Origin of the sequence: Stenotrophomonas sp. 2694, assembly GCF_040548715.1 — a bacterium.
GTDB classification, from domain to species: Bacteria; Pseudomonadota; Gammaproteobacteria; order Xanthomonadales; family Xanthomonadaceae; genus Stenotrophomonas; species Stenotrophomonas indicatrix.
This window is the reverse complement of the sequence record NZ_JBEPSG010000003.1, coordinates 166,698-354,622: the sequence shown is the minus strand read 5'-3', so window position 1 is coordinate 354,622 and position 187,925 is coordinate 166,698. Positions and strand designations below refer to the sequence as shown.

166 protein-coding genes and 1 riboswitch (1 of these 167 only partly in view) are annotated in these 187,925 nt (G+C 67.4%); of the genes, 93 read left to right on the top strand and 73 right to left on the bottom strand.

The window, feature by feature from the left end:
• Positions 1 to 118 precede the first annotated feature (118 nt).
• The 3 genes from ABIA73_RS06520 to adh all read right to left on the bottom strand — a co-directional run bounded on the left by ABIA73_RS06520 (position 119) and on the right by adh (position 3,246).
• Positions 119 to 508, bottom strand: coding sequence for a hypothetical protein (locus tag ABIA73_RS06520; protein ID WP_025875515.1), 390 nt, complete (start codon positions 506 to 508; stop codon positions 119 to 121).
• A gap of 105 nt (positions 509 to 613) precedes the next feature.
• The gene (adhP, locus tag ABIA73_RS06515) at positions 614 to 1,642 is read right to left on the bottom strand and encodes an alcohol dehydrogenase AdhP (RefSeq protein ID WP_025875513.1); all 1,029 of its coding nucleotides are present in this window, start codon (positions 1,640 to 1,642) and stop codon (positions 614 to 616) included.
• A 74-nt stretch (positions 1,643 to 1,716) separates the two neighbouring features.
• Positions 1,717 to 3,246, bottom strand: a complete 1,530-nt coding sequence (gene adh / locus ABIA73_RS06510) for an aldehyde dehydrogenase (protein ID WP_354275566.1) — start codon at positions 3,244 to 3,246, stop codon at positions 1,717 to 1,719.
• 222 nt (positions 3,247 to 3,468) lie between these two features.
• Here adh and ABIA73_RS06505 point away from each other — a divergent pair, with 222 nt between their 5' ends.
• On the top strand, positions 3,469 to 5,319 hold the full coding sequence (locus tag ABIA73_RS06505; protein WP_263930308.1) for a sigma-54-dependent Fis family transcriptional regulator: 1,851 nt from the start codon (positions 3,469 to 3,471) through the stop codon (positions 5,317 to 5,319).
• A gap of 51 nt (positions 5,320 to 5,370) precedes the next feature.
• On the opposite strand, the gene eda is transcribed toward ABIA73_RS06505, so the two are convergent.
• Both eda and ABIA73_RS06495 read right to left on the bottom strand, forming a co-directional pair.
• Entirely contained in the window at positions 5,371 to 6,009 is a 639-nt protein-coding gene (gene eda / locus ABIA73_RS06500; protein ID WP_354275565.1) for a bifunctional 4-hydroxy-2-oxoglutarate aldolase/2-dehydro-3-deoxy-phosphogluconate aldolase, read from the bottom strand.
• Positions 5,996 to 7,015 (bottom strand): sugar kinase, encoded by a 1,020-nt coding sequence (locus ABIA73_RS06495; protein WP_080150218.1) that lies wholly within the window; start codon positions 7,013 to 7,015, stop codon positions 5,996 to 5,998. The genes eda and ABIA73_RS06495 overlap by 14 nt, the downstream gene beginning before the upstream one ends.
• Positions 7,016 to 7,300: 285 nt before the next feature.
• On the opposite strand from ABIA73_RS06495, the gene ABIA73_RS06490 reads away from it, so the two are divergent.
• Positions 7,301 to 10,063, top strand: coding sequence for a TonB-dependent receptor (locus ABIA73_RS06490; RefSeq protein WP_354275564.1), 2,763 nt, complete (start codon positions 7,301 to 7,303; stop codon positions 10,061 to 10,063).
• A 136-nt stretch (positions 10,064 to 10,199) separates the two neighbouring features.
• Positions 10,200 to 14,003, top strand: coding sequence for a LamG-like jellyroll fold domain-containing protein (locus ABIA73_RS06485; RefSeq protein ID WP_354275563.1), 3,804 nt, complete (start codon positions 10,200 to 10,202; stop codon positions 14,001 to 14,003).
• Between the two features lie 235 nt (positions 14,004 to 14,238).
• On the opposite strand, the gene ABIA73_RS06480 is transcribed toward ABIA73_RS06485, so the two are convergent.
• Genes ABIA73_RS06480 through ABIA73_RS06470 form a run of 3 tightly spaced genes read right to left on the bottom strand, consistent with a single transcriptional unit; the run spans position 14,239 to position 17,480 of the window.
• Positions 14,239 to 14,826 carry a cysteine dioxygenase family protein gene (locus ABIA73_RS06480; RefSeq protein WP_248151906.1) on the bottom strand — a complete coding sequence of 196 codons (588 nt, stop codon included), beginning with the start codon at positions 14,824 to 14,826 and terminating at the stop codon, positions 14,239 to 14,241.
• Between the two features lie 51 nt (positions 14,827 to 14,877).
• Positions 14,878 to 16,500 (bottom strand): carboxylesterase/lipase family protein, encoded by a 1,623-nt coding sequence (locus ABIA73_RS06475; RefSeq protein ID WP_354275562.1) that lies wholly within the window; start codon positions 16,498 to 16,500, stop codon positions 14,878 to 14,880.
• Complete coding sequence (locus ABIA73_RS06470) at positions 16,497 to 17,480, bottom strand: alpha/beta hydrolase (RefSeq protein ID WP_354275561.1); 984 nt, start codon at positions 17,478 to 17,480, stop codon at positions 16,497 to 16,499. Before ABIA73_RS06470 ends, ABIA73_RS06475 begins: the two co-directional genes overlap by 4 nt.
• A gap of 157 nt (positions 17,481 to 17,637) precedes the next feature.
• On the opposite strand from ABIA73_RS06470, the gene ABIA73_RS06465 reads away from it, so the two are divergent.
• The 9 genes from ABIA73_RS06465 (at position 17,638) to ABIA73_RS06425 (ending at position 27,174) form a co-directional block, all read left to right on the top strand.
• On the top strand, positions 17,638 to 18,465 hold the full coding sequence (locus ABIA73_RS06465; protein WP_117309136.1) for a 2-keto-4-pentenoate hydratase: 828 nt from the start codon (positions 17,638 to 17,640) through the stop codon (positions 18,463 to 18,465).
• A 39-nt stretch (positions 18,466 to 18,504) separates the two neighbouring features.
• Complete coding sequence (locus tag ABIA73_RS06460) at positions 18,505 to 19,509, top strand: TRAP transporter substrate-binding protein (RefSeq protein WP_025875493.1); 1,005 nt, start codon at positions 18,505 to 18,507, stop codon at positions 19,507 to 19,509.
• Positions 19,510 to 19,519: 10 nt separating this feature from the next.
• Entirely contained in the window at positions 19,520 to 20,053 is a 534-nt protein-coding gene (locus ABIA73_RS06455) for a TRAP transporter small permease (RefSeq protein ID WP_134831779.1), read from the top strand.
• Between the two features lie 3 nt (positions 20,054 to 20,056).
• On the top strand, positions 20,057 to 21,340 hold the full coding sequence (locus ABIA73_RS06450; RefSeq protein ID WP_025875489.1) for a TRAP transporter large permease: 1,284 nt from the start codon (positions 20,057 to 20,059) through the stop codon (positions 21,338 to 21,340).
• Positions 21,341 to 21,357: 17 nt separating this feature from the next.
• The gene (locus ABIA73_RS06445) at positions 21,358 to 22,947 is read left to right on the top strand and encodes a family 43 glycosylhydrolase (protein WP_100437248.1); all 1,590 of its coding nucleotides are present in this window, start codon (positions 21,358 to 21,360) and stop codon (positions 22,945 to 22,947) included.
• A 38-nt stretch (positions 22,948 to 22,985) separates the two neighbouring features.
• Positions 22,986 to 24,044 (top strand): LacI family DNA-binding transcriptional regulator, encoded by a 1,059-nt coding sequence (locus ABIA73_RS06440; protein ID WP_025875485.1) that lies wholly within the window; start codon positions 22,986 to 22,988, stop codon positions 24,042 to 24,044.
• A gap of 243 nt (positions 24,045 to 24,287) precedes the next feature.
• The gene (gene kduI / locus ABIA73_RS06435; RefSeq protein WP_032978442.1) at positions 24,288 to 25,136 is read left to right on the top strand and encodes a 5-dehydro-4-deoxy-D-glucuronate isomerase; all 849 of its coding nucleotides are present in this window, start codon (positions 24,288 to 24,290) and stop codon (positions 25,134 to 25,136) included.
• A gap of 82 nt (positions 25,137 to 25,218) precedes the next feature.
• A complete protein-coding gene (gene kduD / locus ABIA73_RS06430) occupies positions 25,219 to 25,974 on the top strand; it encodes a 2-dehydro-3-deoxy-D-gluconate 5-dehydrogenase KduD (protein WP_132826369.1) in 756 nt (251 codons plus the stop codon).
• 102 nt (positions 25,975 to 26,076) lie between these two features.
• Positions 26,077 to 27,174, top strand: coding sequence for a GDSL-type esterase/lipase family protein (locus ABIA73_RS06425; RefSeq protein ID WP_032978573.1), 1,098 nt, complete (start codon positions 26,077 to 26,079; stop codon positions 27,172 to 27,174).
• A 69-nt stretch (positions 27,175 to 27,243) separates the two neighbouring features.
• Here ABIA73_RS06425 and ABIA73_RS06420 read toward each other — a convergent pair whose 3' ends face one another.
• The 3 genes from ABIA73_RS06420 to phhA form a co-directional block, all read right to left on the bottom strand.
• Positions 27,244 to 27,720 carry an Imm26 family immunity protein gene (locus ABIA73_RS06420; protein WP_354275560.1) on the bottom strand — a complete coding sequence of 159 codons (477 nt, stop codon included), beginning with the start codon at positions 27,718 to 27,720 and terminating at the stop codon, positions 27,244 to 27,246.
• A 198-nt stretch (positions 27,721 to 27,918) separates the two neighbouring features.
• Entirely contained in the window at positions 27,919 to 28,575 is a 657-nt protein-coding gene (locus ABIA73_RS06415; RefSeq protein ID WP_354275559.1) for a DMP19 family protein, read from the bottom strand.
• A 31-nt stretch (positions 28,576 to 28,606) separates the two neighbouring features.
• Positions 28,607 to 29,500, bottom strand: a complete 894-nt coding sequence (gene phhA, locus ABIA73_RS06410) for a phenylalanine 4-monooxygenase (RefSeq protein WP_059063088.1) — start codon at positions 29,498 to 29,500, stop codon at positions 28,607 to 28,609.
• A gap of 125 nt (positions 29,501 to 29,625) precedes the next feature.
• Here phhA and ABIA73_RS06405 point away from each other — a divergent pair, with 125 nt between their 5' ends.
• Entirely contained in the window at positions 29,626 to 30,108 is a 483-nt protein-coding gene (locus ABIA73_RS06405) for an Lrp/AsnC family transcriptional regulator (protein WP_025875473.1), read from the top strand.
• A 107-nt stretch (positions 30,109 to 30,215) separates the two neighbouring features.
• On the top strand, positions 30,216 to 32,219 hold the full coding sequence (locus tag ABIA73_RS06400) for a hypothetical protein (RefSeq protein ID WP_354275558.1): 2,004 nt from the start codon (positions 30,216 to 30,218) through the stop codon (positions 32,217 to 32,219).
• A gap of 27 nt (positions 32,220 to 32,246) precedes the next feature.
• On the opposite strand, the gene ABIA73_RS06395 is transcribed toward ABIA73_RS06400, so the two are convergent.
• Both ABIA73_RS06395 and ABIA73_RS06390 read right to left on the bottom strand, forming a co-directional pair.
• Complete coding sequence (locus ABIA73_RS06395; protein ID WP_025875469.1) at positions 32,247 to 33,239, bottom strand: patatin-like phospholipase family protein; 993 nt, start codon at positions 33,237 to 33,239, stop codon at positions 32,247 to 32,249.
• Between the two features lie 208 nt (positions 33,240 to 33,447).
• Positions 33,448 to 34,476 carry a TIGR00266 family protein gene (locus ABIA73_RS06390; RefSeq protein WP_354275557.1) on the bottom strand — a complete coding sequence of 343 codons (1,029 nt, stop codon included), beginning with the start codon at positions 34,474 to 34,476 and terminating at the stop codon, positions 33,448 to 33,450.
• A 159-nt stretch (positions 34,477 to 34,635) separates the two neighbouring features.
• On the opposite strand from ABIA73_RS06390, the gene ABIA73_RS06385 reads away from it, so the two are divergent.
• Positions 34,636 to 36,906, top strand: a complete 2,271-nt coding sequence (locus tag ABIA73_RS06385; RefSeq protein ID WP_032978438.1) for a TonB-dependent receptor — start codon at positions 34,636 to 34,638, stop codon at positions 36,904 to 36,906.
• 145 nt (positions 36,907 to 37,051) lie between these two features.
• On the opposite strand, the gene ABIA73_RS06380 is transcribed toward ABIA73_RS06385, so the two are convergent.
• Positions 37,052 to 37,894: an acid phosphatase gene (locus ABIA73_RS06380; protein ID WP_059063090.1), complete on the bottom strand. Its 843-nt coding sequence runs from the start codon at positions 37,892 to 37,894 to the stop codon at positions 37,052 to 37,054.
• 233 nt (positions 37,895 to 38,127) lie between these two features.
• On the opposite strand from ABIA73_RS06380, the gene ABIA73_RS06375 reads away from it, so the two are divergent.
• Together ABIA73_RS06375 and ABIA73_RS06370 are read left to right on the top strand one after the other, a co-directional pair.
• The gene (locus tag ABIA73_RS06375) at positions 38,128 to 39,006 is read left to right on the top strand and encodes a hypothetical protein (RefSeq protein WP_033832663.1); all 879 of its coding nucleotides are present in this window, start codon (positions 38,128 to 38,130) and stop codon (positions 39,004 to 39,006) included.
• 11 nt (positions 39,007 to 39,017) lie between these two features.
• Positions 39,018 to 40,217, top strand: a complete 1,200-nt coding sequence (locus tag ABIA73_RS06370; RefSeq protein WP_263929407.1) for a DUF4785 domain-containing protein — start codon at positions 39,018 to 39,020, stop codon at positions 40,215 to 40,217.
• A 46-nt stretch (positions 40,218 to 40,263) separates the two neighbouring features.
• On the opposite strand, the gene ABIA73_RS06365 is transcribed toward ABIA73_RS06370, so the two are convergent.
• On the bottom strand, positions 40,264 to 41,049 hold the full coding sequence (locus tag ABIA73_RS06365) for an ABC transporter ATP-binding protein (RefSeq protein ID WP_033832664.1): 786 nt from the start codon (positions 41,047 to 41,049) through the stop codon (positions 40,264 to 40,266).
• A 188-nt stretch (positions 41,050 to 41,237) separates the two neighbouring features.
• Here ABIA73_RS06365 and ABIA73_RS06360 point away from each other — a divergent pair, with 188 nt between their 5' ends.
• From ABIA73_RS06360 to ABIA73_RS06335, 6 genes are all read left to right on the top strand, one after another.
• A complete protein-coding gene (locus ABIA73_RS06360; RefSeq protein ID WP_025875457.1) occupies positions 41,238 to 42,440 on the top strand; it encodes a DesA family fatty acid desaturase in 1,203 nt (400 codons plus the stop codon).
• Positions 42,437 to 42,772 carry an EF-hand domain-containing protein gene (locus ABIA73_RS06355; protein WP_354275556.1) on the top strand — a complete coding sequence of 112 codons (336 nt, stop codon included), beginning with the start codon at positions 42,437 to 42,439 and terminating at the stop codon, positions 42,770 to 42,772. Before ABIA73_RS06360 ends, ABIA73_RS06355 begins: the two co-directional genes overlap by 4 nt.
• A 19-nt stretch (positions 42,773 to 42,791) precedes the next feature.
• Complete coding sequence (gene mutM / locus ABIA73_RS06350; protein WP_105163202.1) at positions 42,792 to 43,604, top strand: bifunctional DNA-formamidopyrimidine glycosylase/DNA-(apurinic or apyrimidinic site) lyase; 813 nt, start codon at positions 42,792 to 42,794, stop codon at positions 43,602 to 43,604.
• A gap of 69 nt (positions 43,605 to 43,673) precedes the next feature.
• Positions 43,674 to 44,240 (top strand): ECF-type sigma factor, encoded by a 567-nt coding sequence (locus ABIA73_RS06345; RefSeq protein ID WP_025875449.1) that lies wholly within the window; start codon positions 43,674 to 43,676, stop codon positions 44,238 to 44,240.
• Positions 44,241 to 44,258: 18 nt separating this feature from the next.
• Positions 44,259 to 46,724, top strand: coding sequence for a serine/threonine-protein kinase (locus tag ABIA73_RS06340; RefSeq protein WP_059063093.1), 2,466 nt, complete (start codon positions 44,259 to 44,261; stop codon positions 46,722 to 46,724).
• Between the two features lie 48 nt (positions 46,725 to 46,772).
• Positions 46,773 to 48,377 (top strand): OpgD/OpgG family glucan biosynthesis protein, encoded by a 1,605-nt coding sequence (locus tag ABIA73_RS06335; RefSeq protein WP_032978429.1) that lies wholly within the window; start codon positions 46,773 to 46,775, stop codon positions 48,375 to 48,377.
• 37 nt (positions 48,378 to 48,414) lie between these two features.
• Here ABIA73_RS06335 and ABIA73_RS06330 read toward each other — a convergent pair whose 3' ends face one another.
• The gene (locus tag ABIA73_RS06330) at positions 48,415 to 49,134 is read right to left on the bottom strand and encodes an SEL1-like repeat protein (protein WP_354275555.1); all 720 of its coding nucleotides are present in this window, start codon (positions 49,132 to 49,134) and stop codon (positions 48,415 to 48,417) included.
• Positions 49,135 to 49,215: 81 nt separating this feature from the next.
• Entirely contained in the window at positions 49,216 to 49,836 is a 621-nt protein-coding gene (locus ABIA73_RS06325) for a thymidine kinase (RefSeq protein WP_025875442.1), read from the bottom strand.
• 102 nt (positions 49,837 to 49,938) lie between these two features.
• Between ABIA73_RS06325 and ABIA73_RS06320 the strand changes: the two genes are divergently transcribed.
• The 5 genes from ABIA73_RS06320 (at position 49,939) to ABIA73_RS06300 (ending at position 54,363) form a co-directional block, all read left to right on the top strand.
• On the top strand, positions 49,939 to 51,915 hold the full coding sequence (locus tag ABIA73_RS06320) for a UvrD-helicase domain-containing protein (protein WP_025875440.1): 1,977 nt from the start codon (positions 49,939 to 49,941) through the stop codon (positions 51,913 to 51,915).
• A 107-nt stretch (positions 51,916 to 52,022) separates the two neighbouring features.
• Positions 52,023 to 52,763 (top strand): DUF3592 domain-containing protein, encoded by a 741-nt coding sequence (locus tag ABIA73_RS06315; protein ID WP_167552074.1) that lies wholly within the window; start codon positions 52,023 to 52,025, stop codon positions 52,761 to 52,763.
• Positions 52,764 to 52,784: 21 nt separating this feature from the next.
• Positions 52,785 to 53,270 carry a DUF3592 domain-containing protein gene (locus tag ABIA73_RS06310; protein ID WP_081323674.1) on the top strand — a complete coding sequence of 162 codons (486 nt, stop codon included), beginning with the start codon at positions 52,785 to 52,787 and terminating at the stop codon, positions 53,268 to 53,270.
• 91 nt (positions 53,271 to 53,361) lie between these two features.
• Positions 53,362 to 53,883 (top strand): GNAT family N-acetyltransferase, encoded by a 522-nt coding sequence (locus tag ABIA73_RS06305; protein ID WP_059063099.1) that lies wholly within the window; start codon positions 53,362 to 53,364, stop codon positions 53,881 to 53,883.
• Positions 53,884 to 54,051: 168 nt separating this feature from the next.
• Positions 54,052 to 54,363 carry a hypothetical protein gene (locus ABIA73_RS06300; protein ID WP_025875436.1) on the top strand — a complete coding sequence of 104 codons (312 nt, stop codon included), beginning with the start codon at positions 54,052 to 54,054 and terminating at the stop codon, positions 54,361 to 54,363.
• 105 nt (positions 54,364 to 54,468) lie between these two features.
• On the opposite strand, the gene ABIA73_RS06295 is transcribed toward ABIA73_RS06300, so the two are convergent.
• Positions 54,469 to 55,119, bottom strand: coding sequence for a YceH family protein (locus tag ABIA73_RS06295; RefSeq protein ID WP_354275554.1), 651 nt, complete (start codon positions 55,117 to 55,119; stop codon positions 54,469 to 54,471).
• A 100-nt stretch (positions 55,120 to 55,219) separates the two neighbouring features.
• Here ABIA73_RS06295 and ABIA73_RS06290 point away from each other — a divergent pair, with 100 nt between their 5' ends.
• The 6 genes from ABIA73_RS06290 (at position 55,220) to ABIA73_RS06265 (ending at position 62,159) form a co-directional block, all read left to right on the top strand.
• Positions 55,220 to 56,140, top strand: a complete 921-nt coding sequence (locus ABIA73_RS06290) for a 5'-nucleotidase, lipoprotein e(P4) family (RefSeq protein WP_025875432.1) — start codon at positions 55,220 to 55,222, stop codon at positions 56,138 to 56,140.
• Positions 56,137 to 56,862, top strand: coding sequence for an orotidine-5'-phosphate decarboxylase (pyrF, locus tag ABIA73_RS06285; RefSeq protein WP_354275553.1), 726 nt, complete (start codon positions 56,137 to 56,139; stop codon positions 56,860 to 56,862). Before ABIA73_RS06290 ends, pyrF begins: the two co-directional genes overlap by 4 nt.
• Before the next feature lie 219 nt (positions 56,863 to 57,081).
• Positions 57,082 to 57,906 carry a S1 family peptidase gene (locus tag ABIA73_RS06280; protein ID WP_354275552.1) on the top strand — a complete coding sequence of 275 codons (825 nt, stop codon included), beginning with the start codon at positions 57,082 to 57,084 and terminating at the stop codon, positions 57,904 to 57,906.
• Positions 57,907 to 58,222: 316 nt separating this feature from the next.
• Positions 58,223 to 59,176, top strand: coding sequence for a hypothetical protein (locus ABIA73_RS06275; protein WP_025875426.1), 954 nt, complete (start codon positions 58,223 to 58,225; stop codon positions 59,174 to 59,176).
• A complete protein-coding gene (gene plsB, locus ABIA73_RS06270) occupies positions 59,176 to 61,812 on the top strand; it encodes a glycerol-3-phosphate 1-O-acyltransferase PlsB (protein WP_025875424.1) in 2,637 nt (878 codons plus the stop codon). The genes ABIA73_RS06275 and plsB overlap by 1 nt, the downstream gene beginning before the upstream one ends.
• An 83-nt stretch (positions 61,813 to 61,895) precedes the next feature.
• Entirely contained in the window at positions 61,896 to 62,159 is a 264-nt protein-coding gene (locus ABIA73_RS06265; RefSeq protein WP_354275551.1) for a hypothetical protein, read from the top strand.
• A 209-nt stretch (positions 62,160 to 62,368) separates the two neighbouring features.
• Here the strand turns inward: ABIA73_RS06265 and ABIA73_RS06260 are convergent, their stop codons facing one another.
• Positions 62,369 to 62,572, bottom strand: a complete 204-nt coding sequence (locus ABIA73_RS06260; RefSeq protein ID WP_032978412.1) for a YdcH family protein — start codon at positions 62,570 to 62,572, stop codon at positions 62,369 to 62,371.
• A 90-nt stretch (positions 62,573 to 62,662) separates the two neighbouring features.
• On the opposite strand from ABIA73_RS06260, the gene ttcA reads away from it, so the two are divergent.
• The 3 genes from ttcA to ABIA73_RS06245 are packed head-to-tail and all read left to right on the top strand — an operon-like array spanning position 62,663 to position 65,340.
• Positions 62,663 to 63,559: a tRNA 2-thiocytidine(32) synthetase TtcA gene (gene ttcA / locus ABIA73_RS06255; protein ID WP_025875419.1), complete on the top strand. Its 897-nt coding sequence runs from the start codon at positions 62,663 to 62,665 to the stop codon at positions 63,557 to 63,559.
• A 36-nt stretch (positions 63,560 to 63,595) separates the two neighbouring features.
• Positions 63,596 to 64,501, top strand: coding sequence for a recombination-associated protein RdgC (locus tag ABIA73_RS06250; RefSeq protein WP_025875418.1), 906 nt, complete (start codon positions 63,596 to 63,598; stop codon positions 64,499 to 64,501).
• A gap of 59 nt (positions 64,502 to 64,560) precedes the next feature.
• The gene (locus tag ABIA73_RS06245; RefSeq protein WP_354275550.1) at positions 64,561 to 65,340 is read left to right on the top strand and encodes a M48 family metallopeptidase; all 780 of its coding nucleotides are present in this window, start codon (positions 64,561 to 64,563) and stop codon (positions 65,338 to 65,340) included.
• Between the two features lie 361 nt (positions 65,341 to 65,701).
• Here ABIA73_RS06245 and ABIA73_RS06240 read toward each other — a convergent pair whose 3' ends face one another.
• On the bottom strand, positions 65,702 to 66,571 hold the full coding sequence (locus ABIA73_RS06240; RefSeq protein WP_354275549.1) for a methylglyoxal synthase: 870 nt from the start codon (positions 66,569 to 66,571) through the stop codon (positions 65,702 to 65,704).
• A gap of 162 nt (positions 66,572 to 66,733) precedes the next feature.
• Here ABIA73_RS06240 and ABIA73_RS06235 point away from each other — a divergent pair, with 162 nt between their 5' ends.
• Positions 66,734 to 69,157: a response regulator gene (locus ABIA73_RS06235; protein WP_502960546.1), complete on the top strand. Its 2,424-nt coding sequence runs from the start codon at positions 66,734 to 66,736 to the stop codon at positions 69,155 to 69,157.
• Here ABIA73_RS06235 and ABIA73_RS06230 read toward each other — a convergent pair.
• From ABIA73_RS06230 to ABIA73_RS06220, 3 genes are all read right to left on the bottom strand, one after another.
• Positions 69,143 to 70,588, bottom strand: a complete 1,446-nt coding sequence (locus ABIA73_RS06230) for a glutamate synthase small subunit GltD family protein (protein ID WP_025876048.1) — start codon at positions 70,586 to 70,588, stop codon at positions 69,143 to 69,145. The genes ABIA73_RS06235 and ABIA73_RS06230 overlap by 15 nt on opposite strands.
• A gap of 103 nt (positions 70,589 to 70,691) precedes the next feature.
• Positions 70,692 to 75,146, bottom strand: coding sequence for a glutamate synthase large subunit (gene gltB, locus ABIA73_RS06225; protein ID WP_025876046.1), 4,455 nt, complete (start codon positions 75,144 to 75,146; stop codon positions 70,692 to 70,694).
• 357 nt (positions 75,147 to 75,503) lie between these two features.
• The gene (locus tag ABIA73_RS06220) at positions 75,504 to 75,893 is read right to left on the bottom strand and encodes an I78 family peptidase inhibitor (protein WP_025876043.1); all 390 of its coding nucleotides are present in this window, start codon (positions 75,891 to 75,893) and stop codon (positions 75,504 to 75,506) included.
• Positions 75,894 to 76,009: 116 nt separating this feature from the next.
• Here ABIA73_RS06220 and ABIA73_RS06215 point away from each other — a divergent pair, with 116 nt between their 5' ends.
• A complete protein-coding gene (locus ABIA73_RS06215; RefSeq protein WP_301866927.1) occupies positions 76,010 to 77,071 on the top strand; it encodes a DNA topoisomerase IB in 1,062 nt (353 codons plus the stop codon).
• Here the strand turns inward: ABIA73_RS06215 and ABIA73_RS06210 are convergent.
• Entirely contained in the window at positions 77,059 to 77,403 is a 345-nt protein-coding gene (locus ABIA73_RS06210; RefSeq protein ID WP_025876040.1) for a putative periplasmic lipoprotein, read from the bottom strand. The genes ABIA73_RS06215 and ABIA73_RS06210 overlap by 13 nt on opposite strands.
• A gap of 217 nt (positions 77,404 to 77,620) precedes the next feature.
• On the opposite strand from ABIA73_RS06210, the gene ABIA73_RS06205 reads away from it, so the two are divergent.
• The gene (locus tag ABIA73_RS06205) at positions 77,621 to 78,739 is read left to right on the top strand and encodes an SDR family oxidoreductase (protein WP_354275547.1); all 1,119 of its coding nucleotides are present in this window, start codon (positions 77,621 to 77,623) and stop codon (positions 78,737 to 78,739) included.
• On the opposite strand, the gene ABIA73_RS06200 is transcribed toward ABIA73_RS06205, so the two are convergent.
• On the bottom strand, positions 78,736 to 79,815 hold the full coding sequence (locus ABIA73_RS06200) for a serine hydrolase domain-containing protein (protein WP_354275546.1): 1,080 nt from the start codon (positions 79,813 to 79,815) through the stop codon (positions 78,736 to 78,738). The genes ABIA73_RS06205 and ABIA73_RS06200 overlap by 4 nt on opposite strands.
• Before the next feature lie 229 nt (positions 79,816 to 80,044).
• Here ABIA73_RS06200 and ABIA73_RS06195 point away from each other — a divergent pair, with 229 nt between their 5' ends.
• Positions 80,045 to 80,431, top strand: coding sequence for a BlaI/MecI/CopY family transcriptional regulator (locus tag ABIA73_RS06195; protein ID WP_025876036.1), 387 nt, complete (start codon positions 80,045 to 80,047; stop codon positions 80,429 to 80,431).
• A gap of 3 nt (positions 80,432 to 80,434) precedes the next feature.
• Complete coding sequence (locus ABIA73_RS06190) at positions 80,435 to 82,378, top strand: M56 family metallopeptidase (RefSeq protein ID WP_059063112.1); 1,944 nt, start codon at positions 80,435 to 80,437, stop codon at positions 82,376 to 82,378.
• Positions 82,379 to 82,463: 85 nt separating this feature from the next.
• Here the strand turns inward: ABIA73_RS06190 and ABIA73_RS06185 are convergent, their stop codons facing one another.
• The 4 genes from ABIA73_RS06185 to ABIA73_RS06170 all read right to left on the bottom strand — a co-directional run bounded on the left by ABIA73_RS06185 (position 82,464) and on the right by ABIA73_RS06170 (position 87,604).
• Complete coding sequence (locus ABIA73_RS06185) at positions 82,464 to 82,787, bottom strand: I78 family peptidase inhibitor (RefSeq protein ID WP_025876032.1); 324 nt, start codon at positions 82,785 to 82,787, stop codon at positions 82,464 to 82,466.
• Between the two features lie 89 nt (positions 82,788 to 82,876).
• Entirely contained in the window at positions 82,877 to 83,896 is a 1,020-nt protein-coding gene (locus ABIA73_RS06180; protein WP_313446371.1) for a ribonuclease H-like domain-containing protein, read from the bottom strand.
• Positions 83,893 to 86,382, bottom strand: a complete 2,490-nt coding sequence (locus ABIA73_RS06175; RefSeq protein ID WP_223483149.1) for a DEAD/DEAH box helicase — start codon at positions 86,380 to 86,382, stop codon at positions 83,893 to 83,895. The genes ABIA73_RS06180 and ABIA73_RS06175 overlap by 4 nt, the downstream gene beginning before the upstream one ends.
• Positions 86,383 to 86,461: 79 nt before the next feature.
• Positions 86,462 to 87,604: an intracellular growth attenuator family protein gene (locus ABIA73_RS06170; protein WP_263929394.1), complete on the bottom strand. Its 1,143-nt coding sequence runs from the start codon at positions 87,602 to 87,604 to the stop codon at positions 86,462 to 86,464.
• Between the two features lie 240 nt (positions 87,605 to 87,844).
• On the opposite strand from ABIA73_RS06170, the gene ABIA73_RS06165 reads away from it, so the two are divergent.
• Together ABIA73_RS06165 and ABIA73_RS06160 are read left to right on the top strand one after the other, a co-directional pair.
• Entirely contained in the window at positions 87,845 to 88,369 is a 525-nt protein-coding gene (locus ABIA73_RS06165) for a hypothetical protein (protein WP_354275545.1), read from the top strand.
• 37 nt (positions 88,370 to 88,406) lie between these two features.
• Positions 88,407 to 89,072: a hypothetical protein gene (locus tag ABIA73_RS06160; RefSeq protein ID WP_032978392.1), complete on the top strand. Its 666-nt coding sequence runs from the start codon at positions 88,407 to 88,409 to the stop codon at positions 89,070 to 89,072.
• Positions 89,073 to 89,168: 96 nt separating this feature from the next.
• Here the strand turns inward: ABIA73_RS06160 and ABIA73_RS06155 are convergent, their stop codons facing one another.
• Genes ABIA73_RS06155 through ABIA73_RS06115 form a run of 9 tightly spaced genes read right to left on the bottom strand, consistent with a single transcriptional unit; the run spans position 89,169 to position 101,508 of the window.
• The gene (locus tag ABIA73_RS06155; RefSeq protein WP_301866205.1) at positions 89,169 to 90,974 is read right to left on the bottom strand and encodes a hypothetical protein; all 1,806 of its coding nucleotides are present in this window, start codon (positions 90,972 to 90,974) and stop codon (positions 89,169 to 89,171) included.
• Positions 90,971 to 93,136, bottom strand: a complete 2,166-nt coding sequence (locus ABIA73_RS06150; protein ID WP_354275544.1) for a hypothetical protein — start codon at positions 93,134 to 93,136, stop codon at positions 90,971 to 90,973. Before ABIA73_RS06150 ends, ABIA73_RS06155 begins: the two co-directional genes overlap by 4 nt.
• Entirely contained in the window at positions 93,133 to 94,254 is a 1,122-nt protein-coding gene (locus ABIA73_RS06145) for a BatA domain-containing protein (protein WP_025876020.1), read from the bottom strand. The genes ABIA73_RS06150 and ABIA73_RS06145 overlap by 4 nt, the downstream gene beginning before the upstream one ends.
• Positions 94,251 to 95,147: a DUF58 domain-containing protein gene (locus ABIA73_RS06140; RefSeq protein ID WP_025876018.1), complete on the bottom strand. Its 897-nt coding sequence runs from the start codon at positions 95,145 to 95,147 to the stop codon at positions 94,251 to 94,253. The genes ABIA73_RS06145 and ABIA73_RS06140 overlap by 4 nt, the downstream gene beginning before the upstream one ends.
• 7 nt (positions 95,148 to 95,154) lie before the next feature.
• Positions 95,155 to 96,138, bottom strand: a complete 984-nt coding sequence (locus ABIA73_RS06135; RefSeq protein WP_025876016.1) for an AAA family ATPase — start codon at positions 96,136 to 96,138, stop codon at positions 95,155 to 95,157.
• Positions 96,139 to 96,151: 13 nt separating this feature from the next.
• Positions 96,152 to 96,859, bottom strand: coding sequence for a DUF4159 domain-containing protein (locus ABIA73_RS06130; protein WP_025876014.1), 708 nt, complete (start codon positions 96,857 to 96,859; stop codon positions 96,152 to 96,154).
• Positions 96,859 to 98,193: a TldD/PmbA family protein gene (locus ABIA73_RS06125; protein ID WP_025876012.1), complete on the bottom strand. Its 1,335-nt coding sequence runs from the start codon at positions 98,191 to 98,193 to the stop codon at positions 96,859 to 96,861. The genes ABIA73_RS06130 and ABIA73_RS06125 overlap by 1 nt, the downstream gene beginning before the upstream one ends.
• A 21-nt stretch (positions 98,194 to 98,214) precedes the next feature.
• Positions 98,215 to 99,849, bottom strand: coding sequence for a TldD/PmbA family protein (locus tag ABIA73_RS06120; RefSeq protein WP_025876010.1), 1,635 nt, complete (start codon positions 99,847 to 99,849; stop codon positions 98,215 to 98,217).
• Between the two features lie 27 nt (positions 99,850 to 99,876).
• Positions 99,877 to 101,508, bottom strand: a complete 1,632-nt coding sequence (locus ABIA73_RS06115) for a TldD/PmbA family protein (protein ID WP_025876008.1) — start codon at positions 101,506 to 101,508, stop codon at positions 99,877 to 99,879.
• Between the two features lie 705 nt (positions 101,509 to 102,213).
• Here ABIA73_RS06115 and ABIA73_RS06110 point away from each other — a divergent pair.
• On the top strand, positions 102,214 to 102,828 hold the full coding sequence (locus ABIA73_RS06110; protein WP_223483157.1) for a DUF938 domain-containing protein: 615 nt from the start codon (positions 102,214 to 102,216) through the stop codon (positions 102,826 to 102,828).
• Here ABIA73_RS06110 and ABIA73_RS06105 read toward each other — a convergent pair whose 3' ends face one another.
• The 3 genes from ABIA73_RS06105 to ABIA73_RS06095 form a co-directional block, all read right to left on the bottom strand.
• Positions 102,829 to 104,115, bottom strand: a complete 1,287-nt coding sequence (locus ABIA73_RS06105) for a type II toxin-antitoxin system HipA family toxin (protein WP_025876004.1) — start codon at positions 104,113 to 104,115, stop codon at positions 102,829 to 102,831. It abuts the gene before it with no gap.
• A gap of 33 nt (positions 104,116 to 104,148) precedes the next feature.
• Positions 104,149 to 104,475, bottom strand: coding sequence for a helix-turn-helix domain-containing protein (locus ABIA73_RS06100; RefSeq protein WP_229655653.1), 327 nt, complete (start codon positions 104,473 to 104,475; stop codon positions 104,149 to 104,151).
• A 198-nt stretch (positions 104,476 to 104,673) separates the two neighbouring features.
• Positions 104,674 to 108,360 (bottom strand): indolepyruvate ferredoxin oxidoreductase family protein, encoded by a 3,687-nt coding sequence (locus tag ABIA73_RS06095; protein ID WP_025876000.1) that lies wholly within the window; start codon positions 108,358 to 108,360, stop codon positions 104,674 to 104,676.
• A gap of 171 nt (positions 108,361 to 108,531) precedes the next feature.
• Between ABIA73_RS06095 and ABIA73_RS06090 the strand changes: the two genes are divergently transcribed.
• Together ABIA73_RS06090 and ABIA73_RS06085 are read left to right on the top strand one after the other, a co-directional pair.
• Positions 108,532 to 109,167, top strand: a complete 636-nt coding sequence (locus tag ABIA73_RS06090; RefSeq protein ID WP_025875998.1) for a tetratricopeptide repeat protein — start codon at positions 108,532 to 108,534, stop codon at positions 109,165 to 109,167.
• A gap of 69 nt (positions 109,168 to 109,236) precedes the next feature.
• A complete protein-coding gene (locus ABIA73_RS06085; protein ID WP_354275543.1) occupies positions 109,237 to 110,223 on the top strand; it encodes a hypothetical protein in 987 nt (328 codons plus the stop codon).
• Positions 110,224 to 110,272: 49 nt separating this feature from the next.
• On the opposite strand, the gene ABIA73_RS06080 is transcribed toward ABIA73_RS06085, so the two are convergent.
• The gene (locus ABIA73_RS06080) at positions 110,273 to 111,757 is read right to left on the bottom strand and encodes an AAA family ATPase (protein ID WP_025875996.1); all 1,485 of its coding nucleotides are present in this window, start codon (positions 111,755 to 111,757) and stop codon (positions 110,273 to 110,275) included.
• Between the two features lie 123 nt (positions 111,758 to 111,880).
• Between ABIA73_RS06080 and ABIA73_RS06075 the strand changes: the two genes are divergently transcribed.
• From ABIA73_RS06075 to ABIA73_RS06035, 9 genes are all read left to right on the top strand, one after another.
• Complete coding sequence (locus tag ABIA73_RS06075) at positions 111,881 to 112,510, top strand: ParA family protein (protein WP_025875994.1); 630 nt, start codon at positions 111,881 to 111,883, stop codon at positions 112,508 to 112,510.
• 37 nt (positions 112,511 to 112,547) lie between these two features.
• Positions 112,548 to 113,024, top strand: a complete 477-nt coding sequence (locus tag ABIA73_RS06070) for a SixA phosphatase family protein (protein WP_032977995.1) — start codon at positions 112,548 to 112,550, stop codon at positions 113,022 to 113,024.
• 4 nt (positions 113,025 to 113,028) lie between these two features.
• Positions 113,029 to 113,646: a YceI family protein gene (locus tag ABIA73_RS06065; RefSeq protein ID WP_025875990.1), complete on the top strand. Its 618-nt coding sequence runs from the start codon at positions 113,029 to 113,031 to the stop codon at positions 113,644 to 113,646.
• Positions 113,643 to 115,700 carry a phospholipase D family protein gene (locus ABIA73_RS06060; RefSeq protein ID WP_025875988.1) on the top strand — a complete coding sequence of 686 codons (2,058 nt, stop codon included), beginning with the start codon at positions 113,643 to 113,645 and terminating at the stop codon, positions 115,698 to 115,700. The genes ABIA73_RS06065 and ABIA73_RS06060 overlap by 4 nt, the downstream gene beginning before the upstream one ends.
• Positions 115,701 to 115,710: 10 nt before the next feature.
• Positions 115,711 to 116,145: a hotdog fold thioesterase gene (locus ABIA73_RS06055; protein WP_025875986.1), complete on the top strand. Its 435-nt coding sequence runs from the start codon at positions 115,711 to 115,713 to the stop codon at positions 116,143 to 116,145.
• A 119-nt stretch (positions 116,146 to 116,264) separates the two neighbouring features.
• Positions 116,265 to 117,056, top strand: a complete 792-nt coding sequence (locus ABIA73_RS06050; protein WP_025875984.1) for a lysophospholipid acyltransferase family protein — start codon at positions 116,265 to 116,267, stop codon at positions 117,054 to 117,056.
• A gap of 7 nt (positions 117,057 to 117,063) precedes the next feature.
• Positions 117,064 to 118,098: a YheT family hydrolase gene (locus tag ABIA73_RS06045; RefSeq protein WP_025875982.1), complete on the top strand. Its 1,035-nt coding sequence runs from the start codon at positions 117,064 to 117,066 to the stop codon at positions 118,096 to 118,098.
• Between the two features lie 56 nt (positions 118,099 to 118,154).
• Entirely contained in the window at positions 118,155 to 120,233 is a 2,079-nt protein-coding gene (locus tag ABIA73_RS06040; protein ID WP_134831807.1) for a tetratricopeptide repeat protein, read from the top strand.
• A 10-nt stretch (positions 120,234 to 120,243) separates the two neighbouring features.
• Entirely contained in the window at positions 120,244 to 120,855 is a 612-nt protein-coding gene (locus tag ABIA73_RS06035) for a YbhB/YbcL family Raf kinase inhibitor-like protein (RefSeq protein ID WP_354275542.1), read from the top strand.
• Positions 120,856 to 120,965: 110 nt separating this feature from the next.
• Here the strand turns inward: ABIA73_RS06035 and ABIA73_RS06030 are convergent, their stop codons facing one another.
• The 3 genes from ABIA73_RS06030 to ABIA73_RS06020 form a co-directional block, all read right to left on the bottom strand.
• Positions 120,966 to 121,583 (bottom strand): META domain-containing protein, encoded by a 618-nt coding sequence (locus ABIA73_RS06030; protein WP_354275541.1) that lies wholly within the window; start codon positions 121,581 to 121,583, stop codon positions 120,966 to 120,968.
• On the bottom strand, positions 121,583 to 122,410 hold the full coding sequence (locus ABIA73_RS06025) for an META and DUF4377 domain-containing protein (RefSeq protein ID WP_025875974.1): 828 nt from the start codon (positions 122,408 to 122,410) through the stop codon (positions 121,583 to 121,585). The genes ABIA73_RS06030 and ABIA73_RS06025 overlap by 1 nt, the downstream gene beginning before the upstream one ends.
• Positions 122,411 to 122,483: 73 nt before the next feature.
• Positions 122,484 to 123,278 carry an undecaprenyl-diphosphate phosphatase gene (locus ABIA73_RS06020; RefSeq protein WP_033832703.1) on the bottom strand — a complete coding sequence of 265 codons (795 nt, stop codon included), beginning with the start codon at positions 123,276 to 123,278 and terminating at the stop codon, positions 122,484 to 122,486.
• 219 nt (positions 123,279 to 123,497) lie between these two features.
• Here ABIA73_RS06020 and glnA point away from each other — a divergent pair, with 219 nt between their 5' ends.
• The 11 genes from glnA (at position 123,498) to ABIA73_RS05965 (ending at position 136,097) form a co-directional block, all read left to right on the top strand.
• A complete protein-coding gene (gene glnA / locus ABIA73_RS06015) occupies positions 123,498 to 124,907 on the top strand; it encodes a type I glutamate--ammonia ligase (protein WP_059063220.1) in 1,410 nt (469 codons plus the stop codon).
• Positions 124,908 to 125,254: 347 nt separating this feature from the next.
• Positions 125,255 to 125,593 carry a P-II family nitrogen regulator gene (locus tag ABIA73_RS06010; RefSeq protein ID WP_004134334.1) on the top strand — a complete coding sequence of 113 codons (339 nt, stop codon included), beginning with the start codon at positions 125,255 to 125,257 and terminating at the stop codon, positions 125,591 to 125,593.
• A gap of 22 nt (positions 125,594 to 125,615) precedes the next feature.
• Positions 125,616 to 127,046 (top strand): ammonium transporter, encoded by a 1,431-nt coding sequence (locus ABIA73_RS06005; RefSeq protein WP_025875965.1) that lies wholly within the window; start codon positions 125,616 to 125,618, stop codon positions 127,044 to 127,046.
• Between the two features lie 498 nt (positions 127,047 to 127,544).
• Positions 127,545 to 128,291, top strand: a complete 747-nt coding sequence (locus tag ABIA73_RS06000; protein ID WP_354275540.1) for an N-acetylmuramoyl-L-alanine amidase — start codon at positions 127,545 to 127,547, stop codon at positions 128,289 to 128,291.
• 116 nt (positions 128,292 to 128,407) lie between these two features.
• Positions 128,408 to 129,562, top strand: a complete 1,155-nt coding sequence (mltA, locus tag ABIA73_RS05995; RefSeq protein WP_080150278.1) for a murein transglycosylase A — start codon at positions 128,408 to 128,410, stop codon at positions 129,560 to 129,562.
• Positions 129,563 to 129,671: 109 nt separating this feature from the next.
• Positions 129,672 to 129,974: a hypothetical protein gene (locus tag ABIA73_RS05990; RefSeq protein ID WP_033832709.1), complete on the top strand. Its 303-nt coding sequence runs from the start codon at positions 129,672 to 129,674 to the stop codon at positions 129,972 to 129,974.
• Between the two features lie 83 nt (positions 129,975 to 130,057).
• Positions 130,058 to 132,103, top strand: coding sequence for a TonB-dependent receptor (locus tag ABIA73_RS05985; RefSeq protein ID WP_354275539.1), 2,046 nt, complete (start codon positions 130,058 to 130,060; stop codon positions 132,101 to 132,103).
• A 162-nt stretch (positions 132,104 to 132,265) separates the two neighbouring features.
• Positions 132,266 to 133,327 (top strand): two-component system sensor histidine kinase NtrB, encoded by a 1,062-nt coding sequence (locus ABIA73_RS05980; RefSeq protein ID WP_033832857.1) that lies wholly within the window; start codon positions 132,266 to 132,268, stop codon positions 133,325 to 133,327.
• Positions 133,320 to 134,768, top strand: a complete 1,449-nt coding sequence (ntrC, locus tag ABIA73_RS05975; RefSeq protein WP_309909217.1) for a nitrogen regulation protein NR(I) — start codon at positions 133,320 to 133,322, stop codon at positions 134,766 to 134,768. The genes ABIA73_RS05980 and ntrC overlap by 8 nt, the downstream gene beginning before the upstream one ends.
• 93 nt (positions 134,769 to 134,861) lie before the next feature.
• Complete coding sequence (locus tag ABIA73_RS05970) at positions 134,862 to 135,431, top strand: superoxide dismutase family protein (RefSeq protein ID WP_025875951.1); 570 nt, start codon at positions 134,862 to 134,864, stop codon at positions 135,429 to 135,431.
• 33 nt (positions 135,432 to 135,464) lie between these two features.
• Positions 135,465 to 136,097, top strand: coding sequence for a superoxide dismutase family protein (locus ABIA73_RS05965; RefSeq protein WP_080150281.1), 633 nt, complete (start codon positions 135,465 to 135,467; stop codon positions 136,095 to 136,097).
• 115 nt (positions 136,098 to 136,212) lie between these two features.
• Here the strand turns inward: ABIA73_RS05965 and ABIA73_RS05960 are convergent, their stop codons facing one another.
• Positions 136,213 to 137,100: a hypothetical protein gene (locus tag ABIA73_RS05960; protein ID WP_025875947.1), complete on the bottom strand. Its 888-nt coding sequence runs from the start codon at positions 137,098 to 137,100 to the stop codon at positions 136,213 to 136,215.
• 93 nt (positions 137,101 to 137,193) lie between these two features.
• Here ABIA73_RS05960 and ABIA73_RS05955 point away from each other — a divergent pair, with 93 nt between their 5' ends.
• The gene (locus tag ABIA73_RS05955) at positions 137,194 to 138,489 is read left to right on the top strand and encodes an acetyl-CoA C-acetyltransferase (RefSeq protein WP_088100805.1); all 1,296 of its coding nucleotides are present in this window, start codon (positions 137,194 to 137,196) and stop codon (positions 138,487 to 138,489) included.
• 152 nt (positions 138,490 to 138,641) lie between these two features.
• On the opposite strand, the gene ABIA73_RS05950 is transcribed toward ABIA73_RS05955, so the two are convergent.
• From ABIA73_RS05950 to ABIA73_RS05940, 3 genes are all read right to left on the bottom strand, one after another.
• A complete protein-coding gene (locus ABIA73_RS05950; RefSeq protein WP_032978029.1) occupies positions 138,642 to 139,949 on the bottom strand; it encodes a heme biosynthesis HemY N-terminal domain-containing protein in 1,308 nt (435 codons plus the stop codon).
• 6 nt (positions 139,950 to 139,955) lie between these two features.
• Entirely contained in the window at positions 139,956 to 140,936 is a 981-nt protein-coding gene (locus ABIA73_RS05945) for a uroporphyrinogen-III C-methyltransferase (protein ID WP_059063155.1), read from the bottom strand.
• A 104-nt stretch (positions 140,937 to 141,040) separates the two neighbouring features.
• A complete protein-coding gene (locus tag ABIA73_RS05940; protein WP_099844607.1) occupies positions 141,041 to 141,829 on the bottom strand; it encodes a uroporphyrinogen-III synthase in 789 nt (262 codons plus the stop codon).
• Positions 141,830 to 141,862: 33 nt separating this feature from the next.
• Here ABIA73_RS05940 and ABIA73_RS05935 point away from each other — a divergent pair, with 33 nt between their 5' ends.
• The 5 genes from ABIA73_RS05935 (at position 141,863) to ABIA73_RS05915 (ending at position 144,953) form a co-directional block, all read left to right on the top strand.
• Positions 141,863 to 142,330 (top strand): YiiD C-terminal domain-containing protein, encoded by a 468-nt coding sequence (locus ABIA73_RS05935; protein ID WP_032951885.1) that lies wholly within the window; start codon positions 141,863 to 141,865, stop codon positions 142,328 to 142,330.
• Positions 142,331 to 142,362: 32 nt separating this feature from the next.
• The gene (locus tag ABIA73_RS05930; RefSeq protein ID WP_080150286.1) at positions 142,363 to 142,794 is read left to right on the top strand and encodes a hypothetical protein; all 432 of its coding nucleotides are present in this window, start codon (positions 142,363 to 142,365) and stop codon (positions 142,792 to 142,794) included.
• A 57-nt stretch (positions 142,795 to 142,851) separates the two neighbouring features.
• Complete coding sequence (locus ABIA73_RS05925) at positions 142,852 to 143,289, top strand: rhodanese-like domain-containing protein (protein ID WP_025875933.1); 438 nt, start codon at positions 142,852 to 142,854, stop codon at positions 143,287 to 143,289.
• Between the two features lie 99 nt (positions 143,290 to 143,388).
• Positions 143,389 to 143,907 (top strand): protein-export chaperone SecB, encoded by a 519-nt coding sequence (gene secB / locus ABIA73_RS05920; protein ID WP_025875931.1) that lies wholly within the window; start codon positions 143,389 to 143,391, stop codon positions 143,905 to 143,907.
• A 20-nt stretch (positions 143,908 to 143,927) separates the two neighbouring features.
• Positions 143,928 to 144,953 carry an NAD(P)H-dependent glycerol-3-phosphate dehydrogenase gene (locus tag ABIA73_RS05915; protein WP_025875929.1) on the top strand — a complete coding sequence of 342 codons (1,026 nt, stop codon included), beginning with the start codon at positions 143,928 to 143,930 and terminating at the stop codon, positions 144,951 to 144,953.
• Positions 144,954 to 145,050: 97 nt separating this feature from the next.
• On the opposite strand, the gene ABIA73_RS05910 is transcribed toward ABIA73_RS05915, so the two are convergent.
• Entirely contained in the window at positions 145,051 to 145,527 is a 477-nt protein-coding gene (locus tag ABIA73_RS05910) for a YybH family protein (protein WP_354275538.1), read from the bottom strand.
• Positions 145,528 to 145,635: 108 nt separating this feature from the next.
• Between ABIA73_RS05910 and ABIA73_RS05905 the strand changes: the two genes are divergently transcribed.
• On the top strand, positions 145,636 to 146,313 hold the full coding sequence (locus tag ABIA73_RS05905; RefSeq protein ID WP_354275537.1) for an Ivy family c-type lysozyme inhibitor: 678 nt from the start codon (positions 145,636 to 145,638) through the stop codon (positions 146,311 to 146,313).
• A 30-nt stretch (positions 146,314 to 146,343) separates the two neighbouring features.
• Here ABIA73_RS05905 and ABIA73_RS05900 read toward each other — a convergent pair whose 3' ends face one another.
• Entirely contained in the window at positions 146,344 to 146,712 is a 369-nt protein-coding gene (locus ABIA73_RS05900; protein WP_025875922.1) for a hypothetical protein, read from the bottom strand.
• A gap of 475 nt (positions 146,713 to 147,187) precedes the next feature.
• Positions 147,188 to 147,400: an HVO_A0114 family putative DNA-binding protein gene (locus ABIA73_RS05895; protein ID WP_199776064.1), complete on the bottom strand. Its 213-nt coding sequence runs from the start codon at positions 147,398 to 147,400 to the stop codon at positions 147,188 to 147,190.
• A 364-nt stretch (positions 147,401 to 147,764) separates the two neighbouring features.
• Between ABIA73_RS05895 and ABIA73_RS05890 the strand changes: the two genes are divergently transcribed.
• A complete protein-coding gene (locus ABIA73_RS05890; RefSeq protein ID WP_263929903.1) occupies positions 147,765 to 148,208 on the top strand; it encodes a RidA family protein in 444 nt (147 codons plus the stop codon).
• Positions 148,209 to 148,301: 93 nt separating this feature from the next.
• Here ABIA73_RS05890 and ABIA73_RS05885 read toward each other — a convergent pair whose 3' ends face one another.
• From ABIA73_RS05885 to ABIA73_RS05875, 3 genes are all read right to left on the bottom strand, one after another.
• Positions 148,302 to 148,778, bottom strand: coding sequence for a nuclear transport factor 2 family protein (locus ABIA73_RS05885; RefSeq protein WP_025875918.1), 477 nt, complete (start codon positions 148,776 to 148,778; stop codon positions 148,302 to 148,304).
• Between the two features lie 63 nt (positions 148,779 to 148,841).
• Positions 148,842 to 149,411: a TetR/AcrR family transcriptional regulator gene (locus ABIA73_RS05880; protein ID WP_032978050.1), complete on the bottom strand. Its 570-nt coding sequence runs from the start codon at positions 149,409 to 149,411 to the stop codon at positions 148,842 to 148,844.
• 211 nt (positions 149,412 to 149,622) lie between these two features.
• On the bottom strand, positions 149,623 to 150,393 hold the full coding sequence (locus tag ABIA73_RS05875) for an SDR family NAD(P)-dependent oxidoreductase (protein WP_301909382.1): 771 nt from the start codon (positions 150,391 to 150,393) through the stop codon (positions 149,623 to 149,625).
• Between ABIA73_RS05875 and ABIA73_RS05870 the strand changes: the two genes are divergently transcribed.
• Positions 150,377 to 151,396, top strand: a complete 1,020-nt coding sequence (locus ABIA73_RS05870; protein ID WP_208081937.1) for an AraC family transcriptional regulator N-terminal domain-containing protein — start codon at positions 150,377 to 150,379, stop codon at positions 151,394 to 151,396. The genes ABIA73_RS05875 and ABIA73_RS05870 overlap by 17 nt on opposite strands.
• A 3-nt stretch (positions 151,397 to 151,399) precedes the next feature.
• Here the strand turns inward: ABIA73_RS05870 and ABIA73_RS05865 are convergent, their stop codons facing one another.
• Complete coding sequence (locus ABIA73_RS05865; RefSeq protein ID WP_354275536.1) at positions 151,400 to 152,386, bottom strand: NAD-dependent epimerase/dehydratase family protein; 987 nt, start codon at positions 152,384 to 152,386, stop codon at positions 151,400 to 151,402.
• Between the two features lie 28 nt (positions 152,387 to 152,414).
• Entirely contained in the window at positions 152,415 to 152,963 is a 549-nt protein-coding gene (locus tag ABIA73_RS05860) for a TetR/AcrR family transcriptional regulator (RefSeq protein WP_025875904.1), read from the bottom strand.
• A gap of 300 nt (positions 152,964 to 153,263) precedes the next feature.
• Between ABIA73_RS05860 and ABIA73_RS05855 the strand changes: the two genes are divergently transcribed.
• Both ABIA73_RS05855 and ABIA73_RS05850 read left to right on the top strand, forming a co-directional pair.
• On the top strand, positions 153,264 to 153,428 hold the full coding sequence (locus tag ABIA73_RS05855; RefSeq protein WP_279207914.1) for a hypothetical protein: 165 nt from the start codon (positions 153,264 to 153,266) through the stop codon (positions 153,426 to 153,428).
• A gap of 204 nt (positions 153,429 to 153,632) precedes the next feature.
• The gene (locus ABIA73_RS05850) at positions 153,633 to 154,829 is read left to right on the top strand and encodes a GAF domain-containing sensor histidine kinase (protein ID WP_218788348.1); all 1,197 of its coding nucleotides are present in this window, start codon (positions 153,633 to 153,635) and stop codon (positions 154,827 to 154,829) included.
• A gap of 39 nt (positions 154,830 to 154,868) precedes the next feature.
• Here the strand turns inward: ABIA73_RS05850 and ABIA73_RS05845 are convergent, their stop codons facing one another.
• The 4 genes from ABIA73_RS05845 to ABIA73_RS05830 all read right to left on the bottom strand — a co-directional run bounded on the left by ABIA73_RS05845 (position 154,869) and on the right by ABIA73_RS05830 (position 157,639).
• A complete protein-coding gene (locus tag ABIA73_RS05845) occupies positions 154,869 to 155,567 on the bottom strand; it encodes a hypothetical protein (RefSeq protein ID WP_354275568.1) in 699 nt (232 codons plus the stop codon).
• A gap of 156 nt (positions 155,568 to 155,723) precedes the next feature.
• Positions 155,724 to 155,993 (bottom strand): hypothetical protein, encoded by a 270-nt coding sequence (locus ABIA73_RS05840; protein WP_025875897.1) that lies wholly within the window; start codon positions 155,991 to 155,993, stop codon positions 155,724 to 155,726.
• Positions 155,994 to 156,421: 428 nt separating this feature from the next.
• Positions 156,422 to 157,015 (bottom strand): hypothetical protein, encoded by a 594-nt coding sequence (locus tag ABIA73_RS05835; RefSeq protein ID WP_218788350.1) that lies wholly within the window; start codon positions 157,013 to 157,015, stop codon positions 156,422 to 156,424.
• 33 nt (positions 157,016 to 157,048) lie between these two features.
• Positions 157,049 to 157,639 (bottom strand): hypothetical protein, encoded by a 591-nt coding sequence (locus ABIA73_RS05830; protein WP_218788352.1) that lies wholly within the window; start codon positions 157,637 to 157,639, stop codon positions 157,049 to 157,051.
• A gap of 341 nt (positions 157,640 to 157,980) precedes the next feature.
• On the opposite strand from ABIA73_RS05830, the gene ABIA73_RS05825 reads away from it, so the two are divergent.
• From ABIA73_RS05825 to ABIA73_RS05795, 7 genes are all read left to right on the top strand, one after another.
• Positions 157,981 to 158,553, top strand: a complete 573-nt coding sequence (locus ABIA73_RS05825) for an OmpO family porin (protein WP_025875896.1) — start codon at positions 157,981 to 157,983, stop codon at positions 158,551 to 158,553.
• 115 nt (positions 158,554 to 158,668) lie between these two features.
• Positions 158,669 to 159,436, top strand: a complete 768-nt coding sequence (locus ABIA73_RS05820) for a helix-turn-helix domain-containing protein (RefSeq protein WP_218788358.1) — start codon at positions 158,669 to 158,671, stop codon at positions 159,434 to 159,436.
• 69 nt (positions 159,437 to 159,505) lie between these two features.
• Entirely contained in the window at positions 159,506 to 159,874 is a 369-nt protein-coding gene (locus tag ABIA73_RS05815; protein WP_059063170.1) for a VOC family protein, read from the top strand.
• A gap of 24 nt (positions 159,875 to 159,898) precedes the next feature.
• Positions 159,899 to 160,225 carry a hypothetical protein gene (locus tag ABIA73_RS05810; RefSeq protein WP_354275535.1) on the top strand — a complete coding sequence of 109 codons (327 nt, stop codon included), beginning with the start codon at positions 159,899 to 159,901 and terminating at the stop codon, positions 160,223 to 160,225.
• A gap of 7 nt (positions 160,226 to 160,232) precedes the next feature.
• Entirely contained in the window at positions 160,233 to 160,502 is a 270-nt protein-coding gene (locus tag ABIA73_RS05805) for a hypothetical protein (protein WP_354275534.1), read from the top strand.
• 105 nt (positions 160,503 to 160,607) lie between these two features.
• Entirely contained in the window at positions 160,608 to 161,582 is a 975-nt protein-coding gene (locus ABIA73_RS05800; protein ID WP_059063175.1) for a Dyp-type peroxidase, read from the top strand.
• 160 nt (positions 161,583 to 161,742) lie between these two features.
• Positions 161,743 to 162,159: a TonB C-terminal domain-containing protein gene (locus tag ABIA73_RS05795; RefSeq protein ID WP_088100877.1), complete on the top strand. Its 417-nt coding sequence runs from the start codon at positions 161,743 to 161,745 to the stop codon at positions 162,157 to 162,159.
• 108 nt (positions 162,160 to 162,267) lie between these two features.
• Here ABIA73_RS05795 and pnuC read toward each other — a convergent pair whose 3' ends face one another.
• From pnuC to ABIA73_RS05760, 7 genes are all read right to left on the bottom strand, one after another.
• Positions 162,268 to 162,852, bottom strand: coding sequence for a nicotinamide riboside transporter PnuC (pnuC, locus tag ABIA73_RS05790; protein WP_025875884.1), 585 nt, complete (start codon positions 162,850 to 162,852; stop codon positions 162,268 to 162,270).
• The gene (locus ABIA73_RS05785; protein WP_099786272.1) at positions 162,849 to 165,026 is read right to left on the bottom strand and encodes a TonB-dependent siderophore receptor; all 2,178 of its coding nucleotides are present in this window, start codon (positions 165,024 to 165,026) and stop codon (positions 162,849 to 162,851) included. The genes pnuC and ABIA73_RS05785 overlap by 4 nt, the downstream gene beginning before the upstream one ends.
• A 70-nt stretch (positions 165,027 to 165,096) precedes the next feature.
• Positions 165,097 to 165,192, bottom strand: a riboswitch (TPP riboswitch).
• A gap of 155 nt (positions 165,193 to 165,347) precedes the next feature.
• The gene (locus tag ABIA73_RS05780) at positions 165,348 to 166,475 is read right to left on the bottom strand and encodes a phosphotransferase enzyme family protein (RefSeq protein WP_354275533.1); all 1,128 of its coding nucleotides are present in this window, start codon (positions 166,473 to 166,475) and stop codon (positions 165,348 to 165,350) included.
• Positions 166,476 to 166,604: 129 nt separating this feature from the next.
• Complete coding sequence (locus ABIA73_RS05775) at positions 166,605 to 167,003, bottom strand: glycine zipper 2TM domain-containing protein (protein ID WP_025875877.1); 399 nt, start codon at positions 167,001 to 167,003, stop codon at positions 166,605 to 166,607.
• A gap of 248 nt (positions 167,004 to 167,251) precedes the next feature.
• Positions 167,252 to 169,279: a peptidoglycan-binding protein gene (locus ABIA73_RS05770; protein WP_218788370.1), complete on the bottom strand. Its 2,028-nt coding sequence runs from the start codon at positions 169,277 to 169,279 to the stop codon at positions 167,252 to 167,254.
• A gap of 107 nt (positions 169,280 to 169,386) precedes the next feature.
• The gene (locus ABIA73_RS05765; protein ID WP_032978087.1) at positions 169,387 to 170,322 is read right to left on the bottom strand and encodes a hypothetical protein; all 936 of its coding nucleotides are present in this window, start codon (positions 170,320 to 170,322) and stop codon (positions 169,387 to 169,389) included.
• A gap of 206 nt (positions 170,323 to 170,528) precedes the next feature.
• Complete coding sequence (locus tag ABIA73_RS05760) at positions 170,529 to 171,167, bottom strand: response regulator (protein WP_025875871.1); 639 nt, start codon at positions 171,165 to 171,167, stop codon at positions 170,529 to 170,531.
• Between the two features lie 75 nt (positions 171,168 to 171,242).
• Between ABIA73_RS05760 and ABIA73_RS05755 the strand changes: the two genes are divergently transcribed.
• Entirely contained in the window at positions 171,243 to 174,851 is a 3,609-nt protein-coding gene (locus tag ABIA73_RS05755; protein ID WP_354275532.1) for an ATP-binding protein, read from the top strand.
• On the opposite strand, the gene ABIA73_RS05750 is transcribed toward ABIA73_RS05755, so the two are convergent.
• Together ABIA73_RS05750 and ABIA73_RS05745 are read right to left on the bottom strand one after the other, a co-directional pair.
• On the bottom strand, positions 174,845 to 175,246 hold the full coding sequence (locus ABIA73_RS05750) for a c-type cytochrome (RefSeq protein WP_033832730.1): 402 nt from the start codon (positions 175,244 to 175,246) through the stop codon (positions 174,845 to 174,847). The genes ABIA73_RS05755 and ABIA73_RS05750 overlap by 7 nt on opposite strands.
• A 66-nt stretch (positions 175,247 to 175,312) precedes the next feature.
• Entirely contained in the window at positions 175,313 to 176,989 is a 1,677-nt protein-coding gene (locus ABIA73_RS05745; protein ID WP_059063188.1) for an electron transfer flavoprotein-ubiquinone oxidoreductase, read from the bottom strand.
• Between the two features lie 307 nt (positions 176,990 to 177,296).
• Between ABIA73_RS05745 and ABIA73_RS05740 the strand changes: the two genes are divergently transcribed.
• Positions 177,297 to 178,460 (top strand): acyl-CoA dehydrogenase family protein, encoded by a 1,164-nt coding sequence (locus ABIA73_RS05740; protein WP_093820839.1) that lies wholly within the window; start codon positions 177,297 to 177,299, stop codon positions 178,458 to 178,460.
• Between the two features lie 82 nt (positions 178,461 to 178,542).
• Entirely contained in the window at positions 178,543 to 179,007 is a 465-nt protein-coding gene (locus tag ABIA73_RS05735; protein ID WP_354275531.1) for a hypothetical protein, read from the top strand.
• A gap of 321 nt (positions 179,008 to 179,328) precedes the next feature.
• Here ABIA73_RS05735 and ABIA73_RS05730 read toward each other — a convergent pair whose 3' ends face one another.
• Positions 179,329 to 179,808: a tRNA (cytidine(34)-2'-O)-methyltransferase gene (locus ABIA73_RS05730; RefSeq protein WP_032978095.1), complete on the bottom strand. Its 480-nt coding sequence runs from the start codon at positions 179,806 to 179,808 to the stop codon at positions 179,329 to 179,331.
• A gap of 70 nt (positions 179,809 to 179,878) precedes the next feature.
• Complete coding sequence (locus ABIA73_RS05725) at positions 179,879 to 180,355, bottom strand: XAC0231 family protein (protein ID WP_025875859.1); 477 nt, start codon at positions 180,353 to 180,355, stop codon at positions 179,879 to 179,881.
• Positions 180,356 to 180,760: 405 nt separating this feature from the next.
• On the opposite strand from ABIA73_RS05725, the gene ABIA73_RS05720 reads away from it, so the two are divergent.
• The 4 genes from ABIA73_RS05720 to ABIA73_RS05705 all read left to right on the top strand — a co-directional run bounded on the left by ABIA73_RS05720 (position 180,761) and on the right by ABIA73_RS05705 (position 186,258).
• Entirely contained in the window at positions 180,761 to 183,610 is a 2,850-nt protein-coding gene (locus tag ABIA73_RS05720) for a M16 family metallopeptidase (protein WP_354275567.1), read from the top strand.
• Between the two features lie 195 nt (positions 183,611 to 183,805).
• Positions 183,806 to 184,123: a DUF4156 domain-containing protein gene (locus ABIA73_RS05715; RefSeq protein ID WP_025875855.1), complete on the top strand. Its 318-nt coding sequence runs from the start codon at positions 183,806 to 183,808 to the stop codon at positions 184,121 to 184,123.
• A 102-nt stretch (positions 184,124 to 184,225) separates the two neighbouring features.
• Positions 184,226 to 185,242, top strand: a complete 1,017-nt coding sequence (locus ABIA73_RS05710; RefSeq protein WP_025875853.1) for a 3-oxoacyl-ACP synthase III — start codon at positions 184,226 to 184,228, stop codon at positions 185,240 to 185,242.
• Positions 185,243 to 185,367: 125 nt separating this feature from the next.
• Positions 185,368 to 186,258 carry an alpha/beta fold hydrolase gene (locus ABIA73_RS05705; protein ID WP_033832736.1) on the top strand — a complete coding sequence of 297 codons (891 nt, stop codon included), beginning with the start codon at positions 185,368 to 185,370 and terminating at the stop codon, positions 186,256 to 186,258.
• Positions 186,259 to 186,333: 75 nt separating this feature from the next.
• On the opposite strand, the gene ABIA73_RS05700 is transcribed toward ABIA73_RS05705, so the two are convergent.
• The gene (locus tag ABIA73_RS05700; protein ID WP_025875849.1) at positions 186,334 to 186,759 is read right to left on the bottom strand and encodes a YkgJ family cysteine cluster protein; all 426 of its coding nucleotides are present in this window, start codon (positions 186,757 to 186,759) and stop codon (positions 186,334 to 186,336) included.
• A 102-nt stretch (positions 186,760 to 186,861) separates the two neighbouring features.
• Here ABIA73_RS05700 and oleC point away from each other — a divergent pair, with 102 nt between their 5' ends.
• On the top strand, positions 186,862 to 187,925 hold the 5' portion of the coding sequence (gene oleC, locus ABIA73_RS05695) for an olefin beta-lactone synthetase (RefSeq protein ID WP_080150330.1). The gene runs 595 nt beyond the window's last position; only the first 1,064 of its 1,659 coding nucleotides appear in the window; it begins with the start codon at positions 186,862 to 186,864; its stop codon lies beyond the right edge, outside the window.

Here is a 187,925-nt window from a genome sequence, read left to right as displayed (position 1 = left end):
CCGGGCGGGCGCGCGGGGGGGGGGGGGGGGGGGGGGGGGGGGGGGGGGGGGGGGGGGGGGGGCCCCGGGGGGGGGGGGGGGGGGGGGCGGCCCGGCGCCCGCCACTACCGGTATCCGCTCAGCGCCGATCGCGCGATGCGCGGCGGCCGAACCACCAGCCCAGCAGCAACTGCACCGGCAGCGAAACCAGCAGGCCGATGACGAACCAGTGCGGGAAGTCGCCGCCCATCACCCACAGGCCATAGCCCGCGCCGAGCACCAGCAGTGACCAGATCGAGGTGCCATGCGCGCGTGGCCAGCACGGCGCGTAATACGTGGCGAAGGCAATGGCGGCGATGCCACCCAGCACGGTGAATGCCAGGTCCCAGCCGAGCTGGGCCTCGCTTCCCGGCGTCATGCGCAGCAGCGATGGCAGCCAGCCCGCGGCACTGCTGACCAGAGCCAGCGCGAGCAGCGCGCCGATCAGCGCGAGCAGGGAGAGAAAGACGGTCTTGAGCGTGCCGGGCATGCGCGCATTGTACGGCCGCCGGGGTGCGCGGCGCTGCCGGCAGATCGGCATGGCCGCCGTGCCCGTGGGAGAGGGAAACGGACACGGCGGCCATGCACAGGGGGGTCAGGCAGCGAAGTCGATCACCACGCGGCCTTCGATGGTGCCGGCGTGCATGCGCGCGAACACCTCGTTGACGTTCTCCAGGCGGTCGGTGCTGACCGTGGCGGCAACCTTGCCTTCGGCGGCGAACTGCAGCGATTCCTGCAGGTCCAGGCGGGTGCCGACGATCGAGCCGCGTACGGTGACGCCGTTGAGCACCATGCCGAAGATGTCCAGTGGGAAGTTGCCCGGTGGCAGGCCGTTGAGCGAGACCGTGCCGCCGCGACGGACCATGCCCAGCGCCTGTTCGAAGGCCTTGGGCGAAACCGCGGTGACCAGCGCACCATGCGCGCCACCGATCTCCTTCTTCAGGAACGCGGCCGGATCGGTGGTGCGCGCGTTGACGGTGACCTGTGCGCCCAGGCGTCTGGCCAGGGCCAGCTTGGCGTCGTCCACATCCACTGCTGCCACGTTCAGGCCCATCGCGCGGGCGTACTGCACGGCCATGTGGCCGAGGCCGCCGATACCGGAAATGGCCACCCAATCACCGGGCTTGGTGTCGGTGACCTTCAGGCCCTTGTACACGGTGACGCCGGCGCACAGCACCGGTGCGATCTCCACAAAGCCCACTTCCTTCGGAAGCAGGCCGACATAGTTGGCATCGGCCAATGCGTACTCGGCGAAGCCGCCGTTGACCGAGTAGCCGGTATTGCGCTGCGTTTCGCACAGCGTTTCCCAGCCACCCAGGCAGTGTTCGCAATGGCCACACGCCGAGTACAACCAGGGGATGCCGACCCTGTCACCTTCCTTGATGTGCCCTACCCCGCCTCCCACGGCCACGACGTGCCCCACGCCCTCGTGGCCGGGGATGAACGGCGGGTTCGGTTTCACCGGCCAGTCGCCCTCGGCGGCGTGCAGGTCGGTGTGGCAGACGCCGCAGGCCTCGATCTTGACCAGCACCTCGCCCGCCCCCGGGCGCGGTACCACGACTTCCTCGATGACCAGCGGCTTGCCGAACTCACGGACGACGGCGGCCTTCATGGTTCTGTTCATGCGTGCTTCTCCGTAGTGCGCTTGCAGACAGGATGGCGCCGGCCCCATGCCCGCGCCTTGATCCCGATCAATCCTCAGAAGAAGCCGAGCTTCTTCGGTGCGTAGCTGACCAGCAGGTTCTTGGTCTGCTGGTAATGGTCGAGCATCATCCGGTGGTTCTCGCGGCCGATGCCCGACTGCTTGTAGCCGCCGAACGCGGCGTGCGCCGGGTAGGCGTGATAGCAGTTGGTCCATACCCGCCCGGCCTGGATCGCGCGGCCCACCCGGTACAGTCGCGCGGCATCGCGGCTCCAGACGCCGGCACCCAGCCCGTACAGCGTGTCGTTGGCGATCTGCAGCGCTTCTTCTTCGGTCCTGAACGTGGTCACCGACACCACCGGCCCGAAGATCTCCTCCTGGAACACGCGCATGCCGTTGTGGCCCTTGAACACGGTCGGCTGCACATAGAAGCCGCCGGCCAGGTCGCCACCGAGCGCGGCCTTGTCGCCACCAATCAGCACCTCGGCGCCTTCCTCGCGGCCGATGGCGATGTAGGACAGGATCTTCTCCAGCTGTTCGCCCGATGCCTGCGCACCCACCATGGTGTTCGGGTCCAGCGGATTGCCCTGGCGGATCGCCGCCACGCGTTCGAGCACACGCTCCATGAAGCGTTCGTAGATCGATTCCTGCACCAGTGCGCGCGACGGGCAGGTGCAGACCTCGCCCTGGTTGAAGGCGAACATGACGAAACCTTCCACCGCTTTGTCGAGGAAATCATCGTCCTCGGCCATTACGTCGGCGAAGAACAGGTTCGGCGATTTGCCGCCCAGCTCAAGCGTCACCGGAATCAGGTTCTGGCTGGCGTACTGCATGATCAGGCGGCCGGTGGAGGTCTCGCCGGTGAAGGCGATCTTGGCGATGCGCGGGCTGCTGGCCAGCGGCTTGCCCGCCTCCAGGCCGAAGCCGTTGACCACGTTGAGCACGCCCGGCGGCAGCAGGTCGCCGATCACCTCCATCAGCACCAGGATCGACGCCGGGGTCTGCTCGGCAGGCTTGAGCACCACGCAGTTGCCGGCGGCCAGCGCCGGCGCCAGCTTCCAGGCCGCCATCAGCAGCGGGAAGTTCCACGGGATGATCTGCCCGACCACGCCCAGCGGTTCGTGGAAGTGATAGGCCACGGTGTCGTCGTCGATCTGCGACAGGCGGCCCTCCTGCGCACGCAGGCAACCGGCGAAGTAGCGGAAGTGGTCGGCCATCAACGGCACGTCGGCGTTGAGCGTCTCGCGGATCGGCTTGCCGTTGTCCCAGGTCTCGGCGTGGGCCAGCAGTTCCAGGTTCTGTTCGATGCGATCGGCGATGCGGTTGAGCAGCAGCGCACGGTGGGCGGCCGACGTGCGGCCCCAGGCGTCCTTTGCGGCGTGCGCGGCATCGAGTGCGGCGTCGATGTCCTCGGCGTTGGAGCGGGCAACTTCAGTGAACTCCTGGCCGTTCACCGGCGAGATGTTGTCGAAGTACTGGCCGCTGCGCGGGGCGATCCATTCGCCACCGATGTAGTTGCCATAGCGCGGCTTGAACAGGGAGCGCGGATCGGTGGCATGCGGGCGGGTGGACGGTACGGCGTTCATGGCGGCTCCTGTGGTGGGCATGGTGCATCCACCGGCGCAAAGACGATGCCAACTGTGGCCTGCTGCGCTGCATCACGCCTTCATCGCCCGACTGTCGGTCATCCTGTCGCGCGCCCTGCGGCAGCGCAGCAGGCGCGGTCGTTGCAGGCCGACGCGGGGTGTGCTGTTAATCGGGACAGGTCCCGCAACAACTGTCGCAATGTGCGACACAGGAGGCTGTCGGTGTCCCCGCTTGCTCCCGATCCCCGCCTGGGAAGTGCCCGGCGCAGTTTCTTCGAGCGCGGCGCTGCTCCCGTCGGCGCGGTGCCCGAGGCGATCCTGCATTCCTGGCAACGCTGCCAACGGCACGGCCTGCTGGTGGATGCGCAGCCGGCCGCCGAACCATTGACCGACAACCGCCTGCGCGAACTGCGCCAGCGCCGCGAGCGCCTGTGGCGACAAGCGCGCCCGGAGCTGGATGGACTGGCTGCGGAAATGACCCACAGCGGCAGCATCGTGCTGCTGACCGATGAAGACGGCTGGATCCTCGACGCCGAAGGCAGTGCCGGTTTCCTCGACAAGGCGGGTCGTGTCGCGCTGATGCCGGGCATGCGCTGGGACGAGGGCACGGTCGGCACCAACGCGATCGGCACCGCGCTGGTCGACGGGCGCGCGCTGCAGGTGCGTGGCGGCGAGCACTACTTCGCCCCGCACGGCATCCTCACCTGTTCGGCCGTGCCGATCCTGGATCCCTACGGGCAGTGCCTGGGTGTGCTCGATGTGTCCGGCGACGCGCGGCTGCCACATGTGCACGCGCTGGCGCTGGTGCGGCAGGCGGTAGCGCAGATCGAGCACCGCGGTTTCGCCGACGGCCTGGCCGACTGCGAGCTGCTGCGCCTGCATCATCAACCCGCGCTGCTGGGCAGTGCGCGCGAAGGCGTGCTCGGCTTCCGCGGCGGTCGCCTGGTCGCGGCCAATCGTGCCGGCCTTGCCTTGTTCGGACTGGATCGCCAGGACATCGGCCGCACGCCGTACGAAGCGCTGTTCGAACAACCGCTGTCGCGGCTGGCAGATGACGGCGTGCTGCTTGATCGCCAGGGCCGTCGTCTGTACGGCGTGCGCGAGGCCCGTGCGTCGCGACGCAGTGTGGCTACGCCTGGACCGACCGCGCCGTTGCCGGCGAGTGCGCAGGGCCCACTGTTCGATACCGGGCAGCAACAACAACTGGCCACCGCAGGACGCGTGCTGCAGGCCGGGTTGCCGGTGCTGCTGCAGGGCGAGACCGGCACCGGCAAGGAAGTCTTCGCGCGGGAACTGCACGCACGCAGCACGCGTGCGGGAAAGCCCTTCGTCGCGGTGAACTGCGCGGCGCTGCCGGAAGGCCTGATCGAAGCAGAGCTGTTCGGCTACGAGGAGGGTGCCTTTACCGGTGCGCGCCGGCAGGGCAGCCCGGGCCTGCTGCGGCAGGCCGAGGGCGGTACGTTGTTCCTCGATGAGATCGGCGACATGCCGCTGGCGCTGCAACCGCGCCTGCTGCGCGTGCTGCAGGAACGCGAGCTGTCACCGCTGGGCGGCGGCAAGCCGGTGAAACTGGATTTCGCACTGGTCTGCGCCAGCCACTGCGAACTGCCGCAGGCGGTGGATGCCGGTCGCTTCCGTGCGGATCTGTATTACCGCATCGCCGACCACGTGGTGACCCTGGCGCCGTTGCGGCAGCACCCCGATCGCGCTGCCGTGGTGGATGCCCTGTGGCAGCAGCTGGGACAGGGCCATGCGTTGTCGTCGCAGGCCCGCGCGGCGCTGGCCGCCCATGCCTGGCCCGGCAACCTGCGCCAGCTGAGTGCCTGCCTGCGCACGCTGGCCGCACTGGCTGAGCGGGGGCAACCGGTGGGCCCGCAGCTGCTGCCCGCGGACGTACGTGCTGGCACGCCCACCGCGCCCGCAGTGCCTGCCAGCGGGGCATTGGAGGAAATCGCCGAGGCGGCCATGCGCCAGGCGCTGGCCGAGTGCCAGGGCAACGTCAGCGCGGCCGCCAAGCGGCTGGGGATCAACCGCAGCACCCTGTACCGCCGGCTGGGTACACCACGCGGCTGAGCGGATGCGCTGGCGCCGGGTCTGTGCCCGGCTCCAGCAGGGGCCGAGGGATCAGCCCGCCAGCACCGCGGCCTCGCGTGCCAGGCGCTCGACGCTGTCCCAGTCGCGGGTCTGCATCAGCGCGGCGGTGGTCAGCCACGAACCGCCCACGCACAGCACGTTGGGCAGATGCAGGAACTGGCTGGCGGTCTGTGCACTGATGCCGCCGGTCGGGCAGAAGCGCACATCGCCGAACGGGCCGTGCCACGCCGACAGCATCGCCGCACCACCGGCCTGCACCGCCGGGAAGAACTTGAAGGTGTCCAGGCCGTGTTCCAGGCCGACGATCAGCTCCGAACCGGTGGCCACGCCAGGCAGGTAGGGCAGATCGGCATCGCGCGCGGCGGCATACAGCCGTGGGGTCGCCCCGGGCGACACCGCGAAGCGGCCGCCGGCCTGTTTCACCGCCTGCATCTGCGCGGCATCGAGCACGGTGCCGGCACCAATCACCGCATCCGGCACGGCCTCGACCATCGCCTTGATGGCTTCCAGCGCACGCGGCGTGCGCAGGGTCACCTCGATCACCGGCAGGCCGCCACGGAACAGCGCATGCGCGACCTGTACCGCATCGTCGATGTCATCGGGGGTCAACACCGGAATCACCGGTGCCAGTTTCAGTACCGCACGAACGCGTGGATCAGCGCCGGACATCGAATCGCTCCTCGCCCACCAGGGCCAACACATCAGCTTCGCTGACGGGATTGAAATCGCCGGGAATGGAATGCTTCAGGCCCCCGGCGGCCAGGCCGAAGCGCACGGTGGCGTCGGCATCGAAGGCCGACAGGATGCCATGCAGGATGCCTGCCGCGAAGGCATCACCGCCGCCGATGCGGTCGACGATGCCCTGCAGCTGGCGTACCGGGGCCTGTGCGCGGGTGCCATCGCGGCCGAGCAGCAGCGCGCCCAGCGCATGGTGGTCCACGCTCAGCGTCTGCCGCTGGGTGCAGGCCATCCACTGCAGCTGCGGGAACGCCTCGAACGCGGCCGCTGCCGCCGCTTCCACGCGCGCGACCACGTCGGCCTGTTCGAAACGCTGGCCGAGGATGACTTCGATATCGCGGTAGTCGGCAAAGACGATGTCGGCCTGCGCGAACAGTTCGTGCAGGATCGCCCGCGCATCGCCACCCCAGCGTTGCCACAGCTTCGGCCGGAAGTTGCCATCGAAGGACACGCGTACGCCCAGTGCACGCGCGGCGCGCGCTGCGGCCAGGGTGGCCTGCGCCACGTCCGCGCCCAGCGCCGGGCTGACCCCGGACAGGTGCAGCCACTGCGCGCCCTGCAGCAATGCGGGCCAGTCGTAGTCGGCGGCGGTGCTGTTGGCGAATGCCGAATCGGCACGGTCGTAGACCACTTCGCTGGCCCGTTGCACCGCGCCGGTGGTCAGGAAGTACAGGCCCATGCGGCCCTCGGCATCTTCGCGCACGCCGCGCGTGTCGACCCCATGCCGGCGCAGTTCGGCCAGCGCATGCGCGCCGAGCGCGTTGCCGGCAACGGTGCTGACCATGGCCACGTCATGTCCAAAGCGGGACAGCGAGACAGCCACGTTCGCCTCGGCGCCGCCGACATGCACCTGCAGCTGCGGCGACTGCAGCAGCAGTTCGCGACCGGGCGCACCCAGGCGCAGCAGCAGTTCCCCGAAACACACGATACGACCCATTTCTGCTCCTTCACGCGTGCCGCCCGCATGTGACACTGGGCGGCGTGGTAGTGGACCACGCGTGGGGCGTGGAATTGGCTAGCGGTGTCATTTCAATCCCGCCCATCCTTGCCCTTAGCCTACCAAACTGTTGGAAGCATTGTCCTGCAAGCGTCTTGGAGACATTTCAGATCTGTTGCGGTGCAAGATGCCGGATCGGGAACGTGCTGTTAACGTCCGGCCTGACCAGCGGTGTCATCCCGCTGAAACAGCCGCGATACCAGACCTTTGGGAGAGGGGAAAGGCATGCATTCTCGGAACCATGAAAAAAAGACACCGGTTACCTTGCTCGCGTTGGCCGTCGCACTGGCCCTGGCAGGCAACGCCGGCGCGCAGCAGCAGAGCGCCAACCCGAACGCCACCGACCTGGATACGGTCACCGTCACCGGCTACCGCGCCAGCGTGGAGAAGGCGCTGGACATCAAGCGCGGCGAAGCCGGCGTGGTCGATGCCATCGTTGCCGAGGACATCGGCAAGTTCCCGGACCTGAACCTGGCCGAGTCGCTGCAGCGCATCCCGGGCGTGGTCATCACCCGCGAGGCCGGCGAAGGCCGCAACATCTCGGTGCGTGGCCTCGGCCCGGAATTCACCCGCGTGCGCATCAATGGCATGGAAGCGCTGACCACGGTCGGCGCCGGTGACCAGAGCGGCGGCACCAACCGCGGCCGTGGCTTCGACTTCAACGTCTTCGCCTCGGACCTGTTCTCGCAGCTGCTGGTGCGCAAGACCGCCTCGGCCGACGTCGAGGAAGGCTCGCTGGGCGCCACCGTCGATCTGCGCACCGCGCGCCCGTTCGACTACGACGGGTTCACCTTCGCCGCCAGTGGCCAGGCCAGCTACAACGCGATGGCCGAAAAGGCCGATCCGCGCATTGCCGCGCTGGTCTCCAACACCTTCGCCGATGGCACCTTCGGCGCGCTGCTGTCGGTGGCCTATTCCGAGCGCCAGGCGCTGGAGGAAGGCTCCAACACCGGTCGCTGGGCCAACGGCCCGAGCAACGGCAACTTCGCCGCGTCCTCGCCGTTCGCCGCCGCGCGTGGCGCCGATGTGTTCCATCCGCGCTTCCCGCGCTACGTGCAGATGGAGCATGAGCAGAAGCGTCTGGGCGTGACCGGTTCGCTGCAGTGGAAGCCGAACGACGCCACCGAGATCTCGCTGGATGCGCTGTACTCGAAGATCGATGCAACGCGCGACGAGCACTACATCGAAGCGATTTCCTTCAGCCGCGGCGCCAATGCGAGCGCACGCCTGTCGGGCAAGCCGACCACCATCGTCAAGAACGGCGAGATCCGCGACAACGCACTGCTCTACGGCGAATTCGACAACGTCGACATCCGCACCGAGAACCGCCACGACGAGTGGAGCACCGAGTTCAAGCAGATCGCGCTGAACGGCCAGCACCGCTTCGGTGATGACTTCACCCTGTCCGGCAAGATCGGCATCTCGCGCTCCAAGCACGAGAACCCGGTGCAGACCACCGTCATCATGGACAAGTACGACGTCGACGGTTACAGCTACGACTACCGTGGCAACAGCCGTGCGCCGATCCTCAACTACGGCATCGACCCGACCAATCCCAACGGCTGGGAACTGGCCGAGATCCGCCTGCGTCCGCAGTACGTTGACAACGACTTCGACACCGGCCAGATCGACTTCAACTGGAACATCAGCCCGGGCTTCCGCCTGAAGGGCGGCGTGCTGGCCAAGGACTACACGTTCAAGACCGTCGAACTGCGCCGCGCCAGCGAACTGGCCGTGCCCAACTTCGCCGGCGGCAACAAGATCGTGCCGGTGAACCTGACCGAGCAGGCCGGACTGAAGGGCATCAACGGTAGTCCGTCGAACTGGGTCGTGCCGGACCTGGATGCGATCGCCGAACAGCTCGACATCTACAGCAACAGCGGCACCTTCGCCGTCGCCCCGCGCGCCAACAACGTGCGCAGCGTCGAAGAGAAGGACCGAGGCGCCTACCTGATGGGCGAGTTCTCCACCGAACTGGGCTCGCTGCCGTTGTCGGGCAATTTCGGTGTGCGCTACGTGCGCACCAAGCAGTCGGCCACCGGGCAGTCGACGCTGGCCAACGGCACCGTCGAAACCACGGTCAGCCGTACCTACGATGACACCCTGCCCTCGTTCAACCTGGTGGCGGAAGTCACCCCGGACTTCCTGATCCGGCTGGGTGCGGCCAAGGTGATGAGCCGTCCGGGGCTGGGCAGCCTGACCCCGGGCGCGACAGTGGCCGTGGCCGGTGGTGCACGCACCATCTCCAGCGGCAACCCGATGCTGGATCCGATCCGCGCAACCAATGTCGACCTTGGTTTCGAGTGGTACTTTGCCGAGGGCGCAATGGCCGGCATCGGCCTGTTCTACAAGGACATCGAGAGCTTCGTACAGACCACCCGCGAAGTGCGTCCGTACAGTGACAGCGGCCTGCCGGCTTCTCTGCTGGTCGGCACCGGCGCCTCGGCCACCGATGACTTCACCTACAGCAAGCCGGTCAACACCCCGGGCGGCGAACTGCACGGCGTGGAGGCCAACTACACCCAGCCCTTCACCTTCCTGCCGGGCAAGTGGGCCAACCTGGGCATGCAGTTGAACTACACCTGGGTGGAATCGAAGATCCAGTACATCAACGCGGCCGGGCAGCCGGTGATGAAGACCGACCTGACCGGCCTGTCGAAGTCCTCGTGGAACGCCACGCTGTTCTATGAAGGCGAGAAGTTCGCCGGGCGCATCTCGGCCACCAACCGCGATGACTACCTGACCCAGGCACCGGGCCAGGAAACCGGCTTCAACCTCGATGGCTACCACGGAATGACCGGTACCACGGTGTTCGATGCATCCATTCGCTACAAGATCAGCGACCAGCTGGAACTGAGCCTGGAAGGCATCAACCTGACCAACGAAGCGTCCGACGAGTGGGTGTACTCGCCGCTGACCGGTCGCCTGCCGCTGCAGTACACCGAGACCGGCCGCCAGTACCTGCTGGGGCTGCGCTACAAGTTCTGAGCAACGCCGACGGCGTGCCACCCGGCACGCCGTCGTTCGCCACGACCGCTGCTGCGCCGCAAGGTGCCGTCGCGGCGTGGCCTTGCTACGGTCCGGCGGCCCTCGCCGGCCGTCGCCCGTTGAAAGGAAACGCCTGATGCCGCACCGCTCGACCCTGTCCCGCTGCCTGTTGCTGGCGGTGGCCCTGGCTGCCGGCCCCGCGATGGCCGCCGCCGATGCGCCCACGCTGCTGTTCCATGTCGATGCCGGCAAAGGCCTTGAGGCCGTGGTGGCGCAGGGTGAGGCGGTGCCGAACTTCCGCGACAAGGTCGACATCGTCGACGACGGAGCGCGCGGCAAGGCCATCCAGTGGCAGGACGACGGCGTGCTGGCCTGGGATGCACCCGGCAACATCCTCGCCCAGCGTGGCACCCTCGCCTTCGACTGGCGCGCGCGCTACGCGGTGGGCGAAGCACCGTTCGTGATCTTCCGCGTCGGCTATGCCGACCACAGCAGCTGGGACATGGCCTGGCTGCGCATCGACTGGAACGGGCATGGTTTCGATGCGTTCGTCACCGATGCCAACCTCGCCCGCACGCGCGTGTCGTTCCGCATGGACACGCCGCCACGTGCGGACCAGTGGCTGCACCTGGCCTTCGCCTGGGACGAAGACCAGGGTGTACGCCTGTTCGTCGATGGCCGCGAGGTGGCGCGTGTGCAGGCCAGCGGCGATTACGATGCCGCGCTGGACCAGCTCGGCCTGGCCGGGCGGGTGATGGCGCCCTACCAGGTGCAGAGCCGCTACAACTTCCTGCGTGGCAGCGATTTCCAGCACATCCGCGTGTATGACCGCATGCTCGATGCTGCGGCCGTCAGTGCGCTCGCGCGCGGCAAGGCCGCCGAAAGCGCCGTTGCCAGCGCTGCCGATGATCGTGCCTGGCGCCATCGCTTCGGCTGGGAAGGCGCGCCGCCACCGCCATTGACCGCAGCCAGCACGCGCATCCGCAAGATCGAATTCGACGATGCCCGCGACCTCAAGGCGTGGATGTGGAAGGCCACCGACGGCATCGCCGAGACCACCTGGCCGGGTGTCTACAACCGCTCGCGCCTGCCCGGCCGCAACGACTACTTCCAGTTGCCGGACTGGAACACGTATGTGGAAAGCGGCCAGCATCTGGACCTGACCGTGCCGGCCGGCGAGACCGTCAACCGGGTGGAGATCCGCGGCGCGGCGTTCGGCACGCTGGCCCATGGCCGCGACGCCGCGCATGCCACCCAGGTGCTGGCGACGCGTCCGCAGGGTGTGGTGCGCAGCGTGGACGACATCCCCGCACAGACCGGTGGCGTGCTGCGCTTCAGCAACGTTGAACAGGAAACGCCGATCCAGGAGATCTGGGCGTATGGCGTGAGCGAAGGTGCCGAGCCCGACGGCACGGTCAAGCAGACCTATGTCATCGACAGCCAGGCACTGCCGGACTACACCAACCTGGACACACTGCGCCGCTACATCGAAGGCCGCTACCCGGCGGCCGAACGCAGCACGGTGATGGCGCTACCCAAGGGGGCGGGCTCGCGCCGGCGCCCGGCCGATTCGTTGCCAACGCAGCCCAAGCCCATCGTGCACGTGCTGATTCCCTCCGGCGTGGGCGATGCGCCGGCCAACCAGCCGTTGATCCGCAGCTGGGCCTACAGCTGGGAGAACATGCATGACGGCCTGGATGGCGTGGCCATCGATATTCCCGCGCTCGACCTGCCGGCCACGCACGATGGCCTGATCCCGCTGAACCTCCGCATCAAGGATCCGATCTGGCCGGCGCGCGACATGATCGATGTATCGGTCTCGGTGCAGCCGGGGCAGAAGCGCACGCTGTGGCTGGACCTGCGCGACCGCATCCTCACCGCCGACAGCCTGTGGTTGAGCATCGCCTCGGCTGCGCCCGGCTTCGACGCCAAGGCACTGGACGGTGCGCAGGTGCGGCTGGTGTTCAAGCCACGCGCCGATGCGCTCAAGGAACACGTGGCCGACCGCTTCAACCAGGTGCGCGACAACTGGGGTTTCCTCGTGGAGGAACACACCACCTCCAAGCGCCAGCGCCTGTACGCGCGCGTCTACGCGGACCTGAGCGATCTGCTGCGCGTCGACCCGGACCACGAACTGGGCCGGTTGTACTGGAACTACATCAGCTACAACAGCCAGGGGCGACCGCCGTACACCGCGCCGGAGGTGCCCAAGGGCGTACCGACGTGGGCCTTCCACCAGGTGCAGGACCTGGCGCAGGTGCGGCAGTTCGTCGACTGGTGGATCGATCAGCGGCAGGTGGCCTACGGCGATTTCGGTGGTGGCATCTCCGATGATTCCGACCTGACCCAGCAGTGGCCCGGCCTTGCCCTGATGGGCGTGCAGCCGGACCGTCTGAATGCCTCGCTGACCGCATTGTCCGACGCGGTGTACCGCAACGGCATGTTCAGCAATGGCCTGAGCACCATCGAGACCGACGAGCTGCATGCCTACGAGGAAGGCATCAACACCAACAGCGCGATGCTGTACCTCAACTGGGGCGATCCGCTGACCCTGGAACGGCTGATGGAAACGGTGAAGGCGTTCGACGAGCGCATCATCCTGCGCAACCCGCAGGGCCATGTGCTGTTCTCCAGCAACTGGTTCGGTGGCAACAAGGTCTACCGCGAACCCAACTGGCAGTGGCAGAAGCCGTACTCGTTCCCGGTGCTGCACCCGGCGTTCCTGCTGGGCCAGTACAACGCCGACCCGACCGGGCGCCGGCTGGTGATCGGCCTGGCCGATGGCTATCTGGCCCACGCCGGCACCGACGACAAGGGCCGCTTCACCCTGCCCAACGAGATCAACTGGGCCACGGGTGCGACCCGCGGCGGCGAACTCAACAACGGTTCCGGCAGCGGTGACACGATGCACACCTTCTGGGCGGCATGGCGCTGGACCGGTGATGCGAAGTACCTGCAGGCACTGGACTATCGCGTGCAGCGCGGCGGCCCCGGCGCGCTGGCCAACCTTGGCGAGAACTATGTAGAGGCACTTGGCCGGCAGCAGGACTGGTACCCGCTGCTGACCGCCGAGGCCGACGCCGGAAAGACCGGTTTCGCCAGCCTGATGGCATGGCAGGCCAGCGGCGAGCGGAAGTACATCGATGCGCTGCATGCCGAGGGCCTGCAGGCCAAGGCACAACGCGCGTACATGAACACCGAGGGCCATTGGTGGTCCGACCGGGTGGAAGCACCGAGCGAGTTCCTGCAGCGTGCGCGGCTGGGCGGCATCGCCCTGAAGCGCAACCAGAGCTGGCCCGGGCACACCGTCAGCTGGCGCTTCGATCATGAGGGCGCCGCGGAACAGGTGGCACTGCTGGTGCATGCGCCCTCGCGTGAGCGCTTCACGATCACCAGCCACAACCTCGGCGCGCGCGTGATCGCCGCCGACATGACCGGCTGGAACGTGGGCAGCGGTTCCTGGCGCGTGCGCAGTGGCATGGACGCCGATGGCGATGGCCGCATTGACGGTAGGCCGCGCGAGCGCACGGTGCAGCTGGAGACGAGTGTGTCGGTACCGATGCAGTTCCAGCCGGGTCGCACCGAGGTCTTCGAATTCGAGCGTGTGTCTGCGGGCACGCCGGTGGAAATGCGTCCGGACCTGGGCGTGGGCCGTGGCGATGTGCGGGTGGACGGGCGCCAGGTACACGTGACCGTGCATGGCCTTGGGCATGTGGCCAGCGGTGTGGGCGTGGCGATACTGGAAGATGCGCGGGGCCGCGAGATCGCACGTACCGAGGTGCCGGCGATGGCGGCACCGATCGACCTGCTGCCGAAGACGGCGGTGGTGTCGTTGCCGTTGCCGGCAGGGGATCGCGGCGGCCTGCGCGTGCGAGTTGCGCTGGCCGATGGCGGAGAGGAAGTCACGCGGCTCAACAATGTGGTGGATGTGCCGCGATGAATTCCGCCTTCCGCCGGGCATGGCCCGGCGCTACCGATGAATCGGTGGGCCACAAGCCCTGATAGATAGCGCCGGGCCACGCCCGGCGGAACGCAATCAGGACGCCTCGGTTGAATCGGTTGGGCACAACCCTGGTAGCGCCGGGCCATGCCCGGCGGAACGCAATCAGGACGCCTCGGTTGAATCGGTTGGGCACAAGCCCTGGTAGCGCCGGGCCATGCCCGGCGCAACGCAATCAAGACGCCTCGGTCTCCATCACCTTCACCCGGCGCTGGTACCAGCCGTCATCCAGCGGATCGAACACCGCGCTGCGCTCCATCACGCCCTGGTAGACATGCACGGACACTGCCACGTCCTCGTCGCTGGCGTTGCGCAGCGTGTGGTACTCGTGCGGCGGAATCAGGCTGCCGGCGCTGCCACGGTGCCCGTACAGCGTCTCCTGCGCAGCGAAGCGGTGACGCTCGCCACGCTGTTCCAGCAGCGCGTACGGGGTCACGATCAGCTCGCCCTGCCACACGCCCTCCACGCACCACATCGCATCGTGGTCGTGCAGTGGCGTGCCCTGCCCCGGGCCCCAGCACATCGCGATCACGCTGTAGCCCAGCGTGGCGCTTCGGTACAGTTCACGGCGCGCGTAATGGCCGTCCACGGGGCGACGTACGCAGGGCGGCAACTCGATCAGCGGATCGACGATGGCTTCACGCAGCACCCGCTGCAGCGCACCGGTGATCGCCTGCGGATCGACCAGGCAGACGGCGGCATCAATCCCTGCAATCAAGCGCTCGCGGCCGGTGAACGGCGGTGGCGTGAACATCGCTTCCATGAACCGACTCTAGCCGAGGCGGGTTAACAGAATGTTTGCACCGCGGTGTCATCACTGCGTGCCGCGCTGCACGAACGGCACTTTTGCATAGAGCGCACGCTCGCCGGCACGTGGATCGTCAACCACGTGGCTGTGCCGATCGAACACCATCGTCTGCCGTTGTGGCACGCCATAGGGAGCCCATTGCGACATTCCCGCGTGATTGGGATCGCCGGTACGCGCAAAGGCGATCAGCGCATCGCTCATCGTCGCTGCGAGTGCTCGGGCGTCTTCACCACCGCCGGTACGCGCGCCAGGCAGGCCGGCGTTGTCGAACACCAGCGGAATATCCAGTGTATGGAAGGCACGCAGGCGTCCGTCTTCCACCGGGGATGGCCAATCGAGCTGGTAGGCCCAGGTGGGTGCGGCCCCGGTTGTCTGCCGAGCGCGTGCTTCCAGTTCCTCCACCGCACCACGCCACGAGCGGCCGGCGGTGGTGGCCGCGAAGAACACCTCTGAGGGCGTGTAGTGCGGATACAGGCGTCGATATTCTGCGATCACCACCGAGGGCAGCAGATCGACGAACTGCTGCTTCTCCAGCTGCGCCGGCAGATCCTCCCAGGTCAGCGTGAAGTTGGCCGGGTCGTTGCCAAGGAACGCGCGCGTCTCATCGCGGGTGTTGCCGATCACCATCGGAATCGCCGCGGACTGCGCCGGTGCCTGTGGCCAGAACGGGTGCACCGGCAGCACCACCTCATCCAGTACCGGGCCGAAGTACAGCGCGCTGCTTTCCACCCGCGAGGGATCGCGTGCGCGGGTGGCGGCCAGCAGCTCGGTCGCCGGCAGTCGCAGCAACGCCTGCAGGTCGCGCGCGGCCACGGTTTCCATCGCAATCGAAGTCCGTTGCGCCGCCGCACGTGGACCGGCGGCGGTTACCTGCTGCCCGCTCATTGTCCACGCGCGCTGGAACAGGCCTTTCGCTGCGGGCATCGCCATCAGCGTGGCGATCTTGGCGCCGCCACCGGATTGCCCGAACACGGTGATGTTGCCGGCGTCGCCGCCGAACACCGCCGCGTGCTCGCGCACCCACTGCAGCGCCTGCACCAGGTCGAGCTGACCGACGTTGCCGGAGGCCGCATAGCGCGGATCGCCGAGCGCGCCCAGGTACAGGTAGCCGAAGGTGTTCAGGCGATGATTGACGGTGACCACCACCACGTCGCCGCGTCTGCACAATGCGCTGCCGTCGTACAGCGGATCGCTGCCAGAGCCGTTGTTGAAGCCACCGCCATGGATGTAGACCAGGATCGGCCGCTTGCCGCCGTCGCCTAGTGCCGGCGTCCAGACGTTGAGGAACAGGCAATCTTCGCTGCCCGGCCCGACCGCTCCGCTCTGTGGCGCAGATGCGGCGTATTCCAGGGCGTCGGCGATACCACGCCAGCCCGTCTCGCGCCGTGGCGGCTGGAAACGGTAGGCGGAGGTGTCAGCGCCATAACGCAGACCACGGAACACGTGCACGCCGTGCTCGCGCTGGCCACGCACGCGGCCGGCACGGAGGCGTGCCACCACCTGTGTGTCATCACGTGGCCCAGGCACCGCGGCGGCAGGAAGCGCTGCGAGGGTGGCCGTGGCCAGCGCCCAGCGTGCACTGTCGCGCAGGAAACGGCGGCGCTGCAGGTTGGCATCCCCCTGGTTCAATGTGCCGCCTCCGTCGCCTGCAGCCAGCGTTGTGCCAGCAGCGGCCACACGGCCAGCGTTGAATCAGGCGGCATGCGCATGCCGAAGCCATGGCCGCCATGGGCGAACAGGTGCAGCTCGTGTTCGACACCCGCCTTGGCCAGTGCCTGCGCCATCACCTCGCTGTTGTGCACGTTGACCACCCGATCATCGTTGGCATGGATCAGCAGCGTCGGCGGCATGTCCGCGCGTACGTGCTGCTGCATCGAATACTGCGCGGCCAACGCCGCATCGGGCTGCTCGCCCGGCAGGCGTCCGCGTGAACCGCTGTGTGCATGCGCGCCCATGTCGATCACCGGATACACCAGCACCGCGCGTGCGGGACGCGCGCTGAGGCGATCGATGGCATCGCGTGGCGGGTAGACCGGCGCATCGAAACCGGTGGCCAGCCGTGCGGCGACATGGCCGCCGGCGGAGAAGCCCATCACCGACACGCTGTCGGCATCCAGCCTGCGCCGTGCGGCCTGGTCGCGCACCACGCGCAGTGCGCGCTGCGCGTCGGCCAGTGCCGCCTGGCGGTCGCGGCCGGCCTGCGGCAGGCGGTAGCGCAGCACGAACAGGGTGTAGCCGGCACGGTCCACCCACTCCGGCACCAGCGCGCTGTCCTCCTTGTCGATCACCACGCGCTGGTAGCCGCCACCGGGAATCACCAGCAGCGCGCGGCCGTTGGCACGGGCCGGCGTGTGCACCAGCAGGTAGGGCGCATCGACCTGGTCGATGAAGCGATCGGGGTGGGCTGGATCATCGCTGCGCTCGACCACGCGCGCCGGCCGCGCCGTGCCCGTTTCACCGGGGACCTGCCCCGCCTGCCACAGCGGCAGCTGCTCGCCGGCAAGCTCCCGGCCCAGGTGTTCGCCTGCGCGCAACGGCACATCGGCCGCGGATGCGGGGACGGTCAGCAGCAGGCCTGACAGCAACAACAGCACACGGGAAAAACGCATGGTGGAAAGGGCTCCAACGGGGAGACAACAGAGTGGACGAGGTCACCGGAAAGCGCTCGTGATGCGCTGCGGCTTGCACGATGACACCGGTTTACCATATACACCTCCTGCAGACGCTGTCGATGGGCAGTGCAACAACGCCAGAGGGAGACCGTTCTTGAGCAACGAACACGGCATACATGGGCAGACGCCGGCGCCGGACGATGCGGCCGCGATCGCCCACGCTTTCACCACCGCGCGCCGCGGCGGCCAGGCCCTGCCCGGCTTCCCGGGCCTTGTCCCGCCTGACCTGGTGGCTGCCTACCAGGTGCAGGATCTGGCCATTGCCAGCTGGGATGACCAGGTGGTGGGCTGGAAGGTCGGCTACATCGCCGCCGAGCGCCGCGATGCGTCCGGGGACGACCGCCTGCTGGGCCCGGTTTTCTCGCGTCAGCTGAAAAATGCTACCGGTGGAACAGTGGACATTCCGGTGTTCGTCGGCGGCTTCGGCGCGGTCGAGGCGGAGTACGTGCTGGAGCTGTTGGAGGACGCTCCTGCCGCACAGCTGCACTGGACGCCCGAGCAGGCTGAAGCGCTGCCGGCGCGCCTGTACATCGGCGTGGAAGTGGCCAGCAGCCCGCTGGCGACGATCAACGAACTCGGCCCGCGCGTGGTGGTGTCCGACTTCGGCAACAACAACGGCCTGGTGCTGGGGCCGGAGATCGCCGATTGGACCGCCCGCGACGAAACCGACCTGCGCGCCGAAACCCTGATCGAGGGCGAGGTGGTCGGCACGGGTGGTGCCACCCGGCTGCCCGGCGGCCTGCGCGCGGCGTATGCGTTCGCGTTGTCCCGTTCGGCGCTGCGCGGCCGGCCGTTGCGACGGGGCGACCTGATCGCCACCGGCAACGCCACCGGCATCCATGACATCACCGTGGGGCAGACGGCGCTGGTGCGGTTTGCCGGCTTCGGCGAAATTGCCTGCAGGGCCGTGCCGGCCGGGTAACCGCCGCACGATCCGGTGAACACGCGCGGGAGGGCGCAGATGATCACACGACGACATTTCCTGGCCGGCGGCGCTGCTGCGCTGGCCACCCCGATGCTCGCGGCCTGTGGCCGCGGGCCCGCCGATGCCATCGACGGCGGCCAGCTGCTGACGGCCACCGACGTGCACGTGGCCGACTATCCCACCGTGACCGCGGTGAAGTGGATCGGCGAAACCCTGCAGCGCGAAAGCAACGGTCGCCTGCGCCTGCGGCAATACCATTCGGGCCAACTCGGTCGCGAATCGGAAGCGATCGACATGGCCCGTTTCGGTGCCATCGACATCACCCGCGTGTATGCCGGTGCGTTGAACAACGCTTTCCCGCTCACCCAGGCGCTGTGCCTGCCGTACGTGTTCGAGTCGGTGGCGCACCAGCGCGCCGCACTGGATGGCGGCATTGCCGATGCGGTCCTGCGTGGTTTCGAGAGCCGCGACCTGGTCGGCCTGGCCATCTATGATTCCGGCGCACGCTGCTTCTACAACACCAAGCATCCGATCGTGCAGCCCGGTGATCTGCACGGGCTGAAACTGCGTGTGGCGTCCTCGGACATCTTCATCCAGCTGATGCGCCTGCTCGGCGCCAACCCGACGCCGATGTCGCTGGGCGATACGTTCTCCGGCATGGAGACGCACATGATCGACGGCGCCGAGAACAACATGCGCAGCTTCCACTCCAGCCGCCACTTCGAGGCCGCGCACTACTGGTCGCAGAGCGACCACTCGTATGCGCCGGACGTGCTGTTGATGTCGCGCGCCAGTTTCGAGCGCCTGCAGCCGGCCGACCGCCAGCTGCTGCTGGAGACCGCGCGCGCCTCGGTGAAGGTGATGCGCGAGCAATGGGATGCGTCCGAAGATGCCGCGCGCCGCGCGGTGCTGGCCTCGGGCGTGAAAGCCAACGAGGTGGACCTGCCCGCCTTCCGTGCCGCCGCCCAGCCGCTGCTGCAGCAGTACCTGCAGCAACCCGAGCTGGCTGCGCTGGTCGCCCGCATCCGTGCCGCCGCCTGAGGACACTGCCATGACCGAGACGACGATTTCCACCGGACCCGGCCCCGGCCAACGCCTGCTGGACCGCATCGCCGACATCGCCATCCATGTCGCCGTGGCCGCGCTGCTGGGGCTGGTGGTGGTGCAGGGCTGGCAGGTGTTCGCCCGCTACGTGATCAACGATTCGCCCAGCTGGACCGAGCCGGTGACCCTGCTGCTGCTGGCCACCGCCATGAGCCTGGGCGCGGCCTGCGGCGTGCATACCAATCGCCACTTCGGCTTCTTCCTGCTGCACGCCTACATGGGCCCCGGCCTGCGCCGGGTGGTGGATGTGTTCACCCAGCTGGTGGTGGCCGTGCTGGGCGGTTTCATCGCGTTCTGGTCGGCCGACCTGCTGCTCGATGGAATGGACATCAAGACCGCAGGCGCCAACCTGCCGCAGAGCATCAACTACCTGCCGCTGGCCGTGGGCGGTGCGCTGATGCTGTTGTTCGCGCTGAACCGTGCGTGGAAAGCGCTGCATGCCACGGCAGCCGATGCCGACGACGCTGAAGGAGATCGTTGATCCATGGGCATCACCATCCTGTTCTCTGTTTTTGCCGCGCTGTTGTTGTTGGGCGTGCCAGTGGCCTACGCGCTGGCCGCCGCTGCGCTGGCCACCCTGCTCTACCTGGACATTCCCAGCATCGTGCTGGTCCAGCAGATCTCCGCAGGTACCGGTTCGGCCTCGCTGATCGCCATTCCACTGTTCATCTTCGCTGGCGAGATCATGATGCGCGGCGGCATCTCCGAACGCCTGATCGCCCTGGCGTCATCGCTGGTCGGGCGCATGCGCGGCGGCCTGGGCCAGGTCTCGATCCTGTCCTCGCTGTTCTTCGGCGGTGTATCCGGCTCGGCCATCGCCGATGTGTCGGCGGTGGGCGGCACGATGATTCCGCAGATGGTCAAACGCGGCTACGACCGCGATTTCGCGGTCAACGTCAGCATCACCGCTGCGCTGGTGGCGCTGCTGGTGCCGCCGTCGCACAACCTGATCCTGTTCTCGGCCGCCGCCGGTGGTGGCCTGTCGATCGCCGACCTGTTCGCCGCCGGCATCGTGCCGGCGCTGCTGATGACCCTGGCGTTGATGATCACCGGCTACGTGGTCGCGCGTCGCCGTGGTTATGGCGTGGAAGTGTTCCCGGGCTGGCGCGCGGTGCTGCTGCGCATCGTCTCCGCCCTGCCCGGCCTGGGTCTGGTGGCGCTGATCTTCGTGGGTATCCGCGCCGGCATCTTCACTGCGGTGGAAAGCGCGGCCATCGCCGTGGTCTACGCCCTGCTGGTCACCACCGTGCTGTACCGGCAGCTGCGCTGGCGTGAGTTCTTCGACACCGTCATCCATGCCGCGCGCAGCACCGGCGTGATCCTGTTCGTGATCGCCACCGCGGCGGTGTTCGGCTGGCTGCTGGCCTACCTGCAGGTGCCTGCGGCGGCGGTGGACTTCCTGCAGTCGTTCGCGCACAGCCAGTTCATGGTGCTGCTGATGATCGTGGTGATGCTGCTGCTGCTGGGCACCTTCATGGACCTGGCACCGATGATCCTGATCTGCACGCCGATCTTCCTGCCGGTGGCCAAGGCCTATGGCATCGATCCGATCCACTTCGGCCTGGTGCTGGTGCTGACCGGTGGCCTCGGCCTGGTCACGCCGCCGGTGGGCTCGGTGCTGTTCATCGGTACCGCCATCGGCAAGATCAGCGTCGGCCAGAGCATGCGCACGATCTGGCCGTTCTGGTTTGCCGCGCTGGGCGTGCTGCTGATCGTCACCTTCTTCCCGTCGCTGTCGCTGTGGCTGCCCGCCGCGCTGCGCGCCTGATGAGCGGAGGCAATCACATGACACCGACGCTGCACCGCGCTGCTGCAACCGCCCTGCTCGGCCTGCTGCTGGCCGCGCTGCCTGCCCTGGCTGCAGATCCCGCGCCCGCGCAGTGGAAGCGCGGCATCGAGCACCAGCGCCAGGGCGACCTTGGCAACGGTACCTTCCTCAACCCGGTGCTGGCCGGTGACAGGCCCGATCCGTCGGTGCTGAAGGACGGCGAGGATTACTACCTCACCCTGTCTTCGTTCGACGCCTACCCCGGCCTGCCGATCTGGCACTCGCGCGACCTGGTCAACTGGCAGCCGCTCGGCCATGCGATCACGCAGAACGTAGGCGCGATCTGGGCGCCGGACATCGTCAAGCACCAGGGCCGCTACTTCATCTACTTCCCGGCGCGCACCGGTGAGCGCCGCAGCAACTTCGTGGTCTGGGCCGATGACATCAAGGGCCCGTGGAGTGCGCCGATCGACATCGGCCTGGGCGGCTACATCGACCCCGGCCACGCGGTTGGCGAGGACGGCAAGCGCTACCTGTTCCTCAGCGGCGGCGACTACGTGCAGCTGGCCGATGACGGCCTGAGCGTGGTGGGTACGCCCAAGCATGTGTACGACGGCTGGCGCTACCCGGAAAGCTGGGACGTGGAGGCCTACGCGCAGGAAGGCCCGAAGATCCACTTCCGCGATGGCTGGTACTACATGACCACTGCGGTGGGCGGCACCGCCGGCCCGCCGACCGGGCACATGGTGATAACCGCGCGCTCGCGCTCGATCCACGGCCCGTGGGTGAACGCGCCGAACAACCCGATCATGCGCACCCGGTCGGCCGCTGAACCATGGTGGTCGCGTGGCCACGCCACGGTGATCGAAGGCACCGACGGCCGCTGGTGGATGATGTACCACGGCTACGAGAACGGCTTCTGGACGCTGGGCCGGCAGGCGCTGCTGGAACCCATCGAATGGACCGCCGATGGCTGGTTCGTGGCCAAGGGCGGCGATCTCGGGCAGCCGCTGCGCAAGCCATCGGGCAGCGCGCTGGCACCGCACGGCATGGCCCTGTCGGATGCTTTCACCGGCCGTACGCTGGGCCCGCAGTGGGCGTTCTTCAACCCGGCGCTGGATGAATACCGGCGCCTGCACTTCAGCGGCGACGGCCTGGTCCTGCAGGGCAAGGGCAGCACGCCGCGCGACGCCTCGCCGCTGACGACCATTGCCGGGGATCCGGCCTACCAGTTCGAGGTGCAGATGGAGATCGCCCCCGGCGCGGTGGGCGGTGCCCTGCTGTTCTACAGCGACCGCCTGTATGTGGGCGTGGGCAGCAACGGCGAGCAGTTCGTCATGCACCGCTACGGCGAGGAGCGCCCCACCCGGCTGGCGGCCAGCGCCAAGGGCGGCCGGCTCTGGCTGCGGGTGACCAACAACCGCCACATCGTCACCATCCATTCCAGTGCCGATGGCCAGACCTGGCAGAAGTATCCGGTTCAGATGGAAGTGTCCGGTTACCATCACAATGTGGCCGGCAAGTTCCTGGCACTGAAACCGGCCCTGTATGCGGCCGGCAACGGTGCGGTAACCTTCCGCAGCTTCCGCTATCGCGCGCTGGACTGAGCGCGCGCTGGAATCCCCAGGCTTATCGGGTTCACTACATGTCAGTGCGCAACAAGAACGATGCCGCTACGCCGGCATTGGCAAAGGGCAAGGCAGCCACGATCAACGACATCGCGCGACTGTCGGGTGTATCCAAGAAAACGGTTTCAAGGATCATCAACAACTCGCCGCTGGTGCGCAAGGACACGCGCGACAAGGTGGAAGCGTTGATGCGCGAAGTCGGCTACACCCCCGACCCGCTGGCCCGTGGCCTGGCCTTCCGCCGCTCGTTCCTGATCGGCATGGTCTACGACAACCCCACCGCGCAGTACATCGTGGACATGCAGTACGGCGCGCTGGATGCGCTGCGTGGCTCCAGCTTCGAACTGGTGGTGCACCCCTGCGACAGCCGCAGCCCGGGCTACATCGACGGCGTGCGCCGCTTCGCCCAGCAGCAGAAGCTGCATGGGGTGATCCTGGTGCCGCGTGCGTCCGAAGACCAGGCGCTGGCGGACATGCTGGACGAGATCGGCTGCCGCTTCACCCGCGTGGCTGCGCTGCCGCTGGATGAAACCTCGCAGATGGTGGTCACCCACGACCGCGACGGTGCCGCCGAAGCGGCCGACTACCTGCTTTCGCTGGGCCACCGTGACATCGCCCTGGTGACCGGCCCCAGTGCATACCGCTCGGCGCACGAACGCACCGCCGGCTTCATCGAGGCGCTGTCGCAGCGTGGCATCGAGCTGCCGAAGGATCGCATCATCGAGGCCGGCTACACCTTCGAATCGGGTGTGGCCGCCGCCGAGAAACTGCTGCTGGGCAAGCGCCGGCCGACGGCGATCTTCACCGGCAACGATGAAATGGCCGCCGGTATCTACAAGGTCGCGCTGCGTGCGGGCATCAACATTCCGCGCCAGCTGTCGATCGTCGGTTACGACGACAGCCCGCTGGCCTCGCGCCTGTGGCCGTCGCTGACCTCGGTGCGCCGGCATACCCGCGACACCGGCCGCACCGCTGCGGCCATGCTGATCCAGCCCGAAGGCCAGCCTGCGCTGCAGATCGCCAGCGTGCGCCCGCACCTGATCGTGCGCGATTCCTGCCAACCTCCCGAGGATTGATCCCGCAGGGATCAATCCTGTAGGTCACGACCGTTGGTCGTGACACCTTTCACGGATCAGTCCGGTAGGTCACGACCAACGCTCGTGACACTCCACCCGCCCTCCCCCCATCGATCGCACCTGCCGATGCCGTCCAACCACCATCGTGCAGCGCAAAATGACACCGGTTTCCTGTCTGGCTAGAATCGACCGTGAACCGTGCCGGGGCCGAACCATCGGCCCGCCCCCTGCTCTGGAGAAGCCATGTACTGCAAGACCCATTACGCCACCCATCCCGACGCCATCAAGGGCGCCAGCAACGATCAGCTGCGCGAGCTGTACCTGCTCGATGGCCTGTTCAACGCCGATGCGGTGACCCTGAAGTACACCCACTACGAGCGCTTCGTGCTGGGCGGTGCGGCGCCGGTCAACGGCCCGCTGTCGCTGCCGGCGCAGACCGAACCGGCGTCGGCCGCTGGCCATCCGTTCCTGGAGCGTCGCGAGCTGGGCATCATCAACGTCGGCAGCGGCACCGGTACGGTCACCGTCGATGGCACCGTGTACACGCTGGGGCCGAAGGATGGCCTGTACGTAGCGATGGGCAGCAAGGACGTCGTCTTCGCTTCGCAGGACGCCGCCAACCCGGCGCAGTTCTACCTGGCCTCGACCCCGGCGCATGCGCGCTTTGAAACCAAGCAGCTGTCGATCAAGGACGCGGTGGCACTGGATCGCGGCGCGCTGGAAACGAGCAACGAGCGCACCATCTACCAGTACATCGTGCCGGCCACCTGCCAGTCCTCGCAGCTGCTGCTGGGCCTGACCGTGCTCAAGCCGGGCAGCGTCTGGAACACCATGCCGCCGCACCTGCACGACCGCCGCAGCGAGGTCTATTTTTACTTCGACCTGGGCGACAGCGACCGCGTCTACCACTTCATGGGCGAGCCGGACGCACAGCGCCACATCGTCATCCAGAACAACGAAGCGGTGGTGTCGCCGCCGTGGTCGATCCACATGGGCGCCGGCACCAGCAACTACGCCTTCATCTGGGCGATGGGTGGCGAGAACCTGGATTACACCGACATGCACGTGCTGGACATCTGCCAGCTCAAGTAAGCGCCGGGCGGCCACCGCGCACGCCGTGCCGGTGGCCACCTGCCCCGCATCACGCACGCCTCTACCAAGGAACGCATACGCAATGACCAATCCCTTCAGCCTGGAAGGAAAAGTCGCTCTGGTAACCGGTGGCAATACCGGCCTGGGCCAGGGCATCGCAGTGGCGCTGGCTGCCGCAGGCGCCGATGTCGCCGTGGCCGGCATCGCCCCGCCCACCGAAACCATCGAGAAGATCACCGCGCTGGGCCGCCGCTGCCTGGCGGTGGAAGCCAACCTGATCAGCATCGAGCCGGTCGAGCGCGTGGTGCGCGAAACGCTCGAAGGCCTGGGCAGGCTGGACATCCTGGTCAACAACGCCGGCCTGATCCGCCGCGCCGACGCGGTGGATTTCAGCGAGCAGGACTGGGACGACGTGATGAACGTCAACATCAAGTCGGCCTTCTTCATCTCGCAGGCTGCCGGCCGCCACTTCATCGCCCAGGGCAGCGGCAAGATCATCAACATCGCCTCGATGCTGTCGTTCCAGGGCGGCATCCGCGTACCGTCGTACACCGCCAGCAAGAGCGGCATCGCCGGCATCACCCGCCTGCTGGCCAACGAGTGGGCGGGCAAGGGCGTGAACATCAACGCGATCGCACCGGGCTACATGGCCACCGACAACACCGCCGCGCTGCGCGCCGACCAGGACCGCAACAAGGCGATCCTCGAGCGCATTCCGGCCGGCCGTTGGGGTACGCCGGAAGATCTGGCCGGCGCGGCGGTGTTCCTGGCCTCGTCGGCATCGGATTACATCAACGGCGCGGTGCTGCCGGTCGATGGTGGCTGGCTGGCGCGGTAATGCTTGGTTTTCGGTAGTGCCGGCCACTGGCCGGCATTTCCACCGACGCTCAACGCATCCATGAAGTTGCCGGCCAGCGGCCGGCACTACCAGGGCCCGGCCATGCGGAAGCTGTTGTTGCTGTTGCTGCTGTCGAGCGCCGCCGCGCATGCGGCGCCGGTGCGGTTGTTCATTGCCGGTGACTCCACTGCGGCCGAATACGGGCCCGAGCGTGCGCCGCAGGCGGGGTGGGGCCAGGCGCTGCAGAGCTACCTGGATCCGGCGCGCTTCGAAGTGCGAAACCACGCCAAGGGTGGGCGCAGCACGCGCAGCTTCATCGACGAAGGGCGGCTGGATGCGATTGGCCGCGAACTGCGTCGCGGCGATGTGCTGCTGATCCAGTTCGGCCACAACGATGCGAAGTTCGAAGACCGGACGCGTTATACCGATCCGGACAGTGACTACCCGCGGATGCTGATGCGCTACGTGCAGGTGGCGCGTGACAAGGGTGCCACGCCGGTGCTGGTCACGCCGGTGGCACGGCTGCTGTACGACTTCGGTTCGCTGCTGGATACGCACGCGCGTTACACGTTGGCGATGCAGCAACTGGCCACACGCGAGCACGTTGCACTGATCGACCTCAACGACCGCAGCATGCGCTGGATCCGCGCGCTGGGCGAGCAGGGTGCACGCCCGTACTTCCTGTTCGTGCCCGAGCAGAAGAAGGCCGACGGCACCCATTTCAGCGTGGCCGGTGCGAATGCCGTGGCGTGCCTGGTGCTGCGCGAGGCGGTGCAGGTTCTGCCGGCGCTGCAGCCTGCACTGGTGCGCGATATCGACTGCGATGTAATGGGGGTGGGGCAGGGCGGCGATCCTGCGCGTGCCTCGCAGGTGGTGCACGAAGACACGCTGGCGCGCGCACAGCCCGGCCCACATGGCGGCGCCGGGCCGACCACGGCGTACCCGTTCTTCGCCGATGCGCAGGGCCTGCCGTTCGTGCTGCGCAAGCGCGTGCTGCACAAGGGCGCGGGCATCGGCCTGCATCCGCAGCACAAGGATGAGATCTACTACATCGTGAGCGGGCAGGGCAGCTATGTGCTGGATGGAAAACAGCACGACGTGCGTGCGGGGCATGCGCTGCTGACGCGCAAGGGCAGCAGTCATGCGCTGCAGCAGGTGGGTGATGAGGATCTGGTGGTGCTGCTGGCGTATCCGCGGTGATCGGTAGCGTCGAGCTTGCTCGACTGCTTTGGTCGATGCGGCGACCGCTGCAAAAAACGGATGGATGTACTAAGAGTCCATGACAAGGAATTCATCTGCTCGCTGCAGTATTTCCCTAATGACATCCTCTTCATCGAACTTCTGGAATAGCGGAAGCTCGTCGTACTGACCAAACTTGGCGGCTGCAATGAAGTGTCCGCGGAATACAACCATCCTCACTTCAGGTCGCGATGCAGCGATCTGCTTTCTAGCAGGCGCCCACGCCGATGCTTCATCACTGAACGGCAGGTTGCCGATACGCGGCCATCTTCCCGTCTTGAGGGCATCCTGAAAGAGGAATACGTCCAAAACGCTTTTCACAGTGGGTATCTGTGCGATGGAAAGAATGCAGGCCCTGGAGATGACAGGGAGAATACCGACATCCACATCCTGATATGCCCGGATGTAGCCGAAGCTCTGCTGCTCGGCATCCAATGGAACTGCAAAGATGTCTCCAGCGGCGACACGTACGCGCTTCCTGGACTTCGTCTCAACTCTCGTTTGCATCAGTGAGCTATCTCTTATGGCCGACCTTCAAGCCAGAGCGAAGGTCATGCACGGCAACGATCATTCGAGCGTTGCTGTTCCGAGGCCGTCATTGGCCAAGGGCATTGGATCGAACGGGATAACGCGCAAGATTGCTACGGTCCAGGACTGAGATTCAAGGCCAGTTGCGACATCGCATCAAATCAGACCCGTGTCGAGTCAGGTTATCAGCGGTTCCGGGCCGAAGTTCTTCAACCCCAACCGGGCCAAGTCTTCCGGCCGCGCGAAATACGCTTCGTCGAAGGCATGCAGCGCCTCCTGCTCCTGTTCGGTCATCGCGCCATACAGGTCGGTCAGTTCCTTGATCGCCGGGTCGTCTTCCAGCCGGTCGAGCAGACCACGCATGCCGGCCAGGATCGCGTGCGTCTGCGTTGCGCCCATCGCCTGCAATGCGCGCAGCGCCAGCTGGCAGGTCGGGTCGCCCCAGTTGCACAGGAACTGCATGAAGCCGCCGTTGTTGATGTCCGCTTCCATCCGCCACATCGCCACCAGCTGCTGGTCTTCATCGGACAGCGCATCAAGCGACCACGCGGCCGCCTTCAGCCGCGCCAGCGCCGCCTCGTAACGGTCATCCCACACCTGGTTCGGAACATCGACCACGCCGCGTTGCTGCGTCGGCAGCAGCGCGGGCCAGTTCACGCCCAGCCCATCGGTCGTGAGCATCCAGTGCGCGCGCTGTTCGGCCGTGGCTTCGAACAGCGCGGGCGCCCAGCGCAACGGCTGCCGGGTGCGGCGGCCATCGGCCAGGGTCAACAGGATGAAGTCGTCATCGAAGCTGATGTCGATGACACGCAGGGAAGCGAAAGCGTCGGTCATGCGGGTCAGGATAGCGGACCCGCCTGTGGGCTCACACGTCGCCGCCGTCCGCCCAGCCTTCGCCCGTACCCGCCTGGAACACGCGGTCCTCAGCCTGCACGTCGCCCGCCGGCAGGTGCGCCTGGTCGGCCAGCGCGGCATAGATCGGGGTGAAGTCCGGCGACGTAGCCTGCATCAGCTGCTCGAAGCTGTCGATGACGAAGTAGGTCTTCTGGAAGGTGTCGATGCGGTAGCGCGTGCGCATGATCCGCTGCAGGTCGAAACCGATGCGGTTCGGTGCGGCGGACTCAAGCGAGTACAGCGATTCACCCTTCGACGAGACGATGCCGGCGCCGTAGATGCGCATGCCTTCGGGCGTGTCGATCAGGCCGAACTCCACCGTGTACCAGTACAGGCGGGTCAGGTTCTGCAGCGCCTCGGGGCCGATCGCATGTGCTTTGACGCCGCCGCGGCCGTAGGCCTCCATGTAGTTGGCGAACACCGGGTTCATCAGCAGCGGCACGTGGCCGAACAGGTCGTGGAACAGGTCCGGTTCGGCGATGTAGTCGATCTGGTCGGGGCGGCGGATCCACCATGTCACCGGGAAGCGGCGGTTGGCCAGGTGGTCGAAGAAATCCAGTTCCGGCAGCAGGCCTTCCACGCCGACCAGGGTCCAGCCGGTGGCCGCGCCCAGCACTTCATTGAGCTGGTCGAAGCGCGGGATCATGTGCGCGCTCATGCCCATCTCGTCCTGCGCATCCAGGAACTCCTGGCAGGCGCGGCCGACCAGCAGTTCGCGCTGGCGCTGGTACAGCGTGCTCCAGGTGGCGTGGTCGTCGGCGGTATAGGTGTCCCACGGCTGCTCGACGAGCGCGGTGGTGTACACCGGCACGTAGCCCTTGTCGGTCTGCTGGTGTTCGACGCGGCGGGGCTGGGCGAGGTCCATGGAAGACTCCTTGACGGGATACCCACGATGCTAGGGCAGGGGGCGCGCAACAGGGTTGCAAAAGTTGCGCGGATTGACCTTGTTGGCGCAATATCCTTGCGTACTCACCATGTTGCGGGGCAACAATGGCCGGAGAAGTCCAGTTCGATCGCACGGATATACGTCTGCTGGCTGAAATCCAGCGTGATGGTCGCGCCACCAACGCGGAGCTGGCGACGCGGGTGAACCTGTCGCCGTCGGCCTGCCTGCGTCGCCTGCAGCGGCTGGAAAGCGAAGGGGTGATCGTCGGCTATGGCGCGCGACTGGAGCCCCGTCGGCTCGGTCTGGGGCTGCAGGCGTTCGTGCGCGTCCAGCTGGAAAAGCATGACCAGGCTGCGATCGGGCACTTCGTCGACAGCGTGCAGGCCTGGGATGAAGTGGTGGCCTGTCACGCCCTGACCGGCGACATGGACTATCTGCTGCATGTGTATGTGCGCGATCTGGAGCACTTCTCGCGTTTCCTGCTGGACAGGCTGCTCAACGCCGGTGGCGTGGCCGATGCCAATTCCAGCTTCGTGCTGCGCACGGTGAAGGGTTTCCAGGCATTGCCTTTGTCGCAGCTGGAATGAACCGGCGGCCGCGGTGATGTTTGACGGCGCGCGCGGGCTGGCCGAGCATCGTGGCCCGCGGCGGCCGTGCACACGCAGGCCGCGCAGTGATTCCCTCTGGCTCCGGCATGTCTGATACCCCATCCCCGACGTCTTCCCCGTTGTTCCTTCCGCTGCGCGAGCAGAGCCTGCTGCGGCACCTGAGCGACGGCACGCCGCCGGACACACCGCTGGAGCAGGCCGGCCTGCTGGTGGCCATGCTGTGCCGCCGGCAGAGGCCACCGGCCACCCAGCTGCAGCGGTTGCTGCACGACGCCTGTGCGCTGTTCGCCGCCGATGATGGCCCTGCTGCGCAGGCGCAGCTGGCGGCCAGCGCTGGACAGGACGCGCGGGCGCTGGAGGCGTGGCTGGGCGTGCTGGCCGCGCAGGACGTGCTGCTGGCACCGGACGAGGTGATGGAGGCGGTGCTGGCTGCATCGCCGGACGCCTATCCCGGCGCGGACTTCCAGGCGGCGTGCAGGATCACCCTGGAAGAGCACACGATCCACTTTCCGGCGACATCGCTGGCCGAAGGCGATGACGAAGACGCCGGCGATGACGAACAGACAACGCATGCAACCCAGCACAACGGCCTGTTCACTTCCGAACAGGCACGCGTGCTGCGTGCGATCGCGGCCAATCCCGATGAATTGATCGACCTGCAGGCCTATGCCGGCACCGGCAAGGGCCATCTGGTGCTGGCGCTGCTGCAGGCTCGCCCGGGCCGTTACACCTATGTGGCGCCCACGCGTGGCCAGGTCGAGGCATTCCGCGCGCGGCTGCCGGCCGACGCCGGCACGCGCCTGCTGACCCAGATCGAGTTCGCCAACGCGATCGCCCGCCATGCCGCCGCCAACGGCCTGACCGGTGGATTCGTACCGACCTACCGGCAGAGCACGCTGACCCTGCGCGAGGCGGCCGCCCGACTCGGCTTGCCGGCCATCGGTGCACGCCGGCCGGACCAGGTCCTGATGATCGCCCTGGACGCCATCAACCGGTGGTGCGCGTCGTCAGCGCCGAGCCTGCAGGCCTGGCACTTCCAGCGCTCGCTGGGCGCAGCGCAGCTGGAAGCCACGCCGTTCATCGCGGCCGCGGAGTTCGTCTGGCGCTGCATGTTCGATCCGGTGGTGCAGAAGGGTGGCTGCCTGCGCCTGGATGCCGGACACATCGGCAAATGGCTGGCCCTGCGTGCCGTGCCGCTGCCGGTGTCGCTGGGCATGGTGCTGGTCGATGAGGCGCACGATCTCAGCCCTGCATGGAAACAGCTGCTGGCCACCCACGCGCCCGGCGTGGTCAGCCTGGGCGATCCGCATCAACGGCTGAGCGGACGCGTACAGCGCTGGTCATCGGCGAAAACGCTGGAGATGCACCAGTCGGTGCGGCAGGGGCGGCAGGTCGATGCGCTGGTCAACCAGTCACTGGCGTTGGACGATCTCGGCGAACCGGCGCCTTTCGTGGGCGCCAGCGACCGCGCCACCGGCCTGCGCCGCTATGACGACTGGTCGGTGGTGCCCAGCACCGGCGCCCGCCTGTACGGCAGCCTGTGGCGGATGCTGCTGGAAGCCAACGCGCTGGTCGCGCGCGGCGCGCGCGTGCATCTGCATCCTGCGTCGCGGCAGGCGCTGTTGAAAGAGGTGGACGGTCCGATCGACGCCTGGCGCAGCGCCGCCGCTGGCGGCCCCGGACAACGCTGGGAAAGCTTCGTGCAGGTCTGTGCCAAGCGTGGACAGGCGGACATCCCCGCGCTGTTTGCCGGTGGCTTCGATGCTGCGGCGTTGCAGCGCCTGCTCGGGCAACTGGTCGATGCGGACGAGGCCAGCGTCGTGCTGTGCCTGGCCCAGCACGCCAAGAACCTGCAGTTCGCTACCGTGTCCATGGCGCCGTGCTGCTTCGACAGCGGCCATGATGCGCGCGCGCTGCACAGCCCGGTGCGCGCGGCCTATGTGGCGATCACCCGTGCCCAGCAACAGCTGTGGCTGCCGGGGGACGCGATGGAGCAGTTGCAGCTGAGCGCACAGCGGCATGACCGGGCGGTGGATGAGCGGCGCCGGCAGCGACGCCTGGCCAGTGGTTACCCACCACCGCGGCGCTGACCGCGGCGGCCGTTCAAGCGCCGCGCGTCAGCACTTTTCCTTGCGGCCCATCAGCTTGCCCAGGCGCGAAGGCTCGTCGCACTTGGGCGCAGCCACCGGTGCCGGTGCCAATGCGGCGGCGCGGGCCTTCTGCAGCTGCTGGATCTTGGCGCGGATCTGCGGCATCGCCGCCATCGCGGCCTTCTCGCCTTCAAGGATGGCCGTGCCACGCTGGCTGAAATCGGCAGCACCGATGTCCAGCACCTTCGGCCGGATCACGATGTCGGCGCGCGCCAGTTCCTGCTCGCCCAGGCGCTGGCCCATGATCGAGATCGACTGGTTGACGATGCCGAGCATGCCGGTCGGTGCCTTGCCGCTGGCCTTGCTGGAGATGTCCACGGCGATCACGAACTCGGCACCGAGCTGTCGTGCGGCATCCACCGGCACCGGGCTGACCACGCCGCCGTCGATGTAGTTGCGGCCACCGATCTTCACCGGCTCGAACACCCCGGGGATGCTGCTGGAAGCACGCACCGCCTGGCCGACGTTGCCGCGCACGAAGATCGAACGCTCGCCGGTTTCCAGCTGGGTGGCGACGGCGGCGAACGGCTTTTTCAGGCGCTCGGCCGGGCGGTTGGCCACCTGTTCGTTGACGTAGTCCTGCAGCTTCTGGCCCTGCACCAGGCCACCGGAGAACAGGCGCACGTCGCGGATGCTGGCTTCATCCAGCGCCACCGCCTTGCTCTGCATCTGGAAGGCGTCCATGCCGCTGGCATACAGGGCGCCGACCACGCTGCCGGCACTGGTGCCGGACACCACCACCGGTTCGAAGCCGTTGGCCTCGAGCATCTTGATCACGCCGATGTGCGCAAAGCCCTTGGCCGCGCCGCCGCCGAGTGCGATGCCGATCTTCACCGGCTTGGCCTGCGGAACCACGGTGGGCTGCGCGGGCGGGGTGGGGCGGACCTCTTCACCACCGCAACCGGCCAGCAGGCCGAGCAGGGCGACGGACAGCAGCACGCGGGGGCGGAACAGGCTCATCGGCAGTGCGCTCGCGGCGCCGGATTCAGGAAAGGGCGCCAGCATACCGAAGGCGTGGCAGGCCGGGCAGGGTGGGTCGGCTCCCCATTCATGAAATCGCCTGCCGCCGACTGGGTAGTGCCGGCCGCTGGCCGGCAATCGCTGGGATGCATGGGTTGCCGGGGTTGCCGGCCAGCGGCCGGCACTACCAGCCGTCCAGCCTTCCCGCTCAGCCCAGCAGCGAACTCTCGCCGCGGCTCTTGCCGCCGCCCTGCGGCGCGGCCATCCACATGCGGCCGGCCAGGCGCGAGAACGGCAGCGACTGCAGCCAGACCTTGCCTGGCCCGGTCAGGGTGGCCAGGAACACACCCTCGCCACCGAACAGCACGCTTCGGATGCCTTTGACCCGGCGCACGTCCATGTCCACGGTCGGGTGGTAGGCGACGATGCAGCCGGTATCGACGTCCAGGCGTTCGCCGGCGGCCAGCTCACGCTCGACCACGCAGCCGCCGGCATGGATGAACACCCAGCCATCGCCTTCAAGCTTCTGCATGATGAAGCCCTCGCCGCCGAACAGGCCGGTCATGATCTTGCGCTGGAACTGCACGCCGATCTGCACGCCGCGCGCGCCCGCCAGGAAGCTGTCCTTCTGGCAGATCAGGCGCCCGCCGTGCTGGTCCAGCTTCATCGCCAGCACGGTGCCGGGATAGGGCGCGGCGAAAGCGACCTTGCCGCGGCCCTGGCCGGTCTGCGTGTAAACGGTGGCAAACAGGCTTTCACCGGTCAGCACGCGCTTGCCGGCCGCCATCACCTTGTCCATGAAACCGCCACTCTGGCCGCTGCGCGCGCCGCCGCCGAAGACGGTGTCCATCTGCACCGAGGCATCCTTGAACATCAGCGCGCCGGCCTCGGCCACCGCACCTTCGCCGGGATCCAGCTCGATTTCCACGAACTGCATTTCATGGCCGACGATGCGGAAGTCGATGCGGTCGGCGCGGCCGCCGGTTGATGCTGTTGCGACTGCAGGGGTGACTGCAGGGGTGACTGCAGGGGTGACTGCAGGCATCGGCGGCGGAGCCGCGGTGCCGGTGCCGGCCTGCTGCAGGGCGGCGATTTCGGACACCGGTGTCCACCCTGTCATGCCCTGGCACCAGGCCAGCGCGCGCGGATTGGCCTGGGCGAAGCGGCGCGCAGCCTCCTCGTCGAACGGACCGACACGGTCGGCCTGGCCGGGAGCATGGAAGTACCACTGGGTCATCGCAGCAGGTCCGTTGCGGGGGAAAACCCCGAGTCTAGCGGCAGCGTCCGGCGGCGCGCGAGGCGGCCATGAACGATCGGCATTTGCGAGGGAGGTGCTGTATTGCAACAATTATCTGGTAGCGCCGTTTTACCACCCCTCCAAACACAGCCTACCGCCATGTCTCCGACCCGTACTTCCCGTGGCCGCTCTCCGGTCGCGCGCCCGCTCGTTGTCGCTCTTTCCGCCCTGCTGCCGCTGGTAGCAGCCGCCCAGGAAACCCCCGCCGCCAAGGATCCGGTCGCCCTCGATGCGCTGCAGGTGACTGCACAGCGTCGTGTCGAGAACGCCAAGGACGTGCCGGTTGCGATCAGCGCGATCCAGGGCGAAAAGCTCGATGTGCTCGGTTCGGCGGGCGATGACATCCGCTTCCTTGCTGCGCGCGTGCCGAGCCTCAACATCGAGTCGTCCTACGGCCGTGCCTTCCCGCGCTTCTACATCCGCGGCCTGGGCAATACCGATTTCGACCTCAATGCATCGCAGCCGGTCTCGCTGGTGTACGACGATGTGGTGCAGGAAAGCCCGCTGCTGAAGGGCTTCCCGCTGTTCGACCTGGCCGGCGTGGAAGTGCTGCGCGGCCCGCAGGGCACCCTGTTCGGGCGCAACACCCCGGCTGGCGTGGTCAAGTTCGATTCGGCGCGGCCGTCGCAGGATGCCGATGGCTACGTGCGCGTGGGCTATGGCAGCTACAACAGCTGGAACGTGCAGGGCGCCTACGGCGGCCCGCTGACCGACCGTTGGTCCGCACGCGTGTCGGCCATCTACCAGCGTCGTGACGACTGGGTCGACAACACCCGTGCCGGTGCGCCCAACAGTGGTTTTGAAGGCTATGACGAAGCCGCCGGGCGCGTGCAGTTCCTGTACGAAGGCGATGACTTCGAAGCGCTGTTCAACCTGCACAAGCGCAAGCTCAACGGCACCGCGCGCCTGTTCCGCGCCAACATCATCGAGAAGGGCGGCAACGCGCTGGTCGAGAACTTCGACCGCGACAAGGTCGCCAACGACGGCGTCAACTTCTCCGACCTGGAAACCTGGGGCGGCAGCGCGCGCCTGCAGTGGAACCTCGGTTCGGTGACCCTGCATTCGATCACCGGCTACGAGACCGCCGAATCGCTCAACCGCGGCGACATCGACGGTGGCTACGGCGCCGCGTTCCTCGGCGCGGGCAACTCCGGCCCGGGCCTGATTCCGTTCTCGTCCGAGTCCGCCGACGGCCTGCCGCACCACCGCCAGTGGACCCAGGAATTCCGCGTGGAATCCAACGAATGGGGCCGCTTCGATTGGCAGGCCGGCGTCTTCTACTTCGATGAAGACGTCACCATCAACAACTTCAACTACGACTCGCTGACCCCGGGCAACCCGCAGACCGGCCACGTCGTGCAGCAGCAGCGCAACAAGGCGTGGGCGGTGTTCGCCTCGGGCGACTTCGATGTTACCGACCGCTTCAAGCTGCGTGCCGGCGTGCGCTATACGCAGGACAAGAAGGACTTCAGTGCCAGCGTGCTGCAGGCCGTGCCGTTCGGCACCCCGGTCAGCGGTCCGTACCTGGCCAACACCGACGTCAACGACGTCAGCTGGGATGTCAGCGGCGTGTACAAGCTGACCGACAACGTCAATGCCTATGCACGCGTGGCCAAGGGCTTCCGCGCACCGTCGATCCAGGGTCGCCTGGCGTTCGCACCGGGCCTGTCGCAGGCCGATTCGGAGAAGGTGATTTCGTACGAAGCCGGCATCAAGGCCGACCTGTTCGAACGTCGTGCGCGCCTGGGCTTCAGCGTGTTCCGCTATGACGTGGACGGCCAGCAGCTGATCGCCGTCGGTGGCACCAACAACACCGCCACCCTGCTCAACGCCGACAAGACCATCGGCCAGGGCGTGGAGCTGGACCTGGAGGCCTACCTGGCCGACAACGTGCTGCTGACCTTCGGCAGCAGCTACAACGACACCGAGATCAAGGACAAGAACCTGGCGGTGGCAGTCTGTGGCGGCGGCTGCACCATCACCGACCCGACCACGGTCATCAATGGCGGCACCTATGCGCTGGTCAACGGCAATCCGCTGCCGCAGGCACCGAAGTGGATCCACAACGCGACCCTGCGCGTGGGCTTCCCGCTCAGCGATGGCAGCGAGCTGTATGCCTACACCGACTGGGCCTACCGCAGTGCGGTCAACTTCTTCATCTACGAGTCGCCGGAATTCCGCGGCCGCAGTTCGCTGGAAGGTGGCCTGCGCCTGGGTTACAACTGGGATTACGGCCAGTACGACGTGGCCGTGTTCGGCCGCAACCTGACCAACCAGACCCGCGTGGTCGGCGCGATCGACTTCAACAACCTGACCGGCTTCCTCAACGAGCCGCGTACCTGGGGCGTGGAGTTCACCGCGAAGTTCTGATGCGGCTGCAGCAATGATGCAATGAAGAAGGGCCGGCGCAATGCCGGCCCTTCTGTTTTTCGCGTCCGCCGGGAACGGTCCGGCGCTACCCATGCGTCGCGCCCGGTAGCGCCGGGCCATGCCCGGCGAGCGCAGCGGCGGTGGATTACAAGGCGCTCTGCGGGCGCACCTTCAGCACGGCGTTTTCGGTGGCGCAGTCGCGGCTGGAATGCAGGCCGGCCTTGCGCGCAGCAGCGATCTCCCTGCGCGCGGCAAGCAGGTCGCTGTTGAACGCCGCGTTGTCATGCAGGCGGGCCACGGCGGCGGCGCCCATGAAGCGGCCTTCGAGGATGTCGCTCTGCCAGTGCACGTTGCACACCAGGCGGCTCTCGCCGTAGTTGCGGCCGCGCGCCTGGATGGCATCGGCGCGGTCCGGTGCGATCTCCGACAGGATCAATGCCCATGCCCAGCCGATCGAGGTGTGACCGGACGGATAGGAGCCGTTGCTGCGCAGCCCCTCCTCATCCTTCGGCGAGCAGGTCGGCTCGCCGTTGACCATGAACGGACGGGGGCGCTGGTACGTGTTCTTGGCGGCCTTGGTGGCAGCACTGGCGTCGATGCGGCTGCGCTCCAGCAGGCGGTACAGGGCCGGGGTCTTCACTGCATCCACGTCGATGTCGGCGGCACAGGAAAAATGGTTGGCACCTTCCGGAAAGCCGAGTTCGGCATCGACGCCGGCCTGGGCGAAACGCGGGCTGCCGCGCAGCGCACGTGCTTCACGGCTGACCTGCTCGTCCAGCGCAAAGGCCGCCGAGCCGGCGGCCGGTGGTGCCGGCACCAGATCGATGCTGGCCGGCACTGCGGTCTTGTCCAGGTAGCCCACGGCCTTGGTGGTGACGTTGGCTTCGACGGCGGTCGGTTTGCTGGCGGTGGTGGCGGCGCAGCCGGCCAGCGACAACGCGATGGCCAGGCCCAGCAGCGGCCGGGCAGGGGGGAGGATCGACGACATGGGCAGACTCGGGCAGGGAACTCGCCGGCCATGATCGCAGCCTCGATTGCCGGCCGCAGCGTCCATCGGTCATACGGCCAGACCCGGCATGGTCCCGCTGCACTGGATGAAAACGGTCATCAATTGTCGGCAATCTGCTGAATCCGGGCGCAGCGCACGGACTTTCACGCGCTGCCGCCATGAGCATCAGGTCACAGCCGGGCCGGGGGGATCTGCTGAAAGGGAGAGACGCGATGCGCAGCACCGCAACAGGAAGTACCGTTCTGGCCCTGCTCCTTGGGGTGGCGACCGTACCGGCGCAGGCCGCCGATGTGTACGGCGTCGCCTTCGTGCACGGCACCGGCGCGCAGACCAATGCCACGCAGGACTACTGGCAGCCGGCGATCATCGACACCGTCCGCCAGGGCCTGCCGAACAGCAGCAACTACGTGGTCATCAACTGCGACTTCACCCAGTACATGTGGAAGCCGGAAGCGGCCGGCTGCCTGGCCAACCAGCTCACCGGCTTCATCGACAGCCGGGGCATCACCCAGCTGGTGGTGATCACCCATTCCAACGGCGGCAACGTGATGCGCTGGATCCTGTCCAACCCCACCTACGACAGCCGCTACCCGAAGATCATCAACCGGCTGCGCAAGGTCACTGCGCTGGCGCCCTCCTCGGCAGGTACGCCGCTGGCCGACGCCGTGCTCAACGGCAACACCTTCGAGACCTCGCTGGGCTGGCTGCTGGGCTACAAGAACGATGCCGTGCGCATGCAGCAGGTGGGGCACATGGCCACCTACAACGCGCAGAACCTGTACGGCACCGCCGGCCGTCCGGCCCTGCCCAAGCCGTTCCGCGCAGTGGTCGGCAGCGATGTCGAATCGGCGGTGTGGGACAGCAACAGCTACTGCGGCGGCTACTCCGCCAATGTCGGCCTGGAGTTCACCCAGAACTGGCTGTCGTCGTGCTCGGACGGTTTCCTGGAGTGCAGCAGCCAGAAGGCGGCCGGCACGCTGTGGTTCACCGACAAGGCGCGCACCCAGGGCGCCGAGCCGCTCAGCCACAACCAGAGCCGCCGTGAGTGCTTCGGCCTCGGCGGCATCCTGCGCAACGACCTGACCCAGTGAGGGAGATGACCATGACGATCCATTCCACCTTGCTGGCTGCCGCCGTGCTGGCGGTCCTTTCCACTGCATCGGCGCAGGCCGCGCAGCCGCTGCGTGTTGCCGCTGGCGACCAGATTCCCGCCGGCCTGGTTGCCGCGCCGCTGCCGGCCGATGAAAGCGAGCACGCGCCGCTGGCCTTCGCCTGGGCGCTGGACCCGGCACAGCCACTGCAGGCTCCCGGTCCCCAGGCCGCCATCAGCCGCAGCTACTGGCAGCAGGTCGACGCTGCCGAACTGCAGCGCGGCCTGGAACTGCCCCTGAGCGCACCGGATGCGGTGATCCAGCTCAGCCCAGCGCCGGGCGCCCGCGCGCTGCCGGCAAGCTCGCTGCAGGTACGTGATCCGGCGGGGCGCAGCAGCGTCGCGCGCAGTGTCGACGCACGCCAGCTGCAGGATGCGGGCATGCCGGTCGGCGATGGCAGCAGCATGCTGCGCACCGGTACCACCAGCGCGGCCGGCGCTTACCGCCTGCAGAGCGCGCAGGCGCAGGGCCGCTATGTGGTGCAGGTGCTGGAGCCCAACAGCCCGCTGCGGTTGGAAGTGCAGGCCAGCCAGACGCAGGTGCTGGCCGGAGGTAACGTGCAGCTGCAGGTGCGTCTGCTGGAAGATGGTGCCAGCGCGGCGGCGTTGCGCACACGGCGTGACAGCCTCGGCGGTGAAGCGCTGCTGGTCGCACCCGATGGCCGCAGCTGGCCGCAGCGGTTGCTGCGCACCACCGATGGCAGCCTGCGTGCACAGGTGAGGATTCCGGCCGAGGCCAGCAACACGCAGGGCCTGTGGGAACTGCAGGTGTTCGCCCAGGCCGACGGCGTGCTGCGCGATGGCAAGGTCGCCTTCGCGGTGGCCAGGCCGACTGCCCGCTTCGTCGGCCAGGCCATGCCCGATCCCTCCAGCCGCCAGGTCAGTCTGCCGTTGCAGGTGGCCGCCGCTGGCCGCTACGAGGCGCGCGGCACCCTGTATGCCACCGCAGCCAACGGCCAGTTGCAGCCGGTGGCGCAGGCGCATGCCGCAGCGTGGTTCGATGGCCCGGGCCGCGGTGCGCTGGTACTGCCCTTCGACCAGGCCGCGTTGCCTGCCGGCTTCGGTGCGCCCTATGAACTGCGCGACCTGCAGCTGCAGGACCAGAGCCGGATGGCACCGATCGAGTCGCGCGCGCTGGCGTTGCGGTTCTGAAGCAGGGCGTGGCGGGCCGGACGTCCGGCCCGCCACAGACGCGGTGTCACCCCGCGTACGCGGTCAGCCGTCCTTCCTGTTCCACCACCGTGATCGCGCCGCCGAACACGGCCGACAGCGGTTCGTCGCGCAGCAGCTCGGCGCGCGCTCCATCGGCCACCACGCGGCCGTCGCGCAGCAGCACCACGCGCTCGATCTCGGGAATCACTTCCTCGATGTGGTGGGTGACCAGCACCAGGGTGATGCCCTGCTGCGCAAGCACGCGCATGGTGGCGATCAACTGCTGGCGGGCTACCAGGTCCAGCCCGGTGGAGGGTTCATCCAGCAGCAGCGCCTGCGGCCGGTTGACCAGCGCGCGGGCGATCAGCACCCGGCGGGTCTCGCCGGCCGACAGTTCGGCGTAGGCACGCTCACGCAGGCCCGACGCACCGGTCATCGCCAGCGTCTCGCCCACCCGCGAGCGCATATCGGCGGTGACCTCGCGGAAGGCCGGCACCATGTAGCTGGCGAAGAACCCCGACAGCACCGCCTGCTCCACCGTCAGCCCCGGCATGTCGGCCAGGTTGCTGCTGAGGTCACCGGTGACGATGCCCAGTTGCGAACGCAGCCGGTCGACCTGCCAGCGGTTCTGCCCCAGCACCTTCACCGCCACCGTGCCGTCGGCCTGCGCCAACGGGTACAGCTCGCGGGTGATCAGCTTGATGAAGGTGGACTTGCCACAGCCATTGGGGCCGAGCAGGGCGGTGTGCTGGCCCTGCGCGATGCGCAGGCTCAGCCCGTGCAGGACCTTCACCTGGCCGCGCATCACGCTGGCGCGGTCCAGTTCGATCAAGGGCGGCAGGTCCCCGGCGGATGGGGCGGGGTCTACGGTGCGGATGCGCGGATCAAGGGTCGACAACACGGGTCCCCAACTGTGAACGAAGCCACGGAATGGCGCTGCCAATCCAGCGGTGCAAGGTGCAGTTTGCAACGCAAGCGCCCATGATGTCTTCCATACCTGTGTCGCTCTGGAGAGCCGCCATGCCTGATGCCCTGATGTCCCTGCTGACCGGTGGCGTACTGGGCCTGGGCTGGTGGCAGCTGGCCCTGGTGCTGCTGGTCTTCACCCAGCTCACGATCTTCTCGGTCACCCTCTACCTGCACCGCAGCCAGGCGCACCGGGGCGTGGACTTCCACCCGGTGGTCGCGCACTTCTTCCGCTTCTGGACCTGGCTGACCACCTCGATGATCACCAAGGAGTGGGTGGCGATCCATCGCAAGCACCACGCCAAGGTGGAAACCGAGGACGACCCGCACAGCCCGGTTACCCGTGGCATCGGCCAGGTGTTCTGGCGCGGCGTGGAGCTGTACCGCGAAGCACGCGGCATGCGCGAGGACATCGAACAGTACGGTCGCGGCACTCCGGACGACGCGATCGAGCGCCGCCTGTACACCCCGTATGCAACCCTCGGCCCGGTGCTGCTGTTTGCCATCAACACGGTGCTGTTCGGCCTGCCGGGCGTCGCCCTGTGGGCGATCCAGATGGCGTGGATCCCGTTCTGGGCCGCCGGCGTGGTCAATGGCCTGGGCCACTGGTGGGGCTATCGCAACTACGAGTCGGCCGACACCTCCACCAACCTGACGCCGTGGGCGTTCTGGATTGGTGGCGAGGAACTGCACAACAACCACCATGCGTTCCCCAGTTCGGCGCGATTTGCGATGCGGCGCTGGGAATTCGACATCGGCTGGAGTGCGATCCGCCTGCTGCAGGCATTGCGCCTGGCCAAGGTCCTGCGTGTCGCGCCGGCCATGGACGTGCGCCCGAACATCGCCGTGCCCGACGCCGATACCCTGAAGGCACTGCTGTCGCATCGCTTCCAGGCGATGACCGACTACCAGCGCAACGTGTTCATGCCGGCATTGCGCGAAGAAGCGCGATACGCGGGTGCAAAGCTGCGCCGGTTGCTGCCGCGCCGGCTGCGCCGTGGCCTGGTCAACGACGGCCGCTGGTTGAAGCCGGACAGCCGCGCCCAGCTCAGCGAATGGGTCGCCCAGCGCCCGCGCATCCGCACCCTGGTGGAATATCGCGCGCGCCTGGCAACGCTGCTGGAAGCACGCGGCCACGATGCCGCCGAGCGCCTGCGTCAACTGCAGGCCTGGTGCCGCGAGGCCGAGGAAAGCGGCATCGCCGCGCTGCAGGCCTATGCCGCGCGACTGAAGGGCTACACCCTGGTGGGCGGATGAGGGCTGCGCTGACGGCATTGCTGCTGGCCGCCGTGTGCGCACCTGCCGTGCAGGCCCAGGTCAGCGACACTGCCAGTTACCTGCAGCGCATGGACAGCGATGGCGACGGCAAGGTCAGTGAAGGCGAGTACCTGCAGTGGATGCTGTATGCCTTCGATGGCATGGACCGCAACGGCGATGGCGTGCTGACCGCCGACGAACTGCCCGGCGGCAAGGGCAGGGCCATCACCCGCGAACAGCAGCGGCAGGTGATCGTGCAGCGCTTCCACAAGCAGGACGCCAACGGTGACGGATTCCTGGATGCACGGGAACTGGCTGCACCGCCGCGCTGAGCGGGCATAGAATCGTCCCATGCCCGAACTGCCCGAAGTAGAAACCACCCGCCGTGGCCTGGCGCCACACCTGCAGGGCCGCCGCGTGCACGGGGTGATCCTGCGCCGTGCCGACCTGCGTTGGCCGATTCCACCGGAAGTGGCCGAGCTGCTGCCCGGCCAGCGCATCGAAGAGGTGCGCCGCCGCGCCAAGTACCTGCTGCTGGATACCGCCATCGGCAGCGCCGTGCTGCACCTGGGCATGTCCGGCAGCCTGCGCGTGCTGCCCGGCGACACCCCGTTGCGCGCGCACGACCATGTGGACATCAGCCTGGACAACGGATGCCTGCTGCGCTTCAACGACCCGCGCCGCTTCGGCAGCCTGCTCTGGCAGCCGGCCGGCGAGATCCATCCGCTGCTGCAGGGGCTGGGCCCGGAGCCGCTGGACGACGCCTTCGACGGCGACTACCTGTTTGCCCGCAGCCGCGGCCGCAGCGCGCCGGTGAAGACCTTCCTGATGGACCAGGCGGTGGTGGTCGGGGTGGGCAACATCTACGCCGCCGAGAGCCTGTACAAGGCGGGGATAAGCCCGCTGCGCGAGGCCGGCAAGGTCACCCGCGAGCGCTATCGGCGGCTGGCCACGGCAGTGAAGGAAACGCTGGACTACGCCATCACCCGCGGTGGCACCACCCTGCGCGATTTCATCAGCCCCGACGGCGCGCCGGGCTACTTCGAGCAGGAGCTGCTGGTCTATGGCCGCGATGGCCTGCCGTGCCCCGGCTGCGGCCGCCCGCTCAAGCACGCCATGATCGGCCAGCGGGCAAGCGTGTGGTGCAGCCGCTGCCAGCGCTGAACGTCTTCATGCGCTGCACACGTGCAGCGCTATAGTCCAGCCGACATCCGCTGCGGGGGAGCGTTGGCGATGGACGAAGGCCCGGATATCACCGTATGGCTGGATGCTGCGCGCGGTGGCGACCGCGCCGCGCTCGACCGTGTGCTGACCACCCTGTACCAGGAACTGCACAGCATGGCCCGGCGGCAGCTGGCCGGGCAGCAGGGACGCACCCTGGATGCGACCTCGCTGGTCCACGAGTCCTACCTGAAACTGCTGGGCAGCCGCGGTGCGGCGCGCTTCGAGGACCGTGCGCACTTCTTCGCCTATGCGGCGTCGGCGATGCGCAGCGTGGTCGTCGATTACGCGCGCAACCGGCTGGCGCGCAAGCGCGGTGGCGACCTCAAGCGGGTGGCCGAGATTCCCGAGAACAGCAGCAGCGGCGTGCGCCTGGACGAGGATCTGCTGGCCCTCGATGTTGCATTGGAACGCCTGCAGGCCGTCGATGCGCACCTGGCCAAGGTGGTGGAGCTGCGCTACTTCGCCGGCTTGTCCGAACTGGAGATCGCCGAACTGAGCCAGCGCTCGGAGCGCAGCATCCGCCGCGACTGGCAGAAAGCGCGGCTGTTCCTGCTGGCCGCGATGCGCAGCGACTGAGTCGCCGCCACCCACACCATGGATACCGCCCGCTGGCAGCAATTGTCGTCCTGGCTGGACCAGCTGCTGGAGCTGGCACCCGCCGCCCGCCAGCTGCGCCTGCAGCGCGTGAGCGCGCAGGACCCGACGCTGGGCCGCGAACTGGAACGCCTGCTGCAGCAGGAAGCCGACAGCCACGAGTTCATGGCCCAGCCCTTGTGGACCGCTACACCGCCAGGCCGCGCCGGAAGCGAGGTAGGGCCGTATCGGCTGCTGCATCCGCTCGGCGAAGGCGGCATGGGCGAGGTCTGGCTGGCCGAGCGCTGCGATGGCCTGTACCAGCGCCAGGTCGCGCTGAAGCTGCTGCGCAGTGGCGTCGCCGATCCCGGCCTGCGCCAGCGCTTCGGCCGCGAGCGGCAGATCCTGGCCCGCCTGCAGCACCCGCACCTGGCACAACTGCTGGACGCCGGGGTGGACCAGCACGGGCAGCCCTACCTGGCGCTGGATTACGTGGAAGGCGAGCCGATCAGCGACTACTGCCGGCGCCTGCAACCGCCGCTGGAAACGCGGCTGCAGCTGATGCTGCAGGTCTGCGCGGTGGTCAGCCATGCGCATGCGAACCTGGTGGTGCACCGCGACCTGAAGCCCTCCAACATCCTGGTACGCGCCGATGGCACGGTGAAACTGCTCGACTTCGGCATCGCCAAGCTGCTCGACCACGACGATCCGAACGCGGCCCATCCGGCTACCGAAATCCGCGCGTTCACCCTGCACTACGCCGCGCCGGAGCAGGTGCGTGGCGAGGCGGTGACGACCCTGACCGACGTCTATTCGCTGGGCGTGGTGCTGTTCGAGGTGGTCACCGGGCACAAGCCCTATCGCCTGCGCCGGCACAGTGACGCGGAATGGGAGCGCTCGATCCTGGATGTGCAGGCACCGCGTGCCTCGGCGCTGCTGCAACGGCTGGCCGCCGAGCCGGGGGCACCGAGACGGGCGCTGCTGCGGCAGGCCAAGCGACTGCGTGGCGATCTGGACGTGCTGCTGGAAAAGGCCCTGCAGAAAGACCCGCAGCAGCGCTACACCTCGGCCGAAGCACTGGCCGGCGACCTGCGCCGCTACCTGCAGGGGCAGCCGATCCAGGCGCGTCCGCCGGGCGTGGGTTACCGGGTGCGAAAGTACGTGGGCCGCCATCGCTGGGGCGTGGCGCTGACCGGGCTGGCCGCGCTGGCCCTGCTGGGGACCACGTCCTTCGCCCTGTGGCAGCTGCGCCAGGCGCGGGCGGAAATGGCGCGTGCGCAGGCCATGCAGGATTTCACCGTTGGCCTGTTCGACAAGGCGGCCAGCCAGCGCCACGGCCATTTCGACGTGCCGCAGCTGCTGGCCACCGGCCAGCAAAGGGGCGAAGCCGAACTGGCTGATCAGCCGCTGGCGCTGGCCGAGCTGCAAGGGGTGATCGGCCGCCTGCGCATCGGCCTGGGCGACTACCAGCTGGCGCTGCAGACCCTGGACCAGCAGCGCCAGCTGCTGCAGGAGGTGGGCGAGGTGCCGCCGGCGCTGCAGATCGAGGCGGTTACCCAGCGCGGGCGCGCACTGCGCATGCTCGGTCGTGGACGCGAGTGCCTGGCGCACCTGCAGCCACTGCAACCGCTGGCGGCCAGCCAGGCGGCGGCATTGCCGGCGGCGGTGGCCGAGTTCCACAGCCAGCTCGGGCGTTGCCAGGCCCAGCTGGGTGACGCCGATGCGGCGCGACGTTCGTTCCAGCAGGCGCTTGCGCTGCGCCACCAGGGGATGGTCGAGCGCTTCGGGCGTGCTGAATCACTGGCCGATCTGGCCGCCCTGGACGCCACCGCCGGACGCCTGCCGGCCGCGCTGGCGGGGTACCGGCAGGCGCTGGCCCTGCTCGGCCAACGCGCCGACGCCAGCAGCCCGCAGGTGATCAGCCTGCATCGCCAGCTGGGCGATGTGCTGGCCCGGCAGGGCGACACGCAGGCCGCAGCGGCCGAGCTGGAGCTGGCCTGGCAGGCGGCACAGGAGGCATGGGGACCGCGCCACCCGGAGGCACTGGTGGTCCGCCGTGCACGCGCGCTGCTGGCCCTGCAGCGTGGCCAGCACGCGCTGGCCGGCCAGGAACTGCGGCAGGTGCAGGCACAGCTGCTCGGCGCCCTGGGCCCGGACCATCGCGAGATCGGCTACGGCGAGTTCGCGCTGGGGAAGTGGGCCAGCGCCAGCGGCGACCCCTCGGCAGCAGCTGCGCACTATGCCCGCGCGGTGGCGATCTGGCGCCAACCGGATCACGTCGCCCTGCTGCCGCAGGCGCTGCTGGCACAGGGGCAGGTCCTGCAGCAGGCCGGCCAGATCGCGCAGGCCCGCACCGTGCTGGCCGAGGCACGGCAGCTGCTGCTGGCCCAGCGCGGTCCGCAGGCACCGGCCCTGCACGAGCTTGATGCCCGCCTTGCGGCATTGGCGCAGGCTGAACAGGGTATCGAGTCCACCGCTGCCCGTTAACGTTTGTCTGCCTATGATGGCCGACCTTCCCTTTGCTCCCGCGCCTGCATGCAACGACGCGACTTCATCCGCAATGCCTCCCTGGCCCTGGCCGCCTTCGGCCTGCCGTCACTGCCGGCCTGTGCGGCCAGCAAGAGTGGCCAGCTTGGGCTGCGCCGGCTTGGCCAGCCGCAGCCGTTCGATTTCGCCACCCTGAAGGGCCAGGCGCGCGCGCTGGCACAGGCGCCCTACCAGAGCCACAAGCGGGTGCTGCCGGGCAAGCTGGAGGCGCTGGACTGGGATCAGTACCAGTCGATCGGCTACCGCCAGGACCATGCCCTGTGGGCCGACCAGCCGGGTAAGTTCCAGGCCAAGTTCTTCCACCTGGGGCTGTACTTCCATTCGCCCGTGCGCATGTACGACGTGGTCGACGGCAAGGCGCAGGAACTGGCCTATGACGGCGCCGCGTTCAACTACGGCAAGAGCGGGTTGAAGAATGGTGAGCTGCCGGCCGACCTCGGCTTTGCCGGGTTCCGGCTGAACACGCGCAAGGACACCGACCGCGATTTCGCCGCGTTCCTGGGTGCCAGCTACTTCCGCGCAGTGGGCAAGGAAGGCCAGTACGGCCAGTCCGCGCGTGGCCTGGCCATCGACACCGGCATGGGCAAGCCGGAGGAATTCCCCGACTTCATCGCCTATTACCTGGAACAGCCTGCGGCCGACTCGGACACCATCATCGTCTATGCGCTGCTGGATTCGCCCAGCGTGGCCGGTGCCTACCGCTTCGCCGTCACCAACGGCGACGTGCTGCTGATGGACATCGACAGCGCGTTGTACCCGCGCAAAACCATCGAGCGGCTGGGCATCGCCCCGTGCACCAGCATGTACCAGGTAGGCGAGAACGACCGCCGCATGGGTTGGGACTGGCGCCCGGAAATCCACGATACCGACGGCCTGTCGCTGTGGACCGGCGCTGGTGAATGGATCTGGCGGCCGCTGGTCAACCCGCGCAACCTGCGCTTCAACATGTTCGTCGACCGCAACCCGCGTGGCTTCGGCCTGCTGCAGCGTGACCGCAACTTCGACCATTACCAGGACGACGGCGTGTTCTACGAGAAGCGTCCGTGCCTGTGGGTGGAGCCGAAGGGCGAATGGGGCGAGGGTTCGGTGCAGCTGGTGGAGATTCCCACCGTCGATGAAACCTTCGACAACATCGTGGCCTTCTGGAACCCGAAGGAAAAGCCGCAGCCGGGCCAGGAACTGCTGGTCGGCTACCGCCTGTACTGGGGCGCACAGCCGCCGGCGCATACGCCGCTGGCCCATTGCGTTGCAAGCCGCACCGGCCTGGGCGGGGTGATCGGCAAGAAGCGCGAGTACTTCTCGTGGCGCTTTGCGGTCGACTTCGAAGGCGGCGAACTGGCCAGCCTGATCGACAAGGCCGACGTCGAAGCCGTTGTCGAAACCAGCCGTGGCCGGGTGGAGATCGTCTCGGCGCGGCCGTTGCGTGAGATCAAGGGCTACCGCGCGATGTTCGACCTGGTGCCGCCGGAGGGCAGCAGCGAGCAGATCGACATCCGCCTGTACCTGCGCAGTGGCGGCAAGACCCTCACCGAAACCTGGCTGTACCAGTACACGCCGCCGCCGGCTGGTGCGCCGGAGCGCACGCTGTACTGAGTGATGCAGGGTGCCGGCTTGCTGCCGGCACCTTGGGTTATGGCTTGCCCTCGGTTGCCGCTGGAGGTGGCGTCTGGGTCGGCAGGCCGACTTCCACGGTGCCGCGGCGTATTTTCATCCAGTTCTCGTCCTGCCAGCGCTGATAGCGGTCTGGATCCCAGTACGTGGGATCGTAGAGGCGGTCGGCTTTGATGGTTCGGCTCACGCCTCCATCCATGTAGACGATGTCGACGTTGTTGGACAGTGAGCCGGTCCGGCTCCCGGTCATCGCACGCTTGCCCCGCTGCAGCTCCGCGGCCAGGCGTGGGCGAGCCGCTGCATCGCCGTACTCATCGCGCAGCCGCAGCGCCTGCGCTCGTGCGATATCGTGCTGTTCCAACGGCAGTGCTGCCCAGTACTTGTCGCGCAGCTCGAGCATCAACGGGTATCCGCGCTCGGCCGCGACATCCATCCACGCAAAGGCCATGACCGGGTCCGCAGCACGTTTGACACCGTACCAGTGCATCTCGCCCAGCAGCCCCTGCGCAGGCTTGTCGGCGTAGCGGGCAGCCTTGCGGAAGTTGTCCATCGCCGCTTCGGCGTCGCCGCGTTGCAGCGCATCCATGCCCCACTGCCGGAACTTCATGTCTGGATGCCCGTCCAGGAATCCGGCGCCAAGCAGTGCCGCATCATCCAGCGGAGCGGCGGGCCCCTGGCCGGAGGCGACGGCAAGTACAGGCAGGAACAACAGGGGAATCAACAGCAGGGCGGAACGCATGGCGGACTTCCAGTTCGGCAGCAGACGTTGCCGCAGCCTAGGCAGGTAGCCGTCCACTTGTAAACGGCTGGATGCCATGCCCTACAACGGCAGCGGTGCCTGCGCCGGATCGATCCGCCCCTCGCCACGGGTGATCTTCTTGAACTCGGCGCGGCTGACCGACACGTAGCGCTCGTTGCCGCCGATCTCCACCTGCGGGCCGTCCTGCACGGCATGGCCATGTTCGTCCACGCGCACGGTCATGGTCGCCTTCTTGCCACTGTGGCAGATCGTCTTGATCTCCTGCATCTCGTCGGCCCAGGCCAGCAGGTACTGGCTGCCCTCGAACAGCTCGCCGCGGAAATCGGTGCGCAGGCCGTAGCACAGCACCGGGATGCGCAGCTGGTCGACCACTTCGCTGAGCTGCCAGACCTGGCTGCGGCTGAGGAACTGCGCCTCGTCCACCAGCACGCAGCCCAGCGGCCCGTTGGCCTGCAGATCCTGGCTGACCCACTGCTGCAGGTCGGTGTCGCGTTCGAAGGCCATGCCGTCGGCGCGCAGGCCGATCCGCGAAGCGACCACGCCCGCGCCGGCACGGTCGTCCAGGCGCGGGGTCAGGATCGCCACGCGCATGCCGCGCTCGCGGTAGTTGTGCGCGCTCTGCAGCAGGGTGGTGGTCTTGCCGGCGTTCATCGCCGAATAGTAGAAATAGAGCTTGGCCATCGGCCGATTGTACGACGCCACCCGGCGCCGGCCGAAGCCGTTCAGCAAGCTCACCGGCCGGCGGCTGTGGCCGCCACCAACGCCCGCTACAATCGCACCCCAATGCACGGTCTCAATCCCCCCCAAGCTGCCGCCGTCCTCCACATCGAAGGACCGCTGCTGGTGCTCGCCGGCGCCGGCAGCGGCAAGACACGCGTGATCGTGGAAAAGATCGCCCACCTGATCGGCTGTGGCCGCTACCCGGCCAAGCGCATCGCCGCGATCACCTTCACCAACAAGTCGGCCAAGGAAATGCGCGAGCGCGTGGCCAAGCGCCTGCGCGAGCAGGATGCCGATGAAGTGACCATCTGCACCTTCCATGCGCTGGGCCTGAAGTTCCTGCAGATCGAGCATGCCGCCGTCGGGCTCAAGCGCGGTTTCTCTATCTTCGATGCCGATGACGCGGCCGCGCAGATCAAGGACCTGATGTACGGCGCGAAGCCGGACGACATCGAGGACATGAAGAACCTGGTGTCGCGCGCCAAGAACGCCGGCCTGTCGCCGGAGCAGGCGATGGCCGCTGCGCGCAGCAACCGCGAGAAGGAAGCGGCCGGCATCTACGAGCGCTACCAGTTGCGCCTGAGCGCGTTCAACGCAGTGGACTTCGACGACCTGATCCGGTTGCCGGTGCAGATCCTGGAAGAGAACCCGGAGATCGCGCTGGCCTGGCGCGAGCGCATCGGCTACCTGCTGGTCGACGAATGCCAGGACACCAACGATGCGCAGTACCGCCTGCTCAAGCAGCTGGCCGGTGACAAGGGCAACTTCACCTGCGTGGGCGATGACGACCAGTCGATCTACGCCTGGCGCGGTGCCAACCCGGAAAACCTGCAGCAGATGGGGCGCGATTACCCGGCGCTGGAAATCATCAAGCTGGAGCAGAACTACCGGTGTTCCAACCGCGTGCTGCGCGCGGCCAACGCGCTGATCGCCAACAATCCGCACGAACACCTGAAGAAGCTGTGGAGCGACCAGGCCGACGGCGAGCGCATCCGTGTGTGGGAGTGCCGCAACAGCGAACACGAGGCCGAGAAGGTCGCCGCCGAGATCGCGTTCGTAGCGCAGACGCGCAACGTGCCGTGGAGCGATTTCTGCATCCTGTTCCGCGGCAACTTCCAGTCGCGGCCGCTGGAAAAGGCCATGCAGCTGCTGCGCATCCCCTACCACCTGACCGGCGGCACCATGTTCCTGGAGCGCCAGGAAGTGAAGGACACGCTGGCCTGGCTGCGGCTGCTGGTGAACCCGGACGACGACACCGCGTTCCTGCGTGCGGTGCAGTCGCCCAAGCGCGAGGTCGGCGCCGGCACCCTGGCCAAGCTGGCCGAACTGGCCTCGGAAAAGGACATGCCGATGGCGCAGGCCGCCGAGGCGATCGGCGCGCTGCAGCAGCTGCCACCGCGCGCGGCCAACAGCCTGGCGCGCTTCACCGACATCCTGCGTGACCTGCGCGCGCAGACGCGGCAGATCAGCTCCGGCGACATGATCCGCAAGGTCGCCAAGGAATCGGGCCTGCTCAGCGAGCTGCGGCAGCAGGCCAAGGAAGAAGCCAGCTACCAGCGTCGCGCCAACAACATCGAAGAACTGGCGCAGTGGTTCGAGGGTGGCCCGCGTGGTGCCACCGCGGCCGATCTGGCCGGCCAGCTGGCGCTGTTGTCGCGCAGTGACAAGGACGAGGGCGGCAACCAGGTGCGGATGATGACCATGCACGCCTCCAAGGGCCTGGAATTCCCCTACGTGTTCATCGTCGGCTGCGAGGACGGTGTGCTGCCGCACCAGGTCAGCCTGGACGAGGGCAATCTGCAGGAAGAGCGGCGCCTGCTGTATGTGGGCATCACCCGCGCCAAGATCCAGCTGTGGATGAGCTACAGCAAGCTGACCCGCAAGTTCGGCGAGCACGTGCGGCTGAAGCCGAGCCGCTTCTTCGAGGAGATCCCGGCCGAGGAGATCCAGCGCGATGGCGCTGATCCGGTGGCGGATGCGGCGCGGAAGAAGGAGCGGGCGACGGCGGGGTTGGCGGCGATCGAGGCGTTGTTCGATTGAGGATCGAAAAGCCACTAAAGCGGTATTCCAATCCGTCCGATTGACGCTTCTGGCCTTGAGCCTGCATCGGGTTAAGGCCTAGTGTGAGCGCACCCGAAGTGCGCGCCGTGTCTTTCATCGTGTCCAACGATATCCCTGCTGTTCTCACCCGTACCTTCCTCGGGCTGGGCCTGGTCCTGCTTGTTTCAGCGCTTCTGGCCTACGTTGGGGCCAGGCGCTTCCTCGATGGGGCGGTCATTGCCGATGGCAGGATCACCCATGTGGATGCCGTCAGCGTTGATCGCGGTGGTTCGCGCACTTCAGGGGTGAAGTTCCTGTACTGGGTGGACTTCACTACCAGCAGCGGGCAAGTGATGCGGTTCTTCGCAGGTCGTACCCGCCATCGTGCCTACATGACGGGCGATCATGTAGATGTGCTGTACCTGCCGGACCGCCCGGACAAGGCCCTGGTGCGTTCGCTCTCATCACCCTGGGGCCTGAGCGTCATACTGGGAGTGACCGGCGGCCCATTCTTGCTGGGGGTGGGAATTCTGCACCTGCCGCAGGCGGCGAGGGCATGGCGGCGCAGGCAGCTCCTTCGCCACGGGACACGGGTGCAAGCCAAGGTCCGGGCGATCAAGCGCGATCGCGGAGTATTCTCGGGGGGAAGGCATCCGTTCGTCATCGTCTGCGCCTGGCGCGATCCTGAAACCACTCGATGGCATGTCTTCCACAGTGCGTATCTCTGGGCCGATCCCCGTGCACAGGTGAGTGGGCGTGAACTGGATGTCCATGTCATGCCGGGCAATCCGCGCTACTACCATGTCGATATTTCCTTCATTCGATCAGCGCCGGCACCGGCACGCTGATCGATCAACCCGGCCAGCACCATGCCCACCCTCCTCAGATGTTTTTTGCTGTTTTTCTTTGCCGTGGGCCTGCTGATCCTTCTGGCCGCCGCCTGGCTGTTCGTGGACGTCCAGCGTTTCGCGCGCAAGGCCGTTTCCGTAACCGGAACGGTGGTGGCCGTCCAGGCAGAGGATGCCCGGTCGGAAATGGAGGGGATGCCCGCACGTGACATCACCCTGCATCGCCCGGTGGTGAGGTTCCAGACCGCACAGGGGCAGATGATTCAGTTCACCGCGTCCTTTGCTACCGGGGCACCACTGTACGTGGTCGGCGAACAGGTACAGGTGCTATATCCCGGCGGCATGCCTTCCAAGGCTCGTATCCAGCACCCGGGTTTGCGCTGGGGCGCACCGCTGCTGTTGGCGCTGATGGGCATGGGGTTCTGCCTGATCGCCGCATGCGTCCATCGCCTGTGCGTGCGCTACTGGCCGATCCTGTTCGGCCAGCGTGACGGGGCATGTGGCTAGGCTGGGCATCGTAGTGGCCCACTTGGCCTGAGCGTGCTGCACGGCGGGCGCTGGCGTTGCAAAATCGAGGTATTCCTTCCGGAGCCCACCCATGCATCCCATCGAAAGCGAACGCCTGCGGCTGCGCCGCCTGGAACCAGACCGGGATGCTGCGCCGATGCTGGCATTGCTCAATGATCCAGGCTTCGTGCGCTTCATCGGCGACCGCAACGTGCACAGCGAGGAACAGGCGCGGGAGTACATCGCGCTGCGCGTGCTGCACAGCTATGCCTTGAACGGGTTCGGCATGTACGCCATCGAGCGGCTGTCCGATGGCGCCTGGCTGGGCAATGCCGGCCTGGTGCGGCGTGATGGCCTGCCGGGACCGGATATTGGCTATGCGGTGCTGTCGGAATTCGCGGGGCAGGGCTATGCCAGCGAGGCAGCGCGGGCGGTGTTCAATCACGCGCGCACGGCGCTGGGCCTGATGGATCTCTACGGCATCACCGATCTGGACAACATCGCCTCGGCGAAGGTGCTGCTGGGCCTGGGCATGCACGAGCGCGGGGTCATCCAGCTGCCGGGCATCGACAGCCTGAGCCGCTTGTATGCCACTCCGGGTGCACCGGATTGATTGCAATGCAGTGCAGTGCACTGCAGATCAAGCAGCACGGTGCATGCAGGCGGTTCGTCAGAAACGTTGCAAAATCGCCGGATAGTGAAGTTGTTCGCCCCAGGGCTTGCGCATGGTGTGCCCAACTGGTGATCCGCAATCCGCGGGATCAACAGAAGGTACGCACCCATGAAAGTTTCGATCATCACCTTCGGCCTGTTTGCTGCATTGGCCAGTGCATCCGTGTCGGCAGAAGAATCCAATGGACTACCGCTGATGATGATGGGCACGCAATCCTGCGCTGCCGCGTTCAATCAATCGGGTGCCAGCGGCTCCTGCCGCCTCACGAACGCCCAGGACTTTGGCAACAATTATTGCCAGATCACCGCCGATTGCCGCCGCCACGATGGCAGTATGGGCCATCCCCTCTATCAGGGAAGCAAAAGCAACGTCGCACGGCTGCAGAACTGCGACGGCAGTCTGAGAGTTGGTGGCTGCTGACGGCAAACACCCTGGTGTGTCGTTTGACAGATGCAAACGGCCACTCCGCCCGTCCGCGGTGGGTGCCGACCGTTGGTCGGCACTGCACCGGCAGGATATGGACGTTCAGCCGCGCAGCCCGGCCAGTTGCGCCTGCAGCTCGGCCACTGCCGCTTCTAGCTGCGCCACGCGCTCGGCCAGGCCGGGGTCGGCCGGCTCGGCACCGCCGCCACTGCTGGCGTACTTTGCTGCCAACGCCGCGCCGTCCACTTCACCGCACAGCAGGTGCATGTAGCGGTCTTCGCGCTGGCCGCTGGCGCGCGGCAGCACCACCAGCAGCGCGCGCTGCTGCAGGCGCTCGACGGCGTGGCGGGCTTCGTCGATATCCGCAAACCGGTACAGACGCTCGCTGCGCGACACCAGTTCGCCCAGGGTCTGTGGCCCGCGCAGCAGCAGCAGGGCCAGCAGCACGGTCTGCTGCCGGGTCAGGTCCAGCGCGCTCTGCAGGCGGTGCTCGTAACGGTCGGCGCGCGAGGAGAAGTGCTGGCGCGCCAGGCCCAGGGTCTCCAGCTGGCGCAGCGCATGCTCCACCCCGCCGGCGCTCACGTTCATCACCGGCTCGCGGGCGGTCTTCTGGTTGGCCGCCGATTGTGCGGCGTTGACGGTCAGCGGGTAGGTATCCGGGGTGGTGGCTTCCTTCTCCACCAGGCAGCCCAGCAGGCGCGCCTGTACGGCATCCAGCAGCGGAACGTCGGGGGTCTGGGCAGGGTCGGTCATGGCGGCTTCCGGAAGACAACGTGTCAACCGCCAAGCATAGCCGTCCCGGCGGCGCCTTTGCCGGTAAAATGGGCCGGTATATCTGATTGCCGGTGAATCCATGCGTCGTCCCGTTTCCCTGTCCCTGACCCTGCTCGCCACCGCGGTGCTGGGCCTGTCCGCCTGCAAGCGCGTGGAAGCGCCTGCCGAAGCCGCCACACCGCAAGCCCCGGCCGCCGCCGCCAAGGCCGACGGTGCCCTCGACGCGACCGCCAACGACAACCTCAATGCCGTGCTGTGGATGCAGCGCGCGCAGGAATACAGGGCGATCACCGAGCAGACCTACCGTGCCGCCGCTGACCATCTGGACGTTGCGCTGAAGGAAGCCCACTGGGACGCGCTGGTGCCGGAAGAGCGCGGCAACGAGGCCAAGGGCCTGAAGCCGGCCGTGGTGCTGGACGTGGACGAGACCGTGCTGGACAACTCGCCTTACCAGGCGCGCCTGGTGCGTGACGGCAAGGAATACGACGAACTCAGCTGGGACCAGTGGGTGGCCGAAAAGAAGGCCAAGGCCATTCCTGGCGTGGTCGATTTCGCCAAGGCTGCCAATGCCAAGGGCGTGACCCTGCTGTACATCTCCAACCGCGCCGTGCACCTGAAGGACGCGACCCTGGCCAACCTGCGCGAGCAGGGCCTGCCGGTGGCCGATGACAGCGTGTTCCTCGGTCTGGGCACCGTGGTTGAAGGGTGCGAGCAGGCCGGCAGCGAGAAGAACTGCCGCCGCCGCCTGGCCGGGCAGAAGTACCGCGTGCTGATGCAGTTCGGCGACCAGCTGGGTGACTTCGTGGAAGTGACCGCCAACACCAACGATGGCCGCGACGCGCTGCTGCAGCAGTATCACGACTGGTTCGGCGAGCGCTGGTGGATGCTGCCGAATCCGACCTACGGCGGCTTCGAGCCGGCGCAGTTCAACAACGATTACGCGCAGTCGCGGCAGGCCCGTCATGACGCCAAGCGTGCCGCGCTGGACTACGCGCCGTGAGCCGCGTCCCGCTGCCGCTGCGTGACGACGAGCGCCTGATCTTCGCGCTGGACGTGCCTGACCGTGTGCAGGCGCTGGCGTGGGTCGATCGCCTTGGCGACAGCGTGGCGTTCTACAAGATCGGCATGGAACTGCTCGCCTCCGGTGAGTACTTCCAGGTGCTGGACGAACTGGCCCGCCGCGACAAGCGCGTGTTCGTCGACCTGAAGTTCTTCGACATCCCGGCCACCGCTGCGGCGGTGATCAAGCGCCTGGCGCAGTGGCCGGTCAGCTACGCCACCATCCACGGCTGGCACCCGGCGATGATGGAGGCCTGCGCGGCCGCCAACAGCGGCGACATGCGCCTGCTGGCGGTGACCGTGCTGACCTCGATGGGCCGCCCGGACCTGGCGCAGATGGGCATCGACCGCGAGCCGGTGGAGGTCGTGGTCGAACGCGCGCTGGCCGCACAGGCCGCTGGCATCGACGGCGTGATCGCCTCCGGCCAGGAAGCCGGCCCGATCCGCGCCGCGACCGGCGCCGGTTTCTCGATCGTCTGCCCGGGCATCCGCCCCGGTGGCCCGGTCGGCGATGACCAGAAGCGCACGGTGGGTGTGGCGCAGGCGTTTGCCGATGGTGCCGATGCCATCGTGGTCGGTCGTCCGATCCGCCATGCGTCCGATCCGCAGGCTGCAGCACGGGCGATCCAGCAGGAAATCGCGACGGCTTTGGCCGCGCGCTGAGCCCCGCCCCCACGGCGGTCACGCCGGCACCACGAACGCCATCCCGTCGAATGCGGGATGGCGTTCGCATTTGTGCCTGTTGCTCTGACGCACCCGACCCCAGCCGGGAAAACTGTGCGCCGCATCGCGCTGTAAGCGTAGAGCGCCCTCTATCAATCGATGCACCAGCACGGACCGCGGCCGTGCCGGTACCAACCATCGACAGAGGAATACACGGATATGTATCGCAGCACCTCTTTGTTGTTCGGCGGCCTGTTGGCGGCGGCCATCGTCTTTCCCGCCACGGCTGCACCCCAACCCCGCGAAGAACCGCGCATCATCGGCGGCGAGGATGCCAAGCCGGGCGACTACCCGTTCATGGTCAGCCTGCAGGGCATCTCCTACGGCGACACCGACCACACCCGGCACTTCTGCGGCGGCACGCTCATCTCACCGTCCTGGGTGCTGACCGCCGCGCACTGCGTGCAGGGCAGTTCGCCCGCCTCGATCGCGGTACTGGGCAATGTCACCAGGCTGTCCACCGAACCGTCCGCGCATGCATCCAACGTCAAGGCCATCCACATGCACCCGGCGTTCAACAGCGGCAACACGCTGGAACATGATGTTGCCCTGATCCAGCTCAGCGCACCGTTGGCCGATGCGCAGCCGGTCACGCTGCGGTTGCGGCCCGATGCCAGCTATCTCAAGCAAGGCCGGGAGTTCACGGTGATCGGCTGGGGCGACACCGACATCGGTGAAGAACGGCTCTATCCGACCCAGCTGCAGACGGTGCAGACCCCGTTCGTGCCCTTCGCCGAATGCCAGCAGGCCTACGGAGGCGAGCTCGCACGCGGCAAGGTCATCTGCGCCGGCCGCGAAGGGATCGACAGCTGCCAGGGGGATTCCGGTGGTCCGCTGCTGCTGCGCCTGCGCGAGGGCTGGGCCCAGTTCGGTGTTGTCAGCTGGGGCGAAGGCTGCGCGTTGGCCGGCCACCCCGGCGTTTATGCCCGAATCGCCGAAAAACATGCCGTAGATTTCATTGAAGCAGTCTGGCAACGCGATTGATTCAATAAAATCAATGAGTTGAATGACATTTCATCATGTGTTGCGTTAACTTTGCGGGCAGCGTAGGATCGCCGCCATCCGGTCTTCGGGCCGGACATGCGCCACAACACTGTCCACCGGCCTTGCGCCGGTTTGAAGAGCCTGCGATCCCTGTGGTCCGGGCTCTTTTTTTATCCGCCGGGTGCGGCAAGGGCCCATCGGCGCGGGGCGTGGATCCACCGCGCAGTGCGCGCCATGGCAGAAACCGTGACGCCCCGGCTTGCCGCTGTCACGTCGCAGGCCGCAAGATGCGGACCGGTCCGGGGAGTCCGATTGCATGAGCGTGGTAATGCGAGGAAGGTCTGCGCGGGGATGGGGGCTGGCGGCCATGCTGCTGCTGGCCATCGCCGCGTGCCGTGAATCCGGCAGTGATCCGGCCGCCGCGCCGGCCGAACCTGTCGCTGCGGTACAGGCGATGGCGCAACGGCTGGCCGAGGACGACCTGGTCGGCTATGCAAAGCTGTCGGTGCCCCCCAGCCAGTACCAGCGGCTGCAGCAGGCCTGGGCCGACGGCCACAGCCAGTGGCCGCTGACCGGACTGCCGCTGGGCGACCAGCTGCTGCCGATGCTGGCGGCGCTGCGTGAGCCCGGTGCCAGCGTGCAGCTGCAGCGCAGTTTCGACCGCCAGCTGGCCGGCCAGGCCCGTGCCGTGCGCCAGGCCGCGCAGTCGATGGGCAACTTCGGTGTGCAGTACCTGCGGCACCAGAAGGGCTATACGCCCGGCCAGCAGGCGCACTACATCCAGCTGGTGCAGACCCTGGCCGCCTGGGCGCAGGATGCCCCGATCAGCGACCGCGCCAGAGCCCGCAGCAGCATCGCCGCCCTCGTCGGCGCCGCCGCCCAGGTGGGTTTCCAGGACGATGCCGGTCTGCAGGCCGCAGGCATGGAAGGCAGCCTGCAGCAGCTGGCGCCGTTCATCCACACGCTGAAGGCGGTGCTGGCCAGCTATGGCCTGGGCGTGGACGAGGCGCTGCGCAGCGTGCGCGGTGAGCTGCTGTCGGTGGAGGGCGACAATGCCCTGGTGCGCCTGCAGTACGAGCTCGCCGGCCGCGCGATGACCGTGCAGGTGCCGCTGAGCCGGCGCGAGGGCCACTGGTACCTGACCCGCACCCTGGCCGATACCGATGCCCTGTTGCGGCAGGCCGATGCGGCGCGCGCCGCCGCCGCTCCGGACCCTGTGCCCGCCCCGACAACCGATGGGGAAGCGGCAACGCCATCGGCTAAGCCATAATGACGTCGATGTCGAAACAGAACCCGCTGCCGTTCCCCGGCGAAGAATCCCAGCCGACGCCCGCCGACACGGCGCCGGCGTCCCCCTCGACCGACGCCGGCACGCCGCCGGCGGCGACGCCTGTGCACGCGCGTCCTGCCGGCCGCCGCCCGCTGTGGGCGCGCCTGCTTGGGCGCCTGGTGGAACCCTGGCTGTCGCTGAAGATCGAGCCGGAAGACCCGGGCCAGTACAACGATGGCCGCCCGGTCATGTACGTGCTGGAAGACTACGGCCTGTCCAACGCGCTGATCCTGGACAAGGCCTGCCGCCAGGCCGGCCTGCCCTCGCCGCTGGTACCGCTGGCCGGTGACCCCACCGGCCGCAAGCGCGCCTACCTGGCCCTGTCGCGGCGCAGCTCGAGCAACTCGCTGATTCCCGAGCAGCGCGGCGCCAAGACCCATTCCGATTCGCTGGCCAAGGTCCTGCAGGCCCATCGCGTGCGCGACGACCTGGATGTGCACCTGGTGCCGGTGTCGATCTTCGTCGGCCGCGCCCCGGACAAGCAGAGCGGCTGGTTCGCCGTGCTGTTCTCGGAAAACTGGGCGCTGGTCGGCCGCTTCCGCCGCCTGCTCGGCCTGCTGCTGAACGGCCGCAACACCATCGTCCGCTTCGCACCGCCGATCTCGCTGCGCAGCACGGTCGACGAGGGCCTGGAGCCCGAGCGTACGGTGCGCAAGCTGCAGCGCGTGCTGCGTACCCATTTCCGCCGCATCCGCGAGTCGGTGATCGGTCCTGACCTGTCGACCCGGCGCCTGCTGGTGGACCAGGTGCTGGCCGCCGAGACGGTGCGCGAGGCGATCGCCTCGCAGGCCAAGCGCGACAACAGCAAAACCAGCGATGCCTGGAAGAAGGCGCACGCCTACGCCTGGGAAATCGCCGCGGACTATTCCAGCCCGGTGGTGCGCTCGGCCAGCTTCATGCTCAGCCATGTGTGGAACCGCATCTACGCCGGCGTGCTGGTGCACCACCTGGACAAGTTCAAGGCCGCAGCGCCGGGCCACGAAGTGGTCTACGTGCCCAGCCACCGCAGCCACATGGACTACCTGCTGCTGTCTTACCTGCTGTACGACCGCGGCATCGTGCCGCCGCACATCGTGGCCGGCATCAACCTGAACCTGCCGGTGGTGGGCACCCTGCTGCGCAAGGGCGGTGCGTTCTTCATCCGTCGCTCGATCCGCGGCAACGCGCTGTATTCGGCGGTGCTGAGCGAGTACGTGGCGCAGCTGGTCGCCGGTGGCTATTCCATCGAGTACTTCGTCGAGGGCGGGCGCTCGCGTACCGGCCGGTTGCTGCAGCCCAAGGGCGGCATGATCTCGATGACCCTGCGCGCGTTCCTGCGCCAGCCGCGCAAGCCGGTGCTGTTCCAGCCCATCTACATCGGCTACGAGAAGCTGATGGAGGGCGGCAGCTACCTGGATGAACTGTCCGGGCGGCCCAAGGAGAAGGAATCGATCTGGCAGCTGCTGTGGGGCATCCCCAAGGTGCTCAAGCAGAACTACGGCCAGGTGGTGGTGAACTTCGGCGAACCCATCGCGCTGAACGATGTGCTGGCCGAGAAGGCTCCGGAGTGGGGTGGCGAGGCGGTGTCCGAGGACGAGAAGCCCTCGTGGCTGTCGACCACCGTCGACACCCTGGCCGAGCGCATCCAGGTGCGCATCAACGGCGCGGCCGACGTCAATCCGATCAACCTGCTGGCGCTGGCACTGCTGTCCACGCCCAAGCATGCGATGGGCGAGGCCGACCTGATCGCGCAGATCGAGCTGTGCAAGACCCTGCTGGTGGAGATGCCGTATTCGGGCCGGGTGACGGTGACCCCGCACTCGCCGGAGCGGATCATCGCCCACGCCGAAGAGATCAACGTCCTCACCCGCATCAAGCACCCGCTGGGCGACGTGCTGAGCGTCAGCGGCGATACCGCGGTGCTGCTGAGCTACTTCCGCAACAACGTGGTGCACCTGTTCACCGCATCGTCGTGGGTGGCCTGCTGCTTCCAGAACAACCGCCGCATGAGCCGCACCGGCCTGGTGCAGCTGGGCCGCACGGTTTACCCGTTCCTGCAGGCCGAACTGTTCCTGCCGTGGACCGAGGACGAGTTCGCCCAGCGCATCGACCAGACCATCGACGTGTTCGTGCGTGAGGGCCTGCTGCAGAACGTCAACGAAGACGACGGTGGCATCCTTGCCCGCAACACCGGGCAGACCGACGAAGTGTTCCGCCTGCGTGCGATCGGCCACTCGCTGCAGCAGGCATTCGAGCGCTACTACATCGCCATTTCGGTGCTGGTGAAGAACGGCCCGGGCACGCTCGGCGCCGCCGAGCTGGAAAGCCTGTGCCAGCAGGCCGCACAGCGCCTGAGCCTGCTCTATGCACCGGCCGCGCCGGAGTTCTTCGACAAGTCGCTGTTCCGCGGCTTCATCCAGAAGCTGCGCGAGCTGCGCCTGGTGTGGCCGGACGAGAACAGCAAGCTGCTGTTCGACGAGCGCCTGGACGCCTGGGCCAAGGATGCCAAGTTCATCCTCGGCCGCGAACTGCGCCACACCATCGAACGGGTCAGCCCGGAAGCGGCGCGCCCGGACGAACCGGCACCGCAGGATTGAACCTGCGGCGCCTGTCGGGCTTGGCCGCGTTGATCGCGGCCGGAGGCCTTGCGGCTACTTCGGCGCAGGCTGCAGAAGCCTGCGTGGACGACAACCTGCCCGGGCGCCTGGCCGATGCGCCGGTGCGCCTGTGTATCGAGGCCGGGCAACCGGTGCGCTACCGCCTGTGGTTGGCCGGCGAGGTGCGCATCAGCGGTGATGAATCCGCCGCTCGCCAGGGTCTTGCCGGTGACTGGTACGGGCACCCGCTGGGTCTGCGTTGTTCCGGTGCCGACAACGTGCGCCGCTGCGACCTGACCGTGGACGGTGAGGCGGCCTGGAGTGCGGAGCTGGCGCTGCCGCGTTGATGCAGGGCCCCATCCACGCATGGCGTGGATCTGCTGGATGTCCCGGCATGGCGTGGATCCATGTGTTTCCGGGTCGCCCCATCCACGCATGGCGTGGATCTACCGGGACTTCCCGGCTCGGCGTGGATCCAAAGGTTGCCGGGCTGTGCCATCAGCGTTCGGGGCGGCGTGGGCCAGTAGATCCACGCCATGCGTGGATGGGCCACCGGTTACGCCGGTTCGTCCGGAATCTGCAGGCTTTCCAGCTTGGTGATGCAGTCCTTCAGCTGCAGCTTGCGCCGCTTCAGGCGCTTGAACTCCAGCTCATCTTCGCCGTTGGCGGCCATGCGCGCGATCTGTTCATCCAGCGACCGGTGCTCGGCGCGGAGGGCGACGAGGTGTTCGACGATTTCGGCGGGGTTGTAGGTGTCCACGGTCTCCGAGCATACACAGCGACGATGACTGCCGGGAGAGGGGAATCCCGACCCCGGGTCCGGGCTGCCACAAGCCGGTAGAATGGCGCCATGTCCGCCGTGATCTCCCTGCCCGATCCCCCGCAGCGCGTTCCGCGCGATCCGCGCGTGGACGGGCTCGGGGCGGACAAGCTGGGCAAGCGCCTGCGCCGCCAGGTCGGCCAGGCCATCGCCGACTTCGGCATGATCGAAGCGGGCGACAAGGTCATGGTCTGCCTGTCCGGCGGCAAGGACAGCTACACCCTGCTGGACATGCTGCTGCAGCTGCAGAAAAAGGCGCCGGTGCCGTTCGAACTGGTGGCGGTGAACCTGGACCAGAAACAGCCGGGTTTCCCCGCGCACGTCCTGCCGGAGTACCTGGCCGGGCTGGGCGTGCCGTACCAGATCATCGAGCAGGACACGTATTCAGTGGTCAGCCGGGTCATCCCGGAAGGCCGCACGATGTGTTCGCTGTGCTCGCGCCTGCGCCGTGGCGCGCTGTACAACCACGCCAAGGCACATGGCTTCAGCAAGATCGCACTGGGCCACCATTGCGATGATGTGGTGGCCACGTTCTTCCTGAACCTGTTCCACCACGCCAAGCTGGCCGCCATGCCACCGAAGCTGCTCAGCGACGATGGCCAGCACGTGGTGATCCGCCCGCTGGCGTACGTGCGCGAGCACGACATCGCGCAGTACGCGCAGGCCCGCCGTTTCCCGATCATTCCCTGCACCCTGTGTGGCAGCCAGGAAAACCTGCAGCGTCGGCAGGTCGGCCTGATGCTCAAGCAGTGGGACCAGGACCATCCGGGGCGCATTGAACAGATCGCACGTGCAATGGCCGACGTGCGACCTGCGCAGCTGGCCGATGCCGCCCTGTTCGATTTCATGGCCCTGGGCCGCCGTGGCGATGCGGCGCATGCCGATGCCTGGCCGGCCGACGCAGTTCCCGAGACGCCTGCCGTTTAAGGTCGGGCGCCCTTCTTCTTCAGACACCGGAATTCCATGTTCTTTCGCAACCTGACGTTCTTCCGCTTCCCGACTGCCACTGATTTTTCCGAAGTCGACACCCTGCTGCCGCACGCCCTGCTCAAGCCGGTGGGCGCACTGGAAATGAACTCGCGTGGTTTCATCTCGCCATTCGGCCGCGAAGAGAAGGAAGTGCTCTCGCACCGCATTGCCGAACACCTGTGGCTGACCGTCGGTGGCGAGGACAAGATCCTGCCCGGCGCGGTGGTCAACGACCTGCTCGAGCGCAAGCTGGAGGAGATCGAAGAGAAGGAAGGCCGCCGCCCCGGCGGCCGCGAGCGCAAGCGCATGAAGGACGACCTGCTGCATGAACTGCTGCCGCGCGCCTTCGTGAAGTCCTCGCGCAACGATGCCTTCATCGACCAGCTGCACGGCTATGTGGCGGTGGACACCTCCAGCCGCAAGACCGGCGAATACTTCATGTCCGACATCCGCGGCCTGCTTGGCAGCTTCCCGGCGATGCCGCTGAACGCCGAAGTCGCGCCGCGTTCGATCCTGACCGGCTGGATCGCCGGCGAGCCCCTGCCCACCGGCTTCAGCCTGGGCGAGGAGTGCGAGATGAAGGACCCGGTGGAAGGCGGCGCGGTGGTCAAGTGCCAGCACCAGGAACTGCGCTGCGACGAGATCGACAAGCATCTGGATGCCGGCAAGCAGGTCACCAAGCTGGCCCTGGTGTTCGAGGACAACCTGTCCTTCGTGCTGGGCGACGACCTGATCGTGCGCAAGCTGAAGTTCCTGGACGGCGCGCTGGACCAGCTGGAACATGCGGACGAAGACGGCCGCCGTGCCGAGTTCGACGCCCGCTTCGCCCTGCAGAGTGCGGAGATCCGTCGCCTGTTCCTGCTGCTTGAAGAAGCCTTCAAGCTCAGCAAGGCTGACTGAACAGGCAGGCCGTCGGCCGCCGGTCATCCGGCGGCCTCGCACGGCGCTATGCTGGGACCATGAGCCGTCTGCTGCGCCGCCTGATCTCGCCGGTCCCACCCGCCACCGTGCAGCGCGATACCGTTCTCCTGCGCCTGGAGGATGTCGAGATCGAGATACTGCGCGTGCGTGATCCGCGCGCGCGCCGGATCAAGCTCAGCGTCGATGAGCGCGGCGCACGACTGACGTTGCCGCCGCGTGCCAGCCTGGTGATGGGCGAGCGCTTCCTCGAACTGCATCGCGAATGGCTGGGGCTGCAGCTGCGCCACTACCAGGGGCATGGTCTGCCCGCCGCGTTGCAGCCCGGCGTTGAAGGGGTGCTGCCGCTGCGCGGCGAGTTGTTGCCACTGCGCTGGCAGGAAGGCCGCTACGCGCGGCTGGAAATCGACGGGCACGGTGCCTGTGTGCAATGGCCGAGCCGTGGCGGCGATGCGACCCTGCGCCGCCTGCTGCGCGAATTCTACGAAGCACAGACCCGCGCCGATGTCGGCCGCTGGTTGCCGAAGTACCTGCCCGGCCTGCCGCGCGCGCCCAGCCGCCTGCGGTTGAAGGTGATGTCCTCGCAATGGGGCTCGCTGGCCCCCGACGGCAGCATGGCGCTGGACCTGGCACTGGTACTGGGCCGCCCGGCCGCCTTCGAGTACGTGCTGGTGCACGAACTCTGCCACCTGATCCAAGCCAACCACTCGCCCGCGTTCTGGCACGAAGTGGAACAACGCTTCCCCGACTGGCGCGAGCAGCGCGACTACTTCCAGCTGGAAGGGCGACGCCTGAAAGCGATGCTCCGGCAACTGCTGTAGCGCCTGCGCTACAGCACCTGCCCACGCATTCCTCCTCTACCCCCGCCTTCGGCGCGCCCCTTCAACAGAAGGGGCTCCACTCCATAGAGCCGGCGGCGCAGTCGAGCAAAATCGGCTCTACTGAAGCGCGCACAGCGCGCGACCCGCTTTGCTCCTGCTCTTCCCTTTCTCTTCCGTGGTGGCACGGAAACTGTCTGAGGTCGGGCGGGTGGGCCATGCAGGGGCGTTGGCGCCATGGATGGCGCCATCGAGCTTACATGGATGTACTTGCAGCGTCCCCTGCATGGCCCACCCGCCCGGCCAAGCGCGGCTTTTGATTGTGCCCCTGCGCCACGAGGGGCTCAGCCGTTGGCCGCAAACCTCATCGAGCCGCGCGCAAGGCCGCCGCCTCCGCCCACCGCGCCGCCACGCGCGGCGCAGTGATGCACACCGCCTGATCGGTCACCGTGGTCACCGCCCGCTCCAGCAGCTGGATGTCCGCTTCGTGCTGGCGCGCCACGTGCGGATCCTCGAAGAAGATCGCGCGCTGGCAACGGCCTTCCAGCACGCGGTCGGCAATCTGCGCATCGCCGCCCATCGGCCCGCTCTGGTAGCGCGTCACCCACGCCGCATCCGCTGGCCAGCCACGGCTCCAGGCCAGCTCGTTCAAGCGCTGGCCGGTGGTACCGGTGGCGACGCGCTCGCCGAAGCGCGCCAGCACGTCGAAGTGTTCATCGGCGAACGCCAGCATCGCCGGCTTCATCGCATCGTGCGCGATCAACGCCAGCGTCTGCCCTTCGAATGCATGCAGGTCGTTGGCGCCTGTATCGGCAGCCAGGCCAGCATGGATGCGCTCCACCTCGATCCAGTCGCGGGCGGTGGCCACGGTGGAAATGAAAGGCTTGCCGTGGATCACGCACTGGCGCTTGAGCGCGGTCGCCTCGGGGAAAACCGAGGAAGGGTCCACTGGATCCATCAGATAGACCGCACCGTCCAACGTACGCTCGGCGCCCATGCCCACCACTTCTGCCACCAGTTTCATCAAGCCGCCGTCGCGACCGTAGGGATAGCGCTGCAGGCCGTCGTAGCCGGCAAGGAAGCCGTTGCGCTGGATCGCGTCGTGGGTACGGCCGACCGCACACAGTGTCACGCCCAGTTCGCGCAGCCCGGGTTCGCTGGCGCGCAGCCAGCGGAACAGTGCCGCGCGCACGTCGTGGTGATGGAGACGGTTGGCGGCCAGGCCGATGCGCATCGAAAGCTCCGGGATCGGTAGAAGCGGCAGTGTATGTCGCTATTGGCGGTTTCGGAGGGTTTTACAAATTTCCTCATTGTTGCTGGCAGGGGCGTCGCTAGCGTGGCAGGAGCCGCACCGCGATGCGGCCATGCCCCTGCCTGCGACATGAGGATGTCCACCGTGAATGTCGCTGGCCCTTTGGCCCGCATCGCCGCCCTGTCGCTGTTGTCGGCGCCGGCCTGGGCCGGACAGTGCGAAGGCCCCATCCTGCTTGCCTATCCCGCTGACCGTGCGCCGTTGTCGTCCAGTCAGGACGACACGCCACAGGGGCTGGTGGCCGCCTACCTGGCGCTGCTGCAGGAGCAGGTGCCCACGCTGCGCGCCACACCGGTCGCGGCGACGACGCTGGCCGCTGCCGCGCTGCCTGCAGGGACCCACGCCGTGCTCGGCTGGCCGCGCGCGCAGACGCCGAAAGGCTGGGTGGCCAGCGTGCCCTACCTGCAGGTGCCGCAGGTGATCGTGCGACGCCCCGACGCGCTGCCGATCCACGGCCTGGACGGACTGCACGGTCGCGGCGTGGCCAGCCTCGACACCGTGCCGCTTGCCAGGGTGCTGGAGGAGTCGGGCGCGCATGTGCCGCTGCTGCAGGTGGCGGCGTTGGACAAGGCGCTGCAGCTGCTGATCAGCGGCCAGATCGATGCAGTGGTGGGCAACCTGGTGGAAGTGGAAGCGGCGCTGCGCGATCAGCCTGGCGGCGCGCTGGACGTGGCGGCGCCGGCCGGCTTCAGCGACGCACTGGTACTGGCGGCGCTGCCGGCGTGCGCGCACCTGGTGGATCGCTTCAACCAACTGCAGGCAGCTATGACGGAGGAGCAGCGCGAGGCATTGCGGGCCCATTGGGTCTCGACATCCCCTCGCCGCGGCCACGTGCCGCCGGTGTCGCCCCTGCGCGGCTTGATCGCAGTGCTGCTGATGCTGCTGACAATGGGCCTGGTGCACGCATTGGGCTACTGGCGGCTGCACCGCGAAGGCCTGCGCAGGCAGGCGCTGGAGCAGCAGCTGCAGGAGGTCACCGCCAACCTGCCGGCGGTGGTGTACCAGGCGCGGCGCAGCAGCACCGGCGAGTACAGCGTTCCCCACATTGCCGGCGATGTGCATGCCCTGTTCGGGATCAGCGTAGATACCGCGCGGGTCGACCATGGAAGCCTGCTGGCAGCAGTCCATCCGCAGGACCGCCGCTCGGTGCTGGCCTGCGTTGATGCCGCCGCGCTGGTGCGCGGCCCCATCGACATCACCTTCCGCACGCGCGGCCCCAACGGCTGGCGCTGGGTACGTTCGCACGGGCGACCGATTGCCTGCAGCGACAGCGGCGTGGAATGGAGCGGATACTGGATGGATGTCACCGAGGCGCGCGCACGTACGCAGGCACTGAACGATGCCCGGCGTGATGCTGAGCAGGATGCTGCCGCCAAGAGCCATTTCCTGGCCACCATGAGCCACGAGATCCGCACGCCGATGAGCACCATGCTGGGAATGCTGGAGCGCTTCGGCAGCGGCGCGCTGGATGCGCGCCAGCGCCAGGTACTGGCGACCATCGATGATGCCGCGCAGATGCTGCGGCAGATCCTTGATGACGTCCTGCACAGCCAACGCCTGCAGTCCGGCCCACAGCCACCGCAGTGCCTGCCCACCGACCTGGCCGGGCTGCTGCGTGCGGTGCAGCGCCTGCTGGTGCCGGTGGCGGCAAGCAAAGGGCTGCATCTGCGCTGCGAGGTGGATCCTGCGCTGCAGCGTGGATCGTTGGCCGATGCGCTGCGCCTGCGCCAGATCCTGTTCAACCTGGCAGGGAATGCGCTGAAATTCACCCTGCACGGTGGGGTGGACCTGCAGGTGCGGGTGCTGCAGCAGCGCGAGCGTGGCCAGCAGCTGCGGCTGCAGGTGAGCGATACCGGCGTGGGCATCAGCCGTGAGCGCCAGCGGGCGGTATTTGCAGCATTTACCCAGGCCGACGCCTCCACCACCCGGCGCTTCGGTGGCAGCGGCCTGGGCCTGGCGATCTGCCGGGACCTGGCGGCATCGATGGGCGGGCAACTGCACCTGTGCAGTACGCCGGGCGTGGGCACCACGGTGTGGCTGGACCTGTACCTGCCGGCCTGCGAGGCGCCATCGGTGGAGCATCGTGATGATGCGGCTGGCCTGCACGAATTGCCGCCGGTACGGGTACTGGTTGCCGAAGACCATCCCACCAACCTGCAGCTGCTGGTGCGACAGCTGCGGGATCTGGGCCTGCAGGTGCATGCCGTAGCCAATGGCGAGCAGGCCTGGCAGGCGTGGCAGACGCAACGGTTCGCGCTGGTCATCACCGACTGCCACATGCCGGGCATGGACGGCTTTGCCCTGGCCCGCGCGATCCGCGCCGATCCTCGTGCCGATGCGGCAAGGGTGCCGATCATCGCCTTGACCGCCAGCGTGCTCGACAGTACCCGCCAGGCCTGCCTCGACGCTGGCATCGATCATTTCATCGCCAAGCCGGTCGACCGCCAGGCACTGCATGCCACCCTCGCCGCAGTGCTGATGCCGCTCGATCTGTCAGTGCGCCAGTAGCCGGGCGATGCTGGCGGCGGCGTCGCGACCTTCGGCCACGGCGGTCACCACCAGGTCGGCACCGCGCACTGCGTCACCCCCTGCGAACAGACGGGGATGTGCGGTCTGGAAGGGCAGCTTGCCCTTGCCTCCGGCGAGGATGCGGCCGTTTGCCTGGCCCTCCACGCCATGCTCGGCCAGCCACGACGGCACGCTGGGCGAGAAACCGAACGCGATGATGACCACGTCTGCTTCCAGCAGCGACTCGCTGCCCTCGATCTGCACCGCGTTCTGACGGCCGTTGGCATCGGGTTCGCCCAGGCGCGTCTCGATGACGGTGACGCCGATCACTTCATCATCGGCGCCGGCTTCGATCGACAGCGGCTGACGGTTGAACAGGAAGCGCACGCCTTCCTCGCGCGCGTTGGCCACTTCGCGCGCGCTGCCCGGCATGTTGGCTTCGTCGCGGCGGTAGGCACAGGTGACCTTGGCCGCGCCCAGTCGCACCGCGCTGCGCACGCAGTCCATGCCAGTGTCGCCACCGCCGAGGACCACCACGCGCTTGCCATTGAGGTCGGGCAGGGCGATCTGGTCTTCCCAGCCGGCGATCGGGCGGCCCTGCGGATCATCGCCGCCGACGATGCGGCTGTTCTGCACCAGGAACGGCAATGCCGGCAGCACGCCCTTCAGGTCCTGGCCGTCGAGGCCACCATCGGTGTAGCGATACGCGCCGGTACCGACGAACACCGCATCGTGGGTGTCCAGCAGCTGCTGCAGGCTGATGTCGCGGCCGATCTCCACGCCGAGGCGGAACTGCACGCCCATGCCTTCAAGCACGTCGCGACGACGACGGATCACGTCCTTGTCCAGCTTGAAACTGGGGATGCCGAACTGCAGCAGGCCACCGACCTGTTCGTAACGGTCGTAGACCACCGCGGTGATGCCGGCATGCGCCAGGCGGTCGGCACAGGCCAGCCCCGCGGGGCCGGCACCGATCACCGCCACCGTGTGGCCGGTGGGCTGCACCGCCGTCATGTCCGGCCGCCAGCCGGTAGCCAGCGCGGTATCGACGATGTACTTCTCCACCGCGCCGATGGTGACCGCACCAAACTCTTCCAGCGTGCAGCTGCCCTCGCACAGGCGATCCTGCGGGCACACCCGGCCGCACACTTCCGGCAACGGGTTGGTGCTGTGGCACAGCGTGGCTGCTTCGTGGATGCGGTTCTCCTGCACCAGCTGCAGCCATTGCGGAATGGCGTTGTGCACCGGGCACTTCCAGCTGCAGTACGGGTTGCCGCAGTCCAGGCAGCGGCCTGCCTGGTACTGCGCATCCTCCTTGCCGAACTTTCCGTACAGCTCACCCCAGTCGCCGGAGGTGCGCAGTTCAACCGGGATGCGCTGCGGCATGGTCCGGGGCAGGTCGAGGAACTGGAAGGCGTGCTTGCGGCTCATGGCGGACTCTGTGGATTTCCGGATGCCGGCCAGCGGCCGGCACTACAGCGGTGGGGAAGCCGGTGCGCCCAGTGCATGCGGCGCATCCGTCACGTGCGGTGTGTCACGCCGCGCGGCGCAGGGTTTCGGTCAGCGACTCGATGCTGGCGGCCTTGGGTTTGACCAGCCAGAACTTGCCGATGTAATCACGGAACTCGTCCATGATCTGCTGCGCCCAGATGCTGCCGGTCAGTTCGCGATGACGGCCGATCAGGCGGTGCAGGTGCTGGCGGTAGTTCTCGAACCCTTCGGCGGAGACGCGATGGATGTCGATCAGCTCGTGGTTGTAGCGGTCGACGAAATCGCGGTCCACGTCCAGCACGTAGGCCAGGCCACCGGTGAAGCCGGCACCGAAGTTGAGGCCGACCTTGCCCAGCACCAGCACCACGCCGTCGGTCATGTACTCGCAGCAGTGATCGCCTGCGCCTTCCACTACCGCCAGTGCGCCGGAGTTGCGCACGGCGAATCGTTCACCGGCACGGCCAGCGGCGAACAGCTCGCCACCGGTTGCGCCATATAGGCAGGTGTTGCCGATGATGGCGGTGCTGCGTGCCTCGAAGCGTGCGCCACGCGGCGGACGCACCACCAGGCGGCCACCGGCCATGCCCTTGCCGACGTAGTCGTTGGCTTCACCCTCCACTTCCAGGTGCAGGCCGCCGACGTTGAAGGCGCCGAAGCTCTGCCCGGCGCTGCCGCGGAAGCGCAGTTCCAGCGGCGATTCGGCCATGCCCTGGTTGCCGTGCGCGCGCGCCACGGCGCCGGCCAGGCGGGTGCCGATGCTGCGGTCGGTGTTGTGGATCAGGAAGCGATGCTCGCCACCGCGCTTGTGTTCGATGGCCTCGGCCAGCAGGCCGTCCATCTGCGTGGCCAGGCTGTCCGGAGATTCATACAGGCGCTGTGCGGCGCAGTGGCTGCCCGGGTAACTGGCGTCGGCCAGCAGCCGCGACAGGTCCACGCGCACGTCCTCGCGCGGCGAGACCTCAAGCTGGCGCAGCAGGTCGGTGCGGCCGACGATTTCCTGCAGCGAACGTGCGCCCAGCACCGACAGCCAGCCGCGTACTTCCTCGGCCAGCAGGCGGAAGAAGTTCTCCACGCGCTCGGGCTGGCCGGTGAAGTGGTTCTCGCGCAGGCGCTCGTCCTGGGTGGCGACGCCGGTGGCGCAGTTGTTGAGGTGGCAGATGCGCAGGTACTTGCAGCCCAGCACGATCATCGGCGCGGTGCCGAAGCCGAAGCTGTCCGCACCCAGCAGCGCTGCCTTGACCACGTCCAGGCCGGTCTTCAGGCCGCCATCGGTCTGCAGCAGGGTGCGCCCACGCAGGTCGTTGGCCACCAGCGCCTGGTGCGCCTCGGCGATGCCCAGTTCCCACGGCACGCCGGCGTAGCGTATCGAGCTGACCGGGGAAGCACCGGTACCGCCGTCATGGCCGGAAATGGTGATCAGGTCAGCACCGGCCTTGACCACGCCCGCCGCGATCGTGCCGACGCCGGCATGGCTGACCAGCTTCACCGACACCAGCGCGGTCGGGTTGACCTGCTTGAGGTCGTAGATCAGCTGCGCCAGGTCTTCGATGGAGTAGATGTCGTGGTGCGGCGGCGGCGAGATCAGGCCGATGCCCGGCCTGGCATAGCGCAGGCGTGCGATCAGTTCATTGACCTTGTGCCCGGGCAGCTGGCCGCCTTCGCCGGGCTTGGCGCCCTGCGCAACCTTGATCTGCAGCACTTCAGCATTGACCAGGTATTCGGCGGTGACGCCGAAGCGGCCCGAGGCCACCTGCTTGATCTTGCTGCGCTTGTCGGTGCCATAGCGCGCCGGGTCTTCGCCACCTTCGCCGGAATTGCTGCGGCCGCCGAGGCGGTTCATCGCAATGGCCAGCGCTTCATGCGCCTCGGGAGAGAGCGCACCGAGGCTGATCGCGGCGGTATCGAAGCGCGGGAACAGATCGCTGGCCGGTGCCACTTCGTCCAGTGGTGTCGGCGTTGCCGCCGGCACCAGCTGCAGCAGATCGCGCAGCGCCGACGGCGGGCGCGCATGCACGGCATCGCAGTACTGCTGCCACGCACGCGGGTCACCGCTGCGCGCTGCGCGCTGCAGGGTGGTCACCACGTCCGGGTTGTACATGTGGTACTCGCCGCCGTGCACGTACTTCAGCAGGCCGCCGACATCCACGCCCTGCTGGGCGTCCCAGGCCTGCGCGCACAGTTCGCGCGCGTCGGCATCCAGGCGCGCGAAGCCGGCGCCACCGATGCGCGACGCGGTATCGGGGAAGCACAGATCCACGACCTCCGGCTCCAGGCCGATGATCTCGAACAGCTGCGCACCGCGGTAGCTGGCCACGGTACAGATGCCCATCTTCGAGATGATCTTGGACAGGCCCTTGTAGATGCCCTTGCGGTAGCGGCGGCCGATCTGCGACTGCTCACCGCCCTTGCTGAGCTTGAGGATGCCGCGTCGGCCGAGGTCGAACAGGGTCTGGTAGGCCAGGTACGGATACACCGCCGTGGCACCGAAGCCGAGCAGGCAGGCCATGTGGTGCGCGTCGCGCGCGGTGCCGGTCTCGACGATCAGGTTGACGTCGCAGCGCAGGCCCAGCCGTGACAGGTGGTGGTGGATGGCGCTGGTGGCCAGCAGCGCATGCACCATCGGCCGCCCGGCCACCGGGTAGCGGTCGGACAGCAGCAGCATCACCATGCCGTCGCGCGCAGCCTGTTCGGCCTCGACGCAGATGCGTTCGATGCCCGCACGCAGGCCTTCCTCTTCGCTGTAGGACAGGTCGAGCAGGCGGTTGGCCTGCACGTACTGGTCCATCTTCAGCAGCTGGCGGAGCTTGCGCTGGCTCAGCACCGGCGAGTTGAGGATGACGTGGTTCACCGTCTCCGGGCCGGCATGGAAGATGTTGGTCTCCTTGCCGAGCTGGGTGGACAGGGACATCGCGCAGTCTTCGCGCAGCGGGTCGATCGGCGGGTTGGTGACCTGCGCGAAGGCCTGGCGGAAGTAGTCGTACAGCGGACGGCTGCGCTGGCTGAGCACGGCCATCGGCGTGTCATCGCCCATCGAGCCGGTGGCTTCCTGCTCGGTCTCGGCCAGCGGCCGCAGCACCTGTTCCACTTCCTCGCTGCTGAGCTGGTACAGCTTGTGGTAGCTGCGCAGGGTGCTTTCGTCGAACGGCTCTTCCACCAGCGACGGGTCGATCAGTTCGGTCTGCAGGTAGGTGACGCCCTGCTGCAGCCACTGCTTGTACGGTGCACGGCCGCGGTTGATGCGGTCGATGGCCTCCGAATCGAGCAGGTCACCGCGCTTGAGGTCGATGGCGATCATCTCGCCCGGGCCGAGCTTGCCCTTGCGCACCACGCGCTCGGTCGGTACTTCCCACACGCCTGCTTCGGAGGCGACCAGGAAGTGACGATCCGCGGTCAGCATCCAGCGCGCCGGGCGCAGGCCGTTGCGGTCGAGAGTGCACACCGCGTAGCGGCTGTCGCAGGCGACGATGCCGGCCGGCCCGTCCCACGGTTCGCTGTTGAGGCCGTGGAACTCGTAGAACGCAGCCAGGTCCGGGTCCTTGAATTCCAACGACTGCGTTGCCGGCGGCACCAGGATGCGCAGGGCCTGGATCAGCTCCATGCCGGCGGACACCATCAGTTCCAGCATGTTGTCCAGGCTCTGCGAATCGGAGCCGTGCATGGAGATGACCGGGTCGAACTCGCCGATGTCGAAACGGGGCGTCTTCCACACCTTGCTGCGCGCCTGTGCCCAGCGCCGGTTGCCTTCGATGGTGTTGATCTCGCCGTTGTGGGCGAGCATCCGGAACGGGTGCGCCAGCGGCCAGCGCGGCAGCGTATTGGTGGAGAAGCGCTGGTGGAACACGATGGCGCTGGAGGCCAGTTCGCGCCGCTGCAGGTCCGGGAAGAAGCGGCTGAGCTTGTCCGGCAGCACCATGCCCTTGTAGCTGATGGCGTTGGGGCTGAGCGTGGTGACGTAGTAGTCGGCGTGCGCGCGCAGCTGCTGTTCGCTGCGGCGGCGGGCCAGGAACAGGGCCAGGCCGAAGCCGGCGTCATCCTGGCCGACGCCGGCATCGACGAACACCTGCTCGATGCGCGGCAGGGTGTCGCGTGCCAGTTGTCCGCAGACGCTGTCGTCGGTCGGTACCTCGCGCCAGCCGGCCACCTTGCAGCCCACCGCTTCGATCTGCTGCTGCAGCTGCGTGCGGCAGGCCTGCGCGGCATCGGCATCGTGCGGCAGGAACACCAGGCCCGCAGTGAAGCGCGCGCCGACGGCGATGCCGGCTTCACTGGCCAGCAGTTTCAGGAAGGCATCGGGGCGGCGCAGCAGCAGGCCACAGCCATCGCCGGTGAGCCCATCGGCGGCGACACCACCACGGTGGGTCATGCGCGAGAGCGCAGCGATGGCGGTATCCACCAGCAGGCGCGAAGGCTGGTCGTCGAGCTGGGCGACCATGCCAAATCCACAGGCATCGCGCTCGGAGCGCGGGTCGTAAAGCCCTTGGCGGTTGCGGGGGGCCATCTCTACCTCGATGCAGATTGAAATGAACGGGGACACTCCTGCCCGCTCTGTAGAGCACGCCCTGTACGTCATGGTGGAGTGTGCCGCGCATGGCGCGGCCCGTCGGGAAGCCGCTTGGCGCACGCCCATACGGCGTTGCTCACCTTGCGCAGGCACTCGCCTGCGCGGCGGCGCGCGCCTTGTCTGGCCGCACGCCAAGTGCCTTCACACTCACCCTGACGCACACGCCGTGCTCTTCCTGGAGCGCATCATGAGGCCACCGGATGCCTCGACTAGATCACAGGTTGCTGCAACGCCGCAATACACGGTTGCAGGCGCAACCAAAGCGCCGGCAAACGCTTGCCGGCGCGGGGTTCCTCAGCCGCAGCGGACGCCGCTTACCACGTCCTTTGCGTCCACTTCGATGTTCAGGCGGTCGCCCAGGAACTCCATCGTGGTGACGTCATTGGGGTGCAGCACGCGCAGCTGCTTGGCCGCGGCATCTTCCTGGGCCTGCTTGCCGAGCGCTTCGGTGTAGGGCTGGCCGACCAGGCTCTGCACCTGGCTGGCATCGCAGTTGCCGACCGGCGGTGCTTCGGTGGCCTTGCCGGCTTCGTCGGCCGGCGCCTTGGCGGCCTCGGCGGCCTGCTGTGCGTGGGCGGTGGCCGAATCCTGCTCATCCAGCGACGGCGCCTGGCAGGCGGTCAGGGCCAGCACGGCCGGCAGCAGCAGGGCGGAGAGGGAACGGGCGCGGATCGGGAACGACATCATGACTCCGGAATGGAAGGGACGGTGAAAGGCCGAGCATAGCGGCGAACCCGCCCTCACGTGTTTGTCTTGCGTTATTGACGTGGCCACGCCGCGCCGATCGGCAGACTGCAGGCATGCCAGCGACCCCCACACCCGAACGCCAGGCCGCGCGCGCCGCCGGCCTGCGCTACGTCGATGACACCCAGCCCGGTTTCAGCCGCGTCCGCGCCGGCAAGGGTTTTTCCTATCGCGATGCCGATGGTCATGCCGTGCGCGATGCCGCCACCCTGCAGCGCATCCGCGCGCTGGCCATTCCACCGGCCTATACCGCCGTGTGGATCTGTGCCCGCGCCGATGGCCACCTGCAGGCCACCGGCCGCGACGCGCGCGGGCGCAAGCAGTACCGCTACCACGCCGACTGGGCGGCCGTTCGCGACGCCGGCAAGTTCGACCGCACCATCGCCTTCGGCCAGGCGTTGCCAGCGCTGCGGCGGCGCCTGGGCCGCGACCTCAAGCGCAGCGGTTTTCCGCGCGAGAAGGTGCTGGCGGTCGTGGTCGCGCTGCTGGCTGACACGCTGGTGCGGGTGGGCAATGAAACCTACGCGCAGGAGAACAAGTCGTACGGCCTGACAACGTTGCGCAACCGTCACTTGGACCTGCTTCGGGGTGGCCGGGTGCGCATGCGCTTCCGGGGCAAGTCCGGGCAGTTGCAGGAGGTGGTGGTCGGTGACCGTCGGCTGGGCGCGCTGGTGCGCAGCGTGCAGCAGCTGCCGGGTCAGGCCCTGTTCCAGTACCGCGACGACGCGGGCGAGGTGCAGCCGGTGGATTCGGGCGCGGTCAACGACTACCTTCGCGACGTTATGGGCGAGGACTTCACCGCCAAGGACTTCCGCACCTGGGGCGGCACGATGGCGGCGGTGCAGGCCTTCGCCGCCACCGAGCTGCCCGAGCCGGCCAGCCAACGCGCGCTGGCCAAGGCGCAACGCGAGGTGGTGTGCCAGGTGGCTGCGCGCTTGGGCAATACGCCAGCGGTATGCCGCAAGGCCTACATCGATCCCTGCGTGTTCGCCGGTTGGGAACGCGGCGAACTGACCGCACTGGCGGGCCTGCGCGGCCCGCGGCAGTGGGAGCAGGCGACACTGAAGGTGCTGCGCCGGGCCCGGCGGCTCAGCCGCAAGGCAGGTCAGCCGCAGTAGATGGCGGTGATGTTGTTGGTGCGGCCGGTTTCGATGGTCAGGCGATCCCCACCTTCCGTGGCTGCGCCGGCGGCCGGATCGGCAGCGCCGCTGGCGGTGTTGCCGCTGCGCTCGCGACTGCCGCGGGTTACCTGCACGTGCAGGCTGTCGCTGTCCACGCGCGCACGTTCGATGGTCATGCCCGAAGCGGCCAGGCCGACTGCGCCGCGCACCTTGTCGGTGTGGCACTGGCCTGAAATCACCCCATCGATCGGCTGGACCTGGGCGACTGGGCTGCTGCTGCAGGCGGCGAGAGCGAAGCAGACGGCGGCGGTGGCAATGGCATGTTTCATGGGGGACGTTCCTCGTGTTGTGGCCTGCAGGGTGCGACGACACGCGTGGTGGCGGAATGAATGCCGTGCACGCGATGGACACAGTGCGCTCACTGCCGCCAACAGCCTGCGTGGAGACACTGCACGAGCGGCGCACGCCGCCCCCGGTACTGCGGCGCACGCGCCCCGGTAGTGCCGGCCGCTGGCCGGCAACCCCCATCCTCCCGAGGAGACCTGCATGGCCACCACCAAGAAGACCCCCGCCCGCCGCAAGGCATCGCCGAAGGTACGCAAAGGCACCCAGGCAGCGCCCGCCGCCGCCGAAGCCACCACGTCCGATCGCCCGCGCGTGGTGAAGACCGCCACCCGCAAGACCGCCGCTTCCGATCCACGCGCGGCGCGTGTCGCAGCGCGGCAGCGGCGCCTGCAGGACCAGGAAAAGGCGAAGGATGTACGCGTAGCGAAGAAGGCGGCAAAAAAGAAGACCGCCACCCAGGCCGGACCGCGCCATCAGCCGGAGAAGATGCCGGCGCAGCATCTGGCCAAGCCCGGCCACGAGCATGCACTGGAGCTGGCGCCGCGCTTCCTGGCCCCGGACTATGTTGGCAGCGGCAAGCTGCAAGGGATGCGAGCCATCGTCACCGGTGGTGATTCCGGCATCGGCCGGGCGGTGGCGGTACTGTTCGCCCGCGAAGGCGCCGACGTTGCCGTGCTGCATCTGGATGAAGCCAAGGACGCCGAGTTGACGCGTCAGCACGTGGAAAAAGAGGGCGGCCGCTGCGTGGTGATCGCCGGCGACGTGCGCGACCCGCGCTTCTGCAACAAGGCAGTCAAACAGGTGGCCAAGGCGTTTGGTGGCATCGACATCCTGGTCAACAACGCGGCGTTCCAGCTGCACTGCGAGCGCCTGGAAGACCTAGAAGACGCGCACCTGCAGGAAACCCTGCAGACCAACATCGGCGGCTACATCCAGATGGCACGCGCAGTGCTGCCACACTTGGGCGAGGGCGCCAGCATCATCAACACCGGCTCGGAAACCGGCCTGTTCGGCAGCAAGGCACTGATCGATTACTCGGCTACCAAGGGGGCGATCCATGCGTTCACCAAGGCGCTGGCCAGCCAGTTGCTGCCACGTGGCATCCGGGTCAACTGCGTGGCGCCGGGTCCGGTGTGGACGCCGTTGAACCCGGCCGACAAGCAGGCCAAGGACGTGGCCGAGTTCGGCAAGGACAGTGACATGGGGCGGCCGGCACAGCCCGAAGAGCTGTCGCCGGCCTATGTGTTCCTGGCCTCACCGGCCTGCGCCAGCTACATCAGCGGGGTGATCCTGCCGGTGATGGGCGGGCCGCGCGGTTAGCGCGCGGCGGCAACGCCCTTGGGCGCGGCAGTGTAGAAACCGGCGATGCGCGGTATGAACTGCTGCGGATTGGCGCCGACCAGATTGGTCAGCACGACAACGGCGAGCTCGCGCTCTGGGTAGACGATGAAGGCCGAGCGCGCGCCGCCCATGCCACCCACCTGCAGGTCGGGTGCGGTGTTGAACACCGGCCAGCCTGCGGCCCAGTCGCCGGCACTGCCATCATTGAGGCGTTCGGCCGACCACATCTGCTGCACCGCGCGCTGCTCCAGCAGGCGTCCCTCCTGCAATGCAACCAACCAGCGCGCGGTGTCATCGGCCGTGGTGAGGATGCCGCCGCCGGCCCACAGGCCGGGCGGCATGTCGTAGAACCAGTGCGACAGGCGCGGCGGCGCATCCTTTGCATCGGTGGCGCGTGGCAGGTAGCTGTACATCGTCGCCACATCCGGGATCAGGTCGTAGCTGTCGCCGAACGTGGTGCGTGCCATGCGCGCGGTGGAGAACTGGCCGGTGGCCAGGAAGCGTTCGTAGGGCATGCCGGATTGCCGCGCGATGATCCTCGCCAGCAGCAGGTAGTTGGTCTGGTTGTACTGGAAGCGCTCGCCGGCCCTGGCCTCTGCCGGCAGCGCGCGGACCGCCTGCCATGCATCCTGTTCCGAGCCCCCACCCAGCAATCCCTCTGCATCGAGGATGTCGGGCAGGCCGGAAGTGTGGGCGAGCAGCTGGCGCACCCGCACCGCCCGCCAGCTTTCGGGCAGGTCGTCGAGATAGCGCGCGATGGGCGCGACCAGATCCACCCGCCCGTCCTGTGCCAGCTGCGCCAGAGCGACGCCGGTGAAGGATTTGGTGGCCGAGTTGAGCGGGAACCGGCTGCTGCGGGTGGCGACCACGCCGTTCTCGACGTTGGCCAGCCCATAGGTTTCCGACAGCACCACCTGGCCATCCTTGACCACCGCGATCTGCAGGCCCGGGATGCGCTGTTCCTGCATGGTCTGGCGGATGAAACGACGGGTCTGGTCGTTGGCCTGGTCCTGGTTGGCAGAGACGGCGGCGAAGGGCAGCAGGCTGATGATCATGAGCAGGGTTCGTAGCGTCTGGCGAGGCATGCGGGTTCCCGGAGGACGGAAAGATCGGCGGCGATGACGGCTGCCGCAGGCGACAGGCCATGGGTCGGATGCGCGCCCGGCGTAAAAGGTTTAAGCCGGCTGCGCGCCCTACCGTTCGTCGGCCCATGACTTCCGGGGGGTTGACTACAGGTGTCGTCATGGCAACAGTAGCGACACGTGTAGTCAAGGGAGTGTTGTCATGCGTGGCAAGACCATCGGGGACCAGGAACTGGCCCTGCTGCAGTATGTGGATGAGCAGGCACCGGCCAGCGTCGGCGAGGTCGCCAGCGGCTATGGCGAACCGCGCGGACTGGCCCGGTCCACGGTGTTGACGATGATGGAGCGCCTGCGCGCCAAGGGTTACCTGCAGCGCAGGCAGCAGCAGGGTGTCTACCGTTACCAGCCCACCCGTGGCCCGGAGAGCGTGCTGCAGGGCGCCGTTGCCCAGTTCGTCGACAACACGCTGCAGGGCTCGGTGTCGCCATTCGTGGCGTACCTGTCGCAGCGGCAGAAGGTCAGCGACAACGAACTGGCCGAACTGGAAGCGCTGGTGGCCGAACTGCAATCGCGTCGCCAGGAGGACTGAGCCATGGATACCTCGATGTTGATTCCGATGCTGGAACGGCTGGGTTGGACCAGCCTGCAGACCGTGCTGCTGGTGGCGCTGGTGTACCTGCTGTGCCGCGCGCTGCCGGCACTGTCGGCGGCCACCCGTTGCCGGTTGTGGTGGCTGGTGTCGCTGCAGGCGGTGGTCGGTCTGTTGTGGAGCCAACCGCTGCAGCTGGCCTGGTTGCCCGCACCCGATGCGGTGGCCATGACGACCGTGGATCTTGCGGCGGACGCGATATATACGATGGCACCGGAGGCATCGGCGCACCTGCTGGCGAACACGCCGATGGGTGATGTCGGCAGCACCCCGGTGGCCTGGTGGGCGTTGGCCCTGGCCGCGCTGTGGATGTCCGGTGTACTGCTGATGGCGTTGCGGACCTTCGGCGAATGGCGCCGTTGCCGTGCGCTGCTGGCGGCGTCGTATCCGTGCGAGGACCAGGCGCTGGTGCAGGCGCTGCAGCTGGCCTCGGATGCGCACGGCCTGCGCCGCGCGCCGCGCCTGTGGATGAGCGACCAGGTGGACGCGCCGCAGCTGGTCGGGCCGTTCCGCCCGGTGCTGCTGCTGCCGGCGGGAATGAACGCGCTGCAGGGCGATGCGCTGGACCTGGCGCTGACCCACGAGCTGCAACACCTGCAGCGTCGTGACCTGCAGTGGGGGCTGCTGCCTGCCTTGGCCCAGCACCTGTTCTTCTTCCATCCGCTGCTGCGCCTGGCCGTGCGCGAATACGCCCAGGCCCGCGAGGAAGCCGTGGATGCGGCGGTGGTCGGCCAGCACGGTGCCAGCCGCCATGCCTATGGCCGGTTGCTGCTGCAGCTGGGTGTGGCGCCGCAGCCACACCTCGGCGTGGCCAGCGCAGCGCCCAGCACCACCAGCCTCAAGCGCCGCCTGCTGTCGCTGCAGTCGCACCGGGCGTGCCCACGCCTGCTGGCCGTCGGCTTGACGCTGGTCGTGTTGGCCGTGGGAGTGGCGCCGATGCGGCTGGTGGCCGCGCCTGTCCCGCCTGCACCGCCTGCACCGCCGCGCGCTGTGCCAGCGCCGCCGCCGCCGCCCGCAGCACCCCCGGCGCCGGCAGCGCCGCCTGCCGCAGCGGTACCGGCAGAGCCGGCCGACTGGGCCGAGCCGGCAGAACCGGCCGAGCCTGAGGAACCTGCCGACGTCAATGAAGACGAGGAGCAGGACGCAGGCACCCATGCGCACTCGCAGACCACCATCGTCACCCATGGCCAGCTGGATCTGGGTACGCCGCCACAGCAGGCCTTCGTCCTCGTCGATCACGGCCAGGCGTTCGCCAATGCCGGCATGGACGATGTGATGCAGGCGCGCAGCCGGCTTGGTGACGGCCCCGCCCTGTGGTTCCGCCAGGGCGACAAGCGCTACGTCGTGCGCGATCCGATGCTGATCCAGTCGTTGCAGCGTGCCTATGCCGGCGCCGTCGACCTGAGCCGCCAGCAGAGTGAACTGGGGCGCCAGCAGAGTGTGCTGGGTCGTCAGCAGGGCCAGCTCGGCCGCGAGCAGGGCGAGCTGGGCAGGCTGCAGGGCGAAGAGGCGCGTGAGATCGCCCTCGCCGCCGCACGGGCTGCACGCAGTGCGATCAACGATCGCGACATCAATCGCGAAGCGGCAGCCGAAGCGGCGCGGGCTACACGCGGCGCGGTGGATGATGCGGCGATTGCACGCAAGGCTGCGGCCGAAGCACAGCGCGCATCACAGGTTGCCCGCAACCAGGCGCTGCAGTCCGAGCGTAGCCGCGAGATGAGCCGACTCGCCAGCCAGCAGGCCGCGCTGGGAAGCCAGCAGGCGGCACTGGGCAGTCAACAGGCCGCGTTGGGTGAGCGCCAGGCACGGCTGCAGGCACAGGCAGCGAAGCAGGCAGAGCAGGTCATCGCGCGTGCGCTGGCCAGCGGCAAGGCCGAGCGGCTCTGACAGAGCGGAGCGCCGGGCCATGCCCGGCGCCCGCAGCGGCGCGTATGCGAATGGAATTCGCCGGGCAGGGCCCGGCGCTACCCCATCAACCGCAGCTGGCGCGTTCGATACGGTTCTGCGCGTCCACCTGCACGGTCACCCGGTCCTGGCGGAAGTCCATGGTCACCGCCATCCCCGGTTTGACCACGCGTGCGTTGCGCGCGCCACTGTCGGCCACCAGCTTCTTGATCGTCGCTTCGTCGGCGGTCTTGCCGGTGAATGCGTCCAGAGCCTCGGGGCGGCACTCCTGCGGACCATCGGACACCTTGGCTGGCAGGCTGCCGGCATCGGCGGAGGCGTTGCCACCGGCATGGCTGCAGGCGGCCAGCGGCAGGATGGCTGCAAGCAGCAACAGGGGGGATCGACGCATGGCAGTACTCCTGGGTGGTGTTCAGTAGCGGCAGTGTCGCCGAGCCCTGTGTCAGTGATGTCAACGCGGCCTGGATCCGCCCTCTCCGTTCATCCGCTTACCAGCGCCAGGGTTTCCCGTTCGCGCTGCTCTTCCCGCACCAACCGCTGCAGCAGCAGGGCCAGGGTCACCACATCCTGGTGGTTGTGGTCGGCCACCCGGCGCAGATTCACCGCATCACCGCCACGCAGGTAACGCAGCCATGCGGCGGGGGCTTCCGAGCCGGGCAGGTCATCTTCGCGCACCACGCGCAGCAGTTGCCGCTCGATGGTGGACAGCTTGCAGTTCTCCCACGTACCGCGGTAACGGCGGCGGGTGGGATACAGCAGGTCGACATGGTCCAGTGCGGTGATGGGATCGGCCTGGCGGGCCAGCCGATAGCGTGTCTTCAGCAGTGGGGCATCGTAGCTGCGGCCGTTGTAGCTGCAGAACACGGTATGCGGCTGCAGCCAGCTGGCGAAAGCGGCCAGCATCTCCTCCTCGGCAGCCATCGTCGACATCAGCAGCTGGCGGATGCGCAGGCCTTCGCCACGCTGCGGGCACACATGCCAGTCGGCGGCGCCGATCATGAAGGCGCGGGTGCCGGTGCCGCCGGCCAGGCCGGTGGTCTCGGTATCGAAGAACAGCAGGTCGCGCGCAGCCACGTGCTCACCCTCGCGCTTGGCGAAGGCCAGCGACAGCGGCATGGCGGGAATCGGCTGCGGCAGCAGTGACTCGATCAGGAACAGGCCGGGCGCAATCTCGTTGCCGGGCAGTTGGCGATCCTGCGCGCTGGCGCGTGCCGGCGCAGGGCCACCCCGCGAGCGCATGCCGAGCAGGCGATGCAGGCTGCCGACCTCGGGCCGTCGCAGTGCTGCTGGCGCAGGCGTGGTGGTGGCGGTGCCGGTCGGCTTGTGGCGGATCTCCTGTTCCACCCAGGCAAACACCGAACGCTCGGCCGGTGGCTGCCGCGCATCGTTGGCGGCCATCAGTGCCGGCGGCGTCTGCTGCGTCGGCGCGGCAGGCGTGGCTGCTTTCGGGTCACCCGCCTGCTTGCGAAGCAGCCGCAGCTTGTCCAGGCTCAGGCTCACGGGGCGATCAGCTCCATCGGGTCGCGTGTGCTCACCACCACATCGGCCACCTGCTGGCAGGCCTGCGCATCGAACAGGTCGAGCACGCGCAGCGCCAGCGCACGCGGCGAGGTTTCATCCTGTTCCTGCGCGGCCAGCACCGGGCCGACACAGGCCGGGCAACCCGCCTTGCAGTCGCAGCGCTGTACCAGTTCGCGCGCGCGCTGCACCAGCTCGGCCTGGCGCTGCCACAGCGGCTCGCTCAGGCCGACGCCACCGGGGAAATTGTCGTACAGGTATACGGTCGGCACGAATTCCTGCAGCAGTTCCACCGCGCCAGGCTCGCCATCGCTGCCCCGCAGCTGGCCGCGCCCGCTCTGGTCGGCAATCGCGATCCAGGTGCCATCGCCGTTGCCCACCGACTTCTGCAGGTCGCGCGCATCGGCCATCACCGCCACCGTGGCTACGATGTGCAGTGCATAGGCGGCGCCGAGGAACCCATCCAGCGCATCCTGCTTGCTGGCGAAGGCGCGCAGCAGCAGCGCCTGCGGCAGCTGCCACCACACCGCGGTGGTGTGCAGTTCCTGGTCGGGCAGGTTGACCGGGCCGTAGCCGATGTTCTCGTGGGTGTAGTACCGGATCTTCTTGTAACCGGCCACGCGGCGCACCACGTGCACTTCGCCATGGTGCGAATCACCACGGCCGGCCACGCCGCCATCGAAACGGTCCAGCACCTTGAGCCTGGTGAAGTCGATGCTGTCGGTGTAGTAGTCCACGTGGGTGCGGGTGACGTAGGCCTTGCGGCCCTCCCAGTCCAGCGTTTCCACCTGGTAGGGCGTGGACTGCACCATGTGGATGGCGCCTTCGTACAGGGTCAGCGCTGCAGCGGAGTAGTCCACTTCGGCGATGATCTGCTGGCGGCCATCGCTGCGGTCGACCACCACGAAGTTGCCATCGGCCACCGCGCGCAGGCTGACCGCGTTGGCCGGATAGCTGTCGGCGATCCACTCCCAGCGTTCGCCTTCGCGGTGGATGACCTCGGTTTCGGCCAGTGCTTCCAGGAACACTTCAGGATCGATCGGGCCGAAGCCATCGCCGACCCGGAACGGCAGTTCGAACGCCGCGCAGCGGATGTGATCGAACAGGATCAACGGCTGGTCGGGCGCGATGCGTGCGTGTTCCGGCGACGCCTCGGCGAAGAAGTCCGGATGGCGCACCACGTACTGGTCCAGCGGCTGCGAACTGGCCACCATCACTCCGAGTGCGGGCTGCTGGCGGCGTCCGGCGCGGCCGAAGCGCTGCCAGGTGGCAGCCACGCTGCCGGGGTAACCGTTGAGGATCACCACGTCCAGGCTGCCGATGTCCACGCCCAGTTCCAGCGCCGAGGTGCTGACGATGCCGTCGATGTTGCCGGCACGCATCGCACGCTCGGTCTCGCGGCGCTCGGTGGGCAGGTAGCCGCCGCGGTAGGCGCGGATACGCGGTGGCTTGCGCGGATCGTGATCGAAGATGTCCTTCAGGTACTTGGTCAGCACCTCCACCATCAGCCGGGTCTGCGCGAACACCAGCGTCTTCAGGCCGGATTTGATCGCGATGCGGGCGATGCGGTTGCTCTGCGAGCGCGCCGAGGCACGCAGGCCCAGATCGGGGTTGATCACCGGCGGATTCCACAGCAGCACCTGCTTCGGCCCGCTGGGTGCACCGGATTCGGTGATGGCGGTGACCGGTGCTTCGATCAGCGCCTCGGCATGCGCCTGCGGGTTGCCGATGGTGGCCGAGCACAGGATGAACTGCGGTTGCACCCCGTAGAACGCGCAGATGCGCTTGAGCCGGCGCAGCACGTTGGTGACATGGCTGCCGAACACGCCGCGATAGGTGTGTACTTCGTCGATGACGATGTAGCGCAGGTTCTCGAAGAACTGCGCCCACTTGGTGTGATGCGGCAGGATCGCCTGGTGCAGCATGTCCGGGTTGGAGACCACGATGTCGCCATGCAGGCGGATCGCCTGCCGCGCGTCGCCCGGGGTGTCGCCGTCGAAGGTGAAGGCCTTCACCCCGAGGTCGCCGGCGCGGTTGAGCTCCAGCAGTTCGGCCACCTGGTCCTGGGCCAGTGCCTTGGTGGGGAACAGGTACAGCGCCTTGGCCTTGTCCTGCATGGCAGCGCTGACCACCGGCAGGGTGTAGCACAGCGACTTGCCGCTGGCGGTGGGGGTAACGATGGCGACGTGGTCGCCACGCTGGCTGGCCTCCCAGGCCTCTGCCTGGTGGCTGTAGAGCTGTTCGATGCCACGTGCCTTCAGTGCTGCAGTCAGGGCCGGTGGCACGGAATCGGGAATCGGCGCGTAGCGGCCTTCGCGGCCGGGAATGGCGAAGCTGCCGGTGATGCGGTCCTGGTAGCGGCGCTGCAGGCGTGCACTGAGCAGTGCGCCATCGCGCGCGGGCAGGCCATCGCGGGTGGCGAGCTGCTGCTCCGCATCGGCGGTGCGCTTGGCGAGTTCGTAGGCCATGGGAAGTCGATTTTCAGGGGTTCACATGGCAACACAGATGGATCTCAGCATGTGAGACGCCGCGACGGGATGGCGTGAATCATTCAGTGCCGGGGGCCGGGCGCGCCTTGAGCGCGGCGCCAAGTGCGGCAGTGCGGCTGACGGACCGACGAACACACACGACGAGCATCAGCACGTGCCAGCCCGCCGCCAACAGCGCGAACAGCTGCCAATGGAGTACGCCCGGCCAGCCCAGGTCCGGCCGCTGCGGCAGGGGCAACCAGATGACGCCGAGCACTTGTAAAAGCAGCAGCAGGCCGAGCCAGGCCAGGTGCCAGAACCCCCCGCTGGCCGGGTAGCTCAGCCGGTCGCTGGCCAGGCACCATCCTGGTCCGGCGGCCAGCACCTTGCCATCACAGGCGCGTACATCCAGGCGCATCGAGCGACCCGTGGTGAATCCCTCGGCGTCCACCCACTCCCATGGAAGCTGCACGCGCAGGTCGTTGCCCAGCAGCCACGCCCGCGATGTCTGTCCGTTCCGCTGGTATGCGCGCAGGCGCCCCTGCACCTGCAGCACGCGCTGTGCCGTCGCAGGGCCACTGCGGCGCGGTCGACCCAGCCAGAACCCCAGGCCGGCAATGGCGAGCAGGGGCACTCCTGACAGGTAGCTGACATCACGCGGCAGGGGCAGGCAGAGCAGGCCGGACGCATCGGCAGCGGCCCATAGCGCCAGTACCGCGATCAACAGCGCGGACGGGCGCAATCCGGGTCCGCGTCGCATCGCGACTTCTTCCGGTGTCTCCAGACGCTCGCCCCGGATCCTGCTGGCGGCTGCAACCGGTCGCATTGCGGCCACATGGAATCCATTGAGACGCACCACAACGGCCCAGCGTTCGCCCAGCACCACTTCGGCGTCATTGTCCGCCGCAAGGTGTGGGCATGCCTGCCGCGGCAGCAGCACGGGAATGCCACCCAGCAGGCCGTCGGAGACCGGGTAGTGGCGGCTGACGGAGCCTCCGGTGAACTTTCCGCGCAGTACCTGCACCTGGTCGTCATGGACGCAGCCGGTCAGTGCGCGCACCGTTGCCAGTGCCGCGTGTTCATCGGCATCCAGCGTTCGCAGTGCGCTGCTCCGGCGCAGCGAGGCCAATCCGGTGCGGACGCGCGACGTCCATTCGGCAACGGCGGCAACGATCATCGCCAGCAGCAATGCGAGTACGACCAGCAGCGCAGCGCGGGACATCAGCGGCCGAACCGCTGCAGCGACATGGAGGTGGAGGGCGGTGCCATGGTCGACAGCGGAATTGGGAAATACCGCAGCTTGTCGGCCCAGCGTCCTGATGGGAATGACGATTGTTGCAAACTTCGGCGCGCCGGCCGGGTCCGGTGATGCGGGACACAGCCTGAACGCCCACGTGGTTGCCAACGAAATCTGAAGCCCGCATCCGTATCCTCGACACTTGGACGCAACAGGCAAGGGCGGATGGCTGTGGCAAAACGCGCAACGCAGGGAGCACTTCTGGCCGGCCTGCTGCTGGCCGGCATCGCGCAGGCGCAGCAGGCGCCCGTGGCAGTGCCCGATCCTGCCCCTGCAGCCCCTGCAGCCCCTGCAGACGCGCCGGCGGCAACCACGCCGGTTTCCAGCACCCTGCCGCAGGACACCGTGACCACGCTGGGCGAAGTGCGCGCGCTCAAACCCGAAGACGACCAGCCGCTGGACCTGTACCGCTTCAAGAACCCGATGCGCGCGGAGAACAACCGCTTCAGCCGCGACTGGAGTGAGCCGCCCTCGCCCGAGCAGGTCAGCATGGGCGGCGGTTACATCATGATGGGCGTGGTCAAGGGCGTGATGGCTGCGGCCAAGGGCCTGAACAAGATCACGGGTGGCCCGGACCAGATCCAGTCGGCCATCGCGCGGCCGCCACCGGAACTGAGCGCCGAGCAGCAACGGCGCGCGCTGCAGTTCTGCGCCCAGCAGGATGGTTGCGGCGCACCGCCGGAGAAGTAGGCGTTATCCTGCGGGCCTTCCCTTCGAGGCTGCCTGGATGCCGCTGCGTACCCTGTTCCTGCTTGCAACGCTGAGCCCGCTTGCCGCGTCCGCCAGCGACCTGACCGATGGCGGTTCGTGCCGTAATGGCGCGTTCCCTTCGGAACAATCGGGCTTTGCCCTGGCCAAGGTGGTGGGCACGCCGCGCCTGTTCCTGCTGGGCGACATGGACGGCTGCCCGGCCAAGGGCGAACCCGCCTGCCGCCAGCGCAGCTACGTGGTGAGTGGCGACACGGTGGTGACCGGGCGTGATCTTGGTCGCTACCGCTGCGCGTTCTTCCCGAACAAGGTGGGTGGCAGCGCAGGCTGGGTGGATCGCAGCAAGCTGCAGGCGTTGCCGGTACCCGCGCCGACGCTGCAGGCCTGGTCGGGAGACTGGAAGGACAGTGACAACGGCCTGCGCATCCGTGTGCGTGACGGCCGCCTGCACGTGGAAGGCGATGCCTACTGGCCCTCGGCCAACCCGACGCCGGCAGAACGCCCAGGCGGCCCGAACATCGGCGCGGTAAGCGCGCAGGCAGTACCGCGTGGTGCCCAGGTCGACTTCGTGGAGGACACCTGCACGGTGCACGCGCAGCTGCTGGGCGATGTGCTGATCGTGGCCGACAACAGCGAGTGCGGCGGCATGAACGTGCGCTTCAACGGTGTGTATCGGCGCAAGTAGATCCACGCCATGCGTGGATGGTGTTCGCGATCCAAACGGTGGGGTCAGGGCCCTTTCGTAGGCGAAAGGGATCCGACCCCGGGATCAACCCCGGGATCAGCGTCGGCGCTCAAGCCACCAGAGCAGCGATGCGCACAGCACGAACGCCAGCCACCACGGCCAGCGCGGCCCTGGTACACGCTGGCTCGCCTGCGCGGTTGCTGGCGCGGCAGTGGTCAGCCGCTGCGCGGTGGCATCAGTCATCGCCTGCCGGTGCAGGGCAGGGGCCTGCTTCGGATCGAACACGTAGCGCCACTGCGTGCGGTCGCCGTGCTGCAGGCGCTGCCAACCGGCCTGGCGCGGCCACCAGCCCGCGCATCGTGTTGTGCCGGTGGTGCTGTCGACGATCAGCGGCACGCCATCGCCGCGTCCGTCGAAGGCCCGCAGCGGTGCCTGCACGCCGCACAGTGACTGCCGTTCGCCGGCCCAGGCCAGTGCCTGTGTCGACCACGGTCCTTCGGTACCGGGCTGCGCGCGAGCGAGGGAGGCGAACACCGTGCTCCACAACTCACCGTGGCGATCCTCGCGACCGGCCAGTACCCAGCGCCAGCTGTCCGTGATCGGCAGCAGCCCGATGCGCCCCTTGCCGACGGCGCGCCACCCACCGATGGGCTTGCCGTCGCGATCCTGCAGCAGGGGGCGACTGTCGGCTGCCTGCAGCGCCAGGTACTCCAGCGCCGGCAGCGCCGCGGCGTGCGACGCGCGGTCGGCGTCTTCGCCATCAGCGGTGGGCAGAGTGCCGGCGGCAAGCGGCCCGCGACGTGCCTGCAGCATCGTTGCGTCACCCTCGCCGGGCATTGCCGCAACCTGGCTGCCGGCATCGCCCTGCACGGGCAGGCCGAGATCGCGCAGGCGTTGCCGTGCGCTGGCTGATGGCGCGCCGGTACTGCGCACCAGCAGGCCCAGGCCATCGCGCAGGGCCTGGCGCACGGCCGCCAGCTGAGCGGCACCGAGCGCGGCCAGGCTGCGTTCGTCGAGCAGCAGCAGATCGCTGCGCGCCAGCGTGGAGGCGTCCAACGCCACGTTGCCGTCGCCCAGGCTGAGGCCTGCGCCGGTCTCGGCCTGCACCTGTACGCGGATGCCGGCATCGGTGGCCCAGCGCCGCAGGTACTTCAGTTCGGCGCCGGGGGCAGCCGAGCGCACCAGCACGCGCAGCGGAGCGGCGGCCAGTGTCTGCTGCGGCACCGGCACGCTGTCGGCCACATGGCCCTGCGCATCCAGCAGGCGCAGCTGGAACACGCTGCGGGCCTCGGCGCGGGCGATGCCGCTGAGTTGCACATGGCCGTCCGCCGCCAGCGGTGCACGATCGACCACCGCACCGGCCGGGTCCAGCAGTTCGGCCTGCGCGCGGTCTACCCCACGTGCCTGTGCGTGCACATCGAAGCGCGCACCGGGAGCGGTGTCCACGGGCGGCTGCAGGGCGATCCAGCCGTTGGCTGCAGGGGGTGCCTGCCAGCGCGTGTCGGCGGGCAGTGCGGCATCGCGGTCACGCGCGGCCAGGCCGGCACCGATCAGTGTCACCGTGGAGGTCGGATAGCGGCGCAGTGCGGTGGCCAGGTCCGGCACGCGCGCTGCACCGGCCATATCGGTTGCTTCCGGCAGCAGCACCCGGGTGCCGCCGGTGGGCAGTGCACCGGTCTTGTCGGCCCCGGCGCCGATCACCACCAGGCCGGCCAGGGAAGCGCGCTGTGAGGGCGGCAGCAGGCAGACGTACAGCAGCGCAGCGGCGGCCGCCTGCAGCGTGAGCACGGCGATAAGACGGCCGCGCCCTCGCGTGGGCGAACGCAGTTGGCGTGCACTGGCCACGAGCACGATCAGCGCCAGCGCCACTGCGACCCACACGTTCAATGCCGATGTGCTCATGGCTGTGCCTGCAGCGCGTCGAGGTAGCGCTGGCCCATGGCATCTGCCGCACGGCGTCGCATCACCTGCGGCAGTGGCCGCTGCAGTGCGCGCCACAGCTGCGCGCGCAGGCGCTGCCGGCACTCGGTGCAGCCGGCGTCGATGCGTAGTTGTTCGATGGCGGCAGCCAGGTCCAGTGCATCGGGCAGGAAGGCGTTGTTGCGCTGCTGCCAGGCGGCCAGCATGTCCAGATCGGGCGTGCCGTCCTCGTCGCCCAATCGCTGCCAGGCCTCGACGACGGCCGGATCGGGCGGCGTGCGCGCGGCCAGCGGCAGGTTGCGGCTGGCCAGCCCGGCACGGTCGCCGCTCAGGCGCCGGCTCTCGTCGATCGGCGGCAGCTCCGGGCCGACGCGCGCCAGATAGATGCGCTCGGCCTGCTGCACCTGCTTGATGAACGCCAGCGCTTTGTAGGCAAACGGCAGGGCCTGCTCGGGGCGGCCCTGGCGCAGCTCGCCTTCGGCCGACCACATCTGGTCCAGCGCGGCCTTCAAGGTGGCGCGTGTCTGCGGGTCAAGCAGCGTCGCCGCCTCGGCGTGGTCGTGGGTATGCCCGTACTCGGACAGCACGTCGGTGGCGCTGCCGAACACCGGTGGCGTGTCATTGCCGCTGGCTGCGCCACCGTGGTCGTGGCCGTGCTCGTCGTGTGCGCCGGCCTCGGCGCCGTGACCGTGCTCATGATCGTCATCGTGTGCGTCTGCCGCCGGCGTATCGCTGGTGGGCAGGTCGCTGGTCGGCGGTGGCTTCGGCGCGCCCTCGCTTTCTTCGCCCAGGAACTGGCCGTAGCGCAGGCGCAGGATGCGCTGGTCGACGCCGATCGCATCGCTGCGCTTGACGAAGGTATCGGCGGCTACGCTCCGGCGTTCGCGGATCAACGCCTCGGCGTCGATGATGATCTGCCGCTGGCTGCGGAAGTACGCGGGCAGGGTCTTCTTGATGCGGCCTTCCAGTTCGGCACCGAGCACGGCCTCGGCGCTGGGCAGGCGCAGGATCACGCTGCTGCTGCGACCGACCTGTGCTGCCGGCGCGTGGTTGTCGCGCACTTCCAGTTGGGCGATCACATCGTTGCCGGGCTGTGCGCCCAGCGCGGCCAGATCAAGGGTATGGGCAAAGCGCCGTGCCTTCGCCTCGCCGCTGCCGCTGAGCGGCACGCTGCGGCGTACGAAGGTGATGTTCTCGCCGCTGCCCTGGGTGATGGTGATCGACAGCGTCGCCCGCGCGGAGACGCCATGATCGTCGCTGGCCTCGAAGCGCAGCGTCCACTGCCGTTGCCCGGGGGTGCCCAGCACCAGGCTGGTGGCAGGCTCGATCACGCGCACCGTCGGCGCACGGTCGGCGACCACGTCGAGCCGATGCAGGCGGGTTTCGGCCAGCGCCGGTTGGCTGATCACGCGATACAGCACCGGGGTACGCGCTACGTCCTGCGCCTGCCATTCACCATTGCGCTCGCGCAACGGAAGGCGTCGACCGTCGTGGAACTGCAGCCAGGCGCTGCTGGGTGCACGGTCGAAGCGCAGTGACCAGGACAGGCGACTGTCGGCGGCGACCTTGGCGTCGAGTGCGTTCTGCGTACGCGTGGGTTGGCCGGTGTAGGCCGGTGCGTCGATGCGCAGTCGAGTGGACTGCAGGCGCAATGGACCGGCCTTGGTGCTGCTTTGCGGCGAGGCAGGCGCCGTGGGGCGCGGTGCGCCGCTGTGCGGCCAGCCCAGTGCCAGCACGGCGACGACGATGCCGCCGATCCAGCACAGCGCCACTGCCCTGCGTGGCCAGCGTGGTCGCAGCTCGGGGAGGTTGTGTTCAAGTGCAGCCAGCACGTGGGTGCGCTGGCGCTGTTGCAATGGGTTGAGCGCAGCGCCATCGGCAAACAGCAGATCGGCGCTGTCTTCGCTGGCGCCACTGGCATCGAGCCTGCGCTGCAACCAGCGTCGGTCCAGCTGCCGGGCGCGCATCGTCGCTGCGGCCACAATGATCAGCAGGGCCACGGTCGCCACGACGCAGGCGATATCGAATCCGGACACGCGCAGCGCGAGTGCCGCTGACGCCAGCGCCCACGGCAGGCCCAGCAGCAGGGTGATCGCCGCGCGGCGCCGACGTGCGCGCTGCCATGCCTGTTGCAGCCTCTTCATGGTGCAGCCCTGCGTCGCGCGCTGCTCGCCATCCAGCGCTCAAGCGCGAACAGCAGCACGATCACCAGCAGCAGCCAGGCGGTGGGTTCGCGCAGGGGCGGCGTTGCGGCGGGCAGGGCCGCCTGGCGTGGTGTCTGGTCCTGCGCATCACCCAGCTGCGGCGTTGATGGCGGTTGCAGGGCCTGCAGCAGGTCGCGCGGCAGGCCGTCATCGCGCAGTGCACTGTTGCGGGCCACGTTCCATTCGCCGGGCAGATGCAGCAGGCGGCCCTGGCCGATGCGCTGCTGCCACAGCAGCGGTGCATTGTCTGCATCGCGCAGCAGTACGGGTGCACCCGCTGGCGGCTTCGCAGCGGTCAGCAGCGTGCCGCCCTGCTGCAGCCAGCGCTGCCAGGTGCCAGGCAGCGCATCGTTGGCGGTCCAGACGCCGATCTCGCCGCGGGCAGGCAACGCGTCGTCGGCCAAGGGGGCCGCCAATGGTTGCGTGCTCCACGCGCGCTGCAACGCGCCCAGCCATTGCAGCGCAGCGGCCGGTGCATCGCTGCGCGTACGCAGGCGTGGTGCCTGGGAAGTGTGTGGCGGCGCGGTGACGGCCAGCGCGTGTGGCTGCCACTGCACCTCGCGCGACAGCTGCAGGCGGGCACCATCAAGGCCGGGCAAGGGATCGGGTACGTGTACGGTCAGCGCGGTGCCGGCCGGCAACTGCGCGTCCAGCTCGCGCAGCAGGCTGGGCAGGGCAGCAGCGTCTGCCGGCGCGGGCTGGTCGATGGTGGGGAAGCCCGGCGCCAGCCAATGCCAGTTGCGCGCATCGGTGCTGCCGCGCAGCGCGGTCGCGTCCAGGCCCGGTGCCACCACCGTCCACGCTGCTGGCACGGGCGCAGGACCGGTCAGCGCCGGGCGCGCCAGCAGCAGGGCCAGTGCGGCCAGCAACAGCAAGCGCACCAGCAACAGCGGCCAATCATCGAAGCGGATGCGCTGCCGCGGTCGCACCTGGGCGCGCAGCCAGCGCAGCGCAGCGAAATCCAGCGGCGTGTAGGGATGACGGCGGGCGAGGTGGATAAGCAATGGCAGCAGCCATGCGGCCAGCGCCGCCAGGCCCAGCGGGAACAGCAGGCTCATGCGCCGCCCCTGCGGCCGAACAGCGCCTGCAGCGGCTGGTCCAGCGGCTGATCCAGCCAACCGGTCGCGCAGGCGATGCCACTGGCCTGCAGGCGCGACTGCAGCGCGGCGCGCGCCTGGGTGAAGCGCTGCAGGTAGTCGGCGCGGATCGCGGCGCCATCGCCGAGAAGTTCATCGCCCGTTTCCGGATCGCGGAAACGATGGCCTGCGTCGAAGGGGAAATCGCGCTCGTCGGCCGTCAGTACCTGCAGCAGCATCACCTCGCGGCGGGCGCTGGCCAGCTGCTCCAGCAGCACGATGCCCGCGTCGTCGAAACCATCGCCGATGGCCAGCAGCAGATCGCCGGGGCGCACGCGCTCCCACAGCGGTCGCAGCCGCTCTGCGGCCGGCCATGCGCCGCGCGCCTGCAGGGCATGCAGCTGCAGATGCACGCGGTCGCGCTGGCGCGCGCCATGCGCGGCCGGCACCAGCTGCAGGCCTTCGCCGTTGATCGCCAGCAGGCCGAAGCGATCACCCTGCTGCAGCGCCAGCTCGACCACGCAGGCAGCCAGCTGCCGCATGTGATCCAGGCGGCTGCGTCCGGGCGCTGTATGGTCGGACTGGCCCGCCGAGGCCGTGGCATCGAGCAGCAGCCAGACGGTGATCGGGCTTTCGCGCTCGGATTCGCGCACGAAGAAGCGGTCCGAGCGCGCATACAGCTTCCAGTCGATCTGGCGCAGTTCGTCACCGGGCTCGTACGCGCGGTACTGGGCGAATTCCAGGCCGGCGCCGCGGCTGCGGCTGGCATGCTGGCCGATGCCGCTCGCACCGCTGGCCAGGCGTGGCCGCAGGCGCAGCGCACGCAGGCGCGCACGCAGGTCGGGTGGCAGCAGCAGCGGCGTGCCTGCGGTCACCAGTGGATCAACCCGGGAAGGGAACGGCCTGCAGCAGTGCGGCGACCACATCGTCGGCCCGCTTCTGCTCGGCTTCGGCGGCAAAGGACAGCAGCAGGCGATGGCGCATCACCGGTGCCGCCAGCGCCTGCACATCCTCGCGGGTGGCGGCGAAGCGTCCCTGCAGCAGGGCGCGCGCCTTGGCGGCCAGCACCAGCGACTGCCCGGCACGCGGACCCGCGCCCCACTTCACCCACTGGTTGATCGCCGCCGGTGCGCCATCGCCGGGGCGGCTGGCGCGGACCAGGCGGGTGATCCAGGCCAGTACGTCGGGGCTGACATGCACCTGGCGCACCGCCGCCTGCAGCGCGATCACCGCTTCGGCATCCATCACCTTCGGCACGCTTTCCGTGGCACCGCCGGTGGTCTGTTCAAGGATCTGCCGCTCTTCTTCCTCGCTGGGGTAATCGACCAGCACATGCAGCAGGAAGCGGTCCAGCTGTGCTTCGGGCAAGGGGTAGGTACCGGCCTGTTCGATCGGATTCTGCGTGGCCAGCACGAAGAACGGCGCCGGCAATGTGTAGGTCGTGCCGGCGTAGCTGACCGTACGCTCCTGCATCGCTTCCAGCAGCGCCGCCTGGGTCTTGGGCGGGGTGCGGTTGAGCTCGTCGGCCAGCAGCAGGTTGGTGAAGATCGGGCCCTGCTGGAAGCGGAAATGGCGATGACCGGTGCCGTGGTCCTCTTCCAGCAGTTCGGTGCCCAGGATGTCGCTGGGCATCAGGTCCGGGGTGAACTGCACGCGCCGGAACTGCAGTTCCAGTGCCTGCCCCAGCGAGCGCACCAGCAGGGTCTTGCCCAGCCCCGGGGCGCCTTCCAGCAGGCAGTGGCCACCGGCCAGCAGGCCGATCAGCAGCTGCTCGACCACGGTGTGCTGGCCGACCACGGCGTGGGCCAGGGCGCTGCGCAGCGCGTGCAGGCGCGGCAGCAGGGAATCGAGGTCGGGGGAGGTCATGGGCGTGGTCCGTTCAATTGTTCAATGCGTACATCACGATGTTGACGCCGAAGCGGGTGTTGTCTTCGGCCAGGAAACGCTTGTTGCGCCAGTCGTAGTCCCACTCGCAGCCGTAATCCTTGTTGCTGTAGAGCAGACCCAGCCGGCCATCGACCTCGATGCCTTTCAGGTAGTCGTGCACCAGGTCATCGCCCCAGCCGTTGAGCTCGAAGCTGGTCGCAGGCGGGCCGTCGGGGAAGCGGAAGAAGCTGCGGTACAGCGCGTGGCTGTTGGGCAGTTTCTGCAGCGCCTTCGGCCCGAACAGCCGGCCCATCTGCGCTTCGAACGAGGTGGCGAACAGGCCGTCGATATCGTGGTTGCAGTCGTCGACGAAGACGAAGCCACCATTGCGCACGTAGCGCACGAAGTTCTGCCGTTCGGCGGCGTTGAACTCGACCAGGGTGTGCCCGGCCAGGTAGCAGAACGGCGCTTCCAGCATGCGCGGGTCGGCCAACGCCACCACGCGTTCCTGCGGGTCCACCCGCAGGGAGGTGTAGTCGATCAGCGAGGTGATCAGGTTGGACGGCATGCGCGCGTCCACGTCCCAGTCGCCGGAGTCGTACTGCAGGCGGGTGAACCAGAAGTCGTAGCGCGAACTGCGCGGGCCTGCCTGCGCCCATGCCGGCAGCGCCGCCGCCGAAGCGGCAGCGGCCAACCAGCGCAGGCAGGCCCGCCGATCCATCAGACCGCGTCGGACAACGAGGTAAAGGTGAAATCGCGCAGCTTCATCGGCGGAATCATCATCACGAAGTTGGACTCGTCACCGGCCACGCGCACCGGCTTGCCCAGCTCTTCGATGTTGTTGAGCATGATCACCGGCGATTCGTTGAAGCGGAAGTTCTTCACCGGATGCTTGATCTGCCCGTTCTCGATGTAGAAGGTGCCATCGCGGGTCAGGCCGGTCAGCAGCACGGTCTGCGGATCGACCATGCGGATGTACCAGGTACGGGTGACCAGGATGCCCTTCTGGGTGCCGCGCACCAGTTCGGCGGTGCTCTTCTCGCCACCGCTCATCAGCAGGTTGCCGGGCGTGGCCTTGGCGGTCTTGCCTTGCTTCTGTGCCCAGAAGCGCGAGTAGTCGAGGTTGGCGACCTTGCCGTTCTCGATGATGGCGATGCGCTCACGCGGCATGCCCTCGTTGTCCCACGGCAGCACCGGCGCGTCCGGGTGCCACGGGTCGGCATGCATGTTCACGCGCGGATCGTAGACCTGCTCGCCCAGCTTGTTGCCACCGCCCTTCTTCGACAGGAAGCTGCGCCCTTCATCGGCCGAGCGTGCGCTGAAGAAGTTCATCATGAAGCTGATCAGGCCGGCGGCTGCTGCTGGCTCCAGGATCACCGTGTACTTGCCGGGTTCCAGTGCCTTGGCTTCCTGCGACTCGGTCGCCTTGCGCATGGCGATGCGGATGTCCTGGTCGGCCTTGAAGTCGGCAGCGTCCTTCAGGTTGCGACCCACCCAGCCCGAACCACGGCCGTCTTCGGTGCGCACGGTGCAGGTGTAGTCGAAGTTGGTGGTGCGCTGGTAGCCGAAGTTGCCATTGCTGTTGGCCGTGGCGTAGAAACCCTGGCCGTCTTCGAGGAAGCCGGCAGCGATCAGCCCGTTGCCACGGCACGGCGCGATCGAATCGGCGGCGACCTTGGCGCGGAAGGCCGGATCGATGGCGGCGGTGGATTCGCTGAAGGTCGGGCTGGGGCGGTAGGTCTGCTTGCCGATGGCCGGCATGAACTCCGGGTTTTCCGGGGCCAGGCGGGCCAGGTCTTCGGCGCGACGCACCACGCGCTGCAGCGCCGCGTCGTCGAACTCGTTGATCGAGGCGGTACCCACGCGCTTGCCGAAGGCCACGGTGACGGCCAGTTCGGTGTTGTCGACGATGCCGCTGGTGGACACGTTGTTCAGGGCGAAACGGATGTTGCCGTTGATGGAACCGGCCAGTACGGCCGTGCACTCATCGGCCTTGGACAGGGCGATGACCTTGTCGAGGATGGCCTTGGCCTGGGCTTCGGTGAAGATACTCATGGTGTAAGGGCTCCTGACCGGTCAGCCGAGGCTGCGTGCGGTGTTGATGACGTTGATGCCGTTGAAGCGCGCGGTGGACGAACCGTGCGAGACCGCCGAGACCTGGCCGGGCTGGCCCTTGCCATCGAAGAACGAACCGCCCAGGCGGTAGTCGCGTTCATCGGCCACGGCGCTGCAGGCATTCCAGAATTCCGGCGTGCGGATCTGGTAGGCCACGTCTTCGAGCATGCGGGTGATCTTTCCGTTCTTGATCTCGTAGAACAGCTGGCCGCCGAACTGCGCGTTGTAGCGCTGCTGGTCGATCGAGAACGAACCATCCCCGATGATGTAGATGCCGTTCTCCACGTCCTTGATCATGTCCGACACGCTCAGCGGCGACTTGCCCGGCGCCATGGACACGTTGGCCATGCGCTGGAACTGCACGCTGGACCACGAGTCGGCATAGCAGCAGCCATCGGATTCGGTCTTGCCGAGGATGTGGGCCTGGTCGCGGATGGTCTGGTAGTCGACCAGCTTGCCGTTGCTGATCAGGTCCCAGCGCTTGCACTTCACGCCTTCATCGTCGTACGCCACGGCGCCGAGGCTGCCCGGCTGGGTCTTGTCGGCAAAGATGTTCACGTGCTCGCTGCCGTACTGGAAATGCTGCTCGCGCTTGTCCAGGGTGGCGAAGCTGGTGCCGGCGTAGTTGGCTTCGTAGCCGAGCACGCGGTCCAGTTCCAGCGGGTGGCCGATCGACTCGTGGATGGTCAGCCAGGTGTGCGACGGATCCAGGATCAGGTCGTACTTGCCGGGCTTCACCGACGGCGCCTTCAGCTTCTCCTGCGCCTGCTTGGCCGCCGCGATGGCATCTTCCTTCATGTCGTAGGACGAGCCGTAGTTGACCACGCCATTGGGCGTGAGCACCTTGCCGGCAGCCGCGCCATCGAGGTACTCGTAGCCCAGGCCCATCGGTGCGGACAGGCCTTCGCGGGTGCGGAACTTGCCGCTGGCCTTGTCGATGGCGGTGATCGTCATCGGTGCCCAGATGCGGTGCACGTCCTGGTCGATGTAGGAACCGTCGGTGGAGGCGAAGTACTTCTGCTCGTTCACCAGGAACAGCATCGAGTTGACGAAGCTGGCACCGGCGCCCATCGCCGCAGCGTTGACGTCCAGCAGCAGGTCGACCTTCTCCTTGATCGGCACCTCCATCGCGTTCTTGCGGATCGGCGTCTTCCAGCTGACCTCGCCCACGCCCGGCGCCTTGGCCAGCTGCACCGGCGCGGTCTGCACGCCTGCGTTGGCCTTGGCGATCGCCGCGGCCTGCTGCGCGGCACGGGCCACGTCGGCGGTGCTGAGCGCATTGGTGGCGGCAAAGCCCCAGGCGCCGTTGACGATCACGCGGATGCCCACACCGGTGGACTCGGTGTTGACCACGTTCTGCACCTTGTCCTCGCGGGTGATCACGAACTGCCGCAGGTAGCGGCCGATGCGCACGTCGCAGTAGGTGGCGCCGGCGCTGCGCGCGGCCTGCAGGGCGGCGTCGGCCAAGCGCTTCTTCAGCGCAGGGTCGAGGCTGGACTGCAGTTGCTCGGCGGCGATCGCCTTGCCGAAGAACGACGGCACGATCAGGCCGCCAGCGGTAAGCCCGGTCAGGGCCAGGAAGTCACGTCTGTGCAAGGCTGCTCTCCATGAAGGACGGGTGGCTCAAGCGCCGAGACTGCGCGCGGTGTTGATGATGTTGATGCCGTTGAAACGGGTGGTGGACGAACCGTGCGAGACCGCCGACACCTGGCCGGGCTGGCCCTTGCCGTCGAAGAACGAACCGCCAAGGCGGAAGTCGCGTTCATCGCAGATGGCGGTGCAGGCGTTCCAGAACTCCGGCGTGCGGATCTGGTAGGCCGCATCCTCGACCATGCCGGTGATCTTTCCGTTCCTGATCTGGTAGTACAGCTGGCCGCCAAACTGCGCGTTGTAGCGCTGCTGGTCGATGGAGTACGAGCCGCGGCCATGGATGTAGATGCCGTTCTCCACGTCCTTGATCATGTCCTCCACGCTGAGCGGCGTCCTGCCCGGCGCCAGCGAGACATTGGCCATGCGCTGGAACTGCACGCTGGACCACGAGTCGGCATAGCTGCAGCCATGCGAGGCGTCGCGGCCGAGGATGTGCGCCTCATCGCGCGTCGCCTGGTAGTCGACCAGGATGCCGTCGCGCACCAGGTCCCAGCGCTGGGTCTTCACCCCTTCGTCGTCGTAGCCGACCGCGCCGAGGCTGCCCGGCTGGGTCTTGTCGGCGAAGAAGGTGACGATGTCGCTGCCCCAGCGGAAACCAGCATCGCGCTTGTCCAGCGTGGCGAAGCTGGTGCCGGCGTAGTTGGCCTCGTAGCCGAGCACGCGGTCCAGTTCCAGCGGGTGGCCGACGTTCTCGTGGATGGTGAGGAACAGGTTGGACGGATCCAGCACCAGGTCGTACTTGCCGGGCTTCACCGAGGGCGCCTTCAGCTTCTCGCGCGCCTGGCGGGCGGCGGCGATGGCGTCCTCGACCGGGTCATAGGAATCACGGTACGCAGTGATGCCACCGGGCAGCTGCACCTTGCCGCGTGCATCGCCATCAAGGAACTCGTAGCCCATGCCCATCGGCGAGGACAGGCCCGCGCGGGTGCGGAACTTGCCGCTGGCCTTGTCGATGGCAGTGGCGGTGAAGGGCAGCCAGATGCGATGGATGTCCTGGTCGATGAAAGAACCGTCGCTGGAGGCGAAGTACTTCTGTTCGTTGACCAGGAACAGGGTGGAATTGATGTAGTCGGCGCCCGCATTCAGCGCGGCGGCGTTGAGCGCCAGCAGCAGCTCGACCTTGTCCTGGATCGGCACTTCCATCGCATTGCGGCGGATGGGTGTCTGCCAACGCACCTCGCCGACCGCCGGGGTGGGCGCCAGCTGCACCGGGCGGGACTGGATGCTGGCATTGGCGCGGGCGATGGCGGTGGCCTGTTCGACGGCGGTGCGCACCGCCGCTTCGGTCTGCTGGTGGGTGGCGGCGAAACCCCACGCACCGTTGACGATCACCCGCACGCCCACACCGGACGATTCGCGGTTGGTCACGTTGCCGACCTGGTGCTCGCGGGTGATCACCGACTGGTTGAGGTAGCGCCCGATGCGCACGTCGCAGTAGCTGGCCTTGGCCGAACGCGCGGCAGCGAGGGCGACCTCGGCCAGGCGCCGGCGCTTGGCCGGGTCGACCGGGGCCAGCAACTGCTCGGCGGCGATCAGCCGCGAATGCGGCAGGGCCAGGCCCGCCAGGCCCAGAGCGGAAAATGCCAGGAACTCACGTCGTTGCACAGCGTCTCTCTCTCACTTCCGTGCGGCCGGCAAAGGACCGATCCGATCACGTCAACTCCTCGACTTTCGCCAGCGGCGGACATTCGGGCAAGTGACTGCAGTCATGGTCGGGGAGGGTTTCGGCAGGGCTTGCAGCCCTGCACCTGCGGTAGTGCCGGCCGCTGGCCGGCAACCTCAGCAGCAACGTCAACGTCAAAAGCGGGCTCTCCGTGGGATGGTGGGGCGGTGTGGGGTGGCAGGACACGCCGTAAACCCGTCCATGGGGGCTCGATGGCGCCATCCATGGCGCCAACGGTCCTGACACCCCACACCGCCCCACCTCTGACAGATCTCCGCGGCTGTTGGTAGGTGTCGACCTTGGTCGACACATCTGTCAGGTATCGAAATAAATCTGGGGTCAGATCCGTTTTCCGCAGGAAAACGGATCTGACCCCAAGAGCCGTTCCAGCAGATCGCGGAAAACTGTCGAAGGCGGGAGGGGGCCGGTGGCGGGGGTGTCCGCGGCATGGATGCCGCGGCCAAGCCCCCAAGGATGGGTTTACGGCGTCCCCCGCCACCGGACCCAACCCGCCATCCCACAGGAAGCCCGCATTTGCTGTTGCTTCGGCTGTTGCCCCGGCTCCTGCCTCTGCAGGTGCAGGGCGCAGCCCTGCTCACTACCCCCCTCGTGCACAATGAGGCCGACCCCGCCTGGACGCCGTCTCGATGTCGAGCAAGCCGTATTCAGAAGCCTGCGAACGCAACCGCGAACCGATCGCCGCTGCGCTCGACCCGTGGATGGGAGATCGCCACCGGGTGCTGGAGATCGGTAGCGGCACCGGCCAGCATGCTGCTTTCTTCACCGAGCGCTGGCCATGGCTGCGCTGGCAGCCCAGCGACCATCCGGATCATCTGCCGGGCATCGAGGCCTGGCGCGCGGAGGCGGCGCTGCTGAACCTGCTGCCGCCGGTGGCGCTGCAGGTGGAACTGCCGCCAGCGCCCGGCCTGAGCTTGCCGGAAGGCAGCACGTTCGACGCTGCATTCAGTGCCAATACCCTGCACATCATGAGCTGGGAGCACGTGCAGGCGTTGTTTGCCGCACTGCCACCCCTGCTGCGCCACGGCGCGTTGCTGGCGGTGTACGGCCCGTTCAACTACGGCGGTCGCTACACCAGCGACAGCAATGCGCAGTTCGATGCGTGGCTGAAGGCGCGTGATCCGCGCAGCGGCATCCGCGATAGCGAAGCGGTGCAGGCACTGGCCGCCGACAACGGCTTTACCCGCCTGGGGGATGTGGCGATGCCGTCCAACAACCGTCTGCTGCTGTGGCGGTTGGGGTGATCAGGCGTCGGGTTGTTCAAACTGCCGCAGGCAGCGCTGACAGCTCATATCGATGGCATCGAGCAAGCGGTTCAGTACCGGGTGACAAATCCCCTCCGCGTGGAGTTCCGCATGTAACTGTCGCGCGAGCGTGGGAAGTTGGCTGGCCATGTCGAACAATCCAGACAGTGCCTTGTCTGCATCAAGTCTCATTGCCTCAGCGGTAGACCGCCAATCCATCAAGCGGACGTCCCACCAGCGGTAGTGGCTGCCAATCTTCATCGCCATCTTGATCTTGCGGTGCTCAAGTTCGGTGTAGGGCAGGGCACTGGAGATATCGTACAGAGGGGCAAGGCGGGCCCTTCCCTGGGCGCCTATCAGCAGCGAATAATTCTTCGCGTGCGCATCCGTGCCGCCGATGAGGTAGTTGAATTGCAGTGCCTGCAGCAGTGCCTCGACATCCGAGCGCGGTTGACTGGAGTGATCCCATAGCGCTCGTGCAAGATCGGCAGGACCGGGTCCACCCTGATTCTGATACTTGATTTGGGGCATCACGCCCAGAGCCTGGCAGAAGTCTTCCTGGTGTACACGCTGCCATCCAGCCGCCGTACGTATGCGGTCGTATCGCCTTACGGAGATTGCCTGTGCGTCTTCCACGCAGATCATTTCAGCAAACGCGGCGGACATGCCAACGTGTCTGGCCAGACGTAGGCAGAACACCTCATTCTCGATGAATCCGTCGTAGTCGCCGCTGGGTGGCTTGAGGATATGGGTCGTTGGAATACGACCGGCGGGAATCTCCCAGCCCCCGTCGTCGCGCTGTAACAGGGCGATCTTGGCTTGCGCCCCGGCCAGGCTGAACTGTCCGACATCATCGAGTCGGCGTGCTGCGGCTTGGTCCACACGTACACGCTGCAGGCGTTGGGCGATTTCATGCGTGGACAGTGGCTCCTGCCTGTCGCTCTCGCCCGAAAGGACGGCCGCGAGCCGTTCACTTCTCACAAACTGGACGGCTCCCGCGCAGTCCTCACCCACGTGGGAGAGCAATGCGACCGGATTGCGGGCTGATACATGGAATCGCGAGGCCCATCGTTGCAGCAGTACCTCGTTGTCCGGAAGCAGTCCCCACAGCACCGCCGATAGCGTTGCGCTGGGCGCACTGTCCTGCGCCAACGGAAGTGCGAGAGACAAGGGATAGGCCCCCGGCGTCTGGCGCCAACTGTCCGCGTAACGGAACGTTGGATGCCCATGTGCATCCTGCCCAAGGTATCCAGCCACTCTGTTGGAAAGGAGTACGTTGAGGTCCATGCCGGAAGCGCGGTTTCCAGGGAGAAGAGGTTCTCAGAGATCCTTGCTGCGGTTACGACCATCGATCGGCACAACTGCCTTGCGACGTTCATCCGGGTACAGCCGGTTGCCATCCACGATAGTGTCGATATCGGGCAGCACTAGAGGCATTTCCGACGAATCAGCAACGGATGACTCGCCCTCGACGTTACCGACGGTCAGTACCAGGCCGAGTACATTCAGTGTCCGCAGTACAAGTTGCAGTTCGGCCCGGGGTTTGCCCTTCTCCATTTCGATGACCCACTGCCGGCTCACTCCCACGCGTTCGGCCAACTGCGCCTGATCCCAGCGGAGTGTCTTGCGACGTTGGCGGATGACCACGCCCAGGTCTCGGGAAGTTCGGAGGACGTCCATTCCGCGAATGTATGCGCTCGACGACATCCAGGCAATAGTCGCCGTTCGATGACATTTCGTCGAATGTAATCGAACGGCGACTATTTACAAAATGTCAGCGTTCGTTGTCATGAAGCGACGGTATGCGTGGGGCAGGCAGAGGCCGGCCAGCGGCCGGCACTCCCTTCAAGCCACCTGCACGATATGCAGCGCCTTCGGGTTGCGCCACTGCGCCAGCAGCACTGCTTCGCGGGCCTTGGCCTTCTCGAAGTGCGCTTCCTTGACGTGGCCGAAGCCGCGGATGTGCTCGGGCACGCTGGCAATCTCCACCGCCAGTGCCAGGCGGTCGTCATCCAGTCCGTCGATCAGCTGCTGCACAGTCGCCTCGTAATCGGTGATCAGCTGGCGCTCCATGCGACGCTCTTCGGTGCGGCCGAACACATCCAGGCGACCACCGCGCAGGAACTTCAGCTTCGCCAGCAGGCCGAACGCCTTGAACATCCACGGGCCGTATTCCTTCTTCTGCAGCCGGCCCTGTTCGTCCTTCCTGGCGAACAGCGGCGGTGCCAGATGGAAACGCAGCTGGTAATCGCCTTCGAACTGCTGCTGCAGGCGCCGCTGGAAATCGCCGCTGGTGTACAGACGCGCCACTTCGTACTCGTCCTTGTACGCCATCAGCTTGAACAGGTAGCGGGCCACGGTTTCGGTCAACGCGGTGGAGCCGCCGATGCGCTCGGCTTCGGCCGCGCGTACGCGCTCGACCAGGCTGCGGTAGCGGTTGGCGTAGGCGGCATCCTGGTAGTCGGTCAGGAAGGCCGAGCGGCGCTCGATCATCTCGTCCAGCGAGCGCGACAGGCGCGCGTCGTCCAGCGGCAGGAAGGCGACATCACCACCGTGCGTCGGCAGCCCGCGCAGCTCGCGCTCGTCACCGGTGTTGCGCGGTGCGGCGGTAGCGCCCCACTCGTTGCCTTCCCATTCGCCCGGCGGCAGCGCATGCAGCGGGCCCGGCGTGTTCTCGGTGTCGGTGTGGCGGTTACGCACCAGGCCGGCGGCCTGCTGCACGGCCTGCGGATCGACCGCGGCCAGGCGGCCCCAGGCGAAGGCCTGCTGGTTCATCGCCACGGCCGCGCCGTTGAGTTCGATGGCGCGCATCAGCGACTCGAACGACAGCGGCACCAGGCCCTGCTGCCAGGCGTAGCCGAGGATGAACAGGTTGGCGGCGATCGCATCGCCGAGCAGCGCGGTGGCCAGCTGGGTTGCGTCCAGCAGCAGCGGCTCCTCGCCACCCAGGGCCACGCGCACGCCGGCGATGATGTCGGCGGCGGGGAACTGCATGTCCGGGCGGGTGGTGAAGGTGCCCGGCATCGCTTCGTAGGTATTGAGCACCACCTGCGAACGGCCAGCGCGTACCTTCGACAGCGCCCAGTAGTCGTTGACCACCACCATGTCGCAGCCCAGCACCAGATCGGCTTCACCAGCGGCGATGCGCACCGCATGGATGTCGTCCGGGCGGCGGGCGATGCGGATGTGCGTGGTCACCGCGCCACCCTTCTGCGCCAGGCCGGTCTGGTCGAGCACCGAGGCGCCCTTGCCTTCAAGGTGACCGGCCATGCCCAGCAGGGCGCCGATGGTTACCACGCCGGTACCGCCAACGCCGGTGATCAGGATGTTCCAGGGTTGCTCCAGGGTGCCGCGCACCACCGGTGCCGGCAGGTTGTCCAGCAGCGTGGAGGCATCGCGCTTGCTGCCCTTGCGCGGTTGCCCACCGTGCACGGTGACGAAGCTCGGGCAGAAGCCGTTGACGCAGGAATAGTCCTTGTTGCAGTTGGACTGGTCGATGTCGCGCTTGCGACCGAACTCGGTCTCCTTCGGCAGCACCGACACGCAGAAACTCTTCTTGCCGCAGTCGCCGCAGCCTTCGCAGACCAGCGAATTGATCATCACCCGCTTGGCCGGGTCTTCCAGCTTGCCGCGCTTGCGGCGGCGGCGCTTCTCGGTGGCGCAGGTCTGTTCGTAGATCAGGATCGAAACACCCTTCACTTCGCGCAGGCGCTTCTGCACCGCATCCAGCTCGCTGCGGTCGTGGAATTCCACGTCGCTGGGGAAATGCTCGCGCTGGCGCGTCCACTTGGCGATGTTGTCCGACAACACCATGATGGTGTGGATGCCCTCGGCCCGCATCTGCTTTGCGATGTCCGGCACGCTCAACGGGCCGTCCACCGGCTGCCCGCCGGTCATCGCCACCGCGTCGTTGTAGAGGATCTTGTAGGTGATGTTGACGCCGGCGGCGATCGCCTGGCGGATGGCCAGCGAACCGCTATGGAAATAGGTGCCGTCGCCCAGATTCTGGAACACGTGCTGGGTATCGGTGAACGCGGCCTGCCCGGCCCACGTCACGCCTTCGCCACCCATGTGGGTGAAGGTGTCGGTGCTGCGGTCCATCCAGGTCACCATGTAATGGCAACCGATGCCAGCCAGCGCACGCGAACCGTCCGGCACGGTGGTGGAGGTGTTGTGCGGGCAGCCGGAGCAGTAGTGCGGCACGCGCGGGAAGCTGGCGCGCGGCAACGCAAGCTCGGCTTCCTTCTCCTGCATCCACTGCAGGCGCTGCTCGATGGATTCGTTGTTGAAGAACTTCTGGATGCGGCGACCGATCACGCCGGCGATGGTGGCCGGGGTCAGTTCGCCGGTGGACGGCAGGATCCACTCGCCGGCCTCGTCGTACTTGCCGACGATGGACGGGCGCTGGCCCCAGCTGGCCGGCCAGTTGAAGAACTGCTCCTTCATCTGGCGCTCGATGAAGGCACGCTTCTCCTCCACCACGATGATGTCTTCCAGGCCCTGCGCAAAGCGCGCGATGCCTTCCGGTTCCAGCGGCCAGGTCATGCCGACCTTGTACACGCGGATGCCGATGTCGGCGCAGGCCTGCTCGTCCAGGCCCAGGTATTCCAGTGCCTGCAGCACGTCCAGGTAGCTCTTGCCGGTGGTGACGATGCCCAGCCGCGCACGCGGCGCGTCCATCACCACCTTGTCGATGCCGTTGGCACGCGCGAAGGCCTGCGCGGCTTTCACCGCATAGCGGTGCAGGCGCATCTCCTGGTCCAGCGGCGGATCGGGCCAGCGGATGTTGAGGCCGCCGGCGGGCATGTCGAAGTCCTCCGGCAGCACGATGCGCCGGGCCAGCGGATCAACCTCGACCGAGGCCGACGATTCCACAGTCTCGGCGATCGTCTTGAAGCCTACCCAACGCCCGGTGTAACGGCTCATCGCCCAGCCGAGCAGGCCCATGTCGAGGATGTCCTGCACGCCGGCCGGGTTCAGCACCGGCATCATCGCGCTGACGAATTCGTCCTCGCTGCCATGCGGCAGCGTCGAGCTGCGGCAGGCATGGTCATCGGCGGCCAGTGCCAGCACACCACCATGGCGCGACGTGCCGGCGGCATTGGCGTGCTTGAACACGTCGCCGCAGCGGTCCACGCCCGGGCCCTTGCCGTACCACATGCCGAACACGCCCTGCACGTTGGCACCGGGGAACAGGTTGGTCTGCTGGGTACCCCACACCATGGTGGCGCCCAGGTCCTCGTTGAGGCCCGGGGTGAACTTCACCTTGGCCGTTTCCAGGTGCTTGCGCGCGCGCCACAGTTCCAGGTCGAAGCCGCCCAGCGGGCTGCCGCGATAGCCACTGATGAAACCGGCGCTGTCGATGCCCGCAGCTTCGTCGCGCAGGCGCTGCATCAGCGGCAGCCGCACCAGCGCCTGCACGCCACTCAGGTAGATCCGCCCTTCGTTGCGGGTGTACTTGTGGTCGAGCGTGTAATCACGGTCGAGCAGGTCGGCGGAAGCGGGCGAGGTGAGTTGCGCGGTACTGGTCATGGCTGGCCTGTCAGGATCGGCTGGCACCGGCCGCGCAGGTGCACGCGGCGGGAAAGGCGCGAATTGTAACAGTGGGGGGCCAGGGCCCCCGGCACTCGCGCCGGGGCCGTGCTGGGGTTAGGATCGGGGAGAGAGAGGGAGGGTTGGTGTTTCAACCTTGGGGGAATTGGGATGTCAGTTGCAGGACAGTTCCTGGCCGGCGTGTTGCTGGTTTCGGGAGCGGCCACTGTGTGGGCCGCGCCGGCATTGCCGGCACCGCAGGAGTTCTATTTCGACAGCGACGCCGCTGCCGCGCCGATCACGGTGGTGCAGGGTGAAGGCGAAGACCTGGTGGCACAGCTGCTGAAGCATCGCGAGCGTGGCCGCAAGGGGCTGGAAGCCACGGCGCAGCTGGCGTCGGTGGCCATCGCGCAGGGGCGCGCGGAACTGGGCGACAAGCTCTATCGCGAGGCACTGGCCGAGGCGCCGGTGCAGAGCGCGCTGGGCCGCAGCGTACGCTGGAACTATGGCTGGGACCTGTTGCGGCAGGGCCAGGCGCTGGCCGCGCTGGAACAGTGGCAGGCCGCTGCCAGCACCCTGCGCAGCAATCCGGGCTGGGTACCGCCGAGCTATGCGTTGGCGCTGTGGCGGGCCGGCCAGCAGCAGGAGGCGGTGAAGTGGTATGCCGCCGCCGTACGGACCGAGCCGGGGCAATGGCGCGACAGCAGTCATTACGCGCAGCTGTTGCCGCAATGGCGCGACGACGAGCGTGCCACGCTGGGTGAAGTACAGCAGGCCTGGGCGGCCGCACCTCCAGCCTGGCCCTGACAGCGGCCGGCCGCTGGCGGCGTGCAAGGGGGCCTACAATGGTTGGCCCTTCGCTGCCATGAGCTCCGGATGCGCCAACGCGCTACCTTGCTGTTGTTCCTGTCGCTGCTGCTGCCAGGGGGACTGAATGCTCAGGACCGGTCCGTGCCGGACTGGCTGCAGCCGGTCGTCACCCGCATCGCCGCCCTGCAGGCCAGCGATGTCCCGGCCGAGCGCTGGCAGGGGGCCGAGTTGTCGCTGGCATTGGGCGTACAGGCCGGCGGCCAGCGCCTGACCGATGCCGATGCACTCACGCCGGTTTTCCTGGACGCCTGGCAGGCCGCGCCAGCGCACCGCTTCCACCGCCACCGCCTGTTGCGGCTGTGCCAGGGCACGCTCACCTGCGGTGACCCCGTCGGTCGCAATCTTGGCTTGCCCACGGCTGCGCCCACAGGTGCCGGGCTGTTGCCGTCACTGCTGGAGGCGCAGCGTGCGGATGATCAGGACAACGGCGAGGGCGCGTGGCAGGCGGTGCAGGTGGCCTGGCGGTTGGAAGAAGTCGGCATGGCGACACAGCAGCTGCGCGCCGCCGCGGAACGGCAACCGTTCGGTGATGGGACGCGGCGGCTGCTGGCGATGCAGCTGCAGGCGCTGGCAGGGGTGTCGTTGTCCGACACGCCGCTGGAGGAGGCGGGCCGCAGCCCGCGGCAGATCGTCGAAGACGCCCTGCTGGGGTCGCTGGAGGAACGCACCTTGTGGGACTTCGCCGGCATTGCGCTGTGCGGGCAGGCACAGCACAGCGCAACGTGCAGGAGGCTGGCCACGCAGATGACAGCCAGTGGCGATCTGGGTCTGCAGGAACTGGCGCTGCGGCTGGTGCCCGCCGATCCTGATGCCCAGCGCGCACTTTACTGGCTGCAGTGGCAACAGCTGAGTGCGCGGCGGCGGGGGCTGCCCGCCGGCTACCTGCAGCGCGCCGCGCGCGAAGGCACGACGGCAGCCATCAGCCGCCTGTTGCAGGAAAACGGTCTGCCGCTGACCCCGCCCGCTGGCTGGAGCCCAGACACCGCACCCTGACCGACAGGGAATCCACGCCCTGCGTGGATGGACGCGGTGGCGGCGACCCTCAGTCGTCCGCGGACACCGTGCGCCCCGACGCCCACTCCCGCAATGCCGCCACCTGCTCGGCCATCAGCACCGACAACGGCCGTGTCGTGCGGATCTCGCCCATCAGCAGCTCGGTATCCAGTGGCCGGCCTTCGGCATGCGCCGAATACAGCCCGGCCACGATCGCCTGCTCGATTTCCGCACCGGAAAACCCGTTGGCCGCTGCGGCCAGTGCCGGCAGCGCGAAGTCGTCGGCATTGAGCTGGCGCCGTCCCAGGTGCAGCCGCAGCAGTTCCACGCGCACATCGGCCGAGGGCAGGTCGACGAAGAAGATCTCGTCGAAGCGGCCCTTGCGCAGCAGCTCGGCCGGCAGCTCGTGCACCTGGTTGGCGGTGGCCACGATGAACACCGGCGCCTTGCGCTCGGCCATCCAGGTCAGCAGGTAGCCGAGCACGCGGCGCGACACGCCGCCATCCTCGGTGCCGGTGGCCAGGCCCTTTTCGATCTCATCCATCCACAGCACGCACGGCGCCAGCTGCTCGGCCGAGGCCAGTGCCTGGCGCAGGTTGGCTTCGGTCTCGCCGTGGTACTTGTTGTACAGCGCGCCCACGTCCAGGCGCAGCAGCGGCACGCCGAAGCCGGCGGCGGTGGCCTTGGCCAGCATCGACTTACCGCAGCCCTGCACGCCCAGCAGCAGCATGCCGCGCGGCGGGTCCAGCCCGGCCGGTGCCGAGCCGGCGATGAAGGCGACGCGACGCTGGTTGATCCAGCGCTTGAGCCGGTTGGCGCCGGCCACATCGCCGAAGCGCGCGCTGTCATGTTCAAAGAACAGGTGGCCGCTGCGGTTGAGCAGCTCGAACTTCAGCCGCGCCAACTGTGGCAGGTCGTCGTCGCGCAGCGCGCCATCGGCATAGATCAGCTGCCGCGCGATGCGCCGCGCATCGACCAGGCTCAGGCCCTGCAGGTTCTTCAGGATCTTCTTGACCGCTTCGCTGTCCACTTCCACCCGGCGCCCTCCGTGTTCGCGTGCATAGGCATCGGCTTCCTCGCGCAGCATCTTCAACAGTGCATTGGCGTCGGGCAGGCGCGGGTTGAAGCGCACTGCCAGCGCTTCCAGTTCGGCCGGCAGTTCCACCTTGGCGCCGATCAGCACCAGCACGTGCGGTTCGCTGTGGCGGCGCTGGATCAGGTCGCGCAGGGCACGCTGGTGGCTGGCGTAGCCCAGGTAGGGGTGGAAATCGAGCAGCAGATACACGCCGCGCTGGTCGGCTTGGCGGATCATCTGCAGTGCGGCGCTGGCATCGGGCGGACCGACCGGCTCGTCCTCGCGCTCCAGGTCGATGCGACGCAGGCCCTCGGTGATCGACCAGCGGTGCAGGGCCCGCCAGACATGCATCAGCGTCTGCCGGAACAGCTCGACGATGCGACCCTCATCCTGGGTCTCGACCACGATCAACGGCGTGTTGGCGCGGATCAGCGCGCTCAGGTCCTGCAGTTCGCTCATGGCGGTTCGATCCTTCGGGGGCGCCACGATAGCAAAGGCCGGGGGCACTGGTTCAGCACGGCTCTACCTTCCGTCACCATCGGCGGTGTACGCTCGGGGCACGTACCCGGAAGCGAGGCTGGCATGAAGACGATCCTGGTGGCCGGTTCCAAGGGCGGGGTGGGCAAGACCACCATCGCCACCCACCTGGCCGCGTACGCGGCATTGCAAGGCAAGGCCACGGTGATCGCCGATGCCGACCCGCAGGGCTCCAGCACCCGCTGGGCACAGCGCCGGGCCGGGCTGGAAAGCGCGGTGCTGCCGATCGACGTGTACCGCAAGAAGCAATGGGCGCAGAAGCTGCCCGACGGTACCGATACCGTGGTGATCGATGCACCGGCCGGCGCGCTGGCCGACGATATCCCGCATTTCCTCGACGCTGCCGATGCCGTGGTGGTGCCGGTGCTGCCCTCGGCACTGGACATCGAAGCCATCGTCGGCTTCCTCAACAGCCTGGCCCAGGTACCGCGCGTGCACAGCCGCAAGCTGCCGGTCGGGCTGGTGCTGAACCGCACCAAGCCCTGGACCCAGACCTCGCAGCAGGCCCTGCAGATGCTGGCTGACTGGCCTTATCCGGTGGTCGCCCAGCTGCGCGACAGCCAGAGCTATGTGGTCATGACCGGCCTGGGCCGCAGTCTTTTCGATTACCGCTCCGCCCAGGTGCGCGAGCACCAGGCCGACTGGGAACCCCTGTTGTCCTGGCTGAAGCTGTAACAGCCGTAGGTCTCCATCCCTTCATTGGAATCCCGCAATGCGCGAACTGATCCTGCTCCGCCACGCCCACGCCGAACCGGCCACCACCGGCCAGGCCGACCTCGACCGGCCGTTGTCGCCGGTGGGGCTCGCTGAAGCCGAAGCCGCCGGCAAGTGGCTGAAGGAGAACAACCTGCTGCCGGACTGCGTGCTGTGTTCACCGTCGCGGCGGACCCGCGAAACCCTGGAAGCGGTGATGGCAGCCATCGGCTATGTCGAAAAGCGCCTGGAAGACCGCATCTACGAGGCCACCCCCGGCACCCTGGCCGCGCTGGTGGACGAGCGCCGTGACCTGGACCGGGTGCTGATCGTCGGCCACAACCCCGGGCTGGAGCAGCTGGTGGCGCTGATGACCGATGGCACCAGCAGTGATTACCGTGGCATGCCGCCGGGCGGCGTGGCCGTGCTCGGGTTCGCCCGCGAGGCGACGATCGAGCCGGGCGTGGCCAGCCTGAACGCCTTCTGGTGGCCGTGAGCCGATGAGGTTGGCGTTGCCGGGCCGCTGTCTGCTGCCAGTCGTTCTGGCGATCGGCCCGGCCTGGGCTGCCGCACCGCCACCGACCGCGCTGCCGGCGGTCGTGGCCGAACCGCCGCGTACGCTGCAGCTGGATGTGGTGCGCTCGCAGATCGGTTTCGAAGTCCGCACCCGCTTCGGCCAGCGCATCGAGGGCGTGTTCCCCCGTTTCGAGGGGCGTATCGAGGTGCTGTCCGATGGCCGCCACCAGGTCCACCTGAAGATGTTCACCCGCACCGTGGAGATTCCCGGCAAGGACCGCTATACCGGCTGGATGCGCGGCCCCGAGTTCTTCGATGCCGGCCGTTACCCGTTCGTGGAGTTCGACTCGCTGCCGTACTGGCCGGAGACGGTTGCCGAGGGCGGCGGTATCGACGGCCGGTTGACCCTGCGCGGGGTCAGCCATCCGGAGACGCTCAAGGTCGAGAAGGCGGAATGTGCCCGACCCGGCTATGATTGCGACGTCGTCAGCCGCGGTACCGTGCAACGAGGTCGGTATGGCATGGACAGCTGGCAGCTTGCCTTGAGTGACCGAGTGACCTTCGTATTGCGTGCGCGCCTCAGCGAGGCGCCGAAACCGTGAATCCTTTGCTGCGTGTATTGGCGCTGGCAACCGTGTTGCTGGGCAGCGGCTGCGCGTCGCTGTCGCATGCCCAGCGTGATCGCGCCGAGGCGATTGCCGTGCAGGCGCGCTCGACCCAGGTCGATTGCCAGCAGGCCGACCGCTGCGCGCTGGATTCGCCCCTGCGGGCACTGGCCGGCCGGGCGTTCAGCGAATCGACCCCGGACCAGCCGCGGCACTACGCCACCCTGCTGGACGAGGGCGAAGGTGCGCTGGTCGCGCGCCTGAACCTGCTGCGCAGCGCCACCCGCAGCATCGACCTGCAGACCTACATCTTCGACAAGGACGACAGCGCCCGCCTGGTCATCGACGAGCTGCTGGCGGCGTCGCGGCGCGGGGTGAAGGTGCGGCTGCTGATCGACCAGCTTTCGGCGATCTCTGACCTGCAGATCCTCGGCGCACTGGCCGGTGCCCACGAGAACTTCCAGCTGCGGGTCTACAACCCGACCTTCGGCAAGGCCCGTCTGAACTACTTCGACTATGCCGGCAGCGTGCTGTGCTGCTTCCGCCGCTTCAACCAGCGCATGCACAACAAGCTGCTGGTGGTTGACGATGCGATCGGCGTGGTCGGTGGGCGCAACTACCAGGATGACTATTACGACTGGGACCGCGAATACAACTTCCGCGACCGTGACGTGCTGATCGCCGGCCCCGAAGCACGCGCGATGGCGGCCAACTTCGATGCCTTCTGGCGCGCGCAGCGCAGCGTGCCGGCCGAGCGCCTGAACGATGTCGGCCGTACCCTGCTCAAGCAGGGCGTGCCGCTGCTGCCGCCGGCACAGTTCCGCAGGCCCGAGCGGGTGGAGCGGGTCAGCGAGGAAGCCAACGACGTCGCCTTCGTCACCCGTTCGTTCGTGGATACCGCCCTGCCGGTTGCCTCGGTGCGCTATGTGGCCGATCTGCCGCGCAAGCACCGGCGTGAGCGCGCCGACGCCCCACTGGCCGGGCAGCATGTCACCGAGCCGCAGCTGGATGCACTGATCTCCAGTGCGCAGCACGAAGTGATCCTGCAGACGCCCTACCTGGTGCTGTCCAAGCCGGCACAGAAACTGTTCCGCGAGCTGCGCAAGCGCCCGCAGCCGCCGCGCGTGGTGGTATCCAGCAACAGCCTGGCCGCCACCGACAACCCGATCGTGTATGCGCTGTCCTACAAGTACAAGCGGCGCAACATGCGCGAGCTGGGCTTCAACATCTTCGAATTCAAGCCGTTCCCGCTGGATGCCCCGGTCGACTACCGCAACCTGCTGCCCGACCCGATCGCAGCGCCGGGCAGCGATACCGGCCGCAATCCGCTGCTCGGTGGCAGCGCGGCGGGCAGCAATGCCGGTGGCGGTAGTGGTGGTGATGCGGTGGCCGCTGCGGATGTGGACGACCGGCCGGCGCGGGTGATCCATCCGCGTACCGGCAGTGCGTATGAGAATGCCCGTGCGCGCCGGCGTGCTGCCGGCAGCGAAGTCGAGACCCGCCTGCTGCGTACCGAAACGCGCCCCTCGTTCCTGGGCAGCAAGGCGGTCAACAAGCCGCTGCCGGTCACCCGCAAGGGCGCGCGCATGGGCTTGCATGCCAAGTCGCTGGTGGTCGACCGCCGCATCGGCGTGGTCGGCACCCACAACTTCGATCCGCGCAGCGAGAACTACAACACCGAAGGCGCGGTGATCATCGACGATCCGGCCTTCGCCGAGCAGCTGGCCCAGAGCATCCTGCGCGATACCCACCCGCAGAACTCCTGGACGGTGGCGCCGCGTGCCAAGCCGCCGGTCCTGTCCGGCCTGAACTACAGCGTCGGCAAGGCCTCCGAGGCGCTGCCGATCCTCGACTTCTGGCCGTGGCGCTACGCCACCGACTACGAATTCAAGCCCGGCCCGGACTGCCCGCAGCCACTGCCGCGGCAGAGCGCCGATTTCCACCGTTGCTATGTCGCGGTGGGCGACTTCCCCGAGGTCAATGTCGGGCCGAAGTGGCTGCTGGTGCGCATGCTGACCGCATTCGGCGCCGGCCTCGTTCCCATCCTCTGAAGGTAGCCGCATGACCCAGGTATTCCGCGAAGCCGTTTCCATCGAGCAGCTCAACGCACTCAGCCGCAATACCGCCATCGATACCCTCGGCATCGTCTTCAGCGCCGCTGGCGAGGACTGGCTGCAGGCGACCATGCCGGTGGATGAGCGCACCCGCCAGCCGTACGGCATCCTGCACGGTGGCGCCTCGGTGGTGCTGGCCGAAACCCTCGGCAGCAGCGCCGGCAACCTCTGCGTGGATACCGCCAAGCAGGTCTGCGTGGGCCTGGAGATCAACGCCAACCACGTACGCGCCGTGCGTTCGGGTACGGTCACCGGCACCGCGCGCGCGGTGCACGTGGGCCGCAGCACCCAGCTGTGGGAAATCCGCATCGAGGACGAGCAGGGCCGGCTGGTCTGCATCTCGCGGCTGACCCTGGCCGTGGTGGCGGCCGGGCACGGTTGAGCCGTCGCGGCATCGGTGACGGCGGCGGAACCCAGCGTTCCCCACCGATGGCCGCCGTCAATGAGACTTATGGCCGAATTCGGCTGGCAGCGATGGCAGCCCTCCGGTATCGTGCGTGGATGACTTCCCCCACTCCGGCCCCCCGCGGCGGCGTGGCGCGTGTGTGCCGTTACCTGTACCGCGTACCGCTGCTGTTGGTCCACATCACCGTGTTCCTGCCGCTGATCCTGATCGGCATGCTTCCGCCATGGGGCGAGCTGCGCGTGGGCGATGCCACCTTCGGCGCCAAGGTAGTGAACTGGTGGCAGGGCGGCCTGATGTGGATCTTCGGCTTCCGCCTGTCGCGCGTCGGCCAGCCGCTGCCGGGCGCAGTGCTGTTCGTCGCCAACCATGTCAGCTGGGTCGATATCTCCATCCTGCACAGCCAGCGCATGATGGGCTTTGTCGCCAAGCGCGAGATCGCCAGCTGGCCGGTGGTCGGTTGGCTTGCCGCGCGCGGCCAGACCATTTTCCACCAGCGTGGCAACACCGAATCGCTCGGTGGGGTGATGCAGGTGATGGCCGACCGCCTGCGCGCCGGCAAGGCGGTAGGCGTGTTCCCGGAAGGGCGTACCCGCGGCGGCCACGACGTTGGCCCGTTCCATGCGCGCATCTTCCAGGCCGCCGTCGAAACCAGCGTGCCGGTGCAGCCGGTGGCGCTGATCTACGGCGTGCGCGGGGATGCACAGACCATCGTGGCCTTCGGCCCGGGCGAGAGTTTCTTCGCCAATTTCCTGCGCCTGCTCGGTGAGCCGGCGCGGCATACCGAAGTGCATTTCCTGGAGCCGATCGGCACCCAGGACCTGGAAGGCCGTCGGCGCATCGCGGAAACCTCGCGCGCGCGCATCGTGGCGGCCATGAGCGGGGATTGAGGCGAGGGTGGCCGTGTCTCCGCCACCGACCCTCGACGCTGATGCGCCGATGCTCACCGCGTCCGACTATCAGCCGCCGCGCTGGCTGCGCAATCCGCACCTGCAGTCGATGCTCAGCTCCAGCCGCATGCGCCTGCAGCGCGGCCTGCTGCTGCTGGCCGCCACCGGCGCGGTCAGCGAGGAGCTGATCCTCGATGGTGGCGAAGGTGTGCGCCTGCAGGGCTGGCACAGCCATGTCGAAGGGCGCGAACCGCGCGGCATCGCATTGCTGCTGCATGGCTGGGAGGGCAGCGCCGAATCCAGCTACATGCGCATGGCCGCTGCCCGCATGCTGGAGCAGGGGTTCGACGTGGTGCGGCTGAATTTCCGCGACCACGGCAACACCCATCATCTCAATCCCGGCATCTTCCACTCCAACCTCATCGACGAAGTGGTGCATGCCGCAGGCGATGTCGCCCAGCGCTGGCCCGATCTGCCGCTGGTTGCAGCCGGCTATTCACTGGGCGGCAACTTCGTGCTGCGGCTGGCCCTGCGCGCGCCGGCCGCCGGTGTACCGCTGCAGCACGTGGCCGCGGTCTGCCCGGTGCTCGACCCCGGGCTGACCATGGAGAACATCGAGAACGGCCCGGCGATGTACGACTGGTACTTCCGCCGCAAGTGGGCCGGCTCGCTGCGGCGCAAGCGCGATCTGTTCCCCGAACTGAGCGACTGCGACGACCGTGTGCTGAACATGGACATCCGTTCGCTGACCGCCTGGCTGGTCGAGCGGCACACCACGTTCGGTTCGTTGCAGGCCTATTTCGATGGCTACTCCATCGCCGGCGACCGCCTGTCCACGCTGCAGGTACCTGCTGACATCCTGATGGCGCAGGACGATCCGGTGATCCCCTACGCGACCTTCCGCGATTGGCAGCTGCCGCAGCAGGCGCGGCTGGAAACCGCCTGCTGGGGCGGCCACTGTGGCTTCCTGGAAAACTGGCGCGGCGATGGGTTCTCCGAGCGCTGGGTCGCACAGCGCCTGCGGCGGGTCCTGCCGGGCTGAACCGGCACCGGCGCGCGGCCCGCTACAATGCCGGTTTGACCTTGAACCGGACGGCCATGCAAGACCAGATCCTCCAAGCGTTGCGCCAGAACGATGCCGGCCAGGCCGTGCAGCTGGCCCAGGCGTGGACCCGTGACGAACCCGGCAAGGCCGAGGCCCACCGCTGGCTGGCGCTTGCGCTGCAGCAGCAGGGCCAGGCCGAGGCCGCGATGGAGGCGTTGCAGCAGGCGCTGCAGCTGGCCCCCGATGATGCGCAGCTGCACCTGCAGCACGCCGGCCTGCTGCTGGCACTGCGCCAATTCGACGGGGCCGATGAAGCCCTGCTGCGCACCACCGGGCTGGACCCCAACGCCTTCCCGGCCTACCTGATGCAGGCGCACCTGGCGGTGGGCCGCAACGATTTCGACGAGGCCCAGCGGCTGTCGACCCTGGCCTCGCGGCTGGAGCCGGATCATCCGGAACTGCTGACCATCGATGGCATGGTCGCGCTGCGCCGCGGCGACGCCGACCGTGCGCTGGCCCTGCTGTCGGCGGCCAGCCAGGCGCTGCCGGACGATACCCGCGTGCTGTACGCACTGGGCTTTGCCTACCTGGGCAAGGATATGCTGGCGTTTGCCGAGCAGGCGTTCCGTCGCGTGCTGGCGTTGAACCCGAAGATGTCCTCGCTGCACGGCATGGTGGTGCAGCTGGCCTTGCGCCAGGGCAACGTGGAGGCCGCCGCCGAGGCAATGCAGCAGGCGCTGCAGGAGCCGGAGCTGGACGTGCCGCCGATGCGCCGCCTGGCCGGCGAACTGGCACTGCGCAGTGGCCAGCCGCTGCAGGCGCTGGAGCACCTGCTGCCGCTGCTGGAATCGCTGCAGGGTGATCGCCAGGTGCTGCAGCTGCTGCTGATGTCCTGGCAGCGCCTGGGCCGCGAAGATGAAGCCCGCACACGCCTGGATGACGCTCTGGAAAGCAATGACCAGCTGCATGACCTGTGGCTGGCACGACTGGCCGTGGAAGACGTCGGCAGTGCCGGCGCCGTAGCCGTCGTGGAGCGCTGGATGGCAGCGATGCCCGGCCACCTGCCGGCGCTGGAAGCGCGCATGCGCCTGCATGACATGGCCGGCGAGCATGAGCAGGGCGAAGCCATCGCCGAGCGCATCACCACCCTGGAACCGGGCCGCGTCAGCGGTGAAAGCCGTCGCGTCGAGGGGCTGCTGCAGCGTGACCCGGCCGCCGCCGTGGAGCGCGTGCAGGCCCTGATCGCACAGGCACCGGAGGGACACCGCGCTGATCTGCGGACCTGGCTGGGCGAGATCCATGATCGCGCCGGGCAGCCGGAAGAAGCGCTGCGTACGTGGATGGCGCTGCAGACCGACCAGGCTTCGCAGCGGCTGCCGTTGCCGCCGCAGGCCAAGGCACCGCCGAGCTGGCCGGAGATGGCCAGCATCGACGAAGCGACGCGCGACAGCGGCTCGGCGCCGATCTTCCTGTGGGGCGCCCCGGGTTCGGGCGTGGAGCGGGTGGCAACCGGCCTGGCCGCTGCCAGCCCGGTGCTGCGCAGTGATCGTTACACCGCCACGCCACCTGACGATGCCTTCCAGAACTACAACACGCTGCAGGACCTGGCGTCGGGCGTGCTGAGCCCGGAACGCCTGGTCGAGCGTTGGCGCGAGCACCTGCCCGCCCGCGGCCTGGAAAGTGACACCGTGATCGACTGGCTGCTGTGGTGGGACAACGCGCTGTTGTGGGCATTGCGCCCGCAGCTGCCGCAGGGTCGCCTGCTGCTGGTGCTGCGCGACCCGCGCGACATGCTGCTGGACTGGATCGCCTATGGTGCCGCCGCTCCGCTGGCGATGACCTCGATGGCCGAAGCCAGCCAGTGGCTGGTGCGTTCGCTGACCCAGATCGCCGCGCTGCACGAGGAAGACCTGTATCCGCACGTGCTGCTGCGCATCGACGACATCGGCAACGATGCGCATGCGATGGCCGACCTGCTGGGCCGCGTGTTCGGGCGTCCGATGCCGCCGGCTGCACAGCTGGGTGCACCGCGCCTGCCTGCCGGCCACTGGCGCAGGTATCGCGACGTGATGGGCGCCGCGTTCGCCCAGCTCACCCCGGTCGCGGTGCGCTTGGGTTACCCGGAAGAGTGAGGAGCATCTGATGCAACTGAGCAGTCACAGCCTGGTCAACGGTGCGCCGATCGACCGTGAGTTCGCCGCCGGCGATGCCGCCGGCTTCGCCCCCGACCGCAACCCGCACCTGGCCTGGAGCGGCGTGCCCGATGGCACCCGCTCGTTCCTGCTGGTGTGCGTGGACCCGGACGTGCCAACGGTACCGGAGACGGTCGGCCGCGATGACATGAGCGTGCCGCGCGATCAGCCGCGCTGCGATTTCGTGCACTGGGTGATGGCCGACATTCCGGCCTCGGTGCAGGAGATCGCCGCTGGCAGCTGCAGCGATGGTTTCGTGGTGAAGGGCAAGACCGCGCCGGCCGGCCCGGCCGGCAGCCGCCAGGGCCTGAATGATTTCACCGGCTGGTTCGCCGGCAATCCGGACATGGCCGGTGATTACCTCGGCTACGACGGCCCGTACCCGCCGTTCAACGACGAGCGCGTGCACCGCTACTTCTTCCGCGTGTTTGCGCTGGATGTGGCCACGCTGTCGTTGCCGGAACGCTTCACCGCCGCCGATGCGTACCGTGCAATGCACGGCAACGTACTGGCCGAAGCGGCGCTGCACGGCACCTATACGTTGAACCCGGCGTTGGCCTGATAACAGCCTTCGGGTAGTGCCGGCCGCTGGCCGGCATCCGCTGTACGTGGCAGCCGGCCAGCGGCCGGATCTACCCACCAGCGAAGAAGGGCGGCCAGTGGCCGCCCTCTTCATTTCGCCGGCTGCGGCGCGGGTTTGAACACCAGCACTTCGCCCTTGGCATTGCGCACGACCAATGCACCGGTGTCGTCCAACGCGAGGGTGGGTGCGGTATCGCGACCGTGAAACAGCGTTTCGGCTCGCCGTTCCTGCGCATCCACCTTGGGATTGATGCACAGCGCGGTGGTCCGGATGCCGCTCTCCAGGATCAGCCGGTCGTCCTGCAGGTGGTAATGACTGCTGGCCTGGTTGCACAGGTTCAACTCGCTCATGTAGCCGGGCTGGAAGCGCAGCGTGTACGGCGCCCGGCCCCTGACGAACAACGCGTCGATACGCTTGCCCTGCGCGTCGGTGGCGCGCGTGAGCTGCCACGGATGGGCTTCAAGCTGGTCGGTGGTGGGTGTGCTGGCGGCGCGTGCACTGCTGCCAATGCCAATGCCAATGCCAATGGCCAGCCAGGCCAGTGCGAGCATGTATGTCCGTTTCATGCCGATCTCCCTGATGCATGTGGGTAGTGCCGGCCGCTGGCCGGCATGTTCCGCAGGTCGCCTGAGCTGTGTGCAGCCGCCGGCCAGCGGCCGGCCCTGCCCACAACGAAGAAGGGCGACCTCGCGGCCGCCCTTCTGCATTACTTCTTCTCGATGGCCGACTCGACCACCATGTCCAGCACGTACGCCTGCGACGGCGCATCGGCCGGCGGGTTCTTCACTTCGTAGCGCTTCACGCGCACCACGTTGCGCACGCCGTCTTCGTGGGTGTAACCCTCGATGTTGCCGTAGAAGTTCTCGAACTTGCCCGGCTCGCCCTGCTTCAGGCCCTTGTCGTCGAACTTCACTTCGCGCACCTGCAGGCACTGGTAATCCGGGATCAGCGGGTGCGAGCACTTCTCGGTCTTCGCAGCCACTTCCAGGAACACGGTTTCGCCGGCGCCGCCATAGCGCGTTTCAGCGGTCGGTTCCGGGTTGAACACCAGCACGTCGCCCTTGGCGGTGGTCAGGGTCAGCACGCCGTTGGCATCCTGTTCGGCCTTCAGTTCGCCCTGCAGACGGCTGGAGACGGCTTCGTCCAGCGCCATCAGCGCTTTGTCGGTGCAGGCCATCATGGTCGAGGCCATCGCGCTCACGCTCAGCTTGCCATCGGCCAGGGTGTAACCGCCGCCCATGCGGTTGCAGGTGTTGCTGACCGACAGGCGGCCATCAACGAAGTCCAGGGTGACCGGCTTGTCTTCGCGGGCGAACAGCGCATCGATGCGCTTGCCATCGGCCGCGGTGGCCTGCTGCAGCAGCCAGTGCTGGCTCTGCAGGCGCTGCGCATCCAGGTGTGCCAGCGCCTTCTGGTCGCCGGCCTTGGCCGCGGCCGGGGCCAGGTCGTCACCGCCGGTACCGGCCGGGGCAGGGGTCTGGCTGCAGGCGGCCAGCAGGGCCAGCGGGAGGAGCAGGGTGAGCTTGCGGTTCATGGTGATTCTCCTTGGGGAACCGAGGGGGAAACGGACCGGGGCCGGCAACGGGGTTGCCGTGCCCCGGCGCTGTTCAGCTGCCGGATGGCAACCACAGCAGCAATGCAGCGCCCAGGGCGATGCGGTAAATCGCGAACGCCGTGAAGCGATGCGACTTGATGTAGCCCATCAACCACTTCACTACGACGAAGCCGGTGATGGCTGCGGCAAGGAAGGCCACGCCAACGTCGGTCCAGTTCTCGCTGCCCAGGTTCCCTTCCTTGGCCAGTTCCAGGAAGGTGTAGGCGCTGGCGGCGAACATGGTGGGAATGCCGACCAGGAACACGAACTCGGCAGCGGCCGCGCGGCGGCTCAGGCCCAGCAGCATGGCCAGGAAGATCGCCGAGGCCGAGCGCGAGGTACCGGGGAACACGCCGGCCAGCACCTGCGCCAGGCCAACACCGATGGCCACCGTCCAGGTCACCTGGTCGCGATCGGGCAGGCGCGCGGTATAAGCCTCCACCAGCAGCATCCAGATGCCGCCGATGATCAGCGCCCAGGCCACCGGGCTGACGGTTTCCGGCAGCGACCAGCCGGCCTTGCGCACCACCAGGCCGACTACTGCGGTTACCAGGAAGGCCGCGCCGAGCTTGAACACGTACTCGCGGTTCTCGCGCTGGCCGAAGCCGGTGGCCAGCTGCAGCAGGCGCTGGCGGAACACCAGCACCACGGCCAGGATCGCACCGGCCTGGATGATGATGTTGAAGAAGTCCGATCGCGCGCCCAGCCAGTGCTGGGCGATCAGCAGGTGGCCGGTGCTGGAGATCGGCAGGAATTCGGTCAAGCCTTCGAGGATGCCCAGCAGCAGGGCGGAGAGCAGGTCGGACATGGACGGTGCGGGCGCTGGCGGCGGAAGAAGCTCGAGAGAATAGACGATCCATGCCGCACCAAACGGGTGCGTGCGGTAATCCGCGCACCCGTTTGGTGCATGTGCGTCTGCACCGCGCTGGGGCAGGCGCTTTGAAATCAACAACTTGTGAAGGCCGAAAAGTTGGCACGGTCGTTGCTGTACCTCAGCAGGCATTCATTCCCATCCGAGGTCGTACCGATGTCCGTGGAAAACGTTGAGAAGCTGATCAAGGACAACCAGATCGAGTTCGTCGATCTGCGTTTCGTCGACATGCGTGGCGTCGAGCAGCACGTCACCTTCCCGGTCAGCATCATCGAGCCGTCGCTGTTCGAAGAAGGCAAGATGTTCGATGGCAGCTCGATCGCCGGCTGGAAGGGCATCAACGAATCGGACATGGTGCTGCTGCCCGATACCGCCAGCGCCTACGTCGACCCGTTCTATGCCGATCCGACCATCGTGATCAGCTGCGACATCCTCGACCCGGCCACCATGCAGCCGTACGGCCGCTGCCCGCGCGGCATCGCCAAGCGCGCCGAGGCCTACCTGAAGTCCTCGGGCATCGCCGAAACCGCGTTCTTCGGCCCGGAGCCGGAATTCTTCATCTTCGATTCGGTCCGCTTCGCCAATGAAATGGGCAACACCTTCTTCAAGGTCGATTCGGAAGAAGCCGCCTGGAACAGCGGCGCCAAGTACGACGGCGCCAACAGCGGCTACCGTCCGGGCGTGAAGGGCGGTTACTTCCCCGTTCCGCCGACCGACACCCTGCACGACCTGCGTGCGGAGATGTGCAAGACCCTGGAACAGGTCGGCATCGAAGTGGAAGTGCAGCACCACGAAGTGGCCACCGCCGGCCAGTGCGAGATCGGCACCAAGTTCAGCACCCTGGTGCAGAAGGCCGACGAACTGCTGCGGATGAAGTACGTCATCAAGAACGTCGCCCACCGCAACGGCAAGACCGTCACCTTCATGCCCAAGCCGATCGTCGGCGACAACGGCAGCGGAATGCACGTGCACCAGTCGCTGTCCAAGGGCGGCACCAACCTGTTCTCCGGTGACGGCTACGGCGGCCTGAGCCAGCTGGCGCTGTGGTACATCGGCGGCATCTTCAAGCACGCCAAGGCCATCAACGCCTTCGCCAACTCGGGCACCAACAGCTACAAGCGCCTGGTGCCGGGCTACGAAGCCCCGGTGATGCTGGCCTACTCGGCGCGCAACCGTTCGGCCTCGTGCCGCATTCCGTGGGTGTCCAACCCGAAGGCGCGCCGCATTGAAATGCGCTTCCCCGATCCGATCCAGTCGGGCTACCTGACCTTCACCGCGCTGATGATGGCCGGCCTGGACGGCATCAAGAACCAGATCGACCCGGGCGCACCGAGCGACAAGGATCTGTACGACCTGCCGCCGGAAGAAGAGAAGCTGATCCCGCAGGTCTGCTCCTCGCTGGACCAGGCGCTGGAAGCGCTGGACAAGGACCGCGAGTTCCTCAAGGCCGGTGGCGTGATGAGCGATGACTTCATCGACGGTTACATCGCGCTGAAGATGCAGGAAGTGACCAAGTTCCGCGCGGCGACCCACCCGCTGGAATACCAGCTGTACTACGCCAGCTGACCGGCTGCGATGGCGGTGGGTAACCCCTCCCACCCGCCGCCATCGCATCCGTCTTTGCGGCTGGGGAGCCGCAGGGCGGGCTCCGGCCCGCCGTGGTAGAGCGGACCGTTGGTCCGCTGCATTGGAAACGCGGGCCCTTGGCCCGCAGATCCAGGGGCAAGAGAGAGACCGGACACGCGACATGGGCCGCCCTCCCTCCCGCGTCGGCCGTGCAAGGAGAGAGGCACGGCTGTCCCGGCCCGATTCGTGTCCGGTGCAACAGCCACGGCCATCACCACGATGGCCCGTGGTTGCCTGATGCCATCGCGCGTTCGCGCGCTGGCCCCATCCACCATCGGGACATGCGCATGAAACTGATCTCCGCCATCATCCGACCGTTCAAGCTCGACGAGGTCCGCGAGGCCCTGTCCGATGCCGGCGTGTCGGGCATCACCGTGACCGAAGTGAAAGGCTTCGGCCGCCAGAAGGGCCACACCGAGCTGTATCGCGGTGCCGAGTACGTTGTCGACTTCCTGCCCAAGATCAAGATCGAAACCGTGGTCACCGACGAACGTGCCGACGCAGTGATCGAAGCGATCCAGTCGTCTGCAGGCACCGGCAAGATCGGCGACGGCAAGATCTTCGTGACCGCTGTCGAGCAGGTCATCCGCATCCGCACCGGCGAAATCGGCGCCGACGCGCTGTAAGCCCCCTTCCGGAGACTCCCCCATGAAGATGCGCCTTTTCACCGGGTGGCAAGCCCGGTTCCATCTGGTGTGCCTGCTGATGCTGTTCAGTGCGCTGGCCGCCGGTGTCTGGCCAGGCAGTGCACATGCCCAGGCCCAGGTCACGCCGCTGCAGAGCGAAGCCGTGGCCGTCGAGCCCTTGCAGGACCCGACGGCCGCTGCGCCTGCGGCTGCCGAAGCAGTGGCCGCGCCCGCCTATGACCACGGCGACGTCGCCTGGATGCTCACCTCCACCCTGCTGGTGCTGCTGATGGTGGTACCGGGCCTGGCCCTGTTCTACGGCGGCCTGGTGCGTTCGAAGAACGTGCTGTCGGTGCTCAGCCAGATCCTGGTGGTGTTCTCGCTGGTGCTGCTGTTGTGGGTGGCCTATGGCTACAGCGCAGTGTTCAGCGCCGGCAATCCGTTCTTCGGCTCGTTCACCGAATTCGCCTTCCTCAAGGGCTTCACCCCGGAGTCGGTGGGCAACACGCCGATCAAGGGATTGCCGGACTACCTGTTCGTCGCCTTCCAGTCGACCTTCGCCGGCATCACCACCGCGCTGATCGTCGGTGCCTTCGCCGAGCGCATCAAGTTCCGCGCGGTGCTGCTGTTCTCGGCGCTGTGGTTCACCCTCAGCTACATCCCGATGGCGCACATCGTCTGGGGCGGCGGCTACCTGGGCGAACTGGGCGCGATCGATTTCGCTGGTGGCACCGTGGTGCACATCAACGCCGGCGTGGCCGGTCTGGTGGCTGCATGGTTCGTCGGCAAGCGGCTGGGCTACGGGCAGACCGCGTTGAAGCCGCACAACGTGCCGTTCACCTATATCGGCGCGATGCTGCTGTGGGTCGGCTGGTTCGGCTTCAATGCCGGTTCTGCCGCCGCCGCCGACACCGTCGCCTCGCTGGCCTTCCTCAACACTGTGCTGGCCACCGCTGCAGCGGTGCTGGGCTGGACGCTGGTGGAAGCGATCAGCAAGGGCAAGCCGTCGGCACTGGGCGCGGCCTCGGGTGCGGTGGCAGGCCTGGTTGGCATCACCCCGGCGTGCGGTACCGTCGGCCCGCTCGGCGCGATCGTCATCGGCCTGGTTGCCGGCGTGGTCTGCGTGTGGGGCGTGACCGGCCTCAAGCGTCTGCTGAAGGTGGACGACACCGCCGACGTATTCGGTGTGCATGGCGTGGGCGGCATCGTCGGTGCGATCCTCACCGGTGTTTTCAGCGCGCAGTCGCTGGGCGGCACCAAGGCCGATCTGGATATCGGCCACCAGGTGTGGGTGCAGGTGGTCAGCGTCGGCCTCACCGTGCTGTGGTCGGCCGTGGTGACCGCAGCCATCCTGCTGCTGGTCAAGGTGGTGGTCGGCCTGCGGGTCACCGAGGAGGCCGAGCGTACCGGCCTGGATGTGACCTCGCATGGTGAATCGGCCTACGAGGCCTGATGCATCTACATGGTGGGTGCCGACCGTTGGTCGGCACTGCACCTGCTCTGGTAGGTGCCAAGCTTGCTTGGCACTGCTCCTGCGCTGGACTACTCCTGCTGTGGTGGGTGCCGACCGTTGATCGGCACTGCACTGGCTCTGGTAGGTGCCAAGCTTGCTTGGCACTGCTCCTGCGCTGGACTACTCCTGCTCTGGAGGGTGCCGACCGTTGATCGGCACGGTCGGTGGCCCAGCCACGCATGGCGTGGCTCTACTCCTGCTCTGGTGGGTGCCGACCGTTGGTCGGCACGGTCGGTGGCCCAGCCACGCATGGCGTGGCTCTACTCCCGCTCTGGTGGGTGCCGACCGTTGGTCGGCACGGTCGGTGGCCCAGCCACGCATGGCGTGGCTCTACTCCTGCTCTGGTGGGTGCCGACCGTTGGTCGGCACGGTCGGTGATCCAGCCACGCATGGCGTGGCTCTACTGCATCGTCCGGGCTTATCGCGCACAATCGGGGCATGCACCCGATCCGCACTTCCCTGATGCTCTCGGCCTGCCTGCTGCTGGCCGCCTGTGCCTCCACGCCGCAGGAAACCCGCAACCCGCTTGCCACCTGGGTGCCGTCGCCGAACCAGAACGCGCGCACGCCGGTCATCATCGTCATCCACCACACCGAGCAGAAATCGGTGCAGCAGAGCCTGCACACGCTGCGTACCGCCAACAGCGGCGGGCGGGTCAGTGCGCATTATCTGATCGGCGCCGATGGCCATCGCTACCAGCTGGTGGCCGATGAGCGCCGCGCCTGGCACGCCGGTTCCGGGCGCTGGGGCACCATTACCGATCTGAATTCCGCGTCCATCGGCATCGAGCTGGACAATGACGGCCGTACGCCCTTCAGCCCCGCGCAGATCGAAGCGCTGATCGTGCTGCTGCGCGACCTCACTGACCGGCTGAACATCCCGCCGCGGCAGGTGATCGGTCACGCCGACCTGGCACCGACGCGCAAGGAAGATCCCAGCCGCTTCTTCCCGTGGCAACAGTTGGCCGAAGCCGGTTTCGGCGTGTGGCCGCGCGCTGCCGATGGTGCTGCGCCGGAAGGATTCGATGCATGGGCCGCGCTGGCGCGCTTTGGTTATCCGCTGGACAACCGCGAGGCCGCCGTCGCCGCGTTCCACCGCCGTTTCCGTGGCAGCGACACCCTGCCGAAAGCCCTCGACGCCGAAGACGCGCGCATCCTGCATTCGCTGTTGCTGCAGACCCCGTAGCCGGTAGCGCCGGGCCATGCCCGGCGAGCGCACCGCGCGGGATCCGCTTCTCGCCGGGCATGGCCCGGCGCTACCCAAGGTTGCCGCGCCACCATCGGCCCCACTACATTGCGACGATGATCACTGTTACGTCGCCGCGCGCGCTCCTCACTTTCTTGGCCGTTGCCCTGCTTGCCGGCTGCGCCACCACGGGCACCCGGCCTGAAGCGCCGGCCGCTGCCAAGCCCGCTGCCGCCACCTACGCCAAGGTCGACTGGAAGGCTCTCCCGGCCGTATCCGATACCGACCTGCAGGCCGGCTTCGCCGCTTGGCGCAGCAGCTGCACCCGCCTGAAGAACGATGCGACCTGGGCCAAGCCCTGCGCGACCGCCAACACCGTGTCCGACAAGGACGCCAGCGCGATCCGCGCATTCCTGCAGCGCGATCTCGATGTCTATTCCCTGCGCGCCGGCGGCCATCGCGCCGACGGCCTGATCACCGGCTATTACGAGCCCATCTATCCGGGCAGCCTCACCCGTACCGACACCGCCACCGTGCCGGTGTACGGCACACCCGATGATCTGGTGGTGGTGCAGTTGGACAGCGTCTATCCCGAACTGAAGGGCAAGCGCCTGCGCGGTCGCGTGGAGGGCAAGGTGCTCAAGCCCTACGACGATGCCGGCAGCATCGCCAGCAAGGGGGCCAAGGCGCCGGTGCTGGCCTGGCTGACCGATCCGATGGACCTGCAGCTGCTGCAGATCCAAGGTTCGGGGCGGGTGCGCCTGGCCGATGGCAAGCAGGTGCGGCTGGCCTATGCCGAACAGAACGGCCATCCCTATCGCGCGATCGGCCGCTGGCTGGTGGAGCAGGGCGAGCTGAAGAAGGAAGACGTCACCATGGACGCGATCCGCGCGTGGGCGAAGGCACATCCGACGCGCGTACCGGAACTGCTGCGCAGCAATCCCAGCTACGTGTTCTTCGTGCGCAGCGCGGACAGCCCGGAAGGTCCGCGTGGTTCGTTGAACGTGCCGCTGACCGCCGGCTACAGCGTGGCGGTGGATCGCACCGTGGTGCCGCTGGGCAGCCTGCTGTGGCTGTCCACCACGCGCCCGGACGGCACGCCGGTGGTACGCCCGGTGGCCGCGCAGGACACCGGTGGCGCCATTGCCGGCGAGGTACGTGCCGATCTGTACTGGGGCAGCGGCGATGCCGCCGGCAAGCTGGCCGGCGACATGAAGCAGCAGGGCAACCTGTGGCTGCTGTGGCCGAAGGGTGTGGCGTTGCCGCAGTAGGTCAGCAGGGGTCAGATCCCCCTCCACAGGAAAGGGATCTGACCCCCATATGCCTGATAATGGCGCCATTCCGAACTTTCCGGTCGCGCATGCGGCCAGGACCCACGCAATGAAATACGCAAAGAACAACGCAAAATCCAACACGAAGAAGTACTACAAGCACTGGGCCGAATCGGGCCTGGGCAAGGGCAACGTGCTGATGGAAGCCCGTGGCGAGAAGATCGTGCGCCAGGTGGAAATCTACGGGGCCAAGGTCGTGTGGGCCGATGAAACCGGCCAGAGCGATGACCGCTTCGTGCTGGCCGACCAGCCGGTGTCGTTCATGGACTTCGACGAAGACGACGAGATCAGCGCGCGCGAGTTTGAAATTGCCTGGAAGAAGGCCCGGGAAGCCACCGGCTACCCCGTCTAAGGTCGAGGGAGCTGCAGTCATCGGATGGCTGGCGGAATCGAAATGTTATAAAGTTTCATTTCCAGCCTCCCGCCCGCCCCCTGATGAAGACTCCCACGCTGGTGGCCGCGCTCGCGGCCGCCCCGTTCGCCCCTGAAGCATTCGCCCAGTCCGCCGACGCCGCGCTCACCCTGGGCAAGGTCGATGTGCACCAGCACAGCGAGGGGCAGCTGAGCGCACACCAGGTGCTGACCTCGGTGGACGTGCTGGGCGCGGACCAGATCGAAAACCGCAACGTGTCGCACAGCTGGGAACTGCTCGGGCAGATGCCCGGCATCCAGCTGACCGAAACCCGGCAGGGCGCCGAGTCGGGCAAGGTCAGCTTCCGCGCCTTCAACGGCGAGGGCTACCTCAATGCCATCAAGACGCTGATCGACGGTATCCCCAGCAACGTCAACAGCGGCAACCAGCGCTTCATCGACATGCTGTTCCCGCTGGAAATCAGCTACATCGAAGTGGTGCGCGGTACCAACGATCCGCGCTACGGCCTGCACAACATCGGCGGCAACGTGAACTTCGGCACGCGCCAGGGCGGAACCTACACCGACGCGCGGCTGGCCTATGGCAGCTACAACACCCGCGATGTGCAGCTGGCGGTGGGCCGCGAAGCCGACGGCTTCGCGCAGAACTACTTCGTCGGCACCCAGGCCAGTGACGGTTATCGCGACCACGACAGCTCGAAGAAATACGCGCTGGGCGGCAAGTGGTTCTTCGGCTCGCTGGAGGAGGGGCTGCGCATCGGCCTGACCGCGCGCGCCTACCATCACGAGGCCGACGAACCCGGTTTCATGACCGCGGAAGAGCTGCATGCGGGCCGCCGTGGCAGCGACCTGCGCAACGCCAATGACGGCGATGACCGCGACATGCGTCAGTTCGCCGCGCACCTGGACATGAAGCTGTCCGACGCGGTGACCTTCGGCACGCGGCTGTACTACAACCGCTATGAAGACGACCGTCGTGTGACCTTCAGTGACCTGCCCAGCGGCAACCTGCCGCGCCAGCGTCGTGTCTGGGACGAGCGCCAGGCAGGCCTGCTCGGCACGCTCACCTGGCAGGCCAGCCCCATGCTTACCGTGGAAGGCGGGCTGAACTACGAGCAGCAGGACAATGGCTACCGTCGCGAGCGCTACGCCTACGCCGAGCCCACCGATTTCAGCCAGGTACCGGCACGCGTGCAGAACAACGACCGCCACAGCTTCGACAACTGGGGCGCCTACGTGCAGGCCATCTACCAGCCGGTCGAAGCGTGGAAGATCGTGCCGGCCTACCGCGTGGACCGTTTCAGCGGCCACACCCGGCTGATGAACGGCGCCACCGGCCGCCTGCAGGACTACGGCAGCATCGGCCAGCCCAAACTGAGTGTCATCCACAGCCTGGGTGAGTACACGCACATCTACGCCAACTGGGGCCGTACTTTCCAGGTGCTGACTGGTTCCACCGCGCCGGCCTACCTCACCCCGGGGCAGGCACCGATGCAGCCCTCCACCAACACCGGCATCGAGCTGGGCCTGAAATTCCAGCCCTTCGCCGGCAGCCAGGCCCGGCTGGCGGTATGGCAGCAGGACGCGGAAAACGAAGTGTCCAACATGCCGGCCACCGGCACCACGGTCATGCTGGGCAAGACCCGCCGCCGCGGCGTGGATGCGCAGATCAGCGCGCAGCTGGGTGACGCGTGGACGCTGTGGGCCTCGCATGCCTACCAGGAGGCGAAGATCACCCGCGACGACCGCGCCGCTGGCGTGACCCTGCAGGGACGCGAAGTGGCCGCCACCCCGCGCCACATCAGCAACCTCGGCCTGGATTACCAGGCCAGCGATGCCCTGCAACTGGGCCTGCAGGTGCGCGCGCAGGGCGATTACTACCTGGAAGAGCGCAACGCCACTGGCAAGTTCGGCGGCTTCGCCGTGCTCGACCTCAGCGCGAAGTATCAGATCACCCCGGCCTGGAGCGTGGACCTGCAGCTGAAGAACGTCACCGGCCGCGAGTATGCCTACGCGTGGTACGACAGCTTCTTCTGGGACAGCGCCCGGCCGATGTTCTCGCCCGCCCCGGGCCGCGCGGTCTTCGTCGGCCTCAACATGAAGCTGTAACCGCAAAGCCGGTAGTGGTCGAGCTTGCTCGACCTGCAGGGGTCAGGCCCTTTCCTGACGGAAAGGGATCCGACCCCGGACCCCGCAGCGCAAGGGGTCAGATCCCTTTCCGCGAGGAAAGGGCTCTGACCCCACACCCACGTTTTGCACTACATTGGTGCAATGTCCGACCCCGCGCCCCCGCCGTCCCTCGATGCCCTCGGCACGCCGCTGGCCTGGGCCGGGCCCGATGGCCGCATCGCCGGCTGCAACCCGGCCTTCGCGCGCTGGCTGGGCGTCAGCGGCCGTCGCCTGCTCGGCCAGCCGTTGGCCGCGCTGGAAGTGCAGGGTGAGGCGCTGGCCCATTTCCTGGCACGCGATGAGCGCGACAGCCTGCGCCTGAACCGGCTGGCGTTGGCGCTGCCGGGCGAAGCCGCGCGTTTTGCCGAAGGCTGGATGAGCCGCCGCGACGATGGCGGCTGGCTGCTGGAGGCGCATCCGGTCGATGAGTTCCCCGGGCTCGACCCGACCCAGGCCCTGCCCAGCGCGCTCAGCGCAGCGCTGAAGGGCCTGGCGCACGAACTGCGCAATCCGCTGGCCGGGTTGAAGGGCGCCGCACAGCTGCTGGCCCGCCGCGCGGCGCAGCGCGATGCCAGCGAACGCGAACTGATCGACCTGATCGGCTCGGAGATCGAGCGGCTCAATGGCCTGCTGGAGCAGCTGCTGTCACCGGCACCCGCCGCGCCACATGCGGCGCTGAACATCCACGCCGCGCTGGAGCGGGTGCTGCGCCTGGCCGAGAACGAGGCCGGCTGGGCCGTGCGCCTGCAGCGCGACTACGACCCCAGCATCCCCGAATTCGATGGCGACGCCGACCGCCTCACCCAGGCGGTATGGAACCTGGTGCGCAATGCCATCCAGGCCGGTGCCGGCAACATCACCCTGCGCACCCGCGTTGAACACGGTGTGCGCATCGCCGAGCAGCTGCACACCCTGGCGTTGCGGCTGGAAATCGCCGACGACGGCCGTGGCGTACCCGAAGAACTGGCCGAACACCTGTTCCTGCCCCTGGTCAGCGGTCGCGCCGAAGGCACCGGCCTGGGCCTGGCGCTGGCCCAGCAGGTCGCGCGCGAGCATCGCGGCACGCTGACCTACCGGTCGCGCCCGGGCCATACCGTATTCACCCTGCTGCTGCCGATCGGCAACGGCACCGCCGCCGCCGAGGAGGCCCCGCGCGATGTCTGAGTCTTCCGTGTCCCCGCCGTGCATCTGGGTGGTCGACGATGACCGCGCCGTGCGCTTCGTGTTGTGCACCGCGCTGCGTGAGGCCGGCTACCAGGTGGTCGACTTCGACAGCGCCGCCCCCGCACTGCAGGCGCTGGCTGATAGCCCGCCGCCTGCGCTGCTGTTCACCGACGTGCGCATGCCCGGCGACGATGGCCTGGTGCTGCTGGACAAGCTGAAGGCCGCGCTGCCGCAGCTGCCGGTGGTGGTGATGTCGGCCTACACCGACGTCGCCAGTACCGCCGGTGCGTTCCGCGGCGGTGCGCACGAGTTCCTGTCCAAGCCGTTCGATCTGGACGACGCGGTGGCACTGGCCCAGCGCGTGCTGCCTGCGGTGGCGCCGGCCATGGCCGCGCCGACGCCCGCGGCAGAAGCCGCCAGCGACCAGCCGCCGCAACTGGTGGGCGATACGCCACCGATGCGCGCGCTGTTCCGCGCCATCGGCCGCCTCGCGCAGGCGCCATTGGCGGTGTTGATCATCGGCGAAACCGGTACCGGCAAGGAGCTGGTGGCCAACGCGCTGCACCGCGAATCACCGCGTGCGCAGCATCCGTTCGTCGCGCTGAACACCGCCGCCATTCCCGCCGAGCTGCTGGAAAGCGAGCTGTTCGGTCATGAAGCGGGTGCGTTCACCGGGGCGCAGCGGCGCCACATCGGCCGTTTCGAGCAGGCCAACGGCGGCACCCTGTTCCTCGATGAAATCGGTGACATGCCGTTGCCGTTGCAGACGCGCCTGCTGCGCGTGCTCGCCCAGGGCGAATTCTTCCGCGTGGGCGGACGCGAACTGATCCGCGTCGATGTGCGCGTGGTCGCCGCCACCCACCAGGATCTGGAAGGACTGGTCGCGCAGGGAAAATTCCGAGCCGACCTGCTGCACCGCCTGGATGTGGTGCGCCTGCAGCTGCCGCCGCTGCGCGAGCGCCGCGAGGACATCGCGCAACTGGCCACCACGTTCCTGGCGGCTGCCGCGCGCAGGCTCGATACGCCGCCCAAGCGGCTGACCGCCGCCGCCCTGCAGGCGCTGCGCGAGCACGACTGGCCGGGCAACGTCCGCGAACTGGAAAACGTGTGCTGGCGCATGGCCGCACTGGCCGCCGCCGACACCATCGGTGTGGCTGATGTTGATACCGCGCTCAACCGCACCCGCAGCCGGCGCAGCAGCGCGGCCGCCGGTGACCCGGGCCAATGGGAAGCGCTGCTGTCCGAATGGGCACGCCGGCAGCTGGCCGAGGGCACCGAGGGCCTGCACGCGCAGGTGCGCGAACGGGTCGACCACGCCCTGTTGGAGGCCGCCCTGCAGATCACCCACGGTCGTCGCGCCGAAGCCGCCGCGCGCCTGGGCCTCGGCCGCAATACGCTTACCCGCAAGCTGGGCGCCGGTCGCCGCCGCGGCGGCCATTGAACGGTGCCTGCACGCGATCCTCGCACCCGCTTGCCGAACTGTTGATCCTCCATGGACGATGCCGTCCGTAGTGTTACCTGCAAGGAGTCCTCGATGCGTTTGTCCTTCGCCCTTCTGCCGCTGTCCGCTGCCGTGCTCCTGTCTGCCTGTGGCAGCGCACCGAAGAAGCCGCAGCCCACACCGCCGCCGGTGGTCACCACGCCCGTGGCCCAGCTGGCCGAAGCCAACCTGGCGCCAGCCTCGGCCAGCATCGTCAGCGGCCGTCTGGTGTTGAAGACCGAAAGCGGTGGCGTGCACTTGACCGGCCTGGTTGGCGGCCTGCAGCCGATGCAGCAGGCCGGCTTCCACATCCACGAGCGCGGTGACTGCAGCGCGGTGGACGCCAGCAGCGCCGGCAACCACTTCAATCCCGCCGGCGTCGCCCACGGTCGTGCAGGCAGCGGCAAGCACCACCTCGGTGACATCGACAACCTGCAGGCAGACGCGCAGGGCCGCGCCAACATCGATGTGCATCTGAAGGGCGTTACCCTGGGCGGAGGCGCCGCCACGGATATCGCCGGGCGTGCACTGGTCGTGCATGCCAGGGCCGACGACTATCGCAGCCAGCCCGCCGGCAATGCCGGCGTCCGCATCGCCTGCGGCGTGATCCGGGTAACCCGCTGATCACACCACCGGCATTTCCCAAGGAGAGTTTTCATGCGTCTGATCCACACTTCGCTGTTCGCGGCCATCGCTGCACTGGGCCTTGCCGCCTGCAACCAGCAGCCGGCAGCACCGGCAGCCGAAGCCCCGGCCACCACCCCGGCCGAAGGTTCGGCAGCACCGGCCGATCCGGCCACTGCACCGGCTACCGCAGCGGCCCCGGCAGCCGATGCCTCGGCCACTGCCGAACTGGCACCGACCCAGGGCAATGAAACCAAGGGCTCGATCACCTTCAAGCTGGTCGACGGCAAGGTGCACGCATCCGGCCAGATCAGTGGCCTGAAGCCGGGCAGCGAGCACGGCTTCCACATCCACGAGAAGGGTGACTGCAGCGCGCCGGACGGCATGAGCGCCGGCGGCCACTTCAATCCGGGCAAGCAGGACCACGGCAACGTGGCCACCGATCCGCACCACGGTGGCGACATGCCCAACATCAAGGCCGACGACAAGGGCGTAGCCACCATCGACAGCCCGGTGTCGAGCAACGTCAACATCGGCAAGGGTGATGATTTCGACATCATCGGCCGCGGCCTGATCGTCCACGCCGACGCGGACGACTACAAGACCCAGCCGACCGGCAACGCCGGCGCGCGACTGGCGTGCGCGGTGATCAACAAGGCACCGTAAGAAAACGAAAACGCCGGCGCAAGCCGGCGTTTTTCAGTTGATCCGCCGGGCATGGCCCGGCGCTACGCACGGAATACGGTAGCGCCGGGCCATGCCCGGCGGCATTACCTGGACGTCAGCGCGCCAGCAGCTCGCGCGCGTCCTGGCCGGCTTCGCAATGCACGAACAGCACCGGCACACCGTGCGCTTCCAGCACCGCGGCCATCTGCCGCTGGCGCATCAGGAACTGCTCGTAGATGCCCTGCAGGCGCTCGCAGTCGCCCTTGCCGTGGTTGTAATGCGCGCACCAGCCGGCCGGGTCGAACAGCGCCATGCGCGCTTCGCCCTGCGTATAGCGCAGCAACGGCTCGGGCGCGTCACTCAGCCACTCGTCCTGGCCCGGGGCCATGATCGCGGTTTCAATCAGCGGCCACAGCGCGGCCAGTCCCTGGTTGTCGTACTGCATCGACATCATCGCGGCCAGGTCGTTCACGGTGAAATAGCGTGCGTGCTCGACGCGCGCACCGAACGTGTTCTGTGCCATCAGCGCGGTATCGGCATGGGCCATGCCATTGGCCAGCAGCACCTCTTCCAGGGCATCGGCCACGGCTGTCGTGGTGGCCACGTCGGTACCGGTCAGCAGGAACGGCACCACCCGCAGGCCACCGCCTACCAGGGTAGCGTCGGCCTGGAACGGCAGCGGCACATCACCGCTGGCATCGGCGCCGAAGGCCAGCACGCGCGGGCCCTGGTTGCTACCGGGCGCGCGCATCTGCAGTTCTTCCAGGCGGCGATGGATCGGCCAGCCCGGGCGAAGGACTTCGGCCGGATCGAAATGGGCGGCGGCGAACACCAGGTCCAGCTCGGCCACCTGTGGCACCAGCTTGGACAGGTCGCGGCCGACGCGTTCGGCCAGTTCACCGGCCTGTTCAGCGCTGAGCACCGCCTGGCGGGGGATTTCGCCGCCGGCCAGTTCCAGGGCCAGCACGCCAAGGGCATTCATCGCAGGGTCGGGTTTGCTCATGGTTCCACGGTTGGCCCATCACAGGGCGGCAGCTACACTTGGCCCCATTATGCCTGCTCTGTCGTGCAGGCCATGTTGCAGACACCCTCATCCATGCCAGGTATCTCCATGCCCAACGCTCGTCCCGTCGCCATCCTCGGTGGCGTCCGCATTCCGTTCTGCCGGCAGAACACCGCGTATTCGGATGTCGGCAACCTCGGCATGTCGGTGCGTACGCTGGGAGCGCTGGTCGAGCGCTTCGGCCTGCACGGCCAGCAGCTGGGCGAAGTGGCGATGGGTGCGGTCATCAAGCACTCCAGCGACTGGAACCTGGGTCGCGAAGCCACGCTGTCCTCGGGCCTGTCGCCTTTGACCCCCGGCATCACCCTGCAGCGCGCCTGCGGCACCTCGCTGGACAGCATCATCACCGTTGCCAACAAGATCGCCCTGGGCCAGATCGAGTCCGGCATCGGCGGTGGTTCGGACACCACGTCCGACGTGCCGATCGTGTACGGAAAGAAGCTGCGCGCGCGCCTGCTGGCTGCCAACCGTGCCAAGAGCACCGGCGACAAGATCCGCGCACTGACCTCCGGCTTCAAGTTCGCCGAGCTCAAGCCGGAGTTTCCGGGCGTGGCCGAGCCGCGTACCGGCAAGAGCATGGGCGACCACTGCGAGGACATGGCCAAGGAGTGGAACATCTCGCGCGACTCGCAGGACGAGTGGGCGGTGTCCTCGCACAAGAAGCTGGCCGCAGCCTATGAGCGCGGCTTCTTCAATGACCTGATCGCACCGTTCCGCGGCGTCGAGCGCGACAACATCCTGCGTGCCGACACCTCGCTGGAGAAGCTGGCCACGCTGAAGCCGGCCTTCGACAAGGTATCCGGCCGCGGCACCCTGACCGCCGCCAATTCCACCCCGCTGACCGATGGCGCAGCCGCGGTGCTGCTGGCCAGCGAAGAGTGGGCACGCGCACATGGCCACGAGCCGCAGGCCTACCTGCGCGACGCACACGTGTCGGCCGTCGATTTCGTGCACGGCGAAGGCCTGTTGATGGCGCCGACCGTGGCCGTGCCGGAGATGCTCAAGCGCAACGGCCTGACCCTGCAGGACTTCGACATCTACGAGATCCACGAAGCCTTCGCCGCACAGGTGCTGTGCACCCTGCGTGCGTGGGAGAGCGAGGATTACTGCCGCAACCGCCTCGGCCTGGATGCGCCGATGGGCCGCATCGACCCGGACAAGATCAACCTGCTGGGTTCGTCGCTGGCCACCGGTCACCCGTTCGCCGCCACCGGTGCACGCGTGATCGCCACGGCGGCCAAGCAGTTGGCCGAGCGCGGCGGTGGCCGTGCGCTGGTGTCGATCTGCACCGCCGGCGGCATGGGCGTGGTGGCGATCGTCGAACGTTGAACGCCACGGTAGTGCCGGCCGCTGGCCGGCAACGTTGGAATTGAAAACGCCGCCCGATGGGCGGCGTTTTCGTTGATTGCATCCCCTGGTGGGTGCCGAGATTGCATCCTCTGGTGGGTGCCGACCGTTGGTCGGCACACCTTCAGCCAGGGTCACGGCATCCGCGGGTTGCCAAACGCGTCGCGCTCTTCATTGGCGTCGTACACCGGCGGCAGCGGTGCAATCGACTGCTCCTCGACGGTCGCATGCAGCGGCGGGTCAACCACCGCTGCCGGTGCACGCACCAGCGCCACGCTGTCTTCGCCTCGCTGCAGGCGCAGCGCGTTGGCCAGGCACTGCGCGGCCAGCACGTGTTCGCCACGTTGCGCGAAGGCTTCGCCCAGCGCTTCCCATGCAGGGGCACCGGCACCCGCGGCGATGGCTTCATGCAGGAACGCATCGGCCGCGTCCCACTGTTGCTGCGCCAGCGCGATGCGGCCCTGGGCCAGGCGCAGGGCGGCCGAGTCGTCATGCACGTTGCGCCAGCGCTGCAGGTTGGCCTGGCGCGTGGCCAGGCGTTCGGCCGGCAGACGGCCATAAACGGCCACCAGTTCGTCATCCCAGCGGTGGTCCAGCGCCTGCTCAAGCGCCAGCAGTGCCGGTTCGTCCCAGTCCAGTGCAACTGCACGGGTGGCATAGGCGGCAACCACGTCCGGCGTCGGTCGCAGCGCCTTCGGCGTGGCTTCCCACTGCGCAGCCAGGGCGTTGACGTCGCCCGCTTCCAGCAGTGCCTGCGCGGCCAGGCGCGCTTCCAGCTCGCTGCTGGCCTCGGCCGGCAGCACCTTGGTCTGGCGCAGTGCGCCCAGCTGGCCGTAAGCCTCGTGCGCGCGGCCGGCACGTGCCAGCGCTTCGGTACGCAGCCACAGACCACGCGGCGGCAGCGGCTGGATCGCTGCCACATCCAATGCGTTGATCGCATCCACCGGCAGATCGTTGGCCAACAGCTGCTCGGCACGCAGCAGTGCCTGCAAGGTCGCATCGCTTTCGCCCAGGCGCTGCAGCAGCGCCTCTGCAGCGGGTGCATCGGCCCGCACCTGCGCGCTGCGCACGGCATTGGCCAGGGCAACCCCGCTCACTTCCGGATCCTTGGCGGCGCCATCCAGCAGCTTCTCGGCGCGCTGCCACTGGCCATGCTCATAGGCCAGCAGACCATCGATCAGGCGCACCCGGCCCTGCTTGCGGCGGTAGCGGCCCCAGGCACGGAACGGTGCGGCGATCAGGCTCCACAGCAGCCACAGCACCAGCACGCCGATCACCGACAGCAGCGCTACCTTCGGCAGGTTGCTGTGGTAGTCGTAGCCGCCATAGCGCAGGGTCACTTCGCCGTAGCGGTTCAGGTCATCGGTGCCGAGCCATTGCGCGGCAACTACGCCAATGGCCACGGCCAGCAACAGCACGACCAGTGATTGCAGGGGTTTCATACGGGCTTACCTCCGGTCGGTCTGGGTACGCAGTTGTTGCAGGGTGCTGCCAAGCACGGTGTCATCGGCCTGCAATGGCAGCGAGCGCAGGGCATGGAGTTCAGCACGTTGCGCGCGCAGGTCCGGTGAATCCGGCCAGCGCCGCTGCGCCCAGAGATCGATTCTGTTCAGCGCGGCATCGCGGCCTTTGCCGTCGCCGCGCTCGATCGCTGCGCGGGCCAGGGTCAGTTCCAGCTGCAGCGCCGTATCGATGGTGGCGCGCTCGGCCGACGTCAGCGGGCCGTTCAGGCGGCTCGGGGTGATATCCACGAAGGGCGCCAGCGCGGCCTGCCACCACGGTTTTGCGGTGTTGTTGGCCGGCGTCTGCGCGATCTGCGAAGGCAGGCCCTGCAGGGCCTTGCCCAGCGCGTCCAGGCGTTGCAGTGACAGCACGCGCGGGCCAGCGCCCAACGCATCCAGCGCGTTGCGTTCCTGCACCAGTGCCTGGCGCAGGTTCAGGCCGTCGCTGTCGGGCAGATCGGCCAATGCAGTGGCGGCCAGCGCATACAGCCGGCGTGAGCCTTCCACGTCATCGGCGAAGGCCAGCCGCTGTGCGGCCTGGGTCAGCAGCAGTTCGGCCTCATCGCGCTGCACGGCCTGACGGCCCTGGTTGGCGCTGTCGGCCAGCTTGGCCAGGTTTTCTTCCAGCAGGGCACTGCGTTGCGACAGGCCCAGCACTTCGTCGCGCAGCACCCGGTTGGTGGTGGCTGCATCCTGCAAGCGCTGGCTGGCAGCACGCTGGTCGCGGCGCAGGGCCTCGACCGTAGCCTCCAGCCCCTTCAGCTGCACGGCGGTGGTCTGCGCCTGCGCCAGCTGGTCGCTCTGCTGCTTCTGCCAATAGTGGTAGCCGGCATAGCCGCCCGCGCCCAGCACCGCCAGCACGGCAAGCGGCAGCAGCCAGCGCATGGGGCGATGGGGCGATGGAGCGGGCGGCAGAGTGTCGTTCATCGGGCTTCCTTGTCGGCGGCAATGCCGGAACAGATCCGGCAGGCAGCGTTGTGCACAGCATCACTGTTGCCGACGACACCGGCAAGCCGCTGCCGGGTGCCTGTTCAGGTCGCTGCCGGGCCGGTGAGCGCAGTGTGTGCAGCGGCCATCAACTGAACGCTGGTAGGGCCCTCGCTGCGCACCACCCGGGTCAGCCCCAGGGCCTGCGCCTGCGCGCCCAGCCGGTCGCTGGCCACAAGCGCGATCGCGTTTGCCCGCAGCCGCTGCTGCCAGTGCGCAGGCAGCTGCTGCCAGAAACGCTGCAATGCCTCGCCACTGCTGATGGCCAGCAGCCAAGGCGTTGGAGAACGGGCCAAACGCGCCAGCATGCGCCGTGACAAGCGCAGCGGCAGCCGTCGGTAGACATCGGCGCGGGTGATCTGTGCGCCCGCGGCCTGCAACTCAGCGGCAATCAGGCCCCGGCCTCCCGGTGCGGTCACCAGCCCGATCTGCATGCCACGCACATCGCCCAGCACCGGCATCGCCAGCAGGCCCTCGCTGTCCATCCGCTGGGGCGCATGGACGTCAGCGACGCCATGGGCCAGCAGGGCACGCGCGGTGCCTTCGCCCACCGTCAGCCACGGGCTGCGCTGCGCCGCCGCCAGCGGTAGCAGGCTGGCCGCTGCGGCCACGGCTGCCGGGCTGGTGAACACCACCCGATCGCTGGTCAGCGCGCGTTGCAGTTGCTGGCGCGCGGCGCTGCCCTGCACACGCTGCAGCCGCCAGGGCGAAAGCGCGACGGTACGGCCTCCCAGCCCTGCTGCGGCATGGCGCAGCGCCGCCTGCTGGCCCTGCGGGCGCAGCGAGATCAGGGTCCAGCCAGTGGGTATCGTATGGTTGGCCATTACCGTCATTATGCGGGCCCTTCGTTGTCGTGGTTGCTGCTGATGGCTGTTGATGCCCTGACCTCTTCGCTGGCTGCCCTGCAGGACGTGCTGGACTGCATGCCGGCGGTCCGCGCGATGCAGATCCGCCTGGATGGCTATGCCGACGGCGTGCTGCGCATCACCGCGCCGCTGGTGGCCAACGTCAATGACAAGGGCAATGCGTTCGGTGGCAGCCTGGCCTCGGTGCTGACCCTGTCCGGCTGGGCGCTGGTCAGCCTGCGCCTGCGCCTGGCCGGCCACGACGCCGAGGTCTACGTGGCCGACAGCAACCTGCGCTACCTGGCACCGGTCTATGAAGACCTGCATGCCCATGCCGAAGCGGCTGGAAGCGGCGCCTGGGAGACCTTCCTGGCCACCTTCCGCCAGCGCGGCAAGGCCCGCATCAGCATTGTCGCCACCCAGCCCGGTGCCGACGGCAAGGCCGCGGCCGAATTCAGCGGTCGCTTCGTTGCCTTCGCCAAAGGGTAGGATGGCAGGCTGACGCCCTGCGGAACCCACCGATGCGCCGCCTCATCCAGATCCTCCTGTGTTCCCTGCTGCTGCTCAGCGCCGCCGCCGGCGCTGCCGCCGACGACCTCAGCCGCAAGCAGCGCAAGCTGCTGGAAGAGACCCAGATCGCCTACGGTGCCACCATCCGCTGGGGCAGCATGGACGACGCCATCGCCTATCTGGACCCGCAGCTGCGCAAGACCAAGCCGCCGACCGAGTTCGAGCTCAACCGCTATGCGCAGCTGCGCGTGTCGTCCTACCGCGAGCGCAGCAGCGCATCGCTGGACGGCGGCCAGGTCGAGCGCCGGGTCGAAATCGGGGTGATCAACCAGAACACCCAGGCCGAGCGCACCGTGGTGGTGACCGAGCGCTGGCGCTGGGATCCGGAAGCCAAGCGCTGGTGGCAGAGTGCGGGCCTGCCGGACCTCTGGCAGGGGCAGTGACGGGTCGCGTCCGGCTTGTGCGACAATCGGCGCCCGCTTAATCGACCCGTGACCTGAGTGAATTACGAAGAGTTGCTGGCCTTCGCAGGCCGAAACCCGATGCTGTCCGCGGCCCTGGTCGGCCTGACCGTGGCCCTCATCGTCACCGAAATCCGCCGCCTGTTCCGGGGCTTCAAGGGCATCAAGCCCGCCGAACTGACCCAGCTGATCAACGCGGGCGGCACGGTGGTGGTTGATCTGTCGCCCAGCGCTGATTTCGAAAAGGGCCACATCGCCGGCAGCCGCAGTGCCCAGGCCAGCGCGTTCGGCCCCGAGCACAAGCTGGTGGCCAACGCCAAGCAGGCCCCGGTGGTACTGGTGTGCCGCAGCGGCAACGCGTCCGAGACCGCCGCCAAGGCGCTGAAGAAGGCCGGCTTCGAGAAGGTCTTCGTGCTCGACGGCGGCATCCCCGCGTGGCAGCAGGCAGAACTGCCGCTGGTCAAGGGCCGCAACTGATAGCAGGCGGTGGCGGATGTGGCCTTGTTTGCGCCCTCCGCCGCCCCCATCGCAGTAATTCGACCATCGTTTTCATTGCATTCACTGGAGTTACTGGAAATGTCCGAAGAGACCACCAACGGCGCTGTCGCGCCGGTCGATGCCGCCACCGGCCCCGCGTTCACCGTCGAGAAGATCTACGTCAAGGACGTTTCCTTCGAGTCGCCGAATGCCCCGTCGATCTTCAACGACCAGGTGCAGCCGGAACTGCAGCTCAACCTGAACCAGCAGGTCCAGCGTCTGGGCGAGAATGCCTTTGAAGTCGTGCTGGCCGTGACCCTGACCTGCCAGGCCGGTGAGCGCACCGCGTACGTGGCCGAAGTGAAGCAGGCAGGCGTGTTCGGCCTGGTCGGCCTGGACCCGCAGTCGATCGACGTGCTGCTCGGCACCCAGTGCCCGAACATCCTGTTCCCGTACGTGCGCCAGCTGGTCAGCGACCTGATCCAGGCCGGCGGCTTCCCGCCGTTCTTCCTGCAGCCGATCAACTTCGAAGGCCTGTACGCAGAAACCCTGCGCCAGCGCCAGGAGCAGGGCGACGCACCGTCGCTGGCTGACTCCGAGCCGGCCGGCAACGCCTGATCCCGGCCGCGACGTCACGGATGAGCACTACCGCTGACAAGATTGCCGTACTCGGCGCCGGTTCCTGGGGAACCGCGCTGGCGACGCTGCTCGCCCGCCACGGTCGCCAGACCGTGCTGTGGGGGCGCGATGCTGCCGTGGTTGAGGCCATCGACCAGCGCCACGAGAATCCGCGTTACCTGCCGGGCATTCCGTTGCCGGAATCGCTGCGCGCCACCACCGACCTCGCGTCGGCGGTGGAAGGTGCGGCCTGGATCCTGGTGGTGACCCCGTCGCATGCATTCGGTGAAACCGTGCGCGCGCTGGCGCCGCTGCGTCCGGCCGGTGCCGGTGTGGCCTGGGCCACCAAGGGCTTCGAGCCCGGCTCTGGCCGCTTCCTGCATGAAGTAGCGCGCGAAGTGCTGGGCGAGGACGTGCCGCTGGCCGTTGTCACCGGGCCGTCGTTCGCCAAGGAAGTCACCCTGGGCCTGCCGACCGCGATCACCGTGCACGGCGACGTGCCCGAGTTCGCGCAGACGGTGGCCGAGGCGATGCACGGTCCGGCGTTCCGCGCCTACACCGGCGACGACATGGTCGGTGCCGAGCTGGGCGGTGCGATGAAGAACGTGCTGGCCGTGGCCACCGGCGTCGCCGATGGCATGCAGCTGGGCCTGAACGCCCGTGCCGGCCTGATCACCCGTGGCCTCAACGAGATGCTGCGTCTGGCGGCAGCGATCGGCGCCAAGCCGGAAACGCTGATGGGCCTGGCGGGGCTGGGCGACCTGGTGCTGACCTGCACCGGCGACCTGTCGCGCAACCGCCGCCTGGGCCTGGCCCTGGGCCGCGGGCAGACGCTGCAGGACGCCATCCGCGAAATCGGCCAGGTGGTCGAGTCGGTGCAGACCGCCGACGAAGTGATGCGACAGGCGCGCCGTCATGGCATCGACCTGCCCATCTCCGACCGCGTGCGCGCCGTGCTGCATGGCGAGCAGACCCCGGAAGAAGGATTGCGTGCGCTGTTGGCACGCGAACAGAAGCCGGAGTATCCGGATACGCTGTTCAAGTGAATCGAAAACCCCGGCCCAGTGCCGGGGTTTTTTTTTTGTGCGTGCGCGAAACCCATCCACGCATGGCGTGGATCTACTGCGGAACCCGCAGCGCCCATCACCGCGACCGCGGCGGCGTGTTGGTGTTGTCCATGTCCGAAAAAATCATCCACGGCCCACCCGCCACCCGCTTCAACGTCAGCGTGAACTTCCCGGTATCGCCTACGTTGCTGCCGTAGGTGTAGGCACCAATGATGTAACCGGTGGATTCCTCTGCGGCATAGGCCAGCGCACGCAGCCGCAACGGGCTGCTTCCCTGGCCGGCATACGCTGCCTCGATCGCCGCGCGCCCGCGCACGGGCGGCTGGTTGCTCTGCAGGATGAAACCATCCTCGGTAAACAACCTCGCCAACGCCTTCGCATCACCGGTGCGCCACGCCTGTTCGTAATCGCGCAGCACGCGATCCAGCGTGGCGGGCAGGGGGACATCGGCAAGACGTGCGGCGGGCGAGGATGCGGTGGGCTCCTGCGCAACAACAGGCCCGGCCAGCAACAGGCCACTGATGAGAAACACGGCAAGTCTTGAATGGCACATACGTCTGCATCCTGGCGGTGATGGAAGGCGTGATTGCCAGAGTATCCACCTTGGCTGGCGGGTAGAATCACGCGGTCGCCGGCTGGGCGAATGGACACAGGACAGGGAATGACGTCTCGAATGATGGGAATGGCAGGGCTGGTCGCGTTGCTGGCTGCGTGCACGCAGGCAGCGACACCGGAAGCAGGCACCGCAGCTGCACCCGCCGCTACTGCTGCGCCGACGGAAGCCCCCGCCGCCACGACCACGGTGGTCGAGCACGCACCTTCCGTCGAAGACGGCGTGGACCCGTCGGTGTGGGACAACGAAGGCGAGCCGGACGGTGAGACCCCCGGCGCCGAACTCACCTGCGCGGACAATCCGCTGGCGACTTATTTCTTCACCCTGGTCGGCGGCAACACCGTGGACGACTGCGGCCGCAAGGACCCGAAGGTGCTGGCCGCGTTCGACGCCCTGATGAAGAACACTGCGGCGGCCGAATCGCCCGACAAGAACGTCCCTTCGCTGCGCGAACGCCTGCTGAGCGGTCCCAGCGGTCCTGGCGAACTGATGGTGCTGCAGGGCGAGCCGTGGTGGCTCTACACCGCCTGTCAGGCACACCAGTGCTCGACCACCGCGCTGGCGATGCTGTATTCGCCGACGCACTCGAAGATGGTCGGCCGCCTTACCACCCGCTGCAACGTGTGGTGGCTGGGCGAGCCGAACGCGGAGCAGCGCGCGCTGATCGAGCGCGAGCGGCCGGTGGACGAGGCGATGCTGAAGGAAGAAGGCGATTCCTGCGAATGACCGGCGGTAACGCCGGAAGATTCTCCGGCGTTACGCCTCAGGCCGCATCCGCGCGCTGACCTGCGCGGTCAGCGCCAGGCACGCCATCATCAAACCCTCCATCACCCGATCGCCCACGTATTCGTCGTCCGGTCCGTTCTGGCGGACGCGCTCGGCCGCCAGCAGCATTTCCAGCGCTATGCGCAGGCCCGCCAGTGCGCAGTCCGCATCGGCCAGCGCCATGCGGCGGCCGGGCATCTGATGACGCTCCGGCCACGGCTGGCCGTCGGCGGCTGCGCCTTTTCCAATCCGCGTCAGCGTGGCGATGAAAGCTCTGGGATCGATCGCAGATGCTTGTTCTGATGACGCATCGCCAGCAGCGCGATAGGGGTGGGGACGGGGAAATTCCGGTGTGGTCATGGCTGAGGCTCCGTGCAGGACAGACGGTAACCGCCACACAAAGGTGGCGGGCGGAGACGTGGCTCGAAAACCGGGAGATCACGCATAAGTCCGGCAGGCGCAAGGCCTCCACGCTCCGCCCGCCATAGCCGGCAGACGGATTGCCAGCCGGCGCCACGCGGGGTGACGCCGGCCGGCAAGCGTAAACAACGTGTGTGATCTCACGGGTTTTCGATGCCCGGCCATCCTTTTTCGATGGCCCGTCATCTGTACCTCTGTGGCTGCGCAACGCCAATCAGACAAATTGCATTCAACGCTTGATGCAAGACGCTTTCGGCATTCTCCCACGCTGTTAAGCCGCCCCAGACGCCGATGGCGCAAGGGCCCTCAGCGATAGAGGAATATGCGACATGGGTCGTGATTGCCGGCGTAGTTGGCTGAGACGTCAGCGAGGCAATAACGACAGAACGCTGCGATTGGGCGATACAGCGTGGTGCTAGTCGAGCTCTATGAGAAAGCGCGTGGCCATGGCAGATGGCACCACAGACGCCCCGACCCGCTTCAGTTCAACCAGCCCATAGCCTTCCATCATCCGAAGGGTTCGAGAAAGGCTTGGAACCTTGCGCCCGCAGTGCTCGGACAGTTCGGTGAGCGACCTGGGTTGAAGTTCGCGCAGCAGTCGCAACAGCCGGCGGTTCTCATCGCTCAATACTGCGGCCAGGGAAGACAGGGTGGAGAAGGCTATCGCCCCCTCCGTAACCTGCGGTGGTGCCGATCTGTCCTTTCGTTCTCCGCCGATGACACAACGTCGGAAGGTACTTTGGACTGGCGAACGGCACGTATCGGAATCTGTCATCGGTGCGGGATTGCATTGGGACCGATAGATCATGTCTGGCCGAGCACGCGTTGGATTGAACAAACGGCGCATGGATGGCGCAACCGAAGTCTGTGTCAGCTTCCGGCCAGCCGCAGAAGCACGAGGCTCACGATCACGCTTGCCTCACCCGTTCGGGGCAGGCGGGGACCCGAGCCTGCCGGCAGACTGGCGACCTTATCCTTGGAAGGACAACGCAATGAGTACCTCCAACCGCAAGACGGCCAGCTTCGGCGTGCCGTGGGAATCGGCCTATGGGTATGTACAGGCCGTGCGCGTGAACAATTCGATCTTCGTGTCGGGCCAGCTCTCGCACACGCCGGAGGGACAGCTGGTGGCGCCGGCCGCTCTGGGCACTGATGGAAAGCCTGCCAACTTCGACACCATGGAAGCGCAGATGAAGCGCACCTACGAGAACGCGCAGGTGTTGTTGGCCGAGCTGGGTGGATCGTTGGCGGATGTGGTTGAGGAAACCCTGTTTGTCATTGATGTGCCTGCGGCGTTCGCCGCCAGCAGCAAGGTCAGGCCTGCCGTCTATGGCCAGCCTGTTCCCCAGGTGGCCAGCAACCTCATCGGGGTTTCCGCGCTCGCTTTCCCCGAACAGTTGATCGAGATCGCGTTCCGCGCTGAAGTGCAGCCGTAGCCGGACCCTGAAGCGAAGGAGCACCCCGTGCTGACATGGAAAGCCCGCGGGCGCATTCACGCCCGCAGGCCTTCCTCACGTTGGCTCCGCAACTTACATGCCCAGGTCGGACAGCCCCGGGTGATCATCCGGGCGGCGCCCCAGTGGCCAGTGGAACTTGCGTTCGCTGTCCTTGATGGGCATGTCGTTGATGCACGAGAAGCGGCGCTCCATCAGACCATCCGCGCCGAACTCCCAGTTCTCGTTTCCATAGGAGCGGAACCAGTTTCCAGAGTCGTCGCGCCATTCATAGGCGTAGCGCACGGCGATGCGGTTGCCGGTGAATGCCCACAATTCCTTGATCAGGCGGTACTCAAGCTCCTTCTTCCACTTTCGGGCAAGGAACTGCCGGGCTTCCTCGCGGCCGTTGGTGAACTCGGCGCGGTTTCGCCACTGGGTGTCGAGCGAATAGGCAAGCGCCACTTTGTCGGCATCGCGGGAATTCCAGCCATCTTCTGCCAAGCGAACCTTCTGGATCGCCGATTCGAGAGTGAACGGGGGAAGGGGGGGACGGGGTGCTTCTGCGGACACGGTGGGGCCTCCAGTGGAAATGGATGAACGGGGTACTGCGGCGGGATTTCGGTTACTGCGGCGTTAGCGCGTGGCTTGCTTCAACAACAACTGCGCAACGTCCCTTGCGGTGTCTGCGGCGTCGTAGTCACCCATCACGCGCGATACGGTGATGGCGCCTTCCATCAAAAGCAGCAGCTGCTGCGCCAGAACGGCCGGCTGCGCGATGTTCAGTTGCCCGGTGAGCTCCAGCGTGTAATCGAGCAGTTTCTGCTTGTGGTGCTTGGCGATCCTGCGGATCGGGTCGTGCGAATCGCCGACCTCGCCTGCCGTGTTGATGAAGGCACAGCCGCGATAGCCCTCGGACTTGAACCAACCTTTGAGCACCGTGAACATGCCCAGGATGCGCGCTTCCGGGCTGCCGGCCTTGTCGCATTCCTGCCTGAACCAGTTGAGCCAGCGCACGTCCCGCGCGTTCAATGCGGCTGCGGCAACCTGGTCCTTGTTTTCAAAGTGTCGGTAAATGCTCTTGCGCGCAACGCCAGAGGTCTTCACCAGAAGATCCATGCCGGTCGCATGTATCCCGTTCTGGTAAATCAGCGCCTCCGCCGTGTCCAGGATCTTCAGTCGGGTGTCGGTCGTTGTCTTATCCATGGCGCCAAGGTAGAACGATCGTTCTACCTTGTCAACCAGCGATTACACATCAGCTCGGCGGCACAGTTGCCGAAGGCGACCTGCCAGGTAATCCGGACATTTCCAGAACCTGTAGCGCCCGGCCGGGCTGACCAATATCTGACTCGGATGGCATGCACACGCCAGCTTCCGCTTTCGGCCAGAAGCTGACATCGCGAGGCCCTCTAGTCGCTTACAGGAGCATTCCTCCTGAGGCCTCAATGCGCTGACCGGTAATCCAATGACTGCCTCCCGCCAGCAGGTTTGCCACGGCCATGCCGATGTCGTCGGGGCGACCCGTACGTCCCATCGCCGTGTGCTGTGCCACATAGTGGTTCACGGCGGCATCGTCGCGCACTGCACCGCCGAAGAAGTCGGTCTCGGTGGCGCCAGGGGCTACGGCGTTGACCGCGATGCCCCTCGGTCCCAGCTCGAGCGCGAGATAGTGGGTGGCGGTTTCCAGTGCGCTCTTCATTGCTGCGTACACCAGGCTGCCCGCAGCCACGTGGCGGGTCAGGCTGGTGGAGATGTTGATGATGGCGCCGCCATCGGCCAGCTGCGGCGCCAGCAACTGGGTCAGCAGCAGTGGCGCTTTGAAATGCACGCGGTACAGCAGGTCGATGTCATCGCCGCGGATCTCACCGAACGCCGATGGTGCGTGCAGCCCTGCATTGTTCACCAGCTGTTGGAAGTGCGATGCACCCCAGCGCTGCAATTGTGCCCGCACAGCCGATACGAAGGTCTCCAGTGATCCAACCGCATCCAGATCCAGCGGCAGCATCGCGGCGCGTACGCCATAGGCTTCGATCTGGCGCAGGGTTTCGGCGGCCTGAACCTGCTGATGCTGGTAGGTAATCATCACGTCGCTACCCTGCCTGGCCAAGTGGAGGGCAATGCTGCGGCCAATGCCGCGGCTGCCGCCGGTAACCAGGGCGATGGTGCGCGGAGTGTGTACGCTGTTCATGGTGGCTTTGTCTCGTGAAACGGAGCGTGACATGCTGCGCCCACGGTGCCGTCCGCACTTGCCCAATTGCACACGATCCTTGCCCGATTTCCCTGCTACCTGTGATCGCCAAGCCCCGCTGCGTGCATTAGCGCTGCAGGCGCAGGCGGTGCTGCGCGCACGCAGCCTGGACGCGGAGCCGCTGCTGGAACTTCTGCCCGGCGCTTGGCTGGCGCGTACAGGATCAACGCGCGCTCCGGCCCCGGCTCTGTACCGTCCCGCGGTGGCGGCGGTGCTACAGGGGGCCAAACAGGTATGGGTAGGCGATGCGGTGCTGGAATATCGCGCCGGCGATGCACTACTCACCCGTCAGCCCGTTCCCGCTCGCGGGATGGTGGCCCGGGGCAACCACCAGACGCATTTTCTGGGGCTGGTGGTGGAGTTGGACACCGTCTTGTTGCGACAGTTGCTGAGCCAGTTGGGCAACCCACCTACAGGCCAAGCGCCTCACCCTGCGCCATTCAGTGTGGTAGCGCTGGATTCACCCGTACTGAGCTGTCTGCTGCGTCTGCTGGAGCTGGCCCTCGACACGCCCGACGCCCAGCGGCTGCTGTGGCCTGCCCTGCAGCGTGAGCTGCTGTTTCGTCTGTTGCAGGGTGAAGCAGGGCCAGCACTGCTGGCGATGGCCCAGCCATCTCCCTTGGCACGGCGGATGGCGGGCGCGATTCGCACCCTGCAACGCAGCTTCCGGCAACCGCTTGATGCGGCCGCGCTGGCCAGCCGTGCAGGCATGGGCAGCGCGCTGTTCTATCGGCATTTCCGTGCGGCAACGGGCCTGTCACCGCTGCAGTACCAGAAGCAGCTGCGCCTGATCGAGGCACGTCGCCTGCTGCAGCGGGGCGGCACCAGCATCTCCGCCACCGCGTTCGCCGTGGGCTACGAGAGCCCTTCTCAGTTCAGCCGCGAGTTCAGTCGGCTGTTCGGCCACGCACCGCGCGAGGCTCTCCCGCCGATCGCTCGATGAGTATCAGCCTTGCTCGGCCACTTGGCGCTGCAGCATCGCGATTCCGGCTTCCAGCGTAACCGCCGGCCGATAGCGAAGCTCGCTGCGTGCACGGCTGTCATCCAGCGTGACCTCCACCGCTGAAGATGCGAACTCCTGGCGGGTCATTGGCGCACGCAGAGGCAGCCGCAGTCTGCGGAACAGGTCATCCAGTCCGATGAAAACACGCAGCAGCGCACGCGGCACCTGTTTTTCAGGCGGTTGTACGCCATAAGCCAGCAACTGAGCGCCAATCAGACGGCGGAACGGCACGGGCGCACCATCGCAGATGTGGTAGACACGGCCGCCCGCACCGCGCGTCAAGGCGCAGCAGACCGCTTCAGCCAGGTTGTCCACGTGGGTGGACGAGGTGAGGTAGTGCCCGCCGTCGATCCAGGCGAAGCGGCCGCTGCGTACGGCCTGCAGCAAGTAGGGCATAGCGGTCGTGTTGTCGCGGCCCCAGACGAATCTTGGTCGCAGCACCTTCACTGCGAAATGCGGTGTGGACAGCGCGATCGCCACCCGTTCTGCTTCAGCCTTGCTCGCGCCGTAGATGCCTGCTGCGCGCGCCGGATACTGATGGTCCTCGCGCGCCTGTTGCAAAGGCGCACCGGTGGTCAGTGCCGATTCGCTGCTCAGCACGATCGCCACCGACACACCCGCAGTACGGGCGGCCGTCAGCACGTTGCGGGTGCCTTCCACGTTGGTCTGCCACTGGCTGGGTGAAGCATTTCGGTGGTCGGTGTCGGCGGCCGCGTGGATCAGCGCGGCGCAGCCCTCCATCGCCGCAGCGATGCCGGGGTCCAGCAGATCGCCGTGTACCGGCTGGGCGCCCAGCGCCTGTACCACCGCCGCCGCCTGGGGGCTGCGCACCAGCGCACGCACGTGGTGACCGTCTGCACACAGGCGGCGAATCAAATTGCGGCCCACGTAGCCGCTTCCTCCGGTCAGGAAGAGGGTGGAAGAACTCATCAGGGTTACCTCGGGGGAGAGAACGGGTTCAGCGCGGCGGCGTCTCGATCAACGCGCCAATGTCCTGCAGCAGCTGCTGCCGCTGCGCGGCCGGCCACTGCACGTAGTCCAGCGACTCCAGCAGCTTCATACCCTCCAGCGCGAGGTATGCCAGCAACGCGCTGCGTGGGTGCGTGGCCTGCTGCTGGATCTCGGCCAGGATCTGCGCCTGGTTGTGCTGGATGGGCGCGCGCAGCTGTGGATCCTGGGCCATGGCCGCGCACAGCGCCAAGGCCACCGGCTGGAATGCCTCGGGAAAGGGCTGGGCCGCTGCGGCAATACGACCGCGCAGCAGCGCATCCTGGTTGAACCCCTTGGCCGCCTCGCGGTTGAAGGCGTTGTCGCGGGCCACCGCACGTTCGACCACGGCCTGGATGAGACCGGCCTTGGACTGGAAGTCGTAGACCACCGAGGCCTTGCTGACCCCGGCTTCGGCGGCCACCGCATCCAACGTCAGGCGCGCCGCCCCCACCTGGGCGACCACGCGCTCGGCAGCATCAAGGAGCTGCTGCGGATCAATACTTTTGCGACGGCCCATCACCGGGTCCCATATTTAACCATCCGGTCGATTATAAATGTGGATGCGCTGGTGTAAAGCCCTCTGGGTGGCCTACAGCGCGTCGTAGAGTGCGCCAGCGCCTGCTGCATCCACTGCTGGATGTTCGCTTCGCGCTGCCGGTGGCGCGCTCGACCGGCGGCCGGCAGCTTCACCCGCACCTTGCGCCGGTCGTCGGCTGCCTCCTGCTTGTCCACGTAGCAGCACCTACAAGACCTTTCAGCAGCTGGGTCACGGCCGCAGTGGAGGTTTCGGTGCCCTCTGTCTTCAACCTGACGTGCGATGCAGCATCAGCAGGAAGAGCAAGCTCCGCGTGAGCGTGGGCAACTGCTGCAGCAGGCGATCATTTCGGGGAACGCCTACTTCGACGAGAGCGGCTCGACGGATATCGAGCGGCGCCGCAAGACGGCGCTGTTGTATCGGGCAACGCTGGAAATCAAGCTCTGAACGGTCATCGACGATCGGCGCGACCACGAGACCAAGGAGATGGCCTGACCTGCGCAATGTCTGCATTCGGACAGATCGGTCGTTCACCTCCCGCAGGGGGCCCGGGTGTCCGCCACGACCCAGCCTGAAAAGGCCGCAATCACCCTCGCATCAACCTACACAGCGGTTCCATGGGATGATGCGGTGCCCACCGGACGAGCGACCATGCAGAAGCTGACGGACCCCAATCTGCTGGACGACATCGCCGAGATTGGTCGAATCCAGGCCGTGCCGCGAATCCTGGAGACCGTCGCCCACATCACGGGCTCACGATTCACGGCTATTGCCCGCGTGACCCAGACAACCTGGACCGCGTGCGCCACCTTCGACACCCTGGGGTTCGGGCTGGTTCCCGGTGGCCAACTGGTGCTTGAGACCACCATCTGTGACGAGATCAGGCAGTCGGCGACGTCAGTTGTATTTGCGCATGCAAGCGAGCACCCGATTTACTCCCAGCATCACACGCCACGGATCTACGGACTTGAGAGCTACGCGTCCGTTCCCATCCATCGGCCAGACGGCAGCTTCTTCGGCACGCTCTGCGCTATTGATTCGGCACCGGCCAACTTCGACGTAGCCCACGTCCAACGGTCCATGGAGCTGCTGGCCGACCTGGTAGGAAGTTACCTCGACAAGGAAGATCGCCTTGAGCGAGCGGAATCCGCGCTCTCCGATGCGCATCGTGTCGCCGACCTGCGCGACCAGTTCATTGCCGTGCTGGGTCATGACCTGCGCAGCCCGCTGCAGGCCATCAGCATCGCCGCAGATTCGCTGGCATGTGAGGCGGGCACTGAGCGCCAGCAACGGATGCTCGCGCACATCACTTCCGGCGTTGCCAGAATGGACGGACTGATCAACGACGTGCTTGATTTCGCCAGGGGACGTCTGGGCGGCGGCATTCCCATCGCGCTGCAGCTGACAAGCACGCTGGAAGAAGACCTGAAACGGGTTGTGGAAGAGGTGGCAATCGCCACCGGCCGCCAGGACATCAAGGTCCACATAAAGATAGACGACGACGTGGTCTGCGACCCGAGCAGATTGGCACAGCTCCTGGCCAACCTGCTCACCAATGCAGCGGTACACGGAGAGCGCTCGTCCCCGATTACGCTGACCGTCCACTCCGAGCCGGAAATGCTCACGCTCGACGTACACAACGAGGGACACATTCCATCAGCGAGGTTGGACGCGATTTTCAGCCCATTCTCACGTGAAAAGAGTGAGCGTCCGCGGCCGGGTCTCGGCCTCGGCATCTACATTGCGTCGGAGATCGCGCGGTCCCATGGGGGCACGTTGGAGGTGGAGTCCAGTGCGGCCGCCGGCACCTTGTTCACGTTCAAGATGCCCAGGCTGGAGCTTCCGTAGCGGTCTGCCGCGACCACGTCCGCAGCCTTCAACCGGGTTTCATTTGCGGACGTGTCGCGCGTCTTTTTCATCCACGTCCTTCGCAGCCGCGCGACTCTGCGCGAACTCCGGGAACGTTTCTTCGATCGAGTCCTTGTCCGGCAGCACGTAGAACACGCCGCCTTTCTCGAACGTGGGATGCACGATCTGCTCGTAGAACCCGGGCGAGACATTGATGCAGCCGTGGGTGACACGGTTGTCGTCCGGCGTGGCCGATGCCAGTCGTTCGCTGCGCTTCTCTTTCGGGGTGCCCGGGGGAAGCGGGTGCATTGAAACGGCGGAATCGTAGTCCACCCACAGCACGCGTCCGGCGTCTTCGGACGGGCCATAGGCGCCAATGAAACGACCAGCCGGGGTGGTGCGGTCGTGGCCGGGAATCGCGCTCAATGCGAGCTTGGCGACGCCGGGTGCCGAGTGATCGCCGATGGCCGAACCAAACAGCGCTGGCGCTGCGCCGCGCAGCTTGCCGTCACCGCCGAAGACCAGGACCTGCGCAGCCGCCTTGTCCATGATCGCGAACGGATAGCCCTGGTTGTCCTTGCTGGCCACGACCCAGCCGGCCAGTTCAATCACCGTATCGGACACTTCCTGGCCCTGCGGAAGTTCATCGGCGGCGGTCGCCGTTTCCGTGGGTGCGTCCTTGGCTTCCTTGGCGTTCCTGGCGCTGGCTGCGCCGGTTCCTGCCAGTGCCAGTGCGATGGCCAGCGTGGCCGATACGGCCCGGCGTGCAGGGAGTGAGTACGTACGAATGGGACGGCTCCTTCGGATGACGACCGAGAGGCTGAAAGACACCAGTGGCCGGTGAAGGCCACTGGTGTCTGGTTCAAGCGTTCATCAAAGTGGGTGGGAGAGCGGTTACCCGCGCGGCTTGCGGCCGGGGACCCTTTCGAGCTGCTGCACGCGGCCTTCGATCTGATCCAGACGCTGGTTGGCCTGCTGTGCAGACTGGTTGGCCGATTCGGCGCTCTGCGCCGCGCCCTGCACCTTCACGTCGAGCTGGTCGAGACGCGAGTTGATCGTTGCAAATTCGTCTTTGTAGGTGGCGCAAGCACCGAGGCTTACGGTAGCAACGATGGCTACGGTGACGGCACGTGCCGCGTTGATTTGCTGCTTGGTCAGGAACATTCCACTCCCTCCTTCGTCTGGGGAGTCTGGAATATAGCGGCGTTTGTTCCCGCCGCTGCGAAGTGCTTTCAGCTGCAGTTGGAAGACGTGGATGGCCTGTGAAGGTCGCGCAATCAGCAATCCTTAACAAGCGGGAACAAGCGAGCTCTGCTGCATCGGTTGATGTCCTTGTGCCACTTCAATCTCTCCAATTCATCAGCCTGAAGCCGACTCGCGTTGTTCCTCTCAATGGGCGCAGATGGGCGTGACGCAACAACATCGATGCCCGCACCGCGGTTTCGTGCGTGCAGGCCTCATAGCGATCAGCTGCACGAAGCGATCAGGCACCCCGGACTGCATTTCGTGGGCTACTGCATGGTCTTGTAGATCCTCACGCGGGGAACCACGGTCAAGCGGTGCCGCAAGCTGGCAGATAACGCGATTCCAACTCAAAGGGTATAGGTCATCGATTCCAGCATCAGGCGCATTCCTGCCTCAGCCGCTTCGCGATTGGCCTCGACCGTAGTAGTAGACGCATAGCAGGACCAACCGCGACCACAGCCCCGGATGGCCACCAGTTGCACCCGTTCGCGTTTCGGATGACCTGCGGGGAAACGGTCGTCCTGGAACCGGGTCGAATATGCCTGGATGGAAGGAGAAAGCTCGAATGCTGAATACGTGGGAGTCTCCAAGGGCGCCACGTCCTGCTGCGCTCCATATTTCGCAGATGCCCACTCCGACAACGTGACCGCCTGATCGACGAAGGCAACGTCCACCCTGAGTTCAAGCTCGATCTGCCCGGGCCGCTTCAAGTCGGCTTCGACATGCAAGTAGCGGTTGTCCGTCTCTTCGTCGAATCCGGCCCATGCCACAGACCAGTTTCCAGGCAGCTCCAGCCTCAGCCCATCGACCGTGTATCTCTTGGGCGAAGCAACATCGGCACGAGGCGCGGGCTGCGGCGCGGGCGTGCGGCTGCAGGCCACGGCAGCCGTTGGCAGGATCAGCGCGATGGCAAGCAGTAGGTGGTTCAAAGGACGCTTCATATGAGCTCTTGGGTGGCGTGCGCGCAGCACGAATCAGTCCGCGAACGTGGCGGTTTCCAAGATCTTTCGAATGCCCGCTTCCGCGGCGTTGCGATTTGCCTCCAACGTCCAAGTGGAGGCGTAGCAGTTCCACTCCACGCCGCACCGCTTGACGGCCAACACGTGCAGGCTTCGGGCATACGGTTGGTCGTCTTCGAAGAGCTTGTGCCGGAACTGCGTGGCATGAGCCTTCACGCCTGGCGCCAGCTGGTAGGCGGAATACTTGGGCGGTCCGTAGTTTTGGCTGTCCCCCACATCCAGTGAGTACAAATGGGCGGCCCAATCCGGCAGCGAGAGGACCTCGCTCGTGTGGATGAGAACGACCCCCACATCGAGGGTCAACACTTCGAAACGGGTCTTGTCGGCTTCGATGAACACCCGTCGATGGTTTTCCCCGTCACTGGGATGGTCTTCTACGACTGTCCAGTTCCCGGGCACCTGCATCTTCAACCCGTCCTTCGTGTACGTCCTGGGCGAGGCAACGTCTGGTGGCGCAGCTGGCTCGGCGACGAGGCCCTGCGAAGCGGCCACGGCAGGAGCAAGACAGGCGACACAGATGAGGCTTTGGAGCAGGAAAGGTCTCACGCGCATTCCTAGGGCGGATAGTGGCCGCGGATGGTAGAGAGGGCACGAATGAGTCGCCATAGGAAAATTTGTAAATCTGCCTTGGTGCCGCAGCAAACCGAAGATCGGAAAGCAGAAAGGCGACGAGACCTCCCCTTCTGCGCTGACGCAACAATGCGTGTTCGCCCACATGACGTGTCGAGAGTTCCCTGAACAGGAGCCTCATTCATGTACCGGTCAGTTCAATATTCAGGGCCGATTTCATCAACAAACGGATAATTCACACCTGTCGAACGCCTCTCCTCCCTCCCCTCCCGAGGGGCGTTCGACGAAACCAAAATAATGAAAGGTGTATCCCGATGATCAAGAATTCGCTGCTTGCCCTGGGTCTGTTGGCCGCGCTGCCGTTCGCCGCATCGGCTGCCGATGGCCTGTCGTACAACTACGTTGAAGGCGGCTACGTGAACACCGATGCCAAGGGCGGCGACGCTGATGGCTGGGGCGTGAAGGGCTCGGTTGCCGTGCACCCGAACTTCCACATCTTCGGTGATTACAGCAAGCAGGAAACCGACACCTTCAAGAACGATGTCGACCAGTGGCGCATCGGTGCCGGCTACAACTACGGCATCGCACCGAACACCGACCTGGTGGCTCGTGTTGCGTACCAGAAGTTCGACATGAAGCACGGCCTGGACTTCAACGGCTACTCCACTGAAGTGGGCGTGCGCACCGCGTTCAACCCGTACCTGGAAGGCTATGCGCTGGCCGGTTACGAGGATTACAGCAAGAAGCACGGCATCAACCCGGACGGCGAGTTCTACGGCCGTGTCGGCGCCACCGCCAAGTTCAACCAGAACTGGGGCCTGAGTGGCGAAGTGAAGCTGGCCAAGGCCGGCGACCGCGAGTGGTTCGTGGGCCCGCGCTTCAGCTGGTAACAAACGCCTGTCGTTAGTGCGTGTAACTGGCGTGTGATCTCTCTCCCACACGCCAGCGAAGCCCGGCCTCGTGCCGGGCTTCTCTTTTTCCGGCATCGCTTTGCCACAATGGGGCATGGGCGATCCCTCCACTCCCGCTGGCACCGGCTCGGTCTACCAGGAACACCTGGCGCCTGCGCCGCTGCGTGGCCAGTTCGGCCAGCTCTGGCAGAGCCAGTTGCCTGCTGATGCCAGTGGCAGCATCACCGTGCTGCCCGATGGATGCGTGGACATTCTCTGGCGTGACGGTGCGCTGTTCGTGGTGGGGCCGGACCGTACCGCCGCACACCCGCAACTGGCCCCCGGTGCACAGGTGCTGGGCGCGCGGTTCCGGCCTGGACAGGCATCGTCTGCGCTCGGCATCGACTTGTCCGGCATCGTCGGCCAAGCCGTGCCCCTGATCGAATTCAATGCCCGCTGGGCGACGCAGGCTGCGGCCTGGATCGGTGACGCCGCGCCCGACCAGCGCCTGCAGCGCGTGGCTGACAGCCTGCAGCGGAACATGCCGGCCGCCGTGCTGGACGAGCACACACGCCGCGCGCATGCGCTGTTCGCGCACGCTGCCAGAGGCGATGCCAGCATCGACGCACTCGCCGCACATCTGGCGATGAGCCCGCGCACCCTGCGTCGCTTCAGCCAGACGCAGTTCGGTTACGGAGCAAAGTCGCTGGAGCGGATCCTGCGTCTGCAGCGGTTCCTGCGCTGCAGCCAGACCCAACCCGCGCACAGTCTGGCGATGCTGGCCGTGGAGGCGGGCTATGCCGACCAGGCCCACCTCAGCCGCGACGCCCGCGAGCTTGCCGGCCTGACGGCCAGTGCGCTGCGCCAGCAGTGGGGACGTTGATGGCCGTTTCGTTCAAGACCCGGGCCCGACCCTGACCGATGCTGGGCGCTCCAACCACGGAGCCGCACCATGAGCCACGCAGACACCACCTCTGCCGAACGCCGCATCGACAACATCGAATTCAACGTCGCCGACATCGCCCGCAGCAAGCAGTTCTATGGGCAGGTCTTCGGCTGGTCCTTCACCGACTACGGCCCGGCCTATACCGAGTTCGATGACGGCCGCCTCAAAGGTGGCTTTGTCGCCGACGAGGCAGTGACGCCCTCAGGAGGCGCGCTGGTCATCGTGTACTGCGTGGACCTTGCCGACGCGCAGCAGCGCATCCTCGCAGCGGGCGGCGAGATCGTGCAGGCCGTGTTTGCCTTTCCCGGCGGCCGTCGCTTCCATTTCCGCGATCTGGACGGCTACGTGCTGGCGGTGTGGAGCGACGCCAGCTGATCCGTCTGCCTCTACAATCCGCCAATGGAAACGCACATCGATGCCTATGTAAGGCAGGCCGACGGCAACTGCATCAAGGTGATGCTGTTCAATGGCCGCTCGCGGGCCTCGCTACAGGCGCTGGGCTTCACCGCTGGCGATGAAAACACCCTCACCCTGCCGGTCCCCGACGCTGCAGCCAAGGCCGCCGTCTTCCTCCGCCTGCGTGATCTCGGCGTTGCCTTCTCGGCGGGCAGGGAGTGGTGTCCGGCCGACGTGTTCGAGCATCTCCGCGATGGCGGTGTGCTGGAGGGACCCTACCTCCGGGTTGCGTGGCGCACGCCGCGGCAGTTCACCGTGACCACGGCGTAGCCACAGCATGGACGTGATCGAGATCGCTGGAGCGAATCTGCTGCGCGATGCTGTGGACGGCTGGCAGCTGCAGGTATCCGTGGTCTCGCAGGACCGCACGCGGCTGGCCTGCATCCTTCGTGTCGGGCAGCGCTTTCGCGTCGAGCGGTTCCTGCGCGGACACATGCGGCCGCAGTGGCACGGGGAGTGGTGGGTGCAGCAGCCGCAGCACTCGATCACCGACAGCGGGCTGCAGGCCCATGTGCTTGCCGATGAGTGGCTGGCGGCGGCCGGCTGACCACCGCGAACTGAGAACCGCTCCGTCGCCGGCAAGGTCGTTCCGCTATGATCGCCCGCACATTGCCGCAGGCGATGTGCCCGCCTCAAGCCAGCAGGAACCATCGTGAACGCCCAGCCCGCACCCATCACCGCCCTCAACCACACGCTCGACAACGAGCCGCAGCAGATCACCGCGCCGCTGACCCATTCGGCCGCGTTCCTGGTGCTGACGGTGAAGGACGATGCGGCGTCGCTGGCGAAAGTGCGCGAGGTGCTGGCCAGCACCGATGACCTGATCAAGAACACCGCCATCCGCGAGATCGAGCGCACCTTCACCTGCAACGTGGCCATCGGCCACCGCGTGTGGGCGCCGCTGGTGGGCAGTACGCCGCCGCGCGAGTTGAAGCCGTTCCAGGAAGTGAAGGGTGCGACCCACACGGCGGTCTCCACGCCGGGCGACCTGCTGTACCACATCCGTGCACGCACGATGGACCTGATCGTGGCCTTCGAGCGCAACCTGATGATGGCCTTCGGTGATGCGGTGGACGCGGTGGATGACGTGGCCGGTTTCCGCTACTTCGACGGCCGCGACCTGCTCGATTTCGTCGACGGCACGGCCAACCCCGAAGGCCTGTCACTGCCGGAGGCGACCATCGTCGGCGACGAGGATCCCGACCATGCCGGTGGCAGCTACGTGGTGGTGCAGAAGTACCTGCACAACCTCGATGCCTGGCGCGCGCAGAAGACCGAAGCGCAGGAAGCGATCATCGGCCGCACCAAGCACGACAACATCGAGCTGGACGACGCGCCGGCCGACGCGCAGAAGTCGCACAAGACGCTGTGCACCATCGAGGATGCCGACGGCGAGCACGAGATCCTGCGCGACAACATGCCCTTCGCCAATCCGGGGCGCGGCGAGTACGGCACCTACTTCATCGGCTACACGCGTCGGCTGTGGGTGATCGAGAAGATGCTGGAGCGGATGTTCATCGGCAATCCCGCGCCGCTGCATGACCGCATCCTCGATTTCTCCACCGCGACCACCGGCGTCACCTTCTTTGCGCCCTCGCGCAAGGTGCTGGCCGACCTGGGCGACTGATCACGCCGGGTGGGGCAGCCAGGTGAATCCACGCCATGCGTGGATGGATCAACCGGTTGCCCGGAACAGCCACGCATGGCGTGGCTCTACTGCGCCGCCATCTGCCTGTCATCTACGGCGCCGACCATGACGCGTTGGGATGGACGTGGAGACGTGGGTGATGGCTTCTGCAGGCAACAAGCGCACCTCGCGCCGTGGCTGGCGCCCGTTGGCATGGTTGCTGGGCCTGTTGGCGCTGGGGAGCGCCAGCGTGTCCGCACAGGACGCGCCTGCGCATTGGATGGCCTATGCCGCCTCCGTCAGCGGCGAGTTGCAGCAGCGTCTGCAGCAGGAGCAGGATCCGCACGCGCAGCGCCTGCTGGCCTGGCTGCAGGAGCATCCCGATGCGCCGGCGCCGTTGGTGGTGAGCGTGTGGATCGCCGGCGATGGCGCTATCTCGAAACTGGAATTCGACAGCCTGGGTGATGCACGGGTCGATGCCGATCTGCGTGCGGCGCTGCAGGCCACGCCGTTGCCGGCGGCGCCGCCGAAGGACATGCGACAGCCACTGCGATTGGGGCTGACCCTTACCCAGTAGATCCACGCCATGCGTGGATGCCGGGCATCGGTAGACGCCAACCTTGGTAGGCGCTCACCTGCCGACCAAGGTCGGCATCTACCAAACGCAGCCACGCATGGCGTGGCTCTACTGCGCAGGTACTGCCTGCGGCTCGCGCGCGGCGGCGCGCCACGCCCGCAGCCCGAACAATGCCAGGCCCAGGAAGAACACGTACAACGCAGCAGTCACGTGCAGCGATTTGAACAGATAGGCGCCCACGTAGACCACGTCCACCACGATCCACACCCACCAGCAGGCCGTGTGCCGGCGTGCCTGCCACCATTGCCCGACCAGGCTCAGTGCGGTCAGCATCGCGTCCAGCCACGGCAACGCTGCATCGGTGAAGGTGTGCATGCCGGCGCCAAGCGCCACGCCGCCACACAGGCCGATGGCCAGGTCGCGCAGCAGCTTGCCACGCGCCAGCGGCACGATGCGGATGCTGCCTTCATCGGCGGCGTGCTGGCGCCAGTTGATCCAGCCGTAGACCAGGAAACCACCAAAGGCGACCTGCAGCAGCGTGTCCGAGTACAGCTTGGCTTCGGCGAACACCGCGCCGTACAGCGCGACCGACAGCAGGCCGACCGGCCACGCGGCCAGCCGCCGCTTTGCCATCAGCCACACCCCGAGGATGCTGAAGAGCGCGGCAGTCCACTCGAGCGCGACGCCGCTCACAGCGCGAACGTCACCGACAGGCGTGCCTGTCGCGGCGCACCCGGGAACAGGTAGTAGTCACCGCCGCTGCTGCCGGTGTCGCGCCAGTAGAAGCGGTTGAACAGGTTGTCCACCGACAGGTTCCAGCTGACCGCACGGTCGTGCAGGCGGTGCTGGAAGCGCAGGCCGGCGTCGAACACCGAGTAGTCCGGTGCGCGCACACCGCCGTCGGCGCGGGCCACGTTGGAGGAGGCATAGCGCCAGCCACCCGTCACATCCAGGCCTTCAACGAACGGCAGCGCGTAGGCCAGGTGCACGCTGGCGCGCACCTTGGGCACGTTCACCAGCTGATGGCCTTCATAGGCTGGGGTGCCGGTGTCGCGTGCGCGCGCCTGCAGCACGCTGGCGCTGGCGACGATCTGCAGCGCGTCGGTCAGCTGGCCGTTGGCGGTCAGTTCCAGGCCGGTATGGGTCTGCTGGCCTTCTTCGACGAAGGTGTAGCCGACGTCGCTGCCGTCGGGCTTTGCGTACTGGTAGGGCTGGGAGGTGCGGAACACGGCCGCGCCCAGGGTGAGGGCGTCCACTGGCACGTACTTCACGCCCACTTCCAGCTGCCGCGACTGCATCGACGGCAGGAAGGTATCGGCGTTGGACGTCCAGAACGGTGCTTCCTGGCCCAGCGAAATGCCGCGCACGTAGCTGGCGTAGGCGTTGAGCTGGTCGGTGGCTTTCCACACCAGCGCGGTCTGCGGCAGGAAGCGCGAGAGGCGGCTGTGGCGCTGCGGCGTGCCGCGCTTGTCGTAGGCGCGCTCGTCCAGGCGCACGAAGCGGCCGCCGGCCAGCCACTGCCAGTCATCGCCGAAGCTCATCCGGTCCAGCGCGAAGAACGCGGTCTGCCGGCTGTCCAGGCGCCGTGCCGATGCACCCGGCATCTTCGGCGAGGGCTCGAACACCGGCACCTGCACGTCGTGGATGTTGCTGGTGCCGACGTACTCGTTGACGCTCGGGCGCTTGTCGATGGTGCGGCGGAAGTAGTCGGCGCCGATGCTCAGCTGGTGGCCGACGCTGCCGGTCTCGAAACTGCCGCGCAGTTCGGCACGGGCCTGCTGGTTGCGGCGGGTGTCATCCGGGCTGCGGTAGTCGTAGATGTCGTAGTCGCCGTTGGGGGCGAAATAGTTGCCCGGCACGCTGCCGTCTGCGCACCCTGCGGTGTAGTAGCAGCCGTAGGCGAAGGCGACGTTGTCATCGATCACCGAGCGGCTGTGGCCGACCGAGACGCGCGACTGCCACGCATCGTTGAAGTCATAGGTGTGCAGCGCGGTGATGTTGGTGCTGGCAATGTCCACCGGCCGCTGCCACGGCTGGTAGCCGAGCAGGCGTTCGCGGTCGACGCCGCGCGGCAGGTCGCGCGCGCCCAGCAGCTGGAAGCCGGACACCGAGCGCTGCGCGCTGGTCTGGTAGTTGGCATCCACTTCCAGCTTGCCGTGTTCGCCGATCAGCCAGTCGGTGGCCAGCGAATAGAAGTTGCGGCGACCGTCGGCATGCTCGACGTAGGAATCACTGGCATCCCAGGCCGCGTTCAGACGCACGCCGAAGCGCGGGGTCAGCCAGTGGCCGACATCCACGGCGGCATAGCGCGAGCCTTCCGAATCGGTGCCCAGGGTGACCGTGCGCACTTCCGCAGGGCGCTTGCCCACGTAGTTGATGATGCCGCCGGGTGCCATCACGCCAGCCGCCAGGCCGGCTTCGCCCTTGAGGATCTGCACTTCCTGGATGTTCTCCAGCGCCAGGCGCTGCTCGCCGGCGATGGACATGCCGTTGAAGCGGTAGCCGGTGGCCGCATCCAGCGCGAAGCCGCGGATGGCGATGTTCTGGTAGTAGCCCACCGGCGCATAGGCATCGCCCAGCGAGGCATCATTGCTGGCCAGCTCGGACAGCGAACGCACCTGGCGGCGGTCGAGGTAGTCGCGCTCCAGCACATTCACCGAGGCGGGGGTGTCCTTCCACGAGCCGCCGCCGAAGGCGTTGACGCGCGAGGTATCGGCCTTCGGTTTGCCGGCCTGCACGCGCACCGCCGCCAGTTCGGTGGGCGAGGAGGGCGCATCAGCAGCGTCGGTGCCTGCCTCGCTGGCGTACAGCGGCAGGGCGGCGCACAGGGCGAGGGCGAGCAGGGTGGGGCGCAGGCAGCGGTTCATTCGATTCGTCTTCAGACAACAAGGGAGACGAAGCGACGGCGCGCAGGTGCACCGGCCCATGACGGGGGTGTGGCTGCGGCTCAAAGCTCCCTACGCCGGTGCAAACCGGATCAGGTTCCAAGGGACTCTCTCAGCCTGGCAGATCCAGGCACCCCCGCTTCAGGTGACCATTTCACTACAAATGGTACGGATTTGCGAGCTACCGCCCTTCAGCCGGGGTCAGATCCCTTTCCAGCGGAAAGGGATCTGACCCCGGCCGAGCGCATCATCGACGCATGGCGTCGATCTACTGAGTACCCCGCGTGTTTGGTGGCTCGCGGCTCACGCGGCGGCGTGCAGGGCCGCCAGCAGGGCCTGGCCGGGGGCCGTGGCGAACCACGCCGGATGCCCGAGCATGAACGGCTGCCAGGCCACATCGGCGTTCGCGGTCGATCCGGTGACGCCCTCGAAATACTCCACTTCGGACAGAGCGAAGTCGAAATGCACCATCGGCAGCAGGTCGGCCAGCAGGTGCACGCGCGTGGGCGACAGCGGCAGTTCCTGCCGATAGCCGTCCAGCAGGGCCAGGGCGATGTCGATGCGAACAGCATCGGTGCCGCGCTCCAGCTGCAGCCAGGCCACCGCGTTGCGTTCGATCGCGGTGGCCAGGTCGAACAGCGCGCTGGTGGGCGAGGCCAGGCCGAAATCGAGCACCGTGGCAATCGTGCCGTCGTCGTTCCACAGCAGGTTGGAGACGTGCCAGTCGTTGTGCGCCCACAGCCGCGGTTCGTCCTGCAGGCGCGCGGCCAGGCCGTGGTGCCACGGCAGCACATCGCGGCGCAGCTGTTCTTCCCAGGGAATGCGCGCCAGGTAGCGGGCCAACCCGGGGCGGTTGCCGAGGTCGGCCTTCAGCGCGGCGATCGGGTCATCGGCGCGGATCAGGTCGTCGCGTGCCACCAGCAGATGGGTACTGCGCTGCGGGGCGTGGTAGCTGGCGGCCGCGCGGTGCAGCGTGGCCAGCACGCGCCCTGCCTCGTGGGCCTGGGCAATGTCGGTCAGTGGTGACCATGACGGCAGTTCGCGATACAGGTCCTTGCCGGCGCCCACCGCATGCAGTTCGTAAGTCCACGGGCCGTGTTCGAGTGCGGTGCGGCCGTCGTTGCTGGCCAGCACCTGCACCACCGGCATGCCGGCAGTTGCCAGATGCGCGATGAAACGGTGTTCTTCTTCCAGGCTTCCAGCGCTGCGCACACTGTGGTGGTGGCGCTTGATGAAGACCGGACCGCCGGTGCCGTCGACGATGGCCGCGGCCGACAACGGACGCGGGCTGTGCCAGCGCAGCGTGCTGTCCGCGCCCAGCTGCGGAAAGTGGCCACGCAGCCAGGTGATCTCCTGCGCGTCGATCGCCGGCCAGTCGGCGACGACCTCGTCGTTGTTGAGGCCCTGCACGCGATGGGGGGAAGAAGTCATGCCACGGCCGCTGGTGAGTAATGGAACATCCAAGGCTGCGCATTCAACGCCATGGACGCCACGGACGCAAACGGGCGGGTCATCGACCCGCCCGTCAGGGACGCCACGTGCGGCCTGTGGCCGGCGCGCTTACCAGCCGCGATGACGGCCGCGGTCGTGGTAGTAGCGGTTGTCATGGCGCTCCCGCTGCCAGCGACGGTCATCGCGGCGGTCGTAGCCATAGCCGCGGTTGTAGCCACGGTCATAACGGCGATCGTAGCGACGGTCATAGCGCCCGTCGTAGCGTCGATCATGGCGGTCGGAGGTGGTCAGGTTGCCGATGGCGCCGCCGGCAACCGCGCCGCCGACGGTGGCAGCCGGGTCGCCGTTGGAGATCAGGTGACCCGCTACGCCGCCGACGACGGCACCGACCACGGTGCGCTTGTCCTTCCTCGACATCGCGCTGGCATCACTGACCACGGCCACGCCGGCAAGAAGTGCCAGGGCCATCGCCAGACCACGGAAGCTGAGTGCGGAAGTGCTGAGCATGTTGGGTTCTCCTGTGAGGTGCATGCCACGGTGGGCAGGGAGGGCGCTGGGCGCCCCGGCTGCCGTAGGGACCACGCTGGTGCCCGGACATTGCCGGAACATTGCGCGCGATCCCCGTGCGGCTTGCGCATTCATCTAGCGTCAGGCGGCATGAAGCGAGGCTGAAAGCGCGGCGGCCGCTCAGCTGCCAGAAAGGAAAAGGGCCGCAGTACGCGGCCCTTCCCCTGGCTTCCCCTGCCTGGCCGGGCTCAGTGGCCCATGGCGCGCTGGGCCTGCTTCACCTGCTCCTGCTGGGCGTCCTGCTGCTGCAGGACATTCGGTGCACCGTGCACCGCACCACTGCTGAGTGCCATGCTCTGCTCGCTGGCCGCACGGGTGTCCACCGCCGCGCGGCAGGCAGCCGGGTCACCGGCGGTGCCCTGCACGGCAAACATGCGCTCGCCGTTGGTGCTGGGCACCACCGAATCAATGCGCTGCATGCCGCTGGCCTGCGCTTCCTTGGTCAGTGCAGCGGCGGCGGCCTCCAGTGCATGGCGGTCCTTGAAGGTGCCTGCCGGCAGGCCTTCCATGCCCTTCACGGCCTGGTTGTACATCGGGTTCTGCGGATGGCGCTCGTCATTGAGCAGCGGGCGCTCGCGCGCGTCCTTGATCGCATCCAGCGTCTTCGGGCCGATGATGCCGTCCACTGCCAGACCGTTGTCCTTCTGCAGCTGGCGCACGGCAGCCTCGGTGTTGCGACCGAACTTCCCATCTTCGACCAGCGGCTTGCCGTCGGCACCCACATACCCCAGGTGGCCCAGCTGTTCCTGCGCCCTGCGCACATCCTCGCCGTGCGCACCCTGCTTATGTACTTCGTTGCTGGCCTGCGGCTTTTCCTGCGGGGACGGCTTCGGCTCGGCGGCGCCCTTGGCCTGCGCCTGCTCATGCGCCTGGCTGCGGTTTTCCAGCAGATCGCGTGCCTGGTGCAGCGGATCGGAGGCGAACAGCTTCCAGTTGGGGTGGTCCTTTACCTGCTTGAGGTAATCCTCCACCGGCATGGTATGCACGCCCAGCTTGCCGGTGGACTGGCTGATCAGCAGCTTGTCGGTGTTCGGGTCTCGCACCACCATCACGATGTGGTCGATGCCGTTCCAGTGCTCGTGCTTGGTCTTGGCCGTATCCAGGCCGATCACCATGCCTTCCTTCAGCGCACCCGGCTTGAGGATGTCGTCGCGCTTGAGCAGCACGCCGGAGTCCTTGTAGGCGTCATGCACGATACCGCCGGAGCCGGCGAAGCCCAGCTTGATCTTGTCGGCGTCGGCGAACACCGCATGGCCGGCCTTCTGGTTGATCTCATCCTGGGTCTTGTTGAGCATCGTGCCGACCCAGCCGGAGCAGTCGATGTAGCCTTGCTCGACGTTCTTGCCGGTGACACCCTTGCCACGGTAGTACTGGCTGGATTCGATGTTGATCGCGTACTTGACGTTGTCGTACTTCACGCCGGCGTTGTAGGCCGCATCCAGCGAAATGCCGGGTGCATCGGGCTTGGCGGCAGCAGCCGTGGCGGTGGCGCCGATGGCTGCGGCACCGGCGGCGACGGCGGCCTGCGCGGCGGGGGTCACGGTCTGCGTCGGTACGGCCTGCACCGGCGCCGGACGCGCCTGGGCCTCGGTGATCGGCGCGATGTTCTTTTCCGGGATGCTGATCGCGTCGTACTTGCGGTCGTAGTACTGGGCGAAGGTGCTGGCCAGGTCACGATCATTCATCGTGCGCATCTCCGCGCGCGTATGCCCGGTCAGCGCTTCGACGTCACCGCCGATCTGGCCCATGATGCGCGGGCGCATGTCGATCGGATCGCCGTGGCCGTCGCGCACCACGCCGAACGTGCCGGTGGCGATCGCGGTCTGGATCGAACCGTAGCCGGCCGCACCCTGCTGGTGTGCCAGATACAGGTCAAGGCCGCTCGGCTTGTCATCACCGGACAGGTAGGGATGGCCGGTGCGGTCATGGCGCTTTTCCATGTCCGCCAGGTTGCGCTTGAACATCTCCGCTGCCGCTTCGGTGTTGCGGGTCGGGTCGTACTCGTGGCCGGTCAGGCCGTACTGCTTGGCCGACGACGGCAGGAACTGGAACAGGCCCTTGGCATCGGTCTTGTCGTTGTGCGCGCGCTCGTTGAAGCGGCCACCGGTCTCGATGTGGGCAAAGCGCAGGAAGTCCTCGCTGGCGATGCCCTTGCGCTGTGCAACCTGCTCGATGATGTCGAGAACTTCCTTTTTGCTGTAGTCACGTTGTGCCATGACACTTCCTCTGGGGTTGATGGAGCGGCCTTTGCCGCGATACGCCAACCGGACTCATCCGTGAGTCTTCAACATGTCGGTCAACAGGTGCTGCGGGGTGGTGCGTCTTACTTTTCGACGTAGGCCTTGCGGGCGGCGTCGTAGTGGTACTGGCGCGCGTCGGCCGCACCCAGCGCACGGGTCTGTCCCGGGCCGGAAATGGTGGTGCCGGTGGCGGTGACGGTGATGGTGGGCAGGTCGCTGCCGGCGACGGCGCTGAAGGCCAGTGCGCCCCGGTTGCTGACGCACGGCATCACCTGGCCCTCGTCGCAGGCGGCTGAATTGTCTTCGCCGGTGATTACCGTGCCCGCGCTGGCCCAGACCTGGCCGTCTTCGGACTTCTCGTAGTCCGGGTTGAATACCAGCACGGTGTAGCTTTCGATGCTGGTACCGGTAGCGAAGGTGCTGGTCGGCACCGCCAGCACCAGCTTGCCGGCCGGAGTGCGGTATTCCAGCGGCTTGCGCTTGCTGTCGATGTCCGGCGCGGTGCCATAGGCGCCGACGGTACCGATCCACGGTTCGGCGCCCTTGAACACCCAGGGACGATCCGGCTTGTCGCCGGTCAGGGTGAAGGTGGCCTCGGTCAGGGTGACCTGGCTGTCCGGACCGGCTTCGTCTTCGCCGGGCTTGCCGTACTTCTGCGGTGTGTTCCAGGCAAAGCCGGTGTAATAGCGGGTGCCGGCCAGTTCGAAGGCATGGCCGAACCAGAAGGTGGCGACACTGCCATTGGCTACTTCATACGAAACGGCGCCATCGCCGTCGACGTCGTAGATGAAATACAGCACGCTGCCGGCATCGGGGGGCGTGGCGGTGGCCGTGGTGGCGGGTGTGGCGGAGCTCTGCATCGGGGCAACATCCTGTCGTGGCGCGGTGGCGCCCTGTGGTGACGCGGTCGAAGGCGAGGGGGTGCAGGCGCTGGCAAGCAGCGCAACGAGCAGGCCGGCGAACGTCGCACACAGGCGTGGGCGGACACGGGCCAAGCGGGATTCCGGAAGGATCTTCATGCACCTCTCCATGGTTTGCGGGCGTCGGGCAGGAAGGCCAACGCAGAACACGCCCCGCCCTCGATGAGGGGGAACGTCGTGATGAGCCGGTCGATTCCTTCGACCTCGCATAGGAAAACCCATCGACGCGGATGATGGCACAGATGCGACGGCGATCACAGGGGGGGCAGGGAGGAGCCCCCCGTCAGAGAACTGCGAACGGTGTCTCAGATCCTGCCGTCGCGCAGGTAGTCGAACAGCTCCGCGTCGCCCTTCAGCCCCAGCTTGAGCATGGCGTCACCCTTCTGGCGGCTGATGGTGCTGACGCTCTTGTGCAGCTGCAGCGAGATTTCCTTGACCGTCATGCCGGTGCCGAGCAGCCGCAGCACCTCCACTTCGCGCGGCGACAACGGCTTGCCGTCACCCTCGCGCATGCGCCAGCTGCCGGCTTCCTCCACCCGCTCGCGCAGGCTGCGGCTGATGTAGGACTGGCCGCGATAGACCGCCTGGATCGCCTGCGGCAGTTCATCCATCGACGAACTCTTGTCGACCAGGCCGAGCACGCCGCTGTCGAGCACCATGCGCAGGATCGCCAGGTTGTTGGAGACGCTGAGCATGAGCACCGGCAGGTCGGGATGGCGGCGGCGGATCATGCCGATCATGGCGAAGCCATCGGCCTGCGGGCTGCCAGGCATCGAGTAGTCGGTGACCAGCAGGTCGCAGGGCTGGGTCGTCAGCAGGGTCATCAGCGCCTGGGCGTTGTCGGCCTCGCCAACGACTCGGCCAACGCCGCTGGATTCGATGACGGCGCGGGTACCGATGCGGACCACGGGGTGATCGTCTGCGATGATGATGCGCAAGGTCATGCTCTAGTATGGCCACCGGCACGCCGGACCGCGACCGTCGCGGTCCCTGGCAGGACTTCCAGGAGATCGTTGCAGATGCGCAGCTGGGCGGCTCGTGGACTGATCCTGTTGACGACCCTGCTGGCGCTGCCGGCGCTGGCCCAGCCTGCGTCCACGCCGGGGCCGTTGCCGCTCAGCCCCCTGCAGCGCGAGTACCTGGCCGCACATCCTGTTGTCGTTGTTGGACAGTATGACAGTGGCTGGCCTCCTTTTGAGTCGATCCAGGACGGGAAGCAGGTGGGCCTCGGCCCGGACTACCTGACGCTTTCGGCCCGGCAGCTTGGCCTGAAGGTGGAGACGCGCCGTTTTGCGGACTGGCCCTCCGTGCTGGATGCGGCATGTCGCGGCGAAATCGACGTGGTGATGAACATCGCGCTCAGCGCCGAGCGTACCCGTTGCATGGTCTATACCGCCGCCTATGCCGAAGCACCGCTGGCCATGGTTGGACGTCCTCAGGACCTGCGTGCTTCGGAGGCACCTGATCTGGATGGCCTGCGCGTTGTGGTCGAGCAGGACTTCATGACCGGACCGCAGGTGCGTGCGCGGTTCCCAAGGGCACGACAACTTGTCGCAGACAACACGCTGACGGCCTTGCGTATGGTCAGAGACGACAAAGCCGACATTTTCATCGGCAATGCCTACGTGGCGACGGAACTGATCGCCGCCAACGGGTTGAAGGGTGTGGCGTTGCTGCGGCCCAGCGATCTGCCCCCGGAGCAGTTGCATTTCGGTGTGCCCAACAGCAAACAGCCGTTGTCCGAAGCACTGGACCTGGCGCTTGCCGCCGTCAGCGAAGCGCAGCGTGACGCCCTCGCGCAGCGCTGGCTGCCACCGCCGCAGTGGTCGGCGTCGGCGCAGCTGGCATTGAGCCAGGCCGAGAAACGCGTGCTGCAGCAACCCTTGAAGATCGGCTTTGCGCCCAACGCCGCGCCGCTGTCGTTTGCCGACAGGAATGGCAAGCCCAGTGGCCTTACCAACGAATACCTGCAGCGCCTGCTGCAGGCCGGCGCCAATCTACAGGTCGAAAACAGCCATGACTGGTACGAGGTGCGCGAGAAGGCGCGCCGCGGGGAACTGCAGGCGGTGATCGGCATTCCTGCCGATTCGAACTATCTCGGGCCGGAATGGGTGTTCAGCCAGCCCTTCATCACCGTACCCAATGTGATCGTCACCCGCACTGACAGTCCGTCGATGCTGGGTCTGTCGGACCTGGACGGCAAGCGCGTGCTGTTGTCCGATCCCGAGCGCATCCGTGGCTACGTGCAGCATCAGGCACCGTCGGTGAGGATCGTCGCCGCGCGCAGCGCCGAGCAGGCCCTGCAACGCCTGGCAGATGGCGAGGCCGATGCCTACGTGGGCAACCTGGCGCTGGTCGACCAGCTGCTGCGCAACCGCTTCCCGGGGCGCCTGCAACTGGCCGCGCCAGCCGGGTTCAACGACCAGCTGGCGCTGGCGGTGGAGCGCCGCCATGCGGCATTGGCCACCACCTTCGACCGCCTGCTTCTGCAGATGGGGCCGCGCCGGCGCGAGGCCCTGCGCGGCGATTGGTTGTCGGTGGAATACCGCGATGGAGTGGACTGGCGCACCCTGCTGCGCTGGGGCCTTCCCCTGCTGCTGGTGCTGACCACTGCTGTGGCAATGCATGGGCTGGGGCACTGGCGGTTGCGCCGCGAAGTGGCTGGCCGTCGCGAGCTGGAGCAGCGCCTGGCCGAGGTGACCGACAACCTGCCTGCCATCGTCTACCAGGCCCGCCGCGAAGCGGACGGCACCCTGAGCTTCCCCTTCATTGCCGGCGATGTGCAGTCGATGTTCGGCATCAGCCGGCAGCAGGCGGAGTCGGACGGGCAGGCGCTGCTGGCATGCATCGATGCCGACGACCGCGAAAAGGTGCTGCGTGCGATTGAGCTGGCGGCGCGCAATTTCGCCCCGCTGTCCTTCGAGTTCCGTATCCACCGCGACGGAAGCGCGCCCTGCTGGGTGCGCAGCCAGGCGCACCCGTATTCAACCGAAGCGGGTGCGGTGACCTGGAGTGGTTACTGGGTGGACGTGAGCCAGGCGCGCGCGCAGGCCGACGCGCTGGCCGCGGCGAAGGTCGAAGCCGAGCAGGCTGCGGCAGCCAAATCGCGCTTCCTGGCCACTATGAGCCATGAAATCCGCACACCGATGAGCGGTGTGCTGGGCATGCTGGAAGTGCTGGCGCATTCGCCGCTGGACGCCGAACAGCAACGCATCCTCGGCGTGATCGAAGACTCGGCGCAGATGCTGCGGCAGATCCTGGACGACATCCTCGACTATTCGCGGATGGAAGCGGGCGCGCTGCGCCTGGAGCCGGTGCCGCTGCCGGTGCGGCCACTGCTGGAGGGGGTGCATCGACTGTTGTTGCCGCAGGCCACTGCGCGTGGCCTGGACCTGCAGCTGGACATCGACGAACAGCTGGCACAGGCCCATGAGGTGGACGGCGTGCGCCTGCGCCAGATCGTGTTCAACCTGCTCAGCAATGCCATCAAGTTCACCGTGAAGGGCTCGGTGCGGCTGCAGCTGGAAGTGTTGGGGCCTACTGCCGAGGATGGCAGCCAGCCGCTGCGCCTGAGCGTCACCGACACCGGCATCGGCATCGCGCCGGAGCAGCTGCCGACCCTGTTTGAACCCTTCACCCAGGCCGGCGCGTACATCCAGCGCGACCATGGGGGCACCGGGCTGGGCCTGAGCATCTGCCGGCGCCTGGTGCAGAAGATGGACGGCGAACTGAAGCTGGAAAGCACGCTGGGCGAAGGAACGCGGGTTGACGTGCTGCTGTCGCTGGTGGAGGCGCGCAGCGAGGATGTGATCGCGCTGCAGACCGAGCACCAGCAGATCGCCCTGCTGCCCCCTGATCTGCGCCAGGCACGGGTGATGATCATTGAAGACCATCCCACCAACCAGGCGATGATGGCCTGGCGCCTGCAGCAGCTGGGCGTGCCGCATGTGCTGGTTGATGACGGGCAGCAGGCATTGGACCGGCTGGCGGAGGAATCCTTCGATCTGGTCATCACCGACTGCCGCATGCCGGTGCTGGATGGATTTGGTTTCACCCGCCTGCTGCGCGAGCGCGAGGGGCGCAACGGCCAGCCGCGCATGCCGGTGCTGGCGCTGACCGCCAGCGTGCTTGACGATGACGCACGCCGCTGCCGCGAAGCCGGCATGGACGACGTGCTGGCCAAGCCGTTGTCGCTGGCGACGCTGCGGCAGGCACTGCTGCGCTGGTTGCCGCGCGCCGAGGGTGCTGAAGATGACCAGGCCGCGGTGGACAGCGACGATGAGCCCGAGGGCGACGAGGGGCTACCCGACCTGGCGACCCTGCAACGGCGCTTCGGTTCGCGCGAGATCGCCCGGCAGCTGCACGACAGCCTGGTCAAGGCCAGCAACGAGGACATCGCGGCCCTGCAGCGCGCGCTGCACGAAGGCGATCGGGTGACGGCCGCGCTGCACCTGCATCGGCAGGCCGGTGCGCTGGGGGCGGTGGGTGCACGCGGCCTGGCCGATCGCGCCAACGCGCTGGTGGAACGGTTGCAGGCCGTGGGCGATGCAGAGGTCGCATCGGCGGTTGCCGACGCCGGGCAGTTCGTGGCGCACCTGCAGCACCAGCTGCAGCGCCTGGCTCACTGAGCCGCGTGCTCCTGCAGGTAAGCGATCACCAGCGCGCGACGCTCGGCGCTCGGGAAGGCGTTGTACATGCGCGTGCCGGGTACCAGATGGGTGGGCGACTGCAGGAAGGTGTCCAGGGTCTGCGCACTCCAGACGAAGTCGGCGCGGCGCATGCCCTGCGAGTATCCGTAGTCGGGCAGGCTGCCCGCACGGCGGCCGATCACCCCATGCAGGTTGGGACCGAAGCGGTGGATGCCGCCGGCATTGACGGTATGGCAGCCCGCGCACAGTTCGAACGCGCGCTGCATCGCCTGCTGGCGCGCTTGTTCGGGCGTGCTGGGCGCAGCGGGCGGGCGCTGGCACGCACTGGCGACCAGGATCGTGGCAACAGCGGGAAGCAGACGAAGGGCACGCATGGGCGAGCAGGATAACGGGCGCACGCGCCGTGGGGCTGCGACCGGCCGTCGCAGCCCCATTGCCGGTCACATGCCGGAGTAGTTCGGTCCGCCGCCGCCCTGCGGGGTCACCCAGACGATGTTCTGGGTCGGATCCTTGATGTCGCAGGTCTTGCAGTGCACGCAGTTCTGCGCGTTGATCTGCAGCCGCGCATCGTTGCCGTCGCCGACGAACTCGTACACGCCCGCCGGGCAGTAGCGCGCTTCCGGACCGGCGTACTCGGCCAGGTTCACCTTCACCGGGATGCTCGCATCCTTCAGCGTCAGGTGGCTGGGCTGGTTCTCGTCGTGGTTGGTGCTGCTGAGGAACACCGAGCTGAGGCGGTCGAAGGTCAGCACGCCATCGGGCTTGGGATAGGCAATGCGCGTGTGCTTGGATGCCGGCTCCAGGCAGGCGTGGTCCGGGATGCTGTGGCGCAGGGTCCACGGCGGGTTGCGCACGCCCAGCTTCGGCAGCAGCCACTGCTCGATGCCGGTCATCAGCGTGGCCACGGTCTGGCCCTTCTTGAACCACTGCTTGAAGTTCTTGGACAGCTTCAGTTCGTCGTGCAGCCAGCTGGTTTCAAAGGCGGCCGGGTAGGCGCTGAGCTCATCGTGCTGGCGATCGGCCACCAGCGCGTCGAAGGCGGCATCGGCGCACAGCATGCCGGTCTTGATCGCGGCGTGGCTGCCCTTGATGCGGCTGACGTTGAGGTAGCCGGCTTCGCAGCCGACCAGCGCGCCGCCCGGGAACACGGTCTTGGGCAGCGACATCAGGCCGCCCGCAGTGATCGCACGCGCGCCGTAGCCGATGCGGGTGCCGCCTTCCAGATGCCTGCGGATCGACGGATGGGTCTTGAAGCGCTGGAATTCCTCGAACGGGCTCAGCCAGGGGTTCTTGTAGTCCAGGCCGACCACGTAGCCGATGGCGACCTTGCCGCCGTCGGCGTGGTACAGGAAGGCACCGCCGTAGGTGTCGGTATCCAGCGGCCAGCCGGCGGCGTGCACCACCAGGCCCGGCTCATGCTTGGCCGGGTCGATCTGCCACAGTTCCTTGATGCCGATGCCGTAGGCCTGCGGATCCTTGCCTTCGTCCAGCTTGAAACGGCTGATCAGCTGGCGGCCGAGGTGGCCGCGCGCGCCTTCGGCGAACACCGTGTACTTCGCATGCAGGGCCATGCCGCGCTCGAAGGCCGGACCGATCGTGCCGTCCTTTTCGATGCCCATGTCGCCGGTAGCCACGCCGATCACCGCGCCGTCATCGCCGTACAGCACTTCGGCGGCGGCGAAGCCGGGGAAGATCGCCACTTCCAGCGCCTCGGCCTGCTGCGCCAGCCAGCGGGTGACCTCGCCCAGGCTGATGATGTAGTTGCCTTCGTTGTGGAAGCACTCGGGCAGCAGCGCGTGCGGGGTGGTGCGCGCGCCGGTCTCGCTGAGGAACAGGAACTCGTCGCGGGTGACCTTCTGCTTCAGCGGTGCGCCGCGCTCGGCCCAGTCCGGGAACAGTTCGGTCAGCGCGCGCGGGTCCATCACCGCGCCGGACAGCACGTGCGCGCCGGGTTCGGAGCCCTTCTCCAGCACGCATACCGACAGTTCGCGGCCGGCGTCGATCGCACGTTGGCGCAGGCGGATCGCGGTGGCCAGGCCGGCCGGGCCGGCACCGACGACGACCACGTCGAATTCCATGACTTCACGCGGGGGCAGGGCGTTGGCTTCAGCACTCATCGATTGCATGACTCGTGGGTAGTGCCGGCATCGGGGCCACCGGCGGTTGCCTGGGAATCGCGCGTGCAGCCACGGGCGAAACGGTTGTTTGAATGTGTCAGGGTACCGGGACGGGCGTGATCGAGCTAGATCGCCGATGTTCACATCGCAATTGCTGCAATGCAGCGTAATGCGCGTGGTCTGGCAGGTGCCAACCTTGGTGGACGTGAGCGGAAACACCAGCGCCGACCAGGGTCGGCCTCTACCCGCACACCAACGCCGCCCGGATGGCCGACAATGGCGGCAGTCCCGACTGCGTGTGAGTGCCATGGCTTTGGATCCGTACGACCTGTTCGATGTCCGTTCCCTGCTCAGCGAGGAAGAGCGCGCGGTACAGGAGAGCGTGGCCCGCTTCACCAACGAGCGCGTGCTGCCGATCATCGGTGATGCCTTCGACCAGGCACGGTTCCCGTCGGAACTGGTGCCGGAGATCGCCGCGCTGGGCCTGCTCGGTGCCACGCTGCCGGCCGAGTACGGCGGCGGCGACCTTGGCGCGGTCAGTTACGGGCTGATCTGTCAGGAGCTGGAGCGGGGTGATTCGGGCCTGCGCAGCTTCGTGTCGGTGCAGAGCTCGCTGTGCATGTACCCGATCTTTGCTTACGGCAGCGAAGAACAGCGCCGGCAATGGCTGCCGGCGATGGCGCGCGGCGAATTGATCGGCTGTTTCGGCCTGACCGAGGCACATGGTGGTTCCGACCCGGCCAGCATGAAGACCCGCGCGGTGCGCGATGGCAGCGACTGGCGCATCAACGGCAGCAAGATGTGGATCACCAGCGGACCGGTGGCCGACCTGGCCATCGTCTGGGCACAGACCGAAGACGGCATCCAGGGCTTCGTGCTGGAGAAGGGCATGCCCGGCTTCACCACGCAGGAGATCAAGCACAAGATGAGCCTGCGCGCGTCGCTGACCGGCGCGCTGTTCTTCGACGACGTGCGCGTACCCGACAGCCACCGACTGCCGAACGTGAAGGGGCTGAAGGGGCCGCTGGGCTGCCTGACCCAGGCGCGTTTCGGCATCAGCTGGGGCCCGATCGGCTCGGCCATCGCCTGCCTGGATGAAGCGCTGGGGTATGCCAAGGAGCGCGTGCTGTTCGGCCGTCCGCTGGCGGCCACGCAGAGCGCGCAGATCAAGCTGGCCGACATGGCCCGACGCATCACCATGGCGCAGCTGCTGGCGTTGCAGCTCGGCCGACTGAAGGAAGCCGGGCAGGTGCAACCGCAGCAGGTCAGCCTGGCCAAGTGGAACAACTGCCGCATGGCGATCGACATCGCCCGCGAATGCCGCGACCTGCTGGGCGGCGCCGGCATCACCACCGAGCACGTGGCGATCCGCCATGCGCTGAACCTGGAATCGGTGATCACCTATGAAGGCACCGAGACCGTGCACCAGCTGGTGATCGGCCGCGAGCTGACCGGCATCAACGCGTTCTGAGTGCACCGGTAGTGCCGGCCGCTGGCCGGCGTTGCCGAGTAGGGTGGGCGGCAAAGGACGCCTATCCGGAGATGCAAGCTGAATGAAGAACAATCCCTCTGTAAGGCTGCTGTGCCTCCCGCTGCTCTTCCAAGCCTCCGTGCTGCAGATGGCGCGGGGAGGCAACAGGGATGATGGGGCATGGGCAGGCAGCTATTCGCAGGCGAGCGATCTGTGTACCGAACCGGGCAGCGGGCGTTGTTGCCGCGATGGATTCAGGGACAGCCTGTCGATTGTCGAAGAATCACTGGGCTACAGGGTTGAGCTGCACAGTACCCAGGCGATGCAGCACGTCTGCTCCTTTGTGCTGCACATGAAGCCAGAGGGCGGAAAGCTGATTCATCAGTCCGAACTAGGCACAGTGGCTATCGAGCAACATGCAGGTGCGCTGAGAGTCTCATCCGGCGGGATCGACCCGACGGCAACGGGTTTGGCATTGTGCGGCACGCATGCTGATATTGATGGTCTGGAGTTTTCTTCTGTGGGCAATCGCACGCGTTCCAGGTAACGCCATGGCGCCCGCAACTGATTGATCCAGGCGGAAGACATCCACGCATGGCGTGGATCTACTGCGCGGCTGTTGGGTCCGCCTTGAAGCGAGCCGAGCACCGCAGGTCCGGCGGGGGCGGAGAGGCGCGGGTGTCTGAGCGCAGCGAGTTCCGCGCCGTCCCCCGGCGGGCCGAGGAGCGCAGGGTACCGGTGCGCAGCACCGGCTCGCGGATGGCGGCGCGTTTCTTTTGGTTACTTTTCTTTCCGCGCGGAAAGAAAAGTAACGCCCATGAACGCATGCGCCCGCCACAGCAATTAGGCGGAAGAGAGACGCGTGGCGTTACGCCCCGCCGGCAAACCCATGCTGGCGCCACGCCTCGTACATCACCACCGCAACGGTGTTGGACAGGTTGAGGCTACGGTTGTCCGGCCGCATCGGCAGGCGCAGCCGGCGACCATCGGGCAGGGCATCAAGCACGTCCTGCGGCAGGCCACGACTTTCCGGGCCGAACAGGAAGGCATCACCGTCGTCGAACGCCACGCTGTCATAGCGGACGCTGGCACGCGTACTCAGGGCGAACAACCGCTTCGGTGCGATCCGCGCCAGCGCAGTGTCCAGGTCCGGATGCACCTGCAGGCGCGAGTACTCGTGGTAGTCCAGGCCGGCGCGCTTGAGCTGCTTGTCTTCCAGTGCGAAGCCGAGCGGCTCGACCAGGTGCAGCTGCGCGCCGGTGTTGGCGCAGAGCCGGATCACATTGCCGGTGTTGGGCGGGATTTCCGGTTGGAACAGGATCACGTGGAACTGGGGCGCGGCATTCATCGGCGCAGTGTACCTGCGACGGCGGCCGCCTTTACGACGCACGCCCCGCGCGGGGCAGGGCGGACGTCGCTTACGGGCGCAGCAGGACCTGGGCGGTTTCGGCAGCGAAGGCCTGCAGCTGGGCGGCGCTCGGACGCACCTGCAGGGCCGGCAGGTTGACGATCACCTGGTTGGCGACGCTGGTGGCGGCCGCTGCCAGGGTGGCGGCGTAGCGCTGGGCTTCCTGCTCGGCAGCCAGGGCGACGCGCTGCTCCAGGCTCGGGCGCACTTCAACCGAGGCCAGGGTGGTGATCGGCAGCGCGGCGGCGACCGGGCTGGCGATGAAGCCGTCGCGCTCGGCCAGCTGGTCGACGCTGGGGCGCACTTCGACAGTGGCCAGGGTCGGGATGCCGCTGGCCTGTTCCCAGGCCTGCTGGACCAGCTGGTCGGCGGCCGGGCGGACCTGCACGGTGGACAGGGTCTTGATGGATTCGGAGGCCTGCACCGACGAAACAACCGCGGTGCCGGCGATCAGGGCGATGGCGATGGCAATGGTCTTGGCGTTCATGACGGGGCCTGTTTAGTGTTGGTGAGCAGTGGTGTGGTAGTAAGGTAGGACACCAGTTCTGGGGATGCAAGCGGAATTTTCGATTTCCTGCTTTTGTTCAGTCTTCAGTCAGCTTTCGTCTGAAGCCCTTCCTGGCGCAGGAAGTACAAAGCAATCCCCGTGCCAACTTTTAGTCGTTGATTCATAAGGGTTTTATGGCTCGCCGAAAGTGTCCGCAGGGCGGACACCTGTCCATTCGGGTGGCTGCGGACACTGTCCGGACGTGAATCACCGCCGTTCGTGACCCGCGAACGGCCAATCACGAAGGCCGATGGGGCCGATCACCCCCAGTGACTGGTGGCCGATACCGGTGGCCGCACGCCCGCGCTAGGATCGGGATTCACCTTCGTGACCAAGGACCCGGATATGTCGCTCACCCTGCGCCCGCGCGCCGCGCTGCTCGCTGTTGCTCTCAGTACTGCCCTCGGCACGCTCGCGCCGACCTACGCGCTGGCGGCCAAGCCGGCCGCGACCAGCAAGGTCGATATCCCGTTCGAGCAGTTCACCCTGCCCAACGGCCTGCGCGTGGTGGTGCATACCGATCGCAAGGCACCGATCGTTGCGGTCAACATCTGGTACCACGTCGGCAGCAAGGACGAGCCCGCCGGTCGCACCGGCTTCGCGCATCTGTTTGAACACCTGATGTTCCAGAGCAGCGAGAACCACGACGGCGAGTACTTCGAACCCTTCAAGCAGGTGGGTGCGACCGGCCAGAACGGCACCACCAATACCGACCGCACCAACTATTTCGAGAACGTGCCGACCACCGCGCTGGACATGGCGCTGTGGATGGAATCGGACCGCATGGGCCATCTGGTTGGCGCGATCGACCAGGCTGCGCTCGACGAACAGCGTGGCGTGGTGCAGAACGAGAAGCGCCAGGGCGAGAACCAGCCCTATGGCCAGGTGTGGGAACAGCTCAACCGCGCGCTGTATCCGGTGGGCCACCCGTACCACCACAGCGTGATCGGCTCGATGAACGATCTCAACGCCGCCTCGCTGGACGACGTCAAGACCTGGTTCCGCACCTGGTACGGCCCGAACAACGCGGTACTGGTGCTGGCCGGTGACATCGACCTGGCCACCGCCAAGGAAAAGGCCGCCAAGTACTTCGGCAGCATCCCGGCCGGCCCGACCATGGCGCAGCCGAAAGTGGACGTGGCCAAGCGGCCGGCCGACACCCGCGAGGTGATGACCGACAAGGTGCCGCAGGCACGCATCTACCGCGCCTGGAACGTGGCGCAGGTCGGCACCACCGACGTCGACCAGCTGCAGCTGCTGGCCTATGTGCTCGGCGGCGCCAAGTCCTCGCGCCTGAGCCAGCGCCTGCAGCACCAGGACAAGCTGGTGGACAACATCAGCGCCGGCGCTTACGCCTCGCAGCTGGGTTCCAACTTCATGGTGATGGCCACGGTGAAGCAGGGCCAGGATCCGGCCAAGGTCGAAAAGATCATCGATGAGGAAATCGAGCGCCTGCTCAAGGAGGGCCCGACCGCCGAAGAACTGGCACGCGCCAAGACCGGCTCGCGCGCGGCGTTCATCCGTGGCATCGAGCGCATCGGCGGCTTCGGTGGCAAGGCCGATGCGCTGGCCGAGTGCACGGTCTACACCGGCGACCCGGGCTGCTTCCGCACCTCGCTGGCCAACATCGACAAGGCCACCGCTGCCGACCTCAAGCGCTTGGGCGCGCAGTGGCTGGACAAGGGCAGCCACACCCTGGTGGTCGAGCCGGGTGAACGCGTGGCGCTGAAGGAAGACCCCTCGCAGGCGCCGAAGCCGTTCAACGTGCCGGCGGTCGACAGCAGGTACAGCACCCTGCCCGAGCAGGTGGACCGCAAGGCCGGCGTGCCGCAGACCCGCGAGTTCCCGCAGCTGAAGTTCCCGGCCCTGCAGCGCGCCACGCTGAAGAACGGCACCCAGGTGGTGCTGGCCGAGCGCCACGAGATTCCGGTGGTGCAGTTCAGCTACCAGTTCCCGGGTGGCTTCACCGCCGACCAGGGCCGCAAGCCGGGCACCGCCAACTTCACCATGAGCCTGATGACCGAAGGCGCCGGCAAGCTCGGCTCGCTGGCCTTCGCCGATGCAGCCGATGCGCTGGGTGCGGATCTCGATGCGTCCGCAGGCCTGGATTCGGTGGATGTGGAACTGTCCGCGCTGAAGGAGAACCTGGTGCCGTCGCTGGCGTTGTATGCCAGCCTGCTGCGCGAGCCGCGCTTCGAGCAGAGCGAGATCGACCGGGTCAAGGCGACCTGGATCGCCGGCATCCAGCAGGAGAAGGTCAACCCGGGTGCGGTAGCGATGCGCGTGCTGCCGCCGCTGCTGTACGGCAAGGGCCACCCGTACGCGATCCCGTTCACCGGCAGCGGTGACGAAGTGGCGATCAGCAGCCTGGGCCGCGAGGACCTGGTCGACTTCCACCGCGACTGGCTACGCCCGCAGGACGGCACCCTGATCGTGGTTGGCGATACCACCCTGGCCGAGATCGTGCCGCTGCTGGACAAGCAGCTGGGCGACTGGAAGGCCACCGGTGATGCGCCGACGATCAAGGCCACCACCGCCGTTGCGCTGCCGAAGAGCCCGCGCGTGTTCCTGATCGACCAGCCGGGCGCGGTGCAGGCCAACCTGTTCGCCGGCCAGGTCGTGCCGCCGTCCAGCGATGCCAGCTCGACCCGCTTCGACATCGCCAACGGCGTGATCGGTGGTGACTTCACTTCGCGCCTGAACATGAACCTGCGCGAGGACAAGCACTGGTCCTACGGTGCCCGCACCAGCGCCAGCAACACCGTGGGCCAGCGCCCGTGGATGGCGATGGCACCGGTGCAGATCGACAAGACCGGCCCGGCCATGGCGGAAATGCGCAAGGAGATCGCCGAGTTCGCCAACGGCAGCAAGCCGGCGACCGACGCGGAAGTGGCGCGCATCCGCAACATCCAGACGCTGAGCCTGCCCGGCGCCTACGAGACCGCCAGCGCGGTGGCCTCGACCATCGGCACGATCGTGCAGTTCAAGCGTCCGGACGACTACGTGCTGCGCCGCAAGGCCGAGATCGAAGCGATGACCCCGGCACAGGTGCAGCAGGCGGCAGCGGAGATCAAGCCGCAGGCGCTGACCTGGGTGGTGGTGGGTGACCTCAAGCAGACCGAAGCGGCCGTGCGCGCCTTGAACCTGGGCGAAGTGACCGTGATCGATGCCGAAGGCAACCCGGTCAAGAAGTAAGGGATGTGCCTGCCCGCTCCGGCGGGCAGGCCTCTGGTGGTAGCGCCGGGCCGTGCCCGGCGAGCGCGCAGCGCGGCATCTGGACGCCTTCGAAGAACCGCCGGGCATGGCCCGGCGCTACCGCAGCCCTCTCCGGCTATCCCTGATTCAGACGGTTCAGGCACACTCCTGACATTCCCTTCCAGGATCCTGCCCATGCGCGTTCTGCTGCTGTCGTCCCTGTTGCTCACCGTCACCGCCTGCACCTGGGTGCCGATCGAACCGGCCGGCAAGGCGACCCGCGTGCTGCCGGCAGGCCCGGTACCGGCCGGCTGCATCTCCAAGGGCGAAGTAGTGGTGACCGTGAAGAGCAAGGTCGGCTTCTACAACCGCAACCCGCTGCGGGTGCAGGAAGAGCTGGAAACCCTGGCCCGCAACGAGGCCCCGACCACCGGCGCCAACGCCGTGCAGGCCGCTGCGGCCCCTGCCGATGGCAGCCAGCGCTTCGCCGCCTTCCAGTGCCCGCCGCGCTGAATCCTTCACCATACGGCCAAGGCTGAATTCGTAAAGATGCGGTGAAGGCCCGGGGGGTTATAGAATAGCGCCCCCTTTGCCTGAGCCTTGGCGCTAACCTCGATGCTCTTCAAGAATGTCTCGATTGCCGGCCTGGCTCACGTTGATGCGCCGCACACGCTGACGACCAAGGAAATCAACGAACGCCTGCAGCCGACGCTGGATCGCCTTGGTATCCGTACCGACGTCCTCGGCGACATCGCCGGCATCCACGCGCGCCGCCTGTGGGACAACGGCGTCCTGGCGTCCGATGCGGCCACCATGGCTGGCCGCAAGGCGCTGGAAGACGCAGGCATCGATGCGACGCAGGTGGGCCTGTTGATCAACACCTCGGTCAGCCGTGACTACCTGGAGCCGTCCACCGCTTCCATCGTGTCCGGCAACCTCGGTGTCAGCGACGAGTGCATGACCTTCGACGTCGCCAATGCCTGCCTGGCCTTCATCAACGGCATGGACATCGCTGCGCGCATGCTTGAGCGCGGTGAGATCGACTATGCGCTGGTGGTCGATGGCGAGACCGCCAACCTGGTGTACGAAAAGACCCTGGAGCGGATGACCGCGCCGGACGTCACCGCTGACGACTTCCGCAACGAGCTGGCGGCGCTGACCACCGGTTCCGGTGCAGCCGCGATGGTGATGGCCCGTTCGGAGCTGGTGCCCGACGCGCCGCGCTACAAGGGTGGCGTGACCCGCTCGGCCACCGAGTGGAACCAGCTGTGCCTGGGCAACCTGGACCGCATGGTCACCGACACCCGCATGCTGCTGATCGAGGGCATCAAGCTGGCCCAGAAGACCTTCACCGCCGCCAAGATCGCACTGGGCTGGGCCGTGGAAGAGCTGGACCAGTTCGTCATCCACCAGGTCAGCCAGCCGCACACTGCGGCGTTCATCAAGAATTTCGGCATCGACCCGAAGAAGGTCATGACCATCTTCGGCGAGCACGGCAACATCGGTCCGGCCTCGGTGCCGATCGTGCTGAGCAAGCTCAAGCAGCTGGGCAAGCTGAAGAAGGGCGACCGCATCGCGCTTCTGGGCATCGGCTCGGGCCTGAACTGCTCGATGGCCGAAGTGGTCTGGTAAAAAAGTCACCGCTGACCTGCTGCGCGCCGTCCGTACCTGCCAGCCAATCGCTCGCGACGGACAGCGATGATGTTTCCAAGTGTCCAAGGGCCGGTTCTACCGGCCCTTTCTACAGGTGCGATCCGATGTCCCAGCTTCCCGGTTACCCCGCCCACCCGCAGCGTTTCGAGGTCCGCCCCGGCCTGTCGATGAACTATCTCGACGAAGGCCCGCGCGATGGCGAAGTGGTGGTGATGGTGCACGGCAACCCGTCGTGGAGCTATTACTGGCGCACGCTGGTGGCCGGCCTGTCGGACAGGTACCGCTGCATCGTGCCGGACCATATCGGCATGGGCCTGTCGGACAAGCCTGACGACAGCCGCTACGAGTACACGCTGCAGTCGCGGGTGGATGATCTGGATGCGCTGCTGAAGCATCTGGGCATCACCGGCCCGGTGACGCTGGCCGTGCACGACTGGGGCGGCATGATCGGTTTCGGCTGGGCGCTGTCGCACCACGACCAGGTCAAGCGCCTGGTGGTGCTCAACACCGCCGCGTTCCCGATGCCGGCGGCCAAGAAGATGCCGTGGCAGATCGCGCTGGGCCGGCACTGGAAGATCGGCGAGTGGATCATCCGCACCTTCAATGCGTTCTCCTCCGGTGCCTCGTGGCTGGGCGTGGAGCGGAAGATGCCGGCCGATGTGCGCCGCGCCTACGTGTCGCCGTACAACAGCTACGCCAACCGCATCAGCACCATCCGCTTCATGCAGGACATTCCGCTGTCGCCGGCCGACAAGGCGTGGTCACTGCTGGAGCGCGCCGGCAAGGCGCTGCCGTCGTTCGCCGATCGTCCGGCCTTCCTCGGCTGGGGCCTGCGTGATTTCGTGTTCGACCACCACTTCCTGAAGGGCTTCCAGGCGGCGTTGCCGAAGGCGCAGGTGCATGCCTTCGAGGATGCCGGCCACTACGTGCTGGAAGACAAGCATGAAGTGCTGGTGCCGGAGATCCGGGCGTTCCTGGACGCGAACCCGATCTGAAGAGTGTGCCGACCAACGGTCGGCACCCACCGGGAGAGTGAACGGGTGGGTGCCGACCGTTGGTCGGCACGCCCGTCACGCGGCGATCGGCGCCTGTGGCGAGGGGCTGTTGCCGTTGTCGTCCGGGTGGTCGTCGTCGTTGTCCGCGCCGTCGCGCCAGCGCCAGTCGGCCAGGGTCAGCGGATCCAGCCCATAGGCGATGCGGGCCTTGTCGCACTGCGGGCTGGCCTTGCCGTACTCCCACGATGCATCCACCTCGCGGCACACGCTGGGGCGGTTGGGGTGGATCGTGCAGCGGGAATAGACGCCGATCTGCGCGTCCAGCGCCACGCAGCGCACCGGCTTGGAATGGGTGCCGCGCATGCACAGGCGGTGCGGGTCGAGCACCTCGGTGAGCTGGTGCGGCACGCCGCCGGGGGTGACCTCGTCCGATTCCATCCAGTGGAAGGCCACGCGGTACTGGGTGCAGCAGGCGCCGCAGGTCATGCAGGGATGTTGCATGGGCAAGCCGCCTCGGGCGGCATCGGGAAAGGGACGAGGATGCGGATTTTCCACGCTGGCGGCCGCCGCGCAAGAAATTCCGTAAGCGGCGACAATGAACGGATGAACCGATCCTGCAACATCGCCGCGCGGCTGCCCGAGCTGGCGCGTGAACGCCCCGACCAGATCGCCATCCGCTGCCCCGGCCGCCGCGGCGCCGGCAACGGCATGGCGGCCTACGACGTGACCCTGGATTACCGCCAGCTGGACGCCCGCAGCGATGCGATGGCGGCCGGCCTGGCCGGTTACGGTATCGGCCGCGGGGTTCGCACGGTGGTGATGGTGCGGCCGTCGCCGGAGTTCTTCCTGTTGATGTTCGCCCTGTTCAAGCTGGGCGCGGTGCCGGTGCTGGTCGATCCGGGCATCGACAAGCGCGCGCTGAAGCAGTGCCTGGACGAGGCACAGCCGCAGGCCTTCATCGGCATCCCGCTGGCCCACGTGGCGCGGCTGGCGCTGCGCTGGGCGCCTTCGGCGACCCGCCTGGTGACCGTCGGCCGCCGCCTGGGCTGGGGCGGTACCACGCTGGCCGCGCTGGAGCGTGCCGGCGCCAACAGTGGCCCGATGCTGGCCGACACCGATGGCGAGGACACGGCGGCGATCCTGTTCACCAGCGGCTCCACCGGCGTGCCCAAGGGCGTGGTCTACCGCCACCGCCACTTCGTCGGCCAGATCGAGCTGCTGGGCAGCGCCTTCGGCATGGAGGCGGGTGGGGTGGACCTGCCGACCTTCCCGCCGTTTGCGCTGTTCGATCCGGCACTGGGCCTGACCTCGGTGATTCCGGACATGGACCCGACCCGGCCGGCCCAGGCCGACCCGGCGCGCCTGCATGACGCCATCCAGCGTTTCGGCGTGACCCAGCTGTTTGGCTCGCCTGCGTTGATGCGGGTGCTGGCGCGGCACGGGCGGCCGTTGCCGACGGTGACCCGGGTGACCTCGGCCGGTGCGCCGGTGCCGCCGGACGTGGTTGCCACCATCCGCAGCCTGCTGCCGGCCGATGCCCAGTTCTGGACACCGTATGGGGCCACCGAGTGCCTGCCGGTGGCGGTGGTCGAGGGGCGCGAGCTGGAGCGTACGCGCGCGGCCACCGAGGGCGGTGCCGGCACCTGCGTCGGCAGCGTGGTCGCACC

Coding starts and splice junctions, on each gene's coding strand:
- ABIA73_RS06520 (WP_025875515.1), bottom strand. CDS start 508: ATGCCCGGCACGCTCAAGACCGTCTTTCTCTCCCTGCTCGCGCTGATC.
- adhP (WP_025875513.1), bottom strand. CDS start 1,642: ATGAACAGAACCATGAAGGCCGCCGTCGTCCGTGAGTTCGGCAAGCCG.
- adh (WP_354275566.1), bottom strand. CDS start 3,246: ATGAACGCCGTACCGTCCACCCGCCCGCATGCCACCGATCCGCGCTCC.
- eda (WP_354275565.1), bottom strand. CDS start 6,009: ATGTCCGGCGCTGATCCACGCGTTCGTGCGGTACTGAAACTGGCACCG.
- ABIA73_RS06495 (WP_080150218.1), bottom strand. CDS start 7,015: ATGGGTCGTATCGTGTGTTTCGGGGAACTGCTGCTGCGCCTGGGTGCG.
- ABIA73_RS06490 (WP_354275564.1), top strand. CDS start 7,301: ATGCATTCTCGGAACCATGAAAAAAAGACACCGGTTACCTTGCTCGCG.
- ABIA73_RS06485 (WP_354275563.1), top strand. CDS start 10,200: ATGCCGCACCGCTCGACCCTGTCCCGCTGCCTGTTGCTGGCGGTGGCC.
- ABIA73_RS06480 (WP_248151906.1), bottom strand. CDS start 14,826: ATGGAAGCGATGTTCACGCCACCGCCGTTCACCGGCCGCGAGCGCTTG.
- ABIA73_RS06470 (WP_354275561.1), bottom strand. CDS start 17,480: ATGCGTTTTTCCCGTGTGCTGTTGTTGCTGTCAGGCCTGCTGCTGACC.
- ABIA73_RS06460 (WP_025875493.1), top strand. CDS start 18,505: ATGATCACACGACGACATTTCCTGGCCGGCGGCGCTGCTGCGCTGGCC.
- ABIA73_RS06455 (WP_134831779.1), top strand. CDS start 19,520: ATGACCGAGACGACGATTTCCACCGGACCCGGCCCCGGCCAACGCCTG.
- ABIA73_RS06450 (WP_025875489.1), top strand. CDS start 20,057: ATGGGCATCACCATCCTGTTCTCTGTTTTTGCCGCGCTGTTGTTGTTG.
- ABIA73_RS06445 (WP_100437248.1), top strand. CDS start 21,358: ATGACACCGACGCTGCACCGCGCTGCTGCAACCGCCCTGCTCGGCCTG.
- ABIA73_RS06440 (WP_025875485.1), top strand. CDS start 22,986: ATGTCAGTGCGCAACAAGAACGATGCCGCTACGCCGGCATTGGCAAAG.
- kduI (WP_032978442.1), top strand. CDS start 24,288: ATGTACTGCAAGACCCATTACGCCACCCATCCCGACGCCATCAAGGGC.
- kduD (WP_132826369.1), top strand. CDS start 25,219: ATGACCAATCCCTTCAGCCTGGAAGGAAAAGTCGCTCTGGTAACCGGT.
- ABIA73_RS06425 (WP_032978573.1), top strand. CDS start 26,077: ATGCGGAAGCTGTTGTTGCTGTTGCTGCTGTCGAGCGCCGCCGCGCAT.
- ABIA73_RS06420 (WP_354275560.1), bottom strand. CDS start 27,720: ATGCAAACGAGAGTTGAGACGAAGTCCAGGAAGCGCGTACGTGTCGCC.
- ABIA73_RS06415 (WP_354275559.1), bottom strand. CDS start 28,575: ATGACCGACGCTTTCGCTTCCCTGCGTGTCATCGACATCAGCTTCGAT.
- phhA (WP_059063088.1), bottom strand. CDS start 29,500: ATGGACCTCGCCCAGCCCCGCCGCGTCGAACACCAGCAGACCGACAAG.
- ABIA73_RS06405 (WP_025875473.1), top strand. CDS start 29,626: ATGGCCGGAGAAGTCCAGTTCGATCGCACGGATATACGTCTGCTGGCT.
- ABIA73_RS06400 (WP_354275558.1), top strand. CDS start 30,216: ATGTCTGATACCCCATCCCCGACGTCTTCCCCGTTGTTCCTTCCGCTG.
- ABIA73_RS06395 (WP_025875469.1), bottom strand. CDS start 33,239: ATGAGCCTGTTCCGCCCCCGCGTGCTGCTGTCCGTCGCCCTGCTCGGC.
- ABIA73_RS06390 (WP_354275557.1), bottom strand. CDS start 34,476: ATGACCCAGTGGTACTTCCATGCTCCCGGCCAGGCCGACCGTGTCGGT.
- ABIA73_RS06385 (WP_032978438.1), top strand. CDS start 34,636: ATGTCTCCGACCCGTACTTCCCGTGGCCGCTCTCCGGTCGCGCGCCCG.
- ABIA73_RS06380 (WP_059063090.1), bottom strand. CDS start 37,894: ATGTCGTCGATCCTCCCCCCTGCCCGGCCGCTGCTGGGCCTGGCCATC.
- ABIA73_RS06375 (WP_033832663.1), top strand. CDS start 38,128: ATGCGCAGCACCGCAACAGGAAGTACCGTTCTGGCCCTGCTCCTTGGG.
- ABIA73_RS06370 (WP_263929407.1), top strand. CDS start 39,018: ATGACGATCCATTCCACCTTGCTGGCTGCCGCCGTGCTGGCGGTCCTT.
- ABIA73_RS06360 (WP_025875457.1), top strand. CDS start 41,238: ATGCCTGATGCCCTGATGTCCCTGCTGACCGGTGGCGTACTGGGCCTG.
- ABIA73_RS06355 (WP_354275556.1), top strand. CDS start 42,437: ATGAGGGCTGCGCTGACGGCATTGCTGCTGGCCGCCGTGTGCGCACCT.
- mutM (WP_105163202.1), top strand. CDS start 42,792: ATGCCCGAACTGCCCGAAGTAGAAACCACCCGCCGTGGCCTGGCGCCA.
- ABIA73_RS06345 (WP_025875449.1), top strand. CDS start 43,674: ATGGACGAAGGCCCGGATATCACCGTATGGCTGGATGCTGCGCGCGGT.
- ABIA73_RS06340 (WP_059063093.1), top strand. CDS start 44,259: ATGGATACCGCCCGCTGGCAGCAATTGTCGTCCTGGCTGGACCAGCTG.
- ABIA73_RS06335 (WP_032978429.1), top strand. CDS start 46,773: ATGCAACGACGCGACTTCATCCGCAATGCCTCCCTGGCCCTGGCCGCC.
- ABIA73_RS06330 (WP_354275555.1), bottom strand. CDS start 49,134: ATGCGTTCCGCCCTGCTGTTGATTCCCCTGTTGTTCCTGCCTGTACTT.
- ABIA73_RS06325 (WP_025875442.1), bottom strand. CDS start 49,836: ATGGCCAAGCTCTATTTCTACTATTCGGCGATGAACGCCGGCAAGACC.
- ABIA73_RS06320 (WP_025875440.1), top strand. CDS start 49,939: ATGCACGGTCTCAATCCCCCCCAAGCTGCCGCCGTCCTCCACATCGAA.
- ABIA73_RS06310 (WP_081323674.1), top strand. CDS start 52,785: ATGCCCACCCTCCTCAGATGTTTTTTGCTGTTTTTCTTTGCCGTGGGC.
- ABIA73_RS06305 (WP_059063099.1), top strand. CDS start 53,362: ATGCATCCCATCGAAAGCGAACGCCTGCGGCTGCGCCGCCTGGAACCA.
- ABIA73_RS06300 (WP_025875436.1), top strand. CDS start 54,052: ATGAAAGTTTCGATCATCACCTTCGGCCTGTTTGCTGCATTGGCCAGT.
- ABIA73_RS06295 (WP_354275554.1), bottom strand. CDS start 55,119: ATGACCGACCCTGCCCAGACCCCCGACGTTCCGCTGCTGGATGCCGTA.
- ABIA73_RS06290 (WP_025875432.1), top strand. CDS start 55,220: ATGCGTCGTCCCGTTTCCCTGTCCCTGACCCTGCTCGCCACCGCGGTG.
- ABIA73_RS06280 (WP_354275552.1), top strand. CDS start 57,082: ATGTATCGCAGCACCTCTTTGTTGTTCGGCGGCCTGTTGGCGGCGGCC.
- ABIA73_RS06275 (WP_025875426.1), top strand. CDS start 58,223: ATGAGCGTGGTAATGCGAGGAAGGTCTGCGCGGGGATGGGGGCTGGCG.
- plsB (WP_025875424.1), top strand. CDS start 59,176: ATGACGTCGATGTCGAAACAGAACCCGCTGCCGTTCCCCGGCGAAGAA.
- ttcA (WP_025875419.1), top strand. CDS start 62,663: ATGTCCGCCGTGATCTCCCTGCCCGATCCCCCGCAGCGCGTTCCGCGC.
- ABIA73_RS06250 (WP_025875418.1), top strand. CDS start 63,596: ATGTTCTTTCGCAACCTGACGTTCTTCCGCTTCCCGACTGCCACTGAT.
- ABIA73_RS06245 (WP_354275550.1), top strand. CDS start 64,561: ATGAGCCGTCTGCTGCGCCGCCTGATCTCGCCGGTCCCACCCGCCACC.
- ABIA73_RS06240 (WP_354275549.1), bottom strand. CDS start 66,571: ATGCGCATCGGCCTGGCCGCCAACCGTCTCCATCACCACGACGTGCGC.
- ABIA73_RS06230 (WP_025876048.1), bottom strand. CDS start 70,588: ATGAGCCGCAAGCACGCCTTCCAGTTCCTCGACCTGCCCCGGACCATG.
- gltB (WP_025876046.1), bottom strand. CDS start 75,146: ATGGCCCCCCGCAACCGCCAAGGGCTTTACGACCCGCGCTCCGAGCGC.
- ABIA73_RS06220 (WP_025876043.1), bottom strand. CDS start 75,893: ATGTCGTTCCCGATCCGCGCCCGTTCCCTCTCCGCCCTGCTGCTGCCG.
- ABIA73_RS06215 (WP_301866927.1), top strand. CDS start 76,010: ATGCCAGCGACCCCCACACCCGAACGCCAGGCCGCGCGCGCCGCCGGC.
- ABIA73_RS06210 (WP_025876040.1), bottom strand. CDS start 77,403: ATGAAACATGCCATTGCCACCGCCGCCGTCTGCTTCGCTCTCGCCGCC.
- ABIA73_RS06205 (WP_354275547.1), top strand. CDS start 77,621: ATGGCCACCACCAAGAAGACCCCCGCCCGCCGCAAGGCATCGCCGAAG.
- ABIA73_RS06200 (WP_354275546.1), bottom strand. CDS start 79,815: ATGATCATCAGCCTGCTGCCCTTCGCCGCCGTCTCTGCCAACCAGGAC.
- ABIA73_RS06195 (WP_025876036.1), top strand. CDS start 80,045: ATGCGTGGCAAGACCATCGGGGACCAGGAACTGGCCCTGCTGCAGTAT.
- ABIA73_RS06190 (WP_059063112.1), top strand. CDS start 80,435: ATGGATACCTCGATGTTGATTCCGATGCTGGAACGGCTGGGTTGGACC.
- ABIA73_RS06185 (WP_025876032.1), bottom strand. CDS start 82,787: ATGCGTCGATCCCCCCTGTTGCTGCTTGCAGCCATCCTGCCGCTGGCC.
- ABIA73_RS06175 (WP_223483149.1), bottom strand. CDS start 86,382: ATGGCCTACGAACTCGCCAAGCGCACCGCCGATGCGGAGCAGCAGCTC.
- ABIA73_RS06170 (WP_263929394.1), bottom strand. CDS start 87,604: ATGTCCCGCGCTGCGCTGCTGGTCGTACTCGCATTGCTGCTGGCGATG.
- ABIA73_RS06165 (WP_354275545.1), top strand. CDS start 87,845: ATGGCTGTGGCAAAACGCGCAACGCAGGGAGCACTTCTGGCCGGCCTG.
- ABIA73_RS06160 (WP_032978392.1), top strand. CDS start 88,407: ATGCCGCTGCGTACCCTGTTCCTGCTTGCAACGCTGAGCCCGCTTGCC.
- ABIA73_RS06155 (WP_301866205.1), bottom strand. CDS start 90,974: ATGAGCACATCGGCATTGAACGTGTGGGTCGCAGTGGCGCTGGCGCTG.
- ABIA73_RS06150 (WP_354275544.1), bottom strand. CDS start 93,136: ATGAAGAGGCTGCAACAGGCATGGCAGCGCGCACGTCGGCGCCGCGCG.
- ABIA73_RS06145 (WP_025876020.1), bottom strand. CDS start 94,254: ATGAGCCTGCTGTTCCCGCTGGGCCTGGCGGCGCTGGCCGCATGGCTG.
- ABIA73_RS06135 (WP_025876016.1), bottom strand. CDS start 96,138: ATGACCTCCCCCGACCTCGATTCCCTGCTGCCGCGCCTGCACGCGCTG.
- ABIA73_RS06130 (WP_025876014.1), bottom strand. CDS start 96,859: ATGGATCGGCGGGCCTGCCTGCGCTGGTTGGCCGCTGCCGCTTCGGCG.
- ABIA73_RS06125 (WP_025876012.1), bottom strand. CDS start 98,193: ATGAGTATCTTCACCGAAGCCCAGGCCAAGGCCATCCTCGACAAGGTC.
- ABIA73_RS06110 (WP_223483157.1), top strand. CDS start 102,214: ATGTCGAGCAAGCCGTATTCAGAAGCCTGCGAACGCAACCGCGAACCG.
- ABIA73_RS06105 (WP_025876004.1), bottom strand. CDS start 104,115: ATGGACCTCAACGTACTCCTTTCCAACAGAGTGGCTGGATACCTTGGG.
- ABIA73_RS06095 (WP_025876000.1), bottom strand. CDS start 108,360: ATGACCAGTACCGCGCAACTCACCTCGCCCGCTTCCGCCGACCTGCTC.
- ABIA73_RS06090 (WP_025875998.1), top strand. CDS start 108,532: ATGTCAGTTGCAGGACAGTTCCTGGCCGGCGTGTTGCTGGTTTCGGGA.
- ABIA73_RS06085 (WP_354275543.1), top strand. CDS start 109,237: ATGCGCCAACGCGCTACCTTGCTGTTGTTCCTGTCGCTGCTGCTGCCA.
- ABIA73_RS06080 (WP_025875996.1), bottom strand. CDS start 111,757: ATGAGCGAACTGCAGGACCTGAGCGCGCTGATCCGCGCCAACACGCCG.
- ABIA73_RS06075 (WP_025875994.1), top strand. CDS start 111,881: ATGAAGACGATCCTGGTGGCCGGTTCCAAGGGCGGGGTGGGCAAGACC.
- ABIA73_RS06070 (WP_032977995.1), top strand. CDS start 112,548: ATGCGCGAACTGATCCTGCTCCGCCACGCCCACGCCGAACCGGCCACC.
- ABIA73_RS06065 (WP_025875990.1), top strand. CDS start 113,029: ATGAGGTTGGCGTTGCCGGGCCGCTGTCTGCTGCCAGTCGTTCTGGCG.
- ABIA73_RS06055 (WP_025875986.1), top strand. CDS start 115,711: ATGACCCAGGTATTCCGCGAAGCCGTTTCCATCGAGCAGCTCAACGCA.
- ABIA73_RS06050 (WP_025875984.1), top strand. CDS start 116,265: ATGACTTCCCCCACTCCGGCCCCCCGCGGCGGCGTGGCGCGTGTGTGC.
- ABIA73_RS06040 (WP_134831807.1), top strand. CDS start 118,155: ATGCAAGACCAGATCCTCCAAGCGTTGCGCCAGAACGATGCCGGCCAG.
- ABIA73_RS06035 (WP_354275542.1), top strand. CDS start 120,244: ATGCAACTGAGCAGTCACAGCCTGGTCAACGGTGCGCCGATCGACCGT.
- ABIA73_RS06030 (WP_354275541.1), bottom strand. CDS start 121,583: ATGCAGAAGGGCGGCCGCGAGGTCGCCCTTCTTCGTTGTGGGCAGGGC.
- ABIA73_RS06025 (WP_025875974.1), bottom strand. CDS start 122,410: ATGAACCGCAAGCTCACCCTGCTCCTCCCGCTGGCCCTGCTGGCCGCC.
- ABIA73_RS06020 (WP_033832703.1), bottom strand. CDS start 123,278: ATGTCCGACCTGCTCTCCGCCCTGCTGCTGGGCATCCTCGAAGGCTTG.
- glnA (WP_059063220.1), top strand. CDS start 123,498: ATGTCCGTGGAAAACGTTGAGAAGCTGATCAAGGACAACCAGATCGAG.
- ABIA73_RS06010 (WP_004134334.1), top strand. CDS start 125,255: ATGAAACTGATCTCCGCCATCATCCGACCGTTCAAGCTCGACGAGGTC.
- ABIA73_RS06005 (WP_025875965.1), top strand. CDS start 125,616: ATGAAGATGCGCCTTTTCACCGGGTGGCAAGCCCGGTTCCATCTGGTG.
- ABIA73_RS06000 (WP_354275540.1), top strand. CDS start 127,545: ATGCACCCGATCCGCACTTCCCTGATGCTCTCGGCCTGCCTGCTGCTG.
- mltA (WP_080150278.1), top strand. CDS start 128,408: ATGATCACTGTTACGTCGCCGCGCGCGCTCCTCACTTTCTTGGCCGTT.
- ABIA73_RS05990 (WP_033832709.1), top strand. CDS start 129,672: ATGAAATACGCAAAGAACAACGCAAAATCCAACACGAAGAAGTACTAC.
- ABIA73_RS05985 (WP_354275539.1), top strand. CDS start 130,058: ATGAAGACTCCCACGCTGGTGGCCGCGCTCGCGGCCGCCCCGTTCGCC.
- ABIA73_RS05980 (WP_033832857.1), top strand. CDS start 132,266: ATGTCCGACCCCGCGCCCCCGCCGTCCCTCGATGCCCTCGGCACGCCG.
- ntrC (WP_309909217.1), top strand. CDS start 133,320: ATGTCTGAGTCTTCCGTGTCCCCGCCGTGCATCTGGGTGGTCGACGAT.
- ABIA73_RS05970 (WP_025875951.1), top strand. CDS start 134,862: ATGCGTTTGTCCTTCGCCCTTCTGCCGCTGTCCGCTGCCGTGCTCCTG.
- ABIA73_RS05965 (WP_080150281.1), top strand. CDS start 135,465: ATGCGTCTGATCCACACTTCGCTGTTCGCGGCCATCGCTGCACTGGGC.
- ABIA73_RS05960 (WP_025875947.1), bottom strand. CDS start 137,100: ATGAGCAAACCCGACCCTGCGATGAATGCCCTTGGCGTGCTGGCCCTG.
- ABIA73_RS05955 (WP_088100805.1), top strand. CDS start 137,194: ATGCCAGGTATCTCCATGCCCAACGCTCGTCCCGTCGCCATCCTCGGT.
- ABIA73_RS05950 (WP_032978029.1), bottom strand. CDS start 139,949: ATGAAACCCCTGCAATCACTGGTCGTGCTGTTGCTGGCCGTGGCCATT.
- ABIA73_RS05945 (WP_059063155.1), bottom strand. CDS start 140,936: ATGAACGACACTCTGCCGCCCGCTCCATCGCCCCATCGCCCCATGCGC.
- ABIA73_RS05940 (WP_099844607.1), bottom strand. CDS start 141,829: ATGACGGTAATGGCCAACCATACGATACCCACTGGCTGGACCCTGATC.
- ABIA73_RS05935 (WP_032951885.1), top strand. CDS start 141,863: ATGGCTGTTGATGCCCTGACCTCTTCGCTGGCTGCCCTGCAGGACGTG.
- ABIA73_RS05930 (WP_080150286.1), top strand. CDS start 142,363: ATGCGCCGCCTCATCCAGATCCTCCTGTGTTCCCTGCTGCTGCTCAGC.
- secB (WP_025875931.1), top strand. CDS start 143,389: ATGTCCGAAGAGACCACCAACGGCGCTGTCGCGCCGGTCGATGCCGCC.
- ABIA73_RS05915 (WP_025875929.1), top strand. CDS start 143,928: ATGAGCACTACCGCTGACAAGATTGCCGTACTCGGCGCCGGTTCCTGG.
- ABIA73_RS05910 (WP_354275538.1), bottom strand. CDS start 145,527: ATGTGCCATTCAAGACTTGCCGTGTTTCTCATCAGTGGCCTGTTGCTG.
- ABIA73_RS05905 (WP_354275537.1), top strand. CDS start 145,636: ATGACGTCTCGAATGATGGGAATGGCAGGGCTGGTCGCGTTGCTGGCT.
- ABIA73_RS05900 (WP_025875922.1), bottom strand. CDS start 146,712: ATGACCACACCGGAATTTCCCCGTCCCCACCCCTATCGCGCTGCTGGC.
- ABIA73_RS05890 (WP_263929903.1), top strand. CDS start 147,765: ATGAGTACCTCCAACCGCAAGACGGCCAGCTTCGGCGTGCCGTGGGAA.
- ABIA73_RS05880 (WP_032978050.1), bottom strand. CDS start 149,411: ATGGATAAGACAACGACCGACACCCGACTGAAGATCCTGGACACGGCG.
- ABIA73_RS05875 (WP_301909382.1), bottom strand. CDS start 150,393: ATGAACAGCGTACACACTCCGCGCACCATCGCCCTGGTTACCGGCGGC.
- ABIA73_RS05865 (WP_354275536.1), bottom strand. CDS start 152,386: ATGAGTTCTTCCACCCTCTTCCTGACCGGAGGAAGCGGCTACGTGGGC.
- ABIA73_RS05860 (WP_025875904.1), bottom strand. CDS start 152,963: ATGGGCCGTCGCAAAAGTATTGATCCGCAGCAGCTCCTTGATGCTGCC.
- ABIA73_RS05855 (WP_279207914.1), top strand. CDS start 153,264: ATGCAGCATCAGCAGGAAGAGCAAGCTCCGCGTGAGCGTGGGCAACTG.
- ABIA73_RS05850 (WP_218788348.1), top strand. CDS start 153,633: ATGCAGAAGCTGACGGACCCCAATCTGCTGGACGACATCGCCGAGATT.
- ABIA73_RS05840 (WP_025875897.1), bottom strand. CDS start 155,993: ATGTTCCTGACCAAGCAGCAAATCAACGCGGCACGTGCCGTCACCGTA.
- ABIA73_RS05835 (WP_218788350.1), bottom strand. CDS start 157,015: ATGAAGCGTCCTTTGAACCACCTACTGCTTGCCATCGCGCTGATCCTG.
- ABIA73_RS05820 (WP_218788358.1), top strand. CDS start 158,669: ATGGGCGATCCCTCCACTCCCGCTGGCACCGGCTCGGTCTACCAGGAA.
- ABIA73_RS05815 (WP_059063170.1), top strand. CDS start 159,506: ATGAGCCACGCAGACACCACCTCTGCCGAACGCCGCATCGACAACATC.
- ABIA73_RS05810 (WP_354275535.1), top strand. CDS start 159,899: ATGGAAACGCACATCGATGCCTATGTAAGGCAGGCCGACGGCAACTGC.
- ABIA73_RS05805 (WP_354275534.1), top strand. CDS start 160,233: ATGGACGTGATCGAGATCGCTGGAGCGAATCTGCTGCGCGATGCTGTG.
- ABIA73_RS05795 (WP_088100877.1), top strand. CDS start 161,743: ATGGCTTCTGCAGGCAACAAGCGCACCTCGCGCCGTGGCTGGCGCCCG.
- ABIA73_RS05785 (WP_099786272.1), bottom strand. CDS start 165,026: ATGAACCGCTGCCTGCGCCCCACCCTGCTCGCCCTCGCCCTGTGCGCC.
- ABIA73_RS05780 (WP_354275533.1), bottom strand. CDS start 166,475: ATGACTTCTTCCCCCCATCGCGTGCAGGGCCTCAACAACGACGAGGTC.
- ABIA73_RS05775 (WP_025875877.1), bottom strand. CDS start 167,003: ATGCTCAGCACTTCCGCACTCAGCTTCCGTGGTCTGGCGATGGCCCTG.
- ABIA73_RS05770 (WP_218788370.1), bottom strand. CDS start 169,279: ATGGCACAACGTGACTACAGCAAAAAGGAAGTTCTCGACATCATCGAG.
- ABIA73_RS05765 (WP_032978087.1), bottom strand. CDS start 170,322: ATGAAGATCCTTCCGGAATCCCGCTTGGCCCGTGTCCGCCCACGCCTG.
- ABIA73_RS05760 (WP_025875871.1), bottom strand. CDS start 171,167: ATGACCTTGCGCATCATCATCGCAGACGATCACCCCGTGGTCCGCATC.
- ABIA73_RS05755 (WP_354275532.1), top strand. CDS start 171,243: ATGCGCAGCTGGGCGGCTCGTGGACTGATCCTGTTGACGACCCTGCTG.
- ABIA73_RS05750 (WP_033832730.1), bottom strand. CDS start 175,246: ATGCGTGCCCTTCGTCTGCTTCCCGCTGTTGCCACGATCCTGGTCGCC.
- ABIA73_RS05745 (WP_059063188.1), bottom strand. CDS start 176,989: ATGAGTGCTGAAGCCAACGCCCTGCCCCCGCGTGAAGTCATGGAATTC.
- ABIA73_RS05740 (WP_093820839.1), top strand. CDS start 177,297: ATGGCTTTGGATCCGTACGACCTGTTCGATGTCCGTTCCCTGCTCAGC.
- ABIA73_RS05735 (WP_354275531.1), top strand. CDS start 178,543: ATGAAGAACAATCCCTCTGTAAGGCTGCTGTGCCTCCCGCTGCTCTTC.
- ABIA73_RS05730 (WP_032978095.1), bottom strand. CDS start 179,808: ATGAATGCCGCGCCCCAGTTCCACGTGATCCTGTTCCAACCGGAAATC.
- ABIA73_RS05725 (WP_025875859.1), bottom strand. CDS start 180,355: ATGAACGCCAAGACCATTGCCATCGCCATCGCCCTGATCGCCGGCACC.
- ABIA73_RS05720 (WP_354275567.1), top strand. CDS start 180,761: ATGTCGCTCACCCTGCGCCCGCGCGCCGCGCTGCTCGCTGTTGCTCTC.
- ABIA73_RS05715 (WP_025875855.1), top strand. CDS start 183,806: ATGCGCGTTCTGCTGCTGTCGTCCCTGTTGCTCACCGTCACCGCCTGC.
- ABIA73_RS05710 (WP_025875853.1), top strand. CDS start 184,226: ATGCTCTTCAAGAATGTCTCGATTGCCGGCCTGGCTCACGTTGATGCG.
- ABIA73_RS05705 (WP_033832736.1), top strand. CDS start 185,368: ATGTCCCAGCTTCCCGGTTACCCCGCCCACCCGCAGCGTTTCGAGGTC.
- ABIA73_RS05700 (WP_025875849.1), bottom strand. CDS start 186,759: ATGCAACATCCCTGCATGACCTGCGGCGCCTGCTGCACCCAGTACCGC.